Below are 182329 nucleotides of genomic sequence, written 5' to 3' on the forward strand. Positions count from 1 at the left end.
CCTAACGCTTGCCGCTGGAGAAAACAGGACCGTTCGCTTGCGTCTCGCCATCGACGCCGCTGCCACTCGGCAGGCGGCAGTGGACGGCGATATTTTCGGAGAGTCCTTCACCGAACTCTTCGACCGCAGAAAACGGGAGGCCGACGCCTTTTACGCGACCTTGACGCCGTCGCGCTTGAGCGCCGACGAGGCCGGCGTGCTGCGGCAGGCGCTGGCCAGTATGCTGTGGAGCAAGCAGGTTTACCGGTATGACGTGGGAACATGGCTGAACGAGCGTGGAGCCGGACCGTTCCGGTCGCGGCGTGGCATCGACACGCGCAACGCTCATTGGCACCATATGGAAAATGCCGACATCATCTCGATGCCGGACAAATGGGAGTATCCCTGGTACGCCGCATGGGATTTGGCTTTCCATGTGATCGCCTTGTCGCTGGTGGACCCCGACTTTGGCAAGCAGCAGCTGGAATTGATGCTGTGCGACCGTTACTTGCACCCAAACGGGCAGATTCCCGCCTATGAATGGAATTTCGGTGACGTCAACCCGCCGGTCCATGCCTGGGCGACCATCTTCGTTCACCGTCTGATCCGCGGGCGCAACCGCCAGGAAGATGCGCTGTGGCTCGAACGCATGTTCCAGAAGCTGCTGTTGAACTTTACCTGGTGGCTCAATCGCAAGGACCGCGAAGGCCGGAACGTCTTTGAGGGCGGATTCCTTGGCCTCGACAACATCGGGGTGTTCGACCGCAGTGCCCCGTTGCCGACCGGTGGACATCTGGAGCAGGCCGACGGGACCGCCTGGATGGCACTGTTCAGCCTGAACATGCTGGAAATCGCCATCGAGCTGACCCGAACCGACCCAGCCTATACGAACATGACGATGAAGTTCGCGGAGCATTTCCTCTGGATTGCATCGGCCATGACCCGTCTTGGCGACGACGTCGGTATGTGGGATGAGGAGGATGGCTTCTTCTATGACGTTCTACGCCGGCCCGACGGACGAGCAGAACGCCTGAAGGTCCGCTCCATGGTTGGGCTGCTGCCGCTGTGTGCGGTCTGTGTTTTCGACGGGAGCCTGATGAGCGCGGTTCCCGAAATTGGCAAGCGCTTTCATGATTTCCTGGCCGCCCGGCCGGAGATGATTTCCGGTATGCATGACCCCAGAATCCCCGGATTTAAGGGGCGTCGGCTTGCGTCGATACTGACCGAGGAGCGACTGCGCCGCGTGCTGGCGCGCATGCTGGACGAGGGGGAATTTCTCAGCCCCTATGGCATCCGTTCCCTCTCGCGTCACCACGCCGACCATCCCTTCCGTCTATCGGTCGATGGGCAGGAATTCCAGGTTTCCTATCTGCCGGCCGAATCGGACAGCGGCATGTTCGGCGGCAATTCCAACTGGCGGGGCCCGATCTGGATGCCGGTCAATGCCCTGATTATTCGGTCCCTGCTTCAATATTATTCGTATTTCGGAAATGAATTCACCGTCGAATTTCCAACGGGATCGGGAAATTCAATGAATCTATACGAAGTCGCCGAGCAGTTGTCCAAGCGTTTGTCCGCAATATTCTTGCGGAACGAAGAAGGATTCCGACCCGTCTATGGCGGTGCTGAGAAATTCCAGAGGGATCCCTTTTGGCGCGACCACATCCTGTTCTACGAGTATTTCCATGGTGACAATGGCGCCGGAATTGGAGCAAGTCATCAGACTGGATGGACCGGTTTGGTCGCCCGTTTTCTCCACCTCTTCGCCACGACGACCGCCGATGCATTCCTCAACGAGGGCGTGGAGTCACTGGTGCCCATGCCGCAGCAGAACACATCACCGCAAAAGCAGCATGCCTGACGGAAACTGCCGGTCTGACCGTTGCCGCATCACATGAATTTTTGCAAAACCGGACAAGGCGAGTGGGTAATCGCACCATAAACCCCAGATGAAGGAAATAGGCCATGGCGAACGTCACGCCGGATCGGCCGCTCCCGCAGATCGACCCGTTCGACACGTCCAAACGTTTCGAGATGGGCTATGTCCGTAAGGCATTTGTCCTTGGGCTCATCGCGATGTTGCTTGTCGGTTGCTTCATCGTCCTGCGACCTTTTATTGCGGCAATTCTGTGGGCTGTTATCCTGACCTTCAGCACTTGGCCGCTTTATAGTCGGCTTGAACGGACACTCGGCGGGCGGACAACACTGGCCGCTGTGTTGATGACGCTGTTGGTGATGCTGCTGCTCGTCGGCCCATTGGTCATCCTGGGGCTGAAGCTCTCGGAAAATGTCTTCCGAATGTTCGAGGTGCTGCACGGGATCGTAGGCCGTGATCTGCCGGCGCTCCCCCCCTGGTTGGCTGGAGTGCCAATGGTTGGCGAGCAACTGAACTCGGCGTGGATCAGGCTTGCCAGTGGCGAGGCCAATCTGCGATCAATTCTCCAACCTTATCTGGGCGATATCCGAGATTGGGTGCTGGCTGCCGGCGGTAACCTTCTGTCCGGTACCTCTCTGATCGCTGTCAGCGTCTTCATTGCCTTCTTCCTTTATCGCGACGGCCGCGCTGCGGTGCGACGACTCCATAATGTGATGGGACAGATCGCCGGCGCGCGGGCGCGGCAATCACTGGATGTCGCGGCGGAGACCATGACGGGTGTCGTCCATGGCGTGCTGGGCACGGCGCTGGTGCAGGCAATCGCAGCGGCGGCCGGTTACTGGTTCACCGGCGTGCCCGGCGCCTTTCTTCTGGGGTTCGTGACGTTCTTCTTGACGCTGATTCCGATGGGACCTGTGATCCTCTGGTTGCCGGCGACCGCTTGGTTGATGTCGCACGGCGATTCCATCAATGCGATCGTCCTGGTCTTCTGGGTCGGGTTGGTCGTCGGCGGCCTTGATAACTTCCTTCGTCCGATCCTGATCGGCCGAAGCAGTGCGCTTCCTTTCATCGTCATCTTTCTTGGCATCGTCGGCGGTCTGGTGGCCTTCGGCTTGATCGGCGTATTTCTTGGCCCGACGCTTCTGTCCGTCGCCTACGGTCTCATCCGTGAATGGAGTGGCGGAAGCGAACGGACGGAGCGTATTGAAAGTGGTCTGGTGGGGACGTCTTTTGCAACTGGCGCAAAGGAATAGGAAGAACGCGGAAAGATTTTTGCTTCACTTGGGTATAAATGAAGAACTATGTTAATATAAAGTGAATGATTGCCGATCAAAGGTCTAGGGTTTATTGAGTAGAAAAAGCAATGGCAAGATATATCTATTTGAAATTCGGATAAAAAATAATTTCATGTTATTGTATTTGCGCACACATCGCGCGAGGACAAACCGGTCATCCATGCTCAGTGGGATCATCCATGTCAGCAAGGATCAAATACGCATTGGCACGGTTTCCCGAATTTTCGGAAGCAATAAAGCAGTACTGTGCGGACAGTAGATTTTTCCTAAATTTGTGCGAAGATTATGGGGATGCAATTGAGATGCTTCGTCGCTTGGAACAATATGACGAATCATCAGCATCAAAAAGTATCCGTATGTGTCGTGATCTCGTCGATGACCTTGAACAGGAAATCCTATTGGAATTGGAGCACTCACATGGTGGTTGAAGTTAAAAACTAAAGCCGGTCAATAGGTGACAAACAAGGTTTTCGGTTTGTGCCTGTTCGGCGGATTTAACCTCTTCACAGCGCCCGCTGAACTGACCTGCGCCGTCATGTTGGTGATGGAAACGGACACGCATAGCAGAGACCAACCAGCGGAGAGTAACCTGTCATGGCAAATTCTATGAATTTCAATGCTGGCGAGGTGCTGTTTCGGCAAGGGGAGGTGAGCAGCTATGTTCTTTGGGTGAGACATGGTGAAATTGAAATCCTGCGCGAACATGGGGACGCGTCCGTTCTAATTGGTCACGTTCGAGGTGGTGAGTGGCTCGGCGAAATGGGTGTGATCGAGCATCGCCGCCGGAGCGCCACTGCCCGCGCGTCCATGGATGGCACAGCCGAGGTTCTGAGTGCGGAAGAATTCCTGGATCGGGTGAGCCGCGACGCCACGCTTGCGCGCGACCTGATCCAACGCCTGAGCATTCGCCTGCGGACGATCGAGGATAGGATCACCAATGATTTGTTGCCTGAAGCCCCGAACGTTGCAAGCAGCCCTGCAGGCGTTGAGGGTGATGAGGCCCTACCTGATGAGATAATCCCCTCCAATGCGCCGGTCGCACTGATTGCACGGTCCGATGCTCTGCGTGCCTGGATGGGTGAAGCTCGCCTCTCAGTTGAGCGTCTGCCGTTTGTCGTCGGCCGGGCTCCGACCAGCGGCGAAGCTCCACCGCCGCGACAACCCAATTTGTGTATAGACGATTGCAAGCCCTTTCGTTTGTCGCGCAATCATTTCATGATCAGCCGCGATGAAAATCACCTGTTTATAAACGATCTAGGCAGTACACTGGGGACAATCGTCAATGGTCAAGCAATCGGGCAGCATTTTATGCGTGACTCGGCTTTGTTGCGCTTTGGCGACAATCATCTAATCGCCGGTGGTTGGGGGTCTCCCTTTGACTTCACCATATCCGTCGGTTAACTGAGAACGGCTGTCTGAGGACACTACTTTGGCCGTTTTGGGGTTTGTATGCAGGAAAATCAATGGGTTAGCGAGCGGAGTATGAATTCGCTAACCCATTGAAATTGACTGCGAATCCAGAATTCTGCCAAAGTAGTGCTAGACCAGCACGCCGGCCAGGACTTTCAGGGCTTCGGTGAACGGGAGCAATTGGAACAGGATTGGAAGACCGGGCATGCACGCGATGGATGCAACCCGGAGGATATTGGCGGTGCTGAATGGCACGATCCTCATCTGCCGAACCACCGTGTAGCTTGAGCCCAAATCGACAAGGGAGGACATATCCTGGTTCCCCAGCGCGTCTTCGCCGGCCGGCCGGTCGCCGTTGATCCATTTATCGTGGAAGAGTTGATTGTGGTGCTGGACCAAGATGCCATAGTCACGCAACGCTTCGAGGCGGGTATGGGCCAGCAGAGGAGCGAAGATCAGCAGAGGTCCGAAGGTGACGACCTCGACGAATACGAGATAGGCGAGCAGGAGGGGAGCCATACCCTGCAGCCGCCCCAAGTCGAGCCCCTCGAAATGAGTGCGGAAGGCGATTTCGGCGGCGATCACGCAGCCTACGCCGAAGGGGAAGATCGCCATTGAGACATGGGCGACGCCGAGAAACCCCAGCCCTGCCGACAAGTCGGTGTGGGTCGCAAGGAGATTGAGGCGCAGCCGTGACACCTCCCAAAGGAACAAGGTCCAGATCACGAGCCGCCATACCCAGCGCAACACGAAGAACTGCAGCAGCGGTATAGCGACAAACCGGTACCAGAGGCCAGAGGCCGACAGCCGCAACTCCCCATTCTGCCAGGTCGTGTGCCAGTTGTCGGTCGTGAGCCCGGTCAACTGCTCGAGGTTGATAAAACGCGCCCCAGCGAGAGCCATGATCAGGAACGCCACCTCAGGTAGGTAGGCTTCCCGCCTCCGCTGGACACGGCCAACCGCCGCTGCGAATTCCCTGTAGCTCTCGGGCCGGATGATCTTGGCGTCGATGAAGCGCAGCCCGGCGGCTCGCATGCGCGGGCCGACCACAAGTTCCGCGGTAAAAAGCAGCGGAACGGCCAGGAAAATTCGCGCGTGTGTGGCGAAATCAAGCAGGAAGGCTGCGCGTGGCGTGGGACCCAGGAGATGCCCTTCCATGGCCGCAAAGATAAATAGGGGAATCCAGGTGATTCCGATAAAAACGATAATTCGACGCATCACTGAAGGGCCGGCACCTTTGATGATGCCAAGCCGTTTCATAATCCGATAGGCTGGACCGCCGAGTTCGAATTCAAGATCGGAATCACGGGGTACTGCGGCGTCCATCCATGCCTCCGATGATTTTATGACGTTACGGTAACGAAATTATTTGAAGAATAATTTCCAATGCACCATCGAAATAAAATGTTAGGAGCGAAAGTTTATTAATGTCTACGACACATCAAAGATGTCTGCCGGCGGATAATCCACCAGGAATCTGCACTCCGGTTTAAGACGCTATAGTTGTTTAGGAAATCTCTTGATGCTCACGCAAAGCTAACTACTAAAGACGTCCTCGATCGAGTAGCATTTTCGACGCTACTGTAACCTGGCTCGTATCCTGGTTCGGGATATACGGTGCCATCCAGGTCGCTGTTCCACAGCTGGCCTATGATGTGGTCGCAGCAATGGCCGATGGAGGCGCCGCTTGGAATGGTGCCTCCTTGGCGCCAACCGGCGCGCTGCAGCCTTCATGTGCGCCTGCACACTCGTACCGTCGAGCAAAGCCATGCCGAGTGTCTGGCGATGGAACCGCTACCGCCGAGAGTTCGCCGACTGTGGGGCATCGGTGGCTAACCCCTTCGCCGGCGCGAGGTTGCTGGCGGCCGCTCGGCGTTGGACCATCGTTCCAGCGCAGGATCGGCTCGGTCTGCGGAGGATCGGGATGGCTCGTCGGGATGCACGACCAGTGCGATGGATCAGGGTGCTCTTGCTGCTGTTGATGCCCTGCTTGGCAGCCTGCGCGTCCGATGCCAGCGGTAGCGCCGACACGCGCGCCGCGCTGGAGCGTTACCGCTCGGAACTTTCCAGGATGCATCCCGGCAAAACCCCGCCGGACCTGGGGCCCGATGATGCTCTCTTTACCAGCACGGTCCACCTGGTGCTGAACTCGTATGTGGACGCGTCGGATGCGCAGGTTCTGGTGGACAAGGCCTTGGAGGGAATGCGCCGGATTAGGGCCAGATCAACGGCTTCTCGATATCTGCGTCCGAGATGGTTCAACTCGCTTGCGCGTTGGCGCTCCTCCGCGCAGGTCGGGTGGCGACTGTTGCGCAACGGCGCTGACCGGTCGGCACAGCTGTTGCGGGCGAGGCCGGGCACACGTCCCAACGAACCCACCCATCAGCGAAAGCCATCATTCCTGATGTCGTCACTGTCCTTGTTGGCCCCGCGCTCACCCGGCTCCAACCGGTTCGGAAAGTGGCTGGGTCAGCTCGAACACGTGATAACTCCAGCCCGGCATGTCGAGGAACAGTCCGCGCGACGCCAGGTCTCCGCCCTCACGTTCATAGCTCGCGGCTGCCATCTGGTCCGTCAGGATCACCGGCCCGCAGGCCATACCAGGGCAGCGTAGGTAGCATTGCCCCTGGCAGGGCTGATAATTCACCGCGACGATCCAGACCGTGCCGCATCTACCGGTCCACTGGAAGCCGATGAAGCCGTTCCAGCTGCCATTGCCTGGCCAGGCCTCATCCGGGTCAAGGCACTGCCAGTCTCCGTCCTGAAACACTGGCTTGCGCAGCAGGCTCATCAACTGATCATAGAAAGCGGACACGGCGGCGTTGACCGGCTCGGCGTCGGCCCGCGACAGGTGTACGGGAAGCTGTTTGCGACGCCCTTCGAACTGACCCTGGTGAAACAGGCGCAGACCCGGCGCTAGATAAGTAAGCGGAGCGTGATCGCACCGGATCAGGCGTTGACGGCGGGCTTCCAGTTCCAGGGGAGCAGATCGGCGAGGCGTGCGGCGGGGTAGCCGTTCACCATGCGCTCCAGGACGTCGCGCAGGTAGGCGAACGGCTCGACAGCGTTGAGCTTGCAGGTCTCAACCAGCGAGGCGATCACCGCCCAGCGATGGCCGCCGCCCTCCGAGCCGGCGAAGAGGCTATTCTTCCGGCCGAGGGCTACCGGTCTGATGCAGCGCTCCACTGTGTTGGTATCCATCTCCACCCGGCCGTCGCCCAGGTAGACGCACAGCGCCTTCCAGCGGCCGAGCGCATAGCGGATCGCCTCGGCCAGCTTGGAGCGGCCCGGCAGGCGGGGAAGTTCGTGCTCCAGCCACGCCTTCAGCTCCGCCACTTGGGAAGCGGCCTCGGCTTGCCGAAGCTGCCGGCGTTCATCGGCCGTGCGGCCGCGGATGCGCTCTTCGATCGCGTAGAGCCGGGCGATGCGGCGCAGCGCCTCGGCGGCGATCGGCGAGCCGTTTTCGGCCAGGTCGTAGAAGCGTCGGCGCGCATGGCTCCAGCAGGCCGCCAGCACGACCCTATTGCCGGCAGCCAGCCGTTCGAACCCGGCGTAACCGTCCACCTGCAGCACCCCGCAGAACTCCCGCAGGTGGGCGGCTGGGCGTTCGCCTTTGCGATCGCTGGTGTAAGCGTAAATCACCGCCGGCGGGTCCAGCCCCTGCCAGGGCCGATCATCGCGAGCATAGGCCCACAGCCGTCCTGTCTTCACCCGGCCAGTTCCCGGCGCCAGCGTCGGCATCGGCGTGTCGTCGGCGAACAGCTTGGCCGAGGCGAACAGGGCCTTGGCCAGCTCCTCATGCAGCGCCTCCAGCCACCAACACGCCTGTCCCGCCCAGCCCGCCAGAACCGAGCGGTCGACGGGGAAGCCGTTGCGGGCCAGGATCTGCGCCTGGCGGTAGAAGGGCAGATGATCGCAGTAGCGGCTGGTGATGACGTGCGCCAGCATCGCCGGCGTCGCCATGCCCTTGGCGATCGGCTTCTCCGGGGCCGGCGCCTGATGCAGCGTGCCGCAGCCGCGGCAGGCGTACTTGGGCCGGCGGATGCGCAGCACCCGCACCTGGGCCGGCACGTAGTCGATCATCCGGGCCACCGTCTCGCCGGCCTCATGCAACGCCCCGCCGCAGCAGGGGCAAACCCCGGCGCCGGACTCCAGCCCAGGCGGCTCGAGCGTGAGATCGTGATGCGGCAGATCATCGGGCAAGTCGCGGCCACGGCTGGGTGGTTCCGCAGGGGCCGACGGTTCCAGTTCAGGGGATGCGAGTTTGGCCTCGACCCGGGCGATGTCCGCCTCCAGCTCCTCCAACCCGAGATCGAGCTGATCGGGATCGAGCCGTTCGGAGCGCCGCCCGAAGACGGTGCGCTGCATCTGCCGGAGTTGCTGACGCAGAGCCTCCAGCTCCGCCAGATCGGCTTTCTGGCGCTCCACGACCTCGGCCAAATCGCGCACCATCTGCTGCAGCAGGGCCGGATCAGCGGGCAGGTTGTCGAGGTCGAAGCGCATGGCCGATTGTACCTCGGATCACGGCCCCAAGCCAGCCAAGCCCGCGGTTTTCCTCATCTTTTCTCCCATTCATCCCGCTACGGCCGGCCTGGATGCCGACACGGTGTGACGCCATTCCAGTCCCTCCAGAAGCAGGGACAGTTCCGCCGGCGTCAGTACCACCGTGCCGCCCGGAGTGCGGGTGGTTGGCCAAACGAAACGGCCGCGCTCCAGCCTCTTGGCGAACAGGCACAGGCCGTTCTGATCGGCGTAGAGAATTTTCACGCGTCCAGCCCCTTTCCCTCGGAAGATGTAGAGGTGGCCGCAGAACGGGTCCTTGCCGAGGGCCTGCTGCACCAGCAGGGCGAGTCCGTCGAAGCCCCGGCGCATGTCGCAGGGCTCCAGCGCCAGGTAAATGCGCACACCGGCCGGGATCGACAGCATCATGGCCGCTCCAGCACGCTGATCACCCGGCGCAGTGCTTCGGCATCGACATCCCGCCCAACCCGCAGCCGCCGTCCGCCGGCCAACTCGATCTCGATCATGCTGGCACCGCATGGAGTTGGCGGCGTGAGGGGAAGAGCCGACGTGGTGTCCGCCACCTCCACCGGCGCGAAGATGGGCGTCGGCTCGGCCGGAGTGAGCATCTGGCGGCGCCAGCGGAACAGCAGGCTGGGATCGACCCCGCGCCGCCGGGCGACCAGCGACACGCTCACGCCCGGCTCGCAGGTTTCCGCCACCAGCTGCTCCTTCTCTGCCTGTGACCAATACCGCCGGCGGGGTGCCGCCTCGACGATCTCCATCACCAAGGGAGCGCTCGCCGTCATAGGGACAGCACCAGGACTATCCCTATGACAGCGAGCGCTCACCTCCTCCACAGCGGCAAAGCGGTGCGACCACCGGCCCAGAGCCCAGCGTCCAATTCCATGGGCTTCAGCGTAGGCTTTCTGCGTCAGCCCGCTGCCCTTCCAGGCATCAACATGATTGCGCCAATAGCTCTCCAGATCCTGACCCGACATCCTCTTACCCCGCTGAGCTGCGACCAGCGGAATATTTCATGAACCACGATCACGTCGGATGTGTCGTCACACAACGCTTACCTAGATAACACAGCACAGCGGCCGCCTGATGGACGTCCCAGGGAAACGCCTCTGCCGCCCGTTTCTCGTCATGGTTTTCGAGAAATCGTACGAGCCGGCGCTGGTCGACAGATGCCGCCCGCAAATGTTCGCGCACCGGTCGTGCCGTCTGTGAACGAAGCCGGTCGTAGAGCCCTTTGTCGTAGACGTAGTCGAACCCTTCCCGCAGCAACTCGCGTTCCAGCTGCCAGTACACTTCCGCCAAAAACAGAAAATCCGGGTACGACGCACGGACCCGCCGAATGGCCTTGGACCAAAATGGTTCAGTCGCGATCCCCCAACTGGCACGGAAGATGTCAGGCAGGACCAGCATCGCCATGTCGCATCGCACGCCGTCGCACAGCTTGGCGATGGCGAGCAGCTCGTCTGTCATGGCCAGCCCTGTCGCCGGTTCGCCGTAGTTCAGTTGTGCCACGTCTGGCCAGACTGGAAAGCCGGGGTCGCGCCCGTGGGCAAGGATCAACGGGCCGCGTTCTGTCAAAACGCGGACAAAATCCGCCGGCGCTCGCGTCAGATCGCCTGCGGTGCCTTGCACATAGAGTTCAGGTCGCTGCGACACCCAGGGATGATCGATCGCCGTGTGGTTGGAAACAAAATCGAGTATAAGCCGCAGGCCCCGCCGGTGCATCCGCTCGCGCAGGCGGATCAGCGCCGCGTCGCCGCCGAGCGTGCGATGCACCGCGTAGCCGGTGATGGCGAAGCAGGACCCACAGATATCCTCATCCTTCAGATCGTGGAGTGCTTCGGCGAAGCTGTTGCGCCAGCCCGCATAGGTGGCGGAAACCATCCGCCCCGTCTCTCCCGTCTGCCACACACCGAGCAGCCAAATCCAGCCGAATCCCTGGCTGGCCAAGTGGTCGAGTTCGGCATCCGAGACGTCGTCCAGCGTCGCAGGGCGGCCGAGCGCGCTCCCGATCTCGCGCAGCCACACGCGGGTATTTATCTCATAGAGCTTCGGGCAGCTTGCTTCCGGCATGCGCTCCCGTTCCTCGGTGACGTAAGCACAGCGTTGCCTGCATCCTGCGTTTACCAGCTCTGACCGCAGGCGAAGAACGAGCAGCCGGCATCTCCGCTTTAAGTCAGAATGCCCACGATGACCGATCCCCATACCGTCAACAATATCTGACCGATCGCGTAGGGCACCGTGTAACCGAGCACGGCCACCGGGCTGCCGCAGCGATCCTGCAGGGCAGCGAGAGCAGGAGTTGAAGTCTGAGCCCCAGCCACCGCACCCAGGGTAAGCAGCGGACTCAGCCCGAGGACGTACCGGCCGACGAGTGTTCCGACCAAAAGCGGCACGAGTGTGCATACGGCACCACCCAGGACCACCGCGACCCCGTATTCCAGCAATGCCGAGATGAAATGTGGACCCGCCTGCATGCCCACCATGCCAACGAAGGCCGCCAGCCCGGCGACCCGCATGAGGTCCAAAGCCGCTGGTGGCACCTGGCCGAAGCCGGGATGGCGGGAATGCAGCCAGCCAACGATCACGCCGGCCAGCAATGCGCCGACGCTGGTGCCCAGGCCAATGTGCAAGGGGCCGACGATCAGCTGCGGCAGACCCACAATGGCCCCCAGTGCGATCGCAAGCCCAACCGCTTTCATATCGGTGGTCAGGGTCTCGCTCTCGACGCGGCCGAGCTTTTGCCCAGCGCGCTTCACTTCGGGCTCGCCACCGACGATTTCAAATTGGTCGCCGCGGTTGACCCGTGTCTCCGGCAGGATCGGGATCGACTGTCCGAGACGCATGATGCGACGGACGAAGACGCCCCGCGTCTCAGGGACTTCACTAAGCTCCTGCAGAGTCTTGCCTTCGGCCCAGGCACTGGTGATGATCAGCCGGGCCTGGATTACGGGAAAGTCCAGCACCTCCGGATCATCGGTCTCCAGGCCCAAGGAGGGGCCGACCTCCATGACCGAGGCCCGCCGACCGGTCAGCGTCAGCACGTCGCCTTGGGCCAGTGCGGTGTCGGGGGCGGCGTTGATGATGTTGTCGCCACGCCGGATACGGTTGATCATGACCCGCTTGGGCGCCTGCGTTTCCAGGTCGGAGACGGTATGCCCGGCAAACTCGGGACGATCGAGCCGGAAGGCGCGCGCAATGAAGGTGGTGTAGGCATTCATCATTCCCGGCGGTTTGTTCTTGACGCCGAGTTCCGCATCAAGCCGCTGCGCCTCCTGCTGCGGATCGATCCCCAGCAGGCGCGGGCCGATTTGGCTGACGAACAGGATGGCTCCCAGTGTGCCGAACATGTAGGTCAGCGCGTCGCCGATCGCCACCCGCGCCGACATCAACTGTCGCTCGGCCTCCGTCAGCGGGAGATCCTTGATGGCTTCCACCGCAGCGCCGAGTGCGGAGGATTGGGTCAGGCTGCCGGTCAGCAGACCGGCCGCCATGCCGGGATCGAGCCCCAGCAGCTTGGACAGGAGGATGGTGACGGCGAGTGCGACGCTGCACTGAATCACCGTCAGCACCAGAGCCTTGGGGCCGTCGCCCCGCAGCGACTGGAAGAATTGCGGCCCAACGGCGTAACCGTTGCCAAAAAGGAACAAAAGGAACAGGAGCGAACGCGCCGTGTCCGACACCGGGATCCTGAACTGTCCAATGAGCAGGCCGGCGAACAATGCACCGGAAACCGGCCCCAGGGTGATCAGTCCGAGCCGGAAGTTCCCGATCCAGTAGCCCAATCCTAGAACCAGAAAGACCGCTAGGTCTGGATGATGGCGCAGCAGGTTGCCGACCCAGTCCATGATTTCCTCCTGGTCAATGCGTTGTACTATGCAAGGATCATCGCAAAGTAGCCGAGTACGGTTAGAAGGATGCCGGAGATGGCATAGCCGACCGGGAAGCCGATCCAGGGCACGGAACTGTCGATCTCCTTGGCGGCCTCACGGGCCGGGCCGGAATGGCTGCGGGCACCGGCCACGCCGCCCATCAGCACTGCCGGGTTGATCTTGAAGAGGTGATAGCCCAATGCCCAGACCACGAAGGGGGGCACCGAACAGGCAACAAAGCCCACCAGAAAGATCTTCAGCGCGATGCCGCCTGTGAGCTGCGACAGCAACGATGCTCCGGCGTTGACGCCAACGATGGCAACGAATACCACAAGTCCCATATCTTCCAGCACGTTGCGGGCGGCATTGGGCGTGTTGCCGAAGAACCGCAACCGAGATGCGACGGAGGAGACGATAACGCCGGACACCAGCAGCCCTCCGGCATTGCCGAGCCCCACCGAGGCGCCGAAGGCTGGAAACTGGATCAGCCCGATCAGGAACCCCAGAATCATGCCGCCCGACAGCGTCAGCAGGTCGGTGGCCGTGCTGGGGCGGGCGATCCGGCCCATGATGTTGGCGGCGCGCTCTACAGCGGTCTTCAGCCCCACCACCTTCAACACGTCGAAGCGCTGCAGTTTCGTGTCCGTGCCGATTGGAATGGGGACGCCGCCGCGTTCAATACCGCCCAATTGAATTTGGCCGGCCAATTCGGTGTGACGGAAGTCGATCAGAGGCTTGCCCTCCACCTCTTTGCGGGTCACGAGAATCTCGGCCTGGTCGAGGGGGATGTTCAGCGCATCACTGTCGGCGACCTCCGGACCGATCACGCCCATGTTGACGGTCAAATCCTCCAATCGACCACCCAGCGCCACCACATCGCCGCTTTCCAGCGCCACGTCAGCGGCGGCGCCCAGCGAACGGCCATCGCGCTGGACATTGCCGACGCGGTACATCGGGTATTTGCTGCGGAACTCGGCAATGGTATGGCCCACCACATCGGCGTCTTCGACGCGGTAGGCACGCAGGCCGAACGGCCGATAGCCGGTAAGTCCGGTATCATCCACATTCTGCACGCCGTGGGTCCGCTCATACTCCATGGCGGCGCCCCTGGCGTCGACGCCCCACCAGCGTGGCAGGTACTTGCAGATCAGAATGATGCCAACCGTGCCCCAGATGTAGGTGATGCCATAGGACAGCGCGATCATGCCGCTGGCTTGTTCGGGTGTGGTGCCGGGGGGTAGGGTCATGGCGCCGGCGGTAACCGCCTGTTCGGCTGAACCAATGGCTGCCGACATGGTCTGCGAGCCGGCAAGGATACCGCCCGCGGTACCTGCCGGAAGGTCGAAGATCCTCACCCCCAAGACAATGATGGCCAGCCCGACGAAACAGGAAACGAAGGAGAGGACGACGAATTTCAGTCCGTCACCCTTCAGGCTGTTGACGAAGCTGGGACCAACGCGCAGGCCTACCCCGTACATGAACAGGTAGTAGAAGAGCGACTTGACCCACTCATTGAGCTGCAGCTTCACCCCGTAGGTCGACGCCCAGATGGAAAGGCCCGCGCCAACCACGATCGCGGCCGCAACCATGCCGAGCCCATACCCTTTGATGCTGAGTCGACCGATGCCGACCGCCGCGCCGACGGTGAAGAACAGCAGAATGAATGGATTGGCCTGAAGGAATTGGAAGAACGTGTCCATCACGCACCTCTTTTCGAACCGGGGAAGGAAAGCGTGAAGTCCGCCTACGCCACCTCGATCCGCATCACCGGCTGCACAGCCAATGCTTTCGGGGTTAGAAGCTTCAGCCCGCGTGAAGCTTGGTATCCGTGAATTTCCTTGACGTCGAGCTTGCGCATGAACTCGATCGTTTCAGTGGTGATGACCTGACCGGGCACCATGATCGGGAAACCTGGCGGGTAGGGAATCACGAAGCTGGCGGAAACCAACTCCGGCCCGCTCTTCAGCCGGCGGTCGATCTCCCGGCTGTTGAGCTTCACGTGCTCGCAAGACCCCTCGTCATAGGCGAGGTAGAAGGCGGAGCGAATGTCTCCCTCGCTGGTCGCGCTACCGGTATCCTCGCGGAAATGGTCGTGGAATCGGCTGAAGTTCGGCATGTCCGGGACGTCTTTCATCAGGCCCGCGACGCGCCCCCGGAAGGCGGCCACCGCCGGTTCGCCACCTGCGGCGAGGCGTTCCTCGATCCCGGTGGCGATGTCCACAAGCACTTTCATGAGGTGAGCGACATCGCTGCGGGTGTTGTTGATATTGGTCTGCAGCAGAATGCTGTTGCGCGATGTCTTGTTGATCTGGATATCGTACTTTTCGGCCAACATGCCCTTGAACTCGGTTCCGTCAAATCCGGCGGAGCCGCACACCAGTGTAAGGCGCGTGGGATCCAGCACGAACTCGTCGTTCCAGACGGATTCCATGGCTTTGGTCCAGTCCGTGCCGGTCAGGCTTTCCATTCCGGTTCGGCGGAATTCCGCCGGGACCATGTCCCCCAGGTCCAGCACGCGGAAGTATTTTGAAACCAACGGATGCCGGTTGACCTCGCGCCTGATGGTCAAGGCCAGTTGGGTCGCCTTCATCACCATCTCGTAGCCTTCCAGCTCCATCTGGCGCCGGGCGATGTCCAGCGATGCGATGATCTGCAGGTTCGGCGAGGTCGAGGTGTGGGTGAAGATCGCCTCGTGGAATGCCTCCTCGACATGATGGAAATCCTGGTCGCAGACCAGGATCATCGATCCCTGGCGCAGTGCGGACATGGATTTGTGGGTTGAGTTGGTCTGGTAGACGCGCACCCGCATTCTGTCCGGATCCGGCACGAGACGGCGGTCCAGCAAACGGGCATCAGCGGGATCAAGATCGACCCCGACCTCGCGGCGCTGAGCCTCCAGCGCACTGCGATAGTCGGAACCGGCCATTGCCCGTTTGATCAGCGTAGCCGCCCCCATGGCGGTGCGCTGGCGGAAGAAAGGCGAGAACCGTGCGAAGCCGAACCACGCCTCGTCCCATAGGAAGATCAGATCCGGCTTGATCGCCAGACATTCCTCCATGACCTGACGTGTGTTGTAGACATGCCCGTCGAAGGTGCAGTTGGTGAGCAGCAGCATGCGGACCCGGTCCAGCTTGCCTTCCGCCTTCAGGTCAAGCATTGCCTTCTTGATGGTGCGCAGTGGCACCCCACCGTACATCGAGTACTCCATCATCGGATATGCCTCGAGGTAGACGGGTCGGGCACCGGCCAGAACCATGCCGTAATGGTGCGACTTATGGCAGTTGCGGTCCACCAACACGATATCGCCGGGGTGCAGAAGCGCCTGCTCGACGATCTTGTTGGAGGTCGAGGTGCCGTTGGTGACGAAGAACGCGTGGTCGGCGCCGAAGGCGCGCGCCGCCTTATCCTGTGCGGTCTTGATGTTGCCGGTCGGCTCCAGCAGGCTGTCCAACCCGCCGGTGGTGGCCGAGGACTCCGCCAAGAACAGGTTCAGTCCATAGAATTCGCCCATATCGCGGATCCAGTTCGACTTGAAGATCGATTTGCCGCGGGCGACCGGCAGCGCGTGGAATGTGCCCATCGGGCGCTGCGAGTATTTTTTCAGATTGTCGAAATATGGCGTCTCGTATCGGTCATTGATTCCATCCAGGATGCTGAGGTGGATTTCCAGAGGCTCCTCCACCTCATAGAACACGCGGCGCACACACGCGAGTTCGGGATTGGCGGCCATCTCCTCGACCTTGCGGTCGCTGAGCAGATAGATGTCCAGTTCCGGTCGCAAATTCTTCAACATCCGCACCAGAGCCGGTGTCATCGCCTCGCTGGTCAGATCGGCCACACCGGGCGGGACATGCGCCTCCAGGAAGCGGTGGAGCAAGGGCACGTCGTGTTGCGAGGCGAAGTGAAAGCCGTCAAAGACGACCACGGCCTCGATGGCAGGGTTCAGAATGGCACCCAGCGCCGCATCTTCGAAACTTCCGACGATCACAAGTTCGTAGACGAACGGGTCCTGCGGGCGCCGCAGCCGGCGCATCTCGCGGCTTACTTCCGTCCATTTGGTCTGTGGCGTCGGCGTGACGACCAGCACCTCGAAATAGGGCCGATGCTTGTCTCCGCCGTTCCCGTTCAGAGCGGGGGGCAGACGGTCGGCATTGTCCAAGGAAGACTCGTCGCTGTCCCATTCACCGGGATTGTTGTGGTAAGATTTCGACAGCAGCGCGGCGCTCAGTCGCGCGCTTAGGCGCGCAGCGGCAGCCGCATCTCCTTCCGCCACGAGTTCGGCCAGACTGCCCATGAACTGCCGGCCGGGAAAGGCGTAGAACTCTTCCAACGAGGACAGGCAGCGCAGTTGATGCTCCACAGCCTGCTTTGCCGTCTCGTCCCCGGTCGCGGCCCCGGTCGCGGCCCAGGCACGGTTTGCGGCATTCAAGACGCGCCAGGCATCCAGTCGAGCTTCCATCGTCGAGACCAGATGATCCAACGGCAAGGTGGTGTCTTGATCCAAGCTCATGGTCGAGCTCCTTGTGGCAGATGCTCAGAACACGCTTTCGGAGGGCGGAGGGCTGGACAAGGCGAGCGCCTTGCCGATCACGGCGGCGATGATGTCGCCAATCTTCAACTTCAGGAAAACTTCAGGAACGGCAGCCCGCGCCGCCGAATGGTGCGCCCGCTCGCATCCGCCGCCGAAGAATGCAACAGTTTACGTTGATACGGTAACAGTCGCCCTAGACCCTGGGCTCTATTGTTATGTGTGCGGCAGAATCGCAGTAGAGTGGCGGCAGAACTTTGAGCAAAAATACTGCCTGCGTGCTCGTGCATATATTTGGTTGTTCGTTCTCAAAAGAAGCATTGATGCCGGGAGCATTGTGCTGATTGACACAAGGCGACGGAGACGGCGGGGGCGGCAATTTCAGGAATGATGACCTCTCGGTCCTCAAATGCGATGCGAGTGACAGCGTCCTTGATCGGCAGTCGTCAAGTTGACGTTCAGCGCGAGGTTAGAGAGAGCTTGGTCATGTTTGATGAAGGCGATCATTTCTTCGGGCGCAGGCGGTCGAGATCTGACGGGATGAAATGTGCCGATTGCTTGAGCGGAATTTCGTTGGCCTGGCACAGCTCCTGCTTTCTTCTTTCGGAACGGGAAGCCGCTGATCTGCAGGCTAAGCTCAAAGTTCATTTGTTTCCCTAAAGCGGACGGAAACACAAAGCAATCCACCAATAACTTAGTGCCGCCGTCTGCGGAGCCGCAGGTTGTTACCGTACCACCGCCCGCGGCACCTGTTTGCTACTTTTGCAACAATCCCCAGCGACGGCTCAATTGCTCCCGGGAAAGCGAATGCCGGCAATGGCCGGCACGCATTTCCCGGTCAGGCTAAGACCTGATCGCGACGTGTGGCTATAACGACACATGCCGGGAGCAACCCATGCAGAACCGTCCAATTCTCAGCGCCTTCACGATTAGCGCCTACACGATCTTGGCAGTTGTTGCCGCCGCAGCTGTTGCGACCGCACAAACCTCGCCATTGTCTGACTCGCCACCGTCTGAAAGGAATTTTCAGGTCAAGAGCACCGGTGACCTGCTGAAGCTATGCGAGGCCAAGCCGGTCGACAGCACCGGCATCGCCGCCTTGCATTTCTGTCAGGGATTTGCGGTTGGCGCCTATCAATATCATCAGATCGCATCGGCTGCCGAGGGTAAGCGGCCGCTGTTCTGCCCACCGAACCCGCCACCCTCCCGTAACGATGCGATCGCCGCATTCGTCACCTGGGGTCAACAGAATCCCAGCGCCTTGTCGTTGCCGCCGGTGGAAGGCCTCTTCCGATATCTGGCGCAGCACTTTCCCTGTAGGGCGTGATCCGCCGCCATTCTCCATGAGCCATTGGCAAGCTGTCGAGGGGGACCTGAGCATGCGTGTGAGATATCTTCTTTGCATCGTCACGCTGGCGGTGCCGCTCTCCGCCTGTAGCGATATGAGCGCGACCCAGCAGCGTGCGTTGACCGGCACGGCTGGCGGAGCGGCAGCCGGCACCCTGGTCGGCGCCATCGCCGGCAATGCCGGTATGGGAGCTGCGATCGGCGCCGGCGTCGGGCTCGCCGGCGGCATGCTGTACGACTACCACAAGAAGACCGAGGACAGAGCCTATCAGCGCGGTGTCCAGCAGGGTCGGACTCAGAGCGGCACCTGATCGGTCGACTTCGGGCAGGAGGAGCAAGCCATGGCGCTGATCTCGCTGGAGGGCAAGCGCGGCCTCGTCACCGGCATCGCCAATGACCAAAGCATCGCCTACGGCTGTGCCAAGGCATTTCGAGCGCTGGGCGCTGAATTGGCCGTCACCTATCTCAATGATAAGGCTGAGCCGCACGTCCGGCCGCTCGCCGAGGCGCTTGACGCCGCCTTGATCCTACCATGCGACGTACGGTGTGACGGCGAACTGGAGCGCGTGTTCGCCAGCATCCGGCAGCAGTGGGGCCGTCTTGATTTCGTGTTGCATTCCATCGCCTTCGCCCCGCGGGAGGACCTGCACGCCCGCGTGGTGGACTGCAGTGGGGCGGGCTTTGCGCTCGCCATGGAAGTGTCCTGCCACTCCTTTATCCGAATGGCGAAGCTGGCCGAACCGCTGATGAGCGAGGGGGGATGCCTGCTGACGGTCAGCTTCTACGGGTCCGAGCAGGTCGTCGAGCATTACAATATGATGGGACCGGTCAAGGCAGCCCTGGAAAGCTCGGTGCGGTATCTGGCGGCGGAGCTCGGAAGCCAGGGGATTCGCGTCAACGCCCTTTCGCCGGGAGCGCTGGCAACGCGAGCAGCGTCAGGCATCAATCGTTTTGACGAACTGTTGCAGCGAACGGCAGAAAAGGCTCCGCTCCGGCAACTCGTCACCATCGACGACATCGGGGCGGCAGCCGCCTTTCTTGCCAGCGACGCCGCGCAGAAAATCACCGGGATCGTGATCTTCATCGACGGCGGTTACCACGTCATCGACTGACGCCGCCGCGACCTTCCGGGGGCGTGCGTCGAGGGAACCATCATGGCGGACGTGCTTGCAGCTGCTTTGCAGGTCGAGAGTGTCGACGGTCAAAGCCTGGCAGTTCATTGCAGCGGCGACTGGGTGGTGCGACGCGGCATGCCGTCAGTGCGGGAGCTCATGGCATGGAAGATCGACGGGCGGTCGGCGATGCAGCCGGCGCCCGAGCGGGTGACCGTCCATGGGGCGGGGCTCGGTCGCTGGGACTCGTCGCTGGTGTCCTTCGTTGCCGGATTGGAGGGGTATTGTCGGTCCAATGATGTCGCTTTCGACAAGGGCGACCTGCCGCCGGGTGTCCGCCGGCTTGTGGATCTGGCGTTGGCGGTGCCCGAGAAGACCGGAACCCGCCGGGTCGCAGCGCCTCGATCCCTCCTGGTCATGGTCGGGGAAGCTACCCTGCTGTCTCGCAAGCGATTTCTGGACGGATTGGGCTTTCTGGGCGAGGCGACGTTGTCACTGCTGAGCCTGGTCGCCGGACGGGCACGATTCCGAAGGTCCGACCTGCTGCAGACCGTCCAGGAATGCGGGGTGCAGGCACTCGGTATCGCTTTCATCATATCGCTGCTGGTCGGGCTGATCCTTGCCTTCGTCGGTGCGGTGCAACTGCGCAGTTTCGGTGCCGAGATTTACGTCGCCAACCTTGTCGTGGTCGCCATGACGAGAGAGATGGCGGCAATCATGACGGCGATCGTGTTGGCCGGCCGGACCGGAGCGGCCTTCGCCGCACAGATCGGCTCCATGCAGGCGAACGAGGAGATCGATGCGTTGACCACGCTCGGCATTCCAGCAATGGACTTCCTGGTGTTGCCACGGATGCTGGCACTCATGCTGATGATGCCGCTGCTCTACCTTTACTCGGCCTTCGCCGGAATCTTTGGGGGCTTCCTGGTTGGCGTCGGCATGCTCGATCTGACGCCGACGATCTATCTGGCGCAAACGCAAGCTGGCTTCAGCTTCAATGATTTCTTCGTCGGCTGGGGCAAGAGCGTCCTGTTCGGTGCGCTGGTTGCCGTCGCCGGTTGCATGCATGGGATTCAGTCCGGCCGCAGCGCCGCGGCCGTCGGAAATGCGGCAACCGCCGCCGTGGTAACGGCGCTCGTCTGGATCATCATCAGTGACGCGGTGCTGGCCGTCCTGCTCAACATCGTCGGGCTGTGAGAGGGAGCGATGGGAGGGCGCATGACACCGACCGGTCTCGACCGCTGGGGGCCACAAGCGATTGCAGGCCCTACCGTTGATGAAGAGCCGCGAATTGACGTCCGCAACCTCAGCATGGCCTTCGACGGCTTCGTGGTGCAGCGGGATGTCAGCTTCACGGTGGCACCCGGCGAGATCTTTGTGATCATGGGCGACAGCGGCTGTGGCAAGAGTACGATGCTGAAGCACATGATCGGCCTGATACGGCCGGCCCGCGGCGAAGTGATCTACGACGGCTGCAGCTTCTGGAGTGGCGGAGAGGAAGCGCGCACGGCGATCCGTCGGCGCTTCGGTGTGCTGTTCCAGAGTGGCGCGTTGTGGAGTTCGATGACGCTGGCCGAGAATGTCGCGCTGCCGCTGTCGATCTATACCCAACTCGACTCCAACGAGGTGGCCGATCTGGTTTCGCTGAAGCTGGCGCTGGTCGGACTTCGCGGCTTCGAGGACTATTACCCGTCGCAGATCAGCGGCGGAATGCGCAAGCGCGCAGGACTGGCTCGTGCGATGGCGCTCGATCCTGACATTCTGTTCCTGGACGAACCCTCGGCCGGTCTCGATCCGCTCAGCTCACGACGGCTCGACGACCTGATCCTGGAACTGCGGGACAGTCTCGGCAGCACCGTGGTGATCGTTACCCACGAATTGGCCAGCATCTTTGCGATCGCCGACAATGCAGTGTTCCTGGATGCAGAGAGCCGGACGGCGATCGCACACGGCAATCCGCGAACGTTGATCGACCAGGCCGACAGCCCGAAGGTGCGGGAATTTCTGCGCCGCGGTGAGCCGGGTGCTGTGGCGGCCTGATCAACCGCAAAGGAGGCGACAGATGGCATCCCATGCCAATCCCAAACTGGTCGGCGGCTTCGTCCTTGGCGCCGTGGGCTTGCTGGTGCTGACCGTCGCGCTGTTCGGCAGCGGCAACATACTGCAGAAGCGTCCCCGCGCAGGAACCTATTTCGAAGGCTCCGTCTCCGGGCTGGAGGTCGGCGCGCCGGTGACCTACCAGGGCGTGCGCGTCGGCGAGGTGAAGGCCATCCACCTGGAGGTGGACAGCGTCAATCTAAACACCCGGATGCCGGTTGAGTTTGAATTCACCCCTGGCGCCGTCGCCTGGACGGACGGTCCGCTGAAACCGACGGAGTATGGCCGGCTGTTGGAGAAGGGGCTGCGTGCCAAGCTGGTGTCACAAAGCCTGGTCACCGGGCAGCTTGCCATTGAACTCGGCACTTATCCCGGGACACCTGCCCGTACATTTGGGGGGCTGCCCTCCGGCGTGACGGAAATCCCGTCCGTGCCGTCGGATCTGGAGACGCTGAAACGAGCGCTGACCGACCTTCCGCTCGACGAGATCGCCGGCAGCATGGTGCTGGCGTTGTCGCAGCTCAACAAGCTGCTGGCGGAGCCGGGCTGGCGTGACTCCGCTGTCGCGCTGGCCGGCGGTCTCGAGCAGTTCCAGGTGCTGATGACGACGCTGAACCAGCGCTCCGGACCACTGCTCGGTGACGTCTCCAGCATGGCCAAAGACACTGGCACTGCCGTGTCGATGCTCCGGCTCGACCTGCACAATGCCATTACCGACCTGCGCAGCACATTGGGCAAGATCGACGGCGAGGTGCGCCCGGTCAGCGTCCGCGTCCAGGCGGCGACGGCAGCGGCGGAGAAGGCGTTCCAGCAGGCGGACAGCACGCTGCGCACGATGAACGCCGCGCTTGATCCTCGTTCGCCTCTCCGCGGCAATCTTGACCAGACGCTCGCCAATCTGTCGCTGGCAACAAAGTCGTTGCGCTCCTTTGCCGACCAGCTGGAACGCAGCCCGAACATCCTGATAACCGGACGGTGATGCAATGAGGATGGCCGGATTGGGGCGCCGATCGCTTCTCTGGGGAATGGCGGCGACGGCTGCGCTGCCGGGCTGCAGCAGCCCGCCGCCGCAGCTGTACGTGTTGACGCCATTGTCCGACGCGGCCCTGAACACCGGACAGTCGGACCATCAGGCCGATCCGGGAGGCGCAACGGCCCGGCCCGGTGGCGGCAATAGATCCGCCGGCCGCGCCTTGGGCGTGCGACCGGTGGTACTCCCGGAATATCTCGATCGTTCGGAAATCGTAAGTTACACCGGTCCCAACCAACTGGATGCCGACGGCGACAACCGTTGGGCCGAGCGTCTGCCGGCCAACATCACGCGGGTGTTGGCAAAGAACCTGTCGGTGCTGCTGAACAGTGATCGTGTGCGGATTCTCCCGGCGCGCGATGTCGAGCGCTTCGACTGCGAGATCGCTGTCGACATTGACCAGTTCGAGCGGACCATCACAGGTGACAGCGTTCTCGATGCGCGTTGGGCGATCCTCGACGGAATATCGGAACATGTGCTGGTCCGTCAGCGAACTCGCCGGACCGTCCATGTCGATGACGACCGGTATCCTGCACTGGTCGCCGCAATGAACAGCAATCTGGCGGCATTGAGCCGTGACATCGCTTCCGCGGTCTCTGCGCTGCCCCGCACGGGTCGCCGGACGGTTGGTTAGCGGTGCCCGGCATGGCTCTGTCCGCTGCAATATGGAGGATGCAACGATGAAATGCCGGTTGTGGCTGTTTGGGGCAATGCTGTGTCTTCCCCTGCTGTTCGGTCCGGCGTTGGCGGCCGAAGGTCCTCCGTCCGCTGCCGGTCCGCCGGTTGCAGAGGAAGACCCGATTGATCCGCAGGCGTTGACCTTGCTGACCCATATGGCGGAGACACTCGCGGGTGCGAGCGGCTTCCGCGTCACCATCCACTCCGACTACGATGTCGTTCAGGATACCGGCGAGAAGATCACGTTTGGGGAGCGACGGACGGTCGTTCTCAAACGTCCGAGCGGACTGCGGATCGACTCCGAAGAAAGCAACGGGAAGCGCACACAAGTGAGTTTCGATGGCAAGGCGATCACGGTGCTCAGCCCGAAGGAAGGTGTTTATGGCCAAGTTGAGCGACCTGGAACGGTGGACGAGGCCGTACGTTATGTCATCCAGGACCTGCAGGTCCGGCTGCCGCTGGCGCTGTTGCTGGTCACCTCCCTGCCGGACGAGCTGACGCAGCGTCTGAATGCGCTGTCCTATGTGGAACGCGACATGCTGTCCTCGGTGCCGACCGACCATCTGGCTGGCCAAACGGAGGGTGTCGACTTCCAGGTCTGGATTCCCGTGCAAGGGGAGCCTTTGCCGCAGCGCGTGACGATCACGTACAAGGACGATGAGGGAGAACCCCAGTTCCGTGCGAATTTGACCGACTGGACACTGAATCCCGACGTTTCTTTGGAACAGCTTGCCTTCGTCCCGCCGCCCGGTGCCGAGCGCATCCCTTTCGTCGTACGGGTTCGCCAAAGTGCCGGTCGACAGCCGGCCGGCACTTCCAATTCCTCCGGCCATGCGGAAGGAGCTTCGAAATGACAACGGCATCGACATCACGGGCGGCTTCTTCGATGATCCTGTCGCTTCTGCTGGTCGCTGCGACAGTGGCGGATTCCCATGCGCGCGGTGGTGGTGATGGTCGGGGTGGTGGTCGGGGCGGCGGCGGGGGGTATTCCCGTTCCGGTCCAGCCGCCGGCGGAGGCTTTTCGGCCCAACGGCCGCCCCCGTCTGGTGGCCGCGTCTCGGCCCAGAGGCCCACAGGAGGTGCGGGAGGTCACGTGGGTGGTGGTACCGCTGCCCGCCAAGCCGGCGCGACCGAGCGGTCGGGTCAGCGGACGGCCGCCTCCCAGACCGAGGCGCGACAGGCTGGCGCCACCGAACGCTCCGGCCAACGCGCGCAGACCCAACAGACCCGTGCCGAGGAACGTACCGAACGGGAAGGACAGCGTCAGGGCGGAATGACGGAACGGACCGACGCCCGCCAGCAGGGACAGACCGAGCGGACCCAGGCTCGGGCCAACGCCGCGCAGAACATCTCTGGCAATTGGGACGGTTACCACCACTACGACGACCATGATGATGATTGGGGCTACGCCCTTGCAGGTGCGGCCATCGGTGCCACGGCGGGTTACATCGCAGGAGCGGCAACGGCCGCGCCGACCTATGTGACCGTGCTGCCCTGTTCGCCGAGCATGGTGACGGCGGGTGGGGTCAGCTACTACGGTTGCGGCGGCACTTGGTACAATCGAACCTACGTGAATGGCGGCGTCTCATACATCGTTGTCCCGGCCCCTCCTGGCTACTGAAGGTTCGGTTACCGTAGCAGGGGTTACAGTTGAGACGATGACCCCTGTGGTTGCGTGGATTAAGAGAGGGCAGGGCGCTGGCACCGGCAAGACGGCAACGCTTGTGTCGCCGTTCGTCTGAAATCCAGCAAAGCACTTGGATGCTGACTTTGGTGGACGCTCAGTCTGGTCCTTTCGGACGTTGAGCGTCGTCCAGGAGCGGAAGAGGAGAGCGCCTGCAAGGAAGCATCGCCTATCGGACCACCGCTCCAAATCCCCGCTCCAGACCCCCGCCCGAGATCCCATCAGTCGATCCTTTCGGATCGCGATCAGGAGGAAGTCATGGCAGTCCGCAAAGCCATTCCCATTTTTGTCCCTGCTCTCGCCCTGTGCGGCGCATTGCTGGTGCCGGCCATGCTGCCGCAACCCGCCGCATCGCAGACCAGGACGGAGTTGAACAACCTCATTCCCCAGGACGCTGCGGTGACGATCCAGGCCAAGATCAAGGCGATCGACCCCGCAACACGACGTGTGACGTTGGACGGACGCTCTGGGGGATCGATTACCCTCGTCGCCGGCCCCAACGTTCGGCTGGAGATGCTGAAGGAGGGCGACGCCGTTGAGGCGCAATACTACCGCTCCGTTGCGTTCTTCGTGTCCCAACCCGGGTCGAAGGTGCCGGAGGATGAGATCAGCCAAGTGATCGCCCGTCCGACCGAGGCGCCTGGCGGCATCGGCACGCAGGTGACGCGTGTCAGCGGATTGGTGGTCGGGATCGATCTGACCGCGCACAGCGTCGATCTGGTCAATCCGCAAGGTGGCGCCGTCTTCACCGTCAATGTGGTCGACCCGTCCCGGCAAGCGAGGCTACCGGAGTTGAAGGTCGGCGACACCATCACGGCCGTGATCAGCGAGGCGCTCGCCGTATCGATTCAGCCGTCCAAGCGTTGGTTCTGACGTCCGGTGTCCGGCATCGGCGATCGGCAACACCGCGTTCCAGGTTGTTGCCGCACTGAGCTTACAAGCTGCACGGTTAACGTTGCTGTGGTGCGGCGGTCGGCCTTCGGCCTTTCAAATGAGGTGCGATCAACTGCTGGAATGCGTAGGCAACCTGTTGGTACTCCGCGACGCATTGCTCGGCCCGGTCCGACGGCAGATAGCCCTTTTCCACCAGGTCGCCGAAGGTTTTCCGATCGGCGCCGTAACTGATGCACAGGAGATTGTAGAACCGCTGGGCCGGCAGGCTGTGCTCGTTCGCAAAATCGCTGGCGGTCGGCGCCTCTGCCTTCGCCTCGCTGGCGTACATGATGGCGATGGCGGCGATCGCCCGTCGTGCTTGCTCACTGCCCAGGCGCAGAAGCGTGAAGGCGGCGACCTGATCGGCGGCGTCCTCTTCACGTCCGAGGATGGGGATCTTCTTGAGGTCGAACAGAGCGTGGGCCAACTCATGCAGGACAACCTCAAGAAACGGGCCTGTCAGGTAACTCTCGGGTGTAAGCCCCTCCCGCAAAGCGGCAGGTGGCAGATCTCGTGCCAATTCCTGAAGGTAATCCAAGTATTCGTAGCAGATCGTCACCGTAGCGTCAGCCGACTCATAAGAAGCATCGACCTCGCCGTGACAATCAGCGATCTTGATTGTCAAGACACGTGGAAGCCGAATGTCGCCCAATCGGTCGCGAATGTCTTCCAAAGCCTTTCGATCCTGCAAGCGTCGTTGCATCGCCTGCTGTGCAGCATCGCTTGGTGGACCGTAGACGATGCGGATGTCGGATTCACGTGCTGCGGCGAACCCGGCCGACGTGACAATGCCAGCAACGGTCAACACGATAGCGCGGCGGCCAACCGTCACCCATGCCCATTCCATCGGGATCTCCATCGAAGAAAAGAGGAGGACAAGATGAAGAATGCAGTGAATAAATATTGTTGTCAACAGAGCAACTTTCCAATATTTGATAATAAAACCGGAAATAACCGAGATCACTCCACTAAGTACGTCGGATTAGTTCTTTGGAACATCATTGTGTTTTTTATGATTTCCGTGTTGCCTGGAAATGTGCTGGCACAGGGGCGGACAAGCGATACGCGACAGACCAAAACGATATTTGATCTCCTCGACACGAACCACGACGGAAAAATCACATTGTCGGAGTTCAAGAACAATCAAATGCTGATATTTTATATATGGGACAAGAATAAGGACATGATTCTCACGCCGAATGAAACGCCTCTTCCAAAAGATGTGTTTAATCGTATTGCCGGAGAGAACAGCAGAATTGATACAATGGAATTTATGAATGTCGTTGATTCAGCTTTTGAGCAGGCTGACGAAAATCGTGATGGTATTCTAGATCTCGCGGAATTCACCAAAATGCGGCTGTTGGTTCGTCGTAAATAGCCAAGGCTGGCGCTGAACTTTGCCTGGAAAATGATCTGTTCAACGATATGGATCGACGCCGGGTCCGACAAACCGTTGCCCGGATCGGATAGCGTGAAATCGGACGCGATTTGAAGCGTGAATCTCTCGTGCGTTTCAAATTAAACGTACGAGGCTTTAATCGTTATGTCTCCTCTTTGGCCGCCACTTCCGATACCCATGGCCGGCCCCAAACCAATCAAGGGGGATCCAGGGATCCTAGATGGTTGAGAGCAGTGCGCAACGCTGCCAGCGCTCTGTGACCATCGCGCGCGAGGCGCAGCAGTGCCGACAGGTGTCTGGGCTGGCGTACCAGTTCGACAGCCGCCGCGAAGACGCTGAGGGAGCCATTGGTCGCCAGAGCCGTCAGGATGGGCGACGGGACCACGGCATCCCATGGATCGGCTACAGCGCGCAACACCAGGAACGGCACTCCAGCCCGCCGTGCCGCAACCGCAACCGCTTCGCTCTCCATATCGGCAGCAACGGCGCTGCTCCGTTCTGCCAACGCTTTCTTTTCGGCGAGGGTCTCAAGCACGAGTGGAACGCATGCCATGCGCCCGTTGGAGGGATGAAGACCCTTCATACGCTCCTGAACCGCTTCGCGCCACGTTGGGTCCACTGCGCGAAGTGAACCGTCATGCAGCCGGATCTCGGACGGGAGCACCAGAGTGCCGGCGTTCAACCCTTCCGCCAAGCCACCGGCAAGTCCGAAACTGATCAGCGCCTCTGCTCCCCGTTCCACCAAGTCCCACGCCACTGCCCGCGCATGTGCCGCGTCAGCACCGCTGCAGGCGACCAGAGGTGCTTGACGGGGCAGCGCGCGCAGCAGGTCGGCTTCGACCTGGAGGCCGGTGAGGATGCCCAACCGGATCAAGGATTGGAAGCCATAAGGGTTTCATCGATCATCATGCGATTGCGGCGATGCTGAGCGCGATAACGTGCCAGCGCCCACAATGGGAAATAGGCCGAATAACCATGGTATCGCAGGTAAAAGACCCGTGGGAATCCCACCCCGGTGTGGTGCTTTTCCAGCCAGTGAGCGCCGTTGCGTGGCGCCTGCCCTAGGAAGGCGATACCACGCTGGACGACCAGCCCCTTCTCCTCGCCGGCGGCCATAAGGCCGAGCAGTGCCCATGCGGTCTGCGACGGCGTGCTCGCCTTGACCTCGTTCTTGCGGGCGTGCCAATAGGTCGCGCAATCCTCACCCCAGCCACCATCCGGGCGTTGACGAGATGCGAGGAAGGCGACTGCCCTGCGAATGGCTGGTGATCCGGGGTCCTCTCCCACGGCAGCCAAGGCAGACAGCACCGACCAGGTGCCATAGATGTAGTTGGCACCCCAGCGACCGAACCACGACCCATCCGGCTCTTGATGACGCAACAGGAAGTTGATGGCACGGGCAAGCGCCGGTTGGTCACGGCCAAGCCCGGTCTGCGCCAGGAAAGTCAAGCAACGGGCGGTGACGTCGGCGGTCGGCGGATCGAGCAGAGCCCCGTGGTCGGCAAAAGGGATGTGATTCAGGTAATGGTTCGTGTTGTCGGCGTCATACGCGCCCCATCCCCCGTCGCGGCTCTGCATGCCGATTATCCATTCCTTGGCCCGCGCGATCGCGTCTGCATAGCGCTCGGGATCGGACCGGTGAAGCGCCATGGCAACCATCGCCGTGTCGTCGAGGTCGGGATACAAAGGGTTCTCATATTGAAACGCCCATCCCCCTGGTCGGGGTGTATGCTCTCCACGTCCGTTCACCCAATCGCCCGCACGGTCCAGAATTTGCCTGTCGCGCAGCCAGTCGAGTGCAGGGCGCAAAACGGGACCGTCTGCCGCCGCTCCAGCCTCCACCAGCGCATGAACCGATAACGCGGTGTCCCAGACGGGTGATACGCAAGGTTGGCAATACGTCCCTTGGTCCCGCACCGTCAGCAGGCGGTCGAGTGCTCGGCGAACGGTCAGAACCTGTGGGTGATCCCGTGGACGGCCCAGCACATCGAGAGCCAGCACGGCATTGACCATGGCTGGAAAGATCGCGCCCAGCCCGTCCTCGCCATTCAGTCGAGCCAGGATGAAGGCTTCGGCATTCCGGATCGCGTGTCGGCGCAACCGGCGTGGAACCCAGGGGTCGACCGCACGCAGCACATGGTCGAGCATCAGAAATGCTTTGCCGGATAGCGAACCGGTCGGGTTGATGTTGTAGCGCCGCTCCTGCTCCGGCGGAGTGGTGAAGAGTTCCCTTATGTGGACGTCCCGTGGATTGCGTGCGCGGGGCTTCAGCGCAAGGAGGATCAGAAGGGGCGCGATCACCACACGGGACCAGTAGGCCATCTTCGTCAGATGTATCGGGAACCAGCGTGGGGCCAGCATCAGTTCCACCGGCATCGCCGGAACGGCGTGCCACGGCACTTCCCCATACAACGCCAGGAGGATGCGGGTGAAGACGTTGGCTCGGGCGGCGCCCCCGGCGGCCAGAATGGTGGCACGAGCGCGGCGCATGTGCGGCTCCTGCGGATCGTCGCCGATCATCTTCAAGGCAAAGTAAGCCTTCACCGAGGCACTGATGTCAGCATCGCCGTCATGGAACAACGGCCAACCCCCGTCTCGGCCCTGGACATCGCGAATGTAGCTGCCGAGGCGGGCCTCAAGCTTGGAGTCTGCCGGGTCGCCCAGAAAGTGGCGCATCAGTATGTATTCGGCTGGAATGGTGACGTCGGCCTCCAGTTCAAACAACCAGTGGCCGTCTTCCCTTTGCAGGGCCTCCAACGCAATTGCGGAATGATCGATCAGTCTGTCGAGGTCATGGTCAGTATCTGAAAACGAAGTCGGTCCATCCATTGCTGTCCCCTATATGAACGGGATCACGCAGGCGGCCGCCACTTGGGCCGGAAAAGCCCACGTCTCAGGGCGGCCCACAATTTGCGGGGCTTGCTCAAACTCAATGGCGGCTCGTGACCGTGCCAGCCGCGCCGTTCCAACATGTCGAGAAGCTCTTCATAAATGCCCATCATCAGCAGCGCTGGGCGCAGCCGCGACCGTCGACAACGAAGCAGGGCGCGGTCCGCATCGGCGAATCGACTGTGCGCAATCGCAGCAAGGTCACGGCAGGCGGCATCAAGCGCAGTGCTTGAGAGCACCGATGAAATGCCCGCCGCCGGGTCGATTCCGTGTCGGCGCAGCAGGTCGCCCGGCAGGTAGAGTCGTCCCTGTTCGGCATCTTCGGTCACGTCGCGCAGGATGTTGGTCAGCTGCAATGCCTCGCCGAGCGCCAGGGCGAAGGTCTGGGCATCGGGTTCGTCGGCGCCGAAGGCATGCAGCGACAGCAGACCTACCGCCCCGGCCACCCGCCGGCAGTAAAGACGCAGCCTCGTTCCATCGGGGGCGAACATCGCGTCATCGAGGTCCATCTCCATCCCATCGATGATCGCCAGGAATTCTTCGCGTGGGAGGCCGAAGCGGCGAACTGCGTCAGCCAAGGCGCGCGTGGCGGGTCGCGTTGGGTTGCCGGCATAGAGCCGCTCCACCTCGGCGCGCCACTCGCGAAGCTCTGACCGCTTTACCGCGTTTGAATCTGGTCCATCGGCAATGTCGTCGACCTCGCGGCAGAAGGCATAGATGGCATACATGGCGTGGCGCCTTTCCAACGGCAGGCTCCGCATGCCGAGGTAAAATGATGTGCCCGACCGTGTCACCACGTCGACCGTGTAAGTCAATGAATCCGGATTGCCGCCGTTGTGTGCGATTTCGGCCATCTTGCCAGTACCTTATCCTTGCCTGACCGGGGGCTGTAGTCCGTCGGCCGCTGGCGATGAAGCCGCAGATCGGTGACGGGTCGGAAGTATCATGCAATGGAGCTACCGTAACCTTTGGCGCGCACATCGCCAGGCGATGACGCGGCGGCCGAAGCCGGGGACCGATGGCAGCGTCAGGATGACGGCTGAGACGCCGGCATGGTCTCCGTGCCCATCAGCCACGCCACCGCATCCGCCAAAGCGTTGTCCAACGAACGAGGCTTATAGCCAAGTTCGCGCATCGCTTTCGTGCTTTCCACGAATTCGGCGGTGATCGCCAGACGAACCCCGGTTGCCGGTGCACGCGGGGGGCGGTGAGTGATGTGGTCGCTCATCCATTCCTCCAGCACCGCGGCGGCCAGAGCCAAGCGGCCGGGGATCGGCCAACGGCGTCGGCACCTGCGCCCGGCCAGCCGGTCAATGCGGTCCGCAAGGTCGGGAAGCGTCAGATTTTGTCCGCCAAGGATATAGCGCTCGCCCACCACGCCGCGTTCGGCCGCCAGAATCATGCCGTCGGCGACATCGCGGACATCCACCAGGTTGAGGTTACAGTTCAGGATCAAGTGCGGTCCGCCATCCAGGAACAGACGCAACATGGCGGTCGGCGGTGTCGGTGTGTGGTCGCCGGGACCGATTGGTGCGGTCGGATTGACGATCACGACAGGCATTCGCTCGGCCGCCGCCAAGGCTTCTCTTTCGGCCAGATATTTCGAGCGGCAATAGGGACCGGCCATCGCCTCATGCCCAAGGTGGGAGCCATCGTTATCCGGCCTCCCGTGGTTCAGCACGCTCTCTGTCGAGCAATGGATGAACCGGCGCACGCCAGCCTCCATCGCGGCCGCGAGCACGATCCGTGTGCCGCCATGGTTGACCGCGTCGAACACGGACGGATCGCGATGCCAGAGCTGTGCCATTGCAGCAAGATGGAAGACTTGCCTGACCCCGTCGCAGGCTTCCGCCACCGCTTCGTGATCCAGCACCGAGCCGCGCAGAAAGGTGACATTGGGCCGGGTCGTGCGGGGAGGGGCCGTGTCCAGGATCCGCACGTGCTCGCCACGGTCCACCAGAGCCGCGACGAGATGGCTGCCGATGAAGCCGCTGCCACCGGTAACGAGCGATGGCTCCATGCCGGTCAGCTCCGGTTGAGCAGCTGTTCGGCTTTGGCGTTCAGATCGCGCGTCAAACCCTGGAGCCCACCGTTGCGCAGGGATGACTGGAAATCCGCACGTTGTGACGCGATCTGGCTGATAGTGCCCTTGGCAAGCACGTCGAGGATCTTCCAACCGCTTCCCTCCTGCCGCAGCACATAGGTGAGGCGCACAGGAGATTTGCCGGGCTTTCTCAGATCGGTATCCACCAGCATCGTGCCGCGCGTTCCCGGCCGCTCTCCGACAATGTCGATGGTCTGTCCCTCGTAGCTGTTGAAGCGATCGACATACTGGGCGGCGCTTCGCCGGGTGAACGCATCAAGCGCTTGATGCTGTTCCGCCTCGGTGGCCTTGTCGAAATAAGGTGCCGCTACGACGCGCAATGCAGTGTCCAGATCGAAGATCTCCTGCATGAGGGGAAGGAAGCGTTGCAGCCGGCTGCGTGCCGGCTCGTGCCCACCGCTCTTCATCAGATCAAGAAGCGCTTGGTTCAGCCGGGCTATCGGCGCGGCGACCGGAGACGCGACCTCGGCCGGTGCCGGGCAAGGAACAAACAACAGCACCGACAACGCTAGAAGCGCCAGTACGGCAAAGCAGCGCGCCGGCATCGACGCTCCAACCAGGGGCATTCCCATTTGATCTGGTTCCCTCCTCCTGGGTCAGGACGCTTCTGCAAGCCGGCAACATGCCGGGATCTGCATGCCGCTCTTTTCAAGGCGCGAAGAGGATTATGCGCCTCTCCGCCCAACCTGGCGTGGAGACACGAAGAGCTACCCGTAAACACCGAAAAGCAGTTTGGCAACATTAGCACAGATTCATGGGGATTTGCGATCTAATAGGAATAAAGCGCTGGCTTCCAATATATCTTTTGCGTGAAGGCAGCAACGGATTGGAAGTCGGTGGATCGCAGAGTTACCTCTCCATCGATCTGCTCTAGAACCAAGCTCACCAGATTTTCATCAAGTCGATGGCGAGAAAGCAATCTGCCATTCTGTTGCTGTGGATTCAGGAGAGAGACTGGGCGTGGAGGAACAGGTTCTTGCCATCGAAGGTCTGTCGGAATCGAGGGGTATCCGACCTTCTGGATGATGTGCGGACAGCAGCAAACACGCCTAGCATTCGTCAGCGTGCAGCAAAGGGAGACTTCCCCATGAGCCGCGAACCGACCTGCTGGCGGGATTGGCTTCCAAGTGCCAACCATCCGCTCTACGGCTGCGATGCATTGACGCTTTTTAAGGTGATCGTGGACAATGGCGGCGTGGATGCGCGCCATGTTCCGACGCTTGCCGCGGTGTTTGCGTCTGCCCTGCTGCGGGCACCGTTCTCGTTGGCGGAGCGGGCTTGGGTGGCGTGGAGGCTCCGACGTCTCGGTCCAATGCCGGCGCCGGTTTTCATCCTGGGCCATTGGCGCAGCGGTACCACGCACCTCTACAATCTGCTGAGCCGCGATCCGCAATTCGGGTTCATCTCGCCGGTGGCCGTGGGGCTGCCGTGGGACATGATGGGGCTCGGTTCCGTGCTGCGGCCCGTTTTGGAACGGGCCCTGCCGGAGCGCCGCTACATCGACAATGTCGCTGTTCGGCCCGACTCGCCGCAGGAGGACGAGATCGCGTTGGCGAACATGTCGCCGCTGTCCTTCTATCATGGGCTCTACTTTCCACGGTATTTCGGCAGGAACCTGCAACGCGGCCTTTACCACGAAGGCTGTACGGCGGCGGAGACGGAGGGCTGGCGCCGCCGCTTCGTTCATCTGCTGGAGAAAGTGTCACTTGCCCAGGGCGGGCGGCGCCTTCTGATCAAGAATCCCGTCTACAGTGCCCGCGTCGCCATGCTGCGGGAAATCTGGCCCGACGCACACTTCATCCACATCCATCGCGACCCGCGGGCGGTGTTCGTGTCCACCGTGCATTTCTACCGCACGCTGCTGGACAAGCTGGCGCTCCAGCCCTACGGCCACATCGATGTGGAGCAGGTGGTTCTCGACCACTATCCCCGGATCATGCAGGCGTTGCTGGATGATACTGCCGACCTGCCGCCCGACCGTTTCGTCGAGGTGGCGTTCGAGAGGTTCGAGCGCGAACCGTTGGCGGAAGCGGAGCGCATCTACCGCAGGCTCAATCTTCCAGGCTATTCGGCAGCCGAGCCGCGCTTCAAAGCCTATCTGGGCGAGGTGCGCGGCTACGCCAAGAACGAACACCGGCTGTCCGAGGCCGGGCGGGAGCGGGTGGAGCGCCGGTGGAGTCCCTTCATCGACCGCTGGGGTGCGCCGGCGGTCACACCATGATCCGTCCGCTAGTGATCGGGCTGATGGTGCTTGTGGGGTTGAAGGAACTGGCTTTCGCGGATTGTCGGGCGGTGGCGGTCACGGCGGGTGGCCGGCCGGTGTTCGGCATCGAGGACTTGGTGGTGGATCAGGCTCTCGGGCGGGCGGTCCTTTCCGCTCACGACCGTTGGGCGGTTTCGGAGAAGGCCGGCGGAGGGCTGTTCCTGCTCTCTTTGGCGGCACTCGCCGGGGAGCGGGCCGAGGCCGTTGAGTTGAGCGCCGGCTTTCATCCGGACGGTGGATTCCGGCCGCATGGCATGGACCTGCGGGTGGAGACGGACGGAAGCCGTTCCGTGCTGGCGATCAACCGGCGCTGGACCGGCGACACGGTGGTCGAGCGCTTCTCCCTCTCCGGTGACGACCTGCGCCATCTGGGTACGGTGGAAAGTCCGTTTCTGTGCCGTGCCAACGACGTGGCGTTCCTGGAGACCGGCCGCTTCCTCTTCACCAGCGACCATGGCGGCTGCGGCGGGATGGCGGCCGGCCTGGAGAATATCCTGAACCTTCACCACGGTTTCGTCGGCCTCGTGGACGAGGGGCGGGTGCGGATGCTGGCGACGGGGATCGGCTTTGCCAACGGCCTGCTGCCGGATGTCGCCGCCGACCGCCTGTTCGTCGCGGCAACGCGGGAGGATGCTGTGCTCGTCTACCGGCTGTCGGCACTGCTGGCGGGTGACGGTGCGGCCGTGCCGGAACGGATCGCCGTTCCCGGCGGACCCGACAATCTGAGCCGCGCGGTTGGCGGAGCGTTGGAGGGCCGAGTGCTGGCCGCGGTGCATCCGTCGTTGCTCGCGCTGGCCCTGCACCGCTTCGGGCATCGCATCGGCCTGACGGACATGACGGCCACCCCGACACGCATCGTGGCGCTCGGGGCGGACGGGGCAGGGCAAGTCGGGGTGGGCCGAACCAGGGCCGAGGTGGTCGTCGAGGATGACGGGCGGCGCCTGCCGGGCGCCACCGTGGCGGCCGCTTGGCGCGGCGGGCTCATCGCCGGGTCGGCGACGTCGGATCGGCTGCTGGTGTGTGGCGATGAACCCAGCGGTGCCATCCGATCATCAGGCTGGGCAGCACCAGCAGTGCCGAGATAATTGTGAACAGGATGGCGATGGCCAGCAGCATGCCCATGCTGGACAGGCCCCGATGGCTGGAAATCGCAAGGGTGGCAAATGCCGTGCTGGTGGTCAGCGTGCTGACCAGCACGGCAAGGGGCGTGCTGGTGACCAGCAGCTCAATCCCATAATTGGTCCCGTGTGTTCCGCTCCGCTCCAACTCCTGCCCGCGTGCCACCATGTGGATGCTGCTCGACACGCCCAACGCGAACAGCAGCGGCAGGACGATGACGTTGGCGAAGTTGAAGGGGATGTCCAGCAGGCCCGCCACCGCCATGGTCCACAGCGCCGCGATGACGAGCGGGACCAGGATCAGCACCATGCCCGACAGGCTCCGCTGCACCGCCAGCAGCACCAGCGCCATCAGCACGAGCGTCAGTGCCGTCGCCTCCGCGAAGGCGCGCAGAACGATCCGCCCGGCCTGGGTTACCGTCACCGGTGCTCCCGTGGCGTGTGGCGCCACCGCCAGCACGGCGTTGGCGAAGCGCGCCATATCGCGGCTATCGGAAATATCGTGGGTGGGCAGCGCCTCGACTCGCGCCTGCCCATCCGGTGCGATCCAACGGCGGCGGATGGAGTCCGGCACATCCTGAGCGGTCACCGGTCGCTCCACATCCAGCCCCTCCCGCAGCCGGCCCAGCAGCGGCGGGATGCCGCCGGTCAGCGCGCGGTCGAGTTCCGTTAACCCCTCTTCCCCGCCGGATGAGACGCGTTCGAGCGCTTCGGCGAAGCGCTGCGCCGCCGCTCGGGCTTCCGGATTGCCGGTGTCGCCCTGCGCGAACCGGGTGAGATCGTTGCGCAGCGTCGCCACGGCTTCGGCACGGTCGGCGGGGGAGAGTGCAGCGACTTCCGCAGGCGCGCTGAGGCTCGGCCCCAGAAGCAGGGCCATGTCCGCGATGATGGGCAGCTTGGCATCCTGTTCCTTGGGAATGAAGCTGGCGAATGTGCGCGCCCCGCTGACCTGCTCGTTGTCGCGCAGCTGGTCGGCCATAGCCTGGGCCGAGGCCAAGTCCGACTGCAGGATGTTGACCGAGTAGGGGGAGGTTCTTGGCACTTCAGCCAGCTCGCGGTAGGTGCGCACCGCTTCGGTGCGCCGGTCTTGCAGGTTCAGCGGATTCACGTCGAGCCGGACCAGCGGCAGGGCGGCGAGCGAAGCCAGCGCGGTGAACGCGGTGACCCCCAGCAGCGCGCTGTTGTGCCGGGTCATCCAGGTGGCGTAGGCGCGGTCCTCGCGCTCCACCCGCACCACGCCGGGGCCGGGGGGCATGAGGATGAACAGAGCCGGCAGCAGCGTCAGGCTGATGAACAGCGCCACCACCATGCCGAGCGCCGAGATCACCCCGAACTCGGCCAGCCCCATATACTCGGTCGGCACAAAGGACAGGAAGCCGATGATGGCGCACAGCGTGCTGAGCGACAGCGGCCCGCCGACGCTCCGCGCGGCCTCCAGAACAGCGGCGGGCGGGGGATGGCCGCGGCGCCGCTCCTCCTGGTAGCGCAAGCCGAGATGGCTGCCGAAATCGTCGCCCAGCCCGAAGAAGATCACCGCGCAGGTCACCGAGATTAGGTTGAGCCGCCCCACCACCGCCGCCGCCAGCCCGGCGCTCAGTGTCAGACCGATCATCAGCGTGATCATCATGGCCGCGATCATCCGCCATGAGCGCATCCCAACGGTCAAAACCGCCGTGACCAGGATGAAGGACAGGATGGTGGCGATGCCCGCCGTATCGGCCACCGTGTCCAACTCCGTCTGGCGGAGCACGATGGCACCGGTCATGCGGGCGTCCACCCCGCTCCCCTCCGGTTCTCCCTTCAAGGCATCGATGGCACGGCGCACCGCGTCCACCGCCGGCCGGCCACGCCCGAACGCCGTATCGGCCAATACCGCCTGCGCAGTGACGAAGCGCCGGTCGCCGAACCGCTCGTCGTCGTTCAGTTTGACCAGCCCGGTCCATGAAACCGGCTCCGGCCGGCCGGAGGCCACGCTGTCCGTCGCGTCGGCAAGCCGGCCGAGAAGGTCCGACAGGGTGGCCGGCGCATCCTCGCCCGCGTGCTCTAGGACAAGGCCGAACATGCTCGCCAGTCCGTGCAGGTTGGGGGCTTCGTTCAATGTGCCCAGCGCCGCCTGTGCCCCGGCGAGGCGGGTCGCCAGATCCTGGAGGATCAGCGGGTCCAGAAACAGCAGTCCGTAGCGCCGGAAATAGGGATCGGCCGAGGGCACCTCCACATCGGCCAGGGACTCCGGGTGTTCGCGCATCAGTTCGGCCAAGCGCGTCGCCGCCGCATCGGATTGGTCCGATGAAGGGGAATCGACCACCACGACGATCTGATCGTCGGCGAAGGGAAACGCCCGCCGGTAGGCTTCCGCGTCGCGCCGGAAGGGAGCCTCGGGCGAGATCATGTCGGTGGTGCTGGTGTTGATGCGCAGCCCTTCCACCGAATACCAGCCGGCCAAGCCGGCCAGCAGCAGGTTCATGACAACGGTGGTGATGGGCCAGCGGCACGCCGCCACGCTCCAGGACTCTAAAAAGGCTCTAGCAAGCTCTGTCAGCCGTCGCAGAGTAGAATGGGACACGTGGGCGCCACCTGTCGTTGGACAACGCGGAGCGGGGTTGAATCGGTCGGCAAATTGATCCCGATTATTCCTTGGCGAACTATTGGAAGCCGATGGGGAAGTGTAGCATTCGGTATCCATGTGCGGTGTGGCCGACTGTGGCCGAGGGGTGGTACCCAATGCGCGCGGCGATAATTTTGGTCATTATTCTGTCTGCCGCATTTGCGGATGCCGCTGATGTCCTGGTGAGCGTGCGCAGCGTGGCGGATGACCGTGGCGAGATCGTCGTCGGCATCTGCTCCGCGGACATGTTCATCGGCGGCACCTGCGCCTTCGCGGCACGGCGCCGGCCCGACCGGGAGCTGTATCGGTGAGGGTGCCCGGCGTCATGCCGGGAACCTATGCGGTGCGTGCCTGCCACGACGAGAGCGGAAACCGCCGCATCGACCGCAATCTGTTGGGCAATCCCCCCTGGATGGCTATGGCTTTGGAAACGACGCGCGCGTCATGCTTGCCCCGCCAAGCTTCGCCGATGCCTCGATCATGGTGGGCGAGGGCGGGGCGGAGACGGGATCGACGCTGCGCTATTGACGGTCATGGGGAGGCGCCGGGGCCGCTGAGTGCGATGCGGGCCAGCTTCAGCGGATGTGCCAACGCGTCGGCGACCGCCGTCGGTTCATAGCCGCAATGGGCCATGCAGTTGGCGCATTTTTCATGATTGCCGGTGCCGTAGCGGTCCCAATCGGTCTCCTCCATCAACTCCCGGAACGAGGCGGCGTAGCCCTCGCCCAACAGATAGCAGGGGCGCTGCCAGCCGAAGATGTTCCGCGTCGGCGTGCCCCAGGGCGAGCAGCGGTAGGGCTGGTTGCCGGCCAGAAAGTCCAGGTACAGTATCGAATGGTTGAGCGGCCAGCGCTTTCCGCGACCCAGGAGGAACACGGCGCGGAACAGCTCGTGCGTCCGGCTGCGGTTCAGAAAATGCTCCTGGTCGGGTGCATGCTCATAGGCATAGCCGGGTGCGATGGTCACGCCCTCGACCCCCAGCGTCTTCAGCCAGTCGAGGAAGGCGGCGGTCTGTTCCGGCTTGCTGTCGTCGAACAATGTGGTGTTGACCCCGACGCGGAAGCCACGCGCCTTGGCCGCGACGATGGCGGTCAGGGCGCGATCGAACACGCCGGGCTGGCAGACCGCCTTGTCATGCTGCGGGCGGAAGCCGTCCAGGTGAACGGAGAAGGTCAGATAACGGCTGGGCTCGAAAAGGTCGAGTTTCTTCTCCAGCAACAGCGCGTTGGTGCACAGATACACATATTTGCGCCGCGCCACGATTCCGGCGACGATGGCGCCGATGTTCTTGTGCAGCAACGGCTCCCCGCCGGGGATGGACACGACTGGTGCGCCGCATTCGTCGACGGCGTCCAAACACTGCTGGACGCTCAGCCGGCGTTTCAGGACGGTGTCCGGGTAATCGATCTTGCCGCAGCCGGCGCAGGCGAGGTTGCATTGGAACAGGGGCTCCAGCATCAACACCAGCGGATAGCGCGTCCGGCCGGCCAGGCGTTGCCTGAGGACATAGCTGGCGACGGAAAGCTGTTGGTGAAGGGGAACCGGCATCACTTACTCCCGCTGATGGGCAGTGGCTCAGGCGACGCGGTCGGGATCCAACTCCGACGGAAGGCGGAAGCGGACATTTTCGACGACACCGCTCAGCGTCTCCAGGCGGATCGGCCGCAGGCTCGCAAGGTAATCGACCACCCCCGACACCAGCACTTCGGGAGCCGAGGCCCCGGCGGTGATGCCGATGGACGAAGCCCCGTCGAACCAGGCGCTGTCGATCGCGCCGGCGTCGGCGATCAGGTGGCAGGGCTTGCCCATCTCTGCTCCGATCTCCCGCAATCGGTTGGAGTTGGAGCTGTTGGCGGCGCCGACGACCAGCACAACGTCGACACGCTGCGCCAACTCGCGCACCGCCACCTGTCGGTTCTGCGTCGCGTAGCAGATGTCGTTGACCTGTGGGCCGACGATGCGCGGGAAGCGTGCGACAAGCGCCTTGATGATCTCGCGGGTGTCGTCGACACTGAGGGTGGTCTGCGTCACATAGGCGATACGGTCGGGATCGCGTGGTTGGAAGCCCATAACGTCGGCGACCGAGGAGACGAGGTGAACGGTTCCGTCGATCTGTCCGATCGTCCCATCCACCTCCGCGTGCCCCTTGTGACCGATAAGGACGACATCGAATCCGTTCGTGGCATAACGCCGGCCCTCACGGTGTACCTTGGTCACCAGCGGGCAGGTGGCGTCGATCACGTGCAGATCCCGCTCTCGCGCCAAGCTCTCCACCGCCATGGAAACGCCATGTGCGCTGAAGATGGTCACGGCACCGCTGGGGATTTCATCCACCTCATCGACGAACCGGGCGCCGCGCGTGCTCAGGCTCTCCACCACATGCCTGTTGTGCACGATCTCGTGCCGCACATAGACCGGTGGGCCATAGAGCGCGAGTGCGCGTTCGACGATGTCGATCGCCCGCTCCACTCCGGCGCAAAAGCCCCTCGGCTGGGCAAGAACGACGCGTATCGGCCATTCGCTCATGACGCCCCTCACAGCAATGACACCTTTCGGAACGGCCTGCCGGTCTGCCTCCGGTCAGCCCCCGACGACAAGGCAGGGAGCCGAGGCATCCGTCGTGATACCCAACGCGGCAACCGCCGTGGCAACGATGGATCCGGTCGTCAAGCCGGCTTCCGTGTACTGCATCGCCGGCGAGTCCTGCGGAAGGAAACGGTCCGGCAGCACCATCGGACGAACCTTCAGGCCCTTGTCGAGCAGCCCGGCCGTCGCCAGGAATTGCAGCACGAAGCTGCCGAACCCGCCGACCGATCCCTCCTCGATGGTGATCAGCACCTCGTGCTCCAGCGCGAGCCGGCGGACCAGATCCTCGTCCAGCGGCTTGGCGAAGCGGGCGTCGGCCAGGGTGGTCGACAGGCCGCGCGCCGCCAGCTCTGCCGCGGCACGCCGGGCCTCGCCCAGGCGGGTGCCGTAGCTGAGGATGGCGATCTTGGTGCCTTCCTGCAGGATGCGGCCCTTGCCGATCGGCAGCAGGCTTCCGCGCTCCGGCAGTTCCAGCCCCACGCCCTCGCCGCGCGGGTAGCGCAGGGCCGAGGCGCGGTCGTCGATGGCGGCCTGGGTCGCCACCATGTGCATCAGCTCCAGCTCGTCCGCCGCCGCCATCAGGACGATGTCGGGCAGGCAGCCGAGATAGGCGGTGTCGAAGGACCCGGCATGGGTCGCCCCGTCCGCGCCCACCAGCCCGGCGCGGTCCAGCGCGAAGCGCACCGGCAGATGCTGCAGCACCACGTCATGGATGACCTGATCGTAGGCGCGCTGCAGGAAGGTCGAATAGATGGCGCAGAAGGGCTTGAACCCCTCGGTCGCCATGCCGGCGGCGAAGGTCACCGCATGCTGTTCGGCGATGCCGACGTCGAAGCAGCGGTCGGGGAAGCGCTCCCCGAACAGGTCGAGCCCGGTACCCGACGGCATGGCGGCGGTGATGCCGACGATGGTCGGGTCGGCCGCCGCCTCGGCGATCAGGCTCTGGGCGAAGACGCGGGTGTAGGTCGGGGCGTTGGACTTCGGCTTGGACTGGGTGCCGGTCACCACGTCGAACTTGGCGACGGCGTGCAGCTTGTCGGCCGACTCCTCCGCCGGGCCATAGCCCTTGCCCTTCTTGGTGACGACGTGGATCAGCACCGGCTTGTCGTCATCGGCGTCGCGGACGTTCTGCAGCACCGGCAGCAGGTGGTCCAGGTTGTGACCGTCGATCGGGCCGATGTAGTAGAAGCCCAGCTCCTCGAACAGGGTGCCGCCGGTGACCATGCCGCGCGCATATTCCTCCGCCCGGCGGGCGGCGTTGCGCAGCGGACGCGGCAGCTGGTCGGCGATCTCCTTCGCCAGATGGCGCAGCGACAGGTACGGCTTGGACGAGATCAGCCGCGACAGGTACGCGCTCATCGCGCCGACCGGCGGGGCGATGGACATGTCGTTGTCGTTGAGGATGACGATCAGCCGCGACTTGGTGGAGGCCGCGTTGTTCATCGCCTCGTAGGCCATGCCGGCGCTCATGGCGCCGTCGCCGATCACGGCGATGACGTTGCGCCGCTCCCCCTTCATCTTGCTGGCGACTGCCATGCCGAGACCGGCGGAGATGGAGGTGGAGCTGTGGCCGGCTCCGAAGGGATCGTATTCGCTCTCCGACCGCTTGGTGAAGCCGCTGAGGCCGCCGCCCATGCGCAGCGTGCGGATGCGGTCGCGCCGCCCGGTCAGGATCTTGTGCGGATAGCACTGGTGCCCGACGTCCCAGATCAGCCGGTCATAGGGCGTGTCGAAGACGTAATGCAGCGCCACCGTCAGCTCGACCACCCCCAGCCCGGCGCCGAGATGGCCGCCGGTCACCGAGACGGCGTCCACCGTCTCGGTGCGCAACTCGTCTGCGAACTGGCGGAGCTGTTCGGGCTTGAGGGCCCGTAGATCACGGAGGCTGCGAACTCGATCCAGAATTGGGGTCTTTGAAATTTTTGCCATTCTCATTGGCTCACAGTGGCGTCTTTTAGGATCTGCTGATCCCAATAGAATGCAATCTGCGTACAAGAGCGGTGCGTAATGGTCGATCCTGTTACGGTAACGAAAGGGTTTCCGCTGGTGGTGCGTACATCATTGGCTGACCTATGAAACTGAACGGGACCTATTGTTTCGAATAGCTCAGGTGATTGTGGCGTAATCATTGGCCTGCAGTGCGCCCTTCCAGCTGGCAAGTTGGCGCTGCAAATGCTCGCCGTTGCGGTCGGGCGTGTAGCGGTAGAACACGGCCAGAGGTGCGGTGTGGGGACAGGTTCAGTCGTCGTGCACATAGACCTACAACCGTCCGGCGCTGGTCTTGCTGGCGCCTGAGGGGAGGACCGATACCGGGGTGTCGTCGACGTGCAGCTTGCCCGCCACCAGTACACGGGCGATGATGCGCTCGGCCAGCGGCTTCAGCAACGTTGCAGTGCGGCCGAGCCACCCGGCCAAACGTCCAGCGCGGCAGGTCCACCCCTTCGCGCGTGAAGCATCGATGTCGATGATCCGTTGACGGGTGCAGCCAGGCAGTTCGGCATCAAAAGGTCGAATTCAGCAGGTGACCGGCTCAAGGCGGCAGAATAATTGTGAATTTTATCAGGGTATTTACTGGCGTTATGACGGGTGTACGTCAGCGTTGGAATTGTGGGGCAATTCGGCTTGACGCGGTTCTGGTTGCGTATTGAGAAAACCCACGTACACCGCAGGACCTTAAGGCCTCCCGTCCTCCATGCTCGCTTCATAATCGGCAAAGTCGAGCTTATGGCGTATTCGGTAAAGGCCACATCCTGCCCCCGCAACCAGAATTCACACAACGCCCCGTTCCGCAAGGAGCGGGGCGTTCGTGCATTTGAAAATTGAGTTCGTCTGGTTCGGCCTTGATCGATACTGTTCGGCGGGATCGCGCCGCGAGGGCATCCCGAGACACGCGCCGCAGGGCTTCGGCTGCTCAGGCCGACGGATCTGCACCCGTTGCCTGCGTCGCGGCGGAGACAAGAGATGCTCTCATTTGCTCCAGAACTTCGCCAAACCCGTCCTCTCTGACAGCAATGGCATGCCGGTCGACCATCCATGCCGGATCGTTGCAAGCGAGCCAAGTGCGGCCAGCGTCGGAGCGCCAAACCAATGCTTTCATTGGAAGATCGATGGCGAGCGTCGGGACCGCTTCCATCAGGGGCGTACCCGCAGCCGGGTTGCCGAAGATCAGCACCAGGGTTGGGCGCAGGTGGAGGCCCATTCGGGACGCGGCGGCGGCATGATCGATGCGGGCGACCACGGTCATACCGAGACCAGCGACCGCCGATGCCATGCGTTCCGCCGTCTCGCTGGGGCTGTGGGGGCTTGGGAAAACCATCAATCCTTCGGCCACCGCATCGACGATGGCGGCATTGTGCGATGCGCTCATTTCGGTTGCTCCTGGGTCGCTCATTTCAACAGGACCGGACCGGCGTCGAACCTGACGCGCAGTGGCTGGTGGGAAGGATGTCGCTCGGCCTTGTTCCAATGTGGATGGGTGTGTGTGCCGGGATGCCTCCCGACTGGGTTGCCCGACTATCCCCATCAAGTGCTTGTCGATCTTGTGAAAATCCCCCGTCGATTTGAACGAAAGCTGGATGCCGCGACCTGATCCGTATCGAAACTGTGCAGTGTTCAAATCAGCGACGCCCTGTCCAAGACGATCCTGACCTGGATTGGCAGCATCGCCGCCACGGTTCCTGAAGAGGGACCATGACGCTCGGTTCGCCTTCGGGAACGGAGCCGGCGGAGTTTCCCCGCGCCGCCGGCTGATCGCGCCGGACAGGGCTCCCTCCCCCGGAGCCCTGTCCGGCCCGCGATCCCTTGCAAACTCTCAAGTCGGCCAGCCCGTGGCCCTGTCGCAAAAGGAAGCTCGCGTGAAACGACAAGCTGAACCGGCCGGAACGGCGCCGCTGCCCGGCATCGTGACGGCGCTTGGCGAGGAGCCGGCTTTCCGGCCCGGCGACGCCGTCCGCATCCTCACCCGAAGCCCCATCGGCCATTACCGGGTGCCCGCCTACCTGCGCGGCAAGACCGGCACGATCGAAGCCGTCATCGAACCCGCCGCCATCGACAACGAGCAGGAAGCCTACGGCCGCAATGCCGGCGCCAGGCGACATTATTACCGGGTCGCGATCCCGCTGATCGACGTTTGGCCCGACTATGCCGGTCCGGAAAAGGACGGCCTGCGCATCGAGATTTACGAGACTTGGCTGGAAAGGGCCTGACCCGATGACCGACCCAGATCACGGCCACCAACACGGCCATCAGCATGAGCATGCCCATCCGCATGCCCCCGTCGGACAGGAAGGCCCGCCCGGCTACTACGAGATCATGGAAACCGCGGTGCGCGAACTGCTGGTCGAACGCGGGATGATCGGTCCCGACGAGATCCGCCGGCAGATCGAGGTTCTGGATTCCCGCAACCCGGCGCTGGGGGCCAAGGTCGTCGCCCGCGCCTGGGTGGATGCGGAATTCCGCCGCCGCCTTCTTACCGATGGGCGGGCGGCGTGCGAGGAGCTGGGCATCAGCTTCTATGACGACACCCGGCTGATCGTGCTGGAGAACACCGCCACGGTGCACAACCTGATCGTCTGCACCCTGTGTTCCTGCTACCCGCGCCCGGTGCTGGGGCTGCCGCCGGATTGGTACAAGCTGAAGGCCTACCGTGCCCGTGCGGTGGTGGAGCCGCGGGCGGTGCTGGCCGAATTCGGGACCGTCATTCCTGAAGACGTCGAAATCCGCGTCAGCGATTCCACCGCCATGGTCCGCTACCTCGTCCTGCCGCGCCGGCCGGACGGGACGGACGGCATGGATGAAGAAAGTCTGGCGGCGCTGGTGACCAGGGACGCCATGATCGGCGTGGTCCCGGTGGCCGCTCCCACGGGGAGGACGGTGCAATGAGCGGTGGCGAACAGCTGGTCAGGCGTCTGCCCAACGACATCGGCGGCCTGTCCGCCGGACCGATCGAGCAGGTCGAGCATGAGTTGGAGCCGTGGGAGAAGCGCTGCCACGCGCTGGCCGACGTGCTCGACTTCCGCAAGATCATCAACACCGAAGAGAAGCGCCGCGGCGTCGAGGCGCTGGGGTCGGAGATGGTCGGCGCGCTCGGCTATTACGAGCGCTGGATCGTCGCCTTCTCCAACATCCTTTTTCAAAAAGGGCTGCTGACGCCGGAGGATCTGGCCCGCAAGATGGACGAGGTCGCGGCGCGTCACCCCATTCCTCAGCCCATCCTGCAGCCATGAGCGCGGTCCAGTCGGCCGATCTCGCGACCTGCTTCGTCGAGCGCGATCCGCAGGTTGCGCTGGCCGCCTTCCTGGTGACTTCCATCGTATATCCGAAAAGGTCGCTTTCGCTTGGCGGCGCGGTCCCCAACACCGTCAAAGGAGAAGCGTCATGATCCTGCTTCCCGCACCGCCCGCCGTCTTCAGGCAACCCGGTCTGAAAGCCCGGCTCGTCCTGGTGTCCGCGGCCGTTCTGCTGCTGAATGGCGGCGGCTGGCTTGGCGCCTGCCTGTCCTTCGGCGGCGATCCGGCGTTGTTCGCTATGGCGCTGCTGGTCTATGGGCTTGGCATGCGCCATGGGCTGGATGCCGACCACATCGCCGCCATCGACAATGTCACGCGCAAGCTGATGCAGGAGGGAGAGCGCCCGGTCGCAGTCGGCTTCTTCTTCGCGCTCGGTCATTCGGCGCTGGTGGTCCTGGTGGCCGCGGCGGTCGGCGCCACCGCCGGCTCGTTGGAGCTGTTCCGCGGCGTGCAGGAGGTCGGCGGCTTTCTGGGCACCGGCATCTCGGCGCTGTTCCTGCTGACCGTGGCGCTGCTCAACATCCTGGTGTTCCGTTCGGTCTATCGTGCCTATCGAACATTGCGTGCCGGCGGTTCTCCGGATCAGGCGGAACCGGACCGCATGATGGGCGGGCAAGGGCTGCCGGCAAGGCTTCTCCGTCCGCTGTTCGGGCTGATCGGCCAGAGCTGGCACATGGCTCCGCTCGGCGTGCTGTTCGGCCTGGGCTTCGACACGGCGACGGAGATCGCGGTGTTCGGGCTGTCCGCCGCGCAGGCGGTCAACGGGCTGCCCTTCGCGACGATCCTGGTCTTTCCCCTGCTGTTCGCCGCCGGCATGCTGCTGGTCGATACCGCCGACGGGCTGCTGATGCTGGGGGCCTATCGCTGGGCGACCGCCCGTCCCACCCGCAGGCTGCGCTACAACATGGGCGTCACGCTGCTGTCCGCCCTTCTCGCCGGCTTCATCGGCGGAACCGAGATGCTGGGCCTGATCGGCGAGCATTTTGGCTTCGACGGCGGGCTTTGGAGCCTCCTGGGCCTGCTGAAGGACGCGTCCGACCGGCTGGGTTTCCTCATCGTCGTCCTGTTCGCCGTCGCCTGGGCGGTCGCCTTTGGCCTGCACAGGTCGCGTGCGGCGTCGGCGGTCCTGAAAGGCGACGCCTGAGCACGCCCGTCCGTCATCCTCTCCTCAAGATTTCATCCCCTGCAAAGAAGGAGTTCACCATGGCCACCCGGATTCCGGCCGCCTACGCCGACCCCGCGTCCCCTGCGCTGCCGAAGGGCGGGATGGTCCTCGACCTCGCCCGGACCGCTCTCGTCATCACCGACCCGCAGATCGATTTCCTCAGCCCGCAGGGCGCGGCCTGGGGGGCCTTCGGCGAGAGCATCACCGAGCACGGAACCGTGGGCAACATCGGCCGGCTGCTGGTCGCCGCCAAGGCAGCCGGTATCCCGGTGGTGATTTCGCCGCACTACTATTATCCGCACGACCATGACTGGGACCATGCCGCGCCCGGCGAGGTGTTGATGCACAGGCTGCGCATGTTCGATCGCCGCGACCCGCTGTCGCTCGAGGGCTTCGCCGGGTCGGGCGCCGACTGGATGCCCGAATACCACGACCTGATCCAGGACGGGCGGACCATCGTCTGTTCGCCCCACAAGATCGCCGGCCCGCAGACCAACGACGTGCTGTTCCAATTGCGCAAGAAGCGGGTGGATCAGGTCATCCTGGCGGGCATGGCCGCCAATTTCTGCGTGGAATCGCATCTGCGCGATTTCGTCGAGCATGGCTTCGAGGTCGCCGTCGTGCGCGACGCCACCGCCGCCAGCAAGCTGCCCGAAGGCGACGGCTATCTCGCGGCCCTGATCAACTTCCGCTGGCTGGCCAATGCCCTGTGGAGCACCGACGAGACCGTCGAGCGGCTGGGCGTGTCCGGCGCCGTCAATGCCGGCGGCCGGCGGGGCTAAGGTTCAATCGGTCCTGCCGCTATGGCTTCGCCGAGCGGATGGACCACCTTGCGGCTGCTGGTGGCGCCATCGCAGCGGTCGGAGGCGCTACGGGCTCAGGTCGCAACCCCATTCAAGGGCGGGATGGGGTGAGGCGCGGCACCAGCAGCCGGCGGAGCCCCGCCACTCCGGCATAGAGCACGAGCCCCAGCAAACAGAGCTGCAGGACGATGGCGAACATCTGTTCCGTCTCAAAGGAATTGATCCGGCTGACCAGCAGGTATCCCAGCCCGGAGCTTCCCGATATGAACTCCGCCACGACGGTGCCGACGAGGGCCAGGACGATGCCCACCTCCAGGCCGGTGACGATGAAGGGGAGGGCATAGGGAAGCTCCAGGCGACGGAGCAGCTGGAAGCGGCTGGCGTCGAAGGAGGTCATCACGTCGCGCAACCCTTCCGGCACCGACCGGATGCCGAGCAGCGTGTTCATCATGATCGGGTAGAAGGGCAGGATGGCGGAGGTGAGGATCTTCGGGCCCAGGCCGAATCCCATCCACACCACGAACAGCGGAATCAGCGCCACCTTCGGAAGAACCTGGAAGGCAACGATGAAGGGCTTCGCCAAGCGCTCCAGCGTCGGCGACAGCGAGAGCAGGATGCCCGCGGCCACACCCAGGACGGTCGCCAGGAGGAATCCGGCCACGGAGCCGGCGAAGGTCATGGCCGTGTGGCTCCAGGCCCGCCCGCTGAGCATCAGCGCCACCCACTCCTCCAGCACCGGCCGGGGGGCGGGCAGGATGAAGGGGGAGACGCCCCGGGCGGTGACGAATCCGTGCCAAGCCAGCAGCCCAGCCGCCAGCAGGCATGGCGTGACCAGCCACGGCAGCCAGACCGCATCGCGCAACCGCACCTTCTTCATGGTTGCCCCATCAGTCCGGCCAATCGTTCGTGCAGATCGCGCACCATCCGCTGGAACTCCGGCGAATAGGTGAGATCGCGGGTGCGCGGCCTTGGAAAAGGCACGCCGATCACACTGTCGACGCGCCCCGGTCCCGGCGAGAACAGGACGATCCGGTCGGCCAGAAAAGCCGCCTCCGCCATTGAATGCGTCACCAGGACGATGGTCTTGCGGGTCGCGAGCCAGAGCGACTGAAGCTCCATGTTCAAGGCCTCGCGGGAGATCGCGTCGAGTGCCGCGAAGGGCTCGTCCATCAGCAGCACATCGGGATCGTAGGACAGTGCCCGCGCAATGGCCACCCGCTGGCGCATGCCGCCGGAAATCTCGTGAGGCATCCGTGCGCCGATGTCGGCGGCACCGACCAGCGCCAGCATCGCCCGCGCGGCGGACAGCCGCTCCGTGCGCGGCAGCCGCCCACGCAAATCCAGCGGCAGCAGCACATTCTCCTCCACCGTCAGCCAGGGGAGCAGGGACGATTCCTGGAAAACAAGCCCCAGTCGGGACCGGAGTTCCTTCCGGCAGCGACCCTTGTGCCACAGGGGGCTTCCGGCAATGGCGATGGTCCCGAAGCTCGGTTCCAGCAGTCCGCTGATCATGCGCAGCAGGGTGGTCTTGCCGCAGCCCGACGGCCCGAGAAACACGACGAACTCGCCGTCGGCGATCGACAGGCTGCTGGGCAGGAGCGCCGGCGCCGTTCCGGCGCCGACATCGAAGGTCTTGCCGATCCCTGTCAAGGCGATCAGGGCCGGCCGCCCGCTGCTGCTGCCGATCCCGGTCACAGCGCGTCGATGAACCGGTTTGTGTAAAGTTCCTCCTGCTTCAGGTTGGGCGGCGCGAACCCGCAGGAAACCATGAGGTCGTAGGCGCTTTGCCAGCGCTCCGGCACGTTGCGCAGAAGGTTTTGCCGGCCGTCCGCCAGCAGGAAGGCGATGTTCTCCTTGTAAATGGCGGCGGCAAGCTCCTGATTCCGGGCTTCGGCCATGTCGTAGCGCTCCATGGCCTTCAGTGCATCGGCGATGGCGACCTTGCCGTCGACCAGGTCGAGCAGCGCGGTGCGGACGGCCCGAAGATAGCGCTGGATCAACGGCTGATGCCGCTCGATCACGTCGCGTTTGCCGGAGTAGCAGAAGCCCGGCGTCGGGGCGACCGTGTCCGTGTTCCATAGGTGAACGGGCTGGCCGCTCTTCCGCAATGCGACCGCGATGCTGGCAGTCACGAGATAGGCGTCGATCCGGCCTTGGCGGATCAGATCGACCCCAGCCGGCGAGTTGCCCACGACCACCCGCTGGACGCCGGCGCGATCCACGCCGCGGGCAGCCAGCATGATGTCGAGCAGCGTTTCCGTGGTGCCGCCGACCGATTGGATGCCGACGGTCCGGTTCGCCATGTCCTGCGGCCCGGTCACCGGCTTGTCCTGCAAGCTCACCACGAACCAGGGAGACGTCTGCTGTACCGTGCCGATGGCGACGAGATCACGGCCCGCCGGCTGCCCGCTTGCCCGGATGTGATCGACGGCCCCGATGCGGGCGATCGTTGCGTTTCCGCCCATGACCTGCTGCAACGCCATGGAGGAGCCGCGACCTTCCTCGATGCTGACCCGCAGCCCTTCCCGCTCGAAATATCCGGCGGCCTGCGTGAACAGGACATCGATGAAGGCCAGGATGAACTGATTGGGCAGCACGATGGACAGGGCATCCTGGGCCTGTGCCCCCAGTGGCCTTACCGTGGCCAGGAACATGCCCGCCGCAGAGGCCGCCAGCACAGTCCGTCGCTTCACCGTCATGGTCGATTCCATCATTCAAATCAAAGGCAACGGGCCTGCCACATATCCGTCGGGAGCCCGATGGAATTTGCATACAACGGAATATTGCGGAGCTTCGGCCTGATTGCCAAGCTCCTTCGGAAGCATGGGAACCATGGCGCTGATGCGCGCAAAAGGGGCAGTGGGCTTTACAACGCTTTACTCGCTTACAGACCACCGCCCGGCCACACTCTCCTCAGAACAACTCATACAGGAGCAAGGGCCATGGCTCACCTTTCCGCCCATGACGATGGTGCGTCGTCGATGTCGTCGCACCAGCGGTGGCCCGAAGCCGAAGCCTTCGCGATGCAACCGCACGCATTCGGCGAGTTGGAGATCAACACCTACGTCTCCTACGTCAGGACTCTCGTCAACGCCGTCACTTCCATCCGGTTGGCTTCGGACGCCCGGCGGCGCTGGACTGAACGCAATGGTGCCGCCTGCCCAGACGCGGAGAAGATGTCCCAGCTGATCGAGGCCGAGATGGACCGCGCCGACGACATGGCGCACCGCATCGTCGAACTGGTGGCGTCCGTGCGCGCGGCGTCCGCCCCGCCGTCGCCTTCCAAGCGTGCCAATGCGGCTCCGATCTCCGCCCTCCGCTCGGCCCCGGGGCTGAGGACGGTGCAAAGTGACAGGCAGGTCCGGGTCCGGCATGGCTGAGATTGGCAGGGCTGAGCTTGGCAAGGTGGAGTTCAATTGGCCTGTGTTCGGCGTGATTGAAGCTCCGGCGTCCGGCCGCGCTGCGATGCGGATTTGATCCGGTGGAAGGTACCGGAATGGAAAAGCTTTTTCTCCCAGTCAACATCGGTGCGCTCGATCTCGCCCATCGCGTCGTCATATCGGCGGCGACCGATCGCAGGCGGATCGGAGAGAGCCACTCGGCGGCCTATTGCGGCGCCTGCGTCCGGCATGTCTCGCCCGGTGGGCTGGTCATAACGCCTCCTGTCGCGGTTTCCGCAACGGCGGCGTCGGCCTCCGTGCCGGATGGGTTCGACACGCCTGGGACGGCTGCGACCTGGGCTGCGGCGATCAACCTGGCCCATGCCAGGAAAGCCAAGGTGGTGGCGCGGCTGTGCCACCCGGGATATGCCCCTTTTCGGGCCGCCACCCTGCCCGGCACCGGCATCGACGAGGTCATCGCGGGTTTCCGCCGCGCGGCGGAGCGGGCCAGGCACCTTGGGTTCGATGGCGTGGAACTCGACGCGGCCGACGGCTCGCTTCCCGACCAGTTTCTTCAGGACGGGGTGAACCGGCGGACGGACCGGTATGGCGGCTCCATCCAGAACCGGTTGAACTTCCTCTGCGAGCTTGTCGATGCGGTAACCGGCGTCTGGACGGCGGAGCGGGTCGGTGTCCGCCTGTCGCCGTTCGGCCAATTCCGTGGCATGTCGGATTCGGATCCCGTCACGCTGTTCACCATGCTTCTGACGACGTTGGCCGGGCAGGAGCTTCCCTTCGTACACCTTGTCCGCACCGCTGCGGATGGGGCTCCGCTCGGCCATCTGCCCTATGAGGATCGCAGCGCCGCCGCCCGGATTCGTGCGGCCTTTCCCTCCGCGATCATCGTCTCCGGTGACTTCACCCGGCGGCGCGCGATGGAACTGGTGAGAAGCCGCTGGGCCGACGCCATCGGGGTCGAAGCCGGCATGGTGGAGGATGGCGCCGATGGTCGTTGATGGCCGGTGCGCACGCGTCCTGCTGCGCCGTCCCATGCCAAGTTATGATGCGTTGACCTATGGTATAGCATACGTATGATGATGAGGTCTTATAGATGCTTAGCGCTGGGAAATGACGCTTTCTTTTGCCTTCGATGACCTGATGAAGACGGAGCCGCGCCGGAGGTTGTGTCACCGCTTTGCTGTTGGCGGGGCGGTGGGCGCGACCTTTGGCTGACACGTCTGTTTCCCGCCGTTCCGTCGTTTCCCGGTCGCCGTCCGTGACAGGTCCCGCCATGGAGCAGAACGAGGTCGGCTTCGGACCCTTCCGCTTTTCCCCGATGCGCGGGCTGCTCAAGGACGGTGTCGCCGTCAAGGTGGGGAGCCGGCCCCTGGCCATCCTCGCCCTGCTCCTGGAACAGGCCGGAGCGGTCGTCAGCAACCGCGACATCATGGCCCGCGTCTGGCCGGGCTTGTTCGTCGAGGAGGCCAACATCCGCGTTCACATCGGCTCCTTGCGGAAGCTGCTGGGCAAGAACGACTTTGGCACGGACTACATCGAGAACATCCCGGCACAGGGCTACCGGTTCGTCGGGACCATCCGGACGCCCTTCCCGCAGGAGGCCGCGGAGGGGGCCGTCTTGCAGCCGTCAGCACCGCCTGCCGACCTTTCGACCCTCTTGCCCCGCAACATCGACCGGCTGATCGGGCGCGACGAGACGATTGACGACATCGTGCGAAAGTTGGCGGAGAAGAGCTTCGTTACCATCACCGGCGTCGGTGGAATCGGGAAGACGAGCGTTGCCATCGAAGTGGCGCAGGGTTCGGCGAGCAGCCACCGGGACGGCATCCATTTCGTGGATCTGAGCACCCTGTCGGACCCGACGCTGGTGTGCGCCACCATCGCCCAGGTGATGAAGCTGCCCGGTGGCGGCAAGGGTGCCCTGGAGGGGTTCCTCGCGACGGTCAAGGGGTTGGATGCCCTGCTGATCCTCGACAATTGCGAGCATCTGATCGAAGAGGTCGCCATCGTCGTCGAGGGCATCCTGGCCACGGCTCTGGACATCGACATCCTGGTGACCAGCCGCGAGATCCTGCGCGCTCAGGGCGAGTGGGTTTACCGCCTGCCGCCCTTGTCCGTTCCGCCGGGGCAGGAAAGCGCGTTGACCGCCGAGCGGGCGCTGACCTACCCGGCGGTGGAGCTGTTCGTCGAACGGGTGTCGTCCGGCGATAGCATGTTCCGCCTGTCGGACGCGGACGCGCCGGTCGCCGCGGAGCTGTGCCGCCACCTGGACGGTGTTCCGCTCGCGCTGGAATTGGCGGCGGCCCGGGTGCCCCTGCTGGGCATCCATGGTCTGGCGGCGAGCCTGGACCGGGCCTTCGACGTTCTGCGCGGCGGCCGTCGCACAGCACTGCCCCGTCACCAGACCCTTCGGGCGACGCTGGAGTGGAGCCACCGCCTGCTGGACGAGCGCGAACGCATCGTCCTGCGCCGGCTTTCGGTCATTCGCGGGGCATTCCCCGGCGACCTCGCCATCGGCGTGGCGGCCTTCGGCGCGATTTCGGAGGAGGACGTCGTCGAGGGTATATCGGAGCTGTCGAAGAAGTCGCTCCTGTCCGTCGAGCACCGGCAGCAGAGCGTACAATTCCGCTTGCTCGAAACCACGCGCCAATATGCGGCGGAACGGTTTCAGGAAAGCGGAGAGGCTGACGTGGTCTGCCGCAATCTGGCGCGGCATCTCTGCCGGATGCTGGCCGGGTCGCAGTCGACGAACACGGTGGCCTGGAACGTCGTGTACGGGACCCGGGTGGACGATGTTCGCAGCTCGCTGGAATGGTCCCTGTCGTCTTCCGGCGATTTGGCGACCGCCGTCGACCTGACCGTCGCGTCGGCGCCGATGTGGTTCCAGCTGTCGCTGACCGATGAATTCCGTCGGCGCGCCGAGACGGTGCTGCAGTCTGTCCGGCGACAACCGGAACCGGACTTGCGGTCCGAGATGTCGATCACGGCGCATCTGGGGCCGGCGCTCTGGAACTCGCTCGGCCCGGCGCCGGAGGTCAAGGCCGTGCTCCTGCGTGGACTTCAGCTTTCGCAGCAGTTCGGCAATGTCGGATACCAGCGCCGCGCCCTTTGGGGGCTGTGGCTCTACTATCTGGCCCTTGAGAAGGACCATGAAGCGCTGGAGGCGGCGGAGCGCTTCGGCCAACTCCTGGGTACGCCCGCCGATCCCGGCGCGGAGTCCATGCATCAGCGCATGATGGCGCTCGGCCTCCTCACCGTGGGCGAGTTCGACCGTGCACGCGACTTCGCCGAGCGGTGCCTGAGTGCGCCGGCCCCGACCACCGGATCGAGCCTGCGAGGCTACCAGTTCGAACAGCGGATCGTCTCCCACACCCATATGGCGCGCATCTCCTGGATCCAGGGCCATCCGGACCGGGCGCGGGAGGCCATGCACGAGGCGGTGGAGCAAGCGCTGGCCTCCGGCCATACGCTATCCCTGTGCTTCGCCTTGTCGCTGGGCGCCTGCCCGGTGGCCTTCTGGTGCGGCGACTACGATCTTACGGCGCGCTATGCCAACCTGCTGGTCGAAAAGACCGACGAAGGCTCCTTGTTCGTCTGGCGCACCTATGGGCTGTGTTATCAGCTGGCGCTGGAGGCGCGGCAGGGGGCCGATGACCAGCTCGCGGCACTCCGCCGGTCTTCGCGGTTCGCCGAGGTGTACCGGAACAAACGCATTCGGATGCTCGCGACCGTCGCGCCGCGTCTGATCCCGCCGGCGATCCTGGATGAAGCGAGCGACGGCGCGACCAATTGGGCGACGGCCGAACTGCTCCGCCTGAAATCGGAAAACGCCGGCGGAGCGGAGACGGCGGAGAGCCTGCTGCGGCAATCGATGGAGATCGCCGGCGCACAAGGGGCCCGGTCCTGGAGTCTGCGGACGGCGATGAGCATGGCCAGGCGATCCATGGGGACAGAACGTCAACAGGATGCCGCGTCGACCCTTTCGTCCATCTACGGCACCTTCGGCGAGGGGCACGATACCCCCGACCTCCGGGACGCCGCGGCACTTCTGGACCGGGTGTAGACGCTCTTCCGTTCCGGGGAGCCATCCGGCCGGTCATCGATACCTGAGTATGGGTTTCCGCACACCCGGGCCTCCGGCACTGTCGTCGTCAAGATGACCTGAGCAGGAGATCGACATGGATATGGCTGCTTCCGAGACCTTGCGCCGTGTTCCGGCGTTGGCGGCTCCGGCGTCAGTCGGCCGGGCGCGGGATGACGGCGACAGGCTGACGGCTGCGGCCGATTGGCTGTTGCGGGTGGCGAACGACATGCTGGCGCCGGATCGGCAATCGGTGGAGCATTGCCTGTCGCTGGCCCTCGCCCGGCTGCAACGCACCGGCGATGAGCATCGTCATGACCGTGACGTGCCGGACGATGCCGGCCATAAGACCAGACTGGCGAAAACCGAACTGGCGAAGGCCGGGCTTGCGGCTTGGCAGGTGCGGCGGGTTACCACCTACATCGACGACCATCTCGCCAGTTCCATCCGCAACCGGGATCTGGCGGCGGCGGCGAAGCTCAGTTGCGGATATTTCTGTCAGGCCTTCAAGGACAGCTTCGGCTGCCCGCCGCATGCCTACATCGTGCGCCGGCGGGTGGAACGGGCAAAGGACCTGTTGGAAACCACGACCACGCCGTTGTCGCAGATCGCGCTCGACTGCGGCTTCTCGGACCAGTCGCATTTCTCGCGCATCTTCCGCCGCGTTGCCGGTGAAGCCCCCCGGCTGTGGCGCCACAAGCATTGGATCGACGGGGTCGCTGAAGAACAGTGACGGAGTTTTTCGGCGCGGGAAGCCTTGCGGATGGAGGGCGGCGGGCGGCCCGACGGCCCGTCTCCGCCGCCATTGGTTCAGCCGTGCGCGGCGTAGGCGTCCATCACGCGGGTGGAATAAACCAGCGCCGCCCCGGCGTTCAGCGCGACGGCGACGCCCAGCGCCTCGGCGATCTCCTCCTGGGTGGCGCCGTGTTTGATCGCCGCTTCGGTATGGACGGCGATACAGCCGTCGCAGCGGATGCTGACGGCGACCGCCAGCGCGATCAGTTCCCGCACCTTGGCACCCAGGAGGTCCTTCTTCTGGCCGGCGGCGCTAAGCCCGGCATAGCCCTTCACCGTGTCGGGGCTGAGCTTGGCGATCTCGCCGACGCCGGTGAGGACCTGCTGACGGTATTCGTTCCAGTTGAGCATCATGGTCGTATCTCCTCGTGGGTTCCGGTCCCGCTGCCGCAGGTGCCGGTTGGTGGGGCCACGCTACGTCCCGGTGCAGGCGCGATATAGAAGGATGCGCCCGTCTTTGGGACGCCGTTCCGGGCGCCTTACCCGGCCCTGCCGATCGCCGCGGCCTCTTCGCCAACGAATGCAGCTAGGATGTCCGGAATCGTGGCATCTTTGACATTTCAGCCAACAGGGAGCCCGCATAGTCTGAGCATCGGCACCGCATCCACAGGCTTGCGGTTTGAGGGCGAGACAAGGTTGAAGAGTTGAGGCTGGAGAGGCAGGGCGGAACATGCTCACCATCGGTTTCGTGGTGTTCGACGATTTCCAGGTGATGGGAATGGCTGCGCTTTCGGCGTTCGAGATGGCGAATCTCGTGCTTGGCCGGCCGGCCTATCAGGTCCATGTCCTGTCGGAACAGGGCGGACCGGTGCGCAACTCGCTGGGATTTGCCGTTGAAACCCGGCCCTTCGGAGAGGGCTTTTTCGACACGACCGTCACCATCGGCTCGCTGCGGGTCAAGCCGTCCACCCCCGGCCTGCTGGCCTACCTGCGCGAGGCGGCATGCACGTCGCGTCGGGTCGCCGGCATCTGCACCGGGGCTTATGTGCTGGCGGAGGCCGGGCTTCTCGACGGACGCCGCGCAACCACCCATTGGAGCCATGCCCGCACGCTCCAGCGCCTCTACCCCAATGTGAAGGTGGAGGAGGACCGCATCTTCAGCGTCGACGGCAATGTCTGGACTTCTGCCGGGATGACCGCCGGCCTCGACCTTGCCATGGCGCTGGTCGAGGACGACTTCGGCGCCGAGGTCGCCAAGGTGGTGGCGCGCAAGCTGGTGGTTTATCTGCGGCGGCCCGGCGGGCAGTCGCAATTCTCCGCCCTGCTGGAGCTGGAGCCGCGCTCCGACCGCGTGCGGCGGGCATTGGTCCATGCCAAGGAAAACCTGAGGAACGAGTTGTCGGTGGAGGAGCTGGCGGAGGAGGCGAACCTCAGCCCGCGCCAGTTCAGCCGCCTGTTCCGCCAGGAAACCGGCCAGACGCCGGCCAAGGCGGTGGAGCATCTGCGGCTGGAGGCGGCGCGCGTCATGATGGAGGAGGGCCGCCATTCGATGGACGTCATCGCCCGCGAAACCGGTTTCGCCGACCGCGAGCGCATGCGCCGCGCCTTCCTGCGCGCTTACGGCCAGCCGCCGCAGGTGATCCGCCGGTCGGTGGAGAGCGGGCGCCTGTCGGCGGTGGAGTAGCCGGCGTTCGGGCGGCAATCCCCAGGCTTGCCCGTTAATACCTAGATATGGCTCCCGCAATACTGCGGGTGCGGTAGATTTTCACATCACCAGAGACCGCGTTTTCGCGGGGAATATTTCAGTTCCCCCAACGCTTTCGCTCGTTCAACCTTCTCGCAAGGACGGATATTCAGCCATGCAGCTCACCGGTAACACGATCTTCATCACCGGCTCCACCTCCGGCATCGGCCGCGGGCTGGCCGAGGCGTTCCACAAGCTGGGCAATCAGGTCATCATCGCCGGACGGCGCAAGGCCCTGCTGGATCAGGTGACCGCTGCGAACCCCGGGATGAAGGGCATTGAACTGGACATCACCGACCCGATCAGCATCCAGGCCGCGGCTGAGCGTCTGATCGCCGAGAACCCGACGCTGAACGTCCTGATCAACAACGCGGGCATCATGCCGTTCGACGACGCCTCCGGCCCGATCGACGATGCGCGGGCCCAGTCGATCGTCACCACCAACCTGCTCGGTCCCATCCGCATGACGTCGGCCCTGATCGAGCATCTGAAGGCGCAGCCGCGGTCGGTGATCGTCAACAACACCTCCGTGCTCGCCTACACCCCGCTGGCCAACACGGCGGTCTATTCGGCCAGCAAGGCCGCGCTGCACAGCTACACGCTGTCCCAGCGCTTCATGCTGCGCAACACCAGCGTCACCGTGCAGGAAATCGCGCCGCCCTGGGTCAACACCGACCTGATCAAGAAGGGCGACGATCCGCGCGCCATGCCGCTGGACGCCTTCATCGAACAGACGATGGCGGCGCTTGCGACGGACGCGGAGGAGGCAATCGTCGAGAGCGCCCGCCCGATGCGCGACAACGCCGGCCCGAACGAGCATGCGCTGGTCATGGGCTTCAACAGCTACATCGCCGAAAACCCCATTCCGGTCTGATCGGGTACCAAGCAAAGAAGGGCCGCCGAGCTTTCGTTCGGCGGCCCTTTCCTATTGCGATGATTTCATTCAGCGGGAGCGTCGGCCAACCGGGGAGCCTTGGACGGGGCGAATTCCAGCAGGCAGGCCAGCGCGACGCATAGCGCGCCGACCCAGCCGAGTTCCCGAACGCTGGCGACGCTCAGCACCAGCGAGCCCAGCGCCGCTCCCACCGAAAAGCCGAAATAGTGGAAGGAGGCGTTGATCGAGAGAATGATCGGCGCGTGCTTCGGCCCGGTGATGCCGATCAGCCGGGCCTGCTGGCCGGGATAAAAGGCCCAGGCGGAAAAGCCCCAGAGCATGATGGCGACGAAGGCGGGGATCAGTGCCAGGGCCGGCGGCAGCAACTCCGCCGTCAGCGACAGGCTCGCCAACGCCAGCACGACCAGCGGCAGGGTCAGGGCGACGATGCGCGCACCGCCCAGCCGGTCGGTCAATCTCCCGCCCACCGCCAGCCCGATGAAGGCCGACAGCCCCCAGGCGAACAGGGCAAAGCCGACCGCCGCCCCTTCCAGCCCGGTCACCCGATGCAGGTAAGAGGCGATGTAGGGATAGACGGTGAAGGGCCCCATCGCCCACAGGGTGGTGACCGCCAGCGGCCGGCGCACCGCCGGGTTCGCCAGTGCCCCCAGCCGTTCGCGCAGCCCGACCACCGGGGCGGCGGAGCCGATGGCCCGCGGCAGCCCGACCGACAGCCCGGCAGCTGCCACGACCGAAAGAACGGCGACGCCGCCGAAGGTCATGCGCCAGCCCAGCGTGTGGCCGACGACCGCGCCCAGCGGCACGCCAAACACGATGGCGAGGCTGAGGCCGCTCGTCACGATGGACAGGGCGCGGCCGCGCTCCGACGGCGGCACCAGCATGCCGGCCAGTGCGTTGGCGTTGGGCACGAACAGCCCCGCCGCCATGGCGAGCAGGACACGCGCCGCCATCAGCCCGCCATAGCTGCCGGCGACCGCCGCGACGATGTTGGCGACGACGAAGGCCAGCATGGTGGCGATCAGCAGAAGGCGGCGGCTGACCGCTCCGGTCAGGACGGTCAGCAGCGGCGAACTGGCGGCATAGGTCAGCGCGAAGACGGACACCAGCTGACCCGCCGCCTGTTCGCTGACCGACAGGTCGGCGGCGATGTCCGGCAGGATCGCCGCGATCATGAAGCTCTCGGTCCCGACGGCGAAGGACCCGAGCGCCAGCCAATAGAGCGGCGCCCTGGACTGAAGGGGTGTGATGGCCATGGGGAATTCCTGTGCGGAGCCAGCCCGGGCGATGCCAGCCATGGGGCCTCTGCGCCCCGTCGGCAGACCGGCGGCGAAAAATGACGGATACATGGAGTTTAAGACGGGGCAGCGGTGGCGTGAATGTCGCGGAAACCTCGTTTCCGGACATTCACGCCACACGGGGAGGCTCTTGGCCTCAGACCCCGATCTTGTTCTTCGCCAGCGGCAGGCTGCGGATGCGCTGGCCGGTCAGCGCCGCCACCGCATTGACCACCGCCGGCGGAACGCCGGGCAGGCCCGGTTCGCCGACGCCGCCCATCGGAGCGCCGCTCTCCACGATCTCCACATGCACGGCGGGCATGGAGCGGCGGGACAGGATCGGGTAATCGTCGAAATTGTGCGACTGGCGGACGCCGTCCTTATAGACGAGCTCCTCGAACAGCGTGGCCGACAGGCCGAGCGCCACTGCGGATTCGATCTGCGACTTCACGATGGCCGGATTGACGATGCTGCCGGGATCGAAGGCGACCCAGACATTGTGGACCTGCGTCTCGCCGCCCTGGACCGACACCTCGGCGATGGTTGCCGTCTCCGACCCGAAGGGGGAGGCCATCGAGACGCCGCGGGCACGGCGCACGCCGTCCACCTCGTAGGGGCCGCGCTTCCAGCCGCCGGACATCGCCGCGACGGTTCCCAGCAGCTTGGCATGGCGCGGCTTGTTCTTCAGCAGCTCCATCCGCAGGGCGAAGGGGTCCTGGCCGCCGGCGTCGGCGATCTCGTCCAGGAAGCCTTCATAGAAGAAATCGTTCATCGAATGGCCGACGGAGCGCCAGAAGGCGATGGTCACGGGATGGGGGAATTTGACGTACTCCATCCGCCGGTTGGGGATGGCGTAGGGCTTCTCCGTGATGCCTTCAACCGCCGAGCTGTCGACCGGGTCCTTGAACACCGCGCCGAACCAGCGGCCGAGCGGCCCCTCGCCGACCGTGCGCGCCTGGATCGCGGTGGGACGCCCATCCTTCCCGATGGCTGCGCGGAAGCGGCTGAAGCTGAGCGGGCGGAGGGCGTCCATGCGGAACTCCTCCTCGCGCGACCACAATACCTTGACCGGGCGGCCGGTGGCCTTCGCCAGCTGGATCGCCTGGAGGAAGGGGTTGGCACTGCCATAGAGGAAATGCCGGCCGAAGAAGCCGCCCAGCATCGGCGAATGCAGGATGACCTTGTCCGGCGCCAGCCCGGCGGCCTGGGCCGCCACCGACTGGAACAGCTCCGGCATCTGGTTGGGCGCCCACAGCTCCAGCGTGCCGTCCGGGTTGAAGCGCGCAATGGAGGAGGGCGGCTCCAGCTGGCCGTGGGCCAGATAGGGAGCGTCATACTCTGCCTCAATCACCTTGGCGGCGGCGGCGAAGGCCGCGGCCACGTCGCCTTCGGCTTCTGCCGGAAGCCCTGCTTCGGTGGAGGATTTCAGCGCGGCCAGCAGCCCGTCCGATGCATAGTCGGCAGCCACCGTTTCGAGCCCGGACGCGGCCGGAGCCGACCAGCTCACCGACAGCGCCTCCACCGCCTTGCGGGCGCGCCACCAGCTGTCGGCAGCGACCGCCACCGCACTGGGCAACGTGTGGACGGAATGGACGCCGGGCATCGCCGCCACCGCCGTCTCGTTGGCGACCGACCGGACGGTCGTGCCCTGGTTCGGCGCATGCTGGACCGCGGCATAGAGCATGCCCTCCAGCTTCTGATCGATGGCGTAGACGGCCTTGCCGGTCGATTTCGCCCGCACGTCGAGCCGCGCCACCGGCTGGCGGATGTAGCGGAAGCTGGCCGGGTCGCGCAGGGCCACATCGTCGCGCGGCGGCAGGGCAAGCGCCACGGCAGTCAGTTCGCCATAGGACAGCCGCTTGCCGCTCACCGCATGGATGACGAAGCCGTCGTCCGTCTTCAGGCTCTCCGGCTTGACCTTCAGCTTGGCCGCGGCGGCGCGGATCATCATGTCGCGGGCGGTGGCGCCCAGCCGGCGCATCAGCGGGTAGCTGGACCGGGTGGAGAAGCTGCCGCCGGTCATCCGCAGGCCGTTGATGACAGCGTAGTCCGGACCCGGCGGGGCGCATTCGACGGTGAAGCGGCTGGGGTTGACGTCCAGCTCCTCGCCGACGATCTGCGCCAGCCCGGTGTTGATGCCCTGGCCACCCTCCACGAAGGGGCTGAGCAGGGTGACGGCATTGTCCTTGCCGATGACCAGAAAGGCCGGGATGCGGGTGCCCGGCTTGACCGCGGCGGCGGCGGTTTGTGCCCGCACCGGCACCGACGGCAGCAGGGCGCCCAACACCAGCGCGCTGGCGCCGAAGCCGAGGAAGGCGCGGCGCGACAGGTTGGAGACGCCCTCCGCCTTCATCAGCGGAACGGCGGACTGCGCCTCGATCTGGAGTTCGAGGGGGTCTTTGAGTTTGATCGGGGCTGCGGTGAGCAGGCGGTCCATGATGCGTGCTCCTCTCAGCCGGCGGCTTGGCGGATGGCGGCGGCGATGCGGTTGTAGGTTCCGCAGCGGCACAGGTTGGTCATCGCGTCGGCGATGTCGCCGTCGCTCGGGTTGGGTGTCTGCTTCAGCAGGGCGGTCGCCGCCATCACCTGTCCCGACTGGCAATAGCCGCATTGCGGCACCTGTCCGGCGACCCAAGCCTCCACCACCTTGCGGCCGACCGGGTCCTCCTCGATGGCGTCGATGGTGCGGATATCGGCGTTGCCGACGCTGTCCACCGGCACCTGGCAGGACCGGGTGGCGGTGCCGTCGATCATCACGGTGCAGGCGCCGCATTGCGCGATGCCGCAGCCATATTTCGTCCCGGTCAGCCCCAGCGTGTCGCGAAGGACCCAAAGCAGCGGCGTGTCGTCCTCGACCGCCACCTGATAGGCGCGGCCATTGACATGGAGGGTGGTCATGGCGGTCTCCGTGGAGGAGTTGGTTCGGGGGATTCTGCTGCGGCCTATTCTTGCCCGCCGGCTGCCGGTCTCGTATCCATCCCTAGGTATTAAGGGCGACGAACTGTTCGAACGCTAAATGACCGGAAACTGCCCGAGGCCGCCAATCGGGACAAATTTGCGGTCTTCCCAAGAGTTCCCTATAGATGGCCGAGGATGGGCGACCGCGGCAGGCCATTGACGTGTACGGTAACGGGGAAAGGTTGCGAGCGATGGACCTTCGGCATACCGACCTTTTCGAGATCTCGCCCATCTCGATCCTGTGCGAAGACTGGTCGGGGGTGAAGCGTGCCGTCGACGAGGTGATCGCCGGCGGGGTGACGGATTTTGACCGTTTCCTGGAGGACAACCCGCAGTTCTTCTTCGACGTGCGGCGGTTCCACCGTATCCTCGACGTAAACCGCTCCGCGCTTGATTTGCTGGGTTTCCGGGACAAGCAGACTTTCCTGCGGGAATCGCGGGTGAGATTGCCGGCCAGTCCGGCTAGCAACGCCCAGGTGTTCAAGGCGATGGTGCGCGGCGAGACGGTTTGCCAGGGCGAACGCGTCCTGCACACCAAGGACGGGCGCGTCGTTCCCATCTTGTGGCGGGCGAGCCTGCCGCCGGGACCGGCCGATCCGCAGGCTTACAGCCGCCTCTATTTCTTCGCCGTCGACGTGAGTGAACTGAAGCGTGTGCAGGAGGCGCTGATGGCGGCCCAGGCCGACCTCAGCCATGCCGGGCGCCTGTCGCTGGTGGGGGAACTGGCGGCGTCGCTGACGCACGAGGTATCGCAGCCGCTGGTTTCCATCGCCAGCCATGCCGCGGCGGCGACGCGCTGGCTGTCGCGCGAGACGCCGAATCTGGGCGAGGTGGCCACCAGCCTGAACCGCATCACCGCCAGCACCCAGCATGCCGTGCGGATCATCGGCAAGATGCGCTCCTTTGCGCGGCGCGGCGAACTCGTCACCGAAGCGATGAAGCCGTACGACTGTATCGCCGATGCGGTCACGCTGGTGGAGCATGAAGCCTATCGCCAGAGGACGAGGATCTCCGTCGATGTCCCGCCTGATCTGCCGGCCATCGTCGGCGACCGCACGCAAATCCAGCAGGTGATCGTCAACATCGCCTACAACGCGATCCAGGCCATGCAGGCGGCGAAGTCACCGGAGCGCCGCATCGCCATCGCCGCCGCGGCGGACGGGCCGCAATCCGTGACCTTCACCATCGCCGACAGCGGCCCCGGCATTCCGGACGATGTGCTGCCGCGGATCTTCGAACCCTTCTTCTCCACCAAGCAGGAGGGGATGGGGCTGGGCCTGTCGATCTGCAAGACGATCGTGGAGGAGCATGGCGGCCGGCTGTGGGCGGCCACCAACAGCCGGCAAGGTGCCGCCCTGTCCTTCTCGCTGCCGGTGGTGTCGACCGCGGGGGAGGCGGTGGCTCAGCCGGCCGCGCTGTAGCCCGCGCTGTAGCGGGTGACCGTCCGTTCACGCACGCCCAGGATTTCGGCCATGCGGACGAGATCGGCCAGCGACTGTGCCTGCATCTTGCGCATCATGTTGCCGCGGTGGATCTTCACCGTGACCTCGCTCAGTTCCAGCTTCGCTGCGACCTGCTTGTTCATCAGCCCGGCGGTGACCAGGGCCATGACGTCGCGCTCGCGCGGGGTGAGCTTGGCGTAGAGTCCGCGCACCGTGTCGTCCTGGCCGCGTTCGGTGCGGCGCCGGCTATCCAGGTCCACCGCCTCCGCGACGGCCTGCAGCAGGTCCGGTTCGGTGAAAGGTTTGGTCAGGAAGTTCACGGCGCCGGCCTTCATCCCGCGCACCGTCATCGGGATGTCGCCCTGGCCGGTCATCAGCACCACCGGCACGGCGATGGACCGGTCGTGCAGCGCCTGCTGGACCTCCAGCCCATCGGCACCGTCCAGATAGACGTCCAGCATCAGGCAGGCAGCGCTTGCGGCCTCGTCACACGCCAGAAACTCCTCCGCCGAGGCGAAGGCCATCACCTTGTAATCGACGGAGCGGAGCAGGCTTTCCACCGCACATCGCACGTCGGCATCGTCATCGATGATGCAGACCAGGGCGGGGGTGCCGCAGTCCACCATGGAACTCTCCACCATGGAACTCTCCGCCATGGAACTCTCCGTCATGCCCATCTGCCGCTCCCTCTGGCCGGCCCGTCCATCGTAGCCGGGGCGCTCTCCCGCGGCAAAGCCGGCGAAGTCGTATCCCCCGACGGTGGTGTCGCTGCGGTGTGGCTGGGCGGTCATGGGGCGCGGTCCCGTTCGGTCTTGAGGGCGTCTTCGATGAGGACGAGCAGCTTTTCCGGATCGAGCGGCTTGGTCAGAAAGGCGGTGGCCCTCTGCGCAAGCGAGCGGCTGCGGGCCGCAGGCGTGGCGAAGGCGGTCATCACGATGACGGGGTGGCTGCGGCCCTGCTGCAGCAACACCATCTGCAGGCTGAGCCCGTCCATACCGGTCAGGTTGAGATCGGTGATCAGGCAGTCTGCCTCGCCATCGTAGGCGATGAACTCCTCCGCCGAGGAGAAGGTGCGAACCTGCATTCCGACGGACCGCAGGAAGTTGTCCAAGCTCTCCCGGATGCTATCATCATCGTCGACGACACAGATGGTGGGAACACTCAGCACAACATCGCACTCCAGCCGCGGCCCGGCCCGTCAACAACCTCCGTTGCGGCCGACTCATTTCAACAGGTGGAGCAGGATGCGGCATTCATACCTGCGTATAGGTTGACCCCCGCAGCGCCGGGCGCGGCCCTGCGGGGGCGAAGCACCATCAGGCCTTGAAGAACGCCAGCAGGTCGGCATTGATGGTTTCCGCATGCGTGGTCGCCATGCCATGCGGGAAGCCCTTGTAGACCTTCAACGTGCCCTTCGGCAGCAGTTTGGACGACAGAAGGGCGGAATCGGTGATCGGCACGATCTGGTCGTCGTCGCCGTGCATCACCAGGACCGGGATGTCGATCTTTTTCAGATCCTCGGTGAAGTCGGTCTCCGAGAAGGCCTTGATGCAGTCGTAATGGGCCTTGGTGCCGCCCATCATCCCCTGCCGCCACCAGTTGTCGATGACTCCCTGGGAGACCTGGGCGCCGTCGCGGTTGAAGCCATAGAATGGGCCGGACGGGATTTCACGGAAGAACTGGGCGCGGTTGGCGGCCAGTGCCGTGCGGAACCCGTCGAACACCTCCAGGGGCAGGCCGCCGGGATTGGCCTCGGTCTTGACCATGATCGGCGGAACGGCGCCCAGCAGAGCCGCCTTTCCCGCCCGCGAGGTGCCGTGGCGGCCCAGATAGCGCGCGACCTCGCCGCCGCCGGTCGAATGGCCGACATGGAAGACGTTCTTCAACCCCAACCCGGCGACCACCGCCAGCACGTCGTCGGCGTAGGTGTCCATCTCGTTCCCGGTCGCCGTCTGGGTGGAGCGGCCATGGCCCCGCCGGTCATGGGCGACGACACGGTAGCCATGGTTCAGGACGAACAGCATCTGCGCGTCCCAGTCGTCGGCCGTCAGCGGCCAGCCATGGTGGAACATGACCGTCTGGGCGTCGCGCGGACCCCAATCCTTATAATAGATCGATGCGCCGTCCTTGGCGGTGACGAACCCGTCTTCGGTTTTGCCGTTGGTCATCGTCCGTTTTCCTTCCCTGTGATGGACAGAGCCGTTGCCGGCGGTCTGGCGTTCGGCCGCGACGGCGGTGGCTGGGGAGGCAGCCGTCGCAACGGCGGCCCCGGCGATCGCGGTGCCGACGGTGCCGACGGTGCCGACGATGAAGCTGCGGCGCGTGGCATCCGCCGCCGACGTGGAGTCTTCGGGTCGCATCGTTCAAGTCCTTTTGTCAGTGCGTCAACGGTTCGGCTGATCGGCGCCGCGGAACGCCGGCGCTTTCAATGGCTACCGGATTGAGGCACTTTTCAAAGCTATCCGTAGGTATTATCAATACTCACAGGGAAACAATCGGCGTGTTTATGGGAGTGGTGTTGAGCATTTTGTGTCTTGATTTGCGGTTCTGCTGAGAAAAGAGACGCAGTCCTCTCCATTCGATATCCCAAAATTGCCGGTCCTTCGTTTTGCAAATACTAATTGACCTGAATCTTATGAACGCCGTCGAGCGCTCCGGGCAGTGGAAGAGGGGGAAGGGTCATGGCATTGTCGAGTTTCCCCGGCGGCGGTCGGTCCGCGCCGTCGCCTCCCGCTACCATCCTGGCGCTGTCGATCGGCAATGCGGTGGAGCTTTATGACTTCACCATCTACAGCTTCTTCGCTCTTACCATCGGCAAGCTGTTCTTCCCGGTGCAATCGGCATTCGGCCCGCTCCTGCTGGCGCTGCTGACCTTCGGGGTCGGGTTCGTCGTTCGGCCGCTGGGCGGGATCATCATCGGCGCCTACGCCGACCGGGTCGGGCGCAAGCCGGCGCTGGTGCTGACCATCGCCCTGATGGCGCTGGGCACTCTGCTGATCGGGCTCTGCCCGACCTATGCGCAGATCGGTGCGGCAGCACCGGCCATCATCGCCATCGGCCGCATCCTGCAGGGCTTTTCAGCCGGCGGCGAGATCGGCGTGGCGACGACCATGCTGATGGAGTTGGGGCATCCCGGCGGCCGCGGATTGCGGGTCAGCTGGCAGATGGCCAGCCAGGGGGCGGCCGCCCTGCTGGGCGCGCTCAGCGGCTACCTGCTGTCGACCCACCTGTCGACCGACGCGCTGGAATCGTGGGGATGGCGCCTTCCCTTCCTGGCCGGACTGCTGATCGTTCCAGTCGGCCTTCATCTGCGCCGCCTGCTGCCGGAAACGGCGCGACACGATCCCGGCGGCAAGGCCGTCCTGGCGGAGTTGCTGTCCCATCATCGGGCGAAGCTGCTGATCGGCGTTCTGATGATCATGGGCGGCACCGCCTCCACCTACGTGAACATCTTCTATATGCCGACCTACCTGATTCGGGTGGTCGGGCTGCCGCCTCAGACCGCATTCCTGACGGGCTGCGCCGCCGGGGCGACCATGCTGGTGGTGGCTCCCCTGGCCGGGCTTCTGTCGGACCGCCTGGGCCGGCGCCGTCCTTTCGTCATCTTGACCGCGCTGACGAGCGCGATGCTGACCTATCCCGCCTTCTGGGTGCTGTCGCATGTCGCCAGCGTTCCCGCGGCGTTGGCGGTTGTCGCGCTGCTGATCGCCGTCAATGCGGTCGGAGCGGGGGCCTGCCTGCTTCTGCTGTTGGAGAGTTTCCCGTCCCGCGTGCGCGCCTCCGGCCTGTCGATCGTCTACAGTGTTGGCGTATCCGTTTTCGGCGGCTTCGCCCAATTCATCGTCACTTGGCTGATCAGCATCACGGGCGACCCCACTTCACCCGCCTGGTACGTCACGGCCTGTGCCTTGGCCACCGTCTGCGGCGCATCGAGACTGCGCGAAGAGCAACGGCCGCGGCAGTCCAGCATATCAGGTAAGCCGGAACTCTCCGCCGGGTGAGTCTCATTCGCAAGCGTTGTGATGGCGCTTGCGTTCGGTTCCTCAACGCAGAGACCGAGTACGGTAAAGCCCAAATCCTGCCCCCGCAACCAACGACACTTGACGCCCCGGTTCGAAAGAGCCGGGGCGTTCGTGCGTCTGGGCCTTGCAGCTGAGCGGCGCCCTTGCAGACCGCCAGCACGCCGGCCACTTCGCCGTGGAGGTTGGCGTCCAACCCCGCTTCGGCAGGGGAGGGCGTCAGGACGACGCGGTCGATCAGTTCGCCTACATCCAAACCTACTACAATCGCCAACGCGCCCACTCAGCCGTCGGATACATCACCCCCGGAAAAGGGCGAGCTAAAATCTGCGTGAACCCCTGTCCACCGAACCGGGGCAAGATCAGCCTTCATCTAATCGCCAGTGATAGACCTGCGCCTACAGGCTCGTCATGCGCAATCGCAGTGCATTGCCGATGACCGACACCGAACTCAGCGCCATGGCGGCAGCCGCGATGATCGGGCTCAGCGTCCAGCCGAACAGGGGATAGAAGACGCCGGCCGCCACCGGCACTCCGAGTGCGTTGTAGACAAAGGCCAGGAAGAGGTTCTGGCGGATGTTGCCCATGGTGGCACGACTCAGCACCCGGGCCCGGGCGATGCCGGCGAGGTCGCCCTTCACCAGCGTCACGCCGGCGCTCTGGATCGCCACCTCGGTCCCGGTGCCCATGGCGACCCCGACGTCCGCTTCGGCGAGTGCGGGAGCATCGTTGACGCCGTCGCCGGCCATGGCGACCACGCGCCCCTCCGCCTTCAGCTTCCGCACGATCTGATGCTTCTGGTCGGGCAGGACCTCGGCCTCGACCTCGTCGATGCCAAGGCGCCGTGCCACCGCCTCTGCAGTGGTCCGGTTGTCGCCGGTCAGCATGACGATGTGCACGCCATCGGCGCGCAGCGTCTCCAAAGCATGTGGCGTGCTCGCCTTGATTGGGTCGGCCACCGCGATCACGCCGCCGGGTCGACCGTCAACCACGGCGAACAGCGCCGTCGCCCCCTCCCGCCGCAGCTCGTCGGCGCGCGCCTCCAGCTCGCCCAAAACCACGCCCCGATCCCGCATCATCGCCGCATTTCCGAGCAGGACCTCGCGGCCGGCAACCCTCCCGACCACGCCCTTGCCGGTCACCGAGCCGAAGTCGGTGACCTCCTGCAAAGGCAGCCCCCGCTCCCTGGCGGACGCGACGATGGCAGCCGCCAGGGGATGTTCGCTTGACCGCTCCAGACTGGCTGCCAGGGACAGAAGCTCCGACTCGTCGATACCGGCCGCCGGGACGACCGCGGTCACCCGCGGCTTTCCCTCGGTCAGCGTACCGGTCTTGTCCACCACCAACGTGTCGACCTTCTCGAACCGCTCCAGGCTCGCGGCGTCCTTGATCAGCACGCCCGCCGTCGCTCCCTTTCCCACCCCGACCATGATCGACATCGGCGTCGCCAGTCCCAGGGCACAGGGGCACGCGATGATGAGTACCGAGACCGCCGCGATCAGCGCGTAGGCGAAGGCGGGGTCCGGTCCCCAGACCATCCAGCCGGCGAAGGCGAGGAGGGCAGCCAGGATGACCGCCGGGACGAAGTAGCCGGACACCACATCCGCCATCCGCTGGATGGGGGCACGAGAGCGCTGCGCCTCGGCCACCATGGTCACGATGCGCGACAGCATGGTGTCGGAGCCGACCTTCTCGGCCCGCATCACCAAGGCGCCCGTCTGGTTCACGGTGCCGCCGATCACCTTGGCGCCGGGCTCCTTCTCGACCGGCATGCTCTCGCCGGTGACCATCGACTCGTCCACGGCGCTGCGGCCCTCGAGCACCTCCCCATCCACCGGCACCCCGTCGCCGGGGCGGACGCGCAGCCGGTCGCCGACCCGGATCTGGTCGAGGGAGACCTCCTCATCCTCGCCGTTCTCCTCGATGCGGCGGGCCGTCTTGGGCGCCAGGTTCAGCAGCGCCCGGATGGCGCCGCCGGTCTGTTCGCGGGCGCGCAGTTCCAGCACCTGACCGAGCAACACCAGCACGGTGATGACGGCGGCCGCCTCGTAGTACACAGCCACCACCCCGTCCATGCCCCGGAAGCTCGCCGGGAACAGGCCGGGCAGGAAGGTCGCGGCCAAGCTGAAGAGGTACGCAACGCCGACCCCCAGCGCGATCAGGCTGAACATGTTCAGGCTGCGCCGCCGGAACGATTGCCAGCCGCGCTCCAGCAGCGGCCAACCCGCCCACAGCACGACCGGCGTCGCCAGGAGAAACTGAATCCAAATCGAGATGCGCGGCGGCACCAGGCCATGAAGGCCAAGGGCCGGAATGTGGCTGCCCATCTCCAGGACCAGCAGCGGCACGCTGAGCACCAGGCCGATCCAGAAACGCCGGGTCATGTCGACGAGTTCCGGGTTCGGCCCCTCTTCGAGGCTGGCACCCACCGGTTCCAGGGCCATGCCGCAGATCGGGCAGTTGCCCGGTCCCTCCTGCCGGATTTCCGGGTGCATCGGGCAGGTGTAGATGACCCCCTTCTGGGGCGAGGCCCGCTCCGGCGCCGTGGGCTTGGCCTCCGGCTTCAGGTATTGCTCCGGGGCGGCGACGAACTTGTCGTGGCAGCGTGCCGAGCAGAAGTGGAAGCTGTGCCCATCATGCTCCGCGTGGTGCGCGGTCCGCTTCGGGTCGACCATCATGCCGCAGACAGGGTCTTTGACAGTCCTATGGTCGTCGGGTCCTGCGTGATGATGGTGACCATGATGGTCATGTCCGTGCTGATGCCCATGGCCATGGTGCAGGTCGTTCATGTTCGCATCTCCCTTCGCAGGCCCGGCGTCGGTACCCCCGGTGTTGCGCGGCGCCACATGGGTCAGGGGTGTGGCGGTGACCTTGGAACCCATGCTCCGCCTTCCAGTGACTGGAGGGTCAATCCCGGTGTGCGGGCTGAGGTCTTCCTCTCCTCACGTCTTCGACCGCTCGCTCCTGGCGACCAGCGAGGCCGCCGCCAGCGTGGCGAGTTTCTTCTTGGCGCTCGTCGCGCGCCTCCTCGTTCGGGGTGGCATGAGGCGGTGATCCTCATGCCACCCCTGGGGTCTCAGTGGCCGGCGTGGCCCACTTCAAAGCGGGCCTGAACCGGCTTCTGACCGGGCATGGTCAGGGCGGTGACCACCTTCACGCTGTCGTGGGGCTCGCCCAGGTTGGCCTTTCCCTTGAGCGCATTGGCGCCTGCCGGCTCCAGCGCGACCTTCTGGGTCTGCTTGTTGGCCAGGATGGTGGCCTCGGCCTTGGCGCCGGTCACGTCGACCGGCTTGTCCGCGCCGTCGGTCACGTACAGGACGACGTCGTTGCCCTGGAGCACGAGTTCGGCATGGTAGGGGCCGGCATCGGTGCGGGGACCGCCATGGGTGCCGGTCTTGGCACCATCGGCAAAGGCTGTGGCCGGGGCGGCGACCAGGGTGGCGGCGACGAGGAGGGTCGAGAACTTCACGATAGGCTTTCCTTCTGAGTAGGACAGGGTGAACGGGTGGATCAGTATGCCTCGGCCGGACGCAGCGAACCGGCTTGGGCGTCGACCAGATGCCTGAGCGGCTTCTCGCCGAGCCTGAGGAAGAGGACGGGTGTCAGAACCGTGTCGAGCAGGGTGGCGCTGACCAGGCCGCCGAAGATGGTGACGGCGACCGGGTGGAGGATCTCCTTGCCCGGCGCGTCGGCGCCGATCATCAGCGGCACCAGGGCGACGCCAGCCGACAGGGCGGTCATCAGCACCGGGGTCAGCCGCTCCTGGCTGCCGCGGATCACCATGGCCTTGCCGAAGCTCTCGCCCTCGTGCAGGACGAGGTTGATGTAATGGCTGACCTTCAGGATGCCGTTGCGTGTGCTGATGCCGGTCAGGGTGATGAAGCCGATCATCGAGGCGACCGACAGCGGCTGTCCGGCGATCCACAGGGCGGCAACGCTGCCGATCAGGGCCAGCGGCACGTTGCCCATGATGATCAGAGTCAGCACCGCGGAACGGTAGCGGCTGTAGAGCACCAGGAAGATCATCGCCAGCGACACCATCGACAGCGCGGCGATGGTCTTGGACGCTTCCTCCTGCGCCTGGAAAGTGCCCTCCAGGCTGGTGAAGTAGCCCGGCGGCAGCGACGAGCGGCCGACCACGTCACGGATGCCCGCGACGATCGCCGCCATGTCCGTCTTGCCGTCGCTGTTGCCGAGGATGACGATGCGGCGCTTGCCGTTCTCCCGCAGGATCTGGTTCGGACCGTCGGTCTCCTCGACACTGGCGAACAGGCTGAGCGGTACCCGCCCCACCGGGGTTTCGACCAGCAGGTTGGCCAAGCCGCTGGTGGTGCGGTCCTCGTCCGACAGGCGCAGCACGACGTCGAAGCGCCGGGTGCCGTCGACGATCTCCGACACCACCCGCCCGTTGGACAGGCTCTCCAGCGCGTCCGTCGCCATGGCCGGGGTGACGCCGTAGAGGGAAGCCCGCTCATAGTCGATCACGACCTGCACCTGGGGGATGCGGACCTGCTTCTCGATCTGCAGGTCGACCAGCCCGGGGATCGACGTCAGCGTCTGTTGCAACTGCCCGGCGAGGCTGCGCAGGGTGTCCAGATCCTCCCCATAGACCTTCAGGGCGATCTGGGCGCGGACGCCGGACAGCATGTGGTCGAGCCGATGGGAGATCGGCTGTCCGATGTTCACCGACACCGGCAGCGCCGCCAGCCGCGCCCGCACGTCGGCCAGTACAGCGGAACGGCTGCGCGCTGACGGCACCAGATCGACGTCGATCTCGCTGGAATGGACGCCTTCCGCGTGCTCGTCGAGTTCGGCACGGCCGGTGCGGCGGCCGACCGACGCCACCTCCGGCACCTGCATGATCAGCCTCTCTGCCGCGAGACCGACACGGTTGGACTCGGCCAGGGAGATGCCGGGGTTGAGCACCATGGAGATCGTCAGCGTGCCCTCGTTGAAGGGCGGCAGGAAGGCGCGTGGCAGGCTCGGCACCGTGGCCGCGGCGATCACCACGGCGGCTCCCACCACGGTGAAGAGGGTACCGGGATTGCCGAAGGCCCAGTTCAGCAGGCGGGCATTGCCTGCTTTCAGCCGTCGCACCAGCCAGCTGTCATGCTCATCGAGCCGCTTCAGCTTGGGCAGCAGGTAGTAGGACAGCACCGGGGTGACGGTGATGGCGGTGAGCAGGCTGGCGAGGATGGAGACGATGTAGGCCACGCCCAACGGCGCGAACAGCCGTCCCTCGATGCCGGACAGGGCGAACAGCGGCACGAACACCAGGATGATGATGATCGTGGCGTAGACAATGCCGGAGCGCACTTCCTGCGAGGCCGCCGCCACGACCTCCAGGATCGGCCGCGGGTCGCCGGCCCGGCGGTTCTCGCCGAGGCGGCGGTAGATGTTCTCCACATCCACGACGGCATCGTCGACCAGTTCGCCGATGGCGATGGCGAGGCCGCCCAGTGTCATGGTGTTGATCGACATGCCGAACGCCTTGAACACCAGCACGGTGATCAGGATGGAGATCGGAATGGCGGTCAGCGAGATCAGCGTCGTGCGGGCGTTGAGCAGGAACAGGAACAGGATGACGGCGACCACCACCACCGCCTCCTGCAGCACCGTCATGACGTTGTGGATCGAGGTCTCAATGAAGTTGGCCTGCTTGAACAGGATCTCGTTCGCCTTCACCCCCTTCGGCAGGAACTGCGCCAGATCGGCCAGGGCCTTCTCGACGTCGGCCGTCAGCGTCGTCGTATCGCTGCCCGGCTGCTTCTGCACCGACAGGATGACGGCGGGCTTGCCGTCGACGCCGGCGTCACCGCGCTTCACACGGGCCGCGAAATCCACATCGGCCACCTGGCGCAGATGGATGGGCTGTCCGGCCTTGTAGGCGACCACCAGGGTGCGCAGGTCCTCCAGCCGGGTGGTCCGGCCGATGTTGCGGATCAGGTACTCCTCGCTGTGCTGGTCGATGAAGCCGCCGCCGGTGTTCGCTGAGAATTGCTGGAGCGCTTTCACCAGCTCGTCGGTGGTGATCTCCAGGTCGTGCAGGCGTGCTGGGTCGGGAGCGATGCGGTACTGACGGATCTCCCCGCCGATCGGGATGACCTGGCTGACGCCGGGGATGGCGAGCAAACGGGGACGGACCACCCAATCGGCGAGTTCACGGACATCCATAGGCCCGACGCCGGTTCCCGGCTCGGCAGACATGGCGAGCAGCATGATTTCGCCCATGATGGACGAGATCGGCCCCATCTGCGGGCGGACGTTCGGCGGCAGCTGCCCCTGGACGATGGCCAGACGCTCGGCGACCTGCTGGCGGTTGCGGTAGATGTCGGTGCCCCAGTCGAACTCGACGAAGACGATGGACAGGCCGACACCGGAGACCGAGCGCACGCGGGTGATGCCCGGCATGCCGTTCATCGACGTCTCGAGCGGGAAGGTGACCAGCTGCTCGACCTCCTCGGGCGCCAGACCCTCGGCCTCGGTCATCAGCGTGACCGTGGGCTTGTTGAGATCGGGGAAGACGTCGACCGGCAGCCCCTTAAGGACGAAGGAGCCGTAGACGACCAGCAGCACGGCGGCGGCCAGCACGAACAGGCGGTTGCGCAGGCTGGTGTTGACGAGGATGTTGAACATGGCTGCCTCACCGGACCTGGTTCAGCAGGCCAGCGCCATCGGTCACGATGCGGGCCTCGGGCTCGATGCCGGCCAGGACCAGCACCGTGCCGCCGTCGACCGGCTGCGTGCGCACGGGCCGGGCGACGAAGCGCTGGGGGGACTCGTGCTGCCAGACGATCGGCTGGCCGCCGGCGCTGCGCACCACGCTGTGACGGGGCAGCACGATGCCCGACGCGGTGCCCTGCACCTGGGCGACGAGCCGGACCGGCTGGCCGACGCCGAGCCCCGCCGGCGGATTGGTGATCCGGAAGAGCAGCGGGATCGCCTGCTGGCGCAGCGCCAGGCTGGAGCCGAGGAGTTCCAGGGACAGACTGGTGCCGTCGGCGGTCGTCGCCGTGGCCGCCTTGATGGCATTCGCCACCCGGGGATCGAAGGCGACCGCTTCGACCATCAGCCGCGACGGGTCGACGATCTCGAACAGCACCTGGTCGCGGCCCTCGATGACCTGACCGGCCTTGACGTTGTTGGCGGTGACGACCCCAGCGATGGGAGCGCGCAAGGCTTCCTTGGTGGTCAGGGTCGGCGACAGGGCGGCGCGGCGCTTGCGCAGGCCGTTCAGGTTGGCCTCCGCCTCGTCGATGTCGCGTTGCGGAACGCTACCCTGAAGCTGCCGCAGGCGCTGCACCCGCGACTCTGCAATGACGAGCTCCTGCTCGACCGTGGCGATCTGCTGCTGGATGCCGCTGCGGTCGACCACGTTCACGGCCGGCGTGATGGTGGCCAGGATTTGCCCGGCCTCGACCCGTTGGCCGACATAGGGCAGCCCCTTCTCGCCGGGCTCGATGCGGCCGCTCTGCGTCGCCTGGACGTGACCGCCGCCGTTCGGATCGGCGATGATCTGGCCGATCAGTTGCACCGTCTGCGCCGCCTGCTGCGTCTTGGCGACCGTGGTGCGCACCGACAACAGGCGCTGCGATGGCTTCGGTACATACAGGCTACCGTCCGGCAGCCGGCGAGGGCTGTCCGGCACCCCGGCTATGGCTGCCGGAACAGCCGCTCCGGGAGTCTTGTCCTTCGCCTCATCGCCATGGCTGTGATCCTCGCCGCCATGGGCGAAGGCAGCACCGCTGGCGATCAGCAGGCCAAACCCGATCAGGGCAGCCCCAGCGACCGTACGCGCCCGGCCCCGCTGGGTGAGGGCAAGCGTGGTCAGGACGCCGAGCAGGAAGACCATGGCGGCTCCCAGCATCAGGCCCGAATCGCCCCGGACCCGGCCGAGGATGGCGGACATGCCCTGTCCACCGACGGGGCCAGCGAGCTGGGCCTCAGCCGGAACCTCCAGCGTGCCGATCAGCAGGTCCGCGCCTTCGGCGGCGGTGATCGAGACGGTCAGCTCATGAGGACCCGGTTTCGCAAGCCACCCCGCGTCGAGGCGATAGACGCCTTCTTCGCCAGGAACCGGCGACGCGGTGATCGCCTCACCATCGGCGCTGACCTCAATGGTGGCGCCGGTCACCGGCTCGTTGGTGGCGAACCGGTCAAGATGGACGAGCAGGGTCCGCCCTTGGGCAACCACCACCAGTTCGAAGTCCGACGAGGACGTCTCCATGGTCGGCGTCGCGGTGGCGACGACCGGCTTGGGAGCGTCGCCGTGCTCATGCCCTTCATGAGCCAGCGTCGGAAGGGCGACCGGCGCGGCAAGGCTCGCGGCGATCGAGGCCGCGGCGAGAAGGCGTCGGTGGATCATGGAAGAACTCCAAGAGACTGATTCAAACGGGCGCGCGCGGCGCCGACCTGGATTTCGGCAGTGGCACGGGCGAGGTCGGCTTCGAAAGCCGCCTCCTGGGCCCGCACGAACTCGACGAGGCTGATCTCGCCACCTTTTCTCGCCCGCTCGACGATGGACAGGCGCCCCTTGAGCGCGGCAGCGCGGTCGCGGGCGATGGCAAGGCGTTCGGTGGCGGCCTGATGGGCCAGGCGGGCCTGCCGGATTTCGGTCTCGATGGTGCGCTCCGCGTTCGCCTGCTCGGCTTCGGTGCGGACCACCTCGGTGGCTGCCTCGGCGCGCTTGGGGGCATTGACCGCCTCCACCGAGAACGGGATGCGCACCGACAGGCCGACGATGGTGTCGAAGCGCTCGCCACGAACATCCCGCTCCTTGCGGGCCAGAACGCCGACCTCCGGGCTATCGCGGGTGGTGAGGTCGACCAGCTGCCTCTGCGCGTGGGCCGACCGGACGCCCAGGCGAGCCGCCTGAAGCACCGGGTGCTGGTCGAGCGGCTGCTCGCCGATCAGCGGCTCGGGCGTGGCCTTTGGGACCGTGGCTCCGGTCAGGGTGCGGAACGCCTGCCGGGCCTCCTCCAGGGTCAACTCCTCGTCCCGGACCTCCGCAGTCACGGCAAGGGCCTCCCCACGTGCCAGCTGGTGGTCGGCCTCGGAGGTTTCCCCGGCATTGGAACTGCGCTTCGTGTCGGCCTCGAGACGGCGCGCCACCGCGAGGCGCTGACGGGCGAGTTCGACACGCCGCTCAAGGAGCGCGATCTGCCACAGTGCCGTCCGGACCTCTCCGGCGACGGCCAACTGGCGTGACGCGATCTCCGCGTCGGTGCGCGCCAGCAGCGCGTCGGCGGCGCGGACGGTCGCCGTGCCCTGGCCGGGCAGCCAGAGCGGAACGCCGACTTCGGCCTCATACTCGCGCCGCCCGACATTGCGGCCCACCACGTCGGTGATGTGCCGCAGGGTGACGGCAGGAGCAGCCGGAACCAGCGACGCTCCGGCGCCGCGTTGGGCCACGGCTTGCCCCCGCTTGGCCTCCAGCGACCGGATCTCCGGATTGAGCCGCCACGCCCCCTCCACGGCATCGCGCAGGGACTGTGCCCCGGCGGGAAGTGCCAGCAGGCAGACGGCAACTGCGGCTGCCGCCGCCTGCTTCATACGTTTGGACCCGAACTCACGCACCAAACGACCCTCCTGCCCTGGGGCGGTTCTGCCCATGTCCGGCAAGGTGCGGGTCCCATCCCGGCGTGACGGCGGCATACCGTTCGTAGGCGGTGCCGAAGATGCGGAGGGCTGCACACTCCTGGTGGTTGAAAATGACCGGCATCCACAGTTCGTAGCCCGGAGCCTCGTGCGTCATGGCCACCTCCTCACATCATGCCCATCGGGCCGGCGAACAGCTGGTCGGCAACCTTCTTCTGCTCGTCGCTCAGCGCGGCGTAGAGCGGCTTGGCGGCGGCCTCGAGCGCCTTCATGGCGTCGAGCCGGGTGGCAAGGACCTTCTGCTGGACAGCCAGCCGGTCCGGCCACGCGGACGGCAGGCCGCCCTTGGTCATCTGCTCGTGCATGGCCTGATGGGCCTTGGCGTTCGACCGCAGGGTGTCGGCGAAGGCATTCCACTGCGGCGCCTGGGCGTCGGTGATCCCAAGTTCCGCCTTCAGGAAGGCGATGCGGCCCTCGACATGCTCGAACGGCAGGCCCATGCCACCCTGCTGGCCCATCATCATCTGGCGCATCATGGGCATCATCTGCTCCATCATGCCCGGCCCCATCATGCCGCCCATCATCGGGCGCATCCGGTCCATGTTCATCATCATGCCGGGCATCGCGGGCTGGCCGCCCTGGGACGGCTGGGCAGGCGTCGGGGCAGGAGCGGGCTGGGCCTGGGTGGTCGTGGGGCCGCCGGGGTGGTGGGCTTGGTGGTCCTGACCTTGGACCGGAGTGGTGACGGTCTGGGCCTGGGCAGCCGACATCATGGCGACGAGGGCAAAGACCGGGAGCATTGTGCGGGTGAAAGACGACATGGCGTCCTCCGTCTGATCATCTGGTTCGAGCCATCCCGGTCGGACTCCATGCAGGAGCGCCGGGGACACAAAGGCCGAGCGCACGAAATCCGGCGACGTCCTTCGCTGAGCCGAAGCTCACGCTGGACGCGGACAGATTCGTGGTATCAGAGGATCAGAGAGGGGGACGCAGTGCGGGGTCGCTATCGATGCCTTCGGGCGTGGCCAGGGCAAGCAGATAGTCTGCCCGGTCGATGGCCGGAATGAAGGCTGCGATGGCACCGACGGGAAGGCCGCCATGCATGGTCGCGCACTGGGCGACGCTGCAGCAGGCATCGTCACCGAGCACACGAAGATCCTTGCAGGGGTCCTGCTTGTGCTCATGGTCTGCCACGCCAGCGACACCATCGTCGTGCGTGTCGACCAAGGCGTGCTCATGAGGCGCCGGCGAATGCTGGTGAGGCAGCAGACTGGCGTGGCTCGGCACGGCATAGACGAGCAGCGTGGCCAGCATCAGCAGGCTCACCACCACCCTCCTCACCGCCGACCACGTCCCACGCCACATGGCGATTGCCTTCCTTGTCCGAGGTCGGACGGCACCTTGCGTGCCCACCGGCCCCTCAGCCAAAGGTAATACCATCCCCTGGTCCCTGCAACAGGACGATCGTCTCGACGACCGCCCCTGTCAGGGTCCCGGAAAAGTGCGGCGGACTGTCACTCCGCTTCCATCACCAATCCAGGCCAGTAAAGCAAGCATCAACCCTCCAGCGGTGGGAGGGTCAATACGAAAAGCGCTCGATGGCAATGCCGGTCGATCGGCGGCGTCGGTTGACGGACTTCAATGCCCGCAATCGTTTCACCTCCATCGGCTTCGCCCTGTTCGCCTGGGCGGGGTTCCTGGTGGTCAGCGCGATCGCCGCGACCAACGCCTTTCTTCCCGGTTCGTCTCGGTGCCGACCCTGGCGGCCTTCGCCATCATCGTCTCCTCGCTGGAAGCCAGCGCCCGGGCGCGCGGTGCCACCGGCTTCTTCGGCTGGATGCGGGGGCTGCCCTGGCGCAACCCGGCGATGGCGAGCATGGGCTGGGCGATGGTGAACATGATGCTGGGCATCGCCTTCGCCTTCGTCCTGATCCAGGAGAGGCTGGCGTCGATGCTGAGCGATACCGTCTTCGTGCCCGGCTATTTCCACTTCTTCGCCGTCGGCGTGCTGACCCAGACCTTCCTGGCCGCGCTGATGGTGATCCTGCCGGCACTTGGCGGAGGCAGCCTGTGGCGCCCGGACCTGCTGCGGCGCATGCCGGCCGTCGTGACACTCGGCCTGCTGATCTTCGGCGCGGCCGGCATCACCGCCGGGTTCATGGGGGTGCCGCGCCGCGTCTTCGACCTCAGCTACGGCGGTATGGCCCCGGCGGCATGGCCGGTGCTGATGGCCCTGGTCGCCGCCGTGTACGTCTTCACCAACGTCGCGTTCCAGCTGATCCAGTCGCTGCCGATCATCGTCATCGGCAGCGGACATGGCCATTGAGCGCAGGAGAACCGCCATGAAACTGAACGAAGAGTTCTGGCTCGTCGTTGTCGTTGCCGCCGTCTACGCCCTGGTCCCCAGTCTTGGCATGCCCGGTTACGTCCCGTTCCGCGACGGGAGGCTCAGCGCCTCAGGTATTTGATGAGGGCGGCAATCCCGAGGATGATGAGGGCAAGCAACAGAACCCAGAGGATCGCCATGCCGCCCATGGCCCAACCCGAGCCCTCCATGCCGCCCATCATCACGGAAAACTCCTGCCGTTACTTGTTGCTGGATTGCTTGGTCGGGTGCTGCTTCAGCCAGTCCTGAAGCTGCTGAACCTCTTTCGTCTGATCATCGACCATCTTCTGAGCCATCGCCTTGAGGTCGGGATCCTTGCCGTATTGGAGTTCGACGCGGGCCATGTCGATGGCGCCTTGATGATGGGCCGCCATCATCCGCGCGAAGTCCTGGTCGGCGTTGCCGGTCATCGGCTTGCGCATGTCCCGGTTCATCTTCTGCATGCTCTGCATGTACGCACGCGAAGCCGGATCCTTGGGCATATTCTGCGCCCGCTGACCTTGGTGCATGCCTTGACCTTGCATCATGCCCTGGTTCCCACCCATGGAGCCACCCATCGGCGCCGTGGTCTGGCCTTGCGGCGCCGGTTGGGTCTGCTGGGCCGCCGCGCTTCCGGCGATCAGGGCTGTTGCCATGGCCAGCGGGACGATGATGCTGCGAGCATGATGAGCCATCTCGGTGGTTCTCCTCTGGGGTTGGGCCGGTCGGGGGCCCTTGTTGGCTTGCGGGGCTATGCCCGATTGCCCAAATCGTCGATCACCTGACGAAGCATGCCCTGGACCTGACGGGCGACGTCGGCGAGGCTAGGGTTGTCGATCGCCTGCATGGAGGCGACCGGGTCAACTGCGGACACCTCCACTTTGCCGTCCTCGCGCTGTTGCACGATGACGTTGCACGGTAGCATGGTGCCGATCTTGTCCTCGGCCTGAAGCGCTTGGAAGGCCATCTTCGGGTTGCAGGCGCCGAGGATGCGATAGGGTCGATACTCGACGTCCAGCTTTTTTTTCAGCGTCGCTTTCACGTCAATCTCGGTCAACACACCGAACCCGTGCTTCTTAAGGGCATCGGTGGTAGCCGAGACGGCGTCCTCGAACGGCATTTCGACGACTTTGGAAAAATGGTACGTCACGACGCTCCTCCCTTCGACTGGGGCGGTAGCCGGGAGACACCCATGGCCGCCCATGAGATGGTTTCGGCGCGCTTTCTAGCTCACGCAGAATATCAAAATCCCCTAATGAACGAGCGGCATGGCCAGAGGTTCCGCCGCTGCCAACGAGGAGCTTGCTCATGGTGGCGGCCACGATGAAGCCGACCGACCGCGCACCAGGCCCCAGGACGAGAACACCGCTTTTTCCTGCCTAATGCGTGTGGCGGTGGTGGATGTCCGGAAAATGCGGGTGGGCGTGAACCAGCGGCTTGTGGGTGTGCGGATGACTGTGCGGCTCCGGCCCTTCCCAGCCCTCATGTTCGTGCTGGTGATGCTCGTCATGGACGTGGCGGTGCTCATGATCCATCGACTCGTGCCGGTGTTCATGCTCGTGCCGTTCGATGAGATGGAGGTACAGCCCTACGCCCATCATTGCGGCGGCGACGACAAAGCGCATGGTGACCGGCTCGCCAAACGCCAGGATCGCAACGGCGGCGCCGGCGAAGGGTGCCAGCGAGAAGTACGCTCCGGTCCGCGCCGATCCCAGATGGCGCAGCGCCAGAACGAACAAGGTGAGCGAGACGCCGTAGCCAAGGAAACCGACCACTGCCGCCGCGAGGAACGGACCCGCCGAAGGCAATGTTCCGCCGACCAACCAGGCAAGGATCACGTTGACCGTCCCGGCGACGGCGCCCTTGAGCATGGCGATCTGGAGCGGGTCGGCGCTCGACAGCTTGCGGGTCAGATTGTTGTCGATGCCCCAGGCCAGACACGCCCCTGCGATGGCCAGTGCCCCCCAACCGATCCCCTCCGGGCCACCGCTCCACGACAGCAACAGTGCCCCGGCGAGGATCGCCGCCGCCCCGAGGGCGATATGCCGGTCGACGTTCTCGCGGAACACGACCCAGGCGATGCCCAGGGTGAACAGGCCTTCCAGGTTCAGCAGGAGCGAGGCCGTCGAAGCGGGCGTCGTGCTCAAGCCCACCATGAGCAGAACGGGCCCAGCGATTCCTCCAGCCGCAATAACAGCGGTCAGCCATGGCAGGTCCTGACGTGCCAGCGGCGCCTCCGACAACGGCCCGGCCCGCAGACGGCGCACGGCGTGGAGCACGGCCAGCCCGACGCCCGAGGCGAGGTAGAGCAGTCCAGCGAGCATCCACGGGCTGATGTCGCCGAGCAGCGCCTTCGCCAACGGCGTGCTGGCGCCAAAGAGCGCAGCGGAGAGCAGCGCGTAGGCGATTCCTCGCCAGCGGTAGGTCATCGCAGTTCCCCTCAAACGACATCAACCGGAACAAGGTGGAGGGGGCCGCCACCGTTTTCGACCCGAATGGCCGTGTGGCCAATGCTGAAACGCCCCGGCTCGGCAGTCGCGAGTGACACCAGCAGACCAAGGCCCACCACCTCGCCATGGCAAAGAGCGAGTTCAGCCACTGACGCCGGAACTGTAATCTGCTCAGACCAGAGGCCGGGCAATGGCGTTGATGGCCTTCACGCCGGAGCCGAAGCGGGCAATGAACTCCCGGTGGCTTTCGAGTTCACCGTACGGCAGGTAACGCACTTGGAGGTCGGCCGCGCGGCTGAACGCCGGTCGGGCTGGCTGCGCCCGGACCTCCTCCTCGCGGCCGTTCGGCGCCACCAGGAACATTCCTTCGAGGGCATGTGTCTCGGTGCCGAGCGCCAGATCGAGCATGCGGACGATGCCGGAGTAGATGGAGGTCGAGTGCTCGACCTCGAAGGCGGCGGCGACATGCGCCTTGCCCCGGTCGAGCCACAGCACGTCGATGAGCCGGACGGCGTCGGCGCCGGGCGCCTTCTCGATGGTCTCGGGCAGCCGCTCGAGGCAACCCTCCCCGAGCTTGCCGCCGTTGTAGGCCCGGCTGCGATCTTTGGCGGGGATCCACACGTCGTAGCATGGTGCAGGGGGGCTCGATGTCCAACTCCCCGGGCTCTCAAGCGATGATGGGGTCGATGCGGAAGATGCAGCAGTCCATGATGACGCAGCCGATGACCGGTGATACCGATCACGACTTCACCTCCATGATGCGGGAGCATCACCGGGAGGCAGTCGACATGGCGCGGGCCGAACTCCAGAACGGGCGCGATCCTGAACTCCAGAAGATGGCCAGGAAGATCATCACCGGCCAGGAGAAGGAAATCGGGCAACTCGGCCGCTGGCTTGCCTGCCATCTGGCCAAGCCGCTCCAGAGTTGATGGCGGCGACCTATTTGATGTCTCCGCGTTGGTCCAGGCCGAGGGCTCGGACGAACTCCAGGGCGCGCTCGGCTCCAGCGATCCACGGATCGGGTCGAACGTCACGCGCGCCTTCTTGGGAGCGCGGCGACGCGAGGCCTGCTCACGCTTGCTGATGGCCGTAAGCCGCACCTCGACCTGGGAGGAGAATTTCAGCCGCTCCCCATGCGGGCGCTGGACCGAAACCTCCACACCGTCAGGACATTCTCCGCTCGGTCCTGGCGTCAAACGTCGATCGGTGGCAGCTTCAATTCCCGGTGGTTGCGCGCCCCCGCAACCAAATCACCAAGAAGCCCGCCTCCACAACGAGAGCGGGCTTTTTGCTGTTCCTCGTACGACAACGCCTTCGCCGAGACCAGCAACGACCTCTTCAAGACGGGGGTGATCCGGCGTCGTGGGCCGTGGCGGAACCTGCGGTTCAAGGCTGGCCGTTCCGGAGCATTCGGCGGGTTGACGGGGCTCCACCCATAAAAAGCCCCGGCGGGACGGGTCCGGCCGGGGCGAAAAGGCAGTTGAGACGACGACGACTGCGGAAAGAAATGCGGTTATGGCACGGCGGTCACGACGCGTGGCGCAGGGGGGCGGAACCGGGGGAGTTCGGCCGTTTCTGCGCTGTGGTCGTGGGGAAGGGCAGCACCGACGGGCGACCGTCGGACACCCGCAGGGCATCCGCAGGTTCCCGCCCGTTCAACAGCCACTGATAGGCGGCGGCGATGGCGACCCGGTCGCGGCCGTCGGCGGACAGCACGCGAAGGTCAGCTGCGGTTTCCCCAGTCGTGCCGCTGCGGCGAACCGCATCGCACAGCGCATGGCCGAGCCGGAGATCCGACACCAGAACCGCGCTGGTCCCGGCCTGGACGACGACCGAGGCCAAGGCTCCCAGATGGGAGGACGGCAGGGGGGAGAAGCCGACCTCCCGCAAATCCAGGAACAGGCCACGCCCGTTGCTGCCGCCGGACAGCGCAGTGCGCAACGTCCCGAGCCAGGCTGAAGGAGGAGCGTCACGAAGGCCGCTGCAGGCGACGGCGTGGAGACCCCAGTCGGTGGCTGCGACGGTGATGTCCTTCATGCTGTTCCCCTTCGGTGAAGCCCGGGTTCCTCATGCAGGTCGGCTCCCTTGAGTCCGCCGGCTGGGGGGCCGGATGACCGCGACGGAGCGTCCCTGCCGAAAGAGTATAGGGGAAACTCATAACAATCAGTAACAGAAACCAGTTTCAGGATTGAAATCCGCATTCCGGCTTCAGCATCCGATGGGCCGTCCCTCCGCCGCGCATTGCAGAAGCAAAGCGGACGGGCGCCATTGCGGGCCGCCGATGTCGCGGTGGTAACGCTGAACCGCCTCGGCGATCCTGCCCACCCCCTCCTGATTGGCCCAGAACAGCAGGCCGCCGCGCCAGGACGGGAAGCCGTAGCCGTGCAGCCAGATGGCGTCGATGTCCACCGGCCGGGCGGCGATGCCTTCCTCCAGGATCTTGGCCGCCTCGTTCACCATCGCATAGAGGCAGCGTTCGCGGACCTCCTCGTCGCTGACGGTGCGCGGGGTGATGCCGCGGCGCCGGCGGTCCTCCTCGATCACCGCCGCCACCTCGGGATCGGGGATCGGGGTGCGGCTGCCGGGTTCGTAGCGGTAGACGCCGGCCGAGGTCTTCTGGCCGTAACGGCCGCGTTCCGCCAGCGTGTCGAGCCAGTTGAGCGCCTGCGCCTCCGGATCGCCGGACTTGCGCCGCTCCTCGCGGATGCGCCAGCCGACATCGATCCCGGCAAGGTCGGTCATTGAGAAATGGCCGAGCGGGAAACCGAACTCGGTCAGCACGCGGTCGACCTGCTCCGGGCTGGCCCCTTCCTCGACCAGAGCCATCGATTCCCGGCCGCGCTGGTGCAGGATGCGGTTGCCGACGAAGCCATAGCAGACGCCGACCGCCACGCCGACCTTGCCGATCTTGCGCGCCAGCCCCATCACCGTTGCCAGCACGCTGTCGGAGGTCTTGGCGCCGCGCACCACCTCCAGCAGGCGCATGACGTTGGCCGGGCTGAAGAAATGCATGCCCAGCACATCCTGCGGCCGGCCGGTGGCTGCGGCGATGACATCGACATCGAGCGTCGAGGTGTTGGTGGCGAGGATCGCGCCCGGCTTGCAGGTCTCGTCCAGCGTCCGGAAGATCGTCTGCTTGACCTCCATGCTCTCGAACGCCGCTTCCACCACCAGATCGGCGTCGGCGAGGTCGGCGTAGGACAGGGTCGGGTGGATCAGCGCCATGCGCTCCTCCACCTGCACCGCGGTCAGCCGGCCCTTGCGGGCGGTGGCCTCGTAGTTGCGGCGGATGGCGGCGACGCCGCGGTCGAGCCCCTCCTGCGCGCTGTCGACCAGCACCGCCGGAATGCCGGCATTGGCGAAGCACATGGCGATGCCGCCGCCCATGGTGCCGGCGCCGATCACCCCGACCTTGCGGATGTCGCGCGTCGGCGTGTAGGTCGGCAGGCCGGGGACCTTCGCCACCTCGCGCTCCGCGAAGAAGGCGTGGATCAGGCCGGCGCGCTGCGGCGACTCCATGCAGGCCAGGAACAGCTCCCGCTCGCGCGCCGTGCCTTCGGTGAAGGGCAGGGTGACGGCGGCCTCCACCGCATCGACGATGCGGTGCGGGGAGAACAGGTGCGGCTGGCGCTCGGCGAGTTCGGCCCGCTTCGCCGCGAACAGGGCCGGGTCGGTGCCGGTGATGCGGTCGGTACGGGCGCTGACCGGCTGTGGGACGCTTCCGTCGGCGAGCAGCCGTTCGGCGACGCGCAGGCCCGCTTCCAGCGGAGAAGTGCCGTCTTCCACCGCATCGACGAGGCCGAGCGCCAGCGCCTCTTCCGCGCCGACCGGATCGCCGGACAGGATCATGTCCAGCGCCTTGGCGGCCCCGACCAGCCGCGGCAGCCGTTGCGTGCCGCCGGCGCCCGGCAGCAGGCCCAGCTTCACCTCCGGCAGGCCGAGCTTGGCCGATTTCAGTGCGACGCGGACATGGCAGGCGAGCGCCACCTCCAGCCCGCCGCCCAGCGCGGTGCCATGGATGGCGGCGATCACCGGCTTGGTCGCGGCGTCGAGGCGCGCCACCACCTCCGGCAGGGTGGGCGGGGCCGACGGCTTGCCGAACTCCCGGATGTCTGCGCCGGCCATGAAGGTGCGGCCGGCGCAGACGATCACCAGCGCGTCCGCCCCGTCGTCGGCCAGCCCGGCATCGAGTGCGGTGATCAATCCGCTGCGCACGCCATGGCCGACGGCGTTGACCGGCGGATAATCGACGGTGATGACGCCGACTTGGCCCCAAACTCCTCCATTTGGGCGCGCATACTGGACAGGATTGGACGGAACCGCTTCAGTCTGGGCCGGCGATGGCATCGGCACTCTCCGGAAAGCCATGGATGCGGGCCGATCCGATCGCAAACGGCGTCATGGGGGGCGGCCCGTGGATCGTCAGTCTAGCAGACGATCCAGCCGAATCAAGATTTCGGAATATAGTTCCATTATACGAAATTTGTTGCCAGCCACACGGTATCGGGAACCGAAGAGCCTGGGCGAAGGTTGGCACTCGGGTCGAAGGTTACCGCTGGAGTTGGGGTTATGGATTTGACGGGGAAGGTCGCGCTGGTCACCGGTGCAGGCTCGGGCATCGGCAAGGCGTCGGCGGTGCGTTTCGCCCAGGCCGGCGCCAGCGTCGGCGTGCTCAGCCACACCGCGGACGAGATCACGAAAGCCGCCGAGGAGATCAAGGCGGCCGGCGGCAAGGCGCTGGCGCTGACCGCGGATGTCGGCGACGATGCGGCGATGCGCCAGGCCATCGACCGGCTGGTGGGGGAGTTCGGGCGGCTCGACATCGTCTTCGCCAATGCCGGCATCAACGGCGTCTGGGCGCCGATCGACGAGCTGACGCCGGAGGAATGGGACCGCACCATCAACACCAACCTGCGCGGCGCCTATCTGACGCTGCACCATTCGGTTCCGCACCTGAAGAAGGCCGGTGGCGGATCGGTGATCGTCACTGCGTCGATCAACGGCACGCGGGTGTTCAGCAACACCGGCGCCACCGCCTATTCCTGCACCAAGGCGGCGCAGCTCGCCATGGTGAAGATGCTGGCGCTGGAACTGGCGCCGAGCCGCATCCGGGTCAACGCCATCTGCCCCGGCATCATTGACACCGAGATTCCCGACAACACCCAAAAGCGGAACCTTGAATCGGTGCAGACCCCGATCGAATATCCGCGGGGCAAGGTGCCCCTGACCGGTGGCAAGTCCGGCGACAGCTTCGACGTGGCGGAGCTTGCGCTTTTCCTGGCGTCGGACCGGGCCAGGCACATCACCGGCACGCCGGTCTGGATCGACGGGGCGGAATCCCTGATGGTCGGCTGACGATCCGCAATCACCAAAGGCGAAGAAGACCATGAGCTTGCAGGACAAGGTGCGGAACAACGAGGAACTCAGCCGCTATGAGCTGACGGTGGCCGACTCCACCGCGCTGGTGACCTACGACATGCGCGAGGGCAAGATCGCCCTGACCCACACCGAAGTGCCGGGCGAAATGTCGGGCCAGGGGGTGGGGTCGGCGCTGGCCAAGGGCGCGCTGGACGACATCCGGGCCAAGGGACTGAAGGTGCTGCCGATCTGCACCTTCATCGAGGCCTACATCAAGCGGCACCAGGAGTATCAGGACCTCGTCGGCTAAGCAGGGTTTCCGGCCTCGTCGAGGAAGATCAGCTCGCCGTCCAGCAGGAAGAGGCAGATGCAGTCTTCCTCGCTGGCGCCGCTGGCGTGATGGTCGGTGTCGGCGACGTATTGGGCGACGTCGCCGACGGCGTAGCTGCCATATTCGTCGCTGAACGCGCCCTGAAGGACCAGCAGCAGTTCGTCTGCGGTGTGGCGGTGGGCCGGCACCGGAGCGCCCGAGGCCATGCGCAGCAGGCAGATGGTCGTTCCGGACAGGGTGCGTTCCCAGCCCGACAGCCAAACCCCCTTGGCGATCTCCCGCCAGGTTCCGTCGTCGGTCGGCGTGTCGATCGCCTCCGGCAGCCAGCTGCGCAGCGGCTCCGGCACCGGGCGCCCGCCCAAGGAGCCGGCGGCAAGCGGCTTCGGCGGTTTCGCCTCAGCCGGCGCGCCACCGGCAGCGAGCAGGCCGTCCATCCGGTCGAGCAGGGCGTCCAGCCCGCCCAGGCTGTCGTGATCGTCGCAGGGCAGCTCCTCGAACCAGCTGCCGCACAAGGCCTCATAAGAGGCGACGCGCTGGCGGCAGTCGGGACAATAGGCGAGGTGGGTCGCCACCAGCAGCGACTTGCCGGCCCGCTCCTGCCCGCTGGCATAGCCGATCAGAAGCTGGTCATCGGGATGGTGGAGCGGCAACGTCACGCCTTGTCCCCCAAGCTGCGTTTCAAATGGCCGAGCGCGAGGCGCAGCCGGGTCTTCACCGTGCCCAAGGGCACTTCGGTGTCCTCGGCGATCTCCTCGTGGGTCTGCTCAAGGAAATACGAACGGCGTAACACTTCGGATTGGTTTGCCGCCAACGAACCGATCGCCTCCTGCAGGTGCCGGCTGCTCTGGACCAGCTGGGCGGACTCCTCCGGCGTGGCGTGGGACTGCGGAGTCATCGCCGGATCCGCCGGGTCGGGGGCCGGGCGCATCTCCTTGCGCAGGCGGTCGATGCGCCGGTTGCGGGCGATGGTGAAGACCCAGGTGCCGACGGTGGCCTGGGCGGGATCGAAGCTGCCGGCCTTCAGCCAGACCGTCAGCATCACGTCCTGGACCAGTTCCTCCGCCGTGCTGCGGTCGGCGCCGAGCCTAAGGCAATAGTGCAGGATCTTCGGGGCGAAATGGCGGAACAGGGCGGCGAAGGCCGTGCGGTCGCGATCCCGCGCCACCGCACCGACCAGCGTGTCCAGCCGGTCGGCATCCAGGCTCTGCGACGGCCGATCCGGATCCTGGTCCGGCGGCTCTGGCAAGAGGGGTTCCCGCGAAAACGGCATGCAACCACCAGTCAGCATTCCACCGCCGGGCAGCTTACCCTGAACTCCTTAACGGAGCCCTTTGAAAATCATCAGTCCTCCGACGATGACTTCAGCGGGCCCATGGGGTCGAGCGGAGAGACGGTGGGCGTCGTCTGCGGCAGCGGACGGAAGGCGGCCTGCTCCTCGGCCGGCAGCGGCGGACGGACGCGGGACCGCCATAAGCCAAAAACGGTGGCGCACAGCGCGCCGCCGCCAATGAAGGCGAACAGGCCGATCGGCCCCGTCGTGGTCATCAGGGCCGATGCCACCGGCGGCCCGATGATGGCGCCGACCGAGTTGGACAGGATCAGGCCGCCGCTGGCCGACACCATGTCCTCCCGCCGCACATAGTCGTTGGTGTGGGCGGCGCAGATCGGATAGATCGTAAAGGACAGGCCGCCGAACAGCGGTGCCACCACCATCAGCGCCAGCTGCTGGTTCATTCCGGCGGCGGCGATCATGCAGACGCTGATCAGCGACAGCGCGGCCGTCAGGCCGATGATGACGCTGCGCCGGTCGAAGCGGTCGGACAGCCGGCCGAGCGGCCATTGCAGCGCCATGCCGCCGAGGATCAGCACCGACATGAACAGCGCCGTCCCCGACACCCCGAAACCGGAGGCGGCGCCGAACACCGGGGCAAGTCCGTAGATCGATCCGGTGATCGCCCCGCTGATGAAGACCCCGGCCACCCCCAGCGGCGAGCTTTGATAGAGCCGCCGGATGCCGAAGGATGAGACGTCCGGCAGTTGCGGCGGCGTGGTCCGCGTCAGCGCCACCGGCACCAGCGCCAGCGTCAGCAGGATCGATACGATCATGAACAGGCGGATGCCGGTCTCGTCATCCAGCCGCAGCAACTGCTGGCCGACGCCCGACGCGCCGTACAGCGTCACCATGTAGGCCGACAGCAGCTGTCCGCGGCTTTGGTTGGTGGCGGTGCCGTTCAGCCAGCTTTCGATGCACATGTAGAGTCCCGCCATGCAGAACCCTTGTGTCAGGCGAAGCACCGCCCACAGCGACGCATCGACGAACAGCGCATGCGACAGCGCCGCGACCGAAACGACCGAGGCGAAAGCGGCGAAGGACCGGATGTGTCCGACGCGGGTGATGATCCGGTGCGCGAAGAGCGACCCCAGGGTCAGCCCGGCATAATAGGCGGCGGTGATCATCCCGACCGCGGTGGTGCCGGAATCGGTCGCCGCGAGGCGAAGGCCGATCAGCGTCGACAGTGCACCGTTCCCCAACATCAGAAAGGCCACGCCCAGCAGAAGCGAGGCAACCGAACGCATAACCATAGGCATGCCTGATCTCCGCTGCCGTCAGCGAGTCATGGCCGGTATACCGGTCAGGTTCCGATGATGCATGGCGGGGACTCCGATCACTTGTTGACGGGCGGCAGCTTGCACTGTCGGGGGTCCAACAGCCAAGCCATGGATTCGCTCCGCCGCTGCGGACCGGCACTTCGGCGGCCCTGCCTTACCATTGGGTCACCCAAACCGTTGACAGATCATACCGTTCGGTAACATACCTTCCATCAGGTAATTCCCATCAGCCGATGATCCTCCAGTTGACGTCAGGGGAGACGCTACCATGTCCGACACCGCCCCACCGGTCCTGGCCCCACCGGTCCTGCTCGTCCGCGAGGGGGCCGTGTCCTGGATCCGGCTGAACCGGCCGGATGTGCTGAACGCGCTGGACGAGGCGACCGCCGCCGCCTTCCTCGACGCCTGCCGCAGCGTGGCGGATGAGGGCGAGACAGGGCCGACGCGGGTTCTGGTGATCGCCGGCAATGGGCGCGGCTTCATGGCCGGCGGCGATGTTGGCCGTTTCAACGACGATCCAGCCGCGGCTCCCGCCGTGGCCGGCGCCATCATCGCCCATCTGCACGAGGCTCTGCGCGTTCTCGACCGGCTGGACGTGCCGGTGCTGGCCTCCGTCCATGGGCCGGTGGCGGGGGCGGGGATGAGCCTCGCCAGCGCCGCCGACCTTTGCATCGCCGCCGACGACGCCAGGTTCAACATGGCCTACGCCCGCATCGGCGCCACGCCGGACGGGTCGGGCAGCTTCCACCTGCCGCGCCTGGTCGGGCTGCGCCGCGCCATGGAGCTGGCGATGCTGTCCGACGTGATCGACGCCGCGGAGGCCCTGCGGATCGGGCTGGTCAACCGGGTGGTGCCTGCGGCATCGCTGGCCGAGGAAGCCGCCAAGCTGGCGGAGCGGCTCGCCGCCGGGCCGACCGTCGCCTATGCCGGCATCCGTCACCTGATGCGCCAGTCCTTCGACCGGACGCTGGACCAGCAGTTGGACGCCGAGCGCGACCGCTTCCTCGCCACCGCCGCCACCGCCGATTTCGTCGAAGGCGTCGGCGCCTTCATCGCCAAACGCAGGCCGGATTTCACCGGCCGCTGAACCAACGCCCGCCAACCGTTATCTCCGTCCGAGAAGTGGACCCTACCATGCAGAACGACATCGTCATCGTCGGCGCCGCCCGCACCGCCATCGGCGGCTTCGGCGGCAGCCTGAAGGATGTGCCGCTGACCAAACTCGCCACCGTGGCGGTCAAGGCGGCGCTGGAGCGCTCCGGCGCCGCGGCCGACGCCATCGGCCATGTGGTGATGGGCAACGTCATCCCGACCGAGACCAACGACGCCTATCTCAGCCGCGTCGCCGCCATCGACGCCGGCATTCCGATCGGCACCCCGGCCTTCAACGTCAACCGGCTGTGCGGCTCCGGCCTGCAGGCCATCGTGTCGGCGGCGCAGTCCATCGCGCTCGGCGATTGCGAGGTCGCCATCGGCGGCGGCGCGGAATCGATGAGCCGCGGACCCTATTTCGTGCCGAGCGCCCGCTGGGGCACCCGTCTGGGCGACGGGGCGCTGGTCGATTACATGAACGGCATCCTGCACGACCCCTGGCAGAAGATTCACATGGGCGTGACGGCGGAGAACGTCGCCGCCCGCTACGGCATCGACCGCGAGGCGCAGGACGCCCTGGCGTTGGAAAGCCAGCGCCGCGCCGCCCACGCCATCGCCGAGGGGCGCTTCAAGGACCAGATCGTCCCGGTGGAGATCGCGTCCCGCAAGGGCACGATCGTGTTCGACACCGACGAGCATGTGCGCGGCGACGTCACCCCGGAAGGGCTGGCGAAGATGAAGCCGGTCTTCAAGAAGGACGGGTCGGTGACCGCCGGCAACGCCTCCGGCCTGAATGACGGCGCCGCCGCGGTGGTGCTGGCCGACGCCCGCCGTGCCGCGGCGCTGGGGCTGAAGCCGTTGGCCCGCCTCGTCGGCTATGCCCATGCCGGCGTAGAGCCCGATTACATGGGCATCGGCCCGATCCCGGCGACCCGCAAGGTGCTGGAGCGGACCGGCCTGTCGGTCGCCGACCTCGACGTGATCGAATCCAACGAGGCCTTCGCGGCGCAGGCTTGCGCCGTGATCCGCGAACTGGATTTCGATCCGGCCAAGGTGAACCCCAACGGCTCCGGCATCTCGCTCGGCCATCCGGTGGGAGCGACCGGCGCCATCATCACGGTGAAGGCGATCCACGAACTGCACCGCACCGGCGGCCGCTATGCCCTGGTGACCATGTGCATCGGCGGCGGCCAGGGCATCGCCGCGATTTTCGAACGGGTTTGACGTCGAGAGGTTCCCCCTCTCCCCCCGGGGAGAGGGAATCCTCCTGCGCCGGAAGATGTGCGTCCAGGTTTTTCATTGAACGATCAATTAAAATAAAATCCGCCTCCGTCTGCGGCCAATCGCGCAACAGCGCCGTCAAAATGCAGCTTTCGTGAACGCAGCTATCGACCGCGCCCCTTGTCTCGGGGCAATCTACGGCCCGATTGTCTTCACCCTGGTCTGTTGCGTTCCGGAAGCCTTGCCCATGACGATGATCCTGCCCACGCCCATCGGCTCGTCTTCGACGGGCGCTGCACCGGTGCGTCTGGCGGTCCGCGGCCTGCGCAAGGTCTTCGCCGACGATCCGCTTCCGGCGCTGGACATGCTGCGCAACGGCGCGACCAAGGCGGAGGTGCTGCATCGGCTGAACGTCAATGTCGGCGTGGCCGAGGCCAGCTTCGACATCCGGGCCGGCGAAATCTTTGTCATCATGGGCCTGTCGGGGTCGGGCAAATCGACCATCATCCGGCTGCTGAACCGCCTGATCGAACCGTCGGAGGGGGAAATCCGGCTGGACGGCCGCGACCTCACCGGCCTGTCCTATTCCGATCTGGTCGAGGTGCTGCGGCGGGACATGAGCATGGTGTTCCAGTCCTTCGCCCTGCTGCCCAACCGCACCGCTCTGGAGAACGCCGCCTTCGGGCTGGAAGTCGCCGGGGTGAAGCGGGGGGAGCGGCGCAGGGCGGCGCTGGCGGCGCTGGAGCGGGTGGGGCTGGCGGACTATGCCGACCGCTATCCGAACGAGCTGTCGGGCGGGATGCAGCAGCGGGTCGGGCTGGCCCGCGCGCTGGCCAAGAACCCGACGATCATGCTGATGGACGAGGCCTTCTCGGCGCTCGACCCGCTGATCCGCAGCGACATGCAGGACGAGCTTCTGCGGCTGCAGCGCGAGGATGCCCGCACCATCGTCTTCATCTCCCACGATGCGGAGGAGGCGATGCGCATCGCCGACCGCATCGCGGTGATGGAGGACGGGCGGATCGCCCAGATCGGCACCCCGGCGGAGATCCTGCGCGCGCCGGCCGACGAGTATGTCCGCGCCTTTTTCCGCGGCGTCGATGCGTCGCGCGTTCTGCGCGCCCGCGACATCGCCCGGCCGCCTGACGACGGTGATCCCGACGAGCCGGTACGATTCCGCTACCGCACCGATGCGGCGGGGATTTTCCGCGGCGTGCTGGCCGGCGACGGCGCATCGGCGCTGTTCGGGCTGGAGCCGGTGGCGGCCGACACCCCCATCCATGCGCTGCTCGGCCGGATCGCCGCGGCGCCCTGTCCGCTGCCGGTCATCGAGGCGGATGGCCGGCTCATCGGCGTGATCTCCCGCGCCGTGCTGCTGGCCGCTCTCGACCGTGGCGAGGATGCCGGGCGCGAGGTGCGCCATGGCTGACGCCGGTCCGATCGACGTCGAGTGGCTGAGCGAGACCATCGGCGGCGGCATCGCCCGCGGCTCCGAATGGCTGGTGAACACGATCCTCGACCATGGGCAGCCGGTGCTGACCGTCATCGCCGCGGCGGTCGACGGGCTGGGCGAGACGCTGGACGGGCTGCTGCTGGGGGTGCCGCCCTGGCTGCTGGCGCTGGTGCTGGCAGCCATCGCCCTATGGCGGGTCGGGCGTGGCTTCGCGCTGTTCACCCTGCTGGCGATGGGCGGCATCTTCGTGATGGGGCTGTGGGAGCCGACGGTCTCCACCCTCGGGCTGGTGCTGGCGTCCACCGCGCTCAGCCTGATCGGCGGGGTGCCGCTCGGCATCTGGATGGCACGCAGCAAGCTCGCCGATGGGCTGGGCAAGACCCTGCTCGACCTGATGCAGACGATGCCGGCCTTCGTCTATCTGATCCCGGCGGTGCTGTTCTTCGGGCTTGGCCGGGTGCCGGGCATCATTGCCACCGTGGTCTTCGCCATGCCGCCGGCGGTGCGCCTGACCGCGCTCGGCATCCGGCAGGTTCCGGTGGAGCTGGTAGAGGCCGGCCGCGCCTTCGGCTGCCGCCAACACCAGCTTTTGTTCAAAATACAGCTTCCCAACGCCCTGCCGTCGATCATGGCCGGCGTGAACCAGACCATGATGATGGCGCTGTCGATGATCGTCGTCGCTTCGATGATCGGCGCCGGGGGCCTGGGCAACGTGGTGCTGCAGGGCATCCAGCGCCTGGACATCGGGCTTGGCGTGCAGAGCGGGCTGAGCGTGGTGTTCCTGGCCGTCGTGCTCGACCGCATCACCCAGAGCTTCGGCCGGGGCTTTGGTCGACCGGCTTCCGCCAGAACGGCCAAGCGGCGCTGGTGGCGGCGGTGAGGTCAGGCGTTCAGTTCGGAATCGAGGTAGCCCAGCGCCACGGCGCGCGCGGCGCTGCCGTCGATGGCGCCGGTCAGGGCGAAGCGCAGCCACAGCCCGTCGATCATCGCGGCCAGCCCGACCGCCACCCGTTCCGCCCGTTCCGGCGGCAGCAGCGGGCGCAGGGCGTGCAGCAGGTTGGAATGCAGCCGGCGGGCGTTGATCCGCTGCAGCCTCGACAGCGCCGGATTGTGCGGCGCCTGCGCCCAGAAGCCCAGCCATGCCGCGACCACCCGCGGTTCGAACTGGTCGGGTGCGAAGTTGCAGTCGACGATCGCCTCCAGCCGGGCGCGCGGCGAATCGGCCGCCGCCAGCCGCTTGGTCGCGTCGTCGCGCAGCTGTTGCAGCATGCTGCGCATGGTGGCGGCCAGCAGTTCGTCCTTGCCGCCGAAATAATGATGGATGATACCGGGCGAAACGCCGGCCCCGCGGCTGATCGTCTGCACCGTGGTGTCGGCCAGCCCGTGCTTGCCCATCGAGGAGATGGTCGCGTCGATCAACTGGCGGCGGCGGATCGGTTCCATTCCGACTTTGGGCATGGGGCTGGCGGTCTCCTGTCCTTGTCCGCCAAGGCCGTCCGCGACCGGGACCTTGGCTTGCGCCGCAACAAATGCGCCATTTTCACCGCTCCGTCGATGACGAAAACGGCAGATGCCGCGGACTGGAACAACAAGAACGAGGAGTTGAGCACATGAACGGATGGAAGGCTCCGGCCAAATGGATCGTGGGCGCGGGCATCGCGGCGGTGATGGCGCTGGGCGCCGGCGGGGCGCTGGCCGCCGACCCGGCCGCCTGCAAGGCGGTGCGCTTCGGTGACGTCGGCTGGACCGACATCGCGGCGACGACGGCGCTCGCATCGGTCACGCTGGACGCGCTCGGCTACAAGCCGACCACCACGATGTCGTCGGTCCCGCTGGTCTACACCGGGCTGAAGACCAAGTCGCTGGACGTCTTCCTCGGCAACTGGATGCCGACGATGGAGCCCTTCATCAAGCCGGTGCTGGAGGACGGCTCGGTCGAGGTGACGCGCGTCAACCTGGAAGGCGCCAAATACACGCTGGCGGTGCCGAAATACGCCGCCGAGGCCGGACTGAAGACCTTCGCCGACATCGCGAAGTTCAAGGACAAGCTGGGCGGCAAGATCTATGGCATCGAGGCCGGCAACGACGGCAACCTCATCATCGACAAGATGCTGAAGGCCGACGCCTTCGGCCTGAAGGACTTCAAGCTGGTGGAGTCCAGCGAGGCCGGCATGCTGGCCGAGGTGAAGCGGGCGACCCGCAACAAGGGCTGGGTGGTCTTCCTGGGCTGGGAGCCGCACCCGATGAACAAGAGCTTCGAGCTGACCTATCTGGAAGGCGGCGACGACTGGTTCGGCCCCAACCTGGGCGGCGCCACCGTCAGCACCAACGTCCGCAAGGGCTATGCCGCCGAATGCCCGAACGTGGGCAAGCTGCTGTCCAACCTGTCCTTCACGCTGGACATGGAAAATGCGGTGATGGGCGACATCATGAACGCCAACAAGAAGCCGGAGGCCGCCGCCAAGGCCTGGCTGAAGAAGAACCCCGACGTGCTGAAGGGCTGGCTCGACGGCGTCACCACCTTCGACGGCAAGGACGGACTGGCGGCGGTGCAGGCCAAGCTGGGCGTGGCCGGCAAGTCCTGAGCCGACAGCGCGGCAGGGCGGGGCGGTGTGGGGCAGGGCGGGGCGACTCTTCGCCCCATCCGCTCTACTCCGTTCCCATTTGAAGCATTACCCCTTTGCCCCCGAACATTGCTCTGCTAAGGCCCATTAGGTCCTGAATGCGGAGCGTTCGTGGCGGCTCGCCGATCACCCTTTGCCCGATCCCTGCCCCTGTCCCGGCGGCCCGTCCGGGCAGCCTGCGCGCGTGACGGCGCGGCGGGGCGCGGATGAGGATTAGGTCGCGCATCGCCATGGTCGGCGGCGTGCCGGTGGCGGTCGCCGCGGTGATCGCGGTCGCCGGCGGGCTGCTGCTGGCCCGCAGCGAGCGGGTCTATGAATCGGCGGTGCTCGCCGGCTCCGTCTATCGCGACGTTCTGGCGGCGACGGCGGCCCGCATCGACTATCTCCAGGTGGCGCCGGCCGACCGCGCCGGCCGTGCCGACCGTTTCGAAAAAATGTCGCAGTCGGCGGCGTCCGAACTGCGGCAGCTGGACGAGGCCGGATCGGCCAGGACCCACCGGCCGGAGGTGGAGCGCGCGACCGGTGTGCTGGCGCGCTATGTCGACCAGATGCGCAGCTTCATCCAGGTGACCGCGGCGAACGACGCCGCCGTGGCCGACATGGGGCTCCACGCCGCCACCCTGATGGCGTTGACCGACCGCGCCCGCGAACGGCAGCATGCCGCCAACGTCGACTCCCTGGGATCGCTGACGGAGGCCGACAAGCGCCTGCGCGACAGCCGCGAGGTCGTCGACGGCGCCCACGAACTGCGCGAGGCGATGCTGGACCTCCAGCGCGCCGAGGCCCAGCATGTCGCGGCGCTCGGCTTCGGCCGCGGCCTGCATGGCGGCGGGCAGCCCCTGACCGCCGGCGATTTCCGCATCGCCACCGACCGGCTGACGGCGACCGCCGACCGGCTGCAGGCGGTGCTGGGGCGGACGGATCCGCTGGTCGACCGCTATCCGGCCAAGCAGGCCGCCGCCCGCTACGCGGCCACCGTCGCCGGGCTGCAGGGCGCCGTCGCGGATCTGCGCGCGGCCGATGCGGAGCGCGACGCGGCGCTGAACCGGTTCGAGGCGGCGGCACAGGCGGCGGCTGGGATCGCGGAGGCCAATGGCGATGATGGGGGCGATGCCGGACCTGCCGGCAGTCTGGGCGAGCGGATGCTGGGGGAACAGGTCCTCCGCATGCTGCCGGTGGTGCGGGCGCTGGTCCTGACCGGGACGCTCGGCCGTCAGCCCGACGTGACCTACCTGTCCTCTCTGCTGCCGACGCTGCGCCCGGCGCTCGACGGGTTGTATCAGGCCCAGGCCCGCACCGCCGCGGCCCAGCGGGCGCTGGACTCGGCACAGCGCGCCGGCGCGGAGGCGGCTGCGGCCATCGAGGCGCTGACCGCCCGGATCCTGATGGTGAAGTCCACCGGCTACACCGCGATCCAGGACGAGGTGGTCCAGCTGATCGCCTATGCCATCCAGGCCAATGACACCGAGCAGGAGACGCAGAACGTCGCCGTCGTCGCCCTGCGCCTTGGCCGGCGGGCGGCCGACGCCGTGGCCGTGCGCGACGCGGAGGAGGCCGACCGGATCGTCGCCGATGCCGGCGCCCTGCTGGCGACCGTGCGCGAGCTTCCCATGTCGCCGCTGCTGCAGGACGAGGTGCTGGCGGCCATCCGCAATTGGCGCGACAGCCTGCGCCGCACGGCGGACGGGCTGCGCCACCTGAACCAGCTTCTGATCGCCATGGACCGCGACGCCGGCGCCCTGGTCGAAACCGCCAGGCAACTGGACGAGACCTTCCGCGAGGAGGCCGCGCGCATCGGCGAACTGTTGACCCGCATCCTGGTCATCGGCGCGACCATCGGCCTGCTGCTGGCCGCCGGCGCCGCGTCGGTGGTGGCGCGGTCGATCAGCCGCCCGGTTCTGCGCCTGCAGCGGCAGATGACCCGGCTGGCCGAGGATCCGCTGGCCGGTCCGATCGACGGCACCCGCCGCCAGGACGAATTCGGCGCCATGGCGCGCGCCGCCGCCTTCTTCATCCGCGAGATCGGCCTGCGCGAACAGGCGGCCCGCCACGCGAAGGACCGCGCCGACCGCGCCCTGGAGGACCTGCGCCGGACCCAGGCCGACCTGATCCAGGCGGAGAAGATGGCGTCGCTGGGCGGGCTGGTCGCCGGCGTGGCGCACGAGATCAACACCCCGCTCGGCAATGCCCTGATGGGCGCGACCCATTTTCAGGACCGGCTGGCGGCCATCGGGCGGCTGGCGGGCGAGGGCAATCTGCGCCGCGGCGACTTCGCCGAATTCCACGAGACGGCGGACGAGCTGGCCCGGTTGATGGTGCTGAACCTGCGGCAGGCCGGCGATCTGGTGCAGAGCTTCAAGCAGGTGGCGGCTGACCAGACCAGCGGCGAAGGGCGGCAGTTCCTGCTGAAGCCCTATCTGGAGGATCTGGCGACCAGCCTCAGCCCGTCATGGCGCAGGGCGGGTCACAGCCTGCGGGTGGAATGCCCCGAAGACATCGAGATCGACGGCTATCCCGGCGTTCTGGCCCAGATCCTGACGAACCTCGTGATGAACTCCATCACCCACGCCTATCACGAGGGGCAGCAGGGCCATCTGCTGATCCAGGTCGCCGCGCCGGAACCGGACATGGTGGATCTGGTCTACGCCGACGATGGCCGGGGGATCGCCCAGACCGATCTCGCGCGGGTGTTCGATCCGTTCTTCACCACCAGACGCGGAAGCGGCAGCACCGGCCTCGGGCTTCACATTGTGTACAATCTCGTGGCGAATCGCCTGGGTGGCAGGGTCGCGGTCGATAGCCCTTCCGGCGGCGGCGTGCGCTTCACCATTCGCTTTCCACGGCGATTTGCTACTGATAACGTATCGTTGGCGCCCGCAATACCGTCCCCGCAGGAGCAGTGAATGCCTTTGCCGCTGAAGACATCGATGCGGAGTCTTGCGAAGGGGGCTGCTGTTCTGATCGGGCTTGCCGTGCTGTCGGGCCCGGCGCTCGCCGACAAGTCGCTGGTCTACTGCACGGAAGGGAATCCGCAGGGTTTCAATGCGCAGGTGTCGACCTCGGGCACGACGGTGAATGCTACGACGCCGCTGTTCAACAATCTGGTGGAATTCGGTCCGGCAGGGCAGGTCATGAATTCCGGTCTGGCCGAATCCTACAAGGTTTCGGACGACGGTCTGGTCTATGAATTCCGTCTTCGTCGGAATGTCGCTTTCCATTCCAACGATCTGTTCACTCCGAGCCGGCCGCTCAATGCCGATGACGTGCTGTTCACCATCGACCGTCAATGGCGGGCCGAGCATCCCTATCACGCTGTCGGATCGGCGAATTACGAATATTTCAGGGGCATGGGGCTTCCGACTCTGCTGAAGTCGGTGGAGAAGCTGGACGATCACACGGTCCGCATCACCCTGACCCATCCGGAGGCTCCCTTCCTGGCCGATCTGGCCATGCCGTTCCTGTCGATCCAATCCGCCGAATACGCCGATGTCCTGATGAAGGCCGGCAAGCAGGATTTGTTCGACGAGAAGCCCATCGGGACGGGGCCGTTCCGGCTGGTGTCCTACCACAAGGATGTGGCGATCCGTTACAAGGCCTTCGACGGCTATTGGCGGGGACGCCAGCCGCTGGACAACCTGATCTATTCGATCACGCCGAACATCGCGGTGCGCCTGAACAAGCTGCGGTCCGGCGAATGCCATGTGATGATCTTCCCCAACCCGGCCGAAATGGGGGCGATCGAAAAAGATCCGAATCTGGTGATCGAGCAGCAGGACGGCCGGAACGTCGCCTATATGGCGTTCAACACGAGCAAGCCGCCGCTGAACGATGTGCGGGTGAGGCGGGCCATCACCATGGCGATCGACAAGCGCACCCTGGTCGATGCGGTCTATCAGAACGGGGGATCGCCGGCGAAGAACCCGATCCCGCCCGGCATGTGGTCCTACGATGACGGCGTCGAGGATTATCCCTTCGACCCGGCGGCGGCCCGCCGCCTGCTGGCCGAGGCGGGGTATCCCGAGGGCTTCTCGCTCGATCTGTGGTACACGCCGGTTACGCGCCCCTACCTGCCGAACGGCAAGCGCGCCGCCGAAATGATCCGCGAGAATCTGGAGCGCGTCGGGATCCGCGTCACCCTGAAGACGGACAGCTGGAGCAATTATCGCCAGCAGGTGACGCAGGGCGATCCGGACATGGTGATCTACGGCTGGACCGGCGACAACGGCGATCCCGACAATTTCCTCTATTTCCTGCTGAGCTGTGGTGCCGTGCGTCCGGGCGGCGCCAACCTTGCGAGATGGTGCAATCCGGATTTCGAAGACCGGATCACGAAGGCCAAGGTCACCAGCGACATCGAAAGCCGCACCGCCGATTACAAGGAAGCACAGCGCATCTTCCATCGGGAAGCCCCGTGGTTTCCCATCGCGAATTCCATCATTGCCGTCGCCCATCGCAAAGAGGTGAAGAACTACACCAACAACATCTTCATTCAGGACTTCTCCGGCGTCGACATCGAGCCCCAGTGAGCGACAGGCCTATGCAAACCTTATCTGGGCAGGCCCCGACCGGGGACGTGTCTCCCGATGACCTGATGTTCGAGGACGAAGACCCCGGCGCGGTGCCGGAACGGCGGTCGGCGGCGGCTGCCCCCTGGCCGATCCTGGTGGTGGACGACGACGAGCAGGTGCACGCGATGACCCGCGTGCTGCTGAAGGATTTCGAGTTCGAAGGCCGGCGCTTCGCCATCGTCAGCGCCTTTTCGGCGGCGGAGGCGCGGGAGATCCTCGCCGAACGGTCGGACCTGCCCGTGGCTCTGCTCGACGTGGTGATGGAGACGCAGGATGCCGGGCTGCATCTGGTCCATCACATCCGGCGCGACCTGGGCAACCGCCACATCCGCATCATCCTGCGCACCGGCCAGCCCGGACAGGCGCCGGAGCGCGAGGCCATCGTCGCCTATGACATCAACGACTATAAGAGCAAGGCGGAACTGACCGCCCAGAAGCTGTTCACCAGTCTGGTCGGCGCGGTGCGCAGCTGGCGCGATCTCGTCACCATCGAGACGCTGAACCAGTCGCTGGAACGCCGTGTCGCCGAACGCACGGCGGAACTTGAACGGCAGACCGCGCTGGCCGACGGGCAGCGCCGTTTCATCGAAAACCTCGTCGAGATGATGCCGAGCCCGGTCTGGTACAAGGACGCCGCCGGCCGGTATGCCCTGTGCAACCGTGCCTTCCGCGAGCTGTTTCCCAATGCCTCCGACGGGATCGAATGGTCCGCCGGCCGCCAGACCGCGTCCGATCCGATGTCGGCCGGCATGGGGGCCTTCTCCTTCGAATCGAGCGTGGAGGGACCGGACGGGCGGACGCGGGAACTGCTGGTGGTGAAGCGTCCGCTGACCGCCCCCGACGGAACGGAGACCGGGGTGATCGGCATCGCCACCGACATCACCGAGCGCCGGCGGATGGAGCATGAGCTGCACCGCCTCGCCACCACCGATCCGTTGAGCGGCGCCCACAACCGCCGCCAAATCCTGGAGCTGCTGGATCGGATCGTGGACGGGCGGGGTGCCGGGTCCACCTGCCTCGTCATGCTCGACATCGACCATTTCAAGCGCATCAACGACGAACTGGGCCATGCCGCCGGCGATGTCGCCATCCGCAGGGTGGTCGAGGAGATTCGCAGCCAATTGCGCGGCAGCGACCAGATCGGCCGCATCGGCGGAGAGGAGTTCGCCATTCTGCTGCCCGAGACCTCGCGCACCGGCGGTGCGGCGATTGCGGAGCGGCTGCGCGGCGGACTGGCGGCACTGGCGATCGAGCTTCCCGACGGCCGGTGTTTCCAGCTGACCGGAAGCTTCGGCCTGACCGAGCTGCGTCCGCTGGAGGATACGGTCGAAAGCGTGCTGGGGCGGGCCGATCAGGCGCTCTACCGGGCCAAGGCGCTCGGGCGGAACCGGGTCGAGGTGGCCTGAGGGCCGGCATGCCCCTGCGACATTTTGCACGATGACGGCTTGACCGCCGCCGCGGCAACGGGTATGCAGATCCTATGAACACCACCGACACCATGCGAATGCGAATTACCGGCCCGGCGCTCTGAAGCGTCGGAGAGTTGCCGCGTTCGTGTTCACTGGTCGTGTGGAGTGTGTGGCGTGTCGCTGCACCCTGTGGTCCCCGGAGCCCTCAATCCGGTTCATGACAAGTCCTATAGCATGACCGCTGCTGCGGCGTCGAACAACGGCGTCCGTCTCGGCGAGCGAATGTGTGGCTCGGCGCGAATTATTCACCCGGTCCGCTGAGGCGGTCCGGGGCACGCCCGTCCTATCCAGAAAATTCGTTCGTCGAGGAACTTCGCGATGTTCACCGCGCATGCCGATGCCGCGCGCACCCTCTCCGTCTGCGCTCCTGTCCAGCACCACGACCCCGAAGACCGTCTGCCGGCCTGGTTGCCGCTGTCAGCGGTGACCGACGCCGCCCGGCGGCTGTCCGGCCAGATCGTTCGCACGCCGCTGCTGCATGCCCCGACGCTCGACCGCGATCTGTGGCTGAAGGCGGAGGTGTTCCAGGCCACCGGCGCCTTCAAGGAGCGTGGCGCGTTGAACCGCCTGCTGCGGCTGACGGCGCCCGAACGCGCCGGCGGGGTGGTGGCGATGTCGGCCGGCAACCATGCGCAGGGGGTGGCGCTGCACGCCGCCCGGCTGGGGGTGAAGGCCACCATCGTGATGCCGGAGACGGCCCCCCGCTGCAAGGTGGAGCGGACCGCGGAACTGGGGGCCGAGGTGGTGCTGCACGGGGCCACGGTGGGCGAGGCGAAGGGCAAGGCGCTGGAACTGGCGGCGGAGCGGCGGCTGACCTTTCTCCACCCCTATGACGATCCCGATGTGATCGCCGGGCAGGGAACGGTCGGTCTGGAGATTCTGGCCGACCGGCCGGATGTCGACACAGTCGTGGTGCCGGTCGGCGGCGGCGGGCTGCTGGCCGGCGTGGCCGCCGCGGTGAAGGCCCAGCGCCCGTGGGTGCGGGTGATCGGCGTGCGGCTTGCCCGGCGCGGCGGCCCGACGCTGGCCGACGGCATCAACGTCCATGCGCTGGGCAAACTGCCCCAGGCCATCGTCGACACCCTTGTCGACCGGGTGGTCGAGGTGGAGGAGGCGGAAATCGCCGCCGCGATGCGCGCCCTGCACCGGTCCTTCGGCGTGGTGGCGGAAGGGGCCGGCGCCGCCGGAGTCGCCGCGGTGCTGGGCGGTCGGCTTGGGCGAACCGGGCGGACGGTGGCGGTGCTGTCCGGGCGGAATGTGGACGGCGACACGCTGGCGCGGACGTTGGCGGCGTGATTTCTGACTTGCGATTGCTGCGGCCTCTTGCCCTCTCCCCAACCCTTCCCCGCTTTGCGGGAGAGGGTTGGGGAGAGGGCAAAGCGGCTGGCACCAAAGGACCACCCCACCGGCCGCTCCCCAGCAAATCGCATAGCTCACCCCTTCGCCGAAGCGAAGTATGGATAGGTCAGCAGAAATGACCTATATTGGCGCTCGCGTGTAAACACACAGGCGACGCCAAGGGGTAGCTGGCATGACGAACAATTCCGTCTCGACCATTTCGTCATCCCCTGCATCAGTCACTTACGAGCGCCCGCGTGCGGCGCACAGTGTCTTTGACAATTTGCAAGGTCAACTGTTCGGCGTTGTCATGACGTCGTTCGGGATTGCCATTCTCCATGCCGCCGGACTGGTCACCGGGCAGGCGGCGGGGTTGGCCTTCGTGATTTCCTACGCGACGGGCGTGGATTTCGGACCTCTGTTCTTCCTGGTCAATCTGCCCTTCTATTTTCTCGCGCTGGCCCGCATCGGCGTCGGCTTCACCATCAGGTCGCTGGTCGCGGTGACTGGCATCGCCCTGCTGTCCGGCCTGCTGCCGACGATGATGAGTTTCAGCGCCATCAACCCCTATGTAGCGGCGGTGCTGGCCGGCTTCTGCGTCGGGATCGGCGTCATCGCGCTGTTCCGCCACGGCGCCAGCGGCGGCGGTGTCGGCATCCTCGCCTATTACCTGCAGGAGAAGACCGGGTTCCGCGCCGGCTGGCTGCAGGCGCTGTTCGATCTGGCGGTGTTCTCGGCCGCCGCCTTCGTTCTGGAGTGGCCGGCGCTGCTGGCGTCGATCCTGGGGGCTGCGGTGCTGAACGCCTTCGTCGCCTTCAATCACCGCGCCGACTGGTACGTTGCACGCTAAACAGAATAGGGCCCGGTGAAACGGGTGGGCCGCGCTATTCGCGGCCCAGCACCCGGTCGACCACCGCATCGGCCCATTCGCGCGACCGGAAGCTGGCCTTGGCCTCCACCGGGTCATAGACGCGCTCGACCCAATCCCAGAAGGCGATCGGGCGCTTCTGGTTGTAGGCGGCGTAGAGTTCGAAGAAGTAATCGAGAATGCCGGTCTTCGCCTGCTTGAAATGGCCGTATTTCCAAGACAGCTGCTTCATCGCCTGGTCGAGCGGCTGGCCTTCATGGGCGAACAGGTACAGCGTCGCCATGAAGCCGGCGCGGTCGGCGCCCGATTTGCAGTGCATCAGCGCCGGATAGGTCATGGTCTTGAACAACTCGCGCGCCTTCAGAAGGGTCTCCTTCTTCGGCATGTCGCGGGAGTTCACCGGAAAATCGACCAGTTCCAGCCCATGGGCGCGGCAGGCCTCCGCCTCCAGGATGTAGGAGGCGCAGTCGCGCGACCCGCGCAGGTTCAGGATCGTCTTCACCCCATTGCGCTTCGCCATCGCGATGTGCGACGGCGAGGGCTGGCTCGCCCGGTACATGTTGGGCGAGATGCGGTAGGTGTTGGAATAGATCAGCCGGAAACAGGCGTGATCGATGAACACGCTTTCCAGATGGCCGAGCGCCCGCTGCCACGGCGTCGCCATGCGGCTGCGGCCGCGCTTGATCGCGTCGGCCAGCGCGGTGGTGGTGACCGCCCGCAGGGTGCTTTTCTTCGCCAACTCCAAACCTTCCGACTCTGACGGAACGCCAACATAGGCATGGCCGGCGTTCCGTCAAGAACCCCATCACGCCAAAGCGTCAGGCGACCCTGTCCTGCAGCCGGACATACATGCCGTACTGCGCCGCCAGCGTCAGCACGATTTCCATGTAAAGATTGATCAGGCCGTTGGCGTAGAAGGCCGGGCAGCCGGTGTAATGGCGCTCCCCCGCCATCGCGATCGGTTCGATCAGGTCGGTGTTGAGGACGATCAGGTCCTTGTCCGGATCGTAGAGGAAGGCCGACTGGTCGGAACGCAGCGGGTGGATGGCCTGATGGTCGTCGGCCTCGATCTTTCCCGCCGCCATGAACTGGCACAGCATGCCAAGGCTGCCCATGGCGAGCGGCAGGACCTGTTTCAGGCTGCGGCGGGCGAGATCATCATAGGCCGCGGCGTCCAGCCCCGGACGCAGCAGCGGCGCCGCCTCCACCAGATTCCAGCAGACATGCAGCGCCGTGTGGCTGCCGGTCTTGGTGATCGACAGCATATCGTAGCCGGACGGCCCGTGCAGGACCGACTTCTGCAACTCGCGCCCCAGCACAAAGCCGGCGGCGGCCATGTCGGTGATGGTGCCTTCCGTCCGGCAGCGGTCCTCCTCCACCATCACCTTGATCGCCCAATCCTTGATGATGGCGTCCAGCAGATGGCAGACGGAATCGCGGAGGAAGCCGACCATGCGGTCGGGATCGGCGGCGGCCATGCCGTCGGGATCGGCGAAGTCCAGCCCATGCGGCGAGTCCGGCGGGGTCGACAGCAGCAGATGTCCGGACTCGTCCAGCGGCATGCGGGCGATGATGTGCTCCCGCAGATCGACATAGAGGAACCCCAGCAGCGTGTTGATCGCGACCTTCTCGAAATCCTCCTTGCGGGTGTCGGCATGGGCCGGGCAGTGGCCGGCCAGCGTCAGCAACTCTTCGCTCAGCAGGTACGCCGGCTCCTCGGCGATCCGGTGCAGGATCGGCGCGAGGCTGATCCGGGTCATCCCGGCTTCCTCATGTGCGCCGGCATAGGTCAGGGCGAAATCGTTGGTCCGGGCCATCGGGCTCAGCCCTCCTGCAGGCGGTCGTAGACGCCGTAGTCGAGCGCCAGCCCGGCGACGATGTCGAGATACAGCTTGATCAGGTTGGTGGTGTAGAAGGCCGGGCAGCCGGTGTAATAGCGCTCGCCCGGCTTGGCGAAGGTGACGATTGGATCGGCGTTCAGCCGGATCAGCCCGTTGGCGTCCAGCACGAAGGCCGTCTGGTCCTTGGGCAGCCGGTGGACGGCCAGCCCGTCGGCCGGCTCGATCCCGCTTTCCTCCATGTAATGGACCAGCATGCCCAGGCTGGCCATCGACAGCGGCACGATCTGCTTCAGGCTGCGGTGGACGAGATCGTCGTAGAAGGCGGCATCGCGCCCCGGCACCAGCAACGGCGCGGCCTCCACCATCGCCCAGCAGATGTGGATCGCGGTGTGGCTGCCGGTCTTGGTGATCGACAGCATGTCGTAGCCGGCACGCTGGTACAGCGGCGAATGCTCCAGCAGCGTGCGCAGGACGAAGGTCGCCGCCGCCTCCAGCGAGATCTCGCCGGAGCCCTGGGAGCGGAAATACTCTTCCTCGCGCACCAGATCGACGGCCCAGCCGGTGATGAGGCCATCCAGCAGGTGGCAGGTGGCGTCGCGCAGGACGGAGCAGAAGACGTCCGGCGCCGCCGCCGCCATGGCGGCGCGGTCGGCCGGGTCCAGCCCGTGCGGCGAGCGCGGCGGGATCGGCAGCATCGGCCGGCCATCCGCATCGAAAGGCAGCTTTTCGGCGATGTGGTCGCGCAGGCGGTTGAACAGCAGCGCGAGCAGGCTGTTGACCGCCACCTTGTCGGCGTCGTCCTGGGGAATGGGGGCCTGGGCGATCGGGGCTGCACCGTCCGCCGTTCCCTCGGCCTTGCCGGCATGGAACGGGCATTGCCCGGCGCCCTTGCGGAAGTCGTCGCTGAACAGGAAGTTCGGGTCGGACTGGATGCGCTGCAGGATATGGGCGATCGACACCCGGCCCAGCCCCGCCTCGCCATGGGCGGTGTTGAAGGTCTGGGCGAAGTCGTTGGAGCGGGCGGTCAGGGTGTCGGACATGCGGCGGCCTTCGGCGCGGATGTAGGGCGGACGGATTACCCTAGATGGAAATGCCGGCCGCGCGCAACGGAGTGTCGCCTTCGGGCTCTATAATGTCCCGGCCACTGCGTTATTTTGCCACGATCCGTCCCTCTACCGCGGGCGCGACCGTTTTCTTCGCCTCGACGTAATTCATCACGATGGTCGCCAGCAACACCGCGCCCGAGGCATCGACGATCACTTTGGCCCGCGGGAAGGCGGCATAGCCGTCGCCGCCCTTCAGCATGTAATCGTTGGTGGCGACGCGGTAGGTCGCCTGCGGGTCCAGCGGCTTGCCACCCACCATGATCGAGGTCACCCGCCGTCCGGCCGGAGCCTTGGGGTCATAGGTCATGGTCAGGCCGGAGACCTGCGGGAAGCGGCCGGCCTTCTCCTCCACCTTGCTGACGCCGTGTTCGAGGGTGGAGATCAGATCCTGCCCCGACATCTCCACCAGCACGCCGACATTGCCGAAGGGCAGTTCGGCGAAGATGTCCTTGCGGGTCAGTTTGGAGCCGGCGGGATGCAGCGCGTCGGCGCGGATGCCGCCGCCGTTGGTGATGGCGACATCGGCCTTCAGCGCGTCGCGCAGGGCGTCGGTGATCAGGTTGCCCATGCTGGCTTCGCGGCTGCGCACCACGTCCTTGCGGCTGTCGAGGTCCGTCGCCGTGGTGCCGATCACCGTGGCCAGATCGGTATCCAGGCGCTTGGTGTAGCCTTCCACCACCCCTTCCACCTGTGGGTCGGCGGCGACGCCGGCGGTGGTGACGAAGCGCCATTCGGTCGGCATGGTGGTCGTTGACGACCCCTTGCCCGACTCTTTGGTCTCGACCGCCAGCTTCACGACGCCGAGATACTGTGCGTCATGCCCGGCCTTGAGGATCAGGGTGGAGCCTTCATAGAAGCTGATCGGGTCATGGTCGTGGCCGCCCAGGATCAGGTCGATGCCCTTGACCTTGGCGGCCAGTTCCCGGTCCTCCGCGATGGTCAGGTGGGTCAGCGCCACCACGACCGAGGCCCCTTTGGAACGCAACTCCTTCACCGCCGCCGCGGCCGTTTCCAGCACCGGAGAGAAGCTCACGCTCGGCCCGGCGCTCGACAGGCGGGCGCTGTCGGGGGTGATCAGGCCGATGAAGCCGACGGCGATGCCGTCGATGGTCCTGGTCCAGTTCGGCACCGTGCCGGCGAAGGCGGAGCCGTCGGCCGACCGGACGTTGCTGCCGATCCAGGGGAACTTCGATTCGGCCATGCGCTGCTTCAGCGCATCGGGGCCGAAGTCGAATTCATGGTTGCCGAAGGTCACCGCATCGACGCCGATGGCGTTGAACAGCGCGATCATCTGCTCGCCCCGCGTCGTGCCCGACAGCAGCGACGGCGACAGGAAATCGCCGCCGACCGTGGTGATCGCATCGGGCGCCGCCGCGCGCTCGCGCTTCAGCAGGGTCATCAGCGGCCCGAAGCCGCCCTGTCCCTTCACCGGCGCGATCTCGTACACGTCGTTGACGTGCAGGAAGGTCAGCGTGCCGTTTTGCGCCCAACTGGGCAGGGCGGCACCGAAGATGACGGCGAACAGTGGAATGGCGATCAGGCGGAAACGGAACGGCATGGAGAACGGACCTCCGAGGACATGCCTGTGTATTCTAGATCAGCTTTGCCCCGCCGCGCATAGCGGCTTTGCGGCGCGGAGCATGAGATCGGGAGCGGCTGCGGCTTGAACTCCGCCTGCGACGGTCTCACAACTTGATGACAGCCTTACCAACGACGCGAGCCGAGCAGACCCATGCGCATCCTGGTCGTTCAGAACAGCCGAACCGCTCCCATCGGTCTGGTGGGCGATGCGCTGACCGACAACGGCGCGACCCTCCACACCGTCGCCGCCAACGAAGGCGAGGCGATCCCCGATAAGGACGGCTATGCCGGCCTCGTCGTGCTGGGCGGCCCGCAGGATGCCTGGAACGACGAGAAGGGGCCGCATTTCGGTCGGGTGATGGAGACGATCCGCGACTTCACCGACGCCGACCGGCCGGTGATGGGCATCTGCCTCGGCGCGCAGCTGGCGGCCCGCGCCTATGGCGCCAAGGTCTACCGCCACACCACGCCGGAACTGGGAATCCATCGCGTCAGCCTGACCGACGGCGCGCAGGACGACCCGCTGCTGGCAGGGTTCGGTCCGGAGCTGAACCTCGCCCAGTGGCACTACGACACCTTCGAGTTTCCCGACGGCGCCGTTCCGCTGGCCACCAGCGAGGCCTGCGACCGGCAGGCCTTCCGCCTCGGCCGCGCCACCTACGGCTTCCAGTTCCACCCCGAGGCCACCGGCGACATCCTGCGCGGCTGGGCCTCGCGCATCCGGGAGGAGGCGCGGGAAAGCAACGCCGAGATGCTGCACAGTCTGGAGGACTCCATCGCCACCCACCTGCCGGTGGCGGAGCGCTTCACCCGCGCGATGACCCGGCGCTGGCTGGATCTGGCGCGCTGACGGTTTCGCTGAAACGGGCCAGCAGGTCGGGGGTATCGACGTCGTAGAGGATTCCGGCATCGTCCACCGGCACCTCGCATAGCCGGTCGGCATGCTGGCCGATCAGCCGCTTCGCCCCGGCGTCCCCCGTCAGCGCCGCCATCTCCGTGAAGAAGGCGCGGTCCCACAGCACCGGGTTCCCCTGCTTGCCGTGGGTGGTGGGAATGCAGATGGCGCGGCCTTCCACCGGGCTGTAGGCGGCGATCAGCCGGTCGATCACGGCGGACGCCACCCGCGGCATGTCGCCCAGGCACACCACCACCGCATCGGATTCGCTGGGCACCGCCCCCAGACCGGCGCGCAGCGAGCTGCTCAGCCCCTCGGCGAACGCGGGATTGTGGACGAAGGTGACGGGCCGGTCGGCCAGCGCCCGCGCCACGCTTTCCCCCTGGTGGCCGGTGACGACGATGACGTTGGCGGCTTGCGAAGCCAGCGCCGCATCCACGGCGCGGGCGACCAGCGGCGCGCCGTTGACCTCGGCCAGCAGCTTGTTGGTCGGACCCATGCGGCTGGAGCGGCCGGCGGCCAGCACCAGGGCGGTGACGCGCGGCGCGCGGGGCGTCTCGGTCGAGACACCCGCCCGTGGCAGGGGGCGTGTCGGAATCTCGGCGAGCAGCCCGCCGACGCCCATCCGCATCACCTCGGTGCGGCTCGGCGGAATGCCGGCGGCGATGCGCTGCAGCACCCAATCGAAGCCGTTCAGCTTGGGCGAGCGCGCGCAGCCCGGCAGTCCCAGCACCGGCTTGCCCTCGCGCCGGGCCAGAAGCAGCAGGTTGCCGGGATCGACCGGCATGCCGAAATGCTCCACCACGCCGCCGGCCCGCTCGATGGCCGCCGGCAGCACGTCGCGCCGGTCGGTGATGGCCGACGCGCCGGCGATCAGCAGCAGGTCGGCCGGCGGCGCCTCTGCGATCTCAGCCGCCAGCGCCGCCTCGTCATGGTCGCAGCGCGACTCATGGATCAGCGTGCCGCCGAGCGCCTCGACCCGCTCCCGTGTGACGTTGACGGTCTTGTCGAGCACGCTGTCCTTCACCCCCGGCAGCCGCGTCTGGATCAGCGCCACCGACAGCGGGCGATAGGGCAGGACGGCCAGTGGCGGCGGCCCGTCGGCGGCGATGTGTTCCGCCTGCTCCACCGCGTCGGCGGGGGCGGCGAAGGGGATGATCTTGACGGTGGCCAGCATCTGGCCGGGCTCGACGGCAGCGAAGTCGGGCAGGGTGGCGATGGTGACGCTCTCGTCGATTTCGTTGATGGCGTCGATGCGGGCGGTGTCGAGGCGCAGAAGCCCATGCGCTTCGGCGAACAGGTTGACCCGGCCGGTGAAGGCGGCGGCGACCTGGACGGAGCCGCCGGCCATGACGGCGGCGATGCGGGTGGCGGCGGCATCCTCGGCGATGTCGCTGTCGGACAGCTTGGCGGCGATCACCTCCGAAACGCCGGCCGCGCGCAGGGCAGTGACGTCATCGGCCGACAGCCGGCGGCCCTTCTTGAAGGCGAGCCCGCTCAGGCGCAGGGAATGGGCGAGGATCGCACCCTCGGCATCGGACAGGGGAAGCGGGCCGAAGAACATGGGGGCTCCGGATGGGCACGGTCGGTGTATGTCCACGGATATGGCGACCGGTCCGGAGCGGGGCAATGGGCGGAAGGTATGGGGTGGGTGAGGCGCTGGGACGGGGAGGTGTCAGCTTCGAATGCCCCCACCTAACCTCCCCCGCTGGGCGGGGAGGGACTGCCGCCGAACGCCGACAAAAGTCCAATCCCCTCCCCCGCCCAGCGGGGGAGGGTCAGGGTGGGGGCAACCGAGCGACCACTCAGCAGGGATGGTTCTCCCCCCGCCGTACGCAGGTGATCTGCCCCATGATCGCGATCGCGATCTCCGCCGGGGTGACGGCGCCGATCGAGAGCCCGACCGGGCCGCGGATGCACTTCACCTCGGCCTCGCTCAGCCCCTCGTCGCGCAGGCGGTCCAGGCGCAGGGCGTGGGTGCGCTTGCTGCCCAGCGCGCCGACATAGAAGGCGGGAGAGCGCAGCGCCGCCACCAGCGCCGGGTCGTCCAGCTTGGGGTCGTGCGTCAGGGTGACCACGGCGGTGCGGGCGTCGGGCTTCAGCTCCGCCAGCGCCTCGTCCGGCCACAGGTGGTTCAGCTTGACGCCGGGGAAGCGCGCCTCGGTCGCGAAGGCGCCCCGCGGGTCGATCACCGTCACGTCATAGCCGGTCAGCGCCGCCACCGGGGCCAGCGCCTGGGCGATGTGCACGGCGCCGACGATCAGCAACCGCATCGCCGGATTGTGGACATGCACGAACAGGCGGAAGCCGTCCTCGTCCTGCGGATCGACCAGCAGGCCGGAGCGGTCCTGGCGGATGCGCCGGCGCACCTCGTCCAGCAGGTCGGACTCAAGCCCGAAGCCGCCATGGACGGTGTCCTCGTAAACCAGGGTCTGGAGGCCGGTGTTGAGATCGGTCACCAGGGCGGCTGGGATCGCTGCGGCCTTCGCCGCGAGCAGCCGGTCCAGAATATCGCGTTTCATTCCACGGCCTCGACATAGACCTGCACCTGCCCGCCGCAGGCCAGCCCGACTTCCCAGGCCATTTCGTTGGTGATGCCGAAGGACAGCAGGCGCGGTTCGCCGTCCTCCATCGATTTGGCGGCCTCGTGCGCCACGGCGCTCTCGATGCAGCCGCCGGACACGGACCCGGCCATCGACCCGCGGTCATCGACCGCCATCTGGCTGCCGACCGGCCGCGGCGAGGAGCCCCAGGTCGACACGACGGTCGCCAGGGCCACCCTGCGGCCGGCGGCGCGCCATGCGGCCGCTTGCTCCACGATGTTGTCCGCCATCAGGGTGTCGTTCATCCCGCCGCCTCCTTCAACCAGCGGCGCAAGCCCGGGCTCCGACGCGGACCATCGGCCGACAGGACACCGGCCAGATCCGCGAGGCTGTTCAGGCTGTGGGCCGCAAGAAAATCGTCCACATGCGGCAGCAGCGCCCGGATGCCCGAGGATTTCGGCGCGAAGCCTTCCCAGCGCAACAAAGGATTCAGCCAGACGAGCCGCCGACAGCTTTTGTGCAACCGATCGGCCTCTGCCGCAAGCCCTTCCCCTGCATCCCTGTCCAGCCCGTCGGTAATGAGAAGCACCACGGCACCCTGGCCCAGCACTCGCCGCGCCCACGTCCGGTTGAAGGCGTGCAGTGCGGTGCCGATCCGCGTGCCGCCGGACCAGTCCGCGACCGCCCCCGACACGGCGTCCAGAGCCACATCGACGTCCTTGTGCCGCAAGTGGCGGGTGATGTTGGTCAGCCGCGTGCCGAAGACGAAGCTGTAGACCCGGTCGCGGTCGTTGGTCACCGCATGCATGAAATGCAGCAGCATCCGCGAATAGCGGGTCATCGAGCCGGAGATGTCGCACAGCACCACCAGCGGCGGCGGCCGGGTGCGGCGGCGCTTGCGGGCAAGGTCCGACAGGTCGCCGCCGGTGCGCAGCATCCGCCGCAGCGTGGCGCGCGGATCGACGCGCGGCCCCGTCGGGTCGGACCGGTAGCGCCGCGTCGTGACCTCGGCCAGCGGCAGGGCGAGGCGGGACAGCAGGCGCTTGGCCTGCGCCATCTCCTCCCCCGTCATCTTCTCGAAATCCTTGTCCTGCAGCCGTTCGGCGGCGGAAACGGTAAAGGAGGCGTCGACCTCGATCTCGGTCTTGTCCGGCTCCTCCTGTTCGGCGCCGCTGCCGTGCAGGGCCTCGGCAAGGCGCTGCGCCATCTCCGGCTGGTCGGGCGGCGCCTCCGTCCGCACCCTCGGCAGCATCAGCGACATCATCTTCTTCAGGATGTCGGGATTGCGCCAGAAGACGTGGAAGGCCTGGTCGAACAGCTCGCTCTGGTCGTGACGGTTCACGAAGATGGCGTGCAGCGCCCAATAGAAATCGGTGCGGTTGGTCAGGCCGACCGCCTCCACCGCCTCCACTGCCTGCAACACCTTGCCGGGCCCAACCGGCAGGCCGGCGGCGCGCAGCGCGCGGGCGAAATGCATCAGGTTGAGGGTGAGTCGGCCGGCCGGCGCGTCGTCCGTCATGGCGGCCTCAGCGCGCGGTGGTGGCGGCCAGCTCGGTCTTGACCTGGGTCAGGATGCGCGCCGCCTCGCTGCCCTGGATGCGGGCGATGTCGTCCTGGTATTTCAGCAGCGTGCCCAGCGTGTCGTTGATGACGGAGGGCTCCAGTTCCAACTGGTTCAACTCCACCAGCGCTTGCGCCCAATCGAGCGTCTCCGCCACGCCCGGTGCCTTGTAGAGGTCCATGCCGCGCAAATTCTGGACGAAGCCGACCACCTGGGCGGCCAGCCGCGCGTCGGCCTGCGGCGCCTTGACCGCCAGGATCTCCCGCTCGCGCGCAGCGCTGGGGTAATCAACCCAATGGTAGAAGCAGCGCCGCTTCAGCGCGTCGTGAATCTCGCGCGTGCGGTTGGAGGTGAGGATGACGATGGGCGGCTCTGGCGCATGGACGGTGCCGAATTCCGGGATCGAGACCTGATAATCCGACAGAATCTCCAGCAGGTAGGCCTCGAACGGTTCGTCGGTGCGGTCCAGTTCGTCGATCAGCAGCACCGGCGGCCCGGCAAGGTCCGGTTCCAATGCCTGCAGCAGCGGGCGCTTGACCAGGAAGCGCTCGGAAAACAGGTCGGATGCCAGGGATTCGCGGTCCTGCCCTCCGGAAGCCTCGGCCAGCCGAATTTCCATCATCTGGCGGGCATAGTTCCATTCATAGACGGCGGACGACGCGTCCAGCCCCTCATAGCATTGCAGCCGCAGCAACTTGCGCCCGAGCGTCGCCGACAGGACCTTGGCGATCTCGGTCTTGCCGACACCGGCCTCTCCTTCGAGGAACAGCGGACGCTTCAGCTTCAGTGCCAGGAACAACGCGGTCGCCAGCGAACGGTCCGCGACGTAAGAGCCGCGGGTGAGAAGCGCCAGCGTGTCATCGACGGTGGCGGGGAGGGGGGTGGTCATAGAGGGCCTTGAAGATGGACAAGAAACGCCCTCTCCCGCCCCGGGAGAGGGAGGGGACCCACCGAAGGTGGGGAGGGTGAGGGGTAAGGCAAGAATCCAAGAGCGCATGGTTTCTTGCACTACCCCTCACCCTTCCCACCGCTTCGCGGCGGGCCCCTTCCCTCTCCCGGGGCGGGAGAGGGAGCCAAATCACCCCGCCGCTTCGACCGCCCGCTTCGCCATCACGGTGACGAGGTGGGCGCGGTAGTCGGCGCTGGCGTGGATGTCGGCGTTCAGGCCGTCGGCCTCCACAGACAGGCCGTTCAGCGCCTCCGCCCGGAAGTCGGCGGCGAGCGCGCTTTCGAACGCCTCGGCGCGGAAGACCGAGCCGGCGGCACCGGTCACCGCCACCCGCACCTCGGCACCGAACCTCGCGACGAAGACACCGACGATGGCGTAGCGGCTGGCCGGGTTGCGGAACTTGGCGTAGGCCGCCTTGTCGGGACGGGAGAAGCGCACCGACTTGACGATCTCGCCCGGCTCCAGCGCGGTTTCGAACATGCCGGTGAAGAAATCGTCGCCGGCGATGGTGCGGCGGTCGGTGGTGACCGTCGCCTTCAGCGCCACCACCGCCGACGGATAGTCGGCCGACGGGTCGGCGTTGGCGATAGAGCCGCCCATCGTGCCCATGTTGCGGACCTGCCGGTCGCCGATGCCCTCGGCAAGGCTGGCCAGCGACGGGATCACCCGCTTGACGAGGTCGGAGTGGGCGACCTCCGCATGGCGGGTGAAGGCGCCGATCTCCAGCCCGCCGTCCGCCTCGCGGATGCCCTTCAGTTCCGGAATGGCGCCGAGGTCGATCAGGTCGGTCGGCCGGGCGAGGCGCTGCTTCAGCGTCGGCAGCAGGGTCTGGCCGCCACCGAGCAGCTTGGCGTCTTCCGCCTGGATGGCGGCCGCCGCGTCGGCAAGCGATGTCGGCCGTTGGTACGTGAACGCGTACATTCTCTAGCCTCCTTCTTCTTCGGCCGTCTTATTCCGCCGCCATGGCGGGAGCAGCGTCGCGGATGGTCCGCCAGACCTTCTCCGGCGTCGCCGGCATGTCCATGTGGGTGACGCCATAGTCCGACAGCGCGTCCACCACCGCGTTCATTACGGCGGCGGCGGCACCGATGGTCCCGGCCTCGCCACAGCCCTTCACGCCCAGCGGGTTGTGGGTGCAGGGCTGGTCCTCATGATAGCGCACGGTGAAGGATGGGACATCGTCCGCCCGCGGCATGCAATAGTCCATGTAGGAGCCGGTAACGAGCTGGCCCGATTCCTCGTCATAGACGCAGTTCTCGTACAGCGCCTGCCCGATGCCCTGGACAAGGCCGCCATGCACCTGCCCCTCGACGATCAGCGGGTTGATGACGTTGCCGAAGTCATCCACCGCGGCGAAGCTGACGATGGTGGTGACGCCGGTGTCGGGGTCGATCTCCACCTCGCAGACATGGCAGCCGTTGGGATAGGTGAAGTTCTTCGGATCGTAGAAGGCCTGTTCGTCCAGCCCCGGCTCCAGCTCGTCCAGCGGGAAATTGTGGGGGACATAAGCCTGCAGGGCGATGTCGCCGATGCCCAGGCTCTTGTCGGTGCCGGCGACGGTGAAGCGGCCCTCCTTGACCTCGATGTCGGTCTCGGCGGCCTCCAGCATGTGGGCGGCGATCTTCTTCGCCTTGCGTTCCACCTTGTCCATCGCCTTCACCAAGGCCGAGCCGCCGACCGCGAGGGACCGCGAGCCGTAGGTGCCCATGCCGAAGGGGATCTTGTTGGTGTCGCCGTGGACGATTTCGACATTCTCGATCGGGATGCCGAAGCGCTCCGCCACGATCTGGGCGAAGGTGGTCTCATGGCCCTGGCCGTGGCTGTGAGATCCGGTGAAGACCGTCACCGAACCCGTTGGATGGAAACGGACTTCCGCGCATTCATAAAGTCCTGCGCGAGCACCGAGCGCACCGGCGACATTGCTGGGGGCGATGCCGCAGGCCTCGATGTAGGTGGCGAATCCGATGCCGCGCAGCTTGCCCCGCGCCTTCGATTCGGCCCGGCGCTGCTGGAAGCCGGGGTAGTCGACCAGCGGCAGGGCGATGTCCAGGTTCTTGGCGAAATCGCCGGTGTCGTATTGCAATGCCACCGGTGTCTGGTAGGGCATCGCCTCCTTCGGAACGAAGTTGCGGCGGCGGATTTCGGTCTTGTCCATGCCCATCACGCCGGCGGCGACATCGACAATCCGTTCGATCAGATAGCAGGCCTCCGGCCGGCCGGCGCCGCGATAGGCGTCCACTGGCGCGGTGTTGGTGAAGACCGCCTTGACCTCGGCATAGATCGCCGGGGTCTTGTACTGGCCGGCCAGCAGGGTGGCGTAGAGATAGGTCGGGATCGACGGCGCGAAGGTCGACAGATAGGCGCCGAGATTGGCCAGCGTCGAGACGCGCAGCGCCAGGAAATTGCCGTCGGCGTCCATCGCCAGCTCGGCATGGCTGACATGGTCGCGGCCATGCGCGTCGGTCAGGAAGCTTTCGGAGCGGTCGGCGGTCCATTTCACCGGCCGGCCAACCTTGCGCGCCGCCCAGGTGACGACGGCCTCCTCGCCGTAATGGAAGATCTTCGACCCGAAACCGCCGCCGACGTCCGGCGCCACCACCCGCAGCTTGTGCTCTGGAATGCCCAGCACGAAGGCGCCCATCAGCAGGCGCGTGACGTGCGGGTTCTGGCTGGTGGTGGTCAGGGTGTATTCACCGGTCGACTGGTCGTATTCGCCCATTGCCGCCCGCGGTTCCATCGCGTTCGGGACCAGACGCTGGTTGACCAGATCGATCTTGGCGACATGGGCGGCGTTGGCGAAGGCGGCGTCCACTGCGGCCTGATCGCCCAGATGCCAGTCGTAGCAGACATTGCCCGGCGCATCGTCATGGACCAGCGGCGCGCCGCCGTCGATGGCGCGGGTGGAGGAACCCACCGCCGGCAGTTCCTCGTAATCGACCACCACCATCTCGGCGGCGTCGCGCGCCTGCTCGCGGGTTTCGGCGATCACCACCGCCACCGCGTCGCCGACATAGCGCACGCGGTCGCGCGCCAGCGGATAATGCGGCGGCTCCTTCATCGGCGAGCCGTCCTTGGAGTGGATCTGCCAGCCGCAGGGCAGGCTGCCGACCTTGTCGGCCTCCATGTCGGCCCCGGTCAGCACGGCGACCACGCCCGGCATCGCTGCCGCGTCGGCGAAGTCGATGCCCAGGATGCGGGCATGGGCATAGGGGGAGCGCACATGCACCGCATGGGTCATGTTCGGGCGCTTGAAATCGTCTGTGTAGTTGCCGCGGCCGGTCAGAAAGCGCTGGTCTTCGCGCCGGCGCACCGAGGCGCCGATGCCATTGGGGTTCGCCATCTCGTGTTTCCTCCCACAGGAACGCTGAAGATGCGGAAATGCCTGCTTCTTGCTGGGCTTATCGCCCTTATTCGGCCGCGACCGGCGCCGCTTGCGCTCCCGCCATCGCCTCGGCACCCGCCTTCACCGCCTTGACGATGTTGTGATAGCCGGTGCAGCGGCAGATGTTGCCCTCCAGCCCCTCGCGGATCTCGGCCTCGGTCGGATTCGGGTTCTCGCGGACCAGATCGACCGCGCTCATCACCATGCCCGGCGTGCAGAAGCCGCACTGCAGGCCGTGATGCTCGCGGAAGGCGGCCTGCATCGGGTGCAGCGTGCCGTCGGCCGCCGCCAGCCCCTCGATCGTCGTCACCTCCGCCCCGTTGGCCTGGACGGCCAGCGCGGTGCAGGACTTCACCGATCGGCCGTCGACATGGACGACGCAGGCGCCGCACTGGCTGGTGTCGCAGCCGACATGGGTGCCCGTCAGGCCGAGATGCTCGCGCAGGAAGGCGACGAGCAGGGTTCGCTCCTCCACCTCGCGCGAGACCGTCTTGCCATTGACGGTCATCGATACGGTACAGGACATCGGTTTTCCTCCCGCTGGCTGAAGTCTGGCTTGCAGTCGTATGGCGTGCAGTTGGGACTGTTCACTGTCGTTCGACGCGCCGCCGGCCGGGGGCAGGCCCAGGGCTATACCGGTGTCCGCTTCGGCCGGCGGTCTTCCGCCACAAGGATAGGGGGTGTCTGCCCGTCGAGGTCAAGGAGCCTGTGCATGCCTTGGCCGAAAGAATGGCATGTGAACGGTCATTATGTCGGATTGTACGTACTGGCGCGCAATTTTGTGGCGCGTTACAGTGGGTTGGGGCTGCCCATGGCTATGGGTGTGCAAACAAATCCGCCCGGCAACGATCCGGGCGCAGCAACGATAATGGGGAGAGCCGCTATGAATCGCCCATCCGTGAAGCGTCACCTTCTGGCCCTGTGCACGGCCGCCGGCCTTGGCGTCAGCCTTGGACTCGCCGCCCTGCCGGCCAAGGCGGAGACCTTCATCACCGTTCTGACCGGCGGCACCAGCGGGGTCTATTATCCGCTCGGCGTGGCGCTGTCGAACGTGTACGGCAAGGCGCTGCCGGGGGCCAAGGTGACGGCGCAGGCGACCAAGGCGTCTGTGGAAAACCTGAACCTGCTGCAGGCCGGCCGTGGCGAGATCGGCTTCACGCTCGGTGATTCGCTGAGCGATGCCTGGAAGGGCAACGAGGAGGTCGGCTTCAAGCAGAAGCTGGACAAGCTGCGGACCATCGCCGCCATCTATCCCAACTACATCCAGGTCGTCGCCAGTAAGGATTCGGGCATTAAGACGCTGGCCGACCTGAAGGGCAAGCGGGTGTCGGTCGGCGCGCCGAAGTCGGGGACGGAGCTGAACGCGCGCGCCATCTTCAACGCCGCCGGCCTGGCCTACAAGGATTTCGCCAAGACCGAATATCTGCCCTTCGGCGAATCGGTCGATCTCATCAAGAACCGCCAATTGGATGCGACGCTGATTTCCGCCGGCCTCGGCGTGGCGGCGATCAAGGATCTGTCGTCGTCGCAGGAGATCACCGTCGTCAGCATCCCGGCCGACGTGGTGCAGAAGGTCGGCGACGCCGCCTACATCACCGAGACGATCCCGGCCGGCACCTATCCCGGCCAGGATGCCGATGTGCCGACCGCCGCGGTCCGCAACCTGCTGGTCAGCCATTCCGGGGTGTCGGACGACGCCGCCTATGCGATGACCAAGACGCTGTTCGAGAATCTGGACGCGCTGGCCGCCGCCCATGTCGCCGCCAAGCAGATCAAGCTCGACAAGACCGCCACCCAGTCTCCGGTGCCGTTCCACCCCGGCGCCGTCAAGTACTACAAGGAAAAGGGGCTGATGTAAGAAACGGGCCTTATTTAAGAAAGGAATTGGCGGAGAAGCCGTAGTGAGCGCACAGAAGAAACAGGCGGAGTCCGAGATCCGCCAGGCCATCGACCGGGAAAATCCGTCCACGGTCGCCGCTTTCGAAGGATTCGACGGGCGGGCGGTCTTCGCCATCGCGGTCGCCTTCTCCGCCTTCCAGATCTGGACCGCCGCCTTCAACCCGGTGTCCACCATGGTGGTGCGGGCGGTCCATGTCGGATTCCTCCTGCTGATGACCTTCACCCTGTTCGGCTTCCGCCAGACGGCGGAACGCAGGCGGGTTCCCTGGTACGACTGGCTGCTGGGCCTGACCGCCTTCGGCGTCGGTCTCTACCATTATGTGTTCGAGGTCGACCTGATCCAGCGGGCGGGCGACCCCAACACCACCGACCTGATCGTCGGCACCATCGCGATCGCGCTGGTGTTCGAGGGCGCCCGGCGGATCATGGGACTGGCGTTGCCGATCATGTGCGGCATCTTCATTCCTTATGCCCTGTTCGGCCGCCATCTTCCCTTCGGTCTTGCCCACCGCGGCTATGACATCGACCAGGTGATCGACAACCTGTATCTGTCGACCGAGGGGATTTACGGCACTCCGACCTTCGTGTCGGCCAGCTACATCTTCCTGTTCATCCTGTTCGGCGCCTTCCTGGAGCGCGCCGGCATGATCAAGCTGTTCAACGACGTGTCGCTCGGTCTCGTCGGTCATGCCAAGGGCGGGCCGGCGAAGGTGGCGGTGATCTCCTCCGGCCTGATGGGCACCATCAACGGGTCGGGCGTCGCCAACGTCCTGACCACCGGCCAGTTCACCATTCCACTGATGATGCGGTTCGGCTATCGCCCGGCCTTCGCCGGCGCGGTGGAGGCCACCGCCAGCATGGGCGGGCAGCTGATGCCGCCGGTGATGGGAGCCGCGGCCTTCATCATGGCTGAAACCATCGGCGTGCCCTACAGCGAGGTGGCGATCGCCGCCGCAATCCCAGCGATCCTCTATTTCGGCAGCGCCTTCTGGATGGTCCATCTGGAGGCGGGCATGCGCAACCTCGTCGGCCTGCCGAAGGACCAGTGCCCCAGCGCGCTTCGCGCCGTGGTGGAGGGCTGGTACCTGATCATGCCGTTGGCGGCACTGGTCTATCTGCTGTTTTCGGGTTTCACGCCCCTGTTTGCCGGCGTGATCGGCATCGCGGCGACGGCGGCGCTGATCCTGGGCACGTCTATCGTCGGCAAAATCGGTCCCATGGCCCTGCGGGTCGCCTTTTGGGTGGCGGTCGGGCTGGTGGCGGCCGGCCTGTGGAAGCTGGGTTTCCGGACCGAGCATCTGGCCTTCACCATGGTCGTTCTGCTCATCATCCCGTGCCTGATGTTCAAGGGCGGCCGGGAGACGCTCAAGCTGGTGGTGAACAGCATTGCCGACGGCGCCAAGAACGCCGTTGGGGTCGGCGTCGCCTGCGCGCTCGTCGGTGTGCTGATCGGCATGATGACGCTGACCGGCCTCGCCTCCAGCTTCGCCTCCACCATCGTCGACTGGTCGGGCGGCAACCTGCTGGCGGCGCTGGTGCTGACCATGATCGCCTGCATCGTGCTGGGAACCGGCTTGCCGACCACCGCCAACTACATCATCACCGCGTCGATCGCCGCGCCGGCCCTGCTGACCATGGGCGTGCCGCTGATGGTCAGCCACATGTTCGTCTTCTATTTCGGCATCATGGCCGACCTGACCCCGCCGGTGGCCCTGGCGGCCCTGGCGGCCTCGTCGATCTGCAAGGCCGATCACATGGATATCGGCTGGATTGCGACGAGGGTGGCGATGGCGGGCTATGTCGTGCCCTTCATGGCTGTCTACGACCCGGCTCTGGTCATGCAGACCGGGAGTTGGTTGGCGGTGGCCTATGTGTTCGTCAAGGCCTGCGTCGCCATCGCCCTGTGGGGAGCCGCAACCATCGGCTTTTTCTGGACACCGCTGCCGCTGGTCGCCCGGGTCTATGCCGCTTTGACAGCCTTCCTGTTCGTGGTCGCCTTGCCGCTGACCGACGAGGCCGCCTTCGTCATGACCGGCTTGTTCCTGCTGTGGCAACACCGGCGCCGCAGCATACCGGCTGCGGCCGCCGTCTCGTAGTCCGTGGCCGGTCTCTGCCTGTTCGCCCTCGGCGGCGCGCTGCTGGCGTCGCTGCCGGGGACGCAGTTCATCCTGTCCTGGACCCACTCCATCGAGAAGACGGAGTGGCGGGAGAGCTGGGCGGTCGAGGCCGGCCGGCTGCGCCCGAGCGAGGCCCGCATCCGCGGCACCGGCGCCGGGATGGAACCCGGCCCCGACGCCCGGTTGACCGGCGACGGCTGGATGGTCTGGACGCCCGACCTGCCGCTGCAGGACAGCGTAACGCTGGCGGCCTCAAACTTCACCGGCGAGCATCGGCTGTGCGCGGGTACGGACTGCCGGCCGCTGTCGGGCTGGATCGGCGTGAAGGATCAACCCATGGCGATGCGGGCCTGTCCGTAGGCCGGGACCGCCCCCGCCTACGAAAGTTCGTGTGGTCAACGCCCCTTCCGGCTTGGCTTACGCTGCGTCAATCCGCATACTCCCGTTCCTTTCGTCAGCCTACCATCCGGACCGATGATCAATTCCCCCACGCACCAACGCCGCCCATCCCTCCTTCCGGCCGCCCTCGGCGCGGCGCTCGCCGTCGGCGGCGTGCTGCTGAGCACGCACGGAGTCCAGGCGGCGGAGGTGGCGGCGGAGGTTGCCCATGGCGGCGTGCCGCATCTGGACGGGCGGCTGCTGAGTGCCGCGTGGGTGGTCCCCTTCGCCGGAATCCTGCTGTCGATCGCGCTGTTCCCGCTGCTGGCGCCGATGGTCTGGCACCATCACTTCGGCAAGATTTCGGCGGCCTGGGCGCTGGCCTTCCTGGTGCCCTTCGCCGCGACCTTCGGTTTGGACCTCGCGACCTACGAGCTGCTGCACACGGTCCTGCTGGAATACATCCCCTTCATCGTGCTGCTGACCGCGCTGTTCACGGTGGCGGGCGGCGTGCGGCTGACCGGGGCGCTGGTGGGGACCCCGGCGGCCAACACGGTCGGGCTGGCGCTCGGCACGGTGCTGGCAAGCCTGATGGGCACCACCGGCGCCTCGATGCTGCTGATCCGGCCGCTGCTGCGGGCGAACGAACACCGGCGCTACCGGGTCCACACCATCGTCTTCTTCATCTTCCTGGTGTCGAATGTCGGCGGATCGCTGACGCCGCTGGGTGACCCGCCGCTGTTCCTCGGTTTCCTGAAGGGCGTCGATTTCTTCTGGCCGACTGTCCATCTGTTGGCGCCGATGTCGTTCCTGGCTGGCCTGCTGCTGGTGATCTATTTCGTGCTGGACCTCGTCCTGCACACCCGCGACCCCGGCAAGCATCCGCTGATCGAGGGCGTTCACGAGCGCGAACCGATCCGCATCGAGGGCAGCGTCAATCTGCTGCTGCTGGTCGCCATCATCGGTGCGGTTCTGCTGAGCGGCGTCTGGCATCCCGGCGTGGGAGTCACGCTGTACCATGTGACGGTGCAGTTGGAGACCATCGTGTCGAACCTGCTGCTGCTGGGCATCACCGGCCTGTCGCTGGCGCTGACCAGCAAGCAGAGCCGCCGCCTGAACGGCTTCAGCTGGGGCCCGATCCTGGAGGTGGCGAAGCTGTTCGCCGCCATCTTCCTGACGATCATCCCGGCCATCGCCATCCTGAAGGCCGGCACCGACGGCGCGCTGGGCGCCATCATCTCCGCGGTGAACGAGGGCGGGAAACCCAACCCGGCCGCCTATTTCTGGGCGACCGGCATCCTGTCCAGCTTCCTCGACAACGCCCCCACCTACCTGATCTTCTTCAACACCGCCGGCGGCGAGGCGCAGCCGCTGATGACCGACCTGTCGCTGACGCTGACCGCGATCTCCGCCGGTGCGGTCTTCATGGGCGCCAACAGCTATATCGGCAATGCCCCCAACTTCATGGTCAAGGCGATCGCCGAGGAACGCGGCGTCGCCATGCCCAGCTTCTTCGGCTACATGGCATGGTCCTGCGGCATTCTCGTACCGTTGCTGGGCCTGACCACGCTGGTCTTCTTCCTGTGATGGTCCCTATTCTGTAACAGCCAGCGACGAAACCAATCCTCACCTCCGCCGTTAATCCGCGATAGGGCCGCTTTTTCGCCTGCGAACAGGCAGGCGTGCGCGGTGCAACGGCTGGAGGGCGACGTGATTTCGAAGGATCTCGGCGGGAACCTGGGTGCGGTATTGACGGTTGAGCGGCCGATGGCCGCGTCCGGCGGCATGCCAACGGGACGGGTCCCATCGGCCTGACCGGCCGGAGCCTGCGCCATGAGCACGCAGACCCAACCCCGTCACCTGCACTCCCTGACCCCGTTGCGCGGTATCGCGGCCCTGTGGGTGGTGCTGTACCATTACAGCTTCCAGTATTTCCCCAACCTGCACCCGGACAGCTACACGCATCTGGTGCAGAAGGGCTATCTGGCCGTCGACCTGTTCTTCATGCTCAGCGGCTTCGTGCTGACCCATGTCTATCACGACACCTTCAGCCGGTCGGTCGGCGACAAATACTGGAGCTTCCTGAGGGCACGCATCGCCCGTCTCTACCCGCTGCATCTGGCGGTCCTGCTGCTTTTCGTGGCGACGGCGCTGGCCGTCCGCACGGTGGAGTACGCCGCCACCGGCAGTTTCCCGGCGATCCCGCTGAAAGGCGCGGAATCGATCTGGGCCCTGGTCGCCAACCTGTTCATGCTCCAGGGCCTCTATGCCAGCGTGCTGAGCTGGAATTATCCGGCATGGTCGATCAGCCTGGAATGCATGGCCTATCTGGTCTTCCCCTTCGCGCTGCCCTGGGTTTGGCGGTCCAACGGCCGGACGCAGGCCCTGATGGCGGCCGGTGCGTTGGCGACGCTCTGCCTGCTGGCCTGGGCGACGCAGGACAATCTGAACCAGTGGGACGGGCCGCAGACGCTGCTGCGCTGCCTGCCGGAATTCCTGCTGGGCACGCTGCTCTACAGCGCCTTCCGCAGCGGGCTTGCCGCGTCGCTGCTGTCGAGTGACCTGACGATGGCCGGAATCGTTCTCGCGATCCTGCTGCTTCTGCACAGCGGCGGACCGGACCTGATGGCGGTGCCGCTGTTCGCCCTGCTGATCCTGGCGGCGGTCGCCAACCGGGGCCGTGCCGCGGGCGCCTTGAATGTCCGGCCGCTGGTGTGGTTGGGCGACGTGTCCTATTCGCTCTACCTGATCCATGGCTTCGTCGAATATGCCACCACAAGGGTGCTCGGGCTGGGTCTCGGCATCTACGACCGCAAGGCGTTGCCCGGCGGCTGGTCGATGGCGCTGCTGGTGGCGATGGTCACCGCCTGCCTTCTGATGGCCGGCCCGGCCTATCGCCGGATCGAAGTGGGCGGCCGGCGCCTTCTGCGGGAGGGGCCGAACGTCGGCCGGCTGACACTGGCGGTGGCGGGACGGCGGGCGGACTGAGGCGGCTTTTGGCCAAAAAAAATGCGCCCGGAGGCGGGGGCCTCCGGGCGCAGAGTTACAGTACGAAAGAGGATCATCAGCAATTGATGATGCAATCGGGAGATCGATTGTGGCGCCACCTTGTCATGGGTTGCGCGCGCACCCCTTGACCGTGGTCAAGCTGAAGCGTCGCGGTGAAATATTCCTGTCGTCCGTGCGATTGGACAGAGTTGTTCCCTAAATGGGAACGCTGTAAGCTTGAGGGCATGAACGTCATCAAGCGCGCCACTCTGACCGGCTTCTGGGAACGGCATCCGGAAACGGAGCAGCCTCTCAAGGAGTGGTTCCGGACGGTGAAGGCATGCCGGTGGACCTGCATGGATGACGTGATGAAGAGCTATCCGAAAGCGAAGGTTCTGAACGGCGAGCGAGTGCGGTTCGAGATTTGCGGCGGCAGCTATCGCCTGATCGTCGCGTTCAAGTTCACCGCCAACATCGCGTTCGTGAAGTTCATCGGAACGCACGCCGAATATGACCGCGTCGATGCCCTTACGGTCGACCGCTATTGAGGAGACCTGGAATGACCGACCTGAAGCCCATCCATTCGGAGGCCGATCACGCGGCGGCGGTTGAGGAGATCGAACGGCTTTGGGATGCTGAGCCGGGAACCCCGGAACATGACCGACTTGAGGTTCTCGGCACGCTGGTCGATGCCTATGAGTCCTCCCGCTGGCCCATCGATACCCCCGACCCTGTCGAGGCGATCAAGGCCCGGATGGATGCGGCCGGCTATACGCAGTCGGATCTCGGTCGCCTTCTCGGGTCGCGGCCACGGGCGAGCGAGGTGCTGAACCGACAGCGCCGCCTGACCGTCGAGATGGCATGGAAGCTCCACACCGCTTGGTCGATTCCGGCTGAAAGCCTCATCAAGCCCTACGCTCTCCGTACCGGAGAGATGCCGAAGTAGCCCGGCGCCTCTCCGGATCTGTCAATCCCCCAGCGCCGGCTTGGGCAGCGCGCCGCCCATGCCGTCGTCCTCCACCTCCTCCGTCTCCGGCCGGGGCACGCGGAACCAGGCCGCATAGAGCGCGGGCAGGAAGAAGATCGTCAGTACGGTGGCGCCCGCCAGACCGCCCATGATGGCGACCGCCATCGGACCCCAGAACACACTCTGCGTCAGCGGGATCATGGCGAGGATCGCGGCGGCGGCGGTGAGCGCGATCGGGCGGGCGCGGCGGACCGTCGCCTCGACGATGCTGTCCCAGCGCGAGCGGCCGCTGCGGATGTCCTGTTCGATCTGGTCGACCAGGATGACCGAGTTGCGCATGATGATGCCGGCCAGCGCGATGACGCCCAGCATGGCGACGAAGCCGAAGGGCAGGTTGAACAGCAGAAGCGAGGCGGTGACGCCGATCAGACCCAGCGGCGCCGTCAGCAGGACCATGAACACGCGCGAGAAGCTCTGCAGCTGCAGCATCAGCGTGGTGACCATGATCAGCAGCATCACCGGCATCATGGCATTGATCGAGTCCTGGCCCTTGGCGCTTTCCTCGATGGCGCCACCCATGGTGATGGCATAGCCGTCGGGCAGGGTGGCGCGCAGTGCGTTCAACTGCGTGTTCAGCTGGGTGCTGACCACCGGGGCCTGCAGGCCGCCGGTCACGTCGCCCTTGACCGTCATCGTCGTCTCGCGCGCCCGGCGCCACAGCACCGGTTCCTCCAATTCATAACGCACGCTGGCGACTTGGCTGAGGGGCACGGTGGTGCCGCGGCTGGTGCGGATGTTCAACTCACCCAGCCGCGACAGGTCCATCCGCTCCTCCGGCGTGGTGCGCAGCAGGACGCCGATCAGCTCCGTACCCTCGCGGTACTGGGTGACCGACATGCCGTTCAGCAGCAGTTGCAGGGCGTTGGACAAATCCTGCTTCGACACGCCCAGCGCGCGGGCCTTGGCGGTGTCCACCTCCAGCCGGACGCGCTTGGACAGCTCGTCCCAATCCAGATGAACGTTGGCGGTGTTGGGATGGGCGCGCATGGTGTCGCGCACCTGATAGGCGATTTTGCGGATGGTCGCCGGATCCTCGCCGGTGACGCGGAACTGCACCGGATAGCCGACCGGCGGGCCGTTCTCCAGCCGGCTGATGCGGACGCGGGCGGCGGGGAAGTCGGATTCCAGCCTCGGCTCCAGCCGCTGCATGAAATGCTCGCGCTCCTCCAGCCCCTTGGTCATCACCATGAACTGGGCGAAGTTGGCGGTCTCCAGCTGCTGGTCGAGCGGAAGGTAGAAGCGCGGCGAGCCGCCGCCGGTATAGGCGACCCAGTAATCGACGTCCGGGTCCTTGGCCAGCACCGCCTCCATCCGCTTCACCTCGGCGGCCGTCGCCTCGAAGGAGGAGCCTTCGGCGAGACGGATGTCGATCAGCAGCTCCGGCCGGCTGGCCGAGGGGAAGAACTGCTGCTGGACATGGCCGAAGCCGACCAGCGCGGTGACGAAGGCGGCCACGGTCACGCCGATGGTGACCCAGCGCGCCCGCACGCAGGCTTCGATCATGCCGCGCAGGACGCGGTAGGCGCGGGTGTCGTAGATGTCCAGCTCGTGCCCGTCCGGCACCACATGCTTGGGCTTGGGCAGCAGCAGCCAGCCGAGATAGGGGGTGAAGATCACCGCCACCACCCACGACAGCAGCAGCGACAGCGCCACCACCCAGAAGATCGAATTGGTGTATTCGCCGGCCGCCGACGCCGCGAAGCCGACCGGCACGAAGCCCGCCGCCGTGACGACGGTGCCGCTCAGCATCGGGAAGGCGGTGGAGGTGTAGGCGAAGGCACCGGCCTTCAACCGGTCCCATCCCTGTTCCATCTTCACCACCATCATCTCCACCGCGATGATGGCGTCGTCGACCAGCAGGCCGAGCGCGATGATGAGGGCGCCCAGCGAGATTCGCTGCAGGTCGATGTGCAGGAGCTGCATCGCCACCAGCGTCATCGCCAGCACCAGCGGAACCGCCAGCGCCACGACGATGCCGGTGCGCCAGCCCAGGCTGACGAGACTGACCAGGATGACGATGCCCAGCGCCTCGGCCAGCGATTCCATGAACTCGCCGACCGAATGCTCGACCACCTTCGGCTGGTCGGCGACCTGCGCCACCTCCAGCCCGACCGGCAGTTCGGCCCGGACCTTCTCCATCGCGGCGTCGAGCTGCTCGCCCAGCTTCAGGACATTGCCGCCCTTCGCCATCACCACGCTGATGCCGATGGCGTCGCGGCCGTTGTAGCGCAGGGTGTAGCGTCGCGGCTCGACATAGCCGCGCTTGACCTCCGCCACGTCGCCGATGGTCAGCAGCCGGCCGCCGCTCTCCACCGGAATGGCGCGCACCGCCGCCGCGGTGTCGAGGCCGAGGTCGAGGCGGACATAGACCCGCTGCGATCCGGTATCGACGTCGCCCGACGCGGCGATGGCGTTCTCGCGCTGGAGCGCCTGGATCACCGATTCCACCGGCAGGCCGAAGCTGGCGAGCCGCTGGCTGGAGATCTCGACATAGACGCGCTCCTCCTGCGGGGCGATCAGGTCGATCTTCTCGACGCCCGGCAGCTTCAGCAGGCGGGCACGCGCCTGTTCGGCCACCTTCTTGAGTTGGGCCGGGGTGAAGTCATCGCCCATGAAGGCATAGATGGCCGAATAGACGTCGCCGAACTCGTCGTTGAAGAAGGGACCGACCACGCCGTCGGGCAGGGTGTAGCGGATGTCGCCGATCTTCTTGCGCACCTGATACCACAGGTCCGGCACCATCTTCGGCGGGGTGTAGTCCTTCAGCTGGACGAAGACCACCGACTCGCCGGGCTTGGAATAGCTGCGGGCGACGTCGTAATAGGGCACCTCCTCCAGCTTCTTCTCGATGCGGTCGGTGACGAACTGCTCGACCTCGCGCGCGGTGGCGCCCGGCCATTGGGTGCGCACCACCATCACCTTGAAGGTGAAGGACGGATCCTCCGCCCGGCCCAGTGTCTTGTAGGCAAGAGCGCCGGCCAGCACGCTGGCGAGCATCATGAACAGCACCAGCGTGCGGTGGGCCAGCGCCCAGGCCGACAGGTTGAGGCGGGCGTGGTTCATCGTGCCGGCTCCGTCCAGACGCGGACCTTCTGGCCGGCGTCGAGCTTGTGCACACCGGCGGTGACGACGCGCTCGCCGTCCTTCAGCCCGCCGCCGATCAGGGCGAGGTCGCCGGCGTAAGCCGCGACGGTGACCGGGCGCAGCTCCAGCCGGTCGTCCGGCGCCGAAAGCACCCAAACCGCCGGCGTCTGCTCGCGCTGGGTCAGCGCGCTGAGCGGCAGGCGGGCGACCGGGGCGCCATGGTCGGCGGCTGCGGTGACCGTGGCGGTCATGCCGAGCTGGACCGTCGGCGGCGGATCGGTCAGCGCGATCTTCGCCTGGAAGGTGCGGGTCGCGGCATCGGCGCTGGGCGAGACTTCGCGCAAGGTGCCGGCGATGCTCTGGTCGGGGTGCGACCACAGCTCGACCGACAGCGTCTGGCGGGGCAGGGCGCCGACGCTCTGCTCGGGGATGTTCGCCACAGCTTCGAGCGCGCCCAGCCGGGCGACGCGCAGCGCGGTCTGGCCGGCGGCCACCACCTGTCCCGGTTCGATCAGCGTCCCGGTGACGACGCCGGGCTCATCCGCCACCAGCGTGGCATATTGGGCGGAGTTGGTGAGGACGCGCAGCTGCGCCTCCTGCTCCCGCACCTTGGAGTCGGCCTTGTCCAGCGTGGTCTTGCGGCGGTCGTATTCCTGGCGGGTCGTCCATTCGCCCTGGCGCAGGCTGGCATAACGCTGGAAATCGCTGCGGGCGTTGGCCGCGTCGGCCTGGGCCGAGGCGAGCTGCGCCTGGGCAGCGCGGATCTGCAGCTGCAGGTCGGTCGGGTCCAGCCGGGCCAGCGGCATGCCGGGTTCGATGCGGGTCCCGATCTCCACCAGCCGGGCGGTCACCTTGCCGCCGACGCGGAAGCCGACATCGGCCTCCACCCGCGGGCGGATCACCGCCGGGTAGCGCACGCTGTCGACCAGCGGTTCCAGTGCCACGGTGGCGATGCGGACCGGCCGCACCTCTCCTTCCGCCGGGGTGGAGGCGGACTGCGTTTCATTGCAGCCGGCGAGCAGGCCCGCCACCGTCAGCAGCGCCGTTGTCGCCATGACGGCGGACGCAAGCCGCCTTTCGCGGAATCGGGCCATACCACGTCTCCCCACTGGACTGGACTGTATCGTACTGTTACCGTCCTACTCCGGCACCAATCCCACGTCAAGAGTGAACGGTACAGTTCAGTGCAGTCATCGGAGCAAAGAGCGTCTCACCCGCCCGTGTCCCATGATGCGAAGGCGGAACAGATCGTCGCCGCGGCGCGGGAGGTCTTTCTGGAGCTTGGCTATGCCGCCACGTCGATGGATCAGGTGGCGCAGCAGGCGCGGGTGTCCAAGACCACCCTCTACACCCGCTTTCCGTCGAAGGAGGAGCTTTACACCGCGGTGATCTCCGCCGAATGCGAGCGGCGCGGCCTGCGTTTTTCGGCGGAGATGTTCGATGGGCTGCCGTTGCGCGACGTCCTGATCCAGGTCGGCCGCCGCTTCACCGACCTGCTCTGGTCGGATGCGGCGATCCGTGTCCATCAGGCGGTGGTGGGGGAGGCGACGCGGATGCCGGTCGCCGCCCGGCTCTATTTCCAGGCGGGGCCGGAGCAGGGGATCGCCAATTTCGTCGCCCTGTTCACCCGGTTGGCCGAGCGCGGGGTGATCGCCACCGACGATCCGGCCTTCGTCGCCCGGCAGTTCCTGGCCGCCATGCAGGGCGGCGCCTATTGCCAGCTGGTGCTCGGCCTCTGTCCCGCACCGACGGAGGAGGAGCGCCACGCCTTCGTCGACAAGGCGGTGGACCTGTTCCTGCGCGGCCTCACCGCTTGAGCCGGCTCAGGCCAGCTTGAAATAGCGCATCACCAGTCTGCTCAGCTCCTCCCGCACCCCGTCGTCGCCCATCTCGGTCAGCCGTTCGTGCAGGCCGGCGGCGATGGCGGTGAAGCGGGCGAGCACGTCCGGGTCGAAATGCTTGCCGGCCCCGTCGGCGAGGATGCCCATGGTGGTGGCGTAGGACATCGGCTCCTTGTAGGGGCGGCGGGAGGTCAGGGCGTCGAACACGTCGGCGACGGCGAAGATGCGGGCGGCGATCGGAATCGCCTCTCCCTTCAGCCCGTGCGGATAGCCCGATCCGTCGAACTTCTCGTGGTGGCCGCCGACCACGTCGGCCGCGTCGGCCAGCCAGTCGGACGAGCCGACGATGTCCAGCCCATGGACGACATGGGTCTTCATCACCGCGAACTCCTCGGCATCCAGCTTGCCGGGTTTCAGCAGGATGCTGTCGGGAATGGCGATCTTGCCGACATCGTGCAGGAAGGCGCCCTTCACCAGCTGCCGGATCGCCGCCTCCTCCAGCCCCAGCGCCTCGGCCAGCCGGATGGCCAGGACCGTCACCCGGTAATTGTGGGCGTTGGTGTCGCTGTCGCGCTTGGCGATGGCGCTGCCCAGCGCCGTCAGCATGCCGATGTTGGCGTCGAGCAGGCCGCGCGACAGCCGCAGGATGCCCCGGTTGTAGGCCCCGAAGATCGGCAGCAGGATGAGCGCGGTCCCCAGCACCGACAGCGACGACACGGCGACCACCGTGGCGGTGTCGCGCAGGATTTCGTGCGAGCGGCGGGCCGAAAGCTGGAAGACGCTTTCGAAATAGCCGAGCAGGCGGCCATCGGAATCGAGCAGCGGTTCCATCGTCTGGATGAAGATATGGCCGTCCAGCGTAAAGCGGTCGTAGATCGCGTCACCGTCAGTGGGGAAGCCGTGCCGGGTGGAAGACAGGCGCTGTTCCGCCCATTCCGCGCCCGGTGCGACATATTCGGCCGTCTTCCGCTGATCCGGTGCATAAAGCTCCGCAACGATAAAGCGGCCGTCGCCATGGTTCAGGTACAGCCCGTTGCGGCTGGCCATGAAGCGCTGGAGCGACGCTTCCAATTCCGAATCGGCGGTGCCGGCCGCGAGCGAGGAGCGGGCTTCGGTCAGGAAAGCCGCCGATTCCTCCCGCGCCAGTTCAACGACGCGGCCGTCGGCGATCTCGACCTCGACCAGAAAGGCGATGCCGCCGACCGCCAGCGCCAGGAACAGGGCGGCGCCGGCCAGACGCAGCAGGACGGCGCGGGCGGTGGGCAGTCGCATCGTCGCCACTTCGGAATGGCGGCCGGACAGGGACCTGAAAAGCAGGTTGAGCCGCCGCCGCCGCTCGCCCGTCGCCGTCATCGTGCTGCCGATCACCTTGCTGCCGATCCGCGCGCTCATTACCACACCCCGTTTGCGCCAAACCCTTTTTGCAGGGCCGGCCGATCTGGACGATGCCCACGCCAAGCGTCAATATCGCTGGCCCGGGTCGCAGGATCCGGCGGGAAATGTTGAGACGGCGTTAAGTTTCGGCAGGCACCGTGCTGCCGGCCGCGGCTTGATGCTCTTGGCTCCATGCTTATGGAAGGAACCGTATCGTGATGTCCGCCTGCCCCTGCGGTTCGGGTCTTGAATTCGACCGCTGCTGTGGCCCGATCCTGGCCGGGCAGCCCGCGCCCTCGGCCGAAGCGCTGATGCGGTCGCGCTACACCGCCTTTGTCCGCCACGACATCGACCATATCGAGCGCAGCTGTGCCCCGGAAACCCACGCCGCTTTCAGCCGGGCCGATGCCGAACGGGTGGCGCAGGAGTGCGAGTGGGGTCCTTTGACCGTCATGAAGGCGGAGGAGACCGGCGACGACGGCATGGTCGAGTTCTTCCTGACCTTTCGCCGCGACGGAGAGGACTGGCCGCTGCATGAACGGTCGCGCTTCCGCCGGGTCGATGGCCGTTGGCTCTACGTCGACAGCGTCCTGAACCCGAAGGACCCGCCGCGCCGCGTGGTGAAGGTCGGCCGCAACGACCCCTGCCCCTGCGGCTCGGGGCGCAAGCACAAGGCCTGCTGCGGGCGGTGAACGTCCAGCGTCCGCAGCCTTCACGCCTCAACTGATGCCGAGATAACGCCCCGGCTTATGGTTGATCGCCAGCGTGATGTTGACGATGACGGCCCCCAGGATCGACAGCAGCAGCCGGTCCGGCGCCAGAACGAAGAAGGCGCCGCCCAGGATGGCGAGGTCGACCCCCAACTGGAAATAGCCGGCGCGGATGCCGTAGGTCTCCTGCAGGTAGATCGCCAGGATGTTGACGCCGCCCAGGCCGGTGCGGTGGCGGAACAGCATCAGCAGGCCGGTGCCGCACAGCCCGCTGCCCACAACCGTTGCATAGACCGGGTCCAGATGGGTGAAGCCCACCCACTGGTCGGTCAGGCGGGAAAACAGGGTCACCAGCGCCACGGCGATGAAGGTGCGCGCCGTGAACTGCCAGCCCAGCCGCTTCCAGGCCAGCCAGTAGAAGGGCAGGTTGATCGCGAAGAAGATGATGCCGAACTGAACCTTGGTGACGTAGCTCAGCAGAAGCGCCAGCCCGGCGGTGCTGCCGGTCAGCAGCATCGTCTTGGAATAGATCAGCATGCCCAGCGCGATGAACAGCGTGCCCATCAGCATGGCGAGCGCGTCTTCATACAGCTGGTGACGCTCCACCGCGGCGGGCGGAGCCTGGAGGGTCGCGGCCATCGTCGTCTTCTCCCGACTTAACGAAGAGCCACGAACTTCGCCACCACGTCGTCCACCTCGGCCGTCTTCAAGCCGGCGATGTTGATGCGGCCGGAGGTCGGCATGTAGATGGCGTGGTCGGCGCGCAGGCGCAGCACCTCCGCCTCGGTCAGCGGCAGCAGGGAGAACATGCCCTCCTGCTCCGCCACCGCCGTCAGGGCGGGGAAGGAGCCGGCCAGTCCAGCGGCCAGCTTGCGGCGGATGCCGGTGATGCGGGCGCGCATGCCGTCCAGCTCGGCGGTCCAGTCGGCGGTCAGGGCGGCGTCGCTCAGGATGGTGCGCACCACGGCGGCGCCATGGTCGGGCGGCATCGAATAGCTGGTGCGGGCCAGCGCCATCAGGTTGGACTTGGCAAGCTCGGCGGCGGCCGGCGCCGCGGCGACGGCGAAGATGGCGCCGGTGCGCTCGCGGTAGAGGCCGAAGGACTTGGACGACGACACGGCGACCAGCGTTTCCGGCACCGCGCCGATCAGGTAACGCAGCCCCTCCGCATCCTCGTCAAGCCCGCGGCCGAAGCCCTGATAGGCGAGATCGACCAGCGGCAGCACGCCACGCGTCTCCAGCACCGCCGCGATGGTCTTCCACTGGTCGAGCGACAGCGGCGCGCCGGTCGGGTTGTGGCAGCTGCCGTGCAGCAGGGCGACGTCGCCGGGCTGCGCCGCCTCGAACGCTGCGACCATGCGGTCGAACAGCACGGTCTGGCTGGCGGTGTCGAAGAAGGGATGGCTCACCACCTCCAGCCCGGCGGCGGCGAAGATGCCGACATGGTTGGGCCAGGTCGGCTGACCGACCAGCACGCGCTTCGACCCGCCGCGCAGGACGAGGTCGGCGGCCAGACGCAACGCGCCCGATCCGCCGGGGGTCTGCACCCCGGCGGCGGTGACCTTCGACCCGGCCGCGCCGCCCACCAGCGACCACAGCCGCTCCAGATATCCCGCGTCGCCTTCCAGCCCCAGGTAGGACTTGCTGTCCTGCCCCTCCAGCAGCAGCCGTTCCGCCGCCTTCACCGCGCGGAAGACCGGGGTGCGCCCCTCCTCGTCACGGTAGACCCCGACGCCGAGATCGACCTTGCCCGGCCGCGGATCCTGCTTGTACAGCCCGATCAGGGCGAGCAGGGCGTCGTCGGGCTGGCGGGAAAGCGCGTTGAACATGGCGGTGCGTCCGGTCCTTGTTGGTGATAAGCGCGGTGGTGGCGGAGGAAATGACAGGGGCCGGAGGGCCCAGCCGGTGCGATCCTCCACTTTCGCGGCATCCGGGACAATGGAGAAATCATATCGTCTGATACGCTTAAGCATCGCGACAATTTGCAAAGCCAGCGATTGCCGGGCATCCTTCACCGGGAAGGAGCAGTCAGATCGATGACCGATTTTTACAAGACCCGCGCCCGTTTCCGCCTTCCCGACGGGGTGATCTATCTGGACGGCAACTCGCTGGGGCCGCTGCCGATCGGTGCCGAGGAGCGGGTGGCCCGCACCCTGGCCGATGAATGGGGCGGCCAGTTGATCCGCGGCTGGAACAGCGCCGGCTGGATGGTGCAGCCACGTAAACTCGGTGACCGCATCGCCCGCCTGATCGGCGCGCCGGAGGGCAGCGTCGTGGTCGGCGATACCCTGTCGATCAAGGTCTATCAGGCGCTGGCCGCCGCGCTGGCAATGCGGCCGGACCGCCGCGTCATCCTGTCCGACAGCGGCAACTTCCCCACCGATCTCTATATGGCGGAGGGGCTGATCGAAACGCTGGGCCGCGGCCATGTCCTGAAGGTGGTGGCGCCGGAAGAGGTCGAGGCCGCGATCGGCGAGGATGTCGCCGTGCTGATGCTGACCCAGGTCGATTACCGGACCGGGCGCCTGCACGACATGGCGGCGCTGACCGCCAAGGCCCATGCGGCGGGGGTGGTGACGGTGTGGGACCTCGCCCATTCCGCCGGCGCGCTGCCGGTCGATCTGGCCGGCGCCGGGGCGGATTTCGCCGTCGGCTGCACCTATAAATATCTGAATGGCGGGCCGGGCGCCCCGGCCTTCATCTATGTCGCCCCGCAACATGCGGAAACCGCGCGGCCGGCGCTGTCCGGCTGGATGGGGCACGAGGCGCCCTTCGCCTTCGACCCCTCCTACCGCCCCGGTGCCGGGGTGGAGCGGATGCGCGTCGGCACCCCGCCGGTAATCGCCCTGGCCGCGCTCGACGCCGCGCTGGATGTCTGGGACGATGTCGACATGGCCGACATCCGCCGCGCCTCCGTCGCGCTGTGCGACCTGTTCATCGAGTTGGTCGAAGCGCAATGCCCGATGCTGGAGTTGGCCTCCCCGCGCGACGGCATTCGGCGCGGCAGCCAGGTGTCGTTCCGCCATCCCCAGGGCTATGCCATCATGCAGGCGCTGATCGACCGCGGCGTGATCGGCGACTTCCGCGCGCCCGACGTGCTGCGCTTCGGCTTCACCCCGCTCTACATCGGCGAGTCGGAAGTGCGCGGCGCCGTCGCGATTCTGAAGCAGGTTATGGACGGCGGGCTTTGGGACCGGCCCGAATACCACAAGAAGGCGATTGTGACATGAGCGGGCAGGACACGAAGAAGCCCTACGATCCGGCGGACGAGGGCGCGCAGATGGCGTTCGACGGGCGGATGTCCTATGGCGACTATCTGCAGCTCGACCGCATCCTTGGGGCGCAGGTCCCGCGCTCCACCGCCCATGACGAGATGCTGTTCATCATCCAGCACCAGACGTCGGAGCTGTGGATGCGGCTGGCCGTCTACGAGATCCGCGCCGCCCGCGAGGCGATCCGCGAGGACCGGCTGTCGCCCGCCTTCAAGATGCTGGCCCGTGTCGCCCGCATCTTCGAACAGCTGAACTCGGCCTGGGACGTTCTGCGCACGATGACGCCCAGCGAATACACCCGCTTCCGCGACGATCTCGGCCAGTCCTCCGGCTTCCAGTCCTACCAGTACCGGGAGATCGAATTCCTGCTGGGCAACCGCAATCCGGCGATGCTGCGGCCCCACGCCCACCGTCCGGAAATCCACGCCCTGCTGGAACAGGAACTGTCCCGCCCCAGCCTGTATGACGAGGCGTTGCGCCTGCTCGCCCGCAACGGTATTCCCGTCCCGGCGGAGGTGCTGGAGCGCGACGTCTCGCAGACCCACCAGCCCCATGACGGCGTAACTGAGGCGTGGCGGGTGATCTACCAATCGCCCGAAACCCATTGGCCGCTCTACGAACTGGCCGAGAAGCTGGTGGATTTCGAGGATTACTTCCGCCGCTGGCGTTTCAACCATGTCACGACGGTGGAGCGGGTGATCGGCTTCAAGCGCGGCACCGGCGGCACCGGCGGCGTGTCCTACCTGCGCAATATGCTGGCGGTGGAGCTTTTCCCGGAACTCTGGCGGGTGAGGACGGTGCTTTGACGGGCTTGCACAGGATCGTGGACTGGGACGATGCCTACAGCAACAGCGCCTACATCCCCGGCGGCGACACCTACCCCGCGCGATGGGCGGAGCGGGCCGCCGCCTTCCGGGCGGAGATTGCCGGCGCCGGCCGGGCGGAGTTGGACCTGCCCTATGGCGACGGGGAGCGGGAACGCTACGACCTGTTCCGGCCGGAGGGGGCGCCCAAGGGAACGGTGGTCTTCGTCCATGGCGGCTACTGGATGGCCTTCGACAAGGGGCGCTGGTCGCATCTGGCCGCCGGGCCGCTCGCGCGCGGCTGGGCGGTCGCCATGCCCGGCTACACGCTGTGTCCGGAAAACCGCATCGCCGGCATCACCCGGCAGGTGGCGCGGGCGGTGGAGGCCATCGCGGCGGCTGAGGCCGGGCCGCTGCGCCTGACCGGCCATTCCGCAGGCGGTCATCTGGTCAGCCGGCTCGCCTGCGCCGACGCCCCGCTGTCGGAAGAGGTCCGGGATCGGGTCGGGCATGTCGTCTCGATCAGCGGCCTGCACGATCTGCGCCCGCTGCTGAACACCGGGATGAACACCACGCTGCGGCTGGACGAGGCGGAGGCCGCGGCGGAAAGCCCGGCCCTGCTGCGTCCCCGGCCGGGCACCGGCATCACCTGCTGGGTGGGGGCCGCCGAGCGGCCGGAGTTCGTCCGTCAGTCGGAACTGCTCGCCAACGTCTGGCTCGGGCTGGGGGTGGCGACCGCGCTACGTCTGGCCGAGGCGCGACACCACTTCGACGTCATCGACGATCTGACGGACCCGGACTCCGAACTGGTGCAGACGCTTCTGACGGCGTGAGCGGGATCACTGGGTGAAGAACATCGCGGCGAAGACGGCGGCGGTGGCGGCGATCACCGTCACCAGCCCGTTGCGTCCCAGCGCGCGCTGGCGGTAGAGCGCCACCGCCACCACGATGACGGCGACGCTGGTTAGGATCAGGCCCAGCTTGGCTTCGGTCATTGCCGGCTTTCCTTGATGATGGGACTCAGTGCGGGCCGATCCAGCCCAGGGCTCCGGCGGTGGTGACCAGCAGGATGACCCCGCACAGCAGCACCAGCCAGCCGGTCATCGCCAGCCGCCAGCCTGGGCCGGCCTGGTCCAGTTCCAGGTAATGCAGAAGGATTTCCCGCCCCTTCGTCACCGCCAGCGCCAGCAGCAGCGCCGCCCCGGCGATCCCGACATTGCCGCCCGCATCGCCATGGCGGGCGAACAGAAGGGTGACGAGGGTCAGGCCGATCAGCACCAGCCAGGACAGCGTCAGCCGGTCGATCTTCTTGAGAAACGTCATGACCGGTCTCCTCAGCGGATAAGATAGACGAGCGGATAGAGGATCACCCAGACCAGATCGACCATGTGCCAGAAGGCCGCGCCCGTCTCCAGATTCTCCACCAGCGTGTCGGGGCCGGACCGGCTGACCAGCAGCAGGATGACGATCCCCAGCACCACATGCAGGGCGTGGAAGCCGGTCAGCAGGAAATAGAGGGTGAAGAAGGTGTTGGTGTCGATGGTCAGGCCGGCGCCCAGCGTCGCCGAATATTCCATCGCCTTCACCGCCAGGAACACCGATCCGACCGCCGCAGCGATCAGCATCGCCCGGCGGGCCTGCGCCACCGCGCCGCGCCGGGCGGCGGCGACGCCGCGGGCGGCCAGATAGCCGCTGGTGACCAGCACCATGGTGTTCAGCGCGCCCGCCGTGCCGTTCAGATGGGCCTGACCCGCGGCGAAGGTCGCCGGGTCCAGCACGCGGGCGACGGCGAAGCCGATGAAGGCTGCGCCGAACACCGCAAGTTCGCTGAAAATCAGGATCCACATCATCAGGTTGCCGGGCAGGGCGGCAAGGCCGCTCGCCCTTTCGTCCGGGCCCGCCATTTCCAGGCCCGTCATCTCGATGTCGGCCATTTCCAAATCCCGTTTCCAAACCTTGTCATCACGTATGCGAATGATATGTCCGCCATCCCCCATTCGGCTTGATCTCGGTCAAGGAATGCCCTCCCTCCACGGTCAATTATTCGCCTGACCCGTGGCGGTAAGACGCTGCGACGCCCGTCTTCCGGCCCCTTGCTTCCAGACTGCGGCTTCGCGCAACCAACGCCTCCCGAACCGACCCCACTCGACCGACAGATCGAGACTTCCAGGGATCCCAAGCGATGACCGAACGCTTTACCAAGGCGGCCGCGCGCAACATCTTCTATGGCGGATCGCTATTTTTCTTTGCGACATTTGTCACGATGACCGCGCTTAGCCACAACTACATCGTCAACACCAGCACCGACAAGAAGGGACTGACCGAGGCGGTCACCCGCGGCAAGCATGTGTGGGAAAAGAATTCCTGCATCAACTGCCACACGCTGCTGGGCGAAGGCGCTTACTTCGCACCGGAGCTGGGCAACGTCTGGCTGCGTTACGGCGGCGACAAGGACCCCGAAGGTGCGGTGATGGCACTGAAGGCCTGGATGGCGGCCCAGCCCTCCGGGATCGAGGGCCGGCGCCAGATGCCGCAGTTCAACCTGTCTGAGAAGGAGGTCGAGGATCTCGCCGCCTTCCTGGAATGGACCAGCCGCATCAACACCCAGAACTGGCCGCCCAAGCTGTCGGGCTGAGGAGATTTTCGTCATGAAGTACGAATCACAAAAAGTCGCCCTCTATTACTTCGCGGCGGCCATGGGGCTGTTCGGTGTGCAGATCCTGGTGGGTCTCCTGGCCGGCACCGTCTATGTTCTGCCCAACACGATGTCGGAGCTGCTGCCCTTCAACATCATCCGGATGATCCACACCAACGCGCTGATCGTCTGGCTGCTGATCGGCTTCTTCGGCGCCGCCTATTACCTGATCCCGGAAGAGGCTGAAACCGAGCTGCACAGCCCGAAACTGGCGTTGATCCAGCTCGGCCTGTTCGTCTTCGGCGCGCTGGCCGCCGTCGTCGGCTACGTCTTCCGCATCCATGAAGGGCGCGAGTTCCTCGAACAGCCCCTGTGGATCAAGGCCGCCATCGTCGTCGTGGCGCTGATGTTCCTCTACAACGTCACGCTGACGGTGCTGAAGGGCCGCCGCACGGTCATCACCAACATCCTGCTGGTGGGCATGTGGGGCATCGCCATCTTCTTCCTGTTCTCCTTCTACAACCCGGGCAACCTGGCTCTGGACAAGATGTACTGGTGGTACGTCGTCCATCTGTGGGTCGAGGGCGTGTGGGAACTGGTGCTGGCCTCGATCCTCGCCTTCCTGATGATCAAGATGACCGGCGTCGACCGTGAAGTGGTCGAGAAGTGGCTGTACGCCATGGTCGGCCTGGCCCTGTTCAGCGGCATCCTCGGCACCGGCCACCACTATTACTGGATCGGCACGCCCGGCTACTGGCAGTGGATCGGCTCGCTGTTCTCCACGCTGGAAGTCGCTCCCTTCTTCACCATGGTCGTCTTCGCCTTCCTGATGGTGTGGAAGAGCGGCCGCCGTCACCCGAACAAGGCGGCGATGCTGTGGTCGCTGGGCTGCGCGGTCTTCGCCTTCTTCGGCGCCGGGCTGTGGGGCTTCCTGCACACGCTGGCCCCGATCAACTACTACACCCACGGCACCCAGGTGACCGCGGCGCACGGGCACCTCGCCTTCTACGGCGCCTATGCGATGATCAACCTCGCCATCATCACCTACGCCATGCCCTACCTGCGCGGCCGGGCGCCCTACAACCAGACGCTCAACATCTGGAGCTTCTGGCTGATGAGCGGCGGCATGGCCTTCATGACCTTCGCCCTGACCGCCGCCGGCATCGTGCAGACCCACCTGCAGCGCGTGATGGGGCTGGGCTACATGGAGGTCCAGGAACAGATCGCCATGTTCTACTGGCTGCGTCTGGGCGGCGGCGTCGCCGTCGGGATCGGCGTGGTGGTCTACCTCTACGCCATCTTCGGCCCGGCCCGTGAAGAGCGCCCGGTTGCCGTCGCCGGCGGCCTCCAGGCGGCCGAGTAAGCCTCGAACCTCCGGCCCCCGTTCGCATCCGCGGCGGGGGCCGTCCGTTTTTCAGGAGTTTCCCATGATCCGCAGCGCCGCCACCCTCGCCGCCGTGCCTGAGACCGTCGATGCCGCGAACAGCGCCGATCTGCCCTACTATCAGCCGACGGGCGACGAGTGCGCGCTGTTCGAGCATGCCTACACCCACCGCCTGCCGCTTTTGCTGAAGGGGCCGACCGGCTGCGGCAAGACCCGCTTCGTCGCCCATATGGCCGCCAAGCTCGGCCGGCCGCTCTACACCGTATCCTGCCACGACGACCTGACCGCCGCCGACCTGACCGGCCGCTACCTGCTGAAGGGCGGCGACACCGTCTGGGCCGACGGGCCTCTCACCCGTGCCGTCCGCGAAGGCGCGATCTGCTATCTCGACGAGGTGGTGGAGGCGCGCAAGGACGTCACCGTCGTGCTGCACCCGCTGACCGACGACCGCCGCATCCTGCCGCTTGACCGCACCGGCGAAACGCTGGAAGCGCCCGCGGGCTTCATGCTGGTGGTGTCCTACAACCCCGGCTACCAGAATGTGCTGAAGGCGCTGAAGCCCAGCACCCGCCAGCGCTTCCTGGCCGTCGAGTTCGATTTCCCGGCGCCCGAGCGCGAGATCCCCATCGTGGCCACCGAAAGCGGCCTGCCCGAAAACCGCGTCGCCCCGCTGGTGCGGCTCGCCAACGCGCTGCGCGCCCTGAAGGGCCAGGATCTGGAAGAGGGCGTGTCGACCCGCCTGCTGATCTACTGCGCCACGCTGATCCGCTCCGGCATGAAGCCTGAACGCGCCATCCGCGCCGCCCTGATCGAACCGCTGACCGACGATCCGGACATCCGCGCCGCCCTGCTGCGCGTCGCCGAGGTCACGCTGGGGTAGGGAAGCCGACAGCGTGGATCGCGGAGTCGGATCTCCACCATTGCGGCCGTCATTCCCGCCTTCGCGGGAATGACGGCCGATAGGGGCTGTGGTTTTGGGTCAGTATTTGGGAGTGCGTGCGCGATGCTGGAGTTCTTCGAGCCGGAAGAGACCGTCGGCCGTCTGTGGCACCGCCTGATCGGCGGACGGTCGAGCTACCCGCATCATCCGGACGCCGCGGTGACGCTGGAATCCATGCGTCCGCGCCTGGCGGTGTTCTTCCGGGCGCTGGGCGGCGACCGCGGGGTGCGGCTCGCTGCCGGGACCGCCGCGGTGTCCGGGCACCGGCTGTCGCTGCTCGGCCGCATCGGGCTGGGGGAGGAGCGGGTGGAGCGGGCGGCGCTCGACGGCAACGTGCTCCAGCTTCCGACGACCATCGACCTGTTTAGCGATCCGGGGCTGAACGAGCGGCTTTATGAATGGCTGGCCGCCTTCTTCGCCCATGCCGAAGCCGAACCGGCTCCCGCCGACCCGCTGCAGGCCGACCTGCAGGCCCTGCGCAGCGCGGCGGCCACCACGGTGCGGGTGCTGACGCGCTGGCCCGGCCTGTCCGGCATGCACGAGGAACTGGCCCGCGCCGTCGCCGCCACCCGGCCCGCCCGCCGCCTGCCGCCGGTGGAGGCCGATGTCGAGCGCGCCGCCATGGCGCTGCTTGGCGCGGGTGCCGTCACCAGCGAAGGCGCGCGCATGCTTGCGCCCTCCGTGCCGGTGTCTGACTTCACCGCCCCCTATGGCTATGCCCGCATGCTGCCGGTGCCGCTGTGGGGCCTCGTCGTACCGGGTGCCGAGCGCGATGCCGCCGCCGCGACCGACAGCCCTGGCGAGGGCGGGCAGGCGGCCGAGGGTGACCAGCGCCGCCGCGCCGCGACCCGCCGGCAGACCGACCAGATCCAGCGCAACGACCCGCTGATCCTCAACCGCTTCGAAAAGATGCTGAGCCTCGCCGAGGCGCTGAACATCCCGCGCGCGGTCGATGACGACGACGCGGAGAATGCCCGCAAGGCCGCCGACGATCTCGACGAGATCGCCGTGGGCGCGCATCAGCGCAAGGCATCGACCACGCTGAAGCTCGACCTCGACCTGGGCGCGCCGGTGGTGGACGATACGCCGCTGGTGGCGACCCTGAGCTATCCGGAATGGGACCATGGCCGGCAGGCCCATCTTCCCAACCATTGCCGGGTGATCGCCGAAACGGCACCGGCCGACGGCGAGTCCTGGCAGCCCGACGCTGCGGCGCAACGCCGCATCCGGCAGGTCCGCCGCCAGTTCGAGGCGCTACGCCCGCGCCGCATGCTGTTCACCGGACAGGCCGACGGCGACGAGCTGGATCTGGCCGCCCTGGTGCGCAGCCGGGCCGATCTCCAGGCCGGCGGCTGCGGCAGCGACCGCGTGCACCAGCAGGTGCGCAGCGCCGCCCGCGATCTGGCGGTGGCGGTGCTGGTCGACGGCTCCCTGTCGACCGACGGCTGGATCGAGGGCCGCCGCGTCCTGGATGTGGAGAAGGAGGCGCTGCTGGCGCTGACCCACGGCCTGACCGCCTGCGGCGACGACCATGCGCTCTATTCCTTCACCTCGCGCCGGCGCGACTGGGTGCGGGTGCAGACGCTGAAGGGCTTCGAGGAACCGCTGGGCGCCACCGTGACCCGCCGTATCGGCGCGCTGAAGCCCGGCTATTACACCCGCATGGGTGCGGCGATCCGCCATGTCACCGCCCAGCTTGCCGAACGGCCGAACCGCCACCGGCTGCTGGTGTTGCTGACCGACGGCAAGCCCAACGACGTGGACCATTACGAAGGCCGCTACGGCATCGAGGACACCCGGCAGTCGATCCGCGAGGCGCGGCGCGACGGGCTGGCGGTCTTCGCCATCACCGTCGATGCCCAGGCGCGCGACTACATCCCCTATCTGTTCGGGCGCGGCGCCTATGCCATATTCCCGCAGGTTTCCCACCTGACCAAGGCGCTGCCGGCGCTCTACCGGCAGGTCGCCTGCGCCGCCTGACCGAAAAAGGACCATCGACCATGAGCGAACCGGTGCAGATCGGACCCGTGAAGATCGGGATCGTCACCGTCTCCGACCGCGCCAGCCGTGGCGTCTATGAGGACAAGGGCGGCCCGGCCATCCGGGAGGAGTTGACGCGCATCGTCGCCTCCCCCTGGGTGGCGGAGGCGCGGGTCATCCCGGACGAGCTGGACCTGATCGCCGCCACGCTGACTGAGCTGTGCGACATTGCCGGCTGCGATCTGGTGGTGACCACCGGCGGCACCGGCCCGGCCCCGCGCGACGTGACGCCGGAGGCGACGGAGCGGGTCTGCGAAAAGATGATGCCGGGCTTCGGCGAACTGATGCGCTCGGTCAGTCTGCGGGTCGTGCCGACCGCCATTCTGTCGCGCCAGACCGCCGGCATCCGGGGCCGCAGCCTGATCGTCAACCTGCCGGGCAAGCCGTCGGCCATCCATGATTGCCTGATGGCGGTGTTTCCCGCGATCCCCTATTGCCTTGACCTGATCGGCGCCGGGCGGATCGAAACCGACCCGAAGATCTGCGTCGCGTTCCGGCCGAAATCCTAATTTAAGAAATCATCATAGTTTGTGTGGAAATAAAGGATAGCTGCGACAAAATAGCGTCCAGTTCTTCCACTTGACGGCGGTCAAGCAGAGGTCTCGGAGATGGGGGGAATATTCCCTCACAAGAAACACTCAACCGAGACGACGCCATGAAGACCAAGCTCTCTCTCGTCACTGTCAGTGCCGCCGCCCTGATGCTTCTGTCCGGTATCGGTGCCGCTTCGGCGGCTGAAACGCTCTATGCCGACCCGAAGGTCAAGCAGCCCACGGTCAGCGTCGTCCAGGATCCGGCGGCCGTCCCGGCGCCGGAGAAGGCCGGCAAGCGGGCGCCGAAGACCCACAAGGTGCAGCTGAACACGTCCGAAGTCGAATCCACCCTCGACGACGGCACCACCTATACCTACTGGACTTTCAACAACACGGTTCCGGGTCCGATGGTGCGGGTGCGGGTCGGCGATACTGTGGACGTCTCGATCTCCAACGCGCCGGAATCGACGATGAACCACTCCGTCGACTTCCACGCCGCGACCGGCTTCCTCGGCGGCGGCCAGATCACCCAGGTGGAACCCGGCCAGACCAAGTCCTTCAGCTTCAAGGCTCTGACTCCGGGCGTCTTCGTCTATCACTGCGCCACGCCGATGGTCGCCCACCACATCTCCAAGGGCATGTATGGCCTGATCGTGGTGGAGCCGGAAGCCGGTCTGCCGCCGGTCGATCACGAATTCTACGTGATGCAGCAGGAAATCTACGCCACCAAGGCGAAGAACCAGGCGAATGCCGAGGACGACTATGACGGCCTCGTCAACGAGCGTCCGAGCTACCTGGTGTTCAACGGCACCGTCGGCGCGCTGACCAAGGACAAGCCGCTGAAGGCCAAGGTCGGCGAGACCGTCCGCCTGTTCTTCGGCGTCGGCGGCCCGAACCTGACCTCCTCCTTCCACGTCATCGGCGAGATCTTCGACAAGGTCTACAACCTGGGCGGCCTGGAAAGCGATCCGTCGAAGGGCATCCAGACCGTCACCGTCGCGCCCGGCGGCGCCACCATGGTGGAATTCAAGGTCGATTACCCCGGCAAGTACGCCCTGGTCGACCATGCGCTCAGCCGCGCCACCAAGGGCCTGATCGGCATCCTGGAAGTCGAAGGCAAGCCGGACGACACCATCATCAAGGACAAGAGCGGCGACAGCCGCAAGCAGCTGGGCGAAATGAAGCACTAAGCACGTCGTCTGCCATGAAAGAAGCCGCTCTCCCGCAGGGGAGGGCGGCTTTTTTCGTGCGTGCAGGATCAGTCACGATCCCTGGAGCAGCACAGTCACCGGCGGCTCGCTGAACAGTCCGGGTTGCCGGCCTTCGGCGACGGTCCCAGAGAAGTAGGCGAACGGACCAGCCCGCACGGGGCCAGCTTGCGGGCGCCGCGCCTTCGGCCTGCTTGACCCGGCTGATCGAAAGAGTTACACAGCCAAAAATGCGTGAATACCGGTAGGGATGTGCAGCGTAGGGTCGCGTGTTGCGCCATGCCCGCCGCCGGCCATGCCGCTCACGCCGCAAAGGTCGGATGGCGAGATGGCGGACACGGTCGAAAAGACGCGGACGATCCTGGTGGTCGAGGACAATGTGCTGATGCGCAAGCTCTTCGTCCGCTGCCTGGAGGAAGGCGGCTTCACCGTCGTCGAGGCGTCGGACGCCTCCTCCGTGCTGGACCTGATGCGCGACATGGCGCCCGATTTGGTGGTGATGGACATCGTCATGCCCGGCCTGTCCGGGCTGGACCTGATCCGGCAGATCCGCGCCGATGGCGATCTTGCCGCCACGACGGTCATTGCCGTCACCAACCTCGCCACGCCCGCCGACAAGCGCCGGCTGGCCGAGGCCGGATTCGACGGCCATGTCTCCAAGCCGATCAAGCCCAAGGAATTCCAGGCCGCGGTCGCCGGTTTCCTCGGCACTTGAGCCGCGAAAATTGATCCGGCGGCTCTGACTTCGCGTATCACCCAAAACACACGCAAAAGCGGAGGAGCCGCGGCGATGGCGCGTTATCTGGTTACAGGCGGCTGCGGCTTCATCGGCTCGCACCTGATCGAGCGGCTGCTGGCGGCCGGGCACGAGGTGCGGGTGCTCGACGATCTGTCGACCGGCAAGCGCGAAAACCTCCCGGACGGCGTGCCGGTCACCGTCGGCGAGGTGGCCGATGCCGAGGCGGTTCGGTCGGCGATAGCCGGCGTGGACGGCTGCTTCCATCTGGCCGCCGTCGCCTCGGTCGACCGCTCGCGCGAGGCATGGCTGGAGACCCACCATGCCAACCTGTCCGGCACCATCGCCGTCTTCGATGCCGCCCGCCGCGCCAATCCGGCCGGGCCGGTCCCGGTGATCTACGCCTCCTCCGCCGCGGTCTATGGCGACAACCCGAACATGCCGCTGACCGAGGATGCGGCGACCCGCCCGCTGTCCGCCTATGGCGCCGACAAGCTGGGCTGCGAGCTGCATGCGCGGGTGGCGGACGGGGTGCATGGCGTGCCGACCGCCGGTTTCCGCTTCTTCAACGTCTATGGCCCGCGCCAGGACCCGAAATCGCCTTATTCCGGCGTCATTTCCATCTTCGCCGGCAGGATCGCCCGCGGGGAGCCGATCACCATCAACGGCGACGGCGAGCAGGTGCGGGATTTCATCTTTGTAAAGGACTTGGTGCGATATCTGACCGCGGCGATGGATCGTCCGCAGTCCGGCGCGCCCGTCTACAACGTCTGCACCGGCCGCCCGACCTCGGTCAACCGGCTGGCGGAGGTGCTGGCGGAGTTGTCGGGCCGGCCGCTCGACCGGCGCCATGGTCCGGCGCGGGCGGGCGACATCCGGGTGTCCATCGGCGATCCGTCCCGTCTGATCGCCGCTTTCGGCATGAGCTGCGACACGCCGCTGGAGGATGGGCTGCGCCAGACGTTGGCGTGGCTTGGCTGAGCAAGAGAGCATTGAGCAAAGGATAGGGGTGGCGTGACCGGTGGTTCGATCGGGCGGCGGGCTGTCGCCGGGGGGCTGATGTCGGGTGCGGCGCTGCTGGCGCTGCCCAACAAGGGCCTGCGGGCCGCGGACTCCGGTCAAGCCTCCGCATCCCCTTGGGCGGTCTATTACGCCGACGCGGCCCCGCTGTCCGCCTTCCAGCCCTACCGGCTTCTGGTGCTGGACAGCCGCACCCACCCGCCGCTTTCGCCGCTGGCCGACCGCGGCAAGACCCTGCTCGGCTATCTCAGCGTGGGCGAGGTCGAGACACACCGCCCCTGGTTCGAGCGGGTGAAGGCCTGGGGCATCCTGGACCAGGAAAACCCCAACTGGCCCGGCAGCTTCTATGTCGATGTGCGCGACCGCCGCTGGGTCAAGCTGGTGGTGGAGGAGCTGGTCCCGGCCATCCTGCGCCAGGGCTTCCACGGCGTCTTCCTCGACACGCTCGACAATCCGCCGCACCTGGAGCGCACCGACGCGAAGCGCTGGCGCGGCATGACCGACGCGGCGGCGGCACTGGTGCGCGCCATCCGCCGCAACTGGCCCGACATCGGCCTGATGCAGAACCGCGCCTACGAGATCCTGCCGCAGACCGCCCCGCTGCTGAGCCATGTGCTGGGCGAGAGCGTCTATGCGGGTTGGGACTTCGCCGCCAAGCGCCCGCACCGCCAGAGTGCCGAGGATTACCGGTTCCAGGTCGAGGCCTTGAAGGCCGCCGGGGCGCTGAATCCGCGGCTCTCCCTCCACACCCTGGATTACTGGGATCCGGCCGACGCCGCCGGCATCCGGGCCATCTACGATCTGCAGCGGGCCAACGGCTTCTCCCCCTACGTCTCGACGGTCGAACTCGACCGCCTGATCCCGGAGCCGCCGCGGTGAGGGGCATTTTTCAACGCAGCATGAGATCCCCTCTCCCCCCCGGGGAGAGGGTTAGGGTGAGGGGGGCGCGCGGCGTGGATTCTCGGAATGGCCACGCTGTGCATCCCCCTCACCCCGACCCTCTCCCCGGGGGGGAGAGGGAGATTATCCCGGCTCGGACGACGTGCGCGTTCAAAGCAGCAGCCCTCGCCCTCGGCCTGCTTCTGCCCGGCATTGCGGTTCCCGTGCTCGCCGCCGACCCGCCCCCGACAGCGACGACGGCCCAGCAGACGGTGCCGCGCACCATCCTGGCGCTGGTCGACCTGCGCGAGGAAAGCACGATCCGTCTCAGCCGCATCCACACGATGGTGGAACTGCCGCTGAACCATCTCGGCCTGTCGGTGGTCTATTGGAACGTCGCCGACGGGCTGCCCGACCTGTCGCGCTATCCCGACCTGCGCGGCGTCGTCACCTGGTTCGCGGGAGAGCCCTTCACCGATGTCGGCGCCTACATCGCCTGGGCCGGGCGGGCGATGGATCGCGGTGTCCGCTTCGCCGTCCTGGGCCAGTCGGGCGTCCGGCTGGAGCGCGGCGGCAAGCCGGTGCCGCTGGCGCTTTCCAACCGCTTCTTCGCCCGGTTCGGACTGCGCGACGACGACGGCTATTCCGACCTGACCTACAAGTCCCGGCCGTCGCTGGCCGACGGCATGATCGGCTTCGAACGGCCGCTGTCGGGGGTGCTGCCCGGCTATCCGCTGTTCCGCAAGACCGACGAGCGCTTCGCCTCTCATCTGGTGATGCGGCGCGGCGACGATCCGGCGAGCGACAGCCATCTGGTGGTCACCGGCCCGTCCGGCGGGCTGGTCACCGACGGCTACAGCCGCTATTTCGACGCCGAGTACAACCGCCGGCAATGGATCGTCGATCCCTTCGCCTTCTTCCGCGACAGTTTCGCCACCGACGACCTGCCGAAGCCCGACGTCACCACCCTGTCGGGCCGGCGCATCTATTTCAGCCACATCGACGGCGACGGCTGGCGCAACGTGACGGAGGTGGCGCCCTATGCCTCCCGCCGTGTGCTGTCCGCCGACATGGTGCGCACCGCCGCCATCGAGCCGTTTCCCGACCTGCCGGTCAGCGTCGCCCCCATCGTCGGCGACCTCGACCCGACCTGGAAGGGCACGCCGGAGTCGCTGGAGGCGGCGAAGAAGCTGTTCGCCTTGCCACAGGTGGAGCCGTCCAGCCACACCTGGACCCACCCCTTCCAATGGGCTTTTTTCAAGGATTACAGCCGGCAGAACGAGGCGCCCTTCCTCAACCGCGAGAGCAGCTATCGCCCCGGCAAGGCCGACGACCATGCGGCGGAGGAGGCGGGGGAGGTGTCCGACATCGGCCGCTACGCCGTACCGCGCGCCTATCTGCAGCAGCCCTTCGACCTCGACCAGGAGATCGGCGGCGCGCTCGACTATTTCACCCGGCTGGCTCCGACCGGCAAGCGGGCGGTGCTGGTGCAATGGTCGGGCGACACCTCGCCGTTCGAGGCGGCGCTGGCCGCGGTGCGCAAGGCGGGCGGGGTCAACATCAATGGCGGCGACGCCCGCTTCGACGCCGATTTCCCCTCCATCACCGGCCTGCCGCCGATCGGCCTGCCGGTGGGGGCGGAGCGGCAGATTTACGCCGCCGGCAGCAACGAGAACACCTATACCGAGCTGTGGACCGGCCGCTTCTACGGCTACCGCAATCTGATCAACACGATGCGGCACGCCGGCAGCCCGATCCGGTTGAAGCCCTTCAACGTCTATTACCATATGTACAGCGGCCAGAAGGCGGCCAGCCTGAACGCGCTGGTCTCGGTGCTGACCGCCGCCCGCGGGCAGGAACTGGCGCCCGTCGCCGCCTCCACCTACGCTCGCATCGCCGAAGGTTTCTACACCACCCGGTTCGAGCCGCTGGAGGGCGGATCGGACGGGGGGCGGCGCTGGCGCGTGCGCGACCGCGGGGCGCTGAACACGCTGCGCTTCGACCATGCCAGCGCCAGTGCGGTCGACTTCGCCCGCTCCATCGGCGTGCTGGGCCAGCGCCACAGCCAGGGCAGCCTCTATGTGGCGCTCGACCCGGCGGCGACGGAGCCGGTGGTGGCGCTGACGGAGACCGGCCGCGCCGACCGCGACCCGCCGGCCGCAGTGCCCTATCTGGTCCAGGGACGTTGGGCCTTTTCCGCCTTTGCCGGCGAAGGGCAGGGCTTCCGCGTCGCCGCCACCGGCTATGGCGAGGGCGCCATGGTCTGGCATGTGCCGCAGCCCGGCCGCTGGACGGTCACGGCGGAGCGCGACGGAACCCGGCTGTGGTCGGGCAGCGCCGATACGGATGCGGAGGGCCGGCTGGCGCTGACGGTGCCGGTCTCCGCCATCGCGCCGCTGCTGCTGCGGATCCGCCCGGCGAACGGCGCGGCGGGGTAGGGCGGCGATGCGCGCGAACATCCTCGTCGTCCTGCTGGTGCTGCTCGTCGGCATCGGCGCCAGTTTGCTGCTGATCCCGCACAGCGGCGAGCTTGCCCTGCAGAAGTTCCGCGACCGCGATTACGACAGCGCCCGCGCGGTCTACGAGCAGCGCTATGCCGCTGGCGACCGCAGCGGCACCACGGTGATGCCGTTGACCCGGCTGTCGCTGGCCCAGGGCGACGTCGAGCGCGCCATCGCCCTGACCGAGGAGTTCGTCGCCGCCGAGCCGGCCTCGGTCGAAGCGCGGGAGTTGCTGAACCGCCTCTACCAGGATGCGCAGCGGCCCGGCGATTATCTGGAAAACCTGAAGGCCCTGGCGGAGATGCGCCACAGCGCCGACCTCTACGGCGACCTCGCCTATGCCGCCGGCTTCCGCAATCGCATGGCACTGAAGGTGGAGGCGCTGACCCGTTACTGCGCCCTGCGTCCCGATGATGTCGAGGCTCCGCAGGAACTGGCGGCACTGCTGGCCGCTCGCGGCGATCCTGCCGGGGCGGTGGACTGGCTGTTGCGCGCCGACGACCGTGCCAAGGGCAATATCGAGCCGGACAGCCGCGAATTGCTGATGAGCCTGCTGATCGACCTCGACCGCGAGGAGGAGGCGTTCGAGCGTGCCCGGCGCTGGCTGGGCGAGAATCCCACCGTCGCCGACATGATCGGTCTGGCGAGCCAGCTCGCCGCGGCGTCCCGTCCCGACCTTGGCCTGCGGCTGATCGAACCGCAGGTGAAGGGGCGCAATCCAGTGCTGGCGCTGGAGCTGACCTACATCGACCTGCTGATCGCCGCCGACCGCCGGGAGGAGGCGCGGACCCGCCTGTCGGCGCTTCCCGGCCCAGTCGAGGATGTCCAGTTCGGGCGGCTGCTGGCGCTGGAGGTGAATGCCGGCATGCTTCGCCCGGCGTTGGCGGCGACCAAGGGGCGCGACCTGCATCTGGTCCCCGACTGGGTCCTCGCCGGGCTGGCGGAAAGCGCCTTGCGCGACGGCGACCGCGGCTTTCCCGACCGTCTATACCGCGAACTGGGCGACGAATTCCTGGACGATTATCCGCTGCTGGCCGCCAACATCGCGCTCGGTCGCGGCGACCCCGCCGCCGCTGCGGGGTGGGCGGAGCGCGGCCTTGCCGGTGGCGGGCTGACTCCCGGTGACCAATTGGCTGCCATTCGCATCCTCGACCGTGCCGGCCGCCACGGCGCGGCGGCTGCCGCCTTCGACCGGCTGCCGCTGTCCGGCGGCATTCCCGACGAGCAGTTGGAGGAGCTTGCCGCCCTGTTCATCGACCTCGACCGCGCGCCGGCTGGGCTTGCTTGGTTCGAGGCGCGGAGGCAGGTAACGCCGTCGCCGGCCGCCGGGCAGGGCTGGGCGCGGCTGGCCGCCAAGGCCGGTGATCCCGCCGCCGTCGCCGATTGGCTGGCCGGTCAGCCCAAGCTGCCGGTCGGCCTGTTGCAGGACATCGCCGGCAGCGCCGCCGAGCGCGCCGTCAATTCGCCCCCGGCGGCGGCGCTGGCCCTTGCCGCCTCGCAGCGCGCCTTTGCGCTCGACCCCTCGCCGCGCAGCCGTCTGGCCCTCGCCAATGCCCTGACCGCCACCGGCAAACCGGCGGAGGCGCTGCCGCTGCTGGCCCCGATGCTGGCAGATGGCGGCACGGAGGTGGAGTCCGCCTATATCGCCGCATTGGCCGGCGCCGGCCGTTCGGAGGAACTGACCCGTCACCTGACCGCCAAGCTGGCGAAGGGTAACCTGTCCGATGCGGAACAGCAGGCCATCGTCACCATGCTGCTCGACCACAAGGCCTATCGCGCCGCCCTGCCGCTGCTGCGTGGCTGGGCGGAGAGCCAGGGCGGTGGCAGATCCGGCGAAGATTGGCTCGGCGTCTATGCCGATGCGGCGGCCAAGGCGAATGCGCTGCCCGACCTCGCCGCCCTGCTGCAAAGCCGGGCCTCCGCCGCACCGCTGGCCGAGGCGGAGGATGCGCTTTACCGCGACACGCTGACGAAGTTGGGCCGCAAGGCCGATTTGCGCCGCTATCTGCTGGCGCGCGCCACCGACGACCGCCTGCCCGCCGACAAGCGGCGTGAGCCGGCATCATCCCTGCTGGCGCTCGGCGACAAGGCCGGGGCCGAGCAGGCCTTGCAGCGGCTGGCGGCCGGGCAGGGGCCGCAGAGCGAGGATTTCCGGCAGCTCGCCTATCTCTGGGGGCCGCGCCCGCCCGCCGCCGGTCTGGACTGGATCGAGTCACGGGCCAAGGCCGCGTCCAGCCCGGCAGAACAGGCGGCATGGTACGACCGCCTCGCCGAGTATGGCGGCGGTCGCCGCGTCATCGCCGGGCTCGGCGATCAGGGCGAGGCTCCGGCGCAACCGGCGCTGAAGGCTCCCTACATCGAGGCGCTGGCGGCGGCCGGCAAGGGCAAGGAACTGGCCCAGGCCCTGCGCACCGCCGTGCCGGAGGAAGCAGCCCCCGACCGCCTGCGCCGCTACGCCCGCCTCGCCGAGCAGACCGGGCAGCGGGCCGCCGCCGCCCAGGCCTGGACCGCCCTGTTGACGCGCAAGCCCGAGGATGCCGACGCGCTGCGCCAACTCGGCATGCTGGCCTATGACGAGAACCGCCTCGCCGACGCCGAACGGCTGCTGCGGCGCTACGTCGCCACCGGCCCCGACGATTACGAAGCCCACTACTTCCTGGGCGAGGCGTTGACCGCGCTGAAGCGTCCGACCGCGGCGGTTCCGTTCTACCGCACTGCGCTGTCCCAGCTGCGCCACCGCGCCGGCCGCGGCGACGCGGCGATCCAGACGGAGGCGAATTTGCTGAACCGGCTTGGCAAGGTCGACGACGCCGTGGCGCTGTTCGAATCCCTGCGCAAGCGCCGTCCGGCCGACCGCCAACTGAGGGCCGACTACGCATCGATGCTGATCGAAAACGGACGACTGCCGGAGGCCCGCCGTGTCCTGGCCCTTCCGTGATCGCGGGCGCGCCTCTGCGCTTTCTATCCCCTCTCCCCCCCGGGGAGAGGGAGGGACCCCGCGCCCGTGGCGCGGGGAGGGTGAGGGGGATGCATTGCGTGGCTTCCCGGGAATCCTCGCTATCCACCCCCCTCACCCTAACCCTCTCCCCGGGGGGGAGAGGGGACTTCTAGTCCTCTTTGCTCTTCTAACCCTCCTCCTCGCCGCCACCCCCGCCCACGCCCAAACGGCCTCGGCCCGCCTCGAAGCCGTGCGCGAGGACCACGCAGCCCGCTTCGCCCTGCATTGGCCCGGCCCGGTCGCCACAGAAACCCAGCGCGACGGCCGCGAGCTGGTCCTGCGCTTCGACCGCCCGCTCGGCGACGTCGCGCTCGACCGCGTGCCGGAGCGGCTGGAGTCCTGGGTCGACAACATCCTCTACGGTTACGACAGCGTCGTCCTTGTGCTCGCCAGCGGCGTCGAGGCGACGGTCGCGACCGACCGCAACGGCCTCAGCGTCGCCCTGACGCGCCCGCCCGCCGCCGCCCCGAGCCGCGAGGCGCAGGCCGCCGACCGTGCCGCCCGCCGGCGTCTCGACTATTTCCGCGCGCTGGCGCTGATGGAGGGCGGCGACGTCCGCCCGGCGCGGAGTCTGTTGCGCGACCTGCTGGAACAGGATCCCAACGATGCCCAGTCCATCGCCCTGCTGGCCCAGGCGGAGGAGCGGCTCGGCCGCTGGCGCGAGGCGGTCCGGGCCTATGACACCGCGCTGGAACTGACGCCAGACGAACCCTCGCTGATCCAGGGCAAGGCACTGCTTCTGCACGAGAATGCGGACCGCAGCCGCCTCGATCTCGACTGGCAGAAGGTGCGCAACGCCGACATGCAGCGCATCGCCCGCTTCAGCGGCGTGCAGGACCTCGGCCGCTCCACCGCCTTCACCTGGAGCCTTGAGCGCCGCGATGTCGATGTCGACGCCGCCCGCCGGGAAGACGGCCGGCTGGAGCCTTTCCACGGCGCCCGCTCCCGTCTGGAGGCGGCGCTGGTCCATGACTGGCCGGAGTTGGAGCGCTCCACCCTGGCGCTCTATGCCGCCCCACAGACGCTGGGCGCCGGCTACACCCATGGCTGGCGCGGCGACGAGACGGAGACCCGCGCCGGCTTCGCCTGGAGCGAGCCGAGCTTCGCCTTCCTGGAGGGCATCGTCGATGGCGGCCGCCGCGATCGCCTGTTCTTCCAGCATGAGGACCGGCTGTCCGACCGCTGGTTCCTGTCGCTTGGCGCCGGCTACAACCGCTATGGCCTTGCCGGCGATGCCGATCTGGCACGTAGCGCCACGGTGGAGGGATCGCTGCGCTACACGCTGAACGCGGCGGGGCCGCTGGCCAGCGTCGCCTATGTGCTGGACGCCGAATATGTCGCTCACCGCGAGGAGCGGCAGGACGCGCTCGGCCAGCCTTACGTCCCGCTGCCGGCTGCGACCCGCGAGGTCCATGCGCTGCAGCTCAATGCAGAAGACTATCTGACCGACTATGTCCGCTATGCGCTGCAGGTCGGCTACGCCTATGACCGGCGGGGCCGCAGCGGACCGCAGGGGGCCATTTCGCTGGGGTGGGAACCGGCGGACAATCTGGAGCTGAATTTCCGGGCCAGCCATGCCCGCTCTACCGCGCGCGGCACGGCCAGCGCGGTGAACAGCGCGGGCGTCACGCTGGTCTGGCGTTATTGACGGTGTGTCAACACTTTATGGTTAAAAAAGGTGGACTGGCGATGCGGCGAAAGGGTGCGGGAATGAAGGGCAAGACTGTGCGGGCCTGCGGGGCGCTGCTGACGGTTGGGCTGATGCTGGCGGGCTGCAGCTTCGGCCGGATCAACAGCCGCGACTTCGCCCAGCCGGGCGCCGTGCTGCCGGCCGGCTCGACCGTCGCCGTCCTGCCCTTCGAGAATCTGACCAACCACCCCAATGCCGGCCAGATCGCCGCCGACATCGTCTCCACCGAGCTGTACGGCGTCGAGGGCCTCCGCAGCATGGATGCGTCCCGCGTCCGCAGCCGCCTGTCCGCCGCCAAGCCGGCCGCCGACGCTGCCGCCGCAACCGATGCGCCGGCCGACGCCGCCCCGCCGGACGCCCAGGCCGCCGGCCGGACGCTGGGGGTGGACGCGGTGCTGTCCGGCAGCGTGTCGGAATATGGTTACCAGCATGGCCTGCGCGAGGAGCCGGTGGTCGGCCTGAACGCCCGGCTGGTCCGCACCGCCGACGGCGCCGTGCTCTGGACTTCCAGCCAGTCGGAGGCCGGCCGCGGCTATTTCAGCCGCGACAGCGTCAACAACGTCGCCCAGCGGGTGGTGACCCGCATGATCGACAGCCTGCGGCCGGTGGTCGCCGCCCCCGCCGTGCCGACCTCCGCGGACGCCCCGGCCCAGGCCGACCGCGCCTCCGACACCGACTTCCCCAACGATCTGCACCGCGAGTGAGCGTGCAGGCATGAGCGCAGAGTCCAGCCCCTCTCCGGTGTCCCCCCGCCGCTGGTTCGGCCTGCGGCCGGTCGCGCTGCTGGAGCTGCTGCTGTTCTTCGCCGTGGCGCTGGGGCTGGATGTCTGGCTGGGCGCCGGGCTGCGCTTCGACGGGGTGCAGCCGCATCCCTTCTGGATCCCGGTCCTGCTGCTGGCGATCCAGTACGGCACCAGCGAGGGCGTGCTGGCGGCGCTGGTGGCGTCGGTGGCGCTGCGGTTCGGCAACATGCCGGATGCCGGCATCGACCAGGACCTCTACGACCATCTTTTCACACTGACGCGCGAGCCGATCCTGTGGCTGGTCGCCGCCGTGCTGTTCGGCGAGCTGCGCATGCGCCAGCTGCGCGAGCGTGACGAACTGCGCGCCGGCCTTGCCGCCGCCCGCCAGGAGGCGGAGGCCATCGCCCGGTCCTACCGCGCGCTGAAATCGGTGAAGGAAAGCCTGGAGACCCGCGTCGCCGGCCAGTTGCGCACCGTCTTCACCCTCTATCAGGCTGCAAAATCCATCGACCATCTGGACGAGGGGGAGGTGATGCTGGGCGTCGCCGACCTCGTCCGCACCGTCATGAAGCCGGAGAAGTTCTCGCTGTTCCTGCTGAACAACGACGTGCTGGAATCGGTGACGAACGAGGGCTGGGACGACGACAGCGACAGCTATGCCCGCTGGTTCGACAGCGGCACGCCCCTATTCCAGACCGTGATCGCCCGCCAGCGGCAGCTCTGCGTCAACCGGGTGGAGGACGAACGCATCCTGGCCGGCGAAGGCGTGCTGGCCGGACCGCTTATCAGCAGCGACACCGGCGAGGTGGTCGGGATGGTGAAGGTCGAAAGCCTGGGCTTCACCGACCTCAGCGTCAACACGGTCGAGAATTTCCGCATCCTGTGCGAATGGATCGGCACCGCGCTGGCCAAGGCGCGCCAGTTCCGCACCGCCAATGAACAGCGGGTCTTCACCGACGACGCGCTCTACTCCTCCAGCTACATCGGCCGGCAGGCGGAGTTCCTGGCGCTGCTCGGCCGCCGCATGGGGTTCGAGACGACGGCCATCACCATCCGCCCAACCGGCCTGTCGCGCCTGTCCGTCGCCCAGCGTGCCGACCTTGCCGCCGCCATCGGCACGGCGGTGCGCGGCAGTCTGCGCGACACCGATCTCGCCTGCGACTTCGGCCAGCAGGGCGCGTCCTTCGGCGTGATCCTGGCCGGCACGCCGCTGGAGGGCGCCAAGCTGGTGGAGGCGAAGCTGGAACGGGCGGTGCGGCGGGAGTTGCCCGACGGGCTGTCCAACATCCCCATCGGCTTCGTCACCCGCCGGGTCGAGCCGCCGGAGCCGGAGCCTAAGCCGGCCGCCGGGGAAGCGGTGGCGGAGAGTGCGGGATGACCGGCCCGGCCCCCGATTCCGCTGAAACCATCGGCACGCTGGCGGGCGACCGCCCGGTCGCCGGCACGGGCGAGCTGGTGGCGGCGACGCTCGGCGCCGGGCTGCTCGATTCCGGGGCATTGGCCTTCGGCCTGTCCGGCATCCCCTTCGCCGCACCATCGGCCGCGGCGCTGCATCTGCTGCTCTGCGGGCTGGTCGGGCTGTGGGTGCGCAGCCGGGCGCGCCGGGGCCGCGACCTGCGGCTGGCCGGGCTGCTGCTGGTCACCATGGTGCCTCTGGGTCCTCTGGGCGCCGCCTGCACGCTGGTGACCGTGGCGCTGCTGGCGCTGTTCAGCCGCTACGCCACCGGCTTCCAGGACTGGTATCTCTCCCTCTTCCCCGAAAGCGAGACCGGCCCGGCGCAGGAGCTGTACGAACTGATCGTGTCGGGCCGCGAGAACGCCCATCTTGTGGCGGGCGAATCCTTCACCGACATGATGTGGATGGGCACGCCGCAGCAGAAGCAGGCGGTGATCGCCCTGGTCGCCCGCCATTTCCGCCCCGCCTTCACGCCCGCGCTGAAGGCCGGCCTCGCCGATGCCGACCCGTCCGTCCGCGTCCAGGCCGCCACCGCGACCGCGCGGGTGGAGCATGAGTTCAACGAGCGCTGGCAGTCGCTCGACCATGCCGCCCGCGCCCATCCGGACGACGCCGGCGCCCTGGCCGCCCTGTCCCGCCATCTCGACGATTATGCCTTCTGCGGCCTGCTGGATTCCAACCGCGAGGCGGAGATCCGCGAGAAGGCGCTGGACGGCTACCGCCGCAGCCTGGAACTGGCGCCCGACGATGACGGCATCCGCCTCGACCTCGGCCGGCTGCTGCTGCGCTGCGGTCTGGCGGCGGAGGCGGCGGCGAGGCTGGAGCCGCTGATCGACCGCACGTCCGACAGCCGCATCCTGTTCTGGTATGCCGAGAGCCTGTTCCGGCTCGGCCGCTTCGGCGATCTGCGCGCGCTGCCCATCCGCCGGCCCGATCTGCTGGGCGACGGGGCGGCGCTGCCCGATGCGTTGCGCGACGTCTTCGCCCTGTGGCGCGACGACGAAACGGCCGCCCCGGAGACCGCCGCCAAGGAGCTGGCCGCATGAGCCGCTCCCCGTCCCAGCCGCTCCCGCCCGAAGCGCCCCGCGCCCCAAAGGCCGACGTCTGCCTGCTGATGGAGGGGTCCTATCCCTATGTCGCCGGCGGCGTGTCGACCTGGACGCACGACCTGATCCGCTCCCATTCGGACCTGACCTTCCACATCGTGGCGCTGGTCGCCGACCGCGGCGCCCGCAAGCTCGCCTATGATCTGCCGGCCAACGTCACCGGCCTGACCCATGTCTATCTGCAGGACCCGCCCGCCGGATGGCGCTGGCAGCCCGGCACCGGGCGGCTGATGACGGCCCTGGAAAAGCCGCTCGCCCGCCTGCAGCAGGGCGGAGGGCTGGCCGAGGTCGCCGAGGTTCTGCGGCTGCTGGCGCCGCGGCGCGGCCGGATCGGCAAGCGGGCTCTGCTGAATTCCGAGGACGCCTTCCAGATGGTGGTGCGCATGTGCAGGGCCGCCCTGCCGGACGCCTCCTTCCTCGAATATTTCTGGGGCAGCCGGGCGCTGATGAGCGGGCTGTTCGCCACGCTGCTTGTGCCGATGCCGCAGGCGTCGGTCTATCACGCCATCTCCACCGGCTATGCCGGTCTGTTCGCCGCGCGGGCGCGGCTGGAGACCGGGCGGCCGGCCCTGCTGACCGAACACGGCATCTACACCAACGAACGGCGTATCGAGATCCTGATGGCCGAATGGCTGTTCGAGGGCGCCGACACCTCCCTGGCGCTCGACCGCAAGAAGCGCGACCTGCGCGATCTGTGGTTGGACACCTTCGCCAGCTACTCCAAGGCCTGTTACGACGCCTGCGACCGCATCATCACCTTGTACGGCGGAAACCAGGAGTTCCAGCGCCGCCAGGGCGCCGACCCGGCCAAGCTGATGATCGTGCCCAACGGCATCGATTATGCCGGCTATTCCCAGGTCCGGCGCGACCCCGCGCCGCGCCCGCCGACCATCGCCCTGATCGGCCGCGTCGTGCCGATCAAGGACGTGAAGACCTACATCCGCGCCGCCGGCATCCTGCGCGAGGACATCCCCGACCTGAAGGCGATGATCCTCGGCCCGCTGGAGGAGGATCCCGGCTATGTCGAGGAATGCCGGACCATCGTGAAGCATCTGGGGCTGGAGCAGACGGTGATCTTCGCCGGCCGGGTCAAGCTGACCGACTGGCTGGGCAGGATCGACGCCATCGCGCTGACCAGCGTCAGCGAGGCGCAGCCGCTGGTGATCCTGGAGGCCGGCGCGTCCGGCGTGCCGACGGTGGCGACCGATGTCGGGTCCTGTTCGGAACTGCTGATGGGCCGGCCGGACGAGGTGCCGCCGCTGGGGCCGGGCGGGGCGGTGACGCCGCTGGCCAGCCCGCTCGACACCGCGCGGGAGCTGCGCGCCCTGCTGCTCGACCGTCCCTGGCGCGAGCGCTGTGCGCAGGCCATCGCCCGGCGCGTCGCCCAGTCCTATGACAAGGTCGCCATCGATCGCGTCTATCGCGCCATCTATGACGAGCACATCGCCATGCCGACCCGGCCGACGTTCGACGGCGCCGATTTCGACCTGAAGGGAGCCGCCTGACATGGCCGGCATCGGCTTCGCGCTCCGCCGGCTGGCCCGGCGCGACGATCTGCTCGGCGTGCTGCAGGGCTATGCCCATTCCGCCTTCATCACGTCGGGTCCCTGGATGTTCACCATCCTGGCGCTGGCCGGCATCACGCTGTTCGGCCGCGATCTGGTGGGGCCGGAGCAGCTGACGTTGTTCCGCGTGGTGGTGATCTACAATTTCTGCTTCTCGGTGGTGTTCACCGGGCCGCTGGTGCTGGTCGCCACCCGCTATCTTGCCGACGCCATCTATGCCAAGGAGGTGGAGGCGGCGCCCGGCATGCTGCTGGCGACGCTGGGGCTGGCCTATGCCATCGCCGGCCTGACCGCCGGACCTTTCTACCCGCTGTTCAGCGGCCTGCCGGTGCCGGTCATGCTGGGCGGGCTGGCGAATTTCTTCCTGGTCTGCGGCATCTGGGTGGTGTCGATCTTCCTGTCGGCGCTGAAGGACTATCTGGCGGTCACCATCGCCTTCGGCGTCGGCATGACCACCGGCATGGCCGGGGCGGTGCTGCTGGGCGACCGCTTCGGCGCGGCGGGGATGATCTGGGGATTCTCCGCCGGGCTGGCGGTGATCCAGTTCGGGCTGATCGCGCGGGTGCTGGCGGAATATCCCTATCCGGTGGGCCGGCTGTTCGACTTCCTGTCCTATTTCCGCAGATACGCCGATCTGGCGCTGATCGGCTTTTTTGCCAATGCCGCCGTCTGGACCGACAAGTGGATCATGTGGTTCGCGCCGGAGCGCGAACTGGTTTCCGGCGCCATGGCGATCTACAGCGCCTATGACGGCGCCATGTTCATCGCCTATCTGACGACCCTGCCGGCGCTGACCCTGTTCACGGTGAACATCGAGACCCGCTTCTTCGAGCATTACCAGGCCTTCTACCGCGACATCCAGAAGCACGCGACCTTCGACCAGATCGCCCGCAATCACCGCGCCATCATCGCCGCCCTGCTCGACAGCAGCCGCAACCTCGTCATCCTGCAAGGGGCGGTCTGCGCCGTCTGCATCTTCCTGGCTCCGGCCATCGTCGGCGCCATCGGCCTGCAGTACCAGCAGATCGGCATGTTCCGCTTCGGCGTGCTGGGAGCCTTCTTCCAGGTGATGTTCCTGTTCTGCACGGTAATCCTGGCCTATTTCGACCTGCGGGCGCGGAATCTGACGGTGCAGCTGGTCTATATGGCGGCCAATGCCGGCTTCACCCTGTTGTTCAGCCGGATGGGCTTCCCGTGGTATGGGTACGGCTATTTCCTCAGCTCGCTGCTGGCCTTTGCGGTCGCGTATCTGATGGTGGCGGACGCGGTGCGGCGGCTGCCCTATTTCGCCTTCGTCGCCAACAACCCGTCGGTGCGATGACCCGCCGCCTCGCTCTCCTGCTGTTGTCCCTTTCGCTGCTTCCGGCCTCCGCCGGCGCGCAGGAGGTTCTGCGCACCGACCGCACCGACTCCGGCCATCTGCGCCCGCCCTTCCGCGCCTACGAACCGCCGCCGCCGGGCCACGAGCCGCGCCTTCGCCGTACCGAAAGCCGCGCCGTCTACAGCCTGCCCGCTGGCTTGAAGGGCCTCGCCACGCTGGACCGCACCCTGTCGCACCTGTGCCAGCGCGGCGCCTTCCTGCAGCGGATCGACGGCCTCTATTGGGCGGCGACGCCGGATTACCGCTATGGCGTCGCCTTCTCCGGCGGCGCCAACCTGATCGACCCCCAGAACCGCCGCCAGCCCGGCAAAGCCTATTTCTTCCGCAACCAGGACAGCCGCTGCAGCGTCTGGATCGGCGATCAGGCGAAGCTGATGCCGCATTACATCGGGGGGTGATGGCGGTTCAGAGGGTGGTCTTTCTGCCGCATCCGGCAGCACGGCCTTGCCGCGTGGTTTGGTGAACACCACAATGGTCCCGTGGCGAGCACGCCGTGGCTCATGGCCCGGAAAGCTGTGCTGGATCGATCGAAAACAGGAGACGCCGATGCCCATCCCGGTGAGCGCTGAAACGGAAGTCCTGGCCCGCCGGCTTGCTGCCATTCGAGGGCAGAGTATCGACGAGGCTGTCCGCACGGCCGTGCGCGATGCCTTGGCCCGCGCCGAGCGACCGGCAACTTCCTGCCTCACTCCGGACCAGCAGGCCAAGGTGAACCGCATGTTGGCGCGGGTGAAAGCGCTGCCGCCGCTGGACGACGGCGGAAACCCGGATGCCGACCTATACGACGAACACGGTCTGCCGCGCTGAGCCATGGTCGTCGACACCTCGGCACTTGTGGCCATCCTGAAGGCCGAGCCGGAAGCAGCCGCCTTCCTCGCCAAACTCGCCACTGCCGCGGTGTGCCGCCTGTCGGCCGCGAATTTCGTCGAGGCTGGGCTGATCGCCAGCCGCGATCCGACCGGCGCCCACCGCGAGGCCCTTGAGGATCTGCTGCGCGAGTTCGACATCCGCATCGAGCCGGTCGGAGAGCGCCAAGCCCGGCTTGCGCTCGACGCGTTCCGCCGCTACGGTAAGGGGACCGGACATCCGGCTGGTCTCAATTACGGTGACTGCTTCGCCTACGCCCTGGCCGCCGACACTGGTGAGGGGCTGCTGTTCAAGGGCGATGACTTTCCCTGTACCGACCTTGCCCCGGCATGAGCGGTGGCACTGACTGTCCCGACGTTTTTCATCCCGCCATTACCCTCTCTCCCGCATCCATGATACGAATGGCCGCCGGTCCCCACCCGCGGAGGTCGCCGCCGATGCCGCCCGAATGGAACAGTGAACACACCCCCGAAAACTGTTTCACGCTGTTCCAAACGTCGCATCCGGCCCCCTCGCATCCTGCGAACTCAACCCCATATAGGGCCGGTCATCGGCCAGAGGTGAACGTCCGCCCGTGCGTATTCCCGACCTGAACAGCCTGTACGACGCCGGCAGCCGGCTTCTTCTGGAATCGACGGTGCGCGTGGGCGTCACCGGACTGCGGCGGGCGGGCAAGACCGTGTTCGTCACCGCCCTGGTCGACAACCTGCTGAAGGCCGGGCGGCTGCCCTTCCTCGACGTCATGTCGTCGGGCCGCTTCCAGGCGGCGCGGCTGCGGCCCCAGCCCGATCCCGAGGTGCCGCGCTTCGATTTCGAAGGCCATCTCGCCGCCCTGACCGGCCCCGATCCCCATTGGCCGGAGCCGACGCGCGGCATCGGCCAGATGCGCGTCTCCCTGCGCTACCGTCCGGAGTCGGCGCTGAAGCGCTCGGTGCAGCCGGTGGCGACGCTGAACCTCGATCTGGTCGATTACCCCGGCGAATGGCTGCTCGACCTGCCGCTGCTGCGCCAGAGCTTCGCGGAATGGAGCGCCCAGACCCTCGACCTCGCCGCCCGCCCGCCGCGTGACGAGCTGTCGGCCTCCTGGCGCGGCTGGCTCGCCACCATCGACCCGGCCGCATCGGCGGAGGAGGAGACGGCGCGGCGCGGTGCGGCGCTCTACACCGACTATCTCCATGCCTGCCGCCGCGCCGACACGCTGCTCAGCCTGATCCAGCCCGGGCGCTTCGTCGAACCCGGCGACATGAAGGACGCGCCGCTGCTGACCTTCTGCCCGCTTCATGGGAGCCAGCAGGGCAGGGGAAGCCTGTGGGCGCTGATGGAGGAGCGTTACGAGGCCTACAAGACCAACGTCGTCCGCCGCTTCTTCGCCGAGCATTTCTCACGGCTCGACCGCCAGATCGTGCTGATCGACGTGCTGGGCGCGCTGAACGCCGGCCCGGCCGGGATGGCCGACATGAAGCGGGCGCTGGAGCTGAGCCTGGAGCCCTTCCGCCACGGCGCTTCCGGCTGGTTCGACTGGCTGTTCGGCAGCAAGATCGACCGCGTGCTGTTCGCCGCAACCAAGGCCGACCACATCGCCGCCCACCAGCATGCCCAGCTGCGCGCGCTGCTCGACCGGCTGGTCGGCGATGCCCGCAACGCCATCCGCTTCGAAGGCGCCCAGGTCGAGACCATGGCCATCGCCGCGCTGAAATGCACCGAAAGCGTGGTGACCGAGCATGAGGGCCGGCAACTGCGCTGCGTGCGCGGCATTCCCGTCGGGCGCGACCGTCCGACCGTGCTCTTCCCGGGCGAGATCCCGGAGGATGCGGAAGCCTTCCCGCCCGGCCGCGACCGTCCCTATAATTTCCTGCCCTTCCGTCCGCCCGACGATCTCGGCCGCGACCCGCGCGGCCTGCCGCACATCCGCGTCGATCAGGCCCTGCAATTCCTGCTGGGGGATTACCTGACGTGACGGAGCGTGACACCCGCAATGCCTCAAAGGGCTGGGTCCCGCCGATGGAGCTGGACCTCGACCGTGCGGCCCCCGTCCCGGCGGAGGAGGAGACCGCCCTGCTGACCGGCTCCGGCGACCCGGCCGACCTGCTGCCGGCCCCCGCCACGCCGGTTCGGACAACGCGCCGGCTCGGGCGCTGGCTGTTCGGGGCGCTGGCGGCGCTGGTCCTGGTGGCTCTGGGCTTTGACACCGCCGACCTGCTGGCCCGTGCCTTCGCCACCAGCCTCGCGCTTGGCGTTCTGGTCGCCCTGCTGGCCGCCACCGCCGGTATAGCGGCAGTCGCGATGCTGGTGACCGAACTGCTGTCCTTGCGCCGCCTGCGCCGGATCGAGGAACTGCGGGCCGAGGCTGGCCGGCTGGAGGTCGACGCCCCCGGCGGCCGGGCCGACCGCTTCGCCGGGTCGCTGGTGGCGCTCTATGCCGACCGGCCCGAACTGGCCCCGGCGCTGGCCCGCGTGCGCGACCATGTCACCGATGCCCATGACGAGCATGAGGTGGTGCGGCTGCTCGACCGCGAGGTGCTGAGCCCGCTCGACCGCGCCGCCTATCAGCGGGTTCTGCGCGCCTCGCGCGACACCGCCGTCGCCACCGCGCTCAGCCCGGCGGCACTGCTGGATTTCGCGGTGGTGCTGTGGCGCAACCTGAAGCTTGTGCGGGAGATCGCCTCCCTCTACGGCGCCCGGCCCGGCTATGTCGGCTCGCTCCGGCTCCTGCGCCGGATGCTCGCCAACATCGCCGTCGCCGGGGTGACGGAAAGCGCCCACCATGTTGCGGTGGAGGCGCTGGGCGGGTCGCTCGCCGCCGCCATTTCCACCCGGATGGGGCAGGGGGTGATCAACGGCCTGCTGACCGCGCGGGTCGGGCTGACCGCCATGCACCTGTGCCGCCCCATCGCCTTCGGCCCCGACAACCGCCCCAGCCTGAACCGCATCAGGAAGGAGCTGTTGTCGTTGCCCAAGCAGGTGCTGTGACGTGACCCTAGGCGAGGTCGAAGACCAGCACTTCCGCCTCGTCCGCCCGGTCAAGCGTCACCGCCTCCTCTTCCGTCAGCGCGGCGCCGTCGCCGGCCTTCAGCAGCGTGCCGTTCAGATGGACCCGGCCGCGGGCGACCTGAACCCAGGCATGGCGGCCGGGACGCAGCGGCAGGGTGGCGCTTTCCTCGCCGTCCAGCAGCGCGGCGTACAGGTCGACATCCTGGTGGATGGTGACGCTGCCGTCGCGTCCGTCACGCGACCCGACCAGCTTCAGCGTGCCGCGCTTCTGCTCGGCCGGGAAATCCGCCTGCTGGTAGCCGGGCGCCAGGTTGTTGGCTTCCGGCAGGATCCAGATCTGGAGGAAATGCACCGGCTCGGTGTCCGACGCGTTGTACTCGCTGTGGCGGATGCCGCGGCCGGCGCTCATCACCTGGACCTCGCCCGGACGGATCACCGACCCGGTGCCGATGGAGTCCTTGTGCTCCAGCGCGCCGTTCAACACGTAGGAGACGATCTCCATGTTGGCGTGCCCATGGGTGGGGAAGCCGGCGCCGGGGATCACTCGGTCCTCGTTGATGACCCGCAGGGCGCGGAAGCCCATATGGCCGGGGTCGAAGTAATGGCCGAACGAGAAGCTGTGGTTGCTGTTCAGCCAACCCATATTGGCGACCCCACGCTCGTCGCGATGGCGAATGGTGATCATGGTGGAACCCTCCGTACCGTTGGGGTGTGTGTCGTTGTCTGGAGGGGAATTTGGCACCCAACGTCCTGCGGAACAATCCAGTGCGTTAACACCAGATCGTTCCCTGCAACGCGACAATCTCACCCCGCCAGCGGCACCCCCACCGCGAACACGGTTCCGCGCCCTTCCACCGAACGCACCGTCACCGGATGACCCAGCAGCCTTGCCAGCCGCTCGACGATGGCGAGGCCCAGCCCGATGCCCTCGCTGCGGTCGCGGTCGGGGCGGTCGAGCTGGACGAACTCCTCGAAGATGCGCTGGCGGTCGGGTTCGGCGATGCCGCGGCCGGTGTCGTAGACCTCGATCCACAGCGTATCGCCGCGGGTGCGGCAGCCGACCAGAACGCCGCCTGTCTCGGTATAGCGGATGGCGTTGGCGATCAGGTTGCGGAGGATGCGCTCCAGCAGGGCCGGGTCGCTGCGCACCACCGCATTGGTCGGGATGGCGCGCAGCCTCAACCCCTTCGCCTCCGCCTGCCCGGCGAACTCCGCTTCCAACTGGTCGAGCAGGGGAGAGAGCGGCAGGTCGGCCGGCTTCGGCGTCACCACCCCCGACTCCAGCTTGGAGATGTCGAGGATGGCATTGAGCAGATCGCGCATCGACCGTTGCGCCGCCTTCAGGTCGGTCAGCAGGGCCGCCGCCTTGCCGCTTTGTGGCTGGCGCTCCAGAATGCCCGTGAACATGCCGATGGCCTGAAGGGGCTGCTGCAGGTCGTGGCTGGCGTGGGCGAGGAAGCGGGACTTGGCGCGGTGGGCCTGTTCCGCGGTGGTCTTGGCGGCGTGCAGTTCGGCCGTCCGTTCGCGCACCTGCTGTTCCAGCGTGGCGTTGGCGCGCTCGATGGTTTCCGCCATGCGCAGGATCTCGGTGAACTGGCGGCGCACCTGCCGGGTCATCGGCCGGAAGATCGCCAGCGCCTCCACCGCCAGGATCAGCAGGGTGATCAGCAGTGCCGCCAGCCCCAGCCGATGCAGGGTATGGAAGCCCGCCTCTCCCTCCTCCTGATAGAGCGCCACCACCTCTTCCAGACGGTCCAGCAGCGGGCCGAGCGCCTGGGCGGTGATGCGGTCCGCTTCCGCCGGGTCCGGCGGCTGACCGGCGGATGCGGCGGCGATGACCCGGCGCAGGGCGGCGATATGCTCGGTCACCACCGGGTCCAGCGGGTCGGATCCGCCGTAGAATAAATCCTGCGGCGTCGGTCCCAGCGGCGGCCCTTCCTCCGGCCCGGCCTGGCCGCTCAGCCGCCGGTGGGCGGCTTCGAACATGTCCGTGGCGTCATCCAGCAACCGGGCGAGGTTTACGCGCGTCGCCGGATCGGTCGCGGTCTTCAACTGCTCCACCAGCAGGGCCGTCCGCTGCGACAGCATGCGCTGCCGGCCGGAAACGTTGACGACTTCCAGCATGCGTTCGTGCTGGCCAATGACCCGTTCGGTCATGACGAAACCGGCCAGCGTGCCCAGTGCGATCAGCGTCAGCGCCAGGGCATAGCGCAAGGTCATCCAGCGGGCGGTCGTCCTGCCGATCGGTATCATGTGCTCGTCCCCCGGCCGTGATCGCCCCATCGCCGACAGCGATCATGGGGCAGTCTGCCGCATTGCAGCAAGGACAGAGGGTAGCGGTGAAGCTATGAAGCCTCGGTAAAGCCGCAAGCCGCCAGCGCCGCCTGCATGTGCGGCGGGACCGGTGCCACCGCGCCGACCGGATCGCGCTTCGGGTAGAGCGGCAGCGAGATGGCGCGGGAATGCAGATGCAGCGGCTTGCCCTCCGGTCCGCCATATTGCGGATCGCCGACCAAGGGACAGCCAATGGAGGCGCAATGGACGCGGATCTGGTGGGTACGGCCGGTGTGCGGCGTCAATTCCAGCCAAGTCAGCCCATCGGCCTGCCCACGCACGACATAGTCGGTCACCGCCGCCTGCCCATCAGGTGAGCCGACGATGCGCCAGCCGCCGGTCTTGTTGGAGACCTTGGCGAGCGGCAGCTCGATCCGTCCGGACTCCTGCGGCGGAGTGCCGGCGACCACCGCCCAATAGGTTTTATCGACCTTGCCGTTCTGGAACAGGATGCCGATCTTGCGCAACGCCTTGGCGTGACGGCCCAGGATCAGGCAGCCCGATGTGTCGCGGTCCAGCCGGTGGGCCAGCGACGGCGGCTTGGGAAAGCCGAAGCGCAGCGCATCGAAATGCCGCTCCAGGTTCGGCCCGCCGGCGGGACCGGCATGGACCGGCAGCCCGGCGGGCTTGTCGAGGATCAGCATCAGCCCGTCACGGTACAGGATGCGGTCTTGGATTTGGGCGGGTGTCACGGGCTACTCATCCCCAGGCGCGGAAGATCAGGAGGTCTATAGGATGTCTTTGACATAGTCATCCGCGAAGGAGCCGTGCTTCTCGTCAAACTCGTTCCATGCCTTGATCGCGGCATCCAGGCGACGTTCACGTTCCGCCGCTGCAGTCCTGTCAGGCAACGGCTTTTCATCGAGCTTCGGCGCGCGCCGGTCATAGACACCGTCCATTGAAAGCCCTCCACCGATCCCGATGCACTGAAGATAGGCGCCCCCGGTGCCATCCGGCAAGCGGGCAGGAAAAAGGGCGCGGCCACCGCAAGGCGCCGCGCCCCCTTCACATCCGGTCTGCCCGGATCAGGCGAGCTTCAACTCCTTGAAGAAGTCGTTGCCCTTGTCGTCGACGATGATGAAGGCCGGGAAATCCTCGACCTCGATGCGCCAGATGGCTTCCATGCCGAGTTCGGGGTACTCGACGCATTCCACCTTCTTGATGCAGTCCTGGGCCAGACGGGCGGCGGCACCGCCGATCGAACCGAGATAGAAGCCGCCATGCTGCTTGCAGGCGGCCGTCACCTCGGGGCTGCGGTTGCCCTTGGCCAGCATGACCATGGAACCGCCCGCCGCCTGGAACTGGTCGACGAAGCTGTCCATGCGGCCCGCCGTCGTCGGCCCGAAGGAGCCGGAGGCGTAGCCTTCCGGCGTCTTGGCCGGGCCGGCGTAATAGATCGGGTGGTTCTTGAAATAGTCCGGCAGCGGCTCGCCGGCGTCCAGGCGGGCGCGCAGCTTGGCGTGGGCCAGATCGCGGGCGACGATCAGCGGGCCGGTCAGCGACAGGCGGGTGCGGATCGGGTACTGCGACAGCGTGGCGCGGATCTGCTCCATCGGCTGGTTCAGGTCGATCTTCACGACCTCGCCCGACAGATGCTCGTCGCCGATCTCCGGCAGATACTGGGCCGGATCGGTCTCCAACTGCTCCAGGAAGATGCCGTCCTTGGTGATCTTGCCAACCGCCTGACGGTCGGCCGAGCAGGACACGCCGATGCCGATCGGCATGGAGGCGCCGTGGCGCGGCAGGCGGATGACGCGGACGTCGTGGCAGAAATACTTGCCGCCGAACTGGGCGCCAATGCCCATGTTTTGGGTCAGCTTGTGGACCTCGGCCTCCATCGCCAGATCGCGGAAGGCGTGCGCGTCCTCACCGCCCTCGGTCGGCAGGTTGTCGAGATAGCGGGCCGAGGCCAGCTTCACCGTCTTCAGGTTCTGCTCCGCCGACAGGCCGCCGATGACGATGGCGAGGTGGTAGGGCGGGCAGGCCGAGGTGCCGAGATAGCGGATCTTGTCTTCCAGGAACTTCAGCAACCGGTCGGGCGCCAGAACCGACGGCGTGGCCTGATGCAGGAAGGTCTTGTTGGCCGACCCGCCGCCCTTGGCCATGAACAGGAACTTGTAATAGTCCTCGCCCTCGGAATAGATGTCGATCTGGGCAGGCAGGTTGTTCCGGGTGTTCTTCTCCTCATACATGGAGATCGGCGCCAGCTGGCTGTAGCGCAGGTTGCGCTTCAGATAGGCGTCGCGCGCCCCCTCCGACAGGGCGGTCTCGTCGCCGCCCTTGGTCCAGACGCGGCGGCCCTTCTTGCCCATGATGATGGCGGTGCCGGTGTCCTGGCACATCGGCAGGGTGCCGGCGGCGGCGATGTTGGCGTTCTTCAGCAGGTCGAGCGCCACGAAGCGGTCGTTGGCCGACGCCTCCGGATCGTCCAGGATCTTGGCGAGCTGGGCCAGATGGCCCGGACGCAGCAGATGGTTGATGTCGGAGAAGGCAGCCTCGGCCAGCAGGCGCAGACCTTCCGGCTCGACCTTCAGGATCTGCTCGCCGTCGAATTCGACGACCGAGACGTGATCCGAGGTCAGCTTGCGGTAGGTCGTGTCGTCCTTGGCGAGCGGAAACAGACCGCGGGCTGAGGCGATGTCGTCGGGCATTGGGGCGTTCCTTCGTGGCGATCCAATGGCGTCCGCTCGCCTCCGCGGTACGCGCCCGGCCGGGCGCGCGAAGGGGGCAGGCCGCGCTCGGCCCCCCTTATACACCGCTGCGGAGCGGAGACAACCATCGGCGGGACGGAAGGCGGCGCGACGGTTTGTCGTCGACCAAAGTAGGGGCAAAAGAAAAGGCCGGCACACCGCAATGGTATGACCAGCCTCGTCTTTTCGCCGCTGTTGTCGGCTGTTTACGCCGCCGCCTTCACCTGTCCATCGACCGCCGCGTGGGCGTGGACGGCGGGCTCGGCCGGGGCGCCGACCCAGTCGCCGTGGGCGGGGATTTCCTCGCCCTTCATCACCAGGGTCAGCGGGCCCAGGCGGGCGAAGTCGCCGACATGGGTGTCGTACAACACCGTGGCGCCGGCCCCGATGGTGACGCCGGTCCCGACCGAAACCCGGCCGACCTTCATCACGCGATCCTCGTACAGGTGGGTCTGCAGGGCCGACAGCGCGTTGATGGCGCAATAGTCGCCGACGGACACGCAGTCGAACTCGGTGATGTCGGTGGTGTCCATGTAGACGCCCTTGCCGAACTTCGTGCCGAAGATGCGCAGAACCCAGGGCAGCATCGGCGTGCCGCGCAGGTGGTCGAGCAGGACCTTGCCGGCCAGACCCCAGTACAGCACGGCCACCGCCTCCGTCCGCATGGCCCACCAGGACCACATCGGCTTCATGGTGGGGGCATAGCGGCCCATCAGCGCCCATTTCACCAGCGCCACCACCAGCACCATCGCCATGGGAATGGCGACGCTGACCGCCAGGAACTGCCATGCGAAGGCGCCCCAGCGCTGGTCCAGAATGGCCTTGGCGAAGAACTCCACCGCGAAGGTGCCGAAGGTGATGAACAGCATCGACGGCATCGACAGGCTGAAGGCCTCGAACACGGCGCGGCCGAGACGGCGGGTGTGCGACGGCTCGAAGGTCCAGTTGGCCGACACGTTGTCGAACTTCTGGCGCACCGGCAGCTTGATCGGCGGGCTGCCGAACCACGTGTCGCCGGCCTGCATCTCGGCATTCGCCGGCGGCTTGGACTTGATGCCGATCAGCGTGCCGGTGGGGATGCAGGCACCCGGCGGGACCACGGCGTCGTTGCCGACGAACACGCGGGCCTCGGTCTTCACCGGCTGCAGATGCATCCAGCCGCGGCGGATGTCCTCGTCGCCCAGCACCACCTCGTCGGCGATGAAGCACTTCTCGCCGATCTCCACCAGATCGTAGCGGCCGGCGAGGTTGGTCGAGATCTCCGCGTCGCGGCCGATCTTGGCGCCCATCAGGCGGTACCAGGCCCGCATGTAGACGGTGGCGTAGAGCGAGCTGAGGGTTTCCAGCATCACCTCGGTCGCCAGCGCCACGACCCATTTGCGGACATAGAACCAGCTGTGGACCGAGTAGGAGCCGGCTTCGACCTTCGGCAACACGATCCAGCGCATGGCGGCGATCAGCAGGACGGTGAAGGCCACCAGGAACATGGCGGTCGGCCAGGCGATGGCGGGGACATAGTAGAGGTAGTTGACTTTGAACACCCCGCCCATCCAGGCGTCGAGCCTGTCGAACAGGTAGAAGGCCGGGAAGATCGGGATCAGCGCCACCGGCGGCAGGCCGACCAGGGCAACCAGATAGATCAGCCCCTGGGTGGCGCGCTTGACGATGCCGGCGCGGGGCTCCTGGGGCAAGGCGGCGCTGTCGACGGTGCCGACCTTGCGGGCGGGCGAACCGTCCCAGGATTCATAGGCGCCGGTGCGGGTGCCGGCGGCCAGCGCGGTCAGGTCGGCCAGCTCGGTGCCCTTGCCGATCACGGCATCATGGCCGATGACGCAGGACGTGCCGATATAGGCATCCTCGCCGATCTCGATGGTGCCGATCACCAGCTCGTTGCCGATCACCTCGGCATTGGCCAGCTTGACCTTGCCGCCGGTGGAGGCGCCGCGGCCGATGCTGACCAGATCGATGGCGCCGGATTCGAACTCGCCGATCATCGCGTCGGCGCCGACCTTGGCGCCGAGGGCGCGCAGGAACAGCCGCATCAACGGCGATCCCTGGAACCACTTCAGGTGGACCAGCGCGACGAAGCGCTGGGCCAGCCACCAGCGGTAATAATAGACGCCCCACAGCGGATAGCGGCCCGGCTTGGTCCGGCCGATGATCAGCCACTTCGCCGCGATGGCGATGGCAACGGTGGCGATGTTGATGACGACATAGACGCCGAACAGCGTGGTGATCTCGCCCAGCAGCCCGGCATCCTCGCCGGACAGCAGCATGTAGCTGACGAACACACCCAGCCACTGCACCGTCATCAGCGCCAGGATGACCGGCAGCGCCACGGCCTGGGCCAGGCCGCACAGCAGGCGGCGGCCGAGCGGCGGCGGATCGAAGGACAGGTCGGCCGGTCCCGCGCCATGGCCGGCGGGCGCCTTGGCATCCAGCCGTTCGGCCATGGCGCGCAGGGTGCGGGCGCCATAGACGTCCTGCAGGGTCAGGCTGGCCAGCCCGGCGGTTTCGCGCACCGCTGAGACGAAGCGCGCGGCCAGCAGCGAATGGCCGCCCAGATCGAGGAAGAAGTCGGCCTCCAGAGGGATCGACTGGCCAGGGAAGACGCGGCGGGCGGCCTCCAGCAATACGGCCTCGGTCGGGCTCCGCGGCTCCTCCTGCTCACCCGAGCCCGCATCCTCGGTCAGCGCCATGGCTTGCAGGGTCTTGCGGTCGGCCTTGCCGGAGGTCAGGCGCGGCAGTTCCGCCACCTGTTCATAATGCGCGGGCACCATGTAGGCCGGCAACTGCGCCCGCAGAGCGTCGCGGAGTACGGTCCTGTCGAGGGCCGCACCCGGCTGCGCGACGAGGAAGGCGACCAGACGGTCCAGCCCATTGTCGCTGCGCAGCACGACCGTGGCCTGGGCGACGCCGGGCAGGTCGGTCAGCTTGGCCTCGATCTCGCCCAGTTCCAGCCGGAAGCCGCGGATCTTCACCTGATCGTCGATGCGGCCATGGAAACGCAGGTTGCCGTCGGCATCGACGCTGACCGCGTCGCCGGAGCGGTAGAGCAGCGGGTCATGCGCTCCGGTGCGGTACGGGTTGGCGATGAACTTCTCCGCCGTCAGTTCCGGGCGGCCGAGATACCCCTGGGCCACGCCGGGACCACCGATCAGAAGCTCACCCTGAATGCCTGCGGCGACCGGCTGCAGCGCCTCGTCCACCACATAGCAGGTGTAGTTGGGGATCGGGCGGCCGATGGTGACGGGGGTGTCGGGCACCACCTCGGCCACGGTGGCGACGACGGTCGCCTCGGTCGGGCCATAGCTGTTGAACAGGCGCCGGCCCGGCCGGCACCAGCGCGAGGCGACCGCGGGCGGGCAGGCCTCGCCGCCCAGGATGACGATGCGCAGCGACGGCACGTCCTTCGGCAGCATCGCCAGCAGGGTGGGGACGGTGTCGAGAACGGTGACGCCGGCCTCGTTCAGCACGTCGGCCAGCCGGTCCACCTCGTCCAGCACCTGCCGGCTGGCGACCCACAGGGTGGCGCCGGCCAGATAGGGGACGAAGATCTCCTCCAGCGACAGATCGAAGGCCACCGACGCGCCCTGGAAGGCCACGTCGTCGGCGGTGATGCCGTAGACGCTGTTGGCGGCGCGCAGATAGTGGCAGATGTTGCGGTGGCTGATGACGATGCCCTTGGGCTTGCCGGTCGAGCCCGAGGTGTAGATGGAGTAAGCCGGGCTGTCCGGCGTCACCCCGTCAGCGCGCAGGTTGAACGCCCGCTCGTCATCGCTCAGCACGTCGCCGATGCGCAGGACCTCGACGTCCGCGCCGGCCTCGGCCAGCGTCGCCGCCTTCGTTCCGGTCACCAGATCGATCAGGATCGCCGGGGCGGCGCAGTCGGTCAGGCTGACCGCCACGCGCTCGGCGGGAGCGTCGGCGTCGAAGGGCAGATAGGCGGCGCCGGCCTTCAGTATGCCCAGCAGCGCGACATGCAGGTCGAGCGACCGCGCCATCCACAGCCCGACGAAGCAACCGGGGCCGATCCCGCGCGCCCGCAGGCCGCGGGCGACCCGGTTGGCGCGCGCGTCCAGCTCGGCATAGGTGACGCGCCGGCCTTCATAGACGATGGCCGTGCGGTCCGGATGAGCCGTGGCGGCCGCCTGCGGAATGTCGGACAGCAACTCGTCGCGGAGAAGGGAGGGATCGATCGGGCCGCTCAAGGTCGGCACCAATGGAGTGGCGTTCCACGGAGCGGAGATCGTCGATTGACCGGCCGGGGAAACGTCGGTCGGGCCGTTGGCCCGCGCAGTCAGCAGAGTCACGCTGTGTCAGCCTTCCAAAAGGAATCAGCGCGGTGGCGCCAAACGGACCCGTTCGTCATACGGTCCCGGCGGTCGGCTGAATGCGGCGATGGGCCGCTCGCTAGTTGTGGTGCTTTATGGTTAACGAATGCTTGCCATCGGGCTCGGAGGCACCTGTGCCGATGGGAGATGCCAAGTCTTGGGCTGCCCAAGCGCCGCGAAAGCAACATTCGCCCGACCGAAAGAAAGAGAAAGACCCGACGGCACCCGATACATGCGGATACATGAAGCGGCATGTTCGCGCCTTCATGATCCGTTGCGCGGCGGCGGTCAAGCTTATCCTCAAGATGCCGGATCGAAGGGGAGGGCCGTGTGTCGGGCCCACCACATGGCCCAGGATCCGTGGCTTTCGCCATGGCGGGCGCCGTGTGCCGTTCCGGTTGCCGGTGTTCGGCAGCGTTGCAACCAGGGCCAGAATAGACCTCCCGGATGGGTGGGCATCGCCGGACCGGCGCCTGCAACTCGCAGCCGCCGCCCGTGCCCGTGCAGATGTGGTGTCGCCCGCCGTCACGCGCCATTCGGGCCACGCATGGCTGAGGCTCCGGGAATCACGGCTCTGCCTGCGTTTTAATGATGGACATCATAAAAACTCGTATTGATGATGATCGTCATTAATGGCGCCCGGCACCGGCCGGAGCGCAGAATCCGGATGACGGACAGGAGAGAGTCGTGAGCAGTGGAATGAACATCACGGGGGCGGACATGAGCGGGCGTGTCGCCCTGGTCACCGGCGGCACGTCCGGCATCGGCCGTACGACGGCGCTGGCCTTCGCCGGGGCGGGGGCGACGGTGATCGTCACCGGCCGGCGCGAAGCCGAGGGGCTGGAGACGGTGGACCTGATCGGCCGTGCCGGCGGCATCGGCCAGTTCGTGGCCGCCGATGTCGCCGATGCGGCGGAAGTCGCCGCGCTGTTCAAGCGGATTGAGCGCGACCATGGCCGCCTCGACGCCGCCTTCAACAATGCCGGCATCCATCAGGTCGCGCCGCTGACCGAGATGGAGGAAGCCGCCTTCGACCGCGTGCTGACCGTCAACGTAAAAGGCGTCTGGTTCTGCCTGAAGCATGAACTGGCGATCATGCGCAACCAGGGCCGTGGCGCCATCGTCAACACCGGGTCGGTGCTGGGGCAGATCGGCATGGCTGGGAATGCCGCCTATTCCGCCAGCAAGGCGGCGGTGGAGGGGCTAACCCGCACCGCGGCCATCGAGGTCGCGGCCTTCGGCGTGCGCGTCAATGCCGTTTGTCCGGCGATCATCCAGACGCCGATGACCCAGGCCTCGTTCGGCGGTGCCGACCGGGTGGAGGCGGTGATGGGCCCCCGCCATCCCATCGGCCGCGTCGGTCGCCCGGAAGAGGTGGCGGCAGCCGTGCTCTGGCTCTGCTCCGACGCCGCCGGCTTCGTCACCGGCCAGTCGATCAACATCGATGGCGGCGTGACCGCGCAATAACAAGGCCGGTTACTGGAGTTACGAGCCGATGCTGTCCACACCTCTTGCCGCCACCTTGGCCCGTCGTGACATCCATTATGGATGGGTCGTCGTCGCCGTCACCTTCCTGTCCATGCTGGTTTCCGCCGGGGCGGTGGGCGCTCCCGGCGTGCTTTTGCTGCCCCTGCAGCGGGAATTCGGCTGGGACACCGCCGACATCTCCTTGGCCATGGCGATCCGCCTGCTGCTGTTCGGACTGATGGGGCCGTTCGCCGCCGCGATGATCAACCGCTTCGGCGTCCGCCGCATGGTGCTGTCCTCCCTGACGCTGGTCGGCTGCGGGCTGCTCGCCTCGCTGGCGATGCGGCAGGTCTGGCAGCTGATCCTGCTGTGGGGCTTCGTCGTCGGCTTCGGCACCGGCCTGACCGCCATGGTGCTGGGCGCCACCATCGCGACCCGCTGGTTTGTCGCCCGCCGCGGGCTGGTGATCGGTCTGTTGACCGCCAGCTCCGCCACCGGGCAGCTGGTTTTCATGCCGCTGCTGTCGATGCTGACCGAGGCTTATGGCTGGCGAAGCGCGATCGCCCTCCTGTGCGGCCTGATCGCAGTGGCGGCCCTGGCGATGCTGGCCCTGATGCGCGACCGTCCGGCAGACCTCGGCCTGTCCGCCTTCGGCGAGGTCGGGGGCGCGCCGCCAGCCGCCCCGGGCGGCGCCATCCTGCCGGCGGCGCTGGGGGCGTTGCGCGAGGCCGCGGTGACGCGGACCTTCTGGGTGCTGTTCGCCACCTTCTTCATCTGCGGCGCCAGCACCAACGGCCTGATCCAGACCCACCTGATCCCCCTCTGCGTCGATTTCAGCGTGCCGGAGGTGCAGGCGGCCGGTCTGCTGGCGGTGATGGGGATCTTCGACTTCATCGGCACGGTGGGGTCCGGCTGGCTGTCCGACCGCTATGACAACCGCTGGCTCCTGGTCTGGTATTACGGCCTGCGCGGCCTGTCGCTGCTCTATCTGCCTTATTCGGACTTTACCCTCTACGGCCTGTCGCTCTTCGCCGTCTTCTACGGTCTGGACTGGATCGCCACCGTTCCGCCGACCGTGCGGCTGACGGCGGAGCGCTTCGGCCGGGAGCGAGCCAACCTCGTCTTCGGCTGGGTTTTCGCCGGTCACCAGTTGGGCGCCGCTGTCGCGGCCTTCGGCGCCGGTCTGTCGCGAACAGCTCTTCAAAGCTATCTGCCGGCCTTTGCCACCGCCGGTGCTCTCTGCCTGATTGCGGCTTTGCTAGTGCCGATGATCGGCAGCCGAGCCAAGCCGGCAGCGGCCAAAGCATGACGCCCTACTCCCCCAGATGCTCAAGCGGCAGGGCGGTGCGGTAGCGCACCTGCTTCAAGGCGAAGCTGGAGCGGATGTTGGCGACGCCGGGAATGCGGGTCAGATGTTCCTTCAGGAACCGCTCGTAGCTGGCAAGGTCCGGCACCACCACCCGCAACAGGTAATCGGCGTCGCCGGTCATCAGATAGCATTCCAGCACCTCCGGCCGTGCCATCACCGCCGCCTCGAACCCGTCGAGCCGCGCCTCCACCTGCCGCTCCAGGCTGACATTGACGAAGATGTTGACCGGCAGGTCGACGGAGGCCGGATCGACCAGCGCGACGTAGCGGGCGATCACCCCGGCCTCCTCCAGCGCCTTGACCCGGCGCAGGCAAGGGGAGGGCGACAGCCCGACCCGTTCGGCCAGTTCGTTGTTTGGGAGCCGACCGTCCTGCTGGAGGGCGGACAGGATCTTGCGGTCGATGCGGTCGAGGGGCTGCTTTGGCATGGAATGCCGTTTCCACTGTTATTCTGGCATCCGATGCTAAAGCGCAACCGCGGCCGGCGCCACTTCGCAAGCATCTGCCGGGTCACAAATGATAGGCTCTTCCAACCATAAACACCCGTTCGGGAGCAGACCCATGACCGCGATCCAGCCGTCCTCCGCCGATCTCGCCTGCCTGGCCGAGCTGGAGCGCAAGGTACTCTGGCTCGCGTCCTGGACCATCCACAACGCGAACCATGTCCGCCCCAACCTGGACGGAATGAAGATCGGCGGCCATCAGGCCTCCAGCGCCTCGATGTCCACCATCCTGACGGCGCTCTACTTCTCGGCTCTGCGGCCGGAGGACCGGGTGGCGGTGAAGCCCCATGCCAGCCCGATCTTCCACGCCATCCAGTATCTGCTGGGCAACCAGACGCGGGAGAAGCTGGAGAATTTCCGCGGCTACAAGGGTGCCCAGTCCTACCCATCCCGCACCAAGGACGTGGACGACGTCGATTTCTCCACAGGCTCGGTTGGGCTGGGGGTGGCGCAGACCCTCTTCGCCTCGCTGGTCCAGGATTACCTGAAGGCCAAGGGCTGGGCCGCCGACCTGCCGGAAGGCCGCATGGTCTCGCTGGTCGGCGATGCCGAAATGGACGAGGGCAACATCTTCGAAGCCCTGCAGGAGGGCTGGAAGCATGGCGTGCGCAACACTTGGTGGATCGTCGACTACAACCGCCAGAGCCTGGACGCGGTGATCCGCGAAGGGCTGTGGGAGCGGCTGGAGAACATCTTCCGCGCCTTCGGCTGGGACGTGGTGATCCTGAAATACGGCACCCTGATGCAGGAGGCGTTCAAGGAGCCGGGCGGCGAACGCCTGCGCCAGTGGATCGACACCTGCCCCAACCAGCTCTATTCGGCCCTGACCTACCAGGGGGGAGCCGCGTGGCGCCGCCGCCTGATGGACGAACTGGGCGACCAGGGCGACGTCACCCGCCTGATCGAGAGCCGCAGCGACGAGGAACTGGCCCGGCTGATGGGCAATCTCGGCGGCCATGATCTGCCCTCGCTGCTGGAGGCCTTCGCCCAGGCGAGGACCCACGACCGGCCGGTCTGCTTCATCGCCTACACAGTCAAAGGCTTCGGCCTGCCGCTGGCCGGGCACAAGGACAATCATTCCGGCTTGCTGACGCGCGAGCAGATGGACGGCTTCCGCGCCGCCAACAAGGTCCG

161 protein-coding genes and 3 pseudogenes (2 of these 164 only partly in view) are annotated in these 182329 nt (G+C 66.4%); 86 read left to right on the forward strand and 78 right to left on the reverse strand.

The genetic code is table 11. The features are described from left to right. The 3 genes from ACCD06_RS02245 to ACCD06_RS02255 all read left to right on the forward strand — a co-directional run. Nucleotides 1-1840, forward strand: partial view of an MGH1-like glycoside hydrolase domain-containing protein gene (locus ACCD06_RS02245; protein WP_413338454.1) — the 3' portion only. 962 nt of this gene lie to the left of the window's left edge; only the last 1840 of its 2802 coding nucleotides appear in the window; the start codon falls outside the window, past its left edge; its stop codon occupies nt 1838-1840. A 104-nt stretch (nt 1841-1944) separates the two neighbouring features. Continuing rightward, entirely contained in the window at nt 1945-3108 is a 1164-nt protein-coding gene (locus ACCD06_RS02250; RefSeq protein WP_413338456.1) for an AI-2E family transporter, read from the forward strand. Between the two features lie 636 nt (nt 3109-3744). Next, on the forward strand, nt 3745-4551 hold the full coding sequence (locus ACCD06_RS02255) for a cyclic nucleotide-binding domain-containing protein (protein WP_413338458.1): 807 nt from the start codon (nt 3745-3747) through the stop codon (nt 4549-4551). A gap of 138 nt (nt 4552-4689) precedes the next feature. On the opposite strand, the gene ACCD06_RS02260 is transcribed toward ACCD06_RS02255, so the two are convergent. The 10 genes and pseudogenes from ACCD06_RS02260 to ACCD06_RS02305 form a co-directional block, all read right to left on the reverse strand. Then, nucleotides 4690-5886 carry a hypothetical protein gene (locus ACCD06_RS02260; protein WP_413338460.1) on the reverse strand — a complete coding sequence of 399 codons (1197 nt, stop codon included), beginning with the start codon at nt 5884-5886 and terminating at the stop codon, nt 4690-4692. A gap of 1108 nt (nt 5887-6994) precedes the next feature. Continuing rightward, nucleotides 6995-7351, reverse strand: coding sequence for a hypothetical protein (locus ACCD06_RS02265; RefSeq protein ID WP_413338462.1), 357 nt, complete (start codon nt 7349-7351; stop codon nt 6995-6997). A gap of 158 nt (nt 7352-7509) precedes the next feature. Then, complete coding sequence (locus ACCD06_RS02270; RefSeq protein ID WP_413338464.1) at nt 7510-9063, reverse strand: IS66-like element ISAli15 family transposase; 1554 nt, start codon at nt 9061-9063, stop codon at nt 7510-7512. A 69-nt stretch (nt 9064-9132) separates the two neighbouring features. Beyond that, nucleotides 9133-9489, reverse strand: a complete 357-nt coding sequence (gene tnpB, locus ACCD06_RS02275) for an IS66 family insertion sequence element accessory protein TnpB (RefSeq protein WP_149472612.1) — start codon at nt 9487-9489, stop codon at nt 9133-9135. Continuing rightward, nucleotides 9486-9824, reverse strand: a pseudogene (gene tnpA, locus ACCD06_RS02280) (IS66-like element accessory protein TnpA); the annotation flags it as partial. The gene tnpB and the pseudogene tnpA (ACCD06_RS02280), both read right to left, overlap by 4 nt. A 90-nt stretch (nt 9825-9914) precedes the next feature. Continuing rightward, a pseudogene (tnpA, locus tag ACCD06_RS02285) lies at nt 9915-10061 on the reverse strand (IS66 family insertion sequence element accessory protein TnpA); the annotation flags it as partial. Between the two features lie 49 nt (nt 10062-10110). Continuing rightward, nucleotides 10111-11157, reverse strand: coding sequence for an alpha-amylase family glycosyl hydrolase (locus ACCD06_RS02290; protein WP_413338466.1), 1047 nt, complete (start codon nt 11155-11157; stop codon nt 10111-10113). Nucleotides 11158-11255: 98 nt separating this feature from the next. Next, a complete protein-coding gene (gene aspT / locus ACCD06_RS02295) occupies nt 11256-12932 on the reverse strand; it encodes an aspartate-alanine antiporter (RefSeq protein ID WP_413338468.1) in 1677 nt (558 codons plus the stop codon). A 26-nt stretch (nt 12933-12958) separates the two neighbouring features. After that, nucleotides 12959-14656: an aspartate:alanine exchanger family transporter gene (locus tag ACCD06_RS02300; RefSeq protein ID WP_413338470.1), complete on the reverse strand. Its 1698-nt coding sequence runs from the start codon at nt 14654-14656 to the stop codon at nt 12959-12961. Nucleotides 14657-14700: 44 nt separating this feature from the next. After that, a complete protein-coding gene (locus ACCD06_RS02305; protein ID WP_413338472.1) occupies nt 14701-17466 on the reverse strand; it encodes an ornithine decarboxylase in 2766 nt (921 codons plus the stop codon). Here ACCD06_RS02305 and ACCD06_RS02310 point away from each other — a divergent pair. The 11 genes from ACCD06_RS02310 to ACCD06_RS02360 all read left to right on the forward strand — a co-directional run bounded on the left by ACCD06_RS02310 (nt 17465) and on the right by ACCD06_RS02360 (nt 26305). Continuing rightward, complete coding sequence (locus ACCD06_RS02310; RefSeq protein WP_413338473.1) at nt 17465-17875, forward strand: hypothetical protein; 411 nt, start codon at nt 17465-17467, stop codon at nt 17873-17875. The genes ACCD06_RS02305 and ACCD06_RS02310 overlap by 2 nt on opposite strands. Before the next feature lie 504 nt (nt 17876-18379). After that, nucleotides 18380-18811 carry a Rap1a/Tai family immunity protein gene (locus ACCD06_RS02315; RefSeq protein WP_413338475.1) on the forward strand — a complete coding sequence of 144 codons (432 nt, stop codon included), beginning with the start codon at nt 18380-18382 and terminating at the stop codon, nt 18809-18811. Between the two features lie 58 nt (nt 18812-18869). Further along, nucleotides 18870-19142 carry a glycine zipper family protein gene (locus ACCD06_RS02320; RefSeq protein ID WP_371307091.1) on the forward strand — a complete coding sequence of 91 codons (273 nt, stop codon included), beginning with the start codon at nt 18870-18872 and terminating at the stop codon, nt 19140-19142. Between the two features lie 30 nt (nt 19143-19172). Next, a complete protein-coding gene (gene fabI / locus ACCD06_RS02325; RefSeq protein ID WP_413338477.1) occupies nt 19173-19943 on the forward strand; it encodes an enoyl-ACP reductase FabI in 771 nt (256 codons plus the stop codon). A 42-nt stretch (nt 19944-19985) separates the two neighbouring features. After that, entirely contained in the window at nt 19986-21140 is a 1155-nt protein-coding gene (locus ACCD06_RS02330) for an MlaE family ABC transporter permease (RefSeq protein WP_413338479.1), read from the forward strand. A gap of 21 nt (nt 21141-21161) precedes the next feature. Next, nucleotides 21162-21983: an ABC transporter ATP-binding protein gene (locus tag ACCD06_RS02335; protein ID WP_413338481.1), complete on the forward strand. Its 822-nt coding sequence runs from the start codon at nt 21162-21164 to the stop codon at nt 21981-21983. A gap of 22 nt (nt 21984-22005) precedes the next feature. Beyond that, nucleotides 22006-23019, forward strand: a complete 1014-nt coding sequence (locus tag ACCD06_RS02340; RefSeq protein ID WP_413338483.1) for an MlaD family protein — start codon at nt 22006-22008, stop codon at nt 23017-23019. Nucleotides 23020-23029: 10 nt separating this feature from the next. Further along, the gene (locus ACCD06_RS02345) at nt 23030-23704 is read left to right on the forward strand and encodes a membrane integrity-associated transporter subunit PqiC (protein WP_413338485.1); all 675 of its coding nucleotides are present in this window, start codon (nt 23030-23032) and stop codon (nt 23702-23704) included. 46 nt (nt 23705-23750) lie between these two features. Continuing rightward, nucleotides 23751-24602: a DUF2092 domain-containing protein gene (locus ACCD06_RS02350; protein ID WP_413338487.1), complete on the forward strand. Its 852-nt coding sequence runs from the start codon at nt 23751-23753 to the stop codon at nt 24600-24602. 239 nt (nt 24603-24841) lie between these two features. Beyond that, nucleotides 24842-25369 carry a hypothetical protein gene (locus tag ACCD06_RS02355; RefSeq protein WP_413338489.1) on the forward strand — a complete coding sequence of 176 codons (528 nt, stop codon included), beginning with the start codon at nt 24842-24844 and terminating at the stop codon, nt 25367-25369. A gap of 321 nt (nt 25370-25690) precedes the next feature. Continuing rightward, nucleotides 25691-26305, forward strand: a complete 615-nt coding sequence (locus ACCD06_RS02360) for a hypothetical protein (protein ID WP_413338491.1) — start codon at nt 25691-25693, stop codon at nt 26303-26305. 76 nt (nt 26306-26381) lie between these two features. Here ACCD06_RS02360 and ACCD06_RS02365 read toward each other — a convergent pair whose 3' ends face one another. Continuing rightward, nucleotides 26382-27212: a DUF4344 domain-containing metallopeptidase gene (locus ACCD06_RS02365; protein ID WP_413338493.1), complete on the reverse strand. Its 831-nt coding sequence runs from the start codon at nt 27210-27212 to the stop codon at nt 26382-26384. A gap of 33 nt (nt 27213-27245) precedes the next feature. Here ACCD06_RS02365 and ACCD06_RS02370 point away from each other — a divergent pair, with 33 nt between their 5' ends. Continuing rightward, complete coding sequence (locus ACCD06_RS02370) at nt 27246-27743, forward strand: EF-hand domain-containing protein (RefSeq protein WP_413338495.1); 498 nt, start codon at nt 27246-27248, stop codon at nt 27741-27743. A 217-nt stretch (nt 27744-27960) separates the two neighbouring features. Here ACCD06_RS02370 and ACCD06_RS02375 read toward each other — a convergent pair whose 3' ends face one another. The 5 genes from ACCD06_RS02375 to ACCD06_RS02395 form a co-directional block, all read right to left on the reverse strand. Then, on the reverse strand, nt 27961-28638 hold the full coding sequence (locus ACCD06_RS02375) for a purine phosphorylase (protein WP_413338497.1): 678 nt from the start codon (nt 28636-28638) through the stop codon (nt 27961-27963). After that, complete coding sequence (shc, locus tag ACCD06_RS02380; protein ID WP_413338499.1) at nt 28635-30593, reverse strand: squalene--hopene cyclase; 1959 nt, start codon at nt 30591-30593, stop codon at nt 28635-28637. The genes ACCD06_RS02375 and shc overlap by 4 nt, the downstream gene beginning before the upstream one ends. A gap of 23 nt (nt 30594-30616) precedes the next feature. Further along, nucleotides 30617-31507, reverse strand: a complete 891-nt coding sequence (hpnD, locus tag ACCD06_RS02385; protein WP_413338501.1) for a presqualene diphosphate synthase HpnD — start codon at nt 31505-31507, stop codon at nt 30617-30619. A 173-nt stretch (nt 31508-31680) separates the two neighbouring features. Beyond that, nucleotides 31681-32673 (reverse strand): NAD-dependent epimerase/dehydratase family protein, encoded by a 993-nt coding sequence (locus ACCD06_RS02390; RefSeq protein WP_413338503.1) that lies wholly within the window; start codon nt 32671-32673, stop codon nt 31681-31683. A gap of 5 nt (nt 32674-32678) precedes the next feature. Then, a complete protein-coding gene (locus tag ACCD06_RS02395) occupies nt 32679-33329 on the reverse strand; it encodes an ABC transporter substrate-binding protein (protein WP_247871576.1) in 651 nt (216 codons plus the stop codon). Nucleotides 33330-33844: 515 nt separating this feature from the next. On the opposite strand from ACCD06_RS02395, the gene ACCD06_RS02400 reads away from it, so the two are divergent. Both ACCD06_RS02400 and ACCD06_RS02405 read left to right on the forward strand, forming a co-directional pair. Next, nucleotides 33845-34978 (forward strand): sulfotransferase family protein, encoded by a 1134-nt coding sequence (locus ACCD06_RS02400; RefSeq protein WP_413338506.1) that lies wholly within the window; start codon nt 33845-33847, stop codon nt 34976-34978. Beyond that, a complete protein-coding gene (locus ACCD06_RS02405; protein ID WP_413338508.1) occupies nt 34975-36105 on the forward strand; it encodes a hypothetical protein in 1131 nt (376 codons plus the stop codon). The genes ACCD06_RS02400 and ACCD06_RS02405 overlap by 4 nt, the downstream gene beginning before the upstream one ends. On the opposite strand, the gene ACCD06_RS02410 is transcribed toward ACCD06_RS02405, so the two are convergent. After that, nucleotides 36002-38638 carry an MMPL family transporter gene (locus ACCD06_RS02410; RefSeq protein ID WP_413338510.1) on the reverse strand — a complete coding sequence of 879 codons (2637 nt, stop codon included), beginning with the start codon at nt 38636-38638 and terminating at the stop codon, nt 36002-36004. The genes ACCD06_RS02405 and ACCD06_RS02410 overlap by 104 nt on opposite strands. Nucleotides 38639-38925: 287 nt before the next feature. Between ACCD06_RS02410 and ACCD06_RS02415 the strand changes: the two genes are divergently transcribed. Continuing rightward, nucleotides 38926-39054, forward strand: a complete 129-nt coding sequence (locus ACCD06_RS02415) for a hypothetical protein (RefSeq protein WP_413338512.1) — start codon at nt 38926-38928, stop codon at nt 39052-39054. A 14-nt stretch (nt 39055-39068) separates the two neighbouring features. Continuing rightward, nucleotides 39069-39362: a DUF2141 domain-containing protein gene (locus ACCD06_RS02420; RefSeq protein WP_413338514.1), complete on the forward strand. Its 294-nt coding sequence runs from the start codon at nt 39069-39071 to the stop codon at nt 39360-39362. Here the strand turns inward: ACCD06_RS02420 and hpnH are convergent. From hpnH to ACCD06_RS02445, 5 genes and pseudogenes are all read right to left on the reverse strand, one after another. Then, nucleotides 39275-40291 (reverse strand): adenosyl-hopene transferase HpnH, encoded by a 1017-nt coding sequence (gene hpnH, locus ACCD06_RS02425; protein WP_413338516.1) that lies wholly within the window; start codon nt 40289-40291, stop codon nt 39275-39277. The two genes, ACCD06_RS02420 and hpnH, sit on opposite strands and share 88 nt — an antisense overlap. A 27-nt stretch (nt 40292-40318) precedes the next feature. Further along, the gene (gene ispH, locus ACCD06_RS02430; RefSeq protein ID WP_109157120.1) at nt 40319-41269 is read right to left on the reverse strand and encodes a 4-hydroxy-3-methylbut-2-enyl diphosphate reductase; all 951 of its coding nucleotides are present in this window, start codon (nt 41267-41269) and stop codon (nt 40319-40321) included. A 54-nt stretch (nt 41270-41323) separates the two neighbouring features. After that, a complete protein-coding gene (gene dxs / locus ACCD06_RS02435; protein ID WP_413338518.1) occupies nt 41324-43258 on the reverse strand; it encodes a 1-deoxy-D-xylulose-5-phosphate synthase in 1935 nt (644 codons plus the stop codon). A gap of 177 nt (nt 43259-43435) precedes the next feature. Further along, nucleotides 43436-43843, reverse strand: a pseudogene (locus ACCD06_RS02440) (IS66 family transposase). 397 nt (nt 43844-44240) lie between these two features. After that, nucleotides 44241-44696, reverse strand: coding sequence for a DUF302 domain-containing protein (locus ACCD06_RS02445; RefSeq protein ID WP_413338520.1), 456 nt, complete (start codon nt 44694-44696; stop codon nt 44241-44243). Nucleotides 44697-45183: 487 nt separating this feature from the next. On the opposite strand from ACCD06_RS02445, the gene ACCD06_RS02450 reads away from it, so the two are divergent. Genes ACCD06_RS02450 through ACCD06_RS02475 form a run of 6 tightly spaced genes read left to right on the forward strand, consistent with a single transcriptional unit; the run spans nt 45184 to nt 48564 of the window. Then, nucleotides 45184-45534: an SH3-like domain-containing protein gene (locus tag ACCD06_RS02450; RefSeq protein ID WP_413338522.1), complete on the forward strand. Its 351-nt coding sequence runs from the start codon at nt 45184-45186 to the stop codon at nt 45532-45534. Nucleotides 45535-45538: 4 nt separating this feature from the next. After that, nucleotides 45539-46210 (forward strand): nitrile hydratase subunit alpha, encoded by a 672-nt coding sequence (gene nthA / locus ACCD06_RS02455; RefSeq protein ID WP_413338523.1) that lies wholly within the window; start codon nt 45539-45541, stop codon nt 46208-46210. After that, the gene (locus tag ACCD06_RS02460; protein ID WP_109156909.1) at nt 46207-46554 is read left to right on the forward strand and encodes an SH3-like domain-containing protein; all 348 of its coding nucleotides are present in this window, start codon (nt 46207-46209) and stop codon (nt 46552-46554) included. Before nthA ends, ACCD06_RS02460 begins: the two co-directional genes overlap by 4 nt. Then, a complete protein-coding gene (locus ACCD06_RS02465) occupies nt 46551-46709 on the forward strand; it encodes a hypothetical protein (protein ID WP_158282089.1) in 159 nt (52 codons plus the stop codon). The genes ACCD06_RS02460 and ACCD06_RS02465 overlap by 4 nt, the downstream gene beginning before the upstream one ends. After that, entirely contained in the window at nt 46706-47761 is a 1056-nt protein-coding gene (locus tag ACCD06_RS02470; RefSeq protein ID WP_413338525.1) for a HoxN/HupN/NixA family nickel/cobalt transporter, read from the forward strand. Before ACCD06_RS02465 ends, ACCD06_RS02470 begins: the two co-directional genes overlap by 4 nt. A gap of 59 nt (nt 47762-47820) precedes the next feature. Further along, the gene (locus ACCD06_RS02475; protein ID WP_109156907.1) at nt 47821-48564 is read left to right on the forward strand and encodes a cysteine hydrolase; all 744 of its coding nucleotides are present in this window, start codon (nt 47821-47823) and stop codon (nt 48562-48564) included. 112 nt (nt 48565-48676) lie between these two features. Here the strand turns inward: ACCD06_RS02475 and ACCD06_RS02480 are convergent, their stop codons facing one another. Genes ACCD06_RS02480 through ACCD06_RS02490 form a run of 3 tightly spaced genes read right to left on the reverse strand, consistent with a single transcriptional unit; the run spans nt 48677 to nt 51284 of the window. Beyond that, a complete protein-coding gene (locus ACCD06_RS02480) occupies nt 48677-49462 on the reverse strand; it encodes an ABC transporter permease (RefSeq protein WP_413338528.1) in 786 nt (261 codons plus the stop codon). Next, nucleotides 49459-50280, reverse strand: a complete 822-nt coding sequence (locus ACCD06_RS02485; RefSeq protein WP_413338530.1) for an ABC transporter ATP-binding protein — start codon at nt 50278-50280, stop codon at nt 49459-49461. The genes ACCD06_RS02480 and ACCD06_RS02485 overlap by 4 nt, the downstream gene beginning before the upstream one ends. Continuing rightward, nucleotides 50277-51284 carry an ABC transporter substrate-binding protein gene (locus tag ACCD06_RS02490; RefSeq protein ID WP_413338532.1) on the reverse strand — a complete coding sequence of 336 codons (1008 nt, stop codon included), beginning with the start codon at nt 51282-51284 and terminating at the stop codon, nt 50277-50279. Before ACCD06_RS02490 ends, ACCD06_RS02485 begins: the two co-directional genes overlap by 4 nt. A gap of 243 nt (nt 51285-51527) precedes the next feature. Between ACCD06_RS02490 and ACCD06_RS02495 the strand changes: the two genes are divergently transcribed. The 4 genes from ACCD06_RS02495 (at nt 51528) to ACCD06_RS02510 (ending at nt 56797) form a co-directional block, all read left to right on the forward strand. Continuing rightward, nucleotides 51528-51965, forward strand: coding sequence for a hypothetical protein (locus tag ACCD06_RS02495; protein ID WP_413338534.1), 438 nt, complete (start codon nt 51528-51530; stop codon nt 51963-51965). A gap of 116 nt (nt 51966-52081) precedes the next feature. After that, on the forward strand, nt 52082-52981 hold the full coding sequence (locus ACCD06_RS02500; RefSeq protein ID WP_413338536.1) for a hypothetical protein: 900 nt from the start codon (nt 52082-52084) through the stop codon (nt 52979-52981). Between the two features lie 260 nt (nt 52982-53241). Further along, on the forward strand, nt 53242-56046 hold the full coding sequence (locus tag ACCD06_RS02505; RefSeq protein ID WP_413338538.1) for a winged helix-turn-helix domain-containing protein: 2805 nt from the start codon (nt 53242-53244) through the stop codon (nt 56044-56046). 115 nt (nt 56047-56161) lie between these two features. After that, the gene (locus tag ACCD06_RS02510; RefSeq protein ID WP_413338540.1) at nt 56162-56797 is read left to right on the forward strand and encodes a helix-turn-helix transcriptional regulator; all 636 of its coding nucleotides are present in this window, start codon (nt 56162-56164) and stop codon (nt 56795-56797) included. A 77-nt stretch (nt 56798-56874) separates the two neighbouring features. Here the strand turns inward: ACCD06_RS02510 and ACCD06_RS02515 are convergent, their stop codons facing one another. Beyond that, nucleotides 56875-57213, reverse strand: coding sequence for a carboxymuconolactone decarboxylase family protein (locus ACCD06_RS02515; RefSeq protein WP_199232058.1), 339 nt, complete (start codon nt 57211-57213; stop codon nt 56875-56877). A gap of 316 nt (nt 57214-57529) precedes the next feature. On the opposite strand from ACCD06_RS02515, the gene ACCD06_RS02520 reads away from it, so the two are divergent. Together ACCD06_RS02520 and ACCD06_RS02525 are read left to right on the forward strand one after the other, a co-directional pair. Continuing rightward, nucleotides 57530-58483, forward strand: a complete 954-nt coding sequence (locus ACCD06_RS02520; RefSeq protein ID WP_413338543.1) for a GlxA family transcriptional regulator — start codon at nt 57530-57532, stop codon at nt 58481-58483. Between the two features lie 175 nt (nt 58484-58658). Continuing rightward, entirely contained in the window at nt 58659-59417 is a 759-nt protein-coding gene (locus tag ACCD06_RS02525; protein WP_136703289.1) for an SDR family oxidoreductase, read from the forward strand. Between the two features lie 65 nt (nt 59418-59482). Here ACCD06_RS02525 and ACCD06_RS02530 read toward each other — a convergent pair whose 3' ends face one another. From ACCD06_RS02530 to ACCD06_RS02540, 3 genes are all read right to left on the reverse strand, one after another. Further along, nucleotides 59483-60691, reverse strand: coding sequence for an MFS transporter (locus ACCD06_RS02530; RefSeq protein ID WP_413338545.1), 1209 nt, complete (start codon nt 60689-60691; stop codon nt 59483-59485). Between the two features lie 178 nt (nt 60692-60869). Beyond that, a complete protein-coding gene (locus ACCD06_RS02535) occupies nt 60870-63149 on the reverse strand; it encodes a molybdopterin cofactor-binding domain-containing protein (RefSeq protein WP_413338547.1) in 2280 nt (759 codons plus the stop codon). 14 nt (nt 63150-63163) lie between these two features. Further along, nucleotides 63164-63610 (reverse strand): (2Fe-2S)-binding protein, encoded by a 447-nt coding sequence (locus ACCD06_RS02540; RefSeq protein ID WP_109050787.1) that lies wholly within the window; start codon nt 63608-63610, stop codon nt 63164-63166. Nucleotides 63611-63861: 251 nt separating this feature from the next. Between ACCD06_RS02540 and ACCD06_RS02545 the strand changes: the two genes are divergently transcribed. Continuing rightward, nucleotides 63862-65091: a sensor histidine kinase gene (locus ACCD06_RS02545; RefSeq protein ID WP_413338549.1), complete on the forward strand. Its 1230-nt coding sequence runs from the start codon at nt 63862-63864 to the stop codon at nt 65089-65091. Here the strand turns inward: ACCD06_RS02545 and ACCD06_RS02550 are convergent. The 3 genes from ACCD06_RS02550 to ACCD06_RS02560 form a co-directional block, all read right to left on the reverse strand. Then, on the reverse strand, nt 65073-65903 hold the full coding sequence (locus tag ACCD06_RS02550; RefSeq protein WP_413338551.1) for a response regulator transcription factor: 831 nt from the start codon (nt 65901-65903) through the stop codon (nt 65073-65075). The genes ACCD06_RS02545 and ACCD06_RS02550 overlap by 19 nt on opposite strands. Continuing rightward, nucleotides 65900-66280 (reverse strand): response regulator transcription factor, encoded by a 381-nt coding sequence (locus tag ACCD06_RS02555; RefSeq protein ID WP_413338553.1) that lies wholly within the window; start codon nt 66278-66280, stop codon nt 65900-65902. Before ACCD06_RS02555 ends, ACCD06_RS02550 begins: the two co-directional genes overlap by 4 nt. A gap of 148 nt (nt 66281-66428) precedes the next feature. Next, nucleotides 66429-67280, reverse strand: a complete 852-nt coding sequence (locus tag ACCD06_RS02560; RefSeq protein WP_413339407.1) for an alpha/beta fold hydrolase — start codon at nt 67278-67280, stop codon at nt 66429-66431. Nucleotides 67281-67793: 513 nt separating this feature from the next. Between ACCD06_RS02560 and ACCD06_RS02565 the strand changes: the two genes are divergently transcribed. After that, nucleotides 67794-69113 carry an MFS transporter gene (locus ACCD06_RS02565; RefSeq protein ID WP_413338555.1) on the forward strand — a complete coding sequence of 440 codons (1320 nt, stop codon included), beginning with the start codon at nt 67794-67796 and terminating at the stop codon, nt 69111-69113. A gap of 416 nt (nt 69114-69529) precedes the next feature. Here the strand turns inward: ACCD06_RS02565 and ACCD06_RS02570 are convergent, their stop codons facing one another. From ACCD06_RS02570 to ACCD06_RS02610, 9 genes are all read right to left on the reverse strand, one after another. After that, nucleotides 69530-71920 (reverse strand): heavy metal translocating P-type ATPase, encoded by a 2391-nt coding sequence (locus tag ACCD06_RS02570; RefSeq protein ID WP_413339410.1) that lies wholly within the window; start codon nt 71918-71920, stop codon nt 69530-69532. A gap of 287 nt (nt 71921-72207) precedes the next feature. Beyond that, complete coding sequence (locus tag ACCD06_RS02575; protein ID WP_136703482.1) at nt 72208-72600, reverse strand: hypothetical protein; 393 nt, start codon at nt 72598-72600, stop codon at nt 72208-72210. A 41-nt stretch (nt 72601-72641) separates the two neighbouring features. Beyond that, nucleotides 72642-75767 carry an efflux RND transporter permease subunit gene (locus tag ACCD06_RS02580; RefSeq protein ID WP_413338557.1) on the reverse strand — a complete coding sequence of 1042 codons (3126 nt, stop codon included), beginning with the start codon at nt 75765-75767 and terminating at the stop codon, nt 72642-72644. Between the two features lie 7 nt (nt 75768-75774). Continuing rightward, entirely contained in the window at nt 75775-77496 is a 1722-nt protein-coding gene (locus tag ACCD06_RS02585; protein WP_413338559.1) for an efflux RND transporter periplasmic adaptor subunit, read from the reverse strand. After that, on the reverse strand, nt 77493-78707 hold the full coding sequence (locus ACCD06_RS02590; protein ID WP_413338561.1) for a TolC family protein: 1215 nt from the start codon (nt 78705-78707) through the stop codon (nt 77493-77495). Before ACCD06_RS02590 ends, ACCD06_RS02585 begins: the two co-directional genes overlap by 4 nt. Beyond that, complete coding sequence (locus tag ACCD06_RS02595) at nt 78700-78885, reverse strand: hypothetical protein (RefSeq protein ID WP_413338563.1); 186 nt, start codon at nt 78883-78885, stop codon at nt 78700-78702. Before ACCD06_RS02595 ends, ACCD06_RS02590 begins: the two co-directional genes overlap by 8 nt. Nucleotides 78886-78895: 10 nt before the next feature. After that, nucleotides 78896-79549, reverse strand: a complete 654-nt coding sequence (locus tag ACCD06_RS02600; protein WP_413338565.1) for a Spy/CpxP family protein refolding chaperone — start codon at nt 79547-79549, stop codon at nt 78896-78898. Nucleotides 79550-79703: 154 nt separating this feature from the next. Beyond that, nucleotides 79704-80054, reverse strand: coding sequence for a hypothetical protein (locus ACCD06_RS02605; protein WP_413338567.1), 351 nt, complete (start codon nt 80052-80054; stop codon nt 79704-79706). 253 nt (nt 80055-80307) lie between these two features. After that, nucleotides 80308-80454: a hypothetical protein gene (locus ACCD06_RS02610; RefSeq protein WP_413338569.1), complete on the reverse strand. Its 147-nt coding sequence runs from the start codon at nt 80452-80454 to the stop codon at nt 80308-80310. A gap of 24 nt (nt 80455-80478) precedes the next feature. Here ACCD06_RS02610 and ACCD06_RS02615 point away from each other — a divergent pair, with 24 nt between their 5' ends. Further along, nucleotides 80479-81054: a cbb3-type cytochrome c oxidase subunit I gene (locus tag ACCD06_RS02615; RefSeq protein ID WP_413338571.1), complete on the forward strand. Its 576-nt coding sequence runs from the start codon at nt 80479-80481 to the stop codon at nt 81052-81054. A gap of 16 nt (nt 81055-81070) precedes the next feature. Next, a complete protein-coding gene (locus ACCD06_RS02620) occupies nt 81071-81196 on the forward strand; it encodes a hypothetical protein (RefSeq protein WP_413338573.1) in 126 nt (41 codons plus the stop codon). A 118-nt stretch (nt 81197-81314) separates the two neighbouring features. Here the strand turns inward: ACCD06_RS02620 and ACCD06_RS02625 are convergent, their stop codons facing one another. The 4 genes from ACCD06_RS02625 to ACCD06_RS02640 all read right to left on the reverse strand — a co-directional run bounded on the left by ACCD06_RS02625 (nt 81315) and on the right by ACCD06_RS02640 (nt 84164). Then, nucleotides 81315-81788: a DUF305 domain-containing protein gene (locus ACCD06_RS02625; RefSeq protein WP_413338575.1), complete on the reverse strand. Its 474-nt coding sequence runs from the start codon at nt 81786-81788 to the stop codon at nt 81315-81317. Nucleotides 81789-81844: 56 nt separating this feature from the next. Continuing rightward, nucleotides 81845-82243: a DUF302 domain-containing protein gene (locus ACCD06_RS02630; RefSeq protein ID WP_136703474.1), complete on the reverse strand. Its 399-nt coding sequence runs from the start codon at nt 82241-82243 to the stop codon at nt 81845-81847. 229 nt (nt 82244-82472) lie between these two features. Further along, a complete protein-coding gene (locus ACCD06_RS02635; protein WP_413338577.1) occupies nt 82473-83522 on the reverse strand; it encodes a DMT family transporter in 1050 nt (349 codons plus the stop codon). A 192-nt stretch (nt 83523-83714) separates the two neighbouring features. Continuing rightward, nucleotides 83715-84164: a hypothetical protein gene (locus tag ACCD06_RS02640; RefSeq protein ID WP_413338579.1), complete on the reverse strand. Its 450-nt coding sequence runs from the start codon at nt 84162-84164 to the stop codon at nt 83715-83717. A 74-nt stretch (nt 84165-84238) separates the two neighbouring features. Between ACCD06_RS02640 and ACCD06_RS02645 the strand changes: the two genes are divergently transcribed. Beyond that, complete coding sequence (locus ACCD06_RS02645) at nt 84239-84472, forward strand: DUF305 domain-containing protein (RefSeq protein WP_413339412.1); 234 nt, start codon at nt 84239-84241, stop codon at nt 84470-84472. 598 nt (nt 84473-85070) lie between these two features. Here ACCD06_RS02645 and ACCD06_RS02650 read toward each other — a convergent pair. Both ACCD06_RS02650 and ACCD06_RS02655 read right to left on the reverse strand, forming a co-directional pair. Continuing rightward, on the reverse strand, nt 85071-85580 hold the full coding sequence (locus ACCD06_RS02650; protein WP_413338581.1) for a hypothetical protein: 510 nt from the start codon (nt 85578-85580) through the stop codon (nt 85071-85073). 171 nt (nt 85581-85751) lie between these two features. Next, entirely contained in the window at nt 85752-87890 is a 2139-nt protein-coding gene (locus ACCD06_RS02655; RefSeq protein WP_413338583.1) for a 3-hydroxyacyl-CoA dehydrogenase NAD-binding domain-containing protein, read from the reverse strand. Between the two features lie 222 nt (nt 87891-88112). Here ACCD06_RS02655 and ACCD06_RS02660 point away from each other — a divergent pair, with 222 nt between their 5' ends. Both ACCD06_RS02660 and ACCD06_RS02665 read left to right on the forward strand, forming a co-directional pair. Beyond that, entirely contained in the window at nt 88113-88898 is a 786-nt protein-coding gene (locus ACCD06_RS02660) for an SDR family oxidoreductase (protein ID WP_109157326.1), read from the forward strand. Between the two features lie 31 nt (nt 88899-88929). Next, entirely contained in the window at nt 88930-89211 is a 282-nt protein-coding gene (locus ACCD06_RS02665) for a GNAT family N-acetyltransferase (RefSeq protein ID WP_109157325.1), read from the forward strand. Here the strand turns inward: ACCD06_RS02665 and ACCD06_RS02670 are convergent. From ACCD06_RS02670 to ACCD06_RS02680, 3 genes are all read right to left on the reverse strand, one after another. Continuing rightward, nucleotides 89208-89888 (reverse strand): ChrR family anti-sigma-E factor, encoded by a 681-nt coding sequence (locus ACCD06_RS02670; protein ID WP_109157324.1) that lies wholly within the window; start codon nt 89886-89888, stop codon nt 89208-89210. The two genes, ACCD06_RS02665 and ACCD06_RS02670, sit on opposite strands and share 4 nt — an antisense overlap. Next, entirely contained in the window at nt 89885-90478 is a 594-nt protein-coding gene (locus ACCD06_RS02675) for a sigma-70 family RNA polymerase sigma factor (protein WP_247871623.1), read from the reverse strand. Before ACCD06_RS02675 ends, ACCD06_RS02670 begins: the two co-directional genes overlap by 4 nt. A 95-nt stretch (nt 90479-90573) precedes the next feature. Continuing rightward, entirely contained in the window at nt 90574-91821 is a 1248-nt protein-coding gene (locus ACCD06_RS02680; RefSeq protein WP_413338586.1) for an MFS transporter, read from the reverse strand. Between the two features lie 289 nt (nt 91822-92110). Here ACCD06_RS02680 and ACCD06_RS02685 point away from each other — a divergent pair, with 289 nt between their 5' ends. The 4 genes from ACCD06_RS02685 to ACCD06_RS02700 all read left to right on the forward strand — a co-directional run bounded on the left by ACCD06_RS02685 (nt 92111) and on the right by ACCD06_RS02700 (nt 96488). Next, nucleotides 92111-92929, forward strand: coding sequence for an enoyl-CoA hydratase/isomerase family protein (locus ACCD06_RS02685; RefSeq protein ID WP_413338588.1), 819 nt, complete (start codon nt 92111-92113; stop codon nt 92927-92929). Between the two features lie 47 nt (nt 92930-92976). Next, on the forward strand, nt 92977-94158 hold the full coding sequence (locus ACCD06_RS02690) for an acetyl-CoA C-acyltransferase family protein (RefSeq protein WP_109157320.1): 1182 nt from the start codon (nt 92977-92979) through the stop codon (nt 94156-94158). Between the two features lie 244 nt (nt 94159-94402). Then, nucleotides 94403-95584, forward strand: a complete 1182-nt coding sequence (locus ACCD06_RS02695) for a quaternary amine ABC transporter ATP-binding protein (protein ID WP_247871622.1) — start codon at nt 94403-94405, stop codon at nt 95582-95584. Next, a complete protein-coding gene (locus tag ACCD06_RS02700; protein WP_109157319.1) occupies nt 95577-96488 on the forward strand; it encodes an ABC transporter permease in 912 nt (303 codons plus the stop codon). The genes ACCD06_RS02695 and ACCD06_RS02700 overlap by 8 nt, the downstream gene beginning before the upstream one ends. A 2-nt stretch (nt 96489-96490) precedes the next feature. On the opposite strand, the gene betI is transcribed toward ACCD06_RS02700, so the two are convergent. Then, the gene (gene betI, locus ACCD06_RS02705; protein WP_109157318.1) at nt 96491-97066 is read right to left on the reverse strand and encodes a transcriptional regulator BetI; all 576 of its coding nucleotides are present in this window, start codon (nt 97064-97066) and stop codon (nt 96491-96493) included. 152 nt (nt 97067-97218) lie between these two features. On the opposite strand from betI, the gene ACCD06_RS02710 reads away from it, so the two are divergent. The 6 genes from ACCD06_RS02710 (at nt 97219) to ACCD06_RS02735 (ending at nt 106457) form a co-directional block, all read left to right on the forward strand. Beyond that, nucleotides 97219-98193: a choline ABC transporter substrate-binding protein gene (locus tag ACCD06_RS02710; protein ID WP_136703460.1), complete on the forward strand. Its 975-nt coding sequence runs from the start codon at nt 97219-97221 to the stop codon at nt 98191-98193. Between the two features lie 245 nt (nt 98194-98438). Continuing rightward, entirely contained in the window at nt 98439-101135 is a 2697-nt protein-coding gene (locus tag ACCD06_RS02715; protein WP_413338592.1) for an ATP-binding protein, read from the forward strand. A gap of 24 nt (nt 101136-101159) precedes the next feature. After that, nucleotides 101160-102758 carry an ABC transporter substrate-binding protein gene (locus ACCD06_RS02720; protein ID WP_413338594.1) on the forward strand — a complete coding sequence of 533 codons (1599 nt, stop codon included), beginning with the start codon at nt 101160-101162 and terminating at the stop codon, nt 102756-102758. A 65-nt stretch (nt 102759-102823) separates the two neighbouring features. Further along, on the forward strand, nt 102824-104206 hold the full coding sequence (locus ACCD06_RS02725; RefSeq protein WP_413338596.1) for a diguanylate cyclase: 1383 nt from the start codon (nt 102824-102826) through the stop codon (nt 104204-104206). A 381-nt stretch (nt 104207-104587) separates the two neighbouring features. Then, complete coding sequence (locus ACCD06_RS02730; protein WP_109157312.1) at nt 104588-105565, forward strand: pyridoxal-phosphate dependent enzyme; 978 nt, start codon at nt 104588-104590, stop codon at nt 105563-105565. Nucleotides 105566-105800: 235 nt separating this feature from the next. Beyond that, nucleotides 105801-106457, forward strand: a complete 657-nt coding sequence (locus tag ACCD06_RS02735) for a YitT family protein (RefSeq protein WP_109157311.1) — start codon at nt 105801-105803, stop codon at nt 106455-106457. A gap of 34 nt (nt 106458-106491) precedes the next feature. On the opposite strand, the gene ACCD06_RS02740 is transcribed toward ACCD06_RS02735, so the two are convergent. The 4 genes from ACCD06_RS02740 to ACCD06_RS02755 all read right to left on the reverse strand — a co-directional run bounded on the left by ACCD06_RS02740 (nt 106492) and on the right by ACCD06_RS02755 (nt 110980). Beyond that, complete coding sequence (locus ACCD06_RS02740; RefSeq protein ID WP_109154912.1) at nt 106492-107214, reverse strand: fused DSP-PTPase phosphatase/NAD kinase-like protein; 723 nt, start codon at nt 107212-107214, stop codon at nt 106492-106494. Between the two features lie 79 nt (nt 107215-107293). Next, complete coding sequence (locus ACCD06_RS02745) at nt 107294-108292, reverse strand: hypothetical protein (protein ID WP_413338599.1); 999 nt, start codon at nt 108290-108292, stop codon at nt 107294-107296. Between the two features lie 5 nt (nt 108293-108297). Beyond that, the gene (locus ACCD06_RS02750) at nt 108298-109356 is read right to left on the reverse strand and encodes a hypothetical protein (RefSeq protein WP_413338601.1); all 1059 of its coding nucleotides are present in this window, start codon (nt 109354-109356) and stop codon (nt 108298-108300) included. Nucleotides 109357-109465: 109 nt separating this feature from the next. After that, nucleotides 109466-110980, reverse strand: coding sequence for a bifunctional metallophosphatase/5'-nucleotidase (locus ACCD06_RS02755; protein WP_413338603.1), 1515 nt, complete (start codon nt 110978-110980; stop codon nt 109466-109468). Between the two features lie 174 nt (nt 110981-111154). On the opposite strand from ACCD06_RS02755, the gene ACCD06_RS02760 reads away from it, so the two are divergent. Further along, nucleotides 111155-111853 carry a type 1 glutamine amidotransferase gene (locus ACCD06_RS02760; protein WP_413338605.1) on the forward strand — a complete coding sequence of 233 codons (699 nt, stop codon included), beginning with the start codon at nt 111155-111157 and terminating at the stop codon, nt 111851-111853. Here ACCD06_RS02760 and ACCD06_RS02765 read toward each other — a convergent pair. From ACCD06_RS02765 to ACCD06_RS02800, 8 genes are all read right to left on the reverse strand, one after another. After that, on the reverse strand, nt 111810-113462 hold the full coding sequence (locus tag ACCD06_RS02765) for an NTP transferase domain-containing protein (protein ID WP_413338607.1): 1653 nt from the start codon (nt 113460-113462) through the stop codon (nt 111810-111812). The genes ACCD06_RS02760 and ACCD06_RS02765 overlap by 44 nt on opposite strands. 241 nt (nt 113463-113703) lie before the next feature. After that, the gene (locus ACCD06_RS02770; RefSeq protein ID WP_413338609.1) at nt 113704-114420 is read right to left on the reverse strand and encodes an XdhC family protein; all 717 of its coding nucleotides are present in this window, start codon (nt 114418-114420) and stop codon (nt 113704-113706) included. Continuing rightward, complete coding sequence (locus ACCD06_RS02775; protein WP_109155379.1) at nt 114417-114746, reverse strand: XdhC family protein; 330 nt, start codon at nt 114744-114746, stop codon at nt 114417-114419. The genes ACCD06_RS02770 and ACCD06_RS02775 overlap by 4 nt, the downstream gene beginning before the upstream one ends. Continuing rightward, the gene (locus ACCD06_RS02780; protein ID WP_413338611.1) at nt 114743-115960 is read right to left on the reverse strand and encodes a vWA domain-containing protein; all 1218 of its coding nucleotides are present in this window, start codon (nt 115958-115960) and stop codon (nt 114743-114745) included. Before ACCD06_RS02780 ends, ACCD06_RS02775 begins: the two co-directional genes overlap by 4 nt. Before the next feature lie 7 nt (nt 115961-115967). Further along, entirely contained in the window at nt 115968-116891 is a 924-nt protein-coding gene (locus tag ACCD06_RS02785; protein WP_413338613.1) for an AAA family ATPase, read from the reverse strand. 189 nt (nt 116892-117080) lie between these two features. Then, on the reverse strand, nt 117081-117872 hold the full coding sequence (locus tag ACCD06_RS02790) for an FAD binding domain-containing protein (RefSeq protein WP_413338615.1): 792 nt from the start codon (nt 117870-117872) through the stop codon (nt 117081-117083). Nucleotides 117873-117900: 28 nt separating this feature from the next. Next, nucleotides 117901-120291, reverse strand: coding sequence for a xanthine dehydrogenase family protein molybdopterin-binding subunit (locus ACCD06_RS02795; RefSeq protein ID WP_413338617.1), 2391 nt, complete (start codon nt 120289-120291; stop codon nt 117901-117903). Nucleotides 120292-120358: 67 nt separating this feature from the next. After that, complete coding sequence (locus ACCD06_RS02800) at nt 120359-120859, reverse strand: (2Fe-2S)-binding protein (RefSeq protein ID WP_413338619.1); 501 nt, start codon at nt 120857-120859, stop codon at nt 120359-120361. 357 nt (nt 120860-121216) lie between these two features. Between ACCD06_RS02800 and ACCD06_RS02805 the strand changes: the two genes are divergently transcribed. The 7 genes from ACCD06_RS02805 to ACCD06_RS02835 all read left to right on the forward strand — a co-directional run bounded on the left by ACCD06_RS02805 (nt 121217) and on the right by ACCD06_RS02835 (nt 128661). Further along, complete coding sequence (locus tag ACCD06_RS02805; protein ID WP_413338621.1) at nt 121217-122191, forward strand: TAXI family TRAP transporter solute-binding subunit; 975 nt, start codon at nt 121217-121219, stop codon at nt 122189-122191. 43 nt (nt 122192-122234) lie between these two features. Further along, on the forward strand, nt 122235-124328 hold the full coding sequence (locus ACCD06_RS02810; RefSeq protein ID WP_413338623.1) for a TRAP transporter permease: 2094 nt from the start codon (nt 122235-122237) through the stop codon (nt 124326-124328). Between the two features lie 3 nt (nt 124329-124331). Next, nucleotides 124332-124709, forward strand: a complete 378-nt coding sequence (locus ACCD06_RS02815; RefSeq protein WP_413338625.1) for a DUF1850 domain-containing protein — start codon at nt 124332-124334, stop codon at nt 124707-124709. Between the two features lie 114 nt (nt 124710-124823). After that, nucleotides 124824-126314: a sodium:proton antiporter gene (locus ACCD06_RS02820; protein WP_413338627.1), complete on the forward strand. Its 1491-nt coding sequence runs from the start codon at nt 124824-124826 to the stop codon at nt 126312-126314. Nucleotides 126315-126560: 246 nt separating this feature from the next. Beyond that, nucleotides 126561-127715, forward strand: a complete 1155-nt coding sequence (locus tag ACCD06_RS02825; RefSeq protein ID WP_413338629.1) for an acyltransferase family protein — start codon at nt 126561-126563, stop codon at nt 127713-127715. Between the two features lie 245 nt (nt 127716-127960). Further along, nucleotides 127961-128263, forward strand: a complete 303-nt coding sequence (locus tag ACCD06_RS02830) for a type II toxin-antitoxin system HigB family toxin (RefSeq protein ID WP_136703440.1) — start codon at nt 127961-127963, stop codon at nt 128261-128263. Between the two features lie 11 nt (nt 128264-128274). Beyond that, nucleotides 128275-128661 (forward strand): helix-turn-helix domain-containing protein, encoded by a 387-nt coding sequence (locus tag ACCD06_RS02835; protein ID WP_136703439.1) that lies wholly within the window; start codon nt 128275-128277, stop codon nt 128659-128661. A 21-nt stretch (nt 128662-128682) separates the two neighbouring features. Here the strand turns inward: ACCD06_RS02835 and ACCD06_RS02840 are convergent, their stop codons facing one another. Continuing rightward, nucleotides 128683-131805 (reverse strand): efflux RND transporter permease subunit, encoded by a 3123-nt coding sequence (locus ACCD06_RS02840; protein ID WP_413338631.1) that lies wholly within the window; start codon nt 131803-131805, stop codon nt 128683-128685. Next, nucleotides 131802-132920 (reverse strand): efflux RND transporter periplasmic adaptor subunit, encoded by a 1119-nt coding sequence (locus tag ACCD06_RS02845; RefSeq protein WP_413338633.1) that lies wholly within the window; start codon nt 132918-132920, stop codon nt 131802-131804. The genes ACCD06_RS02840 and ACCD06_RS02845 overlap by 4 nt, the downstream gene beginning before the upstream one ends. A 126-nt stretch (nt 132921-133046) precedes the next feature. Here ACCD06_RS02845 and ACCD06_RS02850 point away from each other — a divergent pair, with 126 nt between their 5' ends. After that, nucleotides 133047-133643 carry a TetR/AcrR family transcriptional regulator gene (locus ACCD06_RS02850; RefSeq protein WP_247882555.1) on the forward strand — a complete coding sequence of 199 codons (597 nt, stop codon included), beginning with the start codon at nt 133047-133049 and terminating at the stop codon, nt 133641-133643. 6 nt (nt 133644-133649) lie between these two features. Here ACCD06_RS02850 and ACCD06_RS02855 read toward each other — a convergent pair whose 3' ends face one another. Then, entirely contained in the window at nt 133650-135059 is a 1410-nt protein-coding gene (locus ACCD06_RS02855) for an HD-GYP domain-containing protein (protein WP_413338636.1), read from the reverse strand. A 200-nt stretch (nt 135060-135259) separates the two neighbouring features. Between ACCD06_RS02855 and ACCD06_RS02860 the strand changes: the two genes are divergently transcribed. Then, a complete protein-coding gene (locus tag ACCD06_RS02860) occupies nt 135260-135733 on the forward strand; it encodes a YchJ family protein (protein ID WP_413338638.1) in 474 nt (157 codons plus the stop codon). A 27-nt stretch (nt 135734-135760) separates the two neighbouring features. Here the strand turns inward: ACCD06_RS02860 and ACCD06_RS02865 are convergent, their stop codons facing one another. Both ACCD06_RS02865 and ACCD06_RS02870 read right to left on the reverse strand, forming a co-directional pair. Then, on the reverse strand, nt 135761-136390 hold the full coding sequence (locus ACCD06_RS02865; RefSeq protein WP_136703434.1) for a YitT family protein: 630 nt from the start codon (nt 136388-136390) through the stop codon (nt 135761-135763). 17 nt (nt 136391-136407) lie between these two features. Further along, nucleotides 136408-137580: an amino acid aminotransferase gene (locus tag ACCD06_RS02870; protein WP_413338640.1), complete on the reverse strand. Its 1173-nt coding sequence runs from the start codon at nt 137578-137580 to the stop codon at nt 136408-136410. A gap of 207 nt (nt 137581-137787) precedes the next feature. On the opposite strand from ACCD06_RS02870, the gene kynU reads away from it, so the two are divergent. The 3 genes from kynU to ACCD06_RS02885 are packed head-to-tail and all read left to right on the forward strand — an operon-like array spanning nt 137788 to nt 140659. Further along, nucleotides 137788-138981 (forward strand): kynureninase, encoded by a 1194-nt coding sequence (gene kynU, locus ACCD06_RS02875; protein WP_413338642.1) that lies wholly within the window; start codon nt 137788-137790, stop codon nt 138979-138981. Beyond that, nucleotides 138978-139829 carry a tryptophan 2,3-dioxygenase gene (gene kynA / locus ACCD06_RS02880; protein WP_109156387.1) on the forward strand — a complete coding sequence of 284 codons (852 nt, stop codon included), beginning with the start codon at nt 138978-138980 and terminating at the stop codon, nt 139827-139829. The genes kynU and kynA overlap by 4 nt, the downstream gene beginning before the upstream one ends. Nucleotides 139830-139834: 5 nt before the next feature. Next, entirely contained in the window at nt 139835-140659 is an 825-nt protein-coding gene (locus tag ACCD06_RS02885; RefSeq protein WP_413338644.1) for an alpha/beta hydrolase, read from the forward strand. A gap of 6 nt (nt 140660-140665) precedes the next feature. Here ACCD06_RS02885 and ACCD06_RS02890 read toward each other — a convergent pair whose 3' ends face one another. Genes ACCD06_RS02890 through ACCD06_RS02900 form a run of 3 tightly spaced genes read right to left on the reverse strand, consistent with a single transcriptional unit; the run spans nt 140666 to nt 141760 of the window. Continuing rightward, nucleotides 140666-140821, reverse strand: coding sequence for a hypothetical protein (locus ACCD06_RS02890; protein WP_169054937.1), 156 nt, complete (start codon nt 140819-140821; stop codon nt 140666-140668). A gap of 25 nt (nt 140822-140846) precedes the next feature. Next, complete coding sequence (locus ACCD06_RS02895) at nt 140847-141149, reverse strand: cytochrome C oxidase subunit IV family protein (RefSeq protein WP_413338647.1); 303 nt, start codon at nt 141147-141149, stop codon at nt 140847-140849. An 11-nt stretch (nt 141150-141160) separates the two neighbouring features. Beyond that, complete coding sequence (locus ACCD06_RS02900; protein WP_109156389.1) at nt 141161-141760, reverse strand: cytochrome c oxidase subunit 3; 600 nt, start codon at nt 141758-141760, stop codon at nt 141161-141163. 248 nt (nt 141761-142008) lie between these two features. Here ACCD06_RS02900 and ACCD06_RS02905 point away from each other — a divergent pair, with 248 nt between their 5' ends. The 22 genes from ACCD06_RS02905 (at nt 142009) to ACCD06_RS03010 (ending at nt 168478) form a co-directional block, all read left to right on the forward strand. Beyond that, entirely contained in the window at nt 142009-142461 is a 453-nt protein-coding gene (locus ACCD06_RS02905) for a c-type cytochrome (protein ID WP_109156390.1), read from the forward strand. A 13-nt stretch (nt 142462-142474) separates the two neighbouring features. Continuing rightward, nucleotides 142475-143824: a cbb3-type cytochrome c oxidase subunit I gene (locus ACCD06_RS02910; protein WP_109156391.1), complete on the forward strand. Its 1350-nt coding sequence runs from the start codon at nt 142475-142477 to the stop codon at nt 143822-143824. Between the two features lie 64 nt (nt 143825-143888). Further along, the gene (locus ACCD06_RS02915) at nt 143889-144725 is read left to right on the forward strand and encodes a CbbQ/NirQ/NorQ/GpvN family protein (protein WP_211103542.1); all 837 of its coding nucleotides are present in this window, start codon (nt 143889-143891) and stop codon (nt 144723-144725) included. A gap of 123 nt (nt 144726-144848) precedes the next feature. Continuing rightward, nucleotides 144849-146765 (forward strand): nitric oxide reductase activation protein NorD, encoded by a 1917-nt coding sequence (locus tag ACCD06_RS02920; RefSeq protein ID WP_413338650.1) that lies wholly within the window; start codon nt 144849-144851, stop codon nt 146763-146765. A gap of 20 nt (nt 146766-146785) precedes the next feature. After that, on the forward strand, nt 146786-147334 hold the full coding sequence (mog, locus tag ACCD06_RS02925; protein WP_413338652.1) for a molybdopterin adenylyltransferase: 549 nt from the start codon (nt 146786-146788) through the stop codon (nt 147332-147334). 146 nt (nt 147335-147480) lie between these two features. Beyond that, nucleotides 147481-148548 (forward strand): copper-containing nitrite reductase, encoded by a 1068-nt coding sequence (gene nirK, locus ACCD06_RS02930; RefSeq protein WP_109155910.1) that lies wholly within the window; start codon nt 147481-147483, stop codon nt 148546-148548. 346 nt (nt 148549-148894) lie between these two features. Beyond that, nucleotides 148895-149281 carry a response regulator gene (locus tag ACCD06_RS02935; protein WP_109155911.1) on the forward strand — a complete coding sequence of 129 codons (387 nt, stop codon included), beginning with the start codon at nt 148895-148897 and terminating at the stop codon, nt 149279-149281. Nucleotides 149282-149356: 75 nt separating this feature from the next. Further along, nucleotides 149357-150283, forward strand: coding sequence for an NAD-dependent epimerase/dehydratase family protein (locus ACCD06_RS02940; RefSeq protein ID WP_413338655.1), 927 nt, complete (start codon nt 149357-149359; stop codon nt 150281-150283). 33 nt (nt 150284-150316) lie between these two features. Continuing rightward, nucleotides 150317-151201: an endo alpha-1,4 polygalactosaminidase gene (locus ACCD06_RS02945; protein ID WP_413338657.1), complete on the forward strand. Its 885-nt coding sequence runs from the start codon at nt 150317-150319 to the stop codon at nt 151199-151201. 224 nt (nt 151202-151425) lie between these two features. After that, nucleotides 151426-153639 (forward strand): polysaccharide deacetylase family protein, encoded by a 2214-nt coding sequence (locus ACCD06_RS02950; protein ID WP_413338659.1) that lies wholly within the window; start codon nt 151426-151428, stop codon nt 153637-153639. A gap of 7 nt (nt 153640-153646) precedes the next feature. Next, entirely contained in the window at nt 153647-156640 is a 2994-nt protein-coding gene (locus ACCD06_RS02955; protein WP_413338661.1) for a tetratricopeptide repeat protein, read from the forward strand. Between the two features lie 250 nt (nt 156641-156890). Beyond that, nucleotides 156891-158348 (forward strand): tetratricopeptide repeat protein, encoded by a 1458-nt coding sequence (locus ACCD06_RS02960; protein ID WP_413338663.1) that lies wholly within the window; start codon nt 156891-156893, stop codon nt 158346-158348. A 62-nt stretch (nt 158349-158410) separates the two neighbouring features. Continuing rightward, the gene (locus ACCD06_RS02965) at nt 158411-159094 is read left to right on the forward strand and encodes a hypothetical protein (protein WP_413338665.1); all 684 of its coding nucleotides are present in this window, start codon (nt 158411-158413) and stop codon (nt 159092-159094) included. Between the two features lie 10 nt (nt 159095-159104). Then, complete coding sequence (locus ACCD06_RS02970; protein WP_413338667.1) at nt 159105-160511, forward strand: GAF domain-containing protein; 1407 nt, start codon at nt 159105-159107, stop codon at nt 160509-160511. Further along, the gene (locus ACCD06_RS02975; RefSeq protein WP_413338669.1) at nt 160508-161635 is read left to right on the forward strand and encodes a hypothetical protein; all 1128 of its coding nucleotides are present in this window, start codon (nt 160508-160510) and stop codon (nt 161633-161635) included. The genes ACCD06_RS02970 and ACCD06_RS02975 overlap by 4 nt, the downstream gene beginning before the upstream one ends. Further along, nucleotides 161632-163200 carry a GT4 family glycosyltransferase PelF gene (gene pelF / locus ACCD06_RS02980; RefSeq protein WP_413338671.1) on the forward strand — a complete coding sequence of 523 codons (1569 nt, stop codon included), beginning with the start codon at nt 161632-161634 and terminating at the stop codon, nt 163198-163200. The genes ACCD06_RS02975 and pelF overlap by 4 nt, the downstream gene beginning before the upstream one ends. 1 nt (nt 163201) lies before the next feature. Beyond that, complete coding sequence (pelG, locus tag ACCD06_RS02985) at nt 163202-164581, forward strand: exopolysaccharide Pel transporter PelG (RefSeq protein WP_413338673.1); 1380 nt, start codon at nt 163202-163204, stop codon at nt 164579-164581. Beyond that, nucleotides 164578-165039, forward strand: coding sequence for a hypothetical protein (locus ACCD06_RS02990; RefSeq protein ID WP_413338675.1), 462 nt, complete (start codon nt 164578-164580; stop codon nt 165037-165039). The genes pelG and ACCD06_RS02990 overlap by 4 nt, the downstream gene beginning before the upstream one ends. 148 nt (nt 165040-165187) lie before the next feature. Then, nucleotides 165188-165448 carry a type II toxin-antitoxin system VapB family antitoxin gene (locus ACCD06_RS02995; protein ID WP_413338677.1) on the forward strand — a complete coding sequence of 87 codons (261 nt, stop codon included), beginning with the start codon at nt 165188-165190 and terminating at the stop codon, nt 165446-165448. Nucleotides 165449-165451: 3 nt separating this feature from the next. After that, a complete protein-coding gene (locus tag ACCD06_RS03000; protein ID WP_136703418.1) occupies nt 165452-165841 on the forward strand; it encodes a type II toxin-antitoxin system VapC family toxin in 390 nt (129 codons plus the stop codon). A gap of 241 nt (nt 165842-166082) precedes the next feature. Further along, entirely contained in the window at nt 166083-167465 is a 1383-nt protein-coding gene (locus ACCD06_RS03005) for a YcjX family protein (protein ID WP_413338679.1), read from the forward strand. Then, nucleotides 167462-168478, forward strand: coding sequence for a TIGR01620 family protein (locus tag ACCD06_RS03010; RefSeq protein WP_413338681.1), 1017 nt, complete (start codon nt 167462-167464; stop codon nt 168476-168478). Before ACCD06_RS03005 ends, ACCD06_RS03010 begins: the two co-directional genes overlap by 4 nt. A 7-nt stretch (nt 168479-168485) precedes the next feature. Here ACCD06_RS03010 and ACCD06_RS03015 read toward each other — a convergent pair whose 3' ends face one another. From ACCD06_RS03015 to ACCD06_RS03040, 6 genes are all read right to left on the reverse strand, one after another. Next, nucleotides 168486-169184, reverse strand: a complete 699-nt coding sequence (locus tag ACCD06_RS03015) for a pirin family protein (protein WP_413338683.1) — start codon at nt 169182-169184, stop codon at nt 168486-168488. A 119-nt stretch (nt 169185-169303) separates the two neighbouring features. Then, the gene (locus ACCD06_RS03020; protein ID WP_413338685.1) at nt 169304-170752 is read right to left on the reverse strand and encodes an ATP-binding protein; all 1449 of its coding nucleotides are present in this window, start codon (nt 170750-170752) and stop codon (nt 169304-169306) included. Nucleotides 170753-170844: 92 nt separating this feature from the next. Further along, nucleotides 170845-171525, reverse strand: coding sequence for an RluA family pseudouridine synthase (locus ACCD06_RS03025; protein ID WP_109155928.1), 681 nt, complete (start codon nt 171523-171525; stop codon nt 170845-170847). A gap of 36 nt (nt 171526-171561) precedes the next feature. Beyond that, entirely contained in the window at nt 171562-171732 is a 171-nt protein-coding gene (locus ACCD06_RS03030; protein WP_413338687.1) for a type II toxin-antitoxin system CcdA family antitoxin, read from the reverse strand. Between the two features lie 126 nt (nt 171733-171858). Beyond that, entirely contained in the window at nt 171859-173484 is a 1626-nt protein-coding gene (locus tag ACCD06_RS03035) for a fumarate hydratase (protein WP_413338689.1), read from the reverse strand. A 245-nt stretch (nt 173485-173729) separates the two neighbouring features. Then, on the reverse strand, nt 173730-177836 hold the full coding sequence (locus ACCD06_RS03040) for a Pls/PosA family non-ribosomal peptide synthetase (protein ID WP_413338691.1): 4107 nt from the start codon (nt 177834-177836) through the stop codon (nt 173730-173732). A 708-nt stretch (nt 177837-178544) separates the two neighbouring features. On the opposite strand from ACCD06_RS03040, the gene ACCD06_RS03045 reads away from it, so the two are divergent. Both ACCD06_RS03045 and ACCD06_RS03050 read left to right on the forward strand, forming a co-directional pair. After that, complete coding sequence (locus tag ACCD06_RS03045; RefSeq protein ID WP_413338693.1) at nt 178545-179324, forward strand: SDR family oxidoreductase; 780 nt, start codon at nt 178545-178547, stop codon at nt 179322-179324. A gap of 28 nt (nt 179325-179352) precedes the next feature. Next, nucleotides 179353-180633, forward strand: a complete 1281-nt coding sequence (locus tag ACCD06_RS03050; protein ID WP_413338695.1) for an MFS transporter — start codon at nt 179353-179355, stop codon at nt 180631-180633. Between the two features lie 4 nt (nt 180634-180637). Here ACCD06_RS03050 and ACCD06_RS03055 read toward each other — a convergent pair whose 3' ends face one another. Next, the gene (locus ACCD06_RS03055) at nt 180638-181120 is read right to left on the reverse strand and encodes an Lrp/AsnC family transcriptional regulator (RefSeq protein ID WP_109153393.1); all 483 of its coding nucleotides are present in this window, start codon (nt 181118-181120) and stop codon (nt 180638-180640) included. Nucleotides 181121-181253: 133 nt separating this feature from the next. On the opposite strand from ACCD06_RS03055, the gene ACCD06_RS03060 reads away from it, so the two are divergent. Beyond that, nucleotides 181254-182329, forward strand: partial view of a transketolase gene (locus ACCD06_RS03060; RefSeq protein ID WP_413338697.1) — the beginning only. Its footprint extends 1336 nt past the window's final position; only the first 1076 of its 2412 coding nucleotides appear in the window; its start codon is at nt 181254-181256; its stop codon lies off the right edge, out of view.

This window comes from Azospirillum sp. CT11-132, assembly GCF_047302835.1.
In the GTDB taxonomy this organism is placed as follows: domain Bacteria; phylum Pseudomonadota; class Alphaproteobacteria; order Azospirillales; family Azospirillaceae; genus Azospirillum.

Coding starts and splice junctions, on each gene's coding strand:
- ACCD06_RS02250 (WP_413338456.1), top strand. CDS start 1,945: ATGGCGAACGTCACGCCGGATCGGCCGCTCCCGCAGATCGACCCGTTC.
- ACCD06_RS02255 (WP_413338458.1), top strand. CDS start 3,745: ATGGCAAATTCTATGAATTTCAATGCTGGCGAGGTGCTGTTTCGGCAA.
- ACCD06_RS02260 (WP_413338460.1), bottom strand. CDS start 5,886: ATGGACGCCGCAGTACCCCGTGATTCCGATCTTGAATTCGAACTCGGC.
- ACCD06_RS02265 (WP_413338462.1), bottom strand. CDS start 7,351: ATGAGCCTGCTGCGCAAGCCAGTGTTTCAGGACGGAGACTGGCAGTGC.
- ACCD06_RS02270 (WP_413338464.1), bottom strand. CDS start 9,063: ATGCGCTTCGACCTCGACAACCTGCCCGCTGATCCGGCCCTGCTGCAG.
- tnpB (WP_149472612.1), bottom strand. CDS start 9,489: ATGATGCTGTCGATCCCGGCCGGTGTGCGCATTTACCTGGCGCTGGAG.
- ACCD06_RS02290 (WP_413338466.1), bottom strand. CDS start 11,157: ATGCCGGAAGCAAGCTGCCCGAAGCTCTATGAGATAAATACCCGCGTG.
- aspT (WP_413338468.1), bottom strand. CDS start 12,932: ATGGACTGGGTCGGCAACCTGCTGCGCCATCATCCAGACCTAGCGGTC.
- ACCD06_RS02300 (WP_413338470.1), bottom strand. CDS start 14,656: ATGGACACGTTCTTCCAATTCCTTCAGGCCAATCCATTCATTCTGCTG.
- ACCD06_RS02310 (WP_413338473.1), top strand. CDS start 17,465: ATGGTCGAGCTCCTTGTGGCAGATGCTCAGAACACGCTTTCGGAGGGC.
- ACCD06_RS02305 (WP_413338472.1), bottom strand. CDS start 17,466: ATGAGCTTGGATCAAGACACCACCTTGCCGTTGGATCATCTGGTCTCG.
- ACCD06_RS02315 (WP_413338475.1), top strand. CDS start 18,380: ATGCAGAACCGTCCAATTCTCAGCGCCTTCACGATTAGCGCCTACACG.
- fabI (WP_413338477.1), top strand. CDS start 19,173: ATGGCGCTGATCTCGCTGGAGGGCAAGCGCGGCCTCGTCACCGGCATC.
- ACCD06_RS02330 (WP_413338479.1), top strand. CDS start 19,986: ATGGCGGACGTGCTTGCAGCTGCTTTGCAGGTCGAGAGTGTCGACGGT.
- ACCD06_RS02335 (WP_413338481.1), top strand. CDS start 21,162: ATGACACCGACCGGTCTCGACCGCTGGGGGCCACAAGCGATTGCAGGC.
- ACCD06_RS02340 (WP_413338483.1), top strand. CDS start 22,006: ATGGCATCCCATGCCAATCCCAAACTGGTCGGCGGCTTCGTCCTTGGC.
- ACCD06_RS02345 (WP_413338485.1), top strand. CDS start 23,030: ATGGCCGGATTGGGGCGCCGATCGCTTCTCTGGGGAATGGCGGCGACG.
- ACCD06_RS02350 (WP_413338487.1), top strand. CDS start 23,751: ATGAAATGCCGGTTGTGGCTGTTTGGGGCAATGCTGTGTCTTCCCCTG.
- ACCD06_RS02360 (WP_413338491.1), top strand. CDS start 25,691: ATGGCAGTCCGCAAAGCCATTCCCATTTTTGTCCCTGCTCTCGCCCTG.
- ACCD06_RS02365 (WP_413338493.1), bottom strand. CDS start 27,212: ATGGAATGGGCATGGGTGACGGTTGGCCGCCGCGCTATCGTGTTGACC.
- ACCD06_RS02370 (WP_413338495.1), top strand. CDS start 27,246: ATGAAGAATGCAGTGAATAAATATTGTTGTCAACAGAGCAACTTTCCA.
- shc (WP_413338499.1), bottom strand. CDS start 30,593: ATGGATGGACCGACTTCGTTTTCAGATACTGACCATGACCTCGACAGA.
- hpnD (WP_413338501.1), bottom strand. CDS start 31,507: ATGGCCGAAATCGCACACAACGGCGGCAATCCGGATTCATTGACTTAC.
- ACCD06_RS02390 (WP_413338503.1), bottom strand. CDS start 32,673: ATGGAGCCATCGCTCGTTACCGGTGGCAGCGGCTTCATCGGCAGCCAT.
- ACCD06_RS02395 (WP_247871576.1), bottom strand. CDS start 33,329: ATGGGAATGCCCCTGGTTGGAGCGTCGATGCCGGCGCGCTGCTTTGCC.
- ACCD06_RS02400 (WP_413338506.1), top strand. CDS start 33,845: ATGAGCCGCGAACCGACCTGCTGGCGGGATTGGCTTCCAAGTGCCAAC.
- ACCD06_RS02405 (WP_413338508.1), top strand. CDS start 34,975: ATGATCCGTCCGCTAGTGATCGGGCTGATGGTGCTTGTGGGGTTGAAG.
- ACCD06_RS02420 (WP_413338514.1), top strand. CDS start 39,069: ATGCCGGGAACCTATGCGGTGCGTGCCTGCCACGACGAGAGCGGAAAC.
- hpnH (WP_413338516.1), bottom strand. CDS start 40,291: ATGCCGGTTCCCCTTCACCAACAGCTTTCCGTCGCCAGCTATGTCCTC.
- ispH (WP_109157120.1), bottom strand. CDS start 41,269: ATGAGCGAATGGCCGATACGCGTCGTTCTTGCCCAGCCGAGGGGCTTT.
- dxs (WP_413338518.1), bottom strand. CDS start 43,258: ATGGCAAAAATTTCAAAGACCCCAATTCTGGATCGAGTTCGCAGCCTC.
- ACCD06_RS02445 (WP_413338520.1), bottom strand. CDS start 44,696: ATGAGCGCATCGCACAATGCCGCCATCGTCGATGCGGTGGCCGAAGGA.
- nthA (WP_413338523.1), top strand. CDS start 45,539: ATGACCGACCCAGATCACGGCCACCAACACGGCCATCAGCATGAGCAT.
- ACCD06_RS02460 (WP_109156909.1), top strand. CDS start 46,207: ATGAGCGGTGGCGAACAGCTGGTCAGGCGTCTGCCCAACGACATCGGC.
- ACCD06_RS02465 (WP_158282089.1), top strand. CDS start 46,551: ATGAGCGCGGTCCAGTCGGCCGATCTCGCGACCTGCTTCGTCGAGCGC.
- ACCD06_RS02470 (WP_413338525.1), top strand. CDS start 46,706: ATGATCCTGCTTCCCGCACCGCCCGCCGTCTTCAGGCAACCCGGTCTG.
- ACCD06_RS02475 (WP_109156907.1), top strand. CDS start 47,821: ATGGCCACCCGGATTCCGGCCGCCTACGCCGACCCCGCGTCCCCTGCG.
- ACCD06_RS02480 (WP_413338528.1), bottom strand. CDS start 49,462: ATGAAGAAGGTGCGGTTGCGCGATGCGGTCTGGCTGCCGTGGCTGGTC.
- ACCD06_RS02490 (WP_413338532.1), bottom strand. CDS start 51,284: ATGACGGTGAAGCGACGGACTGTGCTGGCGGCCTCTGCGGCGGGCATG.
- ACCD06_RS02495 (WP_413338534.1), top strand. CDS start 51,528: ATGGCTCACCTTTCCGCCCATGACGATGGTGCGTCGTCGATGTCGTCG.
- ACCD06_RS02500 (WP_413338536.1), top strand. CDS start 52,082: ATGGAAAAGCTTTTTCTCCCAGTCAACATCGGTGCGCTCGATCTCGCC.
- ACCD06_RS02510 (WP_413338540.1), top strand. CDS start 56,162: ATGGATATGGCTGCTTCCGAGACCTTGCGCCGTGTTCCGGCGTTGGCG.
- ACCD06_RS02515 (WP_199232058.1), bottom strand. CDS start 57,213: ATGATGCTCAACTGGAACGAATACCGTCAGCAGGTCCTCACCGGCGTC.
- ACCD06_RS02520 (WP_413338543.1), top strand. CDS start 57,530: ATGCTCACCATCGGTTTCGTGGTGTTCGACGATTTCCAGGTGATGGGA.
- ACCD06_RS02525 (WP_136703289.1), top strand. CDS start 58,659: ATGCAGCTCACCGGTAACACGATCTTCATCACCGGCTCCACCTCCGGC.
- ACCD06_RS02530 (WP_413338545.1), bottom strand. CDS start 60,691: ATGGCCATCACACCCCTTCAGTCCAGGGCGCCGCTCTATTGGCTGGCG.
- ACCD06_RS02535 (WP_413338547.1), bottom strand. CDS start 63,149: ATGGACCGCCTGCTCACCGCAGCCCCGATCAAACTCAAAGACCCCCTC.
- ACCD06_RS02540 (WP_109050787.1), bottom strand. CDS start 63,610: ATGACCACCCTCCATGTCAATGGCCGCGCCTATCAGGTGGCGGTCGAG.
- ACCD06_RS02545 (WP_413338549.1), top strand. CDS start 63,862: ATGGACCTTCGGCATACCGACCTTTTCGAGATCTCGCCCATCTCGATC.
- ACCD06_RS02550 (WP_413338551.1), bottom strand. CDS start 65,903: ATGACCGCCCAGCCACACCGCAGCGACACCACCGTCGGGGGATACGAC.
- ACCD06_RS02560 (WP_413339407.1), bottom strand. CDS start 67,280: ATGACCAACGGCAAAACCGAAGACGGGTTCGTCACCGCCAAGGACGGC.
- ACCD06_RS02565 (WP_413338555.1), top strand. CDS start 67,794: ATGGCATTGTCGAGTTTCCCCGGCGGCGGTCGGTCCGCGCCGTCGCCT.
- ACCD06_RS02570 (WP_413339410.1), bottom strand. CDS start 71,920: ATGAACGACCTGCACCATGGCCATGGGCATCAGCACGGACATGACCAT.
- ACCD06_RS02580 (WP_413338557.1), bottom strand. CDS start 75,767: ATGTTCAACATCCTCGTCAACACCAGCCTGCGCAACCGCCTGTTCGTG.
- ACCD06_RS02585 (WP_413338559.1), bottom strand. CDS start 77,496: ATGATCCACCGACGCCTTCTCGCCGCGGCCTCGATCGCCGCGAGCCTT.
- ACCD06_RS02595 (WP_413338563.1), bottom strand. CDS start 78,885: ATGACGCACGAGGCTCCGGGCTACGAACTGTGGATGCCGGTCATTTTC.
- ACCD06_RS02600 (WP_413338565.1), bottom strand. CDS start 79,549: ATGTCGTCTTTCACCCGCACAATGCTCCCGGTCTTTGCCCTCGTCGCC.
- ACCD06_RS02620 (WP_413338573.1), top strand. CDS start 81,071: ATGAAACTGAACGAAGAGTTCTGGCTCGTCGTTGTCGTTGCCGCCGTC.
- ACCD06_RS02625 (WP_413338575.1), bottom strand. CDS start 81,788: ATGGCTCATCATGCTCGCAGCATCATCGTCCCGCTGGCCATGGCAACA.
- ACCD06_RS02635 (WP_413338577.1), bottom strand. CDS start 83,522: ATGACCTACCGCTGGCGAGGAATCGCCTACGCGCTGCTCTCCGCTGCG.
- ACCD06_RS02645 (WP_413339412.1), top strand. CDS start 84,239: ATGCAGCAGTCCATGATGACGCAGCCGATGACCGGTGATACCGATCAC.
- ACCD06_RS02650 (WP_413338581.1), bottom strand. CDS start 85,580: ATGAAGGACATCACCGTCGCAGCCACCGACTGGGGTCTCCACGCCGTC.
- ACCD06_RS02655 (WP_413338583.1), bottom strand. CDS start 87,890: ATGCCATCGCCGGCCCAGACTGAAGCGGTTCCGTCCAATCCTGTCCAG.
- ACCD06_RS02660 (WP_109157326.1), top strand. CDS start 88,113: ATGGATTTGACGGGGAAGGTCGCGCTGGTCACCGGTGCAGGCTCGGGC.
- ACCD06_RS02665 (WP_109157325.1), top strand. CDS start 88,930: ATGAGCTTGCAGGACAAGGTGCGGAACAACGAGGAACTCAGCCGCTAT.
- ACCD06_RS02680 (WP_413338586.1), bottom strand. CDS start 91,821: ATGCCTATGGTTATGCGTTCGGTTGCCTCGCTTCTGCTGGGCGTGGCC.
- ACCD06_RS02685 (WP_413338588.1), top strand. CDS start 92,111: ATGTCCGACACCGCCCCACCGGTCCTGGCCCCACCGGTCCTGCTCGTC.
- ACCD06_RS02690 (WP_109157320.1), top strand. CDS start 92,977: ATGCAGAACGACATCGTCATCGTCGGCGCCGCCCGCACCGCCATCGGC.
- ACCD06_RS02695 (WP_247871622.1), top strand. CDS start 94,403: ATGACGATGATCCTGCCCACGCCCATCGGCTCGTCTTCGACGGGCGCT.
- ACCD06_RS02700 (WP_109157319.1), top strand. CDS start 95,577: ATGGCTGACGCCGGTCCGATCGACGTCGAGTGGCTGAGCGAGACCATC.
- betI (WP_109157318.1), bottom strand. CDS start 97,066: ATGCCCAAAGTCGGAATGGAACCGATCCGCCGCCGCCAGTTGATCGAC.
- ACCD06_RS02710 (WP_136703460.1), top strand. CDS start 97,219: ATGAACGGATGGAAGGCTCCGGCCAAATGGATCGTGGGCGCGGGCATC.
- ACCD06_RS02715 (WP_413338592.1), top strand. CDS start 98,439: ATGAGGATTAGGTCGCGCATCGCCATGGTCGGCGGCGTGCCGGTGGCG.
- ACCD06_RS02720 (WP_413338594.1), top strand. CDS start 101,160: ATGCGGAGTCTTGCGAAGGGGGCTGCTGTTCTGATCGGGCTTGCCGTG.
- ACCD06_RS02725 (WP_413338596.1), top strand. CDS start 102,824: ATGTTCGAGGACGAAGACCCCGGCGCGGTGCCGGAACGGCGGTCGGCG.
- ACCD06_RS02730 (WP_109157312.1), top strand. CDS start 104,588: ATGTTCACCGCGCATGCCGATGCCGCGCGCACCCTCTCCGTCTGCGCT.
- ACCD06_RS02735 (WP_109157311.1), top strand. CDS start 105,801: ATGACGAACAATTCCGTCTCGACCATTTCGTCATCCCCTGCATCAGTC.
- ACCD06_RS02745 (WP_413338599.1), bottom strand. CDS start 108,292: ATGGCCCGGACCAACGATTTCGCCCTGACCTATGCCGGCGCACATGAG.
- ACCD06_RS02750 (WP_413338601.1), bottom strand. CDS start 109,356: ATGTCCGACACCCTGACCGCCCGCTCCAACGACTTCGCCCAGACCTTC.
- ACCD06_RS02755 (WP_413338603.1), bottom strand. CDS start 110,980: ATGCCGTTCCGTTTCCGCCTGATCGCCATTCCACTGTTCGCCGTCATC.
- ACCD06_RS02760 (WP_413338605.1), top strand. CDS start 111,155: ATGCGCATCCTGGTCGTTCAGAACAGCCGAACCGCTCCCATCGGTCTG.
- ACCD06_RS02765 (WP_413338607.1), bottom strand. CDS start 113,462: ATGTTCTTCGGCCCGCTTCCCCTGTCCGATGCCGAGGGTGCGATCCTC.
- ACCD06_RS02770 (WP_413338609.1), bottom strand. CDS start 114,420: ATGAAACGCGATATTCTGGACCGGCTGCTCGCGGCGAAGGCCGCAGCG.
- ACCD06_RS02775 (WP_109155379.1), bottom strand. CDS start 114,746: ATGAACGACACCCTGATGGCGGACAACATCGTGGAGCAAGCGGCCGCA.
- ACCD06_RS02780 (WP_413338611.1), bottom strand. CDS start 115,960: ATGACGGACGACGCGCCGGCCGGCCGACTCACCCTCAACCTGATGCAT.
- ACCD06_RS02785 (WP_413338613.1), bottom strand. CDS start 116,891: ATGACCACCCCCCTCCCCGCCACCGTCGATGACACGCTGGCGCTTCTC.
- ACCD06_RS02790 (WP_413338615.1), bottom strand. CDS start 117,872: ATGTACGCGTTCACGTACCAACGGCCGACATCGCTTGCCGACGCGGCG.
- ACCD06_RS02795 (WP_413338617.1), bottom strand. CDS start 120,291: ATGGCGAACCCCAATGGCATCGGCGCCTCGGTGCGCCGGCGCGAAGAC.
- ACCD06_RS02800 (WP_413338619.1), bottom strand. CDS start 120,859: ATGTCCTGTACCGTATCGATGACCGTCAATGGCAAGACGGTCTCGCGC.
- ACCD06_RS02805 (WP_413338621.1), top strand. CDS start 121,217: ATGAATCGCCCATCCGTGAAGCGTCACCTTCTGGCCCTGTGCACGGCC.
- ACCD06_RS02820 (WP_413338627.1), top strand. CDS start 124,824: ATGATCAATTCCCCCACGCACCAACGCCGCCCATCCCTCCTTCCGGCC.
- ACCD06_RS02825 (WP_413338629.1), top strand. CDS start 126,561: ATGAGCACGCAGACCCAACCCCGTCACCTGCACTCCCTGACCCCGTTG.
- ACCD06_RS02830 (WP_136703440.1), top strand. CDS start 127,961: ATGAACGTCATCAAGCGCGCCACTCTGACCGGCTTCTGGGAACGGCAT.
- ACCD06_RS02835 (WP_136703439.1), top strand. CDS start 128,275: ATGACCGACCTGAAGCCCATCCATTCGGAGGCCGATCACGCGGCGGCG.
- ACCD06_RS02840 (WP_413338631.1), bottom strand. CDS start 131,805: ATGAACCACGCCCGCCTCAACCTGTCGGCCTGGGCGCTGGCCCACCGC.
- ACCD06_RS02845 (WP_413338633.1), bottom strand. CDS start 132,920: ATGGCCCGATTCCGCGAAAGGCGGCTTGCGTCCGCCGTCATGGCGACA.
- ACCD06_RS02855 (WP_413338636.1), bottom strand. CDS start 135,059: ATGAGCGCGCGGATCGGCAGCAAGGTGATCGGCAGCACGATGACGGCG.
- ACCD06_RS02860 (WP_413338638.1), top strand. CDS start 135,260: ATGTCCGCCTGCCCCTGCGGTTCGGGTCTTGAATTCGACCGCTGCTGT.
- ACCD06_RS02865 (WP_136703434.1), bottom strand. CDS start 136,390: ATGGCCGCGACCCTCCAGGCTCCGCCCGCCGCGGTGGAGCGTCACCAG.
- ACCD06_RS02870 (WP_413338640.1), bottom strand. CDS start 137,580: ATGTTCAACGCGCTTTCCCGCCAGCCCGACGACGCCCTGCTCGCCCTG.
- kynU (WP_413338642.1), top strand. CDS start 137,788: ATGACCGATTTTTACAAGACCCGCGCCCGTTTCCGCCTTCCCGACGGG.
- kynA (WP_109156387.1), top strand. CDS start 138,978: ATGAGCGGGCAGGACACGAAGAAGCCCTACGATCCGGCGGACGAGGGC.
- ACCD06_RS02890 (WP_169054937.1), bottom strand. CDS start 140,821: ATGACCGAAGCCAAGCTGGGCCTGATCCTAACCAGCGTCGCCGTCATC.
- ACCD06_RS02895 (WP_413338647.1), bottom strand. CDS start 141,149: ATGACGTTTCTCAAGAAGATCGACCGGCTGACGCTGTCCTGGCTGGTG.
- ACCD06_RS02900 (WP_109156389.1), bottom strand. CDS start 141,760: ATGGCCGACATCGAGATGACGGGCCTGGAAATGGCGGGCCCGGACGAA.
- ACCD06_RS02905 (WP_109156390.1), top strand. CDS start 142,009: ATGACCGAACGCTTTACCAAGGCGGCCGCGCGCAACATCTTCTATGGC.
- ACCD06_RS02910 (WP_109156391.1), top strand. CDS start 142,475: ATGAAGTACGAATCACAAAAAGTCGCCCTCTATTACTTCGCGGCGGCC.
- ACCD06_RS02915 (WP_211103542.1), top strand. CDS start 143,889: ATGATCCGCAGCGCCGCCACCCTCGCCGCCGTGCCTGAGACCGTCGAT.
- ACCD06_RS02920 (WP_413338650.1), top strand. CDS start 144,849: ATGCTGGAGTTCTTCGAGCCGGAAGAGACCGTCGGCCGTCTGTGGCAC.
- mog (WP_413338652.1), top strand. CDS start 146,786: ATGAGCGAACCGGTGCAGATCGGACCCGTGAAGATCGGGATCGTCACC.
- nirK (WP_109155910.1), top strand. CDS start 147,481: ATGAAGACCAAGCTCTCTCTCGTCACTGTCAGTGCCGCCGCCCTGATG.
- ACCD06_RS02935 (WP_109155911.1), top strand. CDS start 148,895: ATGGCGGACACGGTCGAAAAGACGCGGACGATCCTGGTGGTCGAGGAC.
- ACCD06_RS02940 (WP_413338655.1), top strand. CDS start 149,357: ATGGCGCGTTATCTGGTTACAGGCGGCTGCGGCTTCATCGGCTCGCAC.
- ACCD06_RS02955 (WP_413338661.1), top strand. CDS start 153,647: ATGCGCGCGAACATCCTCGTCGTCCTGCTGGTGCTGCTCGTCGGCATC.
- ACCD06_RS02965 (WP_413338665.1), top strand. CDS start 158,411: ATGAAGGGCAAGACTGTGCGGGCCTGCGGGGCGCTGCTGACGGTTGGG.
- ACCD06_RS02970 (WP_413338667.1), top strand. CDS start 159,105: ATGAGCGCAGAGTCCAGCCCCTCTCCGGTGTCCCCCCGCCGCTGGTTC.
- ACCD06_RS02975 (WP_413338669.1), top strand. CDS start 160,508: ATGACCGGCCCGGCCCCCGATTCCGCTGAAACCATCGGCACGCTGGCG.
- pelF (WP_413338671.1), top strand. CDS start 161,632: ATGAGCCGCTCCCCGTCCCAGCCGCTCCCGCCCGAAGCGCCCCGCGCC.
- pelG (WP_413338673.1), top strand. CDS start 163,202: ATGGCCGGCATCGGCTTCGCGCTCCGCCGGCTGGCCCGGCGCGACGAT.
- ACCD06_RS02990 (WP_413338675.1), top strand. CDS start 164,578: ATGACCCGCCGCCTCGCTCTCCTGCTGTTGTCCCTTTCGCTGCTTCCG.
- ACCD06_RS02995 (WP_413338677.1), top strand. CDS start 165,188: ATGCCCATCCCGGTGAGCGCTGAAACGGAAGTCCTGGCCCGCCGGCTT.
- ACCD06_RS03000 (WP_136703418.1), top strand. CDS start 165,452: ATGGTCGTCGACACCTCGGCACTTGTGGCCATCCTGAAGGCCGAGCCG.
- ACCD06_RS03015 (WP_413338683.1), bottom strand. CDS start 169,184: ATGATCACCATTCGCCATCGCGACGAGCGTGGGGTCGCCAATATGGGT.
- ACCD06_RS03020 (WP_413338685.1), bottom strand. CDS start 170,752: ATGATACCGATCGGCAGGACGACCGCCCGCTGGATGACCTTGCGCTAT.
- ACCD06_RS03030 (WP_413338687.1), bottom strand. CDS start 171,732: ATGGACGGTGTCTATGACCGGCGCGCGCCGAAGCTCGATGAAAAGCCG.
- ACCD06_RS03035 (WP_413338689.1), bottom strand. CDS start 173,484: ATGCCCGACGACATCGCCTCAGCCCGCGGTCTGTTTCCGCTCGCCAAG.
- ACCD06_RS03050 (WP_413338695.1), top strand. CDS start 179,353: ATGCTGTCCACACCTCTTGCCGCCACCTTGGCCCGTCGTGACATCCAT.
- ACCD06_RS03055 (WP_109153393.1), bottom strand. CDS start 181,120: ATGCCAAAGCAGCCCCTCGACCGCATCGACCGCAAGATCCTGTCCGCC.